The organism is Pseudomonas sp. M2(2023) (assembly GCF_030263955.1).
Lineage (GTDB): Bacteria > Pseudomonadota > Gammaproteobacteria > Pseudomonadales > Pseudomonadaceae > Aquipseudomonas > Aquipseudomonas asiatica.
Map to the genome: position 1 here is coordinate 113,964 of NZ_CP127114.1, position 227,195 is coordinate 341,158.

Consider the following 227,195-nt stretch of genomic DNA (forward strand, 5'->3'; position numbering starts at 1 on the left):
TCGATGTCGGTCGCCAGCCGTGAATACGGCAGCCACGCGACAGCGGCTGCTTGCGGGGATTCGTACGACACGTCGGTCTGCTTGTTACAACCAGAGAGGCGGCGAGCTTAGCATGATTGCCCGGACTGCTTGCATACTGCTGACAGGGCCGCTACAAAGCCCCACGAATTGCCCGCAGGCTTCGTCGCGGGTAAACCCGTTCCCACAGGCTACGCAGTCGCTGTAGGAGCGGGTTCACCCGCGAAGAGGCCATCAGCAGCAACACAAAGCTCCAGCTTGAACCGAGGAAAAAGACCTGATGAAGAAGTGGCAATGTATTGTCTGTGGCCTGATCTACGACGAAGCCGAAGGCTGGCCCGACGACGGCATCGCCCCCGGCACACGCTGGGAAGACGTGCCTGAAGACTGGCTGTGCCCCGACTGCGGCGTGGGCAAGAGCGACTTTGAAATGATCTCCATCGGCTAATCGAGGAAAGCACGACATGACGTCCCCTGTGGTAATCATCGGTACCGGCCTTGCGGGCTACAACCTGGCCCGTGAATTTCGCAAGCTCGATGCGCAGACGCCGCTGCTGCTGATCACCGCCGATGACGGTCGTTCCTACTCCAAGCCCATGCTGTCCACCGGCTTTGCCAAGCAGAAGGACGCCGACGGCCTGTGCATGGCCGAGCCGGGCGCCATGGCCGAGCAACTGAATGCCGAGATTCGCACCCATACCCGCATCAGCGGCATCGACCCGGGCCACAAGCGCTTGTGGATAGGTGAAGAGGCAGTGGAATACCGCGATCTGGTGCTGGCCTGGGGTGCGCAGACGGTGCAGGTGCCGATCGAAGGTGATGGCGGCGATCGGGTGTTCCCGATCAATGATCTGGAAGATTACGCGCGCTTCCGTGCTGCTGCCGTCGGCAAACAGCGCGTGCTGATCCTCGGTGCCGGCCTGATCGGCTGCGAATTCGCCAACGACATGAGCCTGGGCGGCTTCCAGGTCGATGTGGTGGCGCCGTGCGAGCAAGTCATGCCGACCCTGCTGCACCCGGCCGCTGCCACTGCCGTGCAGGCCGGGCTGGAAGGCCTGGGCGTGCGCTTTCACCTCGGCCCGGTACTGACCCGCCTGCAGCAGGTAGCCCAGGGCCTGGAGGCGCACCTGTCCGACGGCAGCGTGATCGCCTGCGACCTGGTGGTTTCGGCCATCGGCCTGCGCCCGCGCACCGACCTGGCTGCCGCCGCTGGCCTACAGACCAACCGCGGCGTTTGCGTGGACCGCCAGTTGCGCACGTCCCACGCCAACATCTTTGCCCTTGGCGACTGTGCCGAAGTCGATGGCATCAACCTGCTCTATGTGATGCCGCTGATGAGCTGTGCCCGGGCCCTGGCGCAAACCCTGGCCGGCAAGCCGACAACGGTCGCCTACGGGCCGATGCCGATCACCGTGAAAACCCCGGCCTGTCCGCTGGTGGTCTCGCCGCCGCCCCAAGGCCACGAAGGCACCTGGCAGGTAGAGGGGCAGGGCAGTGACCTCAAGGTGCTCTGCCTTGATGCAGAGGGCACGCTGCTGGGCTACGCCCTCACCGGGGCGGCCGTGATGGAAAAGCTGGCCCTGAATCGCCAGCTGCCGGCCGTTATGGCGTAAATAGCTGGCGTTCTGTCGGATTTATCCTGTTGTTGCTTGCACAATGGCCGCCCAGATACTGGCGCGGCCCCTGTGCACGTGCCATCCTCACTTCCGTCTGCCGCAGATTAGAGCCTGCGGTGCCTTGAGCGCTGCTCCCAGGGCAGCACGGCATAACAACAAGAATTCCGTCAAAGAGGCTTCACTATGCGCAAACCAGAACTCGCCGCCGTCATCGCCGAAAAGGCCGATCTGACCAAGGAAAAGGCCAATCAGGTTTTGAACGCGATTCTCGACAGCATCACGGGTGCCCTGGACAAGGACACCGTGACCCTGGTCGGTTTCGGCACCTTCGAAAAACGTCATCGCGGTGCGCGTACCGGCAAGAACCCGCAAACCGGTGAACCGGTCAAGATCAAGGCCAGCAATACCGTGGCTTTCAAGCCAGGCAAGAATTTGCGCGACAGCGTCAACGCCCCCGTCAAGCCGGCCAAGAAAGGCAAGTGATCGCTCCCTGACAACCCCAGTGTCAGCCAAGCGGGCGCCTCAGGGCGCCCGTTGTGCTTTCTGCAGGCAAAATGTTTCGAACTTGCATAAATAGTTCTGGAAAAGGATAGACTGCGCGCCTTAGTCACTTTTAATTCGAGGCGCGTTGATGAAGTTCCGCTTTCTTCTCTGGGCCATGGGGCTGTTGATGGCCAGGGCCAGCCGCAACAACCCGGCTTTCCAGCAGCAGCTCAAGGGCAAGGACCTGGTGTTCCAGATGCAGACCCTGGACGGCAAGGTCGCCCGGCACTTCATAGTCAACAACGAACGCATCAGCAGCAAGGGCGGTGCGCACCCGCAGCCAGCGTTCGCCATCGCCTTCAAGGACGCTGCCTATGGTTTCACCACCATGCAGGCAGGTAACAAGCAACTGGCGTTCATGCAGGGGATTCAGGACAAGCACATCCAGATCAAGGGCAACCCGGCGCTGGTGATGTGGTTCCAGGGGTTGATGAAGTACCTGAAGCCGAAGAAGAAGGGCTGAAACTCAATAGGCCTGCTGACTCATACCCTGTGGGAGCGGGTTTACCCGCGAACACCGGCAACGCCGGTGCCATGCACCGCGTCGCGATCTTCGCGGGTAAACCCGCTCCCACAGGGGCCAATCATGTCAGTGAGGTGCGTGGAACTGCGAAGCCAGCTCACGCAGCAGGCTCTCTGCTTCGAGCACCTTGTTCACCACATCCTCGGCCTTGTCCCGGGTAATCCCCAGCCGTTCCAGCAATTCGTCTGGAATCTCCTGCTGTGGCCCCGAGCCAATCCCCCGCGAGCGTAGCAATCGTGTAGCCAGGCACACCAGGTTGGGGAACGCCGAAAACTCGCCGTCATAGGCCGGGTCGTGCTGGAAGCGCAGTGCGGCGGACAGTTCTTCCGGCATGTCCCACAGCTTCATCAACCATGCACCGATCTGCTCGCGGCTGATGCCCAGCAGGTGTTGTTCCACATAGGTGTGGCACAGGTGCGGGTTGACCTCCAGGTGGCGGCAGATCAGTGAGAAGTGCGGCGGGAACACGTGCGCCAACAGCAAATAGCCAAAGTTGTGCAGCAGCCCGGCCAGGTAGGTCAGGCCGGCCTCGGGGCGCTCGGCCCGTGGCATGGCGCGGGTCAGGCCTTCGATGATCGCGGCGGTGTAGATCGACTGCTGCCAGTACGGCGTGGCTTGCTGCGGGTGGTCTTTCGGCAGGCTCAGGGTCTTGCCCAGCGCCAGGCCCAGGGCCAGGTTGATCACCAGGTCGAAGCCCAGCACACGCACGATGGCGTCTTCCACCGAGCGGATCTTGCCAGGTGAGGCGTAGTAGGGCGATGCCGCCCAACTCACCACCTGTGCCGCCAGCGCCGGGTCGGTTTCGACCACGCCGGTGATATCGTCGATGCTGGCGTTGGGGTCTACCCGTAGCTTGATGATCTTTTGCGCGGTGTCGGCCAGCGGCGGGATTTCGATGGTTTCTTCCAGGCGCTTCTGGATGCGCCGGGCAGTGAAGGCCTGGACGGCGTTGGTGATTTCCCGGGTGTCATCATCGGGGCGGTCGAGGTTGGGGCTGATTGCCTCGACTTCCTGGCCGAAGCTGCTGGCGCTGGCCTTGACCAGCATGCGCTTGAAGTGCGCGCGTTCGATTTCCAGCAGCAGGCCGGCTTCGCCAGACTGGATAAACACGGTTTCGGCGTCGAGCAGGCTCTTTTCGTACTGGCACGGCGAGCTGGTCAGCGCCGGAATGCCTGGCAGGGCCTTGAGCTGGTGCTTGTCCAGCATCTGCTTCAGGCGCGGCACCGACACCGCAGTGAGCTTGCGACCGGTCAGTTCGGCCAGGCGGTTGAGGTCCAGCAGCTGGCTCTGCGGGAACAGCACCATCAGGGCGCCGACCTCGTCGTCGAGCAGCACGGCCTGTACCCGCGACGCTGCCGGCAGGTGCGGATGTTCGACCACCTCGCGGTAGGCCACGCCGAGTTTGTCGAGCAGCAGCCGGATGACCGAGGGAGCGTGTGGGGTTGCGGTGTCCAGGGCAACTTCAGTCATGGTCCGTATCCACTGATTCCTTTAAACGCGAAGTATAACCAGCCTCTGGGCAAATCTGGATCCATTATGGGACCAGCGTCACACTTGGCCATATTGCTGGCCATGACGCAGCCAGCGATCGAGCAGCGGGCTGACGTGCTCCGGCCAGCGTGCGATCAGGGCCTGGGCGGCGTCGCGCACGGCCGGCAGCAGGTCGGCGTCACGCATCAGGTCGGCGACCTTGAACTGCAAAAGGCCTGTCTGGCGGGTGCCGAGCATCTCGCCCGGGCCACGCAGCTCCAGGTCCTTTTCGGCGATGATGAAGCCGTCGTTGGTTTCCCGCATGATCCCTAGCCGCTCGCGGCCGATCTGCGACAGTGGTGGGTGGTACAGCAGCACGCAATGGCTGACGGCGCTGCCCCGGCCAACCCGGCCACGCAACTGGTGCAGCTGTGCCAGGCCCAGGCGCTCTGGGTTCTCGATGATCATCAGGCTGGCGTTGGGCACGTCCACGCCCACCTCGATGACCGTGGTGGCGACCAGCAACTGCAGGTTGCCGGCCTTGAACTCGGCCATGATCTCGGCCTTTTCCGCCGGCTTCATGCGCCCGTGGATCAGCCCCACCCGTAGCTCGCCCAGGGCACTGCCCAGCTCCTCGTAGGTGCTTTCGGCGGCCTGGCAGGTAAGCTCTTCGGATTCTTCGATCAGTGTGCACACCCAGTAGGCCTGGCGCCCTTCGGCGCAGGCGGCGCGCACCCGCTCGACCACTTCGAAGCGGCGGCTATCGGCCACCAGCACGGTGTTCACCGGGGTGCGTCCGGGTGGCAGTTCGTCGAGCACCGAGGTGTCCAGATCGGCATAGGCGCTCATGGCCAGGGTGCGCGGAATGGGCGTGGCGGTCATGATCAGCTGGTGCGGGCACAATTCCCCGGCCACGCCCTTCTTGCGCAGGGCCAGGCGTTGCTGCACGCCAAAACGGTGTTGTTCATCGATGATCGCCAGGGCCAGGTGCTTGAACTTCACCTCTTCCTGGAACAGCGCATGGGTGCCGACCACCATTGGCGCGCCATTGGCGATCTGCTCCAGGGCGGCTGCCCGGGCTTTGCCCTTTAGCTTGCCGGCCAGCCACGCGACTTCGATGCCCAGCGGTTCGAGCCAGCGCTTGAAGGTGATGAAGTGCTGTTCGGCGAGGATCTCGGTGGGCGCCATCAGGGCCACCTGGTAGCCGGCTTCCAGGGCCTGCAGCGCGGCCAGGGCGGCGACCACGGTCTTGCCGGCACCCACATCGCCCTGCACCAGGCGCATCATTGGCTCATGCTGGCTGAGGTCGTAAGCAATTTCGTTGGCCACTCGCTGCTGTGCGCCGGTCGGCTGGAAACCCAGGTTGGCCAGGTACTGTGCCTGCAGGCGCTGGGCCTTGGGCAGCACTGGCGCGCGCAGGCTACGCAGGCTTTCACGCAGGCGTTGCTGCGACAACTGGTGGGTCAGCAGCTCTTCGAAGGCCAGGCGGTGCTGGGCCCAGTGCTGACCTTCGGCAAGCTCGTCGAGGTCGGCGTCGGCCGGCGGGTTGTGCAGGTAGCGGATGGCATCGTCCAGCGGCGCCAGCTGGTAGTCCCGGGCCAGTTCGTCGGGCAGCCAGTCCGGCAGGCTGCGCGGGCCCAGCAGGCCCAGGCTCTGCTGACAAAGCAGCCGCAGGCGTTGCTGGGTAAGGCCTTCGGTGGACGGATAGATCGGCGTCAGGGTCTGCTCGACCGGTGGCGGCGGTTCGTCGCCGTTCAGCGCCCGGTATTCCGGGTGGTAGATTTCCAGGCCCGAAGCGCCGGGGCGTGCTTCGCCGTAGCAGCGCAGGTGGGTGCCACGCTTGAGGCCTTCCTTCTGCGCGTTGCTGAAGTGGTAGAAGCGCAGGCTCAGCACACCGCTGCCGTCACCCAGGCGCACCACCAGGCTGCGGCGCTTGCCCATGGTCACGTCGGCGCCGCTGACCACGCCCTCAATCACCGCGTCCTGGCCAGGGCGCAGTTGACCGATCGGCACCACGCGGGTGCGGTCCTGGTAGCGCAGGGGGAGGTGGAACAGCACGTCCTGCAGGTTCTCCAGGCCGACCTTGGCGAGCTTCTCCGCCATGGCCTCGCCAACCCCCTTGAGTACCGTCACCGGGACCTTCGACAGCTCACTCATGACTCAGGCCGGTTGTTCCGCAGGGGCTTTGGCGACCGAGCACAGGCGGATCGAGTCGGCGAGGATCTCGATGGCTTTCGGCCGCGGGAAGCTGGCGCGCCAGGCGATGGCTACGGTGCGGAATGGTGCCGGTGCGGTCAGTGGGCGAACCTCGATGACACCGGGGGCGTAGTGGTGGCTGTGCACCGCCGACAGCGGCAGGATCGACACGCCAAGGCCCGAGGCCACCATGTGACGGATGGTTTCCAGCGAGCTGGACTCCACCGTGGTGTGCTTGGAGCCTTCACCGCCCTTGTTCAGCGTTGGACAGGCCTCCAGTACCTGGTCGCGGAAGCAGTGGCCTTCACCGAGCAGCAACAGGCTCTTGTCGTTGAGCATTGCGGTGTCGATGGTCTTTTTCGCTGTCCACGGGTGGTCAGCCGGCATCAGGGCGCAGAACGGCTCATCGTACAGCGGCAGGGTCAGCACGTCGGCTTCGTTGAACGGCAGGGCGATGATCACCGCGTCCAGTTCGCCGTTGCGCAGCTTTTCGCGCAGTACGTGGGTGAAGTTCTCTTCGATGTAGAGCGGCATCTGCGGTGCCACGCGGTGCAGCTGCGGAATCAGGTGCGGGAACAGGTACGGGCCGACGGTATAGATGGCACCGACCTTGAGCGGGGCGGTCAGCTGGTTCTTGCCGGCCTGGGCCAGCTCGCGAATGCCTTGGGCCTGCTCCAGTACCTTCTGCGCCTGGGCGACGATGCTTTCGCCGACTGGGGTCAGGCGGACCGCGCTCTTGCTGCGCTCGAAGATCAACACGCCAAGCTCATCCTCGAGCTTCTTCACACCGACCGACAGGGTCGGCTGGCTCACGTGGCAGCGTTCGGCGGCATGCCCGAAATGCTGTTCCTGGGCGAGTGTGACGATGTAGCGTAATTCTGTGAGGGTCATAACGTGCGTCCATGAAGTTGCGAGCCCAGCATAGCGGCTGCAATCGATAGACGCACGTTATCAGACTTGCCGATTTGTGACAGAAACAAAAGTCTCAGCGGCGGTCCAGCGAGTAGACGAACGGGGCCACGACTTCGATCGTGCCATTGTTCAGCAACTCGGGTGGCGGCTTGGGTACCGTGCCGGCCCGACGGATCATTTCCAGGGTCGCCCGGTCCAGAGCGGCACTACCCGAACCTCCGGCCATGGAGTACGACACCACCTTGCCTTCGGCGTCGACCACGAAACGTAAGCGGTTTATGCCCTGCAGCCCGCGACGGCGCGCGTCTTCCGGGTAACGCTTGTACTTGGCCAGGTGACGCAGCAGGTCGCTCTGCCAGGTCGGCAGGGCTTTGCTGTTGGACGCAATGCTCGGTGCCGGTGCCGCGGACTTCTGCGGTGGCGTGTTGCTGGGCGGTGCGTCTACCGTTTGTTCGGTCGGCGGTGCTTCCTTCGGCGGCTCAGGCTTTTTCTCGGGCTTGGGCGGCTGTGGCTTGGCCTTTGGCTTGGGCGGCTTGGGAATGGCGATCTTGGGCTTGGGTGCTTCGGCGAGCTTTGGCAGTGGCGGTTCCTCGACCGGTGCCGGTGGCTGCGGCGCCGCTTTCGGGGGCGGTGGTGGCGCAGGCTCCGGCAACGGCGCCAGCTCGACCATCATGGCTGCCGGTGGCAGTTCGATGGCCTGGGGCACCGACCAGTTGAGCGTCAGCAGCACGGCGACCACGTGCACGCCCAGCACGATCGCCAGGCTGCCACCGTAGCGCGCCATGTTCGAGCGCGTTCTTGTCATTTCTTGGCTGCCGTCTCTAGACCTACCAGACCGACTTTCAGGTAGCCGGCCGCGCGCATGTTGTTCATCACTTCCATCAGGTCACCGTAATCCACGCCTTTGTCAGCCTGGAAGAAGATGGTGGTTTCCTTGTCGCCCTTGGTCTTGGCATCGAGCATCGGGCCAAACTGGTCGGGGGCAGGGACCTGATCGTCACCGACGTACAGCTTCTGGTCGGCCTTGACGCTGACGAACACCGGTTTCTCGGGCCTCGGCGCCGGCTTGGCGGTCGAGGCCGGCAGGTCGACCTTGATGTCGACCGTGGCCAAGGGGGCTGCGACCATGAAAATGATCAGCAGCACCAGCATCACGTCGATGAACGGCGTAACGTTGATTTCGTGGTTCTCGGCGAGGTCGTCGCCACCTTCGTTGAGATGCAGGCCCATGGCTTACCCCACTTTCACCATGTGCGGGGCAACACGCTCGCTGCCCTGGTGGTCCAGATCACGGCTGACCAGCAGCAGCACCTGGGCGGAGGCGTCGGACACCTGGGCCTTGTAGCCGGCGATGGAGCGGGCGAAGACGTTGTAGATGACCACGGCCGGAATTGCGGCGACCAGACCCAGGGCGGTGGCCAACAGGGCTTCGGCGATACCTGGGGCAACCACGGCCAGGTTGGTGGTCTGGGTCTTGGCGATGCCGATGAAGCTGTTCATGATGCCCCATACGGTACCGAACAGGCCGACGAATGGCGCAGTGGAGCCGATGGTGGCGAGTACGCCGGTGCCGCTGCTCATGGTGCGACCGCTGGCGTGTACCAGGCGCTCCAGGCGGAAGCTGACGCGCTCCTTGATGCCCTCTTTTTCGCGGGCGTTGGCCGATAGGCGCATCTCTTCGAGTGCGTCGTGGACCAGGGTGTGGGCCAGGGTGCCTTCCTTGTTGGAAACGTCGCTGGCTTCCTTGAGGCTGGCGGATTTCTTCAGCAGGGCGATTTCACCACGCAGGCGACGCTTGGCGCCCATCAGCTCGAAGCCTTTGGCAATCCAGATGGTCCAGGTGATGATGGAGGCGATGGCCAGGCCGATCATCACCGCCTTCACCACCACGTCGGCGTTCTTGTACATGCCCCAAGGGGACAGGTCGTGGGCCATGCCCAGCGAGGTGTCTTCAACCAGAGCCTCGACGCTCGGGTCTGCAGCGACCGGGGCATCAACCGGGGTGGCGGCAACTGCACCGCCAGCCGGTGCTGCGGCTGGAGCAACTGCCGGAGCAGCCGGTGCGGTAGCGGCAGCAGGCGCGGCAGCATTGGCGGTTGGCTCATCGGCCATGGCCACCGGGGCCAGCACCAGGCTGAGTGTCAGCGCGGCGATGGCGCGCCAGGCGCGCGACGGGGTTGGCGAAGCGGAAGGTTGAGTACGTGTCATGCTGGCCGGACCTGATGAAGAATGAAGTTAACGTTCTCCAAGGCCTCGAGGTAGGCCGAGAACAATTTGGCGGCCATTATTGCAAGTAATTCTTGTTAACAAAAGTAATCTTGTTGCTTTTTTCGCCTATGGTCTAGCCATCCATCGTGTAGCGTGGTCGGGCTGATCAATTGGTCTAGGGAGTTTAGAGATGTCAGACCTTTCCGTGATGGTGGTGGGATGTGGTGATGTAGGCGGGCGTCTTGCCCGGCAGATGCTTGCGCGCGGCTGGCAGGTGAGCGGCCTGCGTCGCTCGGTCGGGCAGTTGCCTGCGGGGGTCGTGCCGGTGGCAGCGGACTTGTCCGAGCCATCGATTCCCGACACCTGGCCGCAGCGCGCGCCGGACTACCTGGTGTATTGCGTGGCGGCCAGCCAGCACGACGAAGCGGGTTACCAGGCAGCCTATGTCGACGGTTTGCGCCATGTGCTGGGTTGGCTGGCCGAGCGCGGGCAATGCCCACGACGGCTGCTGTTCGTGTCCAGCAGCAGCGTGTATGCACAGAAGGACGGCGAATGGATCGAAGAAGGCGCGGCCACCGAGCCTGAAGGTTATTCCGGGCGGTTGATGCTGGAGGCTGAGCGGCTGGCGCTGGCCAGCGGCATCCCGGCCAGCGTGGTGCGCCTGACCGGCATCTATGGCCCCGGCCGCGAGTGGCTGCTCAGTCAGGTGCGCCAGGGCTATCGCGTGGCCGAGGAGCCACCGCTGTATGGCAACCGCATCCATGCTGAGGATGCTGCCAGCCTGTTGGCGTTCCTGTTGCAGGCCGATGCCGACGGCAAGGTGCTCGACGACTGCTACATCGGCGTCGACGACGACCCGGCGCCGCTGGCCGATGTGGTGGCCTGGCTGCGGGCGTACATGGGGGTAACCGAGTGGTCGGATGAGCAGCGGGTGCGGCGTACCGGCAGCAAGCGCTGCAGTAATGCCCGGGCGCGGGCATTGGGCTGGGCGCCGGTGTATCCGAGTTACAGGGAAGGCTATGCCGCAATCCTGAAAGGCGTGCGCTGAGTCTACCGGCCTCTTCGCGGGTAAACCCGCTCCCACAGGTGCTCCGCTGGATTCAAGCCTGGCGGTGTGCCTGTGGGAGCGGGTTTACCCGCGAAGAGGCCGGTGAGTTCGACCACGATTTCAGCAGGCTTCAGTCCAGTTCCAGCACCCACTGGCGCTTGCCGGCCGCCAACACTGGCATTTCATCCGGCTGCGCACGGTTCACCGCCTGGAAGATCTCCAGCTTGTCGCCATCGCGCTTGAGGATGAACGGCGCGCCACGCTGGTTGCGCTCCAGCCACAGGCTGTCATTGCTGCCACCCATGGTCGCGCAATCACCCGCCAGGCACAGGGCGAAACGGTCTGGCCCTGGCAGGCCGGTGACATTGCCGGTGTCGCCGAAGCGCACGCTGGCACCTTTGCCCTGGCCTTCGACGATCTTCCAGTTGCCGCCCAGGTAGGCCTGGTAAAGCGCCTTCTCGAAGCTGCCGCCTAGCGGTGCATTTGCTACAGGTGGTGATTTGACGCGCACGAAAGTCTGTTCACCCAAGGTTGGGTTTGCCACTTTCAATTCGTCGCCACGCAGCGTCAATCGGGCAGGTTCTGCACCGTCGGTACTAATCTGCCATTGGTCTTCATTGATGATCAGTTGACCATCCGCGCCTTCGAAGCCGTTACTGAAGCTCGCTTTCTGGCTTGCAACGTCCAGCTTCCATTCGAGCTCAATGCCGTGTTTGTTCAGGGTTTGAGTAACGCGGCCGCTTTCGACCACCTCATCGATGGCTTTCTGGTTGATCCAGGTGCCGTTCAGGTCTTCAGGTTTGTGGCTGGCGCAGCCGCCCAGAAGCAGGGCTGCCAGCGCGAGGGGCAGTGCTTGACGCATGACGGGGTAACCTTGCAGAGAAGGGAAGGTGACGGGCAGGGCGCCCGTCACCGGGGCATCATTCGATGACCAGAATGGCGTCCATTTCGACCTGGGCGCCTTTCGGCAGCGCGGCAACACCGATGGCGGCGCGGGCCGGGTAAGGCTGCTCGAAGTAGCGGCCCATCACCTCGTTGACCTTGGCGAAGTGGCTCAGGTCGGTGAGGAAGATGTTCAGCTTGACGATGTCCTTGAACGAACCGCCAGCGGCTTCAGCCACGGCCTTGAGGTTCTCGAACACCTGTACGGTCTGGGCTTCGAAGCCTTCGACCAGCTCCATGGTCTTCGGGTCCAGCGGGATCTGGCCCGACATGTACACGGTGTTGCCGGCCTTGATCGCCTGCGAGTAGGTGCCGATGGCGGCAGGGGCCTTGTCGCTGTTGATGACGGTCTTGCTCATGATGACTCCTTGCGGTTGGCGGACTACGTACGCATGCGGGTGATGCGGACCACACCGGTCAGGGTACGCAGCTTCTTGATCACACGCGCCAGGTGCACGCGGTCGTGCACGCTGACCACCAGTTGGACCACGCTGATACGGCCGTCGCGTTCGTCCATGCTGATCTTCTCGATGTTGCCGTCGGCGGCGTTGACACTGCTGGCCAGCAGGGCAATCAGGCCGCGCTGGTGCTCCAGTTCGACACGCAACTCGACATTGAACTCACCGGTGATGTCCTTGGCCCAGGAGAGTTGTACGCACTTTTCCGGGTTGTGGCGGATTTCACTGATGTTGCGGCAGTTTTCCAGGTGTACGACCATGCCCTTGCCGGCTGACAGGTGGCCGACGATCGGATCGCCCGGGATCGGTGTGCAGCACTTGGCGTAGCTCAGCACCAGCCCTTCGGTACCACGAATCGCCAGCGGACCTTCCGGTGCCGGCAGCTGCTCGCCTTCGGCCGACAGCAGGCGGCGCGCGACCACGTAGGCCATGCGGTTGCCCAGGCCGATGTCTTCGAGCAGGTCTTCGATCAGCTCCAGGCGGTACTCGGCGAGAATGGCCTGGATGCGCTCCTGGGGGATCATTTCCAGGCTGCTGTCGAAGCCGGTGAGCACCTTGTTCAGCAGGCGTTCGCCCAGGCTGATGGACTCGGAGCGACGCTGCTGCTTGAGCGCGTGGCGGATGTGCGTGCGCGCCTTGCCGGTAACCACGAAGTTGAGCCAGGCCGGGTTCGGCCGCGCGCCCGGGGCGCTGACGATTTCCACTGTCGAGCCGCTTTGCAGCGGTTCGGACAGCGGCGCCAGGCGGCGGTTGATGCGGCAGGCGATGCAGCTGTTGCCGACGTCGGTGTGCACCGCGTAGGCGAAGTCGACGGCCGTGGAGCCTTTGGGCAGTTCCATGATGCGGCCTTTGGGCGTGAACACGTAGACCTCGTCCGGGAACAGGTCGATCTTCACGCTCTCGATGAATTCCAGCGAGTTGCCGGCACGTTGCTGCAGCTCGAGGATGCCCTTGACCCACTGGCGGGCGCGGGCGTGGCTGCCCTTGGGTTGCTCGTCGTCGTTGGACTTGTACAGCCAGTGCGCGGCAATGCCGTTGTTGGCCATCTCTTCCATCTCGCGGGTGCGGATCTGGATTTCGATGGGCACGCCGTGCATGCCGAACAGCGTGGTGTGCAACGACTGGTAGCCGTTGGCCTTGGGGATCGCGATGTAATCCTTGAAGCGACCGGGCAGCGGCTTGTAGAGGTTGTGCACCGCACCGAGTACGCGGTAGCAGGTATCGACCTTGTCCACGACGATGCGGAAGGCGTACACGTCCATGATCTCGTTGAAGGCGCGGCGCTTGCCGCGCATCTTCTTGTAGATGCCATAGAGGTGTTTCTGCCGGCCACTGACTTCGCCCTCGATGCCGTCGGCGGCCAGGCAGTTGGCCAGCGAATGTTCGATCTTGGCGACGATCTCCTTGCGGTTGCCGCGTGCGCTTTTCACCGCGCGGTGGATCAGCGACGAACGCATCGGGTGCATGGCCTTGAAGCCGAGGTCCTCGAACTCAACGCGCACGGTGTGCATGCCCAGGCGGTTGGCAATGGGGGCGTAGATCTCGAGGGTTTCCTTGGCGATGCGCCGGCGTTTTTCGCCGGACAGCACTTCCAGGGTGCGCATGTTGTGCAGGCGGTCGGCCAGCTTGACCAGGATCACGCGGATATCGCGGGCCATGGCCATGGCCATCTTCTGGAAGTTTTCGGCTTGCGCCTCGGCCTTGGTCTCGAAGTTCATCTGGGTCAGCTTGCTGACCCCATCGACCAGTTCGGCCACGGTCTCGCCAAACTGCTGGCTGAGGGCTTCCTTGGCGATGCCGGTATCTTCGATCACGTCGTGCAGCATGGCCGCCATCAGGCTCTGATGGTCCATGTGCATGTCGGCGAGGATGCTGGCCACGGCCAGCGGGTGGGTCACGTAGGGCTCGCCACTGCGGCGGCGCTGCCCATCGTGGGCCTGTTCGGCGTAGAAATAGGCGCGCCGGACCAGGTTGACCTGTTCGGGGCCAAGGTAGGTCGACAGCCGTTCGGCCAAGGCTTCTATACCCGGCATGGGTTCACCTCCTGCCGAGGAAGGGGGCCTTGCGCCGTGCGACGTCGACCTGGCATCAATCAGACAGCCTCGTTGTTCTCGTCCTCGAACGCGGCGAACACCGGATCCTCGGTGACGATCTCTTCAGCGGCGATGAACTCGTTGGTGACGATGCCTTCGGCGATTTCACGCAGGGCAACAACGGTCGGCTTGTCGTTTTCCCACGCAACGCGTGGCTCTTTGCCGCCGGTCGCCAGCTGGCGAGCGCGCTTGGTCGAGAGCATGACCAGCTCAAAGCGGTTATCCACGTGTTCCAGGCAGTCTTCAACAGTTACGCGGGCCATGGTCTTCCTCAGTAGCAATTGCGGTGGGCGTGCAGCCCGATAATGGGCAGGCGGACTCGATAGTTTAAAAAATCACCAGCCAATAGGGAAGCGCTGTTTTGTCGGGTGGTTACCTTCAAGCCCTGTGTTGCCTTCTTCGCGGCTGAAGCCGCTCCCACAGGGACCGCATTGTCCTCAGGTTCATCACCGCACCCTGTGGGAGCGGCTTCAGCCGCGAAAGGGCCGGAACAGACACCCTATCGCTTGAACCTGACGATAACCTCAGAGCATCGCGTCACGCAACCGCGGGGTCAGTTCCTCGAACAAGGTCTGCACCGAGCGCAACGCCCGGCAGTCCGGCCGGGTCAGCAGCCACAGCTGGGTGTCGCAACCCGGCAGCGGCCCGCTCAGCGCATCCACCCCGGGCAGAGCATGCACCATGTAGTCCGGCAGCGCTGCCACGCCGAGCCCGGCCGTGACCAGTTGAGCGATGGTCGACATGCCGCTGCACTGGTAGCGCGGGCTCAACCCCGGGTGCTGCTGGTTGCGCCAGACCACCGTGGGGTGGTCCTGCATCGAGTCGTCGGGGGCGATCCACGGCACGCTGGCAGGTGACTCGGCCAGGCGCTCGCGCCACTGCGGCTGGCCGCAAACCACGTAGGAGGTGGACCCCAGGTTGCGGCCCACCAGGTGCTCCGGTGGCGTGTTAGTCAGGCGCAGGGCAATGTCGGCATCGCGCCGGCTGAGGTTGGCGAATGTGTTGGAAGTGCCCATCTCCAGCGACAAGGCCGGGTAGTTGGGCATGAATTCGGCCAGCGCCGGCAGCAGCAGGCTGTGCATCACCGCTTCGGTACAGGTCAGTCGTACCGTGCCGCTTACAACCTGCTCGCCACTGGTCATGGCGATGCGCGCCGCCTCCAGCGCCTGCTCGGCGCGTTCGGCCTGCTCGGCCAGGGCCTGGGCGGTGTCGGTCGGCAGGTAGCCTTTGCGGCTCTTGACGAACAAGGCGGTGCCCAGCGCCGACTCCAGCCGGCGGATCGAGCGGAACACCGTCGAAACATCGACCTTGAGCAACTCGGCAGCCTTGGCCAGCGAGCGGCCACGTTCCAGGGCCAGGACCAGGGAGAGGTCGGCATGGGTAATCTGATATTGCATTGGTGCACGCTCTGCTTGCCGAATTGCCAATGTCTGTTGCGTTTTGGCCATTTTATAGTGAAACGGCCCCCGGGAATCAATGCGCCCGGTCGGGTAACCAATCCCCACGATGGGAAAGTGAAAAGAACAACAGCTGCAACCATCGTCGCCCGTGAGGCGCCAGCCGTATCCCCCACATCGCCGCAGCAAATCAAAGGATGTACAGCCATGACGTCGGTAACCCCGTGCGCCAGTTCTTCCAGCGAGATGAATGACTTCCTCCAGGCCCATCCGGACACGCAGTACGTCGACCTGCTGATCTCCGACATGAACGGCGTGGTACGTGGCAAGCGCATCGAGCGGGCCAGCCTGCACAAGGTGTACGAGAAGGGCATCAACCTGCCGGCATCGTTGTTCGCCCTGGACATCAACGGGTCCACCGTCGAGAGCACCGGCCTTGGCCTGGACATCGGCGATGCCGACCGCATCTGCTTCCCGATCCCCGGCACGCTGTCGGACGAGCCGTGGCAGAAGCGGCCCACCGCCCAGCTGCTGATGACCATGCACGAACTGGATGGCCAGCCGTTCTTCGCCGACCCGCGCGAAGTACTGCGCCAGGTGGTGAGCAAGTTCGATGACCTGGGCCTGGATATCTGCGCCGCGTTCGAGCTGGAGTTCTACCTGATCGACCAGGATAACCTCAACGGTCGCCCGCAGCCGCCGCGCTCGCCGATTTCCGGCAAACGCCCGCAGTCGACCCAGGTGTACCTGATCGACGACCTCGATGAATATGCCGACTGCCTGCAGGACATGCTCGAAGCGGCCAAGGAGCAAGGCCTGCCCGCCGACGCCATCGTCAAGGAAAGCGCCCCGGCACAGTTCGAGGTCAACCTGCACCACGTGGCTGACCCGCTGAAGGCCTGCGACTACGCGATCCTGCTCAAGCGCCTGATCAAGAACGTTGCCTATGACCATGAGATGGACACCACCTTCATGGCCAAGCCCTACCCGGGCCAGGCAGGCAATGGCCTGCACGTGCACATTTCGTTGCTGGACAAGAAAACCGGCAAGAACATCTTCGCCAGTGACGACCCGCTGCAAAGCGACGCGCTGCGCCATGCCATCGGTGGTGTGCTGGAGACCATGCCGGCGTCGATGGCCTTCCTCTGCCCGAACATCAACTCCTACCGCCGCTTCGGCGCGCAGTTCTACGTGCCCAATGCGCCAAGCTGGGGCCTGGACAACCGCACCGTGGCCGTGCGCGTGCCCACCGATAGCAGCGATAACGTGCGCCTCGAGCACCGCGTGGCCGGTGCCGACGCCAACCCCTACCTGATGCTCGCGGCGATCCTCGCCGGTGTTCACCACGGCCTGACCAACCAGGTCGAGCCGCAGGCACCGATCGAAGGCAATTCCTACGAACAGCTGGAGCAGAGCCTGCCGAACAACCTGCGCGATGCCCTGCGCGCGCTGGACGACAGCGAAGTCCTCAACCAATACATCAGCCCGGATTACATCGATATCTTCGTGGCCTGCAAGGAAAGCGAACTGGCCGAGTTCGAAGTGTCGATTTCCGATCTCGAGTACAACTGGTACCTGCACACGGTGTAAGCCCATGAGCGCAAATGCGGTCCCCTTGATCGGTGTCAGCGCCTGCCGCCAGCAGGTGGGGAAGAACTCGTCGCATACGGTAGGCGACAAGTATGTCGAGGCGGCCGGCTTTGCCGGCTTGCCATTGATCTTGCCGGCCCGTGACGGGGGCAGCGACACGCAGGCGCTGCTGGCCCGTCTGCACGGCATTGTTTTTACCGGCTCACCTTCAAATATCGAACCGCATCATTACAATGGCGCCCCCAGCGCGGCGGGTACCCGGCACGATCTGGCACGCGATCGCCTGACCCTGCCACTGTTGCAGGCGGCCATTGCCGCCGGTGTGCCGGTGTTCTGTATTTGCCGTGGCTACCAGGAATTGAACGTGGCCCTGGGCGGCAGCCTGCACCAGCGCGTGCAGGAACTGCCCGGCTACCTGGACCACCGTGAACCAGAGGACGCACCTCTGGAGGTGCAATACGGCCCTCGTCACCTTGTCGGCATCGAGCCTGGCGGGTTGTTCGAGCGCCTGGGCCTGGCGGCGCAGTTCGAGGTCAACTCGCTGCACAGCCAGGGCATCGACCGTCTGGCCCCAGGCCTGCGCGTCGAGGCACGGGCCCCGGATGGCCTGATCGAAGCGGTGTCCATGCCTGCCGCGCCGGGCTTTGTGCTCGGCGTGCAGTGGCACCCGGAGTGGCGATTTACCGAAAACCCGGTCTCGTTGCGCCTGTTCCAGGCGTTTCGCGAGGCCTGTTTTGCTTATGCAAGACGGGAGGGCGCACGGCAGGAGGCACTCTGACGTCACCCGAAGGTCTCGGATGACTTGTTCCCGGCAGCAAGCTTTCAATGAGTGAAAGCGGGCCTTGTACGCAAGGCCTGTGAAAACAATTCCAAAATTTACGGCAAATACTCATGAGCAATTACACAGAAGCCGGCCGCCCACCCGACGTGGCGGCCGACGCGGGCAACACCCAGCGCAGCAAGGGCCTGGCCACCGGCCGGCTGGGCTTGCTGGCCAGCGTGGTGCTAGGCATTTCCACCATCGCCCCGGTCTACACACTGACCGGCGCCCTTGGGCCGACCGTGCGTGAAGTGGGCGCGCACCTGCCAGCGGTATTCATCGTCGGCTTCCTGCCGATGCTGTTGGTAGCCTTGGGCTACCGCGAACTGAACTCGGCGGAGCCGGACAGTGGTACTTCGTTTACCTGGTCGGCGCGTGCCTTCGGTCCGATGATCGGCTGGATCGGTGGCTGGGGCCTGGTGGTCGCCACCACCATCGTGTTGTCGAACCTGGCAGGGGTGGCGGTCGACTTCTTCTATCTGTTCCTTGGTCAGATTACCGGCAAGCATGAACTGGCGGCATTGGCCGACAACCTGCTCATCAACATAACCACCTGTTGCGTGTTCATCGCCCTGGCGGTGTGGATCTGCTGCCGTGGCATGACCACCACCATGACGGTGCAATATGGCTTGGTGGCCCTGCAGTTGCTGGTGCTGATCGGCTTTGCCTTTGCCGCTTTCGGCGAAACCACAGCGCCGCCACCGCTGGAATTCGATTTCGCCTGGTTCAACCCGTTCGGCGTCGAATCTTTCTCGGCCTTTGCCGCCGGGCTGTCTCTGTCGATCTTCATCTTCTGGGGCTGGGACGTGTGCCTGACTGTCAGCGAGGAATCGGTCGGCAGTGACGAGGTGCCGGGCAAGGCGGCCACCTGGACCGTGCTGCTGATCCTCGGCCTGTACCTGTTCACCGCCATTGCCACCCTGCAGTTTGCTGGTATCAGCGAACAGGGCCTGGGCCTGAACAACCCGCGCATCCAGGAAAACGTCTTCGCTCACCTGGCCGGCCCGGTCATGGGGCCGCTGGCGATCCTGATGTCCATCGCCGTGCTGGCCAGTACCGCGGCGTCGCTGCAGTCGACCTTCGTGTCGCCGGCGCGCACACTGTTGGCCATGGGTTACTACGGCGCGGTGCCGCAGAAGTTCGCCAGCGTCTGCCCACGTTCGCAGACCCCGCGTTACGCCACCATCTGCGCCGGCGTGGCCGCGGGCCTGTTCTACGTGACCATGCGCACCCTGAGCGAGAACGTGTTGGCGGATACCATCACTGCACTGGGCATGATGATCTGCTTCTACTATTCGCTGACGGCCTTCGCCTGTGTCTGGTACTTCCGCCACAGCCTGTTCGACAGCCTGCGCCACTTCCTGATGCGCGGCTTGTGCCCGCTGGTGGGTGGGGTGATCTTGTCGGTTATCTTCGTGCGTACCGCCATCGACAGCGCCTCGCCGGACTTCGGCAGCGGCTCGCATGTGGGCGGGCTGGGGCTGGTGTTCGTGATCGCCGCGATCATCTCGGTGCTGGGGATCGTGCTGATGATGCTGTCGCGGCTGCGCGCGCCGGCGTACTTCCTGGGGGCTACCCTGCGTCAGCAGGCTACCTTGCCATTGCAGGAATAAATGATTGGGGCTGCAAAGCAGCCCCATGGGTCTTTCAGGAGAGCAGTTCTTTCAGAAGCCCGCTGTTGCGCTGTTGCTGCTTCTTCAGCAGCAGGCGGTTCGAGCGGAACACTGCCTTCAAGTCCTCCAGCGCCTCGTCGAAGTCATCGTTGATGATCACGTAGTCATACTCGTCGTAGTGCACCATCTCGCTGACCGCTTCCTTCATGCGCCCGGCGATGATTTCTTCGCTGTCCTGCCCGCGGCCGTCCAGGCGCTCGCGCAGTGCCTGCTGGCTTGGTGGCAGGATGAACACCGACAAAGCCTGCGGCATCAGCTTGCGTACCTGCTGGGCGCCTTGCCAGTCGATTTCCAGGATCAGGTCGTAACCCTGGTTCAGGGTCTGCTGCATGGCGCTGCGCGAGGTGCCGTAGAAGTTGCCGAACACCTCGGCATGCTCCAGGAAGTCGCCTTGGTCGATCAGAGCCTTGAATTCCTCGTGGACGACGAAGTGGTAGTTCACCCCGTGCTGCTCACCCGGGCGCATGGCGCGGGTGGTGTGCGAGACCGAGACGCGGATTTGCGAGTCGTCCTGGGTCAGGGCAGTGACCAGGCTGGTCTTGCCGGCGCCCGAAGGGGCCGAAACGATGTAGAGAGTGCCGCTGCTGTGCTTCATGGTCGGGGTGGCCTTACTCGATGTTCTGTACTTGTTCACGCATCTGTTCGATCAATACCTTCAGGTTGACCGCCGCTTGCGTGCTGCGTGGGTCAAAGGCTTTGGAGCCGAGGGTGTTGGCCTCGCGGTTGAGTTCCTGCATCAGGAAGTCGAGGCGCCGCCCGGCAGCACCGCCACCCTTGAGCACGCGGCGCACTTCGGTGACGTGGGTGCTGAGGCGGTCGAGCTCCTCGGCCACGTCGCTCTTCTGGGCCAGTAGCACCATCTCCTGCTCCAGACGTTGCGGGTCGAGTTCGGCCTGCATATCGCCGAAGCGGTCGAGGATCTTCTGCCGCTGTGCTGCCAGCATCTGCGGCACCAGGGCGCGCAGGGTGGTGACTTCGCTGGCCATGTTGTCCAGGCGTTCGTTGATCAGCCGGGCCAGTTCCAGGCCTTCACGCTGACGCCCGGCCTTGAGCTCGGCCAGCGCCTCATCGAACAACGCCATGGCTTCGGTATTCAATGCCTGCGGATCGTTGGCGTCGGCCACCAACACGCCTGGCCAGGACAGCACCTCCAGCGGGTTCAGTGGTGCCGGCTGCTTGATCAGGCCGGCCACTTCCTCGGCGGCGGCAACCAGCTGCGCGGCGCGCTCGCGGTCCACCTTCAGCAGTTTGCCGTTGCTGTCTTCGTTGAGGCGCAAGGTGCATTCTACCTTGCCCCGCGACAGGCCTTGGCGCAGCCCTTCACGCACGGCGCCTTCGAGGTCGCGCAGGGCCTCGGGCAGGCGCAGGTGCGGCTCCAGGTAACGGTGGTTGACCGAACGCAGCTCCCAGACCAGGGTGCCTTGGCTGCCGGCGCGCTCGACACGAGCAAAAGCGGTCATGCTGTGCACCATGGGGAGTACCTCGCGTATATGAATGAACGGTGGGAGCCTCTCGGCTGCAAGGCGCAGGATTGTAGCGCAGTGGGGCCTTGGCGCCCAATCCACCCATGTTACCGACGGGTGGCCTGGCCGGCAGGAAAAGGCGACGGGCTGTGTCGGGCGCGACAATAGGCATGTCTTCCCCGGGCCGTGGGCTCTATAATGCTCGGCAGATTCAAAGTCCCAGTACAGGTATCCCAGATGAAACGTCCAAGTGGTCGCGCCGCCGATCAGCTCCGCTCGATCCGCATCACCCGCAACTACACCAAGCACGCCGAAGGGTCGGTACTGGTCGAGTTCGGTGACACCAAGGTCATCTGCACGGTCAGCGTGGAAAACGGTGTGCCGCGCTTCCTCAAAGGCCAGGGCCAAGGCTGGCTGACTGCCGAGTACGGCATGCTGCCGCGTTCCACCGGCGAGCGTAACCAGCGTGAAGCCAGCCGTGGCAAGCAGGGTGGGCGCACCCTGGAAATCCAGCGTCTTATCGGCCGTTCGCTGCGCGCCGCGCTGGACATGAGCAAGCTCGGTGATATCACCCTGTACGTCGACTGCGACGTGATCCAGGCCGATGGTGGCACCCGTACCGCGTCCATCACCGGTGCCATGGTCGCTCTGTGCGATGCCCTGGCGGTGATCAAGAAGCGCGGTGGCCTGAAAGCCGGCAACCCGCTCAAGCACATGATCGCCGCAGTGTCGGTGGGCATGTATCAGGGCGAAGCGGTGCTCGACCTGGACTACCTGGAAGACTCCGCCGCCGAAACCGACCTGAACGTGGTCATGACCAGCGCCGGTGGTTTCATCGAAGTGCAGGGTACTGCTGAAGGTGCGCCGTTCCAGCCTGAAGACTTCAACGCCATGCTCGCCCTGGCGCAGATGGGCATGAGCGAGATCTTCGAACTGCAGCAGGCGGCACTGGCCGACTGAACCCAGCCAGGGAGGTGCGGGGCATGAGCGAATCGAACCTGTCGATCACCCCGCCCAATGCCGAAATCCGGCAGTGGGCGATGTTCTGCCACCTTTCCGCGCTGCTGGGCCTGGTGGTGCCGCTCGGGCACTTGCTGGGCCCGCTGGTGCTTTGGCACCTCAAGCGCGAGCAAGACCCTTTCATCGACGCCCAAGGCAAAGAGGCGCTGAATTTTCAGATCAGCGTAACCATTGCCGGGTTCATCTGCTTCCTGCTGATGTTCGTGTTCATCGGGCTGGTGCTGTTCGCCATGCTAATGGTCGCGGTGATGATCCTGATCATCATTGCGGCTGTGCGGGCGAATGAGGGCAAGCCGTATCGCTACCCGATGATCTGGCGGCCGATCAAATAGCAGTTAGGGCCGCTCTGCGGCCCTTCGCGGGCGCGCCCGCTCCCACAAGTACAACACAAACCTCAAGGCAGTGATTAACCTGTGGGAGCGGGCGTGCCCGCGAAGGGCTGCAAAGCAGCCCCAATCGCATTCAGATGGTCAACGTCCAGTCATAGTCGACGATCAGCGGCGCATGCTGGGAGAAGCGCGGCTGACGCGGCAGGCGGGCATTGCGCACGAAGCGGCGCAGGCCCGGGGTGAGGATCTGGTAGTCGAACCGGTAGCCCAGGTTGAGCATCTCGGCCTGCTCGTTGTCCGGCCACCAGCTGTACTGGTCGCCTTCACGGCTGACTTCGCGCAGGGCGTCGACGTAACCCATCTCGCCGGTGATCGCATCCATCCAGGCACGCTCCGGCGCCAGGAAACCCGGCGACTGCTGGCTGTCACGCCAGTTCTTGATATCGAGCTTCTGCTGCGCCACGTAGAACGAGCCGCAGTAGATGTATTCGCGACGCTTGCGACGCTGTTTGTCCAGGTACTTGGCGAAGTCGTCCATCAACTTGAACTTCTGGTTCAAGTCTTCGTCGCCGTTCATACCCGAAGGCAGCAGCAGGCTGGCAATACTGACTTTGTCGAAATCTGCTTGCAGGTAACGCCCGTAGCGGTCGGCTGTCTCGAAGCCCAGGCCGGTGATGACTGCCTTGGGCTGCATGCGCGAATACAGGGCCACACCACCTTGGGCAGGCACCTCCGCGTCGCAGGCATAAAGGAAATAGCCATCGAGCTGGAAAGCTGGGTCATCGAGTTCAAAGGCCGAGGCGCGGGTATCCTGAAGGCAGATGACGTCGGCATTCTGGGCTTGCAGCCAGCTGAGCAAACCACGCTCGGCCGCAGCCTGAATGCCATTTACGTTCACACTGATGATCCGCATAAATGGCCCCAAAAATCTCGTGCGTGTATGATACCCGAGCTCAACCCATTTAGCTAAATCCGTGGTGTCCGGGACTATCCATGCAGCCGTATCAGCGCGACTTCATCCGTTTTGCCATCGATCGCGGGGTACTGCGTTTCGGTGAATTCACCCTGAAATCGGGGCGTACCAGCCCGTATTTCTTCAATGCCGGCCTGTTCAACACCGGTTCCGCCCTGGCCGAACTGGGCCGTTGCTATGCCGCAGCCATCGTCGACAGCAAGATCCCGTTCGATGTGCTGTTCGGCCCGGCCTACAAGGGTATCCCGCTTGCAGCGACAACTGCCGTGGCCCTTGCCGATCAGCATCAGCTCGATGTGCCATGGTGCTTCAACCGCAAGGAAGCCAAGGACCACGGTGAAGGTGGCAGCCTGGTCGGTGCACCGCTGGCCGGTGACGTACTGATCATCGACGACGTGATCACCGCCGGTACCGCCATTCGTGAGGTCATGCAAATCATCAATGCCCAGCAGGCCAAGGCCGCTGGCGTGCTGATCGCGCTGAACCGCGAAGAGCGTGGCAATGGCGAGCTGTCGGCGATCCAGGAAGTGGAGCGTGACTTCGGTATCCCTGTGGTCAGCATCGTTTCGCTGACCCAGGTGCTGGAGTTCCTGGCCGATGACCCACAGCTGAAGCAGCATCTGCCGGCGGTCGAGGCTTACCGGGCGCAGTACGGTATCTGATTCGGGCCTGGAAATGAAAAAGGCGACCTTCTTGTGAAGGTCGCCTTTTTTTGTGTCGCCTGTTCCGGCCTCTTCGCGGGTAAACCCGCTCCCACAGGATCTCCACAGCCCTCAAAGGCGGTGCTGTACCTGTGGGAGCGGGTTTACCCGCGAATAGGCCGGGACAGGTTAACGATCAGCGCTGCTTGCGGTTGGTAATCAGGGTACCCACGCCGCTGTCGGTGAAGATCTCCAGCAGCACCGCATTCGGCACGCGGCCGTCGATGATGTGGGAGCTATTCACACCGCCCTGCACGGCATCCAGCGCGCACTTGATCTTCGGCAGCATGCCGCCGTAGATGGTGCCGTCGGCGATCAGTTCATTGACCTGCTCGGTGGTCAGGCCGGTCAGTACCTCGCCCTGCTTGTCCATCAGGCCGGCGATGTTGGTCAGCAGCATCAGCTTCTCGGCCTTCAGCGCCTCGGCTACCTTGCCCGCCACCAGGTCGGCGTTGATGTTGTACGACTCACCGTTGGCACCCACGCCGATCGGCGCGATCACCGGGATGAAGTCGCCCTTCACCAGCATGTTCAGCAGGTCGGTGTTCACACTCACCACTTCGCCCACGTGGCCGATGTCGATGATTTCCGGGGTGGTCATCTCGGGCGTCTGGCGGCTGACGGTCAGCTTGCGGGCGCGGATCAGCTCCGCGTCCTTGCCGGTCAGGCCGATGGCGCTGCCGCCGTGGCGGTTGATCAGGTTGACGATGTCCTTGTTGACCTGGCCACCCAGCACCATCTCCACCACGTCCATGGTCGCCGAGTCGGTGACGCGCATGCCGTCGATGAAGTGGCTTTCGATCGACAGGCGCTTGAGCAGGTCGCCGATCTGCGGGCCACCACCGTGGACCACCACCGGGTTGATGCCCACAGCCTTCATCAGCACGATGTCACGGGCGAAGCCGGTCTTGAGCTCCTCGCTCTCCATCGCGTTGCCGCCGTACTTGATCACCAGGGTCTTGCCGACAAAGCGGCGGATGTAAGGCAGTGCTTCGGACAAAACCTCGGCTACATGGGAAGCGGCATCGCGATCGAGGGTCATGCAGGGCTCCTGTAAGGAACAGATAGTCGGTCAGAACGGCAGTTGCAGCTCAGGCTCAACCCGCAGCAACTGGGTACGGAAAACATCCTTGATACGTTGCAATTCGGCGTTGCTGTCAGCCTCGAAGCGCAGCACCAGCACCGGGGTGGTGTTGGAGGCGCGAACCAGGCCCCAGCCGTGGGCGTAGTCCACCCGCACACCGTCGATGGTGGTCAGGTTGGCTTCGCCCCAGTCGGCGTCGCGTTGCAGTGCATCAATGATGCTGAATTTACCCTCGTCGGTCACATCAATATTGATTTCCGGCGTGGAAATATCGTTCGGGAACGCGGCGAACAGGTTTTCGGCACTCTTCCCGGCCTTGCTGAGGATCTCCAGCAGGCGCGCGGCGCTGTAGATGCCGTCGTCGAAACCGTACCAGCGTTCCTTGATGAAGATGTGACCGCTCATCTCGCCGGCCAGCAGCGAGCCGGTCTGCTTCATTTTCTTCTTGATCAGCGAGTGGCCGGTCTTCCACATCAGTGCGCGGCCGCCGTGCTGCTCGATCAGCGGGGTCAGGCGACGGGTGCATTTCACGTCGAAAATGATCTCGGCACCCGGGTTGCGCGACAGTACGTCCTGGGCAAACAGCATCAGCAGGCGATCGGGGTAGACGATGCTGCCGGTGTTGGTCACCACGCCGACGCGGTCGCCGTCACCGTCGAAGGCCAGGCCGATGTCGGCACCGGTTTCCTTGACCTTGGCGATCAGGTCTTCGAGGTTTTCCGGCTTGCCCGGGTCCGGGTGGTGGTTGGGGAAGTTGCCGTCGACTTCGCAGAACAGCGGGATCACTTCGCAGCCCAGGGCTTCGATCAGTTGCGGCGCGACCACGCCGGCGGCACCGTTGCCGCAGTCCACGACCACCTTGAGCTTCTTGGCCAGCTTCACGTCCTCGACGATCTGCTGGAAGTAGCGGTCAAGGATCTCGACCTTTTCCACGCGGCCTTCGGCGAGGGTCAGGTCGTTGGTTTTCAATCGGGTCAGCAGGGCCTGGATCTGTTCGTTGGCCAGGGTATCGCCAGCGATGACGATCTTGAAGCCGTTGTAGTCAGACGGGTTGTGGCTACCGGTCAGCATCACGCCGGACTTGCCGGCCAGCACGTTGGCTGCGTAATACAGGGCGGGGGTGGGCACCAGACCGACGTCGCTGACCTGGCAGCCGGCATCGACCAAGCCCTTGATCAGCTGTTCGACCAGCATCGGGCCGGACAGGCGGCCATCGCGGCCGACCGAAACCTGCGGTTCGCCCTGGGCCAGGCTCTGCGCGCCGATGGCGCGGCCGATCCAGTAGGCGGTTTCGGCGTGAAGGGTTTTGCCGACCACGCCGCGAATGTCATACGCGCGGAAAATGCTGTCTGGCAGTGCGGCGGGGACCAGGTGGGCCATGTCGTTCATCTCTGGAAGCTCCATTAGTCAAAGGCTTTCTGGGCAGGCGCAAACTGAACGCTTGGACGGTGGTTTCGCCAGAGAGTTCGCCATCCTTGGCCTGAACGGTCATTTCTCGGCTCAGTGGCTGCCGGAATGGCCGAAGCCGCCAGCGCCGCGCTGGCTTTCATCGAACGCTTCGACGATGTCGAAATGGGCCTGTACCACCGGTACCAGCACCAGCTGGGCAATGCGCTCGCCAACGGCGATGGTGAACGGTGTGTCGCCGCGGTTCCAGCACGACACCATCAACTCGCCCTGGTAGTCCGAGTCGATCAGCCCGACCAGGTTGCCCAGCACGATGCCGTGCTTATGGCCCAGGCCCGAGCGCGGCAAGATCACCGCCGCCAGGCCAGGGTCGCCGATGTAGATCGACAGGCCGGTGGGGATCAGCAGGGTCTGGCCTGGCTCGAGGATGGTGTCTTCCTTGAGCAGGGCGCGCAGGTCCAGGCCGGCGGAGCCGGGGGTGGCATACTGCGGCAGGGGGAATTCGGTGCCCAGGCGTGGGTCGAGGATCTTGGCTTGAAGAGCGTGCATGTAACTTATTGAACCTGATTGAGTCGTTCGGCGATGAAGGCGACCAGTTGCCGGGCAATCTTGCCCTTGCTGGTCTGCGCGAAGAGGGTCTGGTGCTGCTGGCGGTCGATCACGGTCAAGGCGTTTTCCTCGCTGTTGAAGCCGATGCTGGGGTTGGCCACATCATTGGCGACGATCAGGTCGAGGTTCTTGTCCTTGAGCTTGCGCGTGGCGTAATCGAGCAAGTGCTCGGTCTCGGCGGCGAAACCGACGCTGAACGGGCGGTCGGCGCGGCCAGCGATGGTGGCAAGGATATCGGGATTGCGCACCATCTGCAGCAGCATGCCGTCGCCGGTCGTAGGATCTTTCTTCAGTTTTTGCGTGGCAACGACTTCCGGGCGGTAGTCCGCAACCGCCGCAGAGGCGATGAACAGGTCGCACGGCATGGCCGCTTCACAGGCCGCGAGCATGTCCCGCGCGCTGACCACGTCGATACGGCTGACCCGGTCGGGGGTCGGCAGGTGCACCGGGCCAGTGACGAGGGTGACCCGAGCCCCGGCTTCGGCGGCCGCTTCAGCCAAGGCGAAGCCCATCTTGCCGGAGCTATGATTGGTGATGTAGCGCACCGGGTCGATGTTTTCCTGGGTCGGGCCGGCAGTGATCAGCACGTGCTTGCCGGTCAGGGCCTGGCGCTTGAAGCTTTCCGCGGCACACCAGGCCAGGTCGGTGGCTTCGAGCATGCGGCCCAGGCCGACGTCGCCACAGGCCTGGCTGCCGGACGCTGGGCCGAACACCTGGATGCCCCGGCTCTTGAGCAGTTCGAGGTTGGCCTGGGTGGCCGGGTCGCGCCACATGGCCTGGTTCATGGCCGGGGCCACGGCGACAGTGGCATCGGTAGCCAGTACCAAGGTGGTCAGCAGGTCGTCGGCCATGCCTTGGGCCATGCGCGCCATGAGGTCGGCGGTGGCCGGGGCGATCAGCACCAGGTCAGCCCACTTGGCCAGTTCGATGTGGCCCATGGCCGCTTCGGCGGCAGGGTCGAGCAGGTCCATGTGCACCGGGTGGCCTGACAGCGCTTGCAGGGTTAGCGGGGTGATGAACTCTGCACCACCACGGGTCATGACGACGCGCACCTGCGCGCCGTGCTCCAGGAGTCGGCGAATCAGTTCGGCGCTTTTGTAGGCGGCAATGCCGCCACCCACGCCGAGAACGATGCGCTTGCGATACAGCCGCTGCATAGGCTTGCCTTTTTCCAGTGAGAGCGGGCGACGACGTTTGAAAATGCCTGCGGCGGAACGTCGCATGTACGAGGCGAAATAGATTAACACAGGGCCGAAATGGGCCGCAGCAAGGGCAGAGGAGCGGGATGAATATCAGGGAGTGGCCGGCTGCAGAGCGGCCGAGGGAGAAGTTGCTGCAGCGCGGGGCCGGAAGCCTGACGGACGCGGAATTGCTGGCTGTATTTCTCGGTTCAGGTGTGCGAGGGCGCAATGTCGTGGAGCTGGCGCGAGGTCTGCTCGTGAAGTTCGGGGGGTTGCGCCAGTTGCTGGAGGCCGACCGAGAGGCCTTCGTCGGCGAGCTTGGGTTGGGCCCGGTGAGGTACAGCCAGCTGCAGGCGCTGCTGGAGATCGGGCGCAGGCACCTTGCAACTTCGATTGAGCGTGAATCCGCGATGGACAGCCCGGCAACGGTGAGGCGCTATTTGAAAGCGATGCTGCGACATGAAGTCAGCGAGGTGTTCGGGTGCCTCTTTCTCGATACCAAGCACAGGCCGTTGGCGTTTGAAATCCTCTTCCGAGGCACGATAGATCGGGCCAGCGTCTACCCGCGGGAAGTGGTGCGGCGGGCATTGCTGCATAACGCAGCGGCCTTGATCCTGTGCCACAACCACCCCTCGGGCAACAGTGAGCCCAGCCAGGACGATGTGCATTTGACCCTGTCGTTGAAGCGGGGGCTGGCGTTGATCGATGTGCGGGTGCTGGATCACATCATCATCGGTGACGGGGAGCCGCTGTCGATGGTCGAGCATGGGTGGATTGTGGCCTGATGGAAAACTGGAGCTTTGTGCTGCCAGTACCGGCCCTTTCGCGGGTAAACCCGCTCCCACAGGGATAGCGCCATGTTGAAAGTTGGCGCGGTCCCTGTGGGAGCGGGTTTACCCGCGAAGAGGCCGGTGCAGGCTTACTTGTTCACAGACACCTTGCTGAAATCCAACCGCCCGAACGGGCTCACCTGATACCCCTCGACCCCCTGGCGCAGCAGGGCCGCCGCCGTCGGGTGCGCCAGCGGCACCCACAGCGCCTGTTGCTGAATCAAGGTTTGCGCCTGCTGGTAAAGCCGGCTGCGCACACTCTGGTCGTTGGTGGTGCGCCCGGCGCTGATCAACTGGTCCAGGCGGCTGTCGCAGAAGCGTGCGAAGTTGGTCCCCGACTTCACCGCGGCGCAGGAAAACTGCGGGCTGAGGAAGTTGTCCGGGTCGCCGTTGTCGCCCGCCCAGCCCATGAACAGCAGGTCATGCTCGCCCGCCTTGGCGCGACGGATCAGCTCGCCCCACTCGATCACGCGGATCTCGGCCTTGATGCCGATCTTGGCCAGGTCGGCCTGCAGCATCTGCGCACCGAGGCTGGGGTTGGGATTGAGCAGGCTGCCCGACGGGCGGGTCCAGATCGTGGTGCTGAAGCCCTCGGCCAGGCCGGCCTTGGTCAGCAGGGCCTTGGCTTTCTTCAGGTCCAGCGGGTAGCCGGGCAGGTCCTTGGCGTAGCTCCAGGTATTGGGCGGGTAGGGGCCGTTGGCGGCCACCGCGGAGTCTTCGAACACGGCCTTGAGGTAGGCCTGCTTGTCGAAGGCCAGGTTGATGGCCTGGCGCACCTCCGGCTTGTCCAGCGGCGGGTGCTGGCTGTTGATGGCGACGAAGGCGGTCATGAACGCCGGGGTGGTGGCCACCTTGAGGTTGCCGTCCTTGCCAGCTTCGGCAATGTCCAGCGGCTTGGGCGACAACGCGACCTGGCACTCGCCGCGCTTGAGCTTCTGCAGGCGCACGTTGGCATCGGTGGTGATGGCGAAGATCAGCGGGTCGACCGCCGGCTTGCCGGCGAAGTAGTCAGGGTTGGCGCGATAGCGTACTACGGCGTCCTTCTGGAAGCGCTGGAAGATGAACGGCCCGGTGCCGATCGGCTGGCTGTTGAGCTTCTCCGGCGTGCCGGCCTTGAGAAGTTTGTCCGCGTACTCTGCGGAGTAGATCGATGCGAAGCCCATGCTCAACGTGGCCAGGAACGTGGCGTCCGGGTGGTTGAGGGTGAAGCGCACGGTGTTTGGCGCGGGTGCCTCGATCGCCTTGATCAGGCTCCCTAGTTGCAGCGACTGGGCATGCGGGTAGCCGCCCGGCGCGGTCTTGTGCCAGGCATGGGCGGGGTAGAGCATGCGCTGGAAGCTGAACAGCACATCGTCGGCGTTAAGTGGGCGGCTTGGCTTGAAGTAGGCGGTGGTGTGGAAGTTCACATCGCGCAGGGTGAAGTCGTAGATCAGGCCGTCGGCCGATACCGTCCAGCTGGTCGCCAGGCTCGGCACCACCTTGCCTTGCGCCGCGTCGAACTCCACCAGGCGGTTCATCAGCACATCGGCTGTGGCGTTGGTGGTGGTCAGTGAGTTGTACTGCACCACGTCGAAGCCTTCGGGGCTGGCCTCGCTGCAGACGCTCAGCGGGGCGGCCTGGGCAACGCTGGCGGCGATCAGGGCGCCTGCGGCGAACAAGGAGTTGAACAATAAGGAAAGGGCGGCGGCACGCATAGTGGCTCCTTGGCTGTCAGTGGCCCATCTGCCAGTGCAGTCTGGAAAAGGCCTACCCTAGTGTGCCCGTCGGGAAATGACCACACCCTTTTTTACAAAATTGGCGACGAGCGGTCGACGGCTGGCGGGGCCTGCCGCTATGCTGGCCCGGCGCGTCGGGGCTCGTGTCAATATTCATCTAATGTTGTTGCGGCCGAGTCTTTCTGGTATAAAGCAGCGCTCTTTTCTAGGGGCTCGGCCTGTCGCATCAGCGAATGCGGCCGATAAGACCTCCAGAATCACGGCGCCCAGGCGCCAAAGACTGAGAGATTAAGCGGCCAACCCATGCCGGGTTGGGCATGTGGTTTTAGAGGGCTGAGTCATGTCGAGAGTCTGTCAAGTTACTGGTAAGGGTCCAGTAACCGGGAACAACATTTCCCACGCAAACAACAAAACCCGTCGTCGTTTCCTGCCGAACCTGCAGCACCACCGTTTCTGGGTTGAATCCGAGAAGCGTTTCGTGCGTCTGCGCGTATCTGCCAAAGGCATGCGCGTTATTGACAAGCGTGGTATCGACGTAGTGCTGGCCGAGCTGCGCGCTCGCGGCGAAAAGTTCTAAGGAGAACGTCATGCGTGAATTGATCCGTCTGGTTTCGAGTGCTGGCACTGGCCACTTCTACACCACCGACAAGAACAAGCGCACCACTCCGGACAAAATCGAGATCAAGAAATACGATCCGGTTGTTCGCAAGCACGTGGTGTACAAGGAAGCCAAGATCAAGTAATTGATCGGCGACCTGAAAAAACCCGCCTCCGAAAGGATGCGGGTTTTTTTATGCCTGCAAGAAAGCCTGGGCTGCAAAGCAGCCCCAGAGGCTTACTTCTGCTCGAACATCACATAGATCTTGCGGCAAGGCTCCAGCACCTCCCAGGTGCCCTTGAAGCCGGCCGGGATGACAAACCGGTCACCGGCACGCAGGGTCTTGGCTCCGCCGTCCTGGTCACGCAGCACCGAAACGCCCTGGACGATCTCGCAGTACTCATGCTCCGTGTAGTTCACCGTCCACTGCCCGACCTCGCCTTCCCACACGCCCGCGGCAAACTGCCCGCACGGGCTGGAATAATGATTGTAGACCGCCTGGTCTGGCTCGCCCTTGAGGATTTTTTCCGCCGCCGGGCGGTAGCGTTCGGCCTCGGTAATGACCTGCGCGAAGTCGATTATGCTGTCGATACTCATGGTTCGGCTCCTGTTGTTGTTTAATAAAATGCACATGAGTAGGCTTTTGAGCCTTTCGTGTCAAATATATTGATAGTTTACACCGGCTGGTTTAGGGTGTCGGTAGCCAAAATGCCCTCGACGCTGGGGCAGAATTCTGACAACGCCTGTGAGTCCTCAGTGCGGCGTTGCACCTAAACAAGAGGAGGAGTTTCGTATGACCACCCTGACTCGTGCGGACTGGGAACAACGTGCCCAGCAACTGAAGATCGAAGGCCGTGCCTTCATCAACGGCGAATACACCGATGCCGCATCTGGTGAAACCTTCGAGTGCCTGAGCCCGGTCGACGGACGCTTCCTGGCCAAGGTTGCCAGCTGCGACCTGGCTGATGCCAACCGCGCTGTGGAAAACGCCCGTGCCACCTTCAACTCCGGCGTGTGGTCGCAGCTGGCCCCGGCCAAGCGCAAGGCCAAGCTGATCCGCTTCGCCGACCTGCTGCGCAAGAACGTCGAAGAGCTGGCGCTGCTGGAAACCCTGGACATGGGCAAGCCGATCGGCGACTCCTCCAGTATCGACGTACCTGGCGCGGCCAATGCCATCCACTGGACTGCCGAAGCCATCGACAAGGTCTACGACGAAGTCGCCCCGACCCCGCATGACCAGCTCGGCCTCGTCACCCGCGAAGCGGTGGGTGTGGTCGGTGCCATCGTACCGTGGAACTTCCCGCTGCTGATGGCCTGCTGGAAGCTCGGCCCGGCCTTGGCCACCGGTAACTCGGTAGTGCTCAAGCCGTCCGAAAAGTCGCCGCTGACGGCCATTCGCATCGCCCAGCTGGCCATCGAAGCTGGTATCCCGGCTGGCGTGCTGAACGTGCTGCCAGGCTACGGCCACACCGTGGGCAAGGCCCTGGCCCTGCACATGGACGTCGACACCCTGGTATTCACCGGTTCGACCAAGATCGCCAAGCAGCTGATGGTTTACGCGGGCGAATCGAACATGAAGCGCATCTGGCTGGAAGCCGGCGGCAAGAGCCCGAACATCGTCTTCGCTGACGCTCCGGACCTGCAAGCTGCCGCCGAAGCTGCCGCCAGCGCCATCGCCTTCAACCAAGGCGAAGTGTGCACCGCCGGCTCGCGCCTGCTGGTCGAGCGTTCGATCAAGGACAAGTTCCTGCCGATGGTGGTCGAGGCCTTGAAAGGCTGGAAGCCAGGCAACCCGCTGGACCCACAGACCACTGTCGGTGCCCTGGTCGACACCCAGCAGATGAACACCGTGCTGTCGTACATCGAGGCTGGCCACAAGGACGGCGCCAAGCTGCTGGCCGGCGGCAAGCGCACCCTGGAAGAAACCGGTGGCACTTATGTCGAGCCGACCATCTTCGACGGCGTGACCAACGCCATGAAGATCGCCCAGGAAGAAATCTTCGGCCCGGTGCTGTCGGTGATCGCCTTCGATACCGCCGAAGAAGCCGTCGCCATTGCCAATGACACGCCGTATGGCCTGGCCGCTGGCATCTGGACTTCGGACATCTCCAAGGCCCACAAGACCGCCCGCGCCGTGCGTGCTGGCAGCGTCTGGGTCAACCAGTACGACGGTGGCGACATGACCGCGCCGTTCGGTGGCTTCAAGCAGTCGGGCAACGGCCGTGACAAGTCGCTGCATGCACTGGAGAAGTACACCGAGCTGAAGGCGACCTGGATCAAGCTGTAATCCAGGGGGCCGCCTAGCTGCCCATTCGCGGGTAAACCCGCTCCCACAGGTACTGCACCGCTCTCAAGGGCGGTGGTGTACCTGTGGGAGCGGGTTTACCCGCGAATGGGCCATGGAAAATTCTTGGCCTGGGAGGCTGCAATGCGTTGGGGTACCTACTTCGCCGTACTGGCATCGGTGCTAAGCGTCGGGCTGGCACTCGGCGTGAGCATGCCGCTGGTATCCCTGCGCCTGGAGGCCTGGGGCTACGGCAGCTTCGCCATCGGTGTGATGGCCGCGATGCCGGCGCTGGGCGTGCTGGTAGGTGCCAGTCTGGCCAGTCGCCTGGCCGGCTGGGTCGGTGTGCCCTCGGCCATGCGCCTGTGCCTGTGGGGCGGGGCGCTGTCGATCGGCCTGGTCGCACTGTTGCCCAGCTACCCGTTGTGGCTACTGCTGCGGTTGCTGATCGGTATGTCGCTGACCGTGGTGTTCATACTCGGCGAAAGCTGGATCAATCAGCTGGTAGTCGAGCAATGGCGTGGCCGCCTGGTGGCGTTGTACGGCAGCAGCTATGCCCTCAGCCAGCTCGCCGGGCCGCTGCTGCTGGGCTTTCTCGGCTCGGATGACGACTTCGGCTTCTGGGCCGCTACCGGCCTGCTGCTGGTGGCGCCGCTGATTCTCCTGGGCCGTGGCGGGGCACCCAGCACAGAGGCCTGCAGCGTCACCTTCGGCGACCTGTTCGCCTTCTGCCGGCGCTTGCCGGTGATCGCCTGGGCCATTGCCCTGTTTGCCTCGTTCGAGGCAATGATCCTGACCTTGCTGCCGGTGTATTGCCTGCAACAGGGCTTCAGCACCGAAATCGCCCTGTTCATGGTCAGTACCGTGGTGGTGGGCGATGCAGTGCTGCAACTGCCCATCGGTGCGCTGGCCGACCATATGTCGCGGCGCGCCCTGTTCACCGGTTGTGCGGTGACCCTGCTGGTGTCCAGCCTGGCGATTCCGTTGCTGCTGCATTCACCGGCGATCTGGCCGCTGTGGGTGCTGTTCGGGGCCAGTGCAGGGGGCTTGTTCACCTTGTCGCTGGTGCTCATTGGTGAGCGCTACCGGGATGATGCGCTGGTGCGGGCCAACGCCCATGTGGCGCAGCTGTGGGGTATTGGCTGCCTGCTCGGGCCGCTGCTGGCCGGGGCCGGCAGCCAGTGGATCAGCGGGCATGCGTTGCCGTTGCTGATGGCTGCGGGGGCTGCGGGGTTGGTGGTGTTGACCCGGCGGCGCGGGGCGTTTGAGCCGGCTTCTGCCTGATGGATTTTGGGGCTGCAAAGCAGCCCCAAAATCGCCGCTACAACATCTTCTCCAGGCCAACCGCCTTGCTGATCCAGGCATTGAACCGCCGCCACATCCCGCCCGGTTCGGACGTGAGCATGCGTCGCCTGCCATTTTCCTCGGTCACCCACACCATCTGGTTACCCACCAGCGTCGGCTGGTAGCTCAAGGCCGGGGCCATGCCCTGTACCGCCAGCGCGCGGGTGTACTCGGCCAGCTCCGGGCTGTCCACCAGTACCCCGACCTCGGTATTCCACAACACTGAACGCGGGTCGAAATTGAACGAACCGATGAAGGTCTTGCGCCGGTCGAACACGATCGCCTTGCTGTGCAGGCTCGAGTCCGAACTGCCATGGAAGCTCAAGCTGTGTCGGGCGCTGGGGTCACCGGGTTGGCGGCGCAGCTCATACAGTTGTACGCCATGCTCCAGCAGTGCCCGCCGGTATGGTGCATAGCCGCCATGCACTGCCGGCACGTCGGTGGCCTCCAGCGAGTTGGTCAGCAGCTTGACCGAGATACCCGCGTCGGCGCTGTGGGTGAGGTACAGCAGGCCGGACTCGCCGGGCACGAAGTACGCCGATACCAGGATCAGCTCGCGTTGCACCTTGCTCAAGTCAGGAGCCAGTTGCTGGGTCAGCAGTAGTTGCGGGTCCGGTTCGTCATCGGCCAGCACCTTGCTCGGCGCATCCCACAGCGCCTGGGCATGGGCCCATATCAGTTCGTTGCGCCACACATCCAGGCGCGGCTGCGACTGGTAGGCCATCAAGCGGTCATACAGGGCTTTGCGTTGGGTCCTGGCTTCGGCCAGTGAAATTTCCAGGCGGTGGCGGCTGGCGCGCAGGTCGCTGGCATCTGGGTCGCGCCAGAGAAAGTCGGTAATCGGCCGGCTCAGGGCGCTGTTCCAGTATTGGTCGAAACTGTGGCCGAGCTGTTCGGCCACCGGGCCGACACCCAGCAAGTCGATGTCGGTGAAGTTGAGGTTGGGTTCGGCATCGAAATACTCATCGCCCAGGTTGCGCCCGCCGACGATGGCCATGCTGTTGTCCACCAAGAACAGTTTGTTGTGCATGCGCCGATGCTGGCGCGACAGGTTGAACAGGCGGCCCACCGCGCGCGTCACGCCGGTGCTGCGGCCCAGGTGTAGCGGGTTGAACACCCGTATCTGGATGTTCGGGTGGGCATCGAGGGTGCCCATGATGACGTCCAGGCCATCGCTGGTGGTGTCGTCGAGCAGGATGCGCACACGTACGCCACGGTCGGCGGCGCGCAGCAGTTCATGCACCAGGGCGCGGGTGCTGAGGCCATCGTGGACGATGTAGTACTGCAGGTCGATGCTCGCCTGGGCGTTGCGGATCAGTTCGGCACGGGCGCGGAACGCCTCGTTGCTGTTGGGCAGCAGGCGAAAGCCCGAGCGGCCGTCGTACGGCGCGGCCTGGCGCAGTACCGAGCGGCCGAAGGCCGAGTCGTTGGCGGGTAACGCCTGGCTGGTTTCGCGGGGCGTGCCGACGCTGGCACAGCCGGCAAGACCAAGCAGTAGCACCAGCAGCAGAGGCAGGGCTCGCTGGAGTCTCAAGGGTGGATCGTCCTGTGCAGCAAAGGCTTAAATGGTTGGACCGTGGCGGGCGGCGCAAAGTTACGCGCCGGCGCTTTCTTCTTCCAGTAGACGAAGGGCGGTTTCACCAACCCTGCGCACGGCAGCTTCGATCTGCGGCGTGGGCCGTGCGGCGAAGTTCATGCGCAGGCAGTGGCGGAACTTGCCCGAGGCCGAGAAAATACTGCCCACGGCAACCTGCACGTCCTGCTCCAGTAAAGCCCGGTTCAGGCGCAGCGTATCGAAATGTTCGGGTAATTCCACCCACAGCATGAAGCCACCTTGCGGTCGACTGACCCGGGTGCCCGCCGGGAAGTAGCGGGTCACCCAGTCGCTCATCAGGTCGCGGCCACGCTGGTACTGGCTGCGCATGCGCCGTACGTGGGGCTGGTAGTGCCCGCCGGCGATGAAGTCGGCAATGGCCAACTGCGGCTGGCTGGCCGTGCTTCCGGTGCTGATGTATTTCATGTGCAGCACCCGCTCCAGGTAACGACCGGGCGCTACCCAACCAACCCGCAGGCCGGGGGCGAGGGTCTTTGAGAAAGAGCTGCAGAGCAACACGCGGCCGTCGTCGTCAAACGACTTGACGGTGCGTGGGCGCGGGTAGGTGTAGGCCAGGTCGCCGTATACATCATCTTCCAGGATGGCCACATCGTAGCGCTGGGCCAGGCTCAGCAGTGCCTTCTTGCGAGCCTCGGGCATGATGTAGCCGAGAGGGTTGTTGCAGCTGGGGGTGATCTGGATGAGCTTGATCGGCCACTGCTCCAATGCCAGCTCCAGCGCCTCCAGGCTGATGCCGGTAACCGGGTCTGTGGGGATTTCCAGGGCTTTCATGCCCAGGCCCTTGAGGGTTTGCATGGCGCCGTGGAAGCTGGGGGAGTCGACCGCGACGATATCGCCCGGCTCGCATACCGCTCGAATGCTGCAGGACAGCGCCTCATGGCAGCCAGTGGTAATCACCAGGTCAGCCGGGCCAAGGCGGCAGCCGGAGTCGAGCATCAGCCGGGCCACCTGTTCGCGCAGGGCCATGTTGCCGTGGATGTTGTCGTAGTACAGCCCGGGCATGTCCTGCCGCCGGCTCAGTTGGGCAAGGCTGCGCAGCAGTGGCTTGAGGGTGGGGCTGTCGATGTCGGGCATGCCGCGACCGAGTTGAATCACGCCCTGGCGTGGGGTACTGCGCACCAGCTCGAGCACCTGCTCCCATTGCGAGATGTCCACCGGGCGCTGGGCCGGGCGGCTGACGGCGGGCAGGGCCGGCAGGTGGCGGTGGTCGTTGACGAAGTAGCCGGACTTGGGCCGGGGCGAGACCATGCCGCTGTCTTCCAGCATGCGGTAGGCCTGCTGCACGGTGCTCAGGCTGACCCCGTGCTCCACACTCAGGGCGCGCACTGACGGCAGGCGCTGGCCGGGGCGGTAGAGGCCCTGTTCGATACGGGCACCGAGCAGTTCGGCGAGGTTCAGGTAAAGGGTCACGGCATACTCCTGCGCTGCAATAGCGTGGCGACCGGTACAGTTGCGCTGAAAATACAGCATTCAGTCGGCCTGCGGCCAATTCTGTATGGGAATAATAAGGCTGTATTGGATCTGTATTGCCGGTGCTGTCGACGCGCATGCTTTCTCCACAGTATCAACTGAACGAGAGGATGCGGTGATGGGTGGCATGAGCGATGTGCGCTTGCAACTGTTGGCCAAGGAACTGGAAGCCGGGCAGCAAGCAAAGGTGTTCAACGCGCCGAAAGGGTTGGGGCGTTGGGGGCTGATGCTGCATCGCTGGCACACCCGCAGGGCGCTGCTGCAGTTGACCGATGACGAGTTGCGCGATGTCGGGCTGAGCTGGGAGCAGGCCCGGGCCGAAGGGCGTAAGCCCTTCTGGAAGGACTGATGCGATCGTTGTGGGAGCGGCCTTGTGTCGCGAAAGGGCCGCACAGCGGCCCCAGGATATTTGCATCACTGCATGAATTGCCGGGGCTGCTTCGCAGCCCTTTCGCGACACAAGGCCGCTCCCACAAGGGGCAGTGCGCAGCTTTCAGATCAGCTCTTTCAGGCGATACCACAGCATCCCCAACGCCAGCAGCGGCGAGCGCAGGTGCTGGCCGCCGGGGAAGGTGATGTGCGGCACCTTGGCAAACAGGTCGAAACGCCCGCTTTCCTGGCCGCTGATGGCCTCGCCGAGCAGGCGTGCAGCCAGGTGGGTGGCGTTGAGCCCATGGCCGGAGTAGGCCTGGGCGTAATACACGTTCGGCTGGCTTGCCAGGCGGCCAACCTGCGGCAGGCGGTTGGCGCCGATGCCGATCATGCCGCCCCACTGGTAGTCGATGCGCACGTCGGTCAGTTGCGGGAACACCTTGAGCATCTTCGGCCGCATATAGGCGGCGATGTCCTTCGGGTCGCGGCCCGAATAGTGGCAGGCACCGCCGAACAACAGGCGCTGGTCGGCGGACAGGCGGTAGTAGTCCAGTGCCACGCGCTGGTCACATACCGCCATGTTCTGCGGTAGCAGCGAACGGGCACGTTCTTCGCCCAGTGGCTCGGTGGCGATGATGTAGCTGCCGGCTGGCAGCACCTTGCCGCCCAACTCGCGGTTGAGGTCGTTATGGTAGGCGTTGCAGCACAGCACCAGGGTTTTGGCGCGTACCCGGCCTTGGGCGGTGTGCACCTGTACTTCCGGGCCGTAGTCGATGCGTGTGACCTCGGACTGCTCGAACAGCTTCACGCCCAGGCGGCTGGCCACGGCAGCCTCACCCAGGGCCAGGTTGAGCGGGTGCAGGTGCCCGGAACCCATGTCGACCAGCCCGCCGACATAACAGTCGGCACCGACCACGCTGTGGATATCGTCCTTGCCGACCAGGCGCAGTTCATGTGCGTAGCCAAGGCTGCGCAGTTCTTCAGCATCCTCGGCAAAGCCCAGCAGCTCGGCGGGTTTGTTGGCCAGGTCGCAGTAACCCCAGGTCAGGTCGCAGGCGATGGCATGCCTTTCGACGCGCTCGCGGACGATCTGCACCGCTTCCAGGCCCATCAGTTTCAGGCTGCGCACGCCTTCCTCGCCGATGATCGGGAGGAATTGCTCCAGGCCGTGGCCGACGCCACGGATCAGTTGCCCACCATTGCGCCCGCTGGCGCCCCAACCGAGCTTGCGCGCCTCCAGCAGGATGACCGAAAAGCCGCGCTCGGCCAGTTCGATGGCGGTGTTCAGGCCCGAGTAGCCGCCGCCAACGATACACACATCGGCGCTGTGCTCGCCCTGCAGGAAGGAGTGGTCGGGGTGTGGCGCGCTGCTGGCGGCGTAGTAGGAGGCGGCGTGCTGCGCGCTGTGGATCATTGGGCAGGTCCTGAGGCTGGTGGGCTGAGGGGAGGAGGATAAGCCGGGGTAGGGTGGTGGGCAACAAGGCGAGGGCTGCGCCCGCGAATGGGCCTATAATCTGGCCAATTTACTAGTTTTGAACCCAGCCATGTCCTGCAACCGCCACAAGATCCACTTCCTGCGCGAACTCATCCCTTCCTTCGAGTGCGAGCCCGGCTGCCACGACTGCTGCGGCCCGGTCACCACTTCGGCGGAAGAAATGGCCCGCCTGCCGCGCAAGTCCCAGGCCGAGCAGGACGCCGCCCTGGAGCGCCTGGACTGTGTGCACCTGGGCCCCAACGGCTGCACGGTGTATGAAGAGCGCCCGATGATCTGCCGCCTGTTCGGCACCACCCCGCGCCTGGCCTGCCCGCGTGGCCGTGGCCCTGAACAGATGATCGAGCCCGCTGCCGAGCAGCTGGTCCACCAGTTCATTGCCACCACCCGCCAAGTGCTGGTCTGACTTCAGTCCGGGATCGGCAGGCAAAGGCTCTCCTTCACCTCTTCCATCACGATGTAGCTCTTCGATTCGCGCACGTGCGGCAGCTTCAGCAGGATGTCGCCGAGCAGTTTGCGGTACGAGGCCATCTCGGAAATACGCGCCTTCACCAGGTAGTCGAAGTCGCCTGAAACCAGGTGGCATTCCAGCACGTGGGGCAGTTTCAGCACCGCGCGGCGGAACTCCTCGAAGGTGTCGCCCGATTTGTAGTCCAGGCTGATTTCCACGAACACCAGCAGGCTGCCCTTGAGGTGCTGCGGGTTAAGGCGGGCGTTGTAGCCCATGATGATGCCCTCGCGCTCCAGGCGGCGGACCCGCTCGGTGCAAGGGGTGGTGGAAAGCCCAACTTTCTCGCCCAGTTCGGTGAAGGAAATACGCCCGTCATTCTGCAGGATACGCAGGATGTTACGGTCGATCTTGTCCAGTTCACGCTTGCTCTGGTGCTGGGTTCTCATAGGGGATGCCCCTCCGTGAAAGGCGATTTTGCCGAGAATTCTCGCCAATAATAGGCTTTTATATAGTGAATTGCACTGCCTTCAAATTCCTATACTGCGCGCATTCATGCCATTTCAATAAAAGTCTGCGGCGCGCCGCGTGCGAGGGATAAAACGATGCGAGTTCTGGTACTTGGTAGCGGTGTGATCGGAACCGCCAGTGCCTACTATCTGGCCCGGCAAGGTTTCGAAGTAACGGTGGTCGATCGCCAGCCGGCGGTGGCCATGGAAACCAGCTTTGCCAACGCCGGCCAGATCTCGCCCGGCTATGCCTCGCCCTGGGCCGCCCCAGGCGTGCCGCTGAAGGCCATCAAATGGCTGCTGGAGCGCCACGCGCCCCTGGCCATCAAGCTCACCGGCGACGTCGACCAGTACCTGTGGATGGCACAGATGCTGCGCAACTGCACCGCCAGCCGTTACGCGGTGAACAAGGAGCGCATGGTGCGCCTGTCCGAGTACAGCCGTGACTGCCTCGACGAACTGCGCGCCGAAACCGGCATCGCCTACGAAAACCGCAGCCTGGGCACCACCCAGCTGTTCCGTACCCAGGCCCAGGTGGATGCCGCGGCCAAGGACATTGCCGTTCTGGAGCAGTCCGGCGTGCCTTACGAGCTGCTTGACCGCGACGGCATTGCCCGCGTCGAACCGGCCCTGGCTGGCGTCAAGGACATCCTGGCCGGCGCCCTGCGCCTGCCAAACGACCAGACTGGCGACTGCCAGCTGTTCACCACCAAGCTTGCCGAAATGGCCGTGAAGCTGGGCGTGGAGTTCCGCTTCGGCCAGGACATCCAGCGCCTGGACTTCGCGGGTGACCGCATCAATGGCGTATGGATCGACGGCAAGCTGGAAACCGCCGACCGCTACGTGCTGGCGCTGGGCAGCTACTCGCCGCAGATGCTCAAGCCGCTGGGCATCAAGGCCCCGGTGTACCCGCTGAAGGGCTACTCGCTGACCGTGCCGATCACCAACGCCGACATGGCCCCGACCTCGACCATTCTCGACGAGACCTACAAGGTTGCCATTACCCGTTTCGACAACCGTATCCGCGTCGGCGGCATGGCTGAGATCGCCGGTTTTGACCTGTCGTTGAACCCGCGTCGGCGCGAAACGCTGGAGATGATCGTCAACGACCTTTATCCTCGCGGCGGTGATCTGAGCCAGGCTAGCTTCTGGACCGGCCTGCGCCCGGCGACCCCGGACGGCACGCCGATCGTTGGTGCCACGGCGTTCCGCAACCTGTTCCTGAACACCGGTCACGGTACTTTGGGCTGGACCATGGCGTGCGGCTCCGGTCGCCTGCTGGCCGACCTGATTGCGCGCAAGAAGCCGCAGATCAGTGCCGAAGGCCTGGACATTTCCCGTTATGGCAACAGCCCGGAAGTGGCCAAGCACGGGCAGACTGCGCCGGCTCACCAGCAGTAATAGCCTGCACCGGCCTCTTCGCGGCTAAAGCCGCTCCCACAGGGATCGCATGTGCTTGGGCATTGTGCGGTCCCCTGTGGGAGCGGCTTTAGCCGCGAAGAACCCAACACCGTTTTCAACCTGTGAACCACCATAAGGCAGCCGCCATGCGTCCCGCCCGCGCCCTGATCGACCTCCAGGCCCTGCGCCACAACTACCGTCTGGCCCGTGAACTGACCGGTGCCAAAGCCCTCGCCGTGATCAAGGCCGACGCCTACGGCCACGGCGCCGTGCGCTGTGCCCTGGCCCTGGAGGCCGAAGCCGACGGCTTTGCCGTGGCCTGCATCGAAGAAGCGCTGGAGCTGCGCGCCGCCGGTATCAAAGCCCCGGTGCTACTGCTGGAAGGTTTCTTCGAAGCCAGCGAACTGGCCCTGATCGCCGAGCACGACCTGTGGTGCGTAGTGCACTCGCTGTGGCAACTGGAAGCGATCGAAAAGACCCAGCTGCACAAGCCGCTCACCGTCTGGCTCAAGCTCGACAGCGGCATGCACCGCGTCGGCCTGCACCCCAAGGACTACCACGAGGCCTACCAGCGCCTGCTGGCCAGCGGCAAGGTCGCGCGCATCGTGCTGATGAGCCACTTCGCTCGCGCCGACGAACTGGATGCCGACGCTACCGCCCAACAGATCGCCGTGTTCGAGGCCGCCCGCCAGGGCCTGGCCGCCGAGTGCAGCCTGCGCAACTCCCCCGGTGTGCTGGGCTGGCCGCAGGCCCCCAGCGACTGGGTGCGCCCGGGCCTGATGCTGTACGGTGCCACACCGTTCGAAGTGGCCCAGGCCGAGGCCGAGCGCCTGCAACCGGTGATGACCCTGCAATCGCGGGTGATCAGCGTGCGCGAACTGCCTGCCGGCGAGCCGGTGGGCTATGGCGCCAAGTTCGTCAGCCCACGGCCAACCCGCGTTGGTGTGGTTGCCATGGGCTATGCCGATGGCTACCCGCGCCAGGCGCCCAACGGTACCCCGGTGCTGGTCGCTGGCAAGCGCACACAACTGATCGGCCGAGTATCGATGGATATGCTCAGCATCGACCTGACCGACGTGCCGGAAGCCACCGTCGGCAGCCCCGTCGAACTGTGGGGCAAGCATGTGCTGGCCAGTGAGGTGGCTGCGCACGCGGGTACCATTCCGTACCAGATTTTCTGCAACCTGAAGCGAGTACCGCGGGACTACATCGGCGAATGACACGCTGAAGCGGACAGGTTGAAGGGCGGTGTGTTGTAAATACTGAACGGCATTGCCATGATATCGTTCACATCCACCCCCCTTTCCACCGTTTCAGGAGGCTCCAGCTTTGGACGTCGGCGAACGACTGCAAGCCATCCGCAAGCTCAAGGGCCTGTCCCAGCGTGAACTCGCCAAGCGTGCCGGCGTGACCAACAGCACCATCTCGATGATCGAGAAGAACAGCGTGAGCCCGTCGATCAGCTCGCTGCGCAAGGTGCTGAGCGGCATTCCCATGTCGATGGTCGAGTTCTTCTCGGTCGAACTGGAACCTGAAAGCCCCACGCAGATCGTCTACAAGGCTCATGAGCTGATCGATATCTCCGACGGTGCGGTGACCATGAAGCTGGTCGGCAAGTCGCACCCCAACCGTGCCATCGCCTTTCTCACCGAGGTGTATCCACCGGGTGCCGACACGGGCGCCGAAATGCTTACCCATGACGGTGAAGAAACCGGCATCCTGCTCGAAGGCCGCCTGGAGTTGGTGGTCGGCAACGAGATCTTCATCCTTGAAGAGGGCGACAGCTACTACTTCGAAAGCACCCGCCCGCACCGCTTTCGCAACCCGTTCGACCGGCCGGCGCGGCTGATCAGTGCGGCGACGCCTTCAAACTTTTGATCCAGCGCAGTGCATTGATTCGGCAATACCCCTTTCCCGTGTGGGGTCGTTTCACGGCATCTGGGTTCCCGCTATACTTTTCAACGCTCGCCGATCCGTGGCCGCGAGCGTGATTAGCCACCATGAGGGTGTTCGCGTGAACCAAATCAAGAAGATGCTGGCCGTACCAGCAGCCGTATTCGCCCTCTGGGCAATGAGCGCAACCGCTGCGACCAACGATGACATCGCCAAGCGCCTGGAGCCGGTTGGCCAGGTGTGCGTCCAGGGCCAGGAGTGCAAGGGCATGGAAGTGGCCGCCGCCGCAGGTGGCGGTGGTGCCAAGACGCCGGACGAGATCATCGCCAAGCACTGTAATGCCTGCCATGGCTCCGGCCTGCTCGGCGCACCGAAGATTGGCGATACCGCGGCGTGGAAGGAACGCGCCGACCACCAGGGTGGCCTGGACGGCATCCTGGCCAAGGCCATTACCGGCATCAACGCCATGCCACCGAAAGGCACCTGCGCAGACTGCTCGGATGACGACCTGAAAGGGGCGATCAAGAAAATGTCCGGGCTGTGAGAAACAGCTGAATTGCATGAGGCCCGCCATTGATGGCGGGCTTTGTTTTTGTGGTGCCTGTGCCGGCCCTTTCGCGGCTAAAGCCGCTCCCACAGGTACAGTGCAGGCTTCAAGGATTGTGGGGCCCCTGTGGGTACTCACAGGTGCAGCACAGGACTCAAGGGCAGTGAGGTCTCTGTAGGAGCGGCTTTAGCCGTGAAAGGGCCGGCACAGGCAACCAACCCACCAAAGCCCATGTCCAACCCCTGAACCCATGGATGTCTCAGGAGGCCCCGATGCACCTCTGCTCCATCGACCAGGCCGTCGAGCAAGTCCTGTCGCGCCTGCCAGCCCACATCCACATGGGCCTGCCGCTGGGCCTGGGCAAGCCCAACGCCTTCGTCAATGCGCTTTACGCCCGCATCCGCGAGCTGCCCGAACGGCGCCTTACTATCTACACCGCCCTGTCCCTCGGCCGCCCGCCACTGGGCGATGGCCTGCAGCGGCGCTTTCTCGAGCCCTTCGTCGAGCGCGTCTTCGCCGACTATGAAGAACTTACCTACCTCGCCGACCTGCGCAACGACAGCCTGCCGCCGAACATCCAGGTGGAACAATTCTTCATGCAGCCCGGCAGCCTGCTGCACAGCGATTCGGCCCAGCAAAGCTACATCAGCAGCAACTACAGCCACGCAGCACGTGACATCAACGCCAAGGGCCTGAACCTGATCGCGCAGTTGGTGGCCGCCACGCCCGAGAGACCGGTGCACCTGAGCCTGGCCTGCAACCCCGACATCACCCTCGACCTGCTGCCGATGATCGCCAAGCGCCGCGCTGCCGGCGAGACCATCCTCATGCTCGGCCAGGTGCATGCCGAGCTGCCTTACATGCCGGGTGACGCCGAGCTACCCATCGATACGTTCGACCTGCTGATCGATACAGCCGAGCAACGCCGCCTGTTCTCCACGCCGAACATGCCGGTCAACACCCAGGACCACTGCATCGGCCTGCACGCCAGCAGCCTGGTTCGCGACGGCGGCACGCTACAGATCGGCATTGGTGCCATGGGCGATGCGGTAGCTGCCGCATTGCTGGCGCGCCAGGGTGACAACGCCGGTTATCGTGCTGTGCTCGACGCGCTGGGTGTTGGCTCGTGGCAAGCGTTGATCGAACGGAAAGGGGGCCTGGATACCTTCGCCCAAGGCCTGTACGGCTGCAGCGAGATGTTCGTCAACGGCTTGCTGGCGCTGGCCGAAGCGGGCCTGTTGCGGCGCCCGGCGGACGAGCAGGTGGCGGCAGTGCTGCATGGCGGTTTCTTCCTCGGCCCCCAGGCGTTCTACCAGCGCTTGCGCGACATGCCGCTGGAACAGCGCGCACGGTTTGCCATGACGCGTATCAGCTTCATCAACGAGCTGTACGGGCAGGAGGAGCTCAAGCGCCGCCAACGCCGTGATGCGCGCTTCATCAACAGCGTATTCGGCATGACCCTGCTCGGCGCTGGGGTGGCTGACCAGCTGGAGGATGGCCGAGTACTCAGTGGCGTGGGCGGGCAGTACAACTTCGTCGCCCAGGGCCATGCGCTGGAGGGCGGGCGTTCGATCCTGCTGCTGCGCAGCTGGCGTGAGGCGGGCGGGGAGGTGACCTCGAACCTGTTCTGGAACTATGGCCATTGCACCATCCCCCGGCACCTGCGCGATATCGTGGTGACCGAGTACGGCATTGCCGACCTGCGTGGGCAGACCGACAGCGAGGTGATTGCGCGGTTGCTGGCGGTATGTGATTCGCGGTTCCAGCAGGGGCTGATCGAGCAGGCAAAGGATGCCGGCAAGCTGGCCAAGGATTTTCAACTGGAGGTGTGCTTTACCGACAATACGCCGCAGCGGCTGGAGGCGATCAGGGCGCGGCATTCGCGGTTGTTTCCGGAGTATCCGCTGGGCACGGACTTTACGGCTGAAGAGCGGGATTTGCTGCGGGCGCTGAACTGGTTGAAGAGCAAGTTCAAGCTGAGCGAGGTGCTGGAGCTGGGCAAGGCAGCGCTGGATGCGCCGGGGCCCGAGGGCTACGCGAGGCATCTTGTGCGGATGCAGCTGGATCAGCCGCAGGGGCTGAAGGAAGAGCTTTACCAGCGGTTGCTGCTGGCGGGTTTACAGGCTGCAAAATAAACACTCGGACATACTGTCCCCTGTGGGAGCGGGTTTACCCGCGAATGCGATGGCGCATCCCAAATCGCATTCGCGGGTAAACCCGCTCCCACAGAGATCGCGTAGCGGCCTTATTCGATGAAGGACACCACACCACCTTCCAGCGACTTCACCCGGGCCAGCGACTCGACGCGATAGCCCTGGCTGTCCAGCTCGGCACGGCCGCCCTGGAACGACTTCTCGATCACGATACCCAGGCCGGCCACGGTGGCGCCGGCCTGCTTGATGATCGAGATCAGGGCCTGCGACGCCTTGCCATTGGCCAGGAAGTCGTCGATCACCAGCACGCGGTCGCTGCTGTTCAGGTGACGCGGCGAGATGGCCACGGTGTTCTCGGTCTGCTTGGTGAAGGAATACACCGAGGCGGTCAGCAGGTTCTCGGTCAGGGTCAGCGACTGGTGCTTGCGGGCGAAAATCACCGGCACGCCCAGCTTCAGGCCAGTCATCACCGCCGGGGCAATGCCCGAGGCTTCGATGGTGACGATCTTGGTCACGCCCGCGTCGGCGAACAGGCGGGCGAACTCGTCACCGATCAGCTGCATCAGCGCCGGATCGATCTGGTGGTTGAGAAACGCGTCGACTTTGAGAACCTGATCGGAAAGCACGATGCCTTCTTCGCGAATCTTCTGATGCAGTGCTTCCACTTTGTTTTCCTCGATGTAGCAAAGGTGGCCGCAAATAGCGGCAAAGTTAAAGAGTAATGGTTGATCAGCGTTTGAGCATTGCCCGGATATCGGCCAAGGCGTTGTTGCCCCGTGCAGCCTTTACCTCGACCGGCGCATCGTCCAGGCCTTCCCAGGCCAGGTCGTCCGGTGGCAGTTCGTCGAGGAACCGGCTGGGCGTGCAGTCGATGATTTCACCGTACTGCTTGCGCTTGGCGGCGAAGGTGAAGGCCAGGGTCTGGCGCGCGCGGGTGATGCCCACGTAGGCCAGGCGGCGTTCCTCTTCGATGGTGTCGGCCTCGATGCTGGAGCGGTGCGGGAGGATTTCCTCTTCCATGCCCATGATGAACACGTATGGGAATTCCAGGCCCTTGGAGGCATGCAGGGTCATCATCTGCACACCTTCGGCGTTCTCTTCCTCTTCCTGCTGGCGCTCGAGCATGTCGCGCAGCACCAGCTTGCCGATGGCGTCCTCGATGGTCATGTCACCCTCTTCGTCCTTCTCGAGGGTGTTCTTCAGCGCTTCGACCAGGAACCAGACGTTGCTGATGCGGAACTCGGCCGCCTTGTCGCTGGCGGTCTGCTGGCGGATCCAGTTCTCGTAGTCGATATCGCGGATCATCTCGTGCAGCGCGGCAATCGGGTCTTCCAGGGCAACCTTGTGGCGCACCCCGTCCAGCCAATGCTTGAAGCGCTGCAAGCGCTCGGTATAGCGGGCGTCCAGATGCTCGCCCAGGCCAAGCTCCTCGCTGGCGGCGTACATCGAAATACCGCGTTCGGTGGCGTAGTTGCCGAGCTTTTCCAGGGTGGTGGAACCGATCTCGCGGCGCGGTACGTTGATCACCCGCAGGTAGGCGTTGTCATCGTCCGGGTTCACCAGCAGGCGCAGGTAGGCCATCAGGTCCTTGACCTCCTGGCGGCCGAAGAAGCTGTTGCCGCCCGACAGGCGATATGGCACCTGGTGGTGCTGCAGCTTCAGTTCGATCAGCTTGGCCTGGTAGTTGCCGCGGTAGAGGATGGCAAAGTCGCTGTACGGGCGGTTGGTGCGCAGGTGCAGGGTGAGGATTTCCATGGCCACGCGTTCGGCCTCGGCTTCCTCGTTCTTGCAGCGGATGACGCGGATCTCGTCGCCCACGCCCATCTCGCTCCACAGCTGCTTCTCGAACGCGTGCGGGTTGTTGGCAATCAGCACGTTGGCGCAGCGCAGGATGCGGCTGGTGGAGCGGTAGTTCTGCTCCAGCATCACCACCTTCAGGGAGGGGTAGTCCTCCTTGAGCAGCATCAGGTTTTCCGGCCGGGCGCCACGCCAGGCGTAGATCGACTGGTCGTCGTCGCCTACCACGGTGAACTGGTTGCGCATGCCGATCAGCATCTTCACCAGCAGGTACTGGCTGGCGTTGGTGTCCTGGTATTCGTCCACCAGCAGGTAGCGCACGCGGTTCTGCCAGCGCTCCAGCACATCGGGGTGCTCCTGGAACAGCTTGACCGGCAGCAGGATCAGGTCGTCGAAGTCCACCGCGTTGAACGCCTTGAGCGTGCGCTGGTAGTGGGTGTAGACGATGGCGGCAGTCTGCTCGCGCGGGTTGCGCGCCTTCTCCAGGGCCTCGGCGGGCAGGATCAGGTCGTTCTTCCAGGCACCGATCATGTTCTTGATCTCGTCGATGCCGTCGTCGCCGGAGTATTCCTTCTGCATGATGTCCGACAGCAACGCCTTGATGTCGGACTCGTCGAAGATCGAGAAACCCGGCTTGTAGCCCAGGCGCTCGTGCTCCCTGCGGATGATGTTCAGGCCCAGGTTGTGGAATGTGCACACAGTCAGGCCGCGGCCTTCCCCCGGGCGCAGCAGGGTGGCGACCCGTTCCTTCATCTCGCGGGCGGCCTTGTTGGTGAAGGTCATCGCCACGATGTACTGGGCACGGATGCCGCAGTTCTGGATGAGGTGGGCAATCTTGCGCGTGATCACGCTGGTCTTGCCCGAGCCTGCACCGGCGAGCACCAAAAGAGGGCCGCCGACATAGTCACGGGCTTCCTGCTGCCGGGGATTGAGTCGGGACATGCTAGAAACCGGGGGTCGCCAGAAAATAGCCGCGCATTCTAACAGGCATGGGGCGTTTGTGGCGCGACCGTCTGACGTCTGAGTCAAATATGTAAACGGGATTTGCCGGCTGGCGCAGTTTCGCGCAGGATGCACGACAAAATACGTCGGGATGCTACACCCGTAAAAACATGTATTAAATTGAAAATCATTTTCATTAATGCAGTAGCATACCTGGCAGTTTCCGTTGCACCGTGAAGCCTAAGGAGCCCGCTTGTCCACGCCTGTCGAACCATTGCGTTTGCTGCTGTTGGCCGATGAGCCGGAATGGGGCGCGCTGCTACGCGATTGCATGCCTGCCCAGGGTGGCAGCGCCGTGCTGCTGACGGCGCCGAACTGGGACTCGGTCGACAGCCTGTTCAACCAGGACCGCCAGGCTGTCGTGCTGGCAACCCCGGCCCTGCAGCCCGCGCCTGGACGCTGCGAGCTGCCGACCATCCTGCTGCTCGACCGCGAGCCTCAGTTAGCGCCCAGCGCCGTCAGTGACTGGCTGGTGCGTGACCAGCTCAATGCCGACACCTTGCGTCGCTCGCTGCGCCATGTGCGCGAGCGCGGCGTGCTGGTGGCCACCTTGCAGCGCCTGGCCGAGCAGGACCCGCTGACCGGCATCGCCAACCGCCAGGGCTTCCAGGCCTTGCTGACCGCGCGCCTGGCCGAGAACGACGGCCGTGGCCTTGCCCTCGGCCACCTGGACCTGGACAACTTCCGCCACGTCAACGACGCCCTTGGCCACCAGAGCGGCGACCGCCTGATCCTGCAGGTGGTGGCGCGGCTGAAACAGCAACTGGAGGCGGGCGACCAACTGGCGCGCCTGGGCAGCGACGAGTTCGCCCTGCTGATCGACACCCGACGCGACCCCAACCGTGCCGAGTGGATTGCCGAGCGGATTGTCGAGGCGTTGGCCGAACCCTACTGGATTGACGGCGAAAGCCTGCTGCTGGGCTGCAGCCTGGGCCTGGCCCATGCCTGCGCCCAGGGTGGTGCCGACCCGCTGATGTGGCATGCGCACATCGCCATGCGCCAGGCCAAGGGCAGCCAGGGTTGCACCTTCCATGTGTTCAACGAGCGTATCAATCGCAACGCCCGTAGCCTTGCCGATCTGGAAAGCGAATTGCGCCGCGCCCTGCGCCGGGACGAGCTGGAGCTGCATTACCAGCCGCGGTTGAACCTGGCCGACGGGCGCATCGTCGGCCTCGAGGCGCTGGTGCGCTGGCGGCATGCCGAGCGCGGCCTGTTGCCGCCCAGCGAGTTCGTGCCGCTGGCCGAGCAGAGCGGCCTGATCGTGCCGCTGGGCTACTGGGTGATTTCCCGAGCCCTGCGCGACATGCAGGCGCTGTGCGAGCGCGGCCTGGAGCCGCTGCACATGGCGGTCAACCTGAGCTTCCGCCAGTTTCAGGACAGCCAGTTGCTGGCGACCTTGAGCCGCCTGATTCTCGAACATGGCGTGGATGCCCGCTGGCTCGAATTCGAGCTCACCGAAACGGCGGTGATGCGCCGCAACGAGCTGGTACGCCAGACCATGGACGCCCTGGGGCGCCTGGGCGTGCGCTTCTCGCTCGATGATTTTGGTACCGGGTTCTCTTCGTTCGTGCACCTAAACAGCCTGCCGATCACCTTGCTCAAGGTGGACCGGAGCTTTGTCGCGGAGATGGAAATGCGCGAGGAGAACCGCAAGCTGGTGCACGCCATGATCAACCTGGCGCACAACCTCAACCTGGAGGTGGTGGCCGAAGGGGTGGAGAGCGAAGAGCAGATGGCGTTGCTGCGCGGGTTTGGCTGTGACCAGGTGCAGGGCTTCCTGGTCAGCAAGCCGCTGCCGGTGGCGGAGTTGATGGAGTTCTTGCTGCAGGCGACCGGCTGCCAGTTGGGCACAGCCCTTTAGGGCCCTTTCGCGGGTGAACCCGCTCCCACAGGCTTTGCACAGGATTCAGACCCTGCGCAGTCCCTGTGGGAGCGGGTTTACCCGCGAAGAGGCCCGCAAGTCAGGCCGAAGCCGTCGCCGCTCCACCAATCCCGGCCTTGCCCAAAAGCCGCTTCATCCGCCACTCAAAGCCAAAGGTCAGTGCCACCGCCGCACACGCCAGCCCCAACGCCAGCCCCCACCACACCCCGACCGCGCCACCGCCCAGGGTAAAGGTGAACAGCCAGGCGCTCGGCGCCCCCACCAGCCAGTAGCACACCAGCCCGATCAGGAAGGTCGTCTTGGCATCCTTCAGCCCACGGATCGAGCCCATCGCGATCGTCTGCATGCCATCGAACAGCTCGAACCACGCAGCCACCATCAGCAACTGCACCGCCAGCTGGAAGATCGCCGCAAATGCCGGGTCGTCACGGTCGATGAACAGCCCCACCAGCGCATCGGGCAGCAGCCAGAACAGCGCGGCGAAGGCAAACATGATCATCGCCCCGAAGCCTATGCCCACCCGCCCGGCACTGCGCGCCGCCAGCAGGTTGCCGGCGCCGTAGTACAGCCCCACGCGCATGGTCACCGCATACGACAACCCGGTCGGCACCATGAACGCCGTGGAGACGATCTGCAGGGCGATCTGGTGCGCCGCCAGCTCGGTACTGCCCAGCACGCCCATGCACAGCGCGGCAAAGGCGAACAGGCCGACTTCCACCATGTAGGTGCCGCCAATCGGCAGGCCCAGCCGCCACAGCTCGCGCAGGGCCGGCAGCGAAGGGCGCGACAGGCCCTTGCGCAGTGGGTAGGGGGCATAGGCCGGGTGCCAGCGGATATACAGCGCCAAGGCAATGGCCATGCCCATCGACACCACCGCGGTGACCAGGCCGATGCCCATCAGGCCCAGCTTGGGCAGGCCGAACATGCCTTCGATCAATGCCACGTTGAACAGGTAGTTGAGTACCGTGCCGACCAGGCTGATGACCATCACCGGGGTTGAGCGGCCCAGCGCGCTGGTGAAGCCGCGCAAGGCCATGAAGGTCAGGTAGCCGGGCAGCGCCAGTGGCAGCAGGGTGAGGAATTCGGCGGCCGAGGCAACGTTCTCGGGCTTTTGCCCGAACTGCAGCAGTACCGGTTCAAGGTTCCACAGCACCAGCGCAGCGAACAGCGCCAGGCCCCAGGCCAGCCACAGGCCACCCTGCGCCAGGCGGGTGGCGCCTTCGATGTCGTTGGCGCCCTTGCGAATGGCCACCAGGGTGCCGACCGCAGCGATCACGCCAAGGCAGAAGATCGACACGAACGAGTAGCTCGCCGCGCCCAGGCCGCCACCAGCCAGGGCTTGCGGGCTGATGCGGGCCATCATCAGGGTATCGGTCAGCACCATCAGCATGTGCGCCAACTGCGAGGCGATCAGCGGCCCGGCCAGGCGCAGCAAAGCCTTGAGTTCTGTGGTGGGCGCGACATGCATGGGGGCAGTCCTTTTCCTGGGGTGATCAACGAAGGGCGATTCTGAGGCTTTGGTCAACTTTGCACAAAAGGATAAAAGCGATCATTGGCATGAGTCTGACTCATGTATATATGCTTCCCGGTGATTCATTTCTCAGCCCCGTATGGCAGGTGCCTCATGTCCCGTCAGCTCCCCCCGCTGTATGCCCTGCGCGCATTCGAAGCCGCCGCGCGGCTAAGCTCCTTCACCCGTGCCGGCGAAGAGCTGTCGATTACCCAGAGCGCGGTCAGCCGGCATATCCGCACGCTGGAGGAGCATTTTGCCTGCCGCCTGTTCGTGCGCAGTGGCCGCAGCCTGCAACTGACCGAAGCGGCGCGGGTGCTGCTGCCCGGTGTGCGTGAAGGCTTTGCCGCGCTGGAACGGGCTTGCGATACCTTGCGCGGTGAGGATGACATCCTGCGCATGAAGGCTCCCTCGACCCTGACCATGCGCTGGTTGCTGGCGCGCCTTAGCCGCTTTCGCCACTTGCAGCCTGGCAACGAAGTGCAGCTGACCAGCGCCTGGATGGATGTCGACCATGTGGACTTCAACCAGGAGCCGTTCGATTGCGCGGTGTTGCTCAGCGACGGGGTGTTCCCGCCGGAATGGGAAGTGCGCAGGTTGTTCCCGGAGCTGCTGATCCCCGTGGGTGCGCCGGACCTGCTCGACGAAGAACCCTGGGACGAGCGTCGGCTGGCCTGCATCGAGCTGCTGCACCCCACGGTGGACAAGCGCGACTGGCGGGAATGGTTGGAGCGCATGGGGTTGAGTGACAAGGTTTCGCTCAAGGGCGGGCAGGTATTCGACACTCTGGAGCTGGGCATGATTGCCGCGGCGCGTGGCTATGGCATTTCCATGGGTGATTTGCTGATGGTGGCCGAGGATGTCGCGCAAGGACGCCTTAGCCTGCCTTGGCCGACGGCGGTGCCCAGCGGGATGGATTATTACCTGGTGTGGCCGCGCACTCGGCCAGGGGGCGAGCGGTTGCGACGTTTGAGCGCGTTTCTGGAAGAGGAGGTGGCGGCGATGGATTTGCCGGATGTGCAGATCCTGCCGGCCCTTTGATCGCCTGTACCGGCCTCTTCGCGGGTAAACCCGCTCCCACAGGCTCGGTGCAGGCCTTGAGGCCAGTACTGTACCGGTGGGAGCGGGTTTACCCGCGAAGAGGCCGCAATGCCTTACATCGAGCCCAGGTTCAACGCCTGTGCACACGCCTGCAGCGACCGACGCTCGCTCTGCGCATACAGCGCCAGCTCATCCTGCACCTGCAGCCCCAGCGCCGCTTCGAACGCATCGCGGTTGGCGTTGCTGCCGTACTCGGCCTGCGCATCGTCACCCAGGTTGGACTGGAAGATCCCCGCCGCGCTCACCGGCAGGAAGTCCTCGTACACCAACGCCTCGAAGTGCACATGGCCAGCCTCGATCAGCCCTTCCAGTGTGGTCGGGCGGTCATCCTGGTCACGCGCAGCCAGGCCTTTCTCGGTGGCGAAGTAGCGGAAGTAGGCCAGCCCTTGTTCACGCATCTGTGCCAGGTCATCCGGGAACTCGGCAAAGGTGTCCTTCAACAACGCCATGTAGCGTTCGGCATTGGCCTCGGCCGGGGCGCCACCCAGGGCGGCGCGGGTGGCGTCGAGCAGCTTGTCGTACAGCTGGCGGCCTTTCGGCGTCAGCGCCGCGCCGCGTTGCTCGATTTCGCCAAAGCGCGCGGTGTGGCTGCCTTCGCTGCCCTGCTGGTCGCTGAACGCGACCTTTTCCTGCAGGGCTTTGAAGCTGGTCTGGCGCAGCAGGATCGGGTGGCGGCGGGTGGGCGGGCCTTCGACCACGGCCTTTGGCGGGATGCCCTTGGCCGGCATGCCGAGCTGGATTGCATCGATGTCAAGGGTGCGCGGGGTCAGATGGTTGATGTGCGGGCCCTTGAAGGCCACCACATCGGCGATCAGGCGGTGCTGGTCGTGCAACTGCTGGTACTGCTCGGCAGTGACGGTGGCGTCATGGTGCCAGCGGAAGGTGTGCAGCGCTTCTTGCACGAACACCTCGGCATCGGCGGCATTCAGGCCACCATCGCGCTCGCATTGGTCGATCAGCTCTAGGGCGCGGGCGCTGAAGATCTGGCGCTTGGCCAGGATGCTCTCTGCCAGCTCGCGCAGCTGCGGGTTGTCGATCAGTTCCAGGCGCAGCAGCGAGGTGAACACGCGGAACGGGCTGACGTGCAGCGACTGCTCGTGCACCGCGCGGAAGGCGGTGGAATGCACCGGCACACCGGCGGAACTGAGGTCGTAGTAGCCGACTGGCTGCATGCCCATGACCGCGAACAACCGGGCGATGGTGGCCAGCTCTGCGGCGGTGCCGACACGGATGGCACCGTGGCGCTCCTGATCCAGGCGCTCGATTTCGCCGGTCCAGCGCAGGGCCTCGGCAACCTCGGGTTGCTGGGCCATGACCTGCTGGTTGATTTCGCTCACCAGCTCCAGCAGCGTGCCGTACAGGGGCACTTCCTGTTTGTACATGAGCGACATGGCGGCAGAGAACTGCGCGCGGATGCTGTCGGGGCTGACGAAATCGTGGGCGGGCATCGCTAGCTTCCTGGTTGGGTTCGGACGCTTACATGAAAGCTGGGAATGCACTTTGCTCACAAGCGAAAAAAAGTGAGTGTGTCATTCCTTTTTTGATCGACCTCAAGGGCCCTTTCGCGGGTAAACCCGCTCCCACAGGGTACCTCACAGGGTTCAGGCCTTGCGTGATACCTGTGGGAGCGGGTTTACCCGCGAAGAGACCCTCAGGTCGATAGCTGCTCACGAATCCATTCCACCAACGCCCTTACCTTGGGCACCTCCGCCGCATGCTCGGCATACGCCAGGTAATGCGCCCCGGCACTGCGCATCGCATGGTTCCACGGCACCACCAAACTCCCCTCGGCCAGCTCCTTCGCCGCCAGGTAGCGCGGCACCAACGCCACCCCGCACCCGGCCTGCGCCGCGCTCAAGGCCATGTAGAAGGTATCGAAGCGCGGCCCGTGGTAGGCACTGACGCTCTGCAAACCCAACTCCAGGAACCACTCGTGCCAGGCCTCTGGCCGCGAGGTGCTCTGCAGCAACACCAGTTCGGCCAGCTCTCCGGCATCGTTCAGTTCACGCCCGGCCAGCAACTCCGGCGCACATACCGGCACCACCTCTTCACCGAACAGCTCCATGCAGGTGGCCCCCGGCCAAGTGCCCTGGCCATAGAAGAACACCACGTCCGCCGAGCCCTGCAGCAGGGCGAAAGGCTCCATCTCGTTGCGGATGTCCAGGTGGATGTTGTTGTGGCGCTTGCCAAAACCCTTGAGGTGCGGGATCAACCAGCGCACGCCAAAACTCGGCTGAGTGGCTACCTTCAATATCTCGGTCTGCTCGCCGTAGGTGAGCACGTAGCGGCTGGACATATCCACCTGAGTGAGGATCTTGTTGACCTCGGCCAGGTACAGGCTGCCCGCCGGCGTCAGCTGCAGGCGGCGACGGATACGCAGGAACAGGTGGTGGCGCAGCATGTCTTCAAGCTGCGCCACCTGCTTGCTGACCGCGCTCTGGGTCAGGTGCAGCTCTTCGGCGGCACGGGTAAAGCTCAAATGGCGGGCTGCAGCTTCGAAGCACTGCAGGGCGGTCATGGAGGGCACCAGGCGTTTGGACATAGCGGTCTCTGCGGCTCAAATCATTACCTGACGGAATGATATGCGGAATAAAGGTCGTTTGTTGCACCGGTGTGATCGGATTAATACTGATCCACATCATTTTTCCACCCCATCACCCGATGTAGGAGATGCACAAATGGTTGCTGGACTGCTCGAGCGCCTTGGCGTTGCTGCCGAGGCTTACACCCAGGGCGACTACCCTGTTCACACGCCGATCGACGGCAGCCAGATCGCCTCGGTGAAACTGCTCGGCAAGGCCGAGACCATCGCCCGCATCGATCAGGCCCAGAGCGCCTTCGAAGCCTGGCGCAGCGTGCCGGCCCCGCGCCGTGGCGAGCTGGTGCGCCTGTTCGGCGAAGTGCTGCGTGAGCACAAGGCCGACCTCGGCGAGCTGGTTTCGATCGAAGCCGGCAAAATCACCCAGGAAGGCCTGGGCGAAGTGCAGGAAATGATCGACATCTGCGACTTCGCCGTTGGCCTGTCGCGCCAGCTGTACGGCCTGACCATCGCTTCCGAGCGCCCTGGCCACCACATGCGTGAAACCTGGCACCCGCTGGGCGTGGTCGGCGTGATCAGCGCCTTCAACTTCCCGGTCGCAGTCTGGGCCTGGAACACTGCCCTGGCCCTGGTCGCCGGTAACTCGGTGGTATGGAAACCGTCCGAGAAGACCCCGCTGACCGCCCTGGCCTGCCAGGCGCTGTTCGAAAAAGCCCTGAAAGCCTTCGGTGATGCCCCGGCTGGCCTGGCACAACTGGTGATCGGCGGCCGTGAAGCCGGCGAAGCCATGGTCGACGACCCGCGCGTACCGCTGGTCAGCGCCACCGGCAGCACCCGCATGGGGCGCGAAGTCGGCCCACGTGTGGCTGCCCGCTTCGGCCGCAGCATCCTCGAGCTGGGTGGCAACAACGCCATGATCCTGGCCCCGAGCGCCGACCTCGACCTGGCCGTGCGTGGCATCCTGTTCTCCGCAGTCGGCACCGCCGGCCAGCGTTGCACCACCCTGCGCCGCCTGATCGTGCACCGTTCGATCAAGGACGAAGTGGTTGACCGCGTCAAAGCCGCCTACGGCAAGGTGCGCATCGGTGACCCACGCAAGGACAACCTGGTGGGCCCGCTGATCGACAAGCAGTCGTTCGACGCCATGCAGGGCGCGCTGGCCAAGGCCCGTGACGAAGGTGGCCAGGTATTTGGTGGCGAGCGTCAGCTGGCCGACCAGTACCCGAACGCCTACTACGTATCGCCTGCCATCGCCGAAATGCCGGCGCAGAGCGACGTGGTGCGCCACGAAACCTTCGCCCCGATCCTGTACGTGCTGGCCTACGACGACTTCGAAGAGGCCCTGCGCCTGAACAACGAAGTGCCACAAGGCCTGTCGTCGTGCATCTTCACCACCGACATCCGTGAGGCAGAACGCTTCCAGAGCGCTTCGGGCAGCGACTGCGGCATCGCCAACGTCAACATCGGTACCAGCGGCGCCGAGATCGGCGGTGCGTTCGGTGGCGAGAAGGAGACTGGTGGTGGCCGTGAGTCCGGTTCGGACGCCTGGAAAGGCTACATGCGTCGCCAGACCAACACCGTGAACTACTCGCGCGAACTGCCGCTGGCGCAGGGTATCGTGTTCGACTGATCGGCTGATGCTGCATGGCCGGGGGCCTGGCCCCCGGTTCGCGGGTAAACCCGCTCCCACAGGTACAACACAGTTCTTGAAACCTGTGATGCACCTGTGGGAGCGGGTTTACCCGCGAATGGGCCGCACAACGGCCCCAAACAAGAACAAATTGCTGGAGCCGGGCCATGTCCGAACTGCGTCAAGAATGCTTGTGGGAATTCGTCAGCAAACCGACCGTCGCCGCCCAAGCCCTGGCCGGTGAGCACAAGGCCGATGTCTGTGTGATCGGCGGCGGCATTACCGGCCTGTCGGCGGCCATCCACCTGCTCGAACAGGGCAAGTCGGTGATCCTGCTGGAGGCCTGGAAGATCGGTCACGGTGGCTCCGGGCGCAACGTCGGCCTGGTCAACGCCGGCACCTGGATCCGCCCCGACGATGTCGAGGCCACCCTCGGCCTGCAGCAGGGCAGCCGCCTGAACAAGGTGCTCGGCGAAGCCCCGGCCGAAGTGTTCGCCATGATCGAACGCCTTGGCATCGACTGCCAGGCCCAGCACAAAGGCACGCTGCACATGGCGCACAACGCCACCGGTATCGCCGACCTGGAGGCCCGCCACGAACAATGGCGCCGCCGTGGTGCCGACGTGGAGCTGCTGACCGGCGCCCAGTGCCAGGAATACTGCGGTACCGACAAGATTTCCGCCGCGCTGCTCGACCGCCGCGCCGGCACCATCAACCCCATGGGCTACACCCAGGGCCTGGCCGCAGCGGTGGCACGCCTGGGTGGCAAGCTGTTCCAGCAGTCTTCGGTCGAAGGCCTGGAGCGTGACGGCGATGCCTGGCGGGTGAAGACCGCACGTGGTTCGGTGCGCGCCGACAAGGTGGTGATTTCCACCGGCGCCTACACCGAAGGCGACTGGAGCAACCTGCAGAAGCAGTTCTTCCGTGGCTACTACTACCAGGTGGCATCCAAGCCGTTGCAGGGTGCTGCAGCCGACAAGGTGCTGCCACATGGCCAAGGCTCATGGGACACCCGCACCGTGCTCAGCAGCATCCGTCGCGACGACCAGGGCCGCCTGCTGCTCGGCAGCCTGGGCCGGGTCGACAACAAGCCGGCGTGGTTCGTGCGCAGCTGGGCTGACCGCATCCAGAGCCACTATTACCCGGAGCTGGGCAAGGTCGAGTGGGAAATGCACTGGACCGGTTGCATCGACTTCACCCCAGACCACCTGATGCGCCTGTTCGAACCGGCGCCGGGGCTGGTGGCGGTGACCGGGTACAACGGGCGCGGCAATACCACCGGGACCGTGATCGGCCGGGCGTTCGCCGAGTTCCTGCTGAAGGGGGAGGCGGGCAGCCTGCCGATTCCGTTCTCGCCGATGAAGGGCGTGAGTGCGCCCTCGTTGCGGACTGCGTTCTACGAGTCCGGGTTCTCGCTGTACCACGCGGGGCAATGCCTAAGGGTTGTGTTGTAAATACTGGCCTCTTCGCGGGTAAACCCGCTCCCACAGGTACTGCGCAGCGTTCAGATTTTGCGCGCTCTCTGTGGGAGCGGGTTTACCCGCGAAGAGGCCGGCACAGGCTTACTTGTGCAACCAGCTGAGAAAACCGCCCTTCTTGATCGAAACCGGCTTCTGCAGCAACAACGACTCCCGGCTCTGCCGCCGAAACCGCTGCAACTTGCTCAACGCCGTCTGCACATCGCCGCGTTGCACCAGGCAGCTCTTCACCTGCTCCTTGTCGATCCGGTACAGCACGCAACCGGTCAATGTGCGGAATTCGGCAAACGACTGCTCATCGTCGATGATCCCCTCGATCCCGAGCACCTCGCCCGGCCCCATGCGCCCGGCCTCGACCAGCTTGTCGCCATCGCGAATCGACGCCGAAACCACCCCGCTGCCAATCACCAGCAAATGATCGGAATGCTCGCCCACGCCCAGGATTACCTGGTCGGCCAGGTATTCCACCGCCGTCATACGCTGGCTCAACGCATCGCGCTCTTCAGCGCTCAGCGAGCGGAACACCCGCACCTCGTCCAGCACCTCGCGCTGGCGGCTGCGTGGTGGCATGGCCAGGTCGGTGTTCCACATTACCCCGCTGGCCTCCAGGTGCCGGTGGGCCAGGTCGAACAGTTGGTTGCGCGCGGCGCCCTTGGCGCCCGCGTCGGCCACGAAGCCGCTGGCTTCGTACTCCACTGATTCCAGCGTCGAGGCTTTCACCGTCACCTTTGGTCTTGGTGTAGCCAGGATGGCACTGACGCCTTGCAAGGCTTTTTCCAGAGCATCGAACACCCGTTTGGGCCGCACCTTGGCCGGTACCACCACGCTGACCGACACCCCGTGCACATCGGCCGGGCGGCTGTGGTTGAGCAGCCGGGCCTTGGCCGCCACCGAGTTGGGGATCACCGCCAGGCTGCCGGTGCTGGTGAGCAGGCGGGTGGCACGCCAGTCGATTTCCAGCACCTTGCCTTCGGTGTTATCGATGGAGATCGAGTCGCCAATCTGATACGGCCGCGTGGTGTTCAGGATGATGCCACTGAACACGTCGGCCAATGTGCTCTGCAGCGCCAGGCCGATGACGATGGCCATTACCCCCGATGTAGCCAGCAGGCCCTTCACCGGCAACTGCAACACATAACCTGCGGCGGCGACCACCGCAGCCAGGAAGATCAGCGCCCCCAGCACATCCTGCAGCAAACGCCCGCCATGGCTGCCACGGGCACCCAGCAACAGGCCGAACACCACCGTCACCGTGCGTGCGCCGAACAGCCACCAGCCGATCGCCAGTACCGTGGCGATCAGGTTGCGCGAGACATCATCGGGCCAGGGGGGTGGTTGCATCGGGCTCATGCCGGCAGCCACCAGTACCGAGCTGAACAGCAGGAACAGCACCAACCGCGTGCCGATACGCCAGGCGCGTTGCTGGAGAGGAATCAGTTGCCAGAGCACGAGGTCGAGCAGGACCAGGGCGGTGCCGAGCAACAACGGGTATGACTGGATGAACGCCAGCATGGTGGTCTCGGGTGAGGGGAGGGTTGTGGGTAGTAATAGAGCAGGTTGGCCGGGCAGGCAATGGGGCCTGTGCCGGCCTCTTCGCGGCTAAAGCCGCTCCCACAGGGATTGCGCTGGATCTGAATCGTGCGCAGTACCTGTAGGAGCGGCTTTAGCCGCGAAAGGGCCGGTCGAGCCCATACAAAACCATCGTTCATAAAACAGAACGCTAGAGCCAAAAATCGCTATCTACCGCCCAAAAGGTCATGGTTTTAATCTTCTCCCATCAACGCGAAACACCCAACTTACTGAAAAGATCAAAACCCTTAGGAGCAACGACCATGACCAACTTCAAATACAACCGCCTGAACAAAGACGACGCTGCTGTCCTGCTGGTCGACCACCAGGCTGGCCTGCTGTCCCTGGTCCGCGACATCGAGCCGGACGCGTTCAAGAACAACGTATTGGCCCTGGCCGACCTGGCCAAGTTCTTCAACCTGCCGACCATCCTCACCACCAGCTTCGAACAAGGCCCCAACGGCCCGCTGGTACCAGAGCTGAAAGCCCTGTTCCCGGACGCCCCCTACATCGCCCGCCCAGGCCAGATCAACGCCTGGGACAACGAGGACTTCGTCAAGGCGGTGAAGGCCACCGGCAAGAAGCAACTGATCATCGCCGGCGTGGTGACTGAAGTGTGCGTAGCCTTCCCGGCGCTGTCGGCCCTGGAGGAAGAGTTCGAAGTGTTCGTGGTCACTGATGCCTCCGGCACCTTCAACGCGATGACCCGCGACGCCGCCCACGACCGTATGAGCCAGGCCGGCGCACAACTGATGACCTGGTTCGGCGTGGCCTGTGAGCTGCACCGCGACTGGCGCAACGACATCGAAGGGCTGGCCGCGCTGTGCTCCAACCACATCCCGGACTACCGCAACCTGATCACCAGCTACAACGCTTTCAACGCCAGCAAGTAAGCCAGATGTGCGGGCACCGCCAGCCGGTGCCCGCCAAGGCAGCACACCTGTCCAATCCAGCGCCCGTCCGCCGTTGCACAGTGGATGCGGGCAAGCTCATCCCAAGGAACGCCGATGAACACCGCACCCCAAGACAACCACGACGTAGTGACCGTATGCCTGCAACACAAGGTAATCGCCAGTTCGAAGGGCGCTACGCCGGCACAACCGCCGCGCTGGAAGCAGGCCCTGCTGACCTACCTGGTGATCTGCCCGATGACCATGATCATTCCACAACTGCTGGCGCCGCTGTTCGCACGCTTCCCGCAGCTGGGGGGCGCGATCATCGGCAACCTGATCGTCAACCTGTTCGTCATCCTGCCCGTGGTGTTCTACATCATGCCTTGGGTAACCCGCCGCTGCGCCAACTGGCTGCGTGGCTGAGCCAGGCCTTTACTTCGACATTTTCAAGGAGATACCGACATGAGCACGTTCGTTACCCGCGATGGTACTTCGATCTACTTCAAGGACTGGGGCAGCGGCAAGCCTGTGCTGTTCAGCCACGGCTGGCCACTGGATGCCGACATGTGGGATTCGCAGATGGAATACCTGGCCAGCCGCGGCTACCGCGCCATCGCTTTCGACCGCCGTGGTTTCGGCCGTTCGAGCCAGCCGTGGAGCGGCTACGACTACGACACCTTCGCCGATGACATCGCCCAGCTGATCGAACACCTCGACCTGCGCGATGTGACCTTGGTGGGCTTCTCGATGGGTGGCGGTGACGTCAGCCGCTACATCGCCCGCCACGGCAGCGAGCGTGTGGCCGGGCTGGTGCTGCTTGGCGCGGTGACGCCGGTGTTCGGCAAGCGTGACGACAACCCTGAAGGGGTCGACCTATCGGTGTTCGAGGGTATCTGCACCGGCCTGCGTGCCGACCGGGCGCAGTTCATCGCCGATTTCGCCACGCCGTTCTATGGCATCAACCATGGGCAGCAGGTGTCCCAGGGTGTGCAGACCCAGACCTTGAACATTGCGCTGATGGCATCGATCAAGGGCACCTTGGATTGCGTGACCGCGTTCTCCGAAACCGACTTCCGCCCGGATATGGCCAAGATCGATGTGCCAACCCTGGTGATCCACGGTGACGACGACCAGATCGTGCCGTTCGAGAGCACCGGCAAGCGGGCGGCGGAGCTGATTCGTGGGGCTGAGCTGAAGGTGTACGCGGGGGCGCCGCACGGGTTTGCGGTGACTCATGCACAGCAACTCAATCAAGACTTGCTGGCGTTCCTTCAGAAGTAACTGTGCTGGGGCATTCGCGGGTAAACCCGCTGCCACAAGGGACACCACAGTCTTCAAGGCCGGTGATGTCCCTGTGGGAGCGGGTTCACCCGCGAAGAGGCCAGCCCAGGCAGCGCAAATGCTGAACAAGGCTAACCTTCAACAACCCACCGCACATCCATCCAAGCCTTGTCCCTACACCAACCGGCATGCTCCGCAGTTGCGCCTGCCCGCTGCCGCACCAGACGGAGAACCCCATGTCCCAGGACCGCAACGACAAGACCCGTCGCCAGTTCCTCGCCACCAGTACCGTGCTCGGTGCCGCTGGCGCGCTCTGGTCCGCATTGCCTTTTACCGGTTCCGCCGGTTCCGCTCACGCATCCACCCAAGGAGGTTCCATGACCGCCGATCTGATTCTGTTCAACGGCAAACTGCACACCGTTGATCGTGAAAAGCCCACCGCGACCGCCGTCGCCATCAAGGATGGCCGTTTCATCGCCGTGGGCAACGACGCCGAAGCCATGGCCCACAAGGGCGCCACCACGCAGATCATCGACCTCAAGCAGCGCACGGTCATCCCTGGCCTGAACGACTCGCACCTGCACCTGATCCGTGGTGGCCTGAACTACAACCTGGAGCTGCGCTGGGAAGGCGTGCCTTCGGTGGCCGATGCCCTGCGCATGCTCAAGGACCAGGCCGCGCGCACGCCCACCCCGCAGTGGGTGCGCGTGGTCGGTGGCTGGAACGAGTTCCAGTTCGCCGAAAAACGCATGCCCACCCTGGAGGAAATCAACCAGGCCGCACCTGACACCCCGGTATTCCTGCTGCACCTGTATGACCGCGCACTGCTCAACCGCGCCGCGCTCAAGGCAGTCGGCTACACCAAGGACACGCCCAACCCGCCGGGCGGCGAGATCCAGCGTGACAAGTTCGGCAACCCGACCGGCATGCTCATCGCCCGCCCCAACGCGATGATCCTCTACGCCACCTTGGCCAAGGGGCCGAAGCTGCCGCTGGAATACCAGGTCAACTCCACCCGCCAGTTCATGCGCGAGCTCAACCGCCTGGGCCTGACCAGTGCCATCGATGCCGGTGGTGGCTACCAGAACTACCCGGACGACTATCAGGTGATCCAGGAGCTGGCCGACAACAACCAGCTGACCGTGCGCATTGCCTACAACCTGTTCACCCAGAAGCCCAAGGAAGAGCTGGACGACTTCCGCAAGTGGACCTCCAGCGTGAAGCTGCACAGCGGTACCGACTTCCTGCGCCACAATGGCGCCGGCGAAATGCTGGTGTTCTCCGCCGCCGACTTCGAGGACTTCCTCGAACCGCGCCCGGACCTGCCGCAAACCATGGAACAAGAGCTGGAGCCGGTGGTGCGCCACCTGGTCGAGCAGCGCTGGCCGTTCCGCCTGCATGCCACCTACAACGAATCGATCACGCGCATGCTCGACGTGTTCGAGAAGGTCAACCGCGACATCCCGTTCAATGGCCTGCCATGGTTCTTCGACCACGCCGAAACCATCACCCCGCAGAACATCGAGCGTGTGCGTGCGCTGGGCGGCGGTATCGCGATCCAGGACCGCATGGCCTTCCAGGGTGAGTATTTCGTTGACCGCTACGGCGCCAAGGCTGCCGAGCAGACCCCGCCGATCAAGCGCATGCTCGACATGGGCGTGCCGGTGGGCGCCGGTACCGACGCCACCCGCGTGTCCAGCTACAACCCGTGGACCTCGCTGTACTGGCTGGTCAGCGGCAAGACCGTCGGTGGCATGGAGCTGTACCCGGAAGGCCTCAGCCGTGACACCGCGCTGCAGCTGTTCACCCAGGGCAGCGCCTGGTTCTCCAGCGAGCAGGGCAAGAAAGGCCAGATCAAGGTGGGCCAGCTGGCTGACCTGGCGGCGCTGTCGCTGGACTTCTTCAGTGTCGATGAAGAGGCGATCAAAGGCATCGAGTCGGTGCTGACCGTGGTCGATGGCAAGGTGGTGTATGGCGCGGCGGAATTCGACAAGCTCGGCCCGCCCCAGGTGCCGGTGCTGCCGGAGTGGTCGCCGGTGACCAAGGTGCCGGGCCACTGGCGCGTGGGCACGCCGTCGCTGGCAGCGGTGGCGCACCAGTGTGTCGGGCCTTGCGGGGTGCATGCGCACAGCCATGAGAAGGCACGGCATTCGAATGTGCCGGTGAATGACTTCCAGGGCTTCTGGGGGGCGCTGGGTTGTTCGTGCTTTGCTTTCTAAGCTGAGCTGATGTGAAAAAGGGGGCCAGTTATTGGCCCCCTTTTTTGTTCCTTCAGTGCTGGCCTCTTCGCGGGTAAACCCGCTCCCACAGGTACGGCAGCGCCCTTCAGGCCTGTGTTGTCCCTGTGGGAGCGGGTTTACCCGCGAAGAGGCCACAGCAGACATCAATGGTGAGTCTTGTGCTCAGCTCCAGCCAACAGATGCCGAATCTTCACTTCCACACCATCGGTCTGCAGCATCCGCACCCTGGCCTCGATCTTCAGCTCACCCCGGGTTACCCGGTGGTGATGCCTCAAATGCTCCAGCCACGATTCCTCGAAGAAGAACTCCAGCCACAACGCCGGGTCCGCACTGTCGCGCATCAACCCCCACGACAACGCGCCATTGCGCTTGCGCATCGCCTCCAGCTCCCGCGCTGCCTGCTGGAACGCCTCGGCCTTGGCCGGGTCGATGTGGTATTCCACGGTAACCATCACCGGCCCGCTTTCCTTGTCCATGTCGTCGCTCAGCAGCGGCAACGGCCAATGCAGTGACGGCGTCAGCTCCTCGGCTGCGGTTTCCGGCAGCGTCACCTTGCAGGTCAGCAGCGTGCCCAGTGCCAGGCCAGCTGCGGCCAGCAGCAGGCTCAAGGTGATGGTTGCATGGCTGGCCAGCGTGCCCCACAGCAACCCGCCACTGGCCATGGCACCAAAGAAGATCAGGATGTACACCGACAGCGCCCGCGCCCGTACCCAGGCCGGTACCGAGGTCTGCGCCGCCACCTGCAGGTTGGACAGCACGGCAATCCACGCCGCGCCGCTGAGCAGCATTGCCGGCAGCAGCACATAGAAGTTGCGCACCAGCGCCAGGGCTAGCAGGAACAGGGCATACAGCAGGCTGGCCAGCAGCACCAGGCGGTCGCGGCTGATGCGTTCGCGCAGGCGTGGCAGCAAGGTGGCGCCGGCCACCGCGCCGATGCCGATGGCCGCCAGCAGCAGGCCGAAATCGGCGGCGGTACCTTGCATCTCGCCACGCACGATCAACGGCAGCAGCGAGGTGCCGGCGCTGGCGCAGAAAAAGAATGCCAAGGCGCGCAATATCACCGCCTGCAAGGGCTTGGCACTGCGCGCGAAACGCAGCCCGGTGCGCATGGCGCCGACGAAGCGCTCGGCCGGCAGCAGCGGCTCCTTCACCTCGCGCTTCCACAGGAACAGCACCAGGATCACCCCGGCGAACGAGATGGCATTCAGGGCGAAGGTCAGCCACGGGCCGACCATGCTCACCACCACGCCCGCCAAAGCCGGGCCGATGGCGCGCGACACATTGATACCGACACTGGAAAGCGCCACCGCGTTGGCCAGGTCGTCCTTGCCTACCAGCTCCGGTGTCAGCGCACTCCAGGCCGGCATCATCAGTGCCGTGCCGATGCCCAACGCCAGGGTAAGCACCAGCAGCAGGGTGACGTTCATCACCCCGAGCAGGGTCAGGGCCGCCAGCACCACGGCCACCGAAGACATCCACAGTTGCACCAGCAACAGGTATCGGCGCTTGTCGACGATATCAGCCGCCGCGCCGGCCGGCAGGGCAAGGAAGAACATTGGTAGCGAGCCGGCTACCTGGATCAGGGCCACGTGCAACGGGCTGGCCGACAGCGTGGTCATCAGCCAGCCGGCGCCCACCTCATGCATCCAGGTGCCGATGTTGGAAGCGATGGTGGCGATCCACAGCATGCGGAAGGTGGCGTTGCGCAATGGGCTCCAGGCGCCTGAAGGGGACGTGCTCATGTCAGAAGCTGCCTTTGAGTGGGTATTCGATGATCAGGTAGATCCGGTCGATGTCATCGCCAGCCTGGGCCTGGTTGGCGCGGTGGCTGACGTGGGAAAACGACAGGCTCAGGTCCTTGGCGGCGCCCGACTGCACCACGTATTTCAGGTCGATGTCGCGCTCCCAGTGCTTGCCGCCGTCGCCGTACTGGCCCGCATAGGCGCCGCCTGCCGGGGCATGGCTACCGTCGATGCCACGGCCGCTGACGTAGCGGCCCATCAGGCTCAGGCCGGGGGCGCCGAGGGTGGCGAAGTTGAGGTCGTAGCGCAGTTGCCATGAGCGCTCGCCGGGGCCGTTGAAGTCGGCGTACTTGATCGAGTTGGCCAGGTAGATGGAGTCGCCGCCGACGAAGTCGAACGGGGTATCGCCCTCGACCTTCTGGTAGGCCAGGCTCAGCGCCTGGGCGCCGAAGCTGTACCTGGCCAGCAGGCTGTAGGCGAGGGTGTCGATTGCCCCGGCACTGGCATTGCCGGTGTCGCGGGTCTTGTACAGGTTGCCGTCCAGGCGCCAGTTACCCTCGGCCAGGTTCAGGTTGAGGTAGGCCTGGCGCCAGGTGTCCTCCAACTGGCCTGCGTACAGTGCGCCGCCGAATGGCCCGTCGGGTGCGAACGCGGCACCGGCCAGGCTGATGGCACGGTTGTCGGTGGTGGCGCCGTAGCCGCTGAAGTCATCATGGCTGGAGCTGTTGCCCTGGTTGTTGAAGGCGGTGAAGTGCCCGGCCTGCAGGCGCCAGTCGGGCAGGTCGGTGTTGTCCAGGAACCAGCCGGTGGCGTACTCCGGGTGCAGGCGTTTGTCGCTGGTGTCGAACACCGGGGTTTCCACGGTCATTTCGCCGTAGTGCAGTTGGGTGTTGCCCAGGCGCAGCTTGAGCGCGGCGCCGGCGCTGGAGTAGTCGGACTCGGCGCGGCCATCGCTGTCGCGCGGCAGCAGGCCGGTGCCGGCATGGCCGCGGCCGCCGTCCAGCTTGAGGCCGAGAAAGCCATGGGCATCGATACCGACGCCGAGCGTGCCCTCGGTGAAGCCGGAGCGGATTTCGCCAATGAAGCCCTGGGCCCATTCCTGGCGGTAGTTCTGGCCACTGCCGGAGGGCGAGCGGAAGTCGCTGTGCAGGAAGTAGTTGCGGCTGAGCAGCGACCAGCCGGGCTCTTCGGCCTGGCTGAGCACCGGGCACAGGGCGAGGGTGGCGAGCAGGGCGCAGCCTGGTCCGTGGGTGGCGCGGATCATGGGGGCTCCGGGAGGTATGATCCGGGACTGTGGAGGAAGGATAGGCCAGGGGTCTTGTATGTGTGTGCTCTGGCTGTTCTTGCCTGTGCCGGCCTCTTCGCGGGTGAACCCGCTCCTACAGATACTGCACAAACCTTGAGGCTAGTGGTGACCCTGTGGGAGCGGGTTTACCCGCGAAGAGGCCGGCACAGGCGGCAACCGGCTCAAGCCATGTCGCTGATGGCGAATTCTTCGGCCAGATGATCGATCAGCGCCCGCACCGATGGCAGCAACCCCCGCCGCGACGGGAAGATCGCATGCACGATGCCGCAACGCGGGTGCCAGTCCGGCAACAACTCCACCAGCCGCCCCGCCGCCAGGTCTTCGCGCACCGCCACCCGCGGCAGGTGAGCGATACCCACCCCGGCCACCACGAAATGGCGCAGGGCGAACAGGTCGTCCGTCACCATGCGCGGTGTGTGCGGGATGACGATGCTGCGGCTGCTGTCCTCACCCAGGAACAGCTCCCACTGGTACTCACGCTGGGCGCTGCCCCAATGCAGGCTCGGCAGCGTGCCGAGCAACTGCGGGTCGAAGCCCTTGGGCAACTGCTCCAGGTACTGCGGCTGGCCGACCAGGCACTGGGTGCTGTTGCTCAGTACCTTCATCACCATGTCGGTGTTCTCCAGCGGCGGAAAGCGCACCCGCAGGGCGATGTCGAAACCCTCGTGCAGCAGGTCGACGCGGCGGTTGGTGCTCTCGATGAACAGCTCCACCTGCGGGTACTTGAGCATGTAGCGGGTAAGCATCGGCCCGACCCAGGAATTGAGCAGGGTGGTCGGGCAACTGATACGCACCAGGCCGCGCGGTTCGCTGCGGTTGCGCTCGATGATCTCCGCCGCGCCCTCGGCCTCCACGCGCATGGCCAGGCAGCGGTTGTAGTAGGCCTGGCCGATCTCGGTGAGCGAACAATGGCGGCTGGTGCGGTGCAGCAGACGCACGCCCAGGCGGTCTTCGAGATCGGCGATGCGTCGGCTTAGCTTCGACTTGGGCATGTCCAGCGCCCGGCCAGCCGGGGCGAAGCCGCCGTGCTCGACTACCTGGGTGAAGTAGTAGAGGGAGTTGAGGTCTTCCAATGATCGGTCTCCGGGTGTTTGGTTGCCTGTGCCGGCCCTTTCGCGGGTAAACCCGCTCCTACAGGTAATGCACAGGGCTCAAGCCCTGCGCTATCCCTGTGGGAGCGGTTTTACCCGCGAAGAGGCCGGCACAGCCCCTACAAATCCATCGTTCATAAAACGGAACGCTAAAGCCAAATTCTGCTATCTACCGCCACAAAGGTGATGATTTTAATCTGTGCCCATCAACGCGAAACACCCCCGAATGCTGAAAAATTCATAACCCTCAGGAGCACAGACCATGAGTAAATTCACCTACAACCGCCTGAACAAAGACGACGCTGCTGTCCTGCTGGTCGACCACCAGGCTGGCCTGCTGTCCCTGGTCCGTGACATCGAGCCGGACAAGTTCAAGAACAATGTGCTGGCCCTGGCCGACCTGGCCAAGTTCTTCAACCTGCCGACCATCCTCACCACCAGCTTCGAGCAAGGCCCCAACGGCCCGCTGGTACCAGAGCTGAAAGCCCTGTTCCCGGACGCCCCGTACATCGCCCGCCCAGGCCAGATCAACGCCTGGGACAACGAAGACTTCGTCAAGGCGGTGAAGGCCACTGGCAAGAAACAGCTGATCATTGCCGGCGTGGTGACTGAGGTCTGTGTAGCGTTCCCGGCGCTGTCGGCCCTGGAAGAGGAGTTCGAAGTGTTCGTGGTGACCGATGCTTCCGGCACCTTCAACGAAATGACCCGCGATGCTGCCCATGACCGCATGAGCCGCGCCGGCGCGCAAATGATGACCTGGTTCGGCGTGGCCTGTGAGCTGCACCGCGACTGGCGCAACGACATCGAAGGGCTGGCGGCGCTGTGCTCCAACCACATTCCGGATTATCGCAACCTGATTACCAGCTACAACGCGTTGACTGCGGGTAAGTAACAGCCCGTTAGTTGAATGCAAAAAGGCCGGCTCCCTCTGTAGGGAGCTGGCCTTTTTTGTTTGCTGCGCTGGCCCTTTCGCGGGTAAACCCGCTCCCACAGGGACTGCACAGTTTCAGCGCCTGTGGTGATCCTTGTGGGAGCGGGTTCACCCGCGAAGACGCCAGCAAGGACAACATCAATTCATGGGTTGCGACTCAATCCCATCCAGCAATGCCTCAACTAATCCTTCCGCCATTTCGAGCGCATTCAGGTTGCTCCAGAACAGGCTCTTGCCGGTTTCATCCAGGTGTTCCAGGGCTTTGTAGCCACAGTCGTAGGCGCCGCGCAGGTACTGGGCGACATGCACCAGAGCGTCGTGGGCAGAGACGCCCGGGTTTACTGTGAACAAAGGTGGATGGCCGGCATCGCAGCGGCTGAAAGCGCGTTGTGTGGTGCTGGGGAGGGGTGGATTGGGGACGATTCTTTTCATGGCAATTCCTTCTCTCGGGTTGAACTGCAACCACCCGTTTCCACGCAGAAGGCGGCAGTTGTGCGCGGGGTGGAAAACCGGTGAGAAGGCAAGCCGGTAGGCCAAAAGGCCTCACGCGCACAACTGCCATAACGGCAGCCCTTCATCAGATCCGGGTTTCCACACCCGATCGCTGAACCGACAGCGACCCGGCAAGCCTAGAGAGCAGGCTTTCCCCGGACAATCAGACGGGCTTCGACACGGTGCGTAGGATAAATCTTCAGACGGTGTGCCTGAGTAGGAAATGACTCGCAGGTAAGTAGGAGGCTGCTGAAACGTCTGCGTTTTAATTCCGCGCGCTGCTAATCGTGGGCAAGCCTTCTCTTCCAAGATTGCACCAGACCGACTTGTAGTGATGGCACGCGAGGGGCCATGTGGGCGATTTGCTTCTGACGGGCATCTTTTTTGGGAAATTTCTTACGCGCAGATCGGAGCGTCAGACGGCGCCAAAGCGAGTGGTCAGGAACAAACTGGGCAACCCGGAAATCATTCAGGAGTATGTCTATGTACGTTCCCAATGCTAACTTGAAAAGTGTAAGGCTTGACCTTACACTTGATCTCCAATGATACGGAGCTTCAGGCACAAAGGCCTGAGGCTACTTCATCAGCAAGGCGACTCATCAGGAGTGCGGGCAGATCATGTTGCCCGTTTGCGGCGCTTACTCGCTTCACTTGAAGTAGCGCAGATGCCTTCAAATATGAATCGCCCTGGTAACCGGCTTCATCCCCTGCATGGAAAGCTGGATGGCTTTTGGGCAGTGAATGTCTCGGGCAATTGGCGTCTGGTGTTCCGCTTCGTTGGTACAGACGTGGAGCTTGTCGATTATCTGGATTACCACTAGGAAGCTGAAATCATGGCTATGTTCGATCCGCCCCACCCTGGCGAGTCCCTCCGTGAAGACGTGTTACCTGCGATTGGCATGAGCGTATCGGGGCTGGCTCGACACCTCGGCTACTCGCGAGGGCAGTTGTCCACCGTTCTTAACGGGCGCGCCGGCATATCAGCAGACCTTGCTTATCGCCTTGAGTTGGCGGGCCTCGGTGATGCCCGCCAGTATCTTGCGGAGCAGGCTGCTTATGATCTCTGGCAGGCCGCGCACCGTGAGCACCCGCAAATAGTACGGCTAGTGTTTGCCTGATAGCTCAATCCGCATCCGAATCAAACAACCGCTCCAACTCCGCCCGGGCCTCCTTGGCCGTCTGCATCACCTTGGCCCGGTCATCACGCACCTGCCCCTGGGCCACCAGCACCTCTTCGTCATGCTGGGTAAACCGCGCAATCCGGTCCGCCGCCTGCGCCTCGCTCAACCCCAACCCCACCAATGCCCGGCGGGTCATCTCCAGGCTGGAGTAGAACGTCTCGCGAATCGGCTCGGCGCCGACATCCGCCAACTTGTGCACATGCTGGCGGTTACGCGCGCGGGCCAGCACTTTCAGGTGCGGGTACAGGCGTTTCACCCGTTCCGCCGTGTGAATGGCAGCTTCCGGGTCATCGATGGTGATGATGAAGTATTCCGCCTCGCCCACCTTGGCGGCATGCAGCACCTCGGGGCGCAGCGGGTCGCCGTAGAACACGGGTATCTGTTCGAACATACGGGTCATCTCGATGGTGTCCACCGAGGTTTCCAGGGCAATGAACGGAACTTTCTGTGCCCGCAGGATGCGCGCGACGATCTGGCCCATGCGGCCCATGCCGACGATCACCACCCGTGGCGTGTCAGCCTGGATCTGCTTGTAATGCTCCGGCACCTCACGCGCCGGTTGCGGGCGCTTGAGGGCGTGGGCGCAGCCAATCATCAGCAGCGGGGTAATGGCCATCGACAGGGTGATGGTCATCAGCAGCAGGTCGTAGGTCTGGGTGTCGAACAAGCCTTGGTCCTTGCCCAGCTTGAACACCACGAAGGCAAATTCGCCACCGGCAGCCAGCACCATGCCCAGGCGCAGGGCGCTGGCGCTGTTCAGACCACCGGCCAGGCGCCCGACGCCGATCAGCAGTACCAGCTTAACGGCCACCAGCAGCAGGGTCAGGCCCAGCACCACCAAAGGCATTTCCAGCAGCAGGCGCAGGTTGGCGCCCATGCCGACGCTGATGAAGAACAGCCCCAGCAGCAGGCCCTTGAACGGTTCGATCTGCGATTCCAGTTCGTGGCGGTATTCCGAGTCGGCCAGCAGCAGGCCGGCGAGGAAGGCACCCAGGGCCATGGAAATGCCGGCTTCTTCCATCAGCCAGGCAGTGCCGATCACAACCAGCAGCGCGGTGGCGGTGGACACTTCCGGCAGGCCGGTGCGGGCCACGGTGCGGAATACCGGGCGCAGCAGGTAGCGGCCACCGACGATGACCACGGCGATGCTGGCGAACACCTTCAGGCCATGCTCCAGGCTGTCGCCGTGGCTGGTGTCCGGGCCACTGGCGGCCAGCAGCGGAACCAATGCGATCAGTGGGATGGCGGCGATGTCCTGGAACAGCAGGATGGCGAACGCCAGGCGGCCGTGCGGGGCGTTGAGCTGCTTGCTTTCGGCCAGGCTCTGCAGGCCAAGGGCGGTGGACGACAGCGCCAGGCCCAGACCGAGCACGATGGCCGCCGGTAGCGTCTGGCTGAAGCCGAACAGGGCGATGGCGCCGATCAGAGCACCGGTCAGCAGCACCTGGGCGGTGCCGACGCCGAATACGGACTTGCGCATCAGCCACAGGCGCTTGGGCGACAGCTCGAGGCCGATGATGAACAGCAGCAGGACCACGCCCAGCTCGGAAATGTGCGCCACGCTTTCGGTATCGCGGATCAGGCCCAGCGCCTGCGGGCCGATGATCACGCCGGCAAGCAGGTAGCCGAGCACGGCCCCCAGTTTCAGTCGCTTGGCCAGCGGGACGGCGAGAACAGCGGCAAGCAGAAAGATCACCGCGGTTTGCAGAAGGCTGCCTTCGTGTGGCATTGGCTCGTACTCCATGAGCTGCCGGGGCAGCGTTAGATCAGTTTGGCGGACAATTCTGGGGGAATGTGAGAGTGCCAGACAATCTGCTGAGAGGAAGACACATTGTCCTGAATCAGGTGACAGTCGTGCCGGCCTCTTCGCGGGTGAACCCGCTCCCACAGGTACAGCGGTGTCTTCAAGCCTGCGCAACACCTGTGGGAGCGGGTTCACCCGCGAAGAGGCCGGCACAGGAAATCTGCATACTCAACTGCCACCAAACTGCGCCCGATACTGCGCCGGCGTCATGCCAATCCGCTCGCAGAAAACCTTGCGCAAATGCCGGTCACTGCCAAACCCGCACTGCGCAGCCACTACCTTCAACGGCAGGTCGCTGCTTTCCAGCAGCTTGCGCGCGCGGTCGATGCGTGCGTTCTGCAAGTATTGCAGCGGCGTGATTCCCACCTCGCGTTGAAAGGTGCGGGCGAAGTTGCGCCCACTCATGGCTACCAGGTCGGCCATTTTCTGCACGGTGAAGGCTTGCTCGATATGGTCGACGATATACGCCTGCACCCGTGCAATCGGCGAATCATCCCGCGGTACAGCCGCCAGCAGTGGTCCGTAGGGTGTCTGCCCACCCTGGCGATGGCGGGCGACCAGCAGCACCTTGGCCACTTCCAGGGCCAGCGCTTTGCCGTGGTCCTCGGCCACCACTGCCAGTGCCAGGTCGATGCCTGCGGTGATGCCGCCCGAGGTAATCAGGCAACGGTCGATCACGTAGATCTGCTCGGTCTCGACCTTCGCCTCGGGGAACGCTTGTGCCAGGCGCTCCACGTAGTTCCAGTGGGTGGTGCAGCGATAGCCGTCCAGCAGCCCGGCCCGGCCCAGCAGGAATACCCCGGTGCATATTGCACCAAAGCGTTTGGCCCGGCGCACGGCCTGGGGCAGCCAGCGCTCGATGCCTGGCAGGGCGATGTCATAGGCGCCCGGGCCGCCTGGCACCAGCAACAGGTCGACGGATTCCGGCAAATCCTCCAGACGCAGGTCGGCTACCACTTTCAACCCGCAGGAGCCGCGCACCGCTGCCTGCCCTTCGGCCAGGGTCAGCAGCCGGTACTTCCGCTCGGCAGGAAGGAAGCGGTTAGCAATGGCAAACGCGTCCATGGGCCCGGTCACGTCCAGCAACAGCACATCATTGAACAACACCATGGCCACGGTGCGGTGGGCGGGTTTTTCCTGCATCGCTCTTATGCCTTGAATGCCGGCCGCCACCAGCGGCCCGAAGCTGAATACGAAACGCATCTTAAGGTATCGGCAAAACCGTCAGGGCCAGCAGCGCGCAATTAACAACAATTCAGGTTTGGCTCAGGACTTTGTCATGTGCCGGAGGCGAGACTTTCTGCATTGAACAGGAGAGCCGCCATGCACCCCGGGACGCCCCAAGCGCCGCTGCAAACCCCCGGCGCACTGACGCCGGCGCGCTTGCGCCGGGCCAAGGAACTGATGTTGCACAGCCCGTTGTCGATCATCGAAATCGCCGGGTTATGCAATCTCACCCGCAGCCACTTCTCGCGCGCGTTCAAGGTCAACACCGGCCTCTCGCCCCAGGCGTGGCGCCTGCTGGCACGCATGGAAAAGGCCAAGCGCCTGCTCGCCACCGAGGCGCCGATCACCCACGTGAGCCTGGAATGCGGCTTCTGCGACCAGGCCCATTTCACCCGCGCCTTCAGCCGCCTGGTCGGCCAGCCGCCCAAGGCCTGGCGCCAGGCGCAGGCCCATCCTTAAGCCGAACCTATCCGCCGGTATAGCCCCTTGTGGACAGTGCCGGCCCGTTTTCCCAACCCAAGGAGTCACCCCGATGAGCCAACCCGATTACAAGCGCCTGAACAAAGACGACGCCGTGGTGCTGCTGGTCGACCACCAGACCGGCCTGATTTCGTTGGTGCAGGACTTCTCGCCCAACGAGTTCAAGAACAACGTGCTGGCCCTGGGCGACCTGGCCAAGTTCTTCGGCCTGCCGACCATCCTCACCACCAGCTTCGAGCAAGGCCCGAACGGCCCGCTGGTGCCCGAGCTGAAAGAGATGTTCCCGGATGCGCCGTACATTGCCCGCCCTGGCCAGATCAACGCCTGGGACAACGAAGACTTCGTCAAGGCGATCAAGGCCACTGGTCGCAAGCAGCTGATCATCGCAGGCGTGGTGACCGATGTGTGCGTGGCGTTCCCGACCCTGTCGGCGCTGGCGGAAGGTTTTGAAGTGTTCGTGGTGACCGATGCTTCGGGCACCTTCAACGAAACCGTGCAGCAGGCGGCCTGGGTGCGCATGACCCAGGCGGGTGCACAGATGATGAACTGGTTCTCGGTGGCCTGTGAGCTGCACCGCGACTGGCGCAATGACATCGAAGGGCTGGGTAACCTGCTGTCGCAGCGCATTCCCAACTACCGCAACCTGATGAACAGCTATGCGGCCCTGAGTGCCCGTTGATGTAAGCCTGTACCGGCCCTTTCGCGGGTGAACCCGCTCCCACAGGAACCGTACAGTTCTCAGGCTGTGCACTATCCCTGTGGGAGCGGGTTCACCCGCGAAAGGGCCGGTACAGGCTCAAGAAGGATTCACAGGCAGCGTAAAGCGAATCCGACACCCCCCCAGCTCCGACACCTGCGCCTGCAACTGCCCTCCATGGGCCTGCACCACCGAGTTGCAGATCGCCAAGCCCATCCCCATGCCGCCGATCTTGGTGGTATGAAACGCATCGAACACTCGCTCGCGCTCATCCGCTGCAATCCCCGGCCCGTTGTCGTCCACGCAGATTTCCACCTCATTCCCGACCACCACCGACGCAATCCGCAGCACCCCGTCGCTGCGATACCCCGCCAGCGCCTCCAGGCCATTGGTAATCAGGTTGAACACCAACTGCTGCAACTGCACCGGGTCGGCCATCACGCTCACCCCCGCCTGCAAGCGCATCTGCACGTCCACCGGGCCCTTGGCGGCATCGGCCGATGTAAGGCGCACCACTTCGCGGATCAACTCGTCCAGCTTCACCACCTTGAGTTGCATCGGCGACTGTTTGGCCAGCGAGCGTAGCGCACGCACGATGTTGGCGGCCCGTTCGCTGTCGTTGCGGATGTCTTCCAGGCCGGCAATCGCCTCTTCCAGGTCGGGCTTGGCGCGCTTCAGCCAGCGCAGGCTGGCAGCGGCGTTGGAGGCTATGCCCAGCAGCGGCTGGCTGATCTCATGGGCGATGGACGCGGACAGCTCGTTCATCACCTGCAAGTGCGACGTGCGGGCCAATTCCGCGCGGGAGCGGCGCAACTCGGTCTCCATCTGGGCGCGGGTCTGGTTGTCTTCGGCCAGGCGTGTGTAGAACTTGGCGGTTTGCAGCGACACCGCCGCCTGTGAGGCGAGTATTTCCAGCATGGCCAGGCGCTGGCCGCCGAACAGGTTCGGCACCAGGCGGTTTTCCAGGTACACCAGGCCGATCAGCACGCCCTGGATCACCAGCGGCAGGCACAGCACCGAACGGGCCTTGCGCGCCTGCAACTGCTGGCGGAAGGCCTCGGGGCAATCGCTCTGGGCATCGTTGAACACCAGGGGCTTCTTGGTGCGCATGGTGGCGTTGATGATCGACAGCGGTGCCTGGGTCATGAACTTCTGGCAGTCGTCCATGCTCACGTGCAGCCCGGCATCGTCGATGTAGGCGAGGGCAGCCATCTGGAATTCGGCACCGCTGACGATCAGCAGCGCACCGTGGTCGGCCCCGGAATGCTGGGTCAGGTGGCCCATCAGGGTTTCGATAAGGCCTTCGAGCAGCACTTCCTCGGACAGCGCCCGTGCTGCCTCGATGCCGGCTTCCAGGTCGAGCTTGGCCTGGTGGGTTGCGCGTTGGCTTTCCTGGATTGGCTGGGTGCGCAGGAACGGGTGCAACGCCTCCAGCTGGTGCACCTTGCCGGTCGCGCCCCAGATATGGAAACAGTCGCGGGCGATGCGCAGGTGCAGGTTGGCGCCGGAGATCAGGCCGCTGGGGATGCATACCTCGGCCAGCTGTTCGTGGGCCAGCGCCTGCTCGTGGATGAAACCGGCGGCGGTGGCGGCGATCTGTGCCTGGTCGAAGCAGCGGATGGCGGCCAGGCCGTCGCCTTCGAGCTTGGCGATCACGCCTTCGATCAGCAACAGCTTGTTGCGGAAGGTGGCCGGGTTGAAGCCGGCCCAGCGGCCGAAGCGCTCGCGCAGGGCGTGTAGTTCGCGCAGCTTGTCGGCAAGGCTGCCAATGGCCTCGGGGCTGCCCAGGGCCAGGCCGCGGAACAGGTGATAGTCGGCCAGGTTGATGTGCGCTGGTACCGCCCAGGTGTTGTCCCCGGCCAGTGCCAGGTTGCGCATGGCCTGCGGGATGTTACCCAGGTAGAAGTCGCCCATGCCGGCCATGAGGTATTGGAAGAACCGCGTGGTGGGCGATTTCGAGGCTGTGGCCGAGGCCGGGCAGGGCGTGCAGCTCAATTTGGCGACGAACGCTTGCTGGGCCTGCAGGATCTGCTCGATGTCGCGGTAACCGTAGTGACGCACGGTGGCCAGGCCTTGCGCCAGTTCCTCCACCACGTCCGGCAGGTAGCGGCCCATGAACAGCGAATCGGAAACCAGGTGGTTGCAGGCATAGCAGCTCATCGCCAGGTCGCCGCTCAGGCGCCCCGAGTCGACCGCATCCAGTGCGGTACGGCGGGCGAACTCCATGGGCGAGGTCCAGGCGCTGACCTGGTCCAGGGCCAGCAGCGCGCTGGTCAAGTCAGCGTCGAAACCGTGCCGCTCTATCAGCTTGAGCGCAGCCAGGCAGCAAGCGTGGCCATCATGGTAGGCACCGAAGCGCTCGGCAATCATCACCCCGTACCAGGCCATGCCGTAGGTGCTGCCCGGGGCGACGCCGTGCAGCAGTGACAGCTCCATGAGCTTGGCCAGGTGCAGGAAGCAGATGTCGTCCTTTACGAAAAACGATGACGACAGGGTGGCCAGCAGGCTGATGGCAACTGTCACTTCCTCCGAATCGGTGCGCTGCAGCGATTCCAGGCAGTGTCGGCCTTTCTGTTCGACCAAGGTCTGTACATGGGCATGACTGGCTTCGACCTGTTGCCAGTCGACACCTCGCACCGGGCTCATACCCAGCAAGTCCAGGCCGGAAATGGCGCTGTCGATGGCCGCCTGATAGTCGCCGCGCAAGGTGTACAGCAGCGCCTGCAGGCGGCATACCCGCGCCTGGTCCAACGCCGAGCGCGCGCGCAGGCGGCATTCAGTGATGCGGGCCTCGGCCGCGACCATTCGCGACAGTTGCATGTCGCACTCGGTGGCCATGCAGGCGATGGCAAAGCCATGCGTGGCGCGGCTTTCCAGCGTTGCGCCGCGTTGCAGCAACTGCTCGGCCGTGTGCAGGTAGCCAGCCGATTGTTCGAACGCGCCGCCATCGCGTGCGCGTGCTGCTGCCTCGCGTAAAAGCTGCAGAAAAGCTTCGCAGTCATCCGCTGCAAACCCGCATGGGCTGGCGCGTTGCAGCTGGTTGGCAAGCTCGAACAGTACCTCGTGCAGGCGCCCCGGCCAGGCCTGGCGCATGGCCTGGGCAATACGTGCATGCAGTTGGGCACGTGCGCGCGCTGGCGTGAGAGCGTACGCAGCTTCCATCACCCGTTCATGGGCGAAACCCAGGCCGTTCTGGCCCGGTTGCAGGAAACCCGCGCCAATCAAGGCTTTCAACGGCTCGCCGGGCGCTTGAGAGAGTACCTGGTGAAGCAGGCGTTCATCACAGCGGCTGCCAGCCGCACTGACCACCCGCAGCAGGTCGCGCTGCGGCTCGGGCAGGCGCACCAGGCGGTGGATCATCAGGTCGGCGACATTGTCGGAATAGCGGTGGCGGGCCACGGCCTGCAGGCACCATGACCAGCGCATGGTCTGGGTATCGAAGGTGAACAGCTGGTCCTCGACCATGGCCCGGAGGATCTGATTGATGAAGAACGGATTGCCCGCAGTCTTGTCGTGTACCAGTTCGGCCACCTGCAATGCGTCCTCGGGGCCGACGTGGTAGCGCTCGCCGATCAACTCGGTCACCGCGCTCACCGCCAGGGGCCGCAGGTTCAGCGTGGTGCTGCGCACCGCTGCGGGCAGGGCAAGGGGTGTACTACTGGCTGGCGCATCACTGCGCCGGGCGAAGATCAGCAACAGGTTGCCGGGCGCGTGAGCCAGAAGTTGCGCCAGCAGTTGCTGGCTGGAGTCGTCGACCCAATGCATGTCATCGAAGAACAGCACCAGCGGCTGGTCGGGGCGGATGAATACCTGCAGGAATTCGACGATCGCCCGCAACTCCTTCTGCAGCGCCAGACGCGTGGGCTTGGCCGGCAACTCGGGCAAGGGGCCGAGGATCAGTTGCAGGTCTGGTGCCAGCTTGCCGAGCAGCCGGCCGTGGCCTTTGATACGGCGCAGAATCTCGCAGCGCAAGGCGACGAGGTCCTGGCTGTTCTTGGCCAGCAACTGGGTGGTCAGCGCGCCGAGAATTTCGACCCAGGGCGCGTAGGGCAAGGCCTGTGCAACGCCGTTGCACTTGCCGATGGCCCAGTAACCCTGGGCGTTGGCCCTGAGCGCTGCCTCGACCAGGCTCGACTTGCCCATGCCCGTAGCCCCGTTGATGAACAGGGCTTGTGGCTTGCTGTCACGGCGCTGTGCCTTGAGCAGCAGGGCGATGGCCATCTGTTCGGCACTGCGGCCATACAGGCGTGCGCGGTCGGGCGTCATCGGGTCGGCACAGCCTGGTTCGAAGGCCTCCATGGACTTGCTGGCGGCCCACTGTCGCTGGCAATAGGCCAAGTCCACCGCCAGGGCGCGAGCACTCTGGTAGCGGGCGTCCGGCTCTTTGGCCAAGGCCTTGGCCAGGATCCGGCTGAGAGGTTGCGGCACATTGCTGTCCACTTCGCAGGCCGCTCGTGGCTGCACGCCGGCATGCAGCTGGCGCCAGTGCTGGGTGTCGCGCCCGGCCAGAGGCAATTCGCCCAGCAGTAGCTGGTAAAGGATCGCGCCCAGGGCATAGATGTCGGTGCGTCGGTCGCTGCTGCTGCCGTGCGGGCAGACCTGTTCAGGCGCCAAGTAAGCCCAGTTGCCGAGCGGGGTGCCTTGTTCACTGATCAGTTCCGCCGGGTCGGCGCGAAAGCAGCCCAGTCGCACTCGCTGGTCCGCGCGCAGGCACACATGTTCGGGCTGCAGCGCGCCGTGCAGCACATTGCGTTCGTGTGCCTGGGCCAAGGCAGTGGCTGCATTCACCGCAATCTCGAGAAACGGCGCCAGGGCGGCAGGGCCCTCTGCGATAAGGTCGGCGATGGAGCGGCCGGCCGGGTACACCAGCAGGGGGCCTTCGGCCGAGCGCACGAACGCCGAGGGGATCACCGCCCATTGCGGGTCGAGTTGCAGGCGGTAGTCGCGTTCCAGGCGCTGGCAGGCGGCGGGGACCTCGCGCGGGGCGCGCACGGCGATCCATGCCTGGTCGGTGGCTGGATCGCGAAGCCGGAAGTAACTGAGTTCACCTTCCTGGCCCAGCGCGTTGATGTCGCACCGGTTCAGCCAACCCTCGTCGACGGACTGGTCGTAATCGATGGGCCTGTGGGCAAGGCGTTCATCGAGCATAAGGCACCCCTGCTAGCGACATCCTGACGCACGAGTATACGCAGCGGACCCAGCAGGGATGCGGGCTGCAGGCTGCTTGGCAGGAAAGGGTACGCTGTTGTCCGTTATCGTCCCCTGGGGGCTGGCGGGCTTTTGTATAGTCCTCAGGCCAACCTATCCCTCGGGATAATTGTCTGAAGGCGTACCCTGGCCTAGGCTGCCCTGGGCTGGGAAACGCCCGTGCCCGCGCGAGGAAGCCATGATCCGAATAGGTAATGCCCAGGTGTCGCTGGAGCGGCGCGAAGCCTTTGTTGACGGTAAGCCTGTCCTGTTGGGGGGGCGGGCATTCGAAGTGCTGGCGACGCTGATCAAGGCCAAGGGGCGGGTGGTCGACAAGGACGAGCTGTTCAGCCAGGTGTGGGCCGGCACGGTAGTCGAGGACAACAACCTGCAGGTGCAGGTGTCCTTGCTGCGCAAGGCCTTCGGCGACCGGGGCCTGATCCAGACCGTGCCACGCCGGGGCTACCGCCTGGCCGCCGAGATCAGCCTCGAGTTGCCTGGCAAGGCGGCGGGCAAATCGCCGCTGTGCGCCGCGGCCGAACCTGTCGAGTTGTTCGATGAGCACTTGAACGTGCCGGTGCTGGTGGTGGATGACGACCCGTCGGTGCGCACGGCGTTGGGCCGCCTGCTGCGCTCGCAGGACATTCCGCATCATTTGTTCGCCAGTGCCGAGGCGTTGTTCGAGGCCCGCCTGGAAACCCCCTATGCCTGCCTGTTGCTGGACATGCACCTGCCCGATACCAGCGGCCTGGAAGTCCAAGATGCGCTGCGCCGACTTGCGCTGCCCTGGCCGATCGTGTTCATGACCGGCTTCGGCACCATCCCGATGACCGTCCAGGCCATGCGTGCCGGGGCCGTGGAGTTCCTGACCAAACCGTTCGACGAAGACCAGTTGCTGACACTGCTGCAGGCGGTGCGCACGCGTGCCGTGGCCGAAGGGCGCAAGTGGCACCATGCGCGGCAGGTCGAGGAAAAGTACCAGCGCCTGACCCAGCGCGAGCGCCAGGTGTTCTCGCTGGTGGTCGGTGGCCTGTCGCACAAGCAGATCGCCAGGCAGATCGGCACCAGCGAGGTGACGACCAAGGTGCACAAGAAGAACATCATGAACAAGATGCAGTCACGCTCGCTGCTTGAACTGGTGGCCATGCACAGCGTTATCGGGGCGCAGCCTGAGGGCCTGGGCGGCGCATGAGCAGCACGGTGTGCATCGTTGACGACGATGCTTCGGTGCGCAAAAGCCTGGCCAACCTGCTACGTTCGGCAGGTTTCGAGACCTTGTCTTTTGCTGCCGGGGACCTGTTCCTGGCCTCGGCACTGGCGCGGCAAGCGGGGTGTGTGCTGCTCGACCTGAGGATGCCCGGAATGAGCGGGCTGGCGGTGCAGCGCGAGCTGGCCAGGCTGGGGTGGCGGTTGCCGGTGATCTGCATGTCGGCGCACTGGGATGAAGGGGCGGTGCGGGCTGCGATGGCACTTGGGGCACTGGTCTGCCTGGGCAAGCCATTCTCTGAAGAGGTGCTGCTGAAGGTGGTTGAAGATGCTTTGCTGGGCAGCCAGTGAGGTATTCCTGCCCCGGCCCCTTCGCGGGCTTGCCCGCTCCTACAGGGACTGCGCATGGTTTGAGGCCGATGCGGTCGGGGTGGGAGCTGGCTTGCCTGCGATGGGCTGCAAAGCAGCCCCGGCAATCTAACTGCTCCCCGGCCGGTACTGCAGGGCCTCGGCCAGATGCGCCCGGCCAATTGCCTGGTTACCTTCCAGATCCGCCAGCGTCCGCGCCACCTTCAGTAACCGGTGAGCCGCACGTAACGACAGGGTCAGCCGCTCACAGGCCCCCTCCAACCAGGCCTGGTCCGCCGCCGCCAACCCACAATGGCAGCGCAACCCCTCAAGGTCGAGAAATGCATTCGCACACCCTTGCCGCCGCTGTTGCAGTTCACGTGCCTCGGCTACCTTGGCCGCCACATCGGCACTGGTCTCGCCGCAGGGCTGGTTGTTCAGCGTGGTGCTCTCCCGGGCCACGGTCAGGTGCAGGTCGATACGGTCCAGCAATGGCCCGGACAGCTTGTTGCGATACCGCGCGATCTGCTCGGTGCTACAGCGGCAGCGGCCAGTGGGGTCGCCCAGGTAGCCGCAGGGGCAGGGGTTCATTGCTGCCACCAGCTGGAAACGTGCGGGGAAGCGCACCTTGTCGCGGGCCCGGGCAATCACGATCTCGCCCGACTCCAGCGGTTCGCGCAACACTTCCAGCACGCGACGCTCGAACTCAGGTAGTTCATCCAGAAACAGCACGCCATGGTGGGCGAGGGTGATTTCGCCCGGTTGCGGCCGGCTGCTGCCGCCGACCAGTGCCGGGCCGGAGGCGGAGTGATGCGGATGGCGGAAGGGCCGCTGCGGCCAGCTGCTCAGTGGCGTATGGCCGCTGACCGACTGTATCGCCGCCACTTCCAGTGCTTCGTGCTCGTCCAGTGGTGGCAGCAGCCCCGGCAAGCGGCTGGCAAGCAAGGTCTTGCCGGTACCGGGAGGCCCGGTGAACAAAAGGTTGTGCGCCCCGGCCGCCGCTAGCAGCAGCGCACGCTTGGCCGCCAGTTGGCCCTGCACTTCGCTCAGGTCCGGGTACGGACGTTGCTGCAGGATCAGGCCGTTGGCGGCATACGGTGGCAATGGCACCTGGCCGTTCAGGTGGGCGACCAGTTCCAGCAGGTGCCCCACCGCATACACCACCAGCCCGCCTGCCAGGCTGGCTTCCTCGGCATTCTCCCGCGGCACCACCAGCGCCCGGCCTGCTTCGCGTGCCGCCAGTGCTGCGGGCAACACGCCCTGCACCGGGCGCAACTTGCCAGACAGCGCCAGTTCGCCCAGGCATTCGACCTCGGCAAGGGTGGCCGTTGGTACCTGGCCATCGGCGGCGAGGATACCCAGGGCAATTGCCAGGTCATAGCGCCCGCCATCCTTGGGCAGGTCGGCGGGGGCGAGGTTCTGGGTGATGCGCCGCTGCGGGTAGTTCAAACCGGAGTTGACGATGGCGCTGCGTACCCGGTCCTTGCTCTCTTTGACCGTGGTTTCCGGCAGACCGACCAGCGTGAGATGGGGCAAGCCGTTGGCCAGGTGGGTTTCGACGCTGACCGCCGGTGCCTGCACGCCCACCTGGGCGCGGCTGTGGACGAGGGCTAGGGACATGGACGCTCCGTTGTCGCTGAAGAGGGCCGCTTCCTGCGGCTTTGCAAGAATAGCGAGCACGGCCCGGGCCGGCGAAAGAAGTGTGCGTCCTGGTTTTTCAGGCAGGGGTTTCCCCTGCATTGTCACCCCGTCGGGTTCGTGCCTGCTGTGCGCCGGAAGGGCTCAGGCGCGTACATAAACCCAGGCGGTCAGGCCCGATGCGAGCGTTACGGCCACGCGCTTGTAGTCAGCGACTTCATAGCGATCCGCCGCTGCCAGCTCTTCTTCGCTGATCTGGAAGACCATGCCGGCCACGCTGTCGTCTGCCTGGCTGCTGGGAGCGACGATAGGGTGATGGGACTTGCCGCTGGCTGCCAGCACGGCCGGATCGGTGATCTCGACCCAGTCCTGGCGGTAGCCCAGCATGCGGTCGGCTTGGCCGCTCAGTTCGCGGCCGAAGTTGGCGAGCTGCACGGCCTTGTCCTGCAAGGTGCCGTAGGAAAACAACAGTACCGGGTATGCGCTGGAGGGTTGCATTTACTCATCCTGTGGGGTCGGGTTCAGCCGGGCTTCCAGCTCGGCCACTTGTTTTTCCAAAGCCTCCAGGCGTGCGCGGGTGCGCGCCAGTACGACCATCTGGCTGTCGAATTCTTCGCGGCTGACCAAGTCCAGCTTGCTGAAGGCACCTTGCATCAGCACCTTGAACTGACTTTCCAGTTCGGCGCGGGGCTGGGCGGTATCGCTGCTGAACAGGCGCGATGCCTGGTCGCTCAGGGCATCGAGAAGGGCTTTGGGCGCGAGCATGGGGCTGTCCACTGATACTGGGAAATGGCCGGCAGTGTAGCACGCATGCATGAGCATCCGGCCTCGTCGCTGGCTCCTACAGAAAGCAGCGCTCATCTGAAACTGCACATTTTTCGAGCGATGCGGCAGGTCGAAGTGCACCGAAATTGTGCATGTTTCCCATGCTGGCGACTGGCCAATCCCGACTGATTCACATAACTCCCTGTTTTCCCGAGCTTTGACGGAACTGGCAAGGTTTCTGCAAAGACCAGTGCGAGCCATGCACTGATGCAGTTCTTTGTGACCAGGCAGTGCGCACGCGGAGCCGGATGCCGACGACGCGTTACAAAGCCAACCGCTGCGCTTAGACTTGAGACGGGTTTGTTTTCCTGGGGCAAGTCCACCAAATCGGGAGAGAGTTTCATGAAGCTAGTCACAGCCATCATCAAGCCGTTCAAGCTGGACGACGTGCGCGAGTCGCTGTCGGAAATCGGCGTGCAGGGCATCACCGTCACCGAAGTCAAAGGTTTCGGTCGGCAGAAGGGCCACACCGAGCTGTATCGCGGTGCTGAATATGTGGTCGATTTCCTGCCCAAGGTGAAGATCGATGTCGCCATCGATGACAAGGACCTTGATCGGGTAATCGAAGCCATCACCAAGGCAGCCAACACCGGCAAGATCGGTGACGGCAAGATTTTCGTGGTGAATCTGGAGCAGGCAATCCGTATCCGTACCGGCGAAACCGATACCGACGCGATCTAAGCAGCAACAAAGCCTCACCAAACCCAACGCCCCAGGAGAAAACAACATGACTCTGCGTAAGATCGCAGGGCTAGGAGCCCTATTGTCCCTCGTAATGCCCGGGCTTGCCTTGGCAGAGGAAGCTGCCCCAGCGCTGAATTCCGGCGACACCGCCTGGATGCTGACCGCAACGGCGCTGGTGCTGTTCATGACCATTCCGGGCCTGGCCCTGTTCTATGGCGGCATGGTGCGTTCCAAGAACGTGCTGTCGGTAATGATGCAGTGCTTTGCAATTACTGGCCTTATGAGCATTCTCTGGGTCGTCTATGGCTACAGCATGGCCTTCGATACCACCGGTATGGAAAAGGGCGTGCTCAACTTCAATTCCTTCGTCGGTGGCTTCTCCAAGGCGTTCCTCAGCGGCGTCACGCCCTCAAACCTGACCTCGGCTGCCGCGCTGTTCCCTGAAGCGGTATTCATCACCTTCCAGATGACCTTCGCCATCATCACCCCGGCGCTGATCGTTGGTGCGTTCGCCGAGCGCATGAAGTTCTCCGCGATGCTGGTGTTCATGGGCATCTGGTTCACCCTGGTCTACGCGCCTATCGCGCACATGGTCTGGAGCGGTGACGGCGCACTGATGTGGGACTGGGGCGTGCTTGACTTCGCCGGCGGCACCGTGGTGCACATCAACGCCGGTATCGCTGGCCTGGTCTGCTGCCTGGTGCTGGGCAAGCGCAAGGGCTACCCGACCACCCCGATGGCTCCGCACAACCTGGGCTATACCCTGATGGGCGCGGCCATGCTGTGGGTCGGCTGGTTCGGCTTCAACGCAGGCTCTGCCGCGGCTGCCAACGGCACCGCCGGCATGGCCATGCTGGTGACCCAGATCGCCACCGCCGCCGCGGCCCTGGGCTGGATGTTCGCCGAGTGGATCGGTCACGGTAAACCGAGCGCCCTGGGCATTGCTTCGGGTGTGGTCGCCGGCCTGGTCGCCATCACCCCGGCTGCCGGTACCGTAGGCCCTATGGGTGCCCTGGTGATCGGCCTGGTCTCGGGTGTGGTCTGCTACTTCTGCGCCACCAGCCTCAAGCGCAAGCTGGGCTATGACGACTCGCTGGACGCCTTCGGCGTGCACGGCATCGGCGGTATCGTCGGCGCCATCCTCACCGGTGTGTTCGCAGCTCCGGCGCTGGGCGGCTTCGGTGCCGTCACCGACATCGGCATGCAGGTCTGGATCCAGGCCAAGGGCGTGATCTTCACCGTGGTCTACACCGCCATCGTCACCTACGTGATTCTCAAGGTGCTTGATGTGGTGATGGGCCTGCGGGCAAGCGAAGAAGAAGAGTCGGTCGGCCTCGACCTGGCTCAGCACAACGAGCGCGGCTACAACCTGTAACCGCGACGCGGTAAAAACTTGCCCGGCTTGCCGGGCATTTTTTTTGCCAGATTTTTAGCATTTCCCGCACGGCAAACGGTTTATCCGACACGTTCGCGACGTAGGCGGAAATCTTACAAAACGCAGAGCATTCATGGTGCTTTGCTTTTTCTGCTGGCGCGCTAGAATGCGCGCCGAAGGGTGTTTGACGAGGAGTCCACACGCTTCGCCAGCCTTTGCTAGGCTTGCCAATAGCGTGTGGCCAGCAGGGGCTAAAGGATTTGTCAGGTCCTGCCAGGAGCAGGGTCTGCTGGGTGCCGCCTCCCATCAGGAGCGCCGACCCTAGGGCAGTGGCCTAACCCACGGCCAGTTGAATTTTCACTGGTGGCTGCCGGTCTACGGCTGCACTGGTCTATAACTAACCTGCTTTTCGCAAGTCATGAGGTAGAACATGAGCGACGACGATCTGGAAAATGATGACCTCGAAGTAGGCGACGAAGACGAGGGCGATGAAGGCCTCGAAGCGGCAGCTGATGATGGTGCCGAAGACGCTGGCGATGACGACAGCAGCCCGGCACCCGCTGCCAAGGGCAAATCCAAGGCCGCGGTCTCGGTAGACGAGATGCCGAGCATGGAAGCCAAGCAGAAGGAGCGTGACGCCCTGGCCAAGGCCATGGAAGAGTTCCTCGCCCGCGGCGGAAAGGTTCAGGAAGTCGAGGCCAACGTGGTCGCCGATCCGCCCAAGAAGCCGGACAACAAGTACGGCAGCCGCCCTATCTGAGTGGCTGATCGAAAAAAAGCCCGCCGTCGCTGCGGGCTTTTTTGTGCCTGCGGGTTATGGGTTGCCTGTGCCGGCCTCTTCGCGGGTAAACCCGCTCCCACAAGGACGGCGCAGGACCTGAAAGCAGTGGTGAACCTGTGGGAGCGGGTTTACCCGCGAATGGGCCGGCCCCCTGTCAGCGCCAGCGCGCGAGGATGTCGGGTAACTGCGACAGGCGCTGGATCTCGGCGTCCGGCGCCTGTTCGCCTGCCCACGCCTTGCCCTGGGGGTTGAACCACACCGCCCGCAGCCCGGCGCGCTGGGCGCCGGCAATGTCATCGCCCGGGTGGTCACCGATGTGCACCGCTGCGCTGGCCTCCACGTCACCGCGGCGCAGGGCTTCGAGGAACGGCGCCGGGTCCGGCTTGCCGATGCCGAGGTCCTCGGCACACAGGGCAAAGCGGAAATAGTCCGCCAGCCCGAGACGGCTTACGTCGGCATTGCCGTTGGTGACCACACCCAAGGTGTAGTGATGGCGCAGGATCTCCAGCACCGGCTGCACCTCTGGGAAAATCTCCACCTGGTGGCGGGCATGCAGGAATACTTCGAAACCTTCGTTGGCCAGCTCCTGCGCATGTTTTTCGCTGTAGCCGACTTCTTCCAGGGCATGAAACAGCACCCGTCGACGCAGGGCGCTGATACGGTGCTTCAGGCCGGGTTCAGCTTGTACCAGGCGCTCGCGAATGGCGAACAGGTGCTCCACCGGTACGCCGCCAAGGATCGGGGCGTTGGCTTCGAGCCAGTCGCGCAGCACGACTTCCGCGCTGGCAATCACCGGCGCGGTATCCCACAGGGTGTCGTCGAGGTCGAAGGTGATCAGCTTGATGCTCATGAGTCTGTGCCTTTGCTGCGTTTGGCCCGAGGGTGGGCGCTGTCGTACACCGCGGCCAGGTGCTGGAAGTCCAGGTGGGTGTAGATCTGCGTGGTGCCGATGTCGGCGTGGCCGAGCATCTCCTGCACTGCGCGCAGGTCCTGGGACGATTCCAGCACGTGGCTGGCGAAGGAATGGCGAAGCATGTGTGGGTGCAGGTGCTGGCCCAGCTCGCGCTCACCGGCCGCCTTCACCCGTTGCTGAACGGCCCGTGGGCTGATGCGGTTGCCTTGGCGGGTGATGAAAACCGCGCGGTCGCGCGGGTTGCCGATGCCGCGCAGGCGGTACCAGGCCTGCAAGGCTTCGCGGGCCTTGCGGCCGACCGGCAGCACGCGGGCCTTGCCGCCCTTGCCCAGCACCTGCACCAGGCCGGCGGCGAGGTCCAGGTGATCGAGGTCAAGGTTGGTCAGCTCGGACAGGCGCAGGCCCGACGAATAGAACAGTTCGAGGATGGCCTGGTCGCGACGGGCGATGAAGTCATCGTCGACACCGCCATCAAGCAGTTGCAGGGCGCGGTCGGTGTCCAGCACCTTGGGCAGCCGGCGTTCGCCCTTGGGCGCGCTCAGGCCGCTGGCCGGGTCGTGCTGGCACAGGCCTTCGCGGTTGAGATAGCGGTACAGGCCACGCACCGCCGACAGCAGCCGGGCCAGGCTGCGCGAGGACTGGCCGTGGTGGTGCTGGCGGGCGATCAGCTGGCGCAGCTGCTGGATCTGCAGCGCCTGCCAATCGGCAATGCCGTGCTCCTTGCAGTAGGCGACCACCTTGTCCAGGTCGCGACGGTAGCCCAGCAGGGTGTGCTCGGACACCTGGCGCTCGTTGCGCAGGTGTGCGCAATAAGCCTCCAGCTGGCGTTCCATCAGCGTACCGGGCGCAGGGTCTGGGTAACGCGTGGCACAACGCGGCCAAGCACCTCGGCAATGTAGCCAAGGAACAAGGTGCCGACGCTGCTCTTGTAGTGTTGCGGGTCGCGGCTGCCGATCGCCAGCACCCCGTGCAGGCCCTGGTATTCCAGGGCAGCCACGGCGCTGGAGCCCACTTCCCGGCGCTGTTCTTCACCGAACAGGAAGGCCAGCTCGTGCTCGCGCAGGTTGCCGCTGACCGTCTTGCCGCCGCCCAGCAGGGCACCGATGGCCTGCTGCGCTTCGGCGTTGCTCACCCAGCGCCCGACCGGCGCGACGTTTTCGCCGAACAGGATCAGGCTGACGAAGGGCACCTGGAATTCCTGGCGCAGGCTGTCTTCGACTGCCATCACCACTTCCTCCAGGCTGCCGGCGTCGAGCAGGTCGAGGATCAGCCGGCGGGTCTTGTCGAAAAGCCGATCGTTGTCGCGGGCCACGTCCATCAGTTGCGACAGGCGGTGGCGCATCTCGATGTTGCGGTCGCGCAGCAACTTGAGCTGGCGCTCCACCAGCGACACGCTGTCGCCACGCTGGTGAGGGATGCGCTGTTCGATCAGCAACTCGTCGTGCTCGGCGAAGAAGGTGGGGTGGGCGCGCAGGTAGGCGACCACCGCTTCGGCATCGAGCTCGGCGGACTGCTGGGGTACAACCTGGGGCTGATCGGTCATGGCGGTTACTCGCTTAGAGACGAACCTGTCCTTCGTAGACGCGTACGGCTGGGCCAGTCATCAGCACGGGCTTGCCGGGGCCGGCCCATTCGATGTGCAGGCGGCCACCGGGCAGGTCGAGGGATACCGGGGAGTCCATCCAGCCCTGGCTGATCGCCGCCACGGCGGCGGCGCAGGCGCCGGTGCCGCAGGCCTGGGTTTCGCCCGCACCACGTTCCCACACCCGCAGGTTGGCGCGGTGGCGGTCGATGACCTGGAGGAAGCCGGCATTTACCCGCTGCGGGAAGCGTGGGTGGTTTTCGATCTTCGGGCCCAGCTCATGCACAGGGGCGGTACGCACGTCGTCGACACGCAGCACGGCATGCGGGTTACCCATGGACACGGCGGCAATCGAATGCACCTGGCCGTCGACTTCCAGTGGGTAGTTCAGCGCCTGCTCATCGGCGACGAAGGGGATTTCGGCAGGGATGAAGCGCGGTGGGCCCATGTCGACACTGATCTGGCCGTCGTTCTGCACGTCCAGTTCGATGATGCCGCTCTTGGTTTCCACTCGGATACGCTTTTTAGCGGTCAGGCGCTTGTCCAGCACGAAGCGGGCGAAGCAGCGCGCACCGTTGCCGCACTGCTCGACCTCGGAGCCGTCGGCATTGAAGATGCGGTAGCGGAAGTCCACTTCCGGGTTGTTCGGCGCCTCGACGATCAGCAACTGGTCGAAGCCGATGCCGGTGTGGCGGTCACCCCATTGCTTGGCGTGCTTGGGCTGGATGTGCGCGTGCTGGCTGACCAGGTCGAGGACCATGAAGTCGTTGCCCAGCCCATGCATCTTGGTAAAACGCAGCAGCATGGGCTTACTCCGGCAGCAGGCTTTCGCCAGCGTACAATTCGGCGATGGTCTCGCGGCGGCGTACTTCGAAGGCCTGGTCGCCGTCGACCAGGATTTCAGCGCAACGGCCACGGGTGTTGTAGTTGGAGCTCATGACAAAACCATAGGCGCCCGCGGACTGTACGGCCAGCAGGTCACCTTCGGCCAGGTTCAGCACGCGGTCCTTGCCGAGGAAGTCGCCAGTCTCGCAGATCGGGCCGACCAGGTCGTAGGCACGGCCTTCGCCTGCGCGTGGCTTGACCGCGCTGACACCCATCCAGGCCTGGTACAGGGCCGGGCGGATCAGGTCGTTCATCGCCGCATCGATGATGGCGAAGTCCTTGTGTTCGGTGTGCTTGAGGTATTCCACGCGGGTCAGCAGGACGCCGGCGTTGGCCACGATGTAGCGGCCCGGCTCGAACACCAGGGCCAGGTCGCGGTCGCCGACGCGCTCGCGGATCGCCTTGATGTAGTCGGCCACCAGCGGCGGCTCCTCATCGCGGTAACGCACGCCGACGCCGCCACCCAGGTCCAGGTGGCGCAGATGGATGCCGCACTCGGCCAGGCGGTCTACCAGCACCAGCAGGCGGTCAAGGGCATCGAGGAAAGGCTCGACGGTGGTCAGCTGCGAACCGATGTGGCAGTCGACGCCGACCACTTCCAGGTTCGGCAACTGCGCGGCCCGCACGTAGATGGCCTCGGCGTCGGCGATGGCGATGCCGAACTTGTTCTCTTTCAGGCCGGTGGAGATGTACGGGTGGGTGCCGGCGTCGACGTCCGGGTTGACCCGCAGCGAGACCGGGGCAACCTTGCCCATCTCGGCGGCCACCACTTGCAGGCGCTCCAGTTCGTCGGTGGATTCGACGTTGAAGCAGTGCACCCCGACTTCCAGGGCACGGCGCATGTCCTCGCGGGTCTTGCCGACACCGGAGAACACCACGCGGTCGGCACGGCCGCCAGCGGCCAGCACGCGCTCCAGCTCACCGCCGGAGACGATGTCGAAGCCTGCGCCCAGGCGCGCCAGCACGTTGAGCACGCCAAGGTTGGAGTTGGCCTTGACCGCGAAGCACACCAGGTGCTCGGTGCCTTGCAGTGCATCGGCGTAGCTACGGTACTGGGCCTCGATGTGGGCGCGCGAATACACGTAGGTCGGGGTGCCGTAGCGTTCGGCGATGGCCGACAGGCCCACGCCTTCCGCGAACAGCTCGCCGTCGCGGTAGTTGAAAGCGTTCATCTGGTTTCCTTACTGCGCTGGCGACTGCTCGGGCTCGGACTGCAGCTCGGGTTGCTGCTCCTGCGTCGGGGCCGGCTTGGCTTTTGGCTGGTGCTGGTGCGACTTGTGGCTGGCCTTGCCGTCCTTGCCGTCTTCAGGCAGGTACAGCGGGCCTTTCTGGCCGCAGGCCGAAACGAGGCAGGCAACAGCGACCAGCGCCGCGAGGGAGGAAATCAGGCGCTTCATGGGTGAAATCCTTAGAAATATGCAGTATTGCGCCCGAGTATACCGAGCGACCGACGGCTTGCCTATGCAAGGGCCGGCCCGCCGGGCGGGCTATTCTTACCGCCTGCAAGGGCCCTTTCGCGGCTGAAGCCGCTCCCACCTCGACCGCATTGGCCTCACGCCATGTGCAGTACTGTAGGAGCGGCTTTAGCCGCGAAGGGGCAAGTGAAGGTAGCGGCTAAACCTTTGCATTCGGCGGCAAGCGCCCGTATCTTGCCGGGCTTGCCTGTAACGCAGCCAATTTCGAGGTTCCTGCAATGAGTTTGAGTGAAGCGCGTTTCCATGATCTGGTCGACGCGACCCAACAGGCCCTGGAAGACCTGTTCGACGAGAGCGGCCTGGACCTGGACATGGAGAACTCCGCTGGTGTCCTGACCATCAAGTTCGACAATGGCAGCACGCTGATCTTCAGCCGCCAGGAGCCGCTGCGCCAGCTGTGGCTGGCCGACCGTTCCGGCGGTTTCCACTTCGACTACGACGAAGAAAGCGGCAAGTGGGTGTGCGAGAAGAGCGAGGAGCTGCTGGGCGAAATGCTCGAGCGCATCGTCTGGGAGCGGGCCGGTGAGAAGCTGGACTTCGACGAGATCTGACATGAGCAGTACCCAGGCCCGGCCGCCCAAACCGCTCTACAGCAACGTCAGCCCCGCCGTGCCGTCGCCGTGCATCAGCGTTTGCCGGCTGGACGAACAGCGGGTGTGCACAGGTTGCCACCGGCATGTCGAGCATATCCGTGAATGGCGTTCGGCCGATGACGAACGGCGCCGGCAGATTTGCCGCGAGGCCCAGGCCCTGCGCGACCAGGCTAAGGCACACTGATCGCAGGGGCTTGAGTATTTACCCGGCTGTGGTAACGTCGGGTTCTGCGTCGGTGACGCCAAAGCCTTCACAAACCCCGCCCTTGGGCGGGGTTTTGCTTTATCTGCACGATGAAAACCGCCTGTTCAAAGGAGTCTGACTGGATCATGAGCACCAAGCCTTCCCTCATCCTCACCCGATTGGACGTACAACGTCTGGAGCGTCTGATCGACAGCCTCGACGAGAGTACGCCGGGTGTGCTCGCCCTGCAGGGCGAGCTGGACCGCGCCGAGCAGGTGGTCGGTCACGAGGAAGTCCCGGCTGGTGTGGTGACCATGAACTCGCGCGTGCACTGCCGTGAGGAAGCCAGCGGCAAGGACTACCACCTGACCCTGGTGTACCCGAAGGATGCCGGGCCGGAAGGCAAGGTCTCGATCCTGGCGCCGATCGGTTGCGCCTTGCTGGGGTTGTCGGTGGGCGAACAGATCGACTGGCCGGCCCCGGGGGGCAAGACCCTCAAGCTGAAGCTGCTGGAAGTGGAATACCAGCCGGAAGCGGCGGGGGATTTCGACTTGTAAGGGCCAGGGGGGCCGCTGTGGGAGCGGGTTTACCCGCGAAGAAGGCGACGCGGTGTATGGCACCGGCTTCGCCGGTGTTCGCGGGTGAACCCGCTCCCACATGTGTCCCCCGGCAACTCAGGATCCTTCTGCCAAAACCTGCTCCAACCCCTCGTTCAAAGCCTGCTCCAGCTCCCGCTTGTAGCGCAGGTACAGCTGCGTCGACCCCAGCTGGTCATCCAGCAACTCGGACAAATCCAGGTCCGTGATGTAGCAGCGGTACTGCCCTGCACCACGTCGCTGCCCGATGATCTGCCGGGCCACCACCGCATACAACTGCTCACCATGCTCCAGTTCGGAAAACTCCTGCTGGTCGCAATACAGCGTCACGTGCGCCGCGCCTGCCACCCCGGCCTGGATGATCGCCTGCACCTCATAGTAAGGCTGGTCGCTACCCTCGACCGGCGCCTGGCGCGGCTCGATGCTGCGCGCCTTGCCTGGCCCGGAAGGCAACAGTTGCGCGTAGTGGATGTCCAGTGAAGCCGCGCGCTGGGTGTCCAGCGGTAGCCGGGCATCACGGCGCATCACCACCGAGCGCAGAAAACGCTGCAGCGGCAACAGCAAGTGAGCTTCGTCGTGCAGCGGCAGGCGTTGCTGCCACAGGGCATTGTATTCATCCAGCACATACAACTCGGCCCAGCCACCCTGCAGGCGGTAGAACACCTGGATGCAGGACGGCCGGCCTTGCTCCAGCACCAGGGGCAGGTCGTGGTCCTGCAGGGCGTTGGCGTCCAGGTACAGTGGGCTGTAGGCGCTGCGTTCTTCGCCCAGATGGTTCAGCAGTGCCTCATGCTCGGCCAAGGTGGTGAGGCCGACATGCCCGGCCATCAGCTCCAGCACATGGGTGTGCTGGGCCACCTGTAGCAGGTAGCGGTGGTTCAGGCCCTGGTCCAGCAGCAGTTGTACGGTGTCGAATATTTCCTCCACGCGTTGGCCGATGGCCTGGGCGCGGCTCTGGCAGAAGCAACGCACCCGCACCTTCGGCCGGTGTCCGCGCGGCACGGGGCTGTTGAAGAAGTCGCGGAGGCAGCGCACCAGTGCGTGCTCGCCGTCATAGCGCTGGACCAGTACTTCGTTCCAGCTGTTGAGGATGACCTGGTCCAGGGTCAGGACCAGGTTTTCGCGCACGCCTGCGTAGCTCAAAGAGTCGGTGCGCTCGGTGGTCATCAGGATGTTCAGGTCGCGGTGGTGGCGCAGCGGGTCGATGGCGACGTTGACCAGCAACAGCACCTCGTCGGCAACGCTCGGCTGCAACAAGCGCACCTCGCTGACGGTCGGCAAGGGCAGGGGAATGCTCTGCTGCAGGCAGCCGATCAGGTTGAATAGCTCGAATTCGCTGAGGTCGCTGACACCTGGGTGCAGCGCCAGGCGCGTGCTGCTGTCGATCACTCCATTGCGATAAGCCCAGGTCAGCAACTCGAGCACCTCGCGGCAGCGTTTGAGCGGGCTGAAGTGGTCCACCTCATGGGGGCTCAGGTTGCCGGTGTACAGCTCCCAGTGATGGCTGCCGGGCTCCTTGCGATTAGGCGCTTGTACCAGGGTCAGGGTGCCTTCGGCCAGGTCCGGGGCGATACCGGGGTTGATGACTTCGACCTTGCCGGCGCGGCGCTCGAAGGCGGCGTAAAGGCGCCGGCCCAGCACATTGAGATCGCGTTGGTCGGCGCGGCTGCTGGCGTTCTGGGTGCGAGCGAACTGGCTGAGAAATCGGTAGCTATGGTTCAGTTCGGCCACCAGTTCACGGCGCTCGATGGCAACCTGCTGCACCTTCCATTGATTGCGACTGTCCAGCAGGGCCAGCTGGCGCTCGTCCCAACCCCATTCGTCGGCCAGGCGCTGCAACAGCCGGCGTTGCCAGCCATTGGCCCGGGTCGGGTCGCTGAGCTTCTTGTTAACCTTCAGGTACAGGCTGCGCCGCACCAGCTCCAGGCGCGCGTGTTCGCCACGCTGCAGCAAGTAGCGCTCGATGCGCCGGTACACCATCACGTAGGGGTCCAGCTCGTCGAGGTCTAGCTGGTTGGCGAACACTGCCTGCTTGTAGTCCAGGCTCAGGCAGCGAACGGTGGGGTGCTCGCTGGCATAGGCCTCGGTCAGCAGCAGCTTGAGCAGCGACTTGTAGGGCGAGTCGATGCCTTTGAACAGCTGCCACAAGCCGGCGCCGACGAACTCGCCGGGCGGGATGTGCGCCAGGTTGCCGAGATCGAGGGCGTCCTGGCTGCGGATGAAACGCTTGGACAGCAGGGTCTGGGTATAGGTGTGGTAATCGTGTTCCTGGTAGACCGGCACCAGCCACCACAGTGGCGTGCGCCCGGCCAGCCAGATAGTGGTGCGGTAGAACTCGTCCAGCAGCAGATAGTGCTGGGTGGTGCCGCAATCGTCGGAGCCGAGCTGGCCTTCGCGCTGGCCTTGGGCGAAACCTTGCGTGTCGATCAGGAAAAAGTGCGCCTCGGCACCCAGGCTTTCCGCCCATGCCTCAAGCAGCTGGCATTTGCGGCGCAGTTCGTCCAGCAGCTCATCGGCCAGGCCCGGGGCGTGGCAAACCCACAGGTCCATGTCGCTTTGCTCGGCTTGGGCCAGTGAGCCCAGGCTGCCCATCAGGAACAGGCCGTGGATCGGCCGCGGCGGATTGCCATGACGGGCCTTGTAGGTGAACGAGCGGGCAAGACGCTGTGCCTCGACTACAAGATCGGCGCCTGGCTCGTAGCCCGATACGCCGGCAGGGGTGCTGCCGGAGACATAGCCCGGCAGCAACGGGTGGTTCACATGAAACAGCAGCGGCAGCAGTGTCAGCACCTGTTGCTGGCGCGTCGACAGGCCCTCCAGGGCCCGCTGCAGCCGGCCTTGGTTGAGCCGCAGGAAGCGCGCACGCAATGTCGCCAGGACCTTGCGGTCGATGCCTTCGTCCAGGTCGGGGCGGATTTCGTGGGGGTGGTTCATTGCGCACTCGGGCAGGCCAGCGGGGCTGTGGCGAGTGTAGCCTGAGTGGCGAGGTCGGATAAGCGGCAATTGAAATATTGGCGCCATTTTTCCAGCGCCCATGGGTGACTGCTGCAGCTTTCGTTGCGCTTGAGGCATGATGGGGGCCTCAAGCTGATTGCGAGGTTTTCCGATGCGTGTGTGGATCGATGCCGACGCCTGCCCCAAGGCAGCCAAGGATCTGATCGTCAAGTTCGCCCTCAAGCGCAAGTTCGAGGTAGTGATGGTGGCGGGCCAGGCTGTGGCCAAGCCGGCGTTCGCTATCGTGCGCCTGATCGTGGTACCCAGCGGCATGGACGCAGCCGACGATTACCTGGTGGAGCACGCCGTGCCTGGTGAGTTGGTGATCTGCAGTGACGTGCCGCTGGCCGACCGCCTGGTGAAAAAGGGCGTGGCGGCGCTGGACCCCGCGGGCGCGAGTTCGACGAACGCAACATGGGTGACCGGCTGGCGGCGCGCAACTTGTTTACCGAGTTGCGCGAGCAGGGCCAGGTGGGGGGAGGGCAGGCGCCTTATGGCGAGCGCGAGAAGCAGGCGTTTGCCAATGCGCTGGACCGGATCATCGCCCGGTTGTCCAAACCCTGAAGCGACCCGGCTGGCAGGATGGACACGACGTGTGGGAGCGGCCTTGTGTCGCGAAAGGGCCGCGAAGCGGCCCCAGGATTTTCAGCTTCGCCGCATAAATTGCCGGGGCCGCGCTGCGGCCCTTTCGCGACACAAGGCCGCTCCCACAGGGACCGCGTCAGATTCTGAATCTTGCACCAGTTACTCGTGCGTCAGCTCCAGCACCCGATCCACCAGCTTGTAGATCCCGCCAGCCGCTTCACTGATCGACTTGGCCTCCATGTACGCCGGGGTGGTCACCAGCTTGCGCTGGGTGTCCTCGACAATATCGTGCACATCGCATTCTTCATGAGTGCCACCCATCTTCTGCACGGCCGCCGCAGTGCCAGCGTCGGTACCGATGGTGCAGACCACGCCTGGCCCGTAGATCTTCGCCGCCAGCGCCGGCGAGATGCAGATCAGGCCAACCGGCTTGCAGGCACCGGCAAAGGCTTCGGCCAGGGCCAGCACATCTGGGTGGACGCTGCAGTTGGCGCCTTCCATGGCAAAGTTGGACAGGTTCTTCGCCGCCCCGAAACCGCCCGGCACGATCAGCGCATCGAAGTCTTCGGCCTTGGCCTCGCGGATGTCCTTGACCTCGCCGCGGGCAATGCGTGCCGACTCCACCAGCACATTGCGCGATTCGGGCATTTCCTCGCCGGTCAGGTGGTTGATCACATGCATCTGCGCAATGTTCGGCGCGAAGCACTGCACCTGCGCACCACGCTGGTCGAGGCGCAGCATGGTGATCACGCTTTCGTGGATTTCGGCGCCGTCATAAACGCCACAGCCGGAAAGAATCACCGCTACTTTTTTTGTCATGCTTTTTACTCCACTGTCGAGGCGCTAAATGTCCTCTAGTTTGGCAGATGTAGCCATAGGGATTCCTGCAAGCGCGGCCTAATCTTGGCGGATAACACCTGAGGTCGTACCCATGGACCTGATCCTGCTGGCCGTGCCGTTCTTCTTCGTGCTTATCGCCGTCGAACTGCTGGCCGACCGTGTGCGCGGCCAGCGCAACTTCACCCTGGCCGACTCGATCAACAGCCTCAGCACCGGTGCGCTGTCGACCAGTACCGGTTTGCTGACCAAAGGGGTGGGGCTGGTGACCTATGCCCTGGCGTTCGAGCACATGGCGTTGCTGCGCCTGCCGCCGCAGGCCTGGTGGGTGTGGCTGCTGGCCTTTGTCCTGTACGACTTCTGCTACTACTGGCTGCATCGTCTTGGCCACGAGCGCAACGTGCTGTGGGCTGCGCACTCGGTGCATCACCAGAGCGAGGAATACAACCTCACCACGGCGCTGCGCCAGACCAGCAGCGGGTTCATCTTCTCGTGGCTGTTCTACCTGCCGCTGGCGTTGCTCGGTGTGCCGCCGCTGGTGTTCATCACGGTGGCGTCGCTCAACCTGCTGTACCAGTTCTGGGTGCATACCCGGCACATTCCCAAGCTGGGCTGGCTTGAGTGGGTGTTGATCACGCCATCCAACCATCGCGTCCACCATGCGCAAAATCCTGCTTACTTGGATCGCAATTACGGCGGCGTGTTCATTCTCTGGGATCGTCTGTTCGGCACCTTCAAAGAGGAGGACCCAGCCGAGCCGGTGGTGTTCGGGGTGACCACGCCGCTGGCCAGCTGGAACCCGCTGTGGGCCAACCTGCAGTTCTATGCCCAGCTCTGGCACGACGCCCGGCGCGCCGACAGCCTGTGGGACAAGCTGCGCATCTGGTTCATGCCCACCGGCTGGCGCCCGGCCGATGTGGCCGCACGCTACCCGCAGGCCAAGCAGGAGCTGGCGTTATTTCGCAAGTTCGAGGTTGCCTTGGGCCGTGCGCAGCAGGCCTATGTGGCGGCGCAATTCGTGAGTTACGTGGCGCTAGGCAGCTATCTGATGGAGGTGGCCGAGCGCGTGCCAACCGCCGCCCTGGTACTTGGCTGGGCGCTGATGGCGTTTGGCTTGTTCGTACTTGGTGCGCTGCTGGAGAACCGACCATGGGCCATGCGCCTGGAGTTGGTACGGTTGCTGGCGAATGCGCCGGCGCTGTACCTGGCAGGCGCACTGGGCCTAGCGGTGGTCGTGCCGCCGACCTGGTTGTTCCTCGTGGCTTACAGCTTGCTCAGCCTCTGGGGCCTGGGCTTTGCCCGCCGCCTTGCGCTCCGCGCGCAACGTGCGGAAGCGCCGGCGCAGCCACAACAGGCCGCCCAGCGCCAACAGGCCACCGAGCACCCATAGCTCGTAGCGCTTCACGTTGCCCAGCAGGCCTTCAAGGATGGCGCCGAAGTGATACGCGGCCGCGCCCAGGGCCACTGCCCAGATGGCCGCGCCGATACCGTTCAGCAGCAGATAGCGGCGTGGCGGGTAGCCGGACAGGCCAATGGCCACCGGCATGACCGTGCGCAAGCCATAGACGAAGCGGAAACTCAGTACCCAGATGTCGGGGTGGCGACGGATGTGGTCCAGCGCCCGGTCACCCATCGCCTGCCAGCGTGGCTTGCGCGCCAGGATCCTGCGCCCGTGGCGGCGGCCCATGAAGTACCACAGCTGGTCGCCGGCATAGCTGCCGAAAAATGCCACCAGACACACCAGGTTGATGTCCATGTAACCGCGGAACGCAAGGAATCCTGCAAGCACCAGGATGGTCTCGCCTTCGAAGAAGGTGCCTAGAAAAAGGGCGAAGTAGCCGAAATCCTGCAGGAATTGTTGAAGCATTTTCTGAGGTGCTGGCGAAATGAACGCGAAGCCTACCCCTTCGCGCGCGTTCGTGAAAGTGTCCAGATGTGTCTCGACATGAACAATTCCTGCTTGGAGAATGCCAGAAGCCACGCGCCACGGCTTGCCCTGGCGTGTAACACAGGCGTCATAATGGGCGCTTATCTTGCCGCTCAATAGATGATAGGGCGTTAACGTCCTCAGGAACGCCAGATGAATAATGAAGTGCTAACCCCTGTCGCAATCAAGGATGCTCAGGAACTCCCCGAAGAGATGGTGCAGACCCCGCCAGACCTGCCGCCAGCGCCCCTGCCTGCCGAGCCGGTGGCAGAGACTGCGGCCCCGGCCCCTGCGCCGGCCCCGGCGATCGTCATCCCAGGCCTGGACGACAGCAGCCTGTACATTCATCGCGAACTCTCGCAGCTGCAGTTCAATATCCGTGTGCTGGAGCAGGCGCTGGACGAGAACTATCCGCTGCTCGAACGCCTCAAGTTCCTGTTGATCTTCTCCAGCAACCTCGACGAATTCTTCGAGATCCGCGTCGCCGGCCTGAAGAAGCAGATCAACTTTGCCCGTGAACAGGCCGGTGCCGACGGCCTGCAGCCGCACCAGGCGCTGGCGCGCATCAGCGACCTGGTGCACAGCGAAGTGGAGCGCCAGTACGCGATCCTCAACGACGTACTGCTGCCAGAGCTGGAAAAGCACCATATCCGCTTCATCCGCCGGCGTTACTGGACACCCAAGCTCAAGACCTGGGTGCGTCGCTACTTCCGCGACGAAATCGCCCCAATCATCACTCCGATTGGGCTGGACCCGACCCACCCGTTCCCGCTGTTGGTGAACAAGAGTCTCAACTTCATCGTCGAGCTCGAGGGTGTCGATGCCTTCGGCCGCGATTCGGGCCTGGCGATCATCCCGGCCCCGCGCCTGCTGCCGCGGGTCATCCGGGTGCCGGAAGATGTGGGTGGCCCGGGCGCCAACTATGTGTTCCTGTCGTCGATGATCCACGCGCACGCCGACGACTTGTTCCAGGGCATGAAGGTGAAGGGCTGCTACCAGTTCCGCCTGACCCGTAACGCCGACCTGGCGCTGGACTCCGAAGAGGTCGATGACTTGGCCCGCGCCCTGCGCGGCGAGCTTTTCTCGCGCCGCTACGGTGACGCCGTTCGCCTGGAGGTGGCCGACACCTGCCCGAAACACCTGTCGGACTACCTGCTCAAGCAGTTCAGCCTCAGCGAAAGCGAGCTGTACCAGGTCAACGGCCCGGTCAACCTTACCCGCCTGTTCAGCATCACCGGCCTGGACAGCCACCCCGAGCTGCAGTACACGCCGTTCACCCCGGCGATCCCCAAGCTGCTGCAGAACGCCGACAACATCTTCAGCGTGATCGGCAAGCAGGACATCCTGCTGATGCACCCGTTCGAGTCCTTTACCCCGGTGATCGACCTACTGCGCCAGGCCGCCAAGGACCCGCACGTGCTTGCCGTGCGCCAGACTCTGTACCGTTCCGGGGCCAACTCGGAAATCGTCGACGCACTGGTGGACGCGGCGCGTAACGGCAAGGAGGTCACTGCGGTGATCGAGTTGCGGGCGCGCTTCGACGAAGAGTCCAACCTGCAGATGGCCAGCCGCCTGCAAGCGGCCGGTGCGGTGGTGATCTACGGCGTGGTCGGCTTCAAGACCCACGCCAAGATGATGCTGATTCTGCGCCGAGAGCACGGCGAGATCGTGCGTTATGCGCACCTGGGCACCGGTAACTACCACGCCGGCAACGCCCGCCTGTATACCGACTACAGCCTGCTGACCTCCGACGACGCCCTCACCGAGGACGTCGGCAAGCTGTTCAGCCAGCTGATCGGCATGGGCAAGACCCTGCGCATGAAAAAACTGCTGCACGCGCCGTTCACCCTGAAAAAGGGCATGCTCGACATGATCGCGCGGGAAACCCAGTTCGCCCTCGAAGGCAAGCCGGCGCATATCATTGCCAAGTTCAACTCGCTGACCGACGCCAAGGTCATCAAGGCGCTGTACAAGGCCAGCCAGTCGGGCGTGAAGATCGATCTGGTGGTGCGTGGCATGTGCTGCCTGCGCCCAGGCATTCCGGGGGTTTCGCACAACATTCAGGTGCGCTCGATCATCGGCCGCTTCCTCGAGCACACGCGGGTGTTCTACTTCCTCAATGGCGGCGAAGAGCAGATCTACCTGTCCAGTGCCGACTGGATGGAGCGCAACCTCGACAAGCGCGTCGAGACCTGCTTCCCGGTGGAAGGCAAGAAGCTGTTGCTGCGGGTGAAGAAGGAGCTGGAAGGCTACCTGACCGATAACACCCATGCCTGGACCCTGCAGCCGGACGGGCGCTATGTGCGCAGCACGCCGACCGGCAACCAGAACCCGCGCAGTGCCCAGGCGACCCTGCTGGAGCGCCTGAGCAACCCGGTCCTCAACGTACGCTGAGGACGAAGCCGACCCGGGCCAGCCACTCCGCCTCGTTGGCGAAGTCGGCCTGGGTCAGCTGGTTCTGTTCCAGCCAGCCCTCAGGGAAGGCCACATCGAGGCTGCTGTCGGCAGCCTTGAGCTCGACCTTCGGCATCTGCTGATTGCCACGGATGTGGTGGAACAGGATGGCGAAGCGCAGCAGCACGCACAGGCGCAGCAGCTTGACGCCTTCCTCGCCCAGTTCGGCGATCTTGTCCTTTGGGATGTTGCGGCGATGGCCGCGTACCAGCAAGGCCATCATCTGCTGGTCCTCGCGGGAGAAGCCCGACAGGTCGGAGTGCTCGATCAGGTAGGCGCCGTGCTTGTGGTAATGGTAGTGGGCGATATCCAGGCCGATTTCGTGCACTTTCGCCGCCCAGCCCAGCAGATCGCGCCAGTTCCCGTCTTTGAGGTCCCACGCGTCGGCCACCTGGTCGAAGGCGTGCAATGCCTTGCGCTCGACGCGTGCAGCCTGGCCCTGATCCACGTGGTAGCGCTCCATCAGCGAGTTCAGGGTGCGTTCCCGCACATCTTCGTGGTGGTGGCGGCCCAGCAGGTCGAACAGTACGCCTTCGCGCAGGGCGCCGTCGCAGTGGTCCATGCGCTGCAGTTCCAGGGCATCGAAGATCGCTTCGAGAATCGCCAGGCCCGCCGGGAAGATGGTGCGGCGGTCCGGCTTGACGCCTTCGAAGTCGATCTTGTCGACCTCTCCCAGCTTGAACAGCTTGCGCTTGACCCAGGCCAGCCCTTCGGCGTTGACCTCGCCATTGCCCAGGCCGCCTGCCTTGATGGCGGCGCCGATGGCACGAATGGTACCGGACGAGCCGATGGCCTCGTCCCAGGTCAGGCGGTGCAGGGCATTCTCGATGCTCATCAGCTCCAGGCGCGCGGCGGTGTAGGCCTGGGCGTAGCGGGCCGGGGTTATCTTGCCGTCGCGGAAGTAGCGCTGGGTGAAGCTTACACAGCCCATCTGAAGGCTTTCGCGCAGCAGCGGCTCGAAGCGCTGGCCGATGATGAACTCGGTACTGCCGCCACCGATATCGGCCACCAGGCGCTTGCCGGGGGTATCGGCCAGGGTGTGCGACACGCCCAGGTAGATCAGGCGCGCTTCTTCACGGCCGGAGATCACCTCGACCGGGTGGCCAAGGATGGCTTCGGCGCGCTGGATGAATTCGTTGCGGTTGCGCGCTTCGCGCAAGGCGTTGGTACCGACGATGCGCACGGAGCCTGCCGGCATGCCGTTGATCAGTTGGGAAAAGCGCTTGAGGCAATCCAGGCCTCGTTCCATTGCCTCTTCACTGAGCATGCGTTCTTCGTCGATGCCAGCGGCCAGCTGAACCTTCTCGCCGAGCCGCTCGAGAATGCGGATTTCGGTATGGTGGGCCTTGGCCACGACCATGTGGAAGCTGTTGGAGCCAAGGTCGATGGCGGCAATCAGGGACAGGTTCTTCGCGATGGTATGCGGCATGATCTGGTTTTTCTCGGTCGTTAACCCGGCAATCGTGCCACGATAGCAGGCTGTCGCCAACGCGTGGTACACAGCCATTGAGCTGGCCTTGATGCAAGGCAATGTGCCATTCGATGCTATGACGTTTGTATGACAGTTTCGATTCGTGGCGTCTTGCACAACTATAGTTACACTCAATCGTCCGTGGCTTCCTGTCGGGCGTGGGTACGGCTATCATGGGCCACGTTTTTTTGCTTACGACCCTGGAGATATCCATGAGCAGCGATCTGATCAAACATGTCACCGACGCCTCCTTCGAAGCCGATGTCCTTAAGGCCGAAGGCGCCGTACTGGTCGACTACTGGGCTGAATGGTGCGGTCCATGCAAGATGATCGCTCCGGTACTGGACGACATCGCCTCCACCTACGAGGGCAAACTGACCGTCGCCAAGCTGAACATCGACGAGAACCAGGAAACCCCGGCCAAGCACGGCGTGCGTGGTATCCCGACGCTGATGCTGTTCAAGAACGGCAACGTCGAAGCCACCAAGGTCGGCGCCCTGTCCAAATCGCAGCTGGCCGCGTTCCTCGACGCCCACCTGTGATGTGAAAAAGCCCCGCAGATGCGGGGCTTTTCTTTGCCCGAAGGGCCTGTGGGAGCGGGTTTACCCGCGAATTCGATGCCGAACCCGCTGCCGCCTTCGCGGGTAAACCCGCTCCCACATGGCACGATTTACCCGGTCAAAACCACTAGACGTCGAAAAAAGCAAGTGTTACATTCGGCCTCGCACTGCTTCTCCAGTGCCCTCTACACGCCGTCGCCGAAGCATCCCTAATTCGAATCAGTACGCGATCTTGTCGCCATCTAGCGGCGCGGCCTCATTAAGCCAGAAGCTTAATTCTCCCTTCTTACATGATTACGTCATTCCCCTTATGAACCTGACTGAACTCAAGCAAAAGCCGATTACCGATCTTTTGGAAATGGCCGAACAGATGGGCATCGAAAACATGGCCCGTTCGCGCAAACAGGACGTGATTTTCGCCCTGCTGAAGAAGCACGCGAAAAGCGGCGAAGAGATCTCGGGTGACGGCGTGCTGGAGATTCTCCAGGATGGTTTCGGTTTCCTGCGTTCGGCTGATGCGTCCTACCTGGCCGGCCCTGACGATATCTACGTCTCGCCCAGCCAGATCCGCCGCTTCAACCTGCGTACCGGCGACACCATCGTCGGCAAGATCCGCCCGCCGAAGGAAGGGGAGCGTTACTTCGCCTTGCTGAAGGTCGACACCATCAACTTCGACCGCCCGGAAAACGCGAAGAACAAGATCCTGTTCGAAAACCTGACGCCGCTGTTCCCGAACAAGCGCCTGAAGATGGAAGCCGGTAACGGCTCCACCGAAGACCTGACCGGCCGCGTCATCGACCTGTGCGCCCCGATCGGCAAAGGCCAGCGTGGCCTGATCGTTGCTCCGCCGAAAGCGGGCAAGACGATCATGCTGCAGAACATCGCGGCCAACATCACCCGTAACAACCCCGAGTGCCACTTGATCGTCCTGCTGATCGACGAGCGCCCGGAAGAAGTGACCGAAATGCAGCGCACCGTGCGCGGCGAAGTGGTTGCCTCCACCTTCGACGAGCCGCCAACCCGCCACGTGCAGGTTGCCGAAATGGTAATCGAGAAGGCCAAGCGCCTGGTCGAGCACAAGAAGGACGTGGTCATCCTGCTGGACTCGATCACCCGTCTGGCGCGTGCCTACAACACCGTGATCCCGAGCTCCGGCAAGGTACTGACCGGTGGTGTCGACGCCCACGCCCTGGAGAAGCCGAAGCGCTTCTTCGGCGCCGCGCGTAACATCGAGGAAGGCGGTTCGCTGACCATCATCGCTACCGCGCTGGTCGAAACCGGCTCGAAGATGGACGAAGTGATCTACGAAGAGTTCAAGGGCACCGGCAACATGGAGCTGCCTCTGGACCGCCGCATCGCCGAGAAGCGCGTGTTCCCGGCCATCAACATCAACCGCTCCGGTACCCGCCGCGAAGAGCTGCTGACTGCCGACGACGAGCTGCAGCGCATGTGGATCCTGCGCAAGTTGCTGCACCCGATGGACGAAATCGCCGCCATCGAGTTCCTGGTCGACAAGCTCAAGCAGACCAAGACCAACGACGAGTTCTTCCTGTCGATGAAGCGCAAGTAAGCGTTTCAGGCCGGAATTTATGGGGCCGCTTCGCGCCCCATCGCGACACAAGGCCGCTCCTACAGGATTACGCATTCCCTGTAGGAGCGGCCTTGTGTCGCGATGGGGCGCGAAGCGGCCCCAAGTCATTTTTGGCTATTAAGCACTGAACGGCGCTACACTCTGCACCCCCGACCGATACGGCCAACATGAGGCTTCTGCATGCAGTATCGCGACTTGCGCGACTTCATCCGTGGCCTGGAACAGCGCGGCGAGCTCAAGCGCATCCAGGTTCCGATCTCCCCCGTCCTGGAAATGACCGAGGTCTGCGACCGCACCTTGCGTGCCAAGGGCCCTGCATTGCTGTTCGAAAAGCCCACTGGCTTCGACATCCCGGTGCTGGGCAACCTGTTCGGCACCCCGGAACGTGTGGCCATGGGCATGGGTGCCGAGTCGGTCGATGAACTGCGGGAAATCGGCAAGCTGCTGGCCTTCCTCAAGGAGCCCGAGCCTCCGAAGGGTCTGAAGGATGCCTGGTCCAAGCTTCCGATCTTCAAGAAAGTCGTGTCGATGGCGCCGAAAGTGGTCAAGGACGCGGTGTGTCAGGAAGTGGTCATCGAGGGCGATGACGTCGACCTCGGCGCCCTGCCAATCCAGCACTGCTGGCCGGGCGACGTGGCACCGCTGATCACCTGGGGCCTTACCGTCACCCGCGGCCCGAACAAGGACCGTCAGAACCTGGGCATCTACCGCCAGCAGGTTATCGGCCGCAACAAGGTCATCATGCGCTGGCTCAGCCACCGTGGCGGCGCCCTGGACTACCGCGAATGGTGTGAGAAGAACCCTGGCCAGCCGTTCCCGGTCGCCGTGGCCCTGGGCGCCGACCCGGCCACCATCCTCGGCGCCGTGACCCCGGTGCCGGACACCCTCTCCGAGTACGCCTTCGCCGGCCTGCTGCGTGGCAACCGCACCGAACTGGTCAAGTGCCGGGGCAGCAACCTGCAGGTACCGGCCACCGCCGAAATCATCCTGGAAGGCGTGATCCACCCGGGCGAAATGGCCCCGGAAGGCCCGTATGGCGACCACACCGGCTACTACAACGAAGTGGACAGCTTCCCGGTGTTTACCGTCGAGCGCATCACCCATCGGCAGAAACCGATCTACCACAGCACCTACACCGGCCGCCCGCCAGATGAGCCGGCGATCCTCGGCGTGGCGCTGAACGAAGTGTTTGTGCCGATCCTGCAGAAGCAGTTCCCGGAAATCGTCGATTTCTATCTGCCACCGGAAGGCTGCTCGTATCGCATGGCGGTGGTGACCATGAAGAAGCAGTACCCGGGCCACGCCAAGCGCGTGATGCTGGGTGTGTGGTCGTTCCTGCGACAGTTCATGTACACCAAGTTCGTTATTGTCACCGATGACGATATCAATGCCCGTGACTGGAATGACGTGATCTGGGCCATCACCACACGCATGGACCCCAAGCGTGATACGGTGATGATCGACAACACCCCGATCGACTACCTGGACTTCGCGTCACCGGTATCCGGGCTGGGGTCGAAGATGGGCCTGGATGCCACGCACAAGTGGCCGGGCGAGACTACACGCGAATGGGGACGGGTCATCGTCAAGGACGAAGCCGTCACCCGCCGTATCGATGAGCTGTGGGATCAGTTGGGAATAGATTGATGCAGGTAACGTTGCAGCCGTCCGGGGCGGTGCTGGCGCTCGAACCCGGGGAACGGATCCTGGATGGAGCGCGGCGGCTGGGCTATGACTGCCCGAACAGCTGCCGAAATGGCAATTGCCATGTCTGCGCCGCGTTGTTGGTCGAAGGCCGGGTACGCCAGGACGGTGAAGTCCGCGACCATGGCGAGCTGTTCACCTGCATTGCCGAACCGCTGGAGGACTGCGTGTTGCTCTGGGATGGTGTGCTCGCCCTTGGCGAGCTGCCGGTGCGCAAACTGGCGTGCAGTGTCAGTGAGTGCGTCGAGGTCGGTGGCGACGTCTGGCGCGTGCGGTTGCGCGCGCCGGCTGGTAGGCCGCCGCGCTATCACGCGGGGCAGTACCTGATGATCGAGCGCGAAGGCGGCAAGCAGGCGGCGTTTTCGCTGGCTTCCGCACCCCATGCCGGGCGCGAGCTGGAGCTGCATGTGCTGGCGCGCGAGCCGAGTGCGCTGCAACTTATCGAGCAGCTCAAGCGCGACGGCCTGGCGCGCATTGAAATGCCGTTCGGTGACACTCACCTGGCCGAGTTGCCCGATGGGCCGCTGGTGCTGATCGCTGCTGGCACCGGCATGGGTCAGATGCACAGCCTGGTCGAGCATTGCCGGGCACAGGGTTTCAAGCACCCGGTGCACCTGTACTGGGGCGTGCGTCGGCCCGAGGACTTCTACCAGATCGAGCACTGGGACGAATGGCAGCGCCTGCCCAACCTGTTCCTGCACCAGGTGGTCAGCGACCTGTGCGGTTGGGAAGGCCGTTGCGGCATGCTGCATGAGGCGGTCTGCGAAGACATCGCCGATCTCAACAGCGTGCATGTATATGCCAGCGGCTCGCCGAATATGATCTATGCCACGCTCGACGCCTTGGTCGAAGCCGGCATGGATGCGCATCGCATGCGTGCCGATGTGTTTGCCTACGCACCGCGCGGCTAATAACTGGAGTTTGAAAGTATTGGTATAAGGCGGTAATTGTTACCGCCTTGGCTAATAACTTTCACAGTTGCTGAAACAGTACTTTCCAGTCGTCGGGAGCGAGGATGAAACTCTGGCGGGAGGGCTTGAGTATTTCTGCACTTCTGTCCTATGGTTACTGCAAGCGCCCCTGGTACAGAGGCTTGGGGTCGCATCTTAATCGAATCTCGCTACATCCGTAGTTCACAGGGATAATGGCGGCAGCTTATGTCGGCACTTGAAAGTATGTCCTGGGAAGTTTCATATCCACCGACACTCGACTTCGGTCAGCAACATACTCGCGAACAGTTGTTCAACTCCATGAAGACAACCATGTCTCGCCATCAGGGTGGGCCGGTGTGGCTGTTCGCCTATGGTTCGTTGATCTGGCGGCCGGAGTGCAACTCGGTGGAACGCCAACGCGCGCGGGTACATGGTTACCACCGTGGCTTGTACCTGTGGTCGCATGAGCACCGTGGCACCCCGGAAACCCCTGGCCTGGTGTTCGGCCTGGACCGTGGTGGCTCCTGCAGCGGTTTTGCCTACCGGCTGGATGACAGCAGCCTGGACGATTCGCTGATGGCCTTGTGGCAGCGCGAGATGCCGTACCCGGCGTACCGGCCGCACTGGCTCAGCTGCCGGTTGGATGATGGCAGCAAGGTGCAGGCCCTGGGCTTCGTGCTGGAGCGGCATTTGCCGTGCTATGCCGGGAACCTGCCGGACACCCTGCTAAGCCAGATCCTGGCCAGTGCCAAGGGGCGCTATGGCACCACGCGTGATTATGTCGAGCAGACCCTGAATGCCCTGCGCAGCCACCAGATGCCCGATCGCAACCTGGAGGCGCGTTTCAGGCGCTGCCATAACCTGCGGGAGATTTGATCACCTGTGCCGGTCTTTTCGCGGGTGAACCCGCTCCCACAGGTACTGCACATTCCTTGAGGGCGGTGCGGTCCTTGTGGGAGCGGGTTCACCCGCGAAAAGGCCGGAACTGTCTTACCTGGCCAGCACCACCAACTTACCCACAGCCTGACGCTGCCCCAACTTTTCAATGGCAGCCCCTGCCTCAGCCAGTGGATAAGTCTGCGACACCAGCGGCTTCAACTTGCCTTCGGCATGCCATGCAAACAGCTGCCGGAAGTTGGCCGCATTGTCTTCCGGCTGACGCTGGGCAAACGCCCCCCAGAACACCCCGAGCACCGCCGCACCCTTGAGCAACACCAGGTTGGCCGCCAGCTGCGGGATGTTCCCGCTGGCAAAGCCCACCACCAGCAACCGGCCATTCCAGGCCAGCCCGCGTACGGCCTGCTCGAACAACTCGCCACCCACCGGGTCGTAGATAACGTCTACGCCCTGGCCGCCAGTCAGGCGCTTGATCTCGTCACGCAGGCTGGCCTGGCTGTAGTCGATCAGTTCATCCGCGCCGGCTGCCTTGGCCACGGCCAGTTTTTCCGCACTGCTGGCGGCCGCGATCACCCGCGCGCCCATGGCCTTGCCGATCTCCACCGCCGCCAGGCCGACCCCGCCGGACGCACCCAGCACCAACAGGGTCTCGCACGCCTGCAACTGGCCGCGCTGGCGCAGGGCGTGCATGGAGGTGCCGTAGGTCATGCCGAATGCCGCGGCAGTGGTGAAGTCCATGCTCGCCGGGATCGGCAACACATTGTAGAACGGTACCGCCACCTGCTCGGCGAATGCACCCCAGCCGGTCAGCGCCATGACCCGGTCACCGACCTTGAACGCGCCGGCCTTTTCCCCGACTGCGGCCACCACGCCCGCTGCCTCGCCGCCGGGGGAGAACGGCAACGGTGGCTGGAACTGGTACTTGCCTTCAATGATCAGGGTGTCGGGGAAGTTGACCCCTGCGGCCTGCACATCCAGCAGGATCTCGTTTTTCTTCGGCACCGGGCTGGCCACCTCTTCCAGCACCAGGTCGCGCGCCGGGCCCAGGGTTTTGCACAACACAGCTTTCATCGGGGCTATTCCTTTGCGGGTCGTGGCCGATAAGTGTAGGAGGGCCGCCTGCCCGGTCAACGAGCATGGGGCGCCCTGATGTGCAGGCATAAGCGGCGGCACAAGCACGGGCTTGGGTTTGAGCGGCATGCTGGGTAAGCTGGCACCAACTGTATTGAGGAGCGAATTCTTGAAAGCGTGGATCTTGATGGTGCTGGCGCTGCTGCTGCCGGCTGCGGCCATGGGCGAGGAAGCCAAGGAAGGGGCGCCGAAAGTCGCCTACATCAGCCTGAGCCCGCCCTTTGTGGGCAACTACGCCCTCGACGGTAGCCCGCGGCTGCGCGTGTACAAGGCCGACGTGGCCCTGCGCGTGACCGGCGACGAAGCCGCCAAGGCGGTGAAGCACCACGAGCCGCTGATCCGCAACCAGCTGGTGGCGCTGTTCACCCAACAGTCGGTGGACAGCATGAGCAATGTCGAGGCCAAGGAGCATCTTCGCCAGGAAGCGCTGAAACAGGTGCAGCAGGTGATGGAAGCCGAAGAGGGCAAACCGATCGTTGAAGACTTGTTGTTCAACAACCTGATCGTGCAGTGACCGGCAAGCCGGCTCTCTCAGGAACAGCGCAATCCGCACTGTGGCGCGATCCCTGTGGGAGCGGCTTTAGCCGCGAAGAATCCAACGCGGTGCATGGCACCGGCTGCGCCGGTGTTCGCGGGTAAACCCGCTCCCACAGGAATCGCGCAATCTTTCAGATTTTGAGCCGGGTATGGGGGGATCAGGACGCCAGGCTTCGGCGAAACCGCGCCAGCGCCACGCCGAAGAACACCAGTCCGATCACGGCCAGTGCCAGGATGTCCGGCCACACCACCGTCCAACCGGCATCACGAAACAGAATTGCGGCACCAAGGCTGACAAAGTGCGTCGACGGCGACCCCTGCATCACCCACTGCAGCCACTGCGGCATGCTGTCCAGCGGTGTGCTGCCGCCGGACAGCAACAGCATCGGGATGATTACCGGGATCGCCAGCAGGCCGAATTGTGGCGTCGAGCGCGCCAGGGTGGCGAGGAAGATGCCCAGTGCGGTACTGGCGAACAGGTAGAGCGCCGTCACGGCCAGAAACAGGCCCATCGAACCGGACAGCGGCACGCCAAGCGCGCCCTTGACCACCACCACCAGCGAAATCCAGGTACAGATCACAACTACCAGCGCGTTGCTGGCAATCTTCGCCAGCATGATTTCCAGCGCGGTCAGCGGTAGCACCAGCAGGTGGTCGAGGGTGCCGTGCTCGCGCTCGCGCAGCAACGCGGTGCCGGTGAGGATGATCGCCAGGATGGTGATGTTGTTGACGATCTGGATCACCGCAAGGAACCAGCCGCCCTCTAGGTTGGGGTTGAACAGAGCCTTGGCGTTTATTACCACCGGGCTCTGTGTGTTGCTGCGCTGGCTGTAGTCGAGCAACTCGCGTTCGAAGATGCGGCCGATGTAGCCGGCACCCATGAACGCCTGGCTCATGGCCGTGGCGTCGACATAGATCTGCAGTTCCGGCGAGCGCCCGGCCAGCAGGTCGCTCTGGAAGTTCACCGGCACGTTGATCACGAAGGTGTACTGGCCGCTGTCCATGGCCTGGTCCAGACGCTGTGGGGGCAGTGGCACGGCGGGCTGGAACTCGGGTGGTTGCAGGGCTTCACCAAGCTTGCGCGATAGCAGGCTGTGGTCTTCGTCCACCATCGCGACGCTGGCGTTGTGCACGCCGATCACCGAGCCGGCTGCCGGCATGTAAATGGCCACGCTGAAGGCATACAGCAGGAACAGCAGTAGCACGCTGTCATGGCGCAGGCTGGTCAGCTCTTTCAGGCCAAGACGCAGAGTGTGGTTCAGGCGTGACATATCAGGCCTCCTGCTTCTTCAGCATGGCCAGGCTCAGGCCGGTGAACACGGCAAAGAAGCTGAGCAGGATCAGGCACTGCGGCCACAGCTCGCGCAGTCCCAGCGCTTTGGTGAATGTGCCGACCGCGATATCGAGGAAGTAGCCCGCCGGGAACAGTTGGCCCATCACCGCCGCCGCGCCGTCCAGCGACGAGCGTGGCACGATCAGCCCGGAGAACTGGATGGTCGGCAGGCTGGTGATGATCATGGTGCCCAGGATGGCGGCGATCTGGGTGCGGGTGAAGGCCGAGATCAGCAGGCCCAGGCTGGTGGTAGCCAGCAGGTAGGCGACGCCGCCACAGGCCAGGGCGAGCACGCTGCCCTTTAGCGGCACGGCGAACAGCCAGCGGTTCATCGCCACCAGCAGTGCCAGGTTGACCAGGCTCACGGCCAGGTAGGGCATCTGCTTGCCGAGGAGGAACTCCAGGCGGGTGAGGGGTGTGGCGTAGAAGTTGGTGATGGAGCCGAGCTCTTTCTCGCGGACGATACCCAGCGCGGTGAGCATGGCCGGGATGAAGGCCAGGATCAGCGCCATTACCCCAGGGCCGATGGCGTTCACGCTGACCACATCCTGGTTGTAGCGAAAACGGGTTTCCAGGCGCACCAGGTCCTGGCGCGGCTGCGGCTGTGGGCTGGCTTTGGCCAGTTGCTCGAGGTTGGCCTGGTGCACGGCTTCCACGTAATTGCGGCTGGTTTCGGCGCGGAACGGCATGCCGCCATCGAGCCAGGCGGCCACCACCGGTTGACGCCCGGCGTAGAGGTCGCGGCCGAAGCCGGGTGGAATTTCCAGTGCCAGTTTGATTTCCGAGCGCTGCAGGCGCTGGTGCATTTCGCGGGTGTCGCGGATGGGCGCCTGTTCGGCGAAATAGCGTGAACCACGGAAGGCTTCGAGGTAGGCCCGGCTTTGCGGGCTCTGGTCCTGGTCGTGTACGGCGAAGGCGAGGTTTTCCACATCCAGTGAAATGCCATAGCCGAAGATCACCATCATGAACATCGCCCCCAGCAGGGCGAAGGCCAGGCGCACCTTGTCGCGCAGCAGCTCCTTGCCCTCACGGCTGGCCACCGCCAGCAGGCGACGCAGGCTGAAGCCCTGGCGCAGCGTCGGCGCAGGCGTGGCGGTCTGCTCCAGCACGGTGTTGTCGGTGGCTTGCGGCGCCAGTTCCTGAGCCTGTTCCAGGCAGCGCACGAACGCGTCTTCCAGAGTGTTGCCCTGGTAGTGGCGTTGCAGGGCATCCGGCGTGTCGCAGGCCAGTACCCGGCCTGCATGCATCAGCGAGATACGGTCGCAGCGCTGGGCTTCGTTCATGAAGTGGGTAGAAAGGAAAATGGTCACGCCCTGCTCGCGTGAAAGCTCCACCAGCAGGCGCCAGAAGTCGTCACGGGCAGCCGGGTCGACGCCGGAGGTGGGTTCGTCGAGGATCAGCACTTCCGGGCGGTGCAGCACCGCTACCGCCAGTGACAGGCGCTGACGCAGGCCGAGGGGCAGGGCGCCGGATGGCTGGTCGGCGATGGCAACCAGGTCGAAGCGCTCGATCAGCTCGTCGATGCGCTGGGCGCTCTCGGCCTTGGGCAGGTCGAACAGGCGTGCATGCAGAGTGAGGTTCTGCCGGGTGCTCAGCTCGCCATACAACGAAAAACTCTGCGACATGAAACCGACCCGTTTGCGCGTGGCCAGGTCACTGGCATCCACCGGGCGGCCGAGCAGGCTGGCGCTGCCTTCGCTGGCCGGCATCAGGCCGGTGAGCACTTTCATGGTGGTGGTCTTGCCGCAGCCGTTGGAGCCCAGGAAGCCGAAAATCTCCCCGCGGCCAATGGCGAAGCTGACCTTGTTCACGGCAGTGAAATCGCCAAAGCGCAGGGTCAGGTCGTGGGCCTCGATGGCGACCGGGCTGTCAGCGGCCGGGCGCGGCGGGATGATGAGCGGAGAGTGTTGTGCCTTGCCCGCGCCCTGGTAGTGGGTGAAGGCGTCGTCCAGCTTGCCGCTGGGGGTGACCGCGGCCAGCTCATGGCTGGGGCCGGCGGCCAGCAGGCGGCCGCCATCGAGCATCAGGCAATGCTCGAACTGTTCGGCCTCCTCCATGTAGGCGGTGGCCACCAGCAGGGTCAGTTGCGGGCGCTGTGCACGCACCTGTTCGACCAGCTCCCAGAAGCGCCGCCGTGACAGCGGGTCGACGCCGGTGGTCGGCTCGTCGAGGATCAGCAGGTCCGGCTCGTGGATCAGCGCGCAGCACAGGCCAAGCTTCTGCTTCATGCCGCCCGACAGTTTGCCCGCCGGGCGCTGGGCAAAGCGCTGCAGGTCGGTGGCCTGTAGCAGGTTGGCCATGCGCTGTTCGCATTCGCGACGGCCGAGGCCGAACAGGGTGGCGAAAAAGCGAATGTTCTCGCTGATCGACAGCTCCGGATACAGGTTGTTGCCCAGCCCCTGCGGCATGAACGCCACTTTCGGGTATAGCGCCCCGCGATGGCGCCGCTGGCGGATCGAACCACCCAGCACCTGCAGTTCGCCCTGTTGCAGGCGCTTGACGCCGGCGATCAGCCCCAGCAGGGTCGATTTGCCAGCCCCGTCAGGGCCGATCAGCGCGCAACGGGTGCCCGCCGGCAGGCTGAACCCGAGGGGGTGCAAGGCGACCAGGTCGCCGTAGCGATGGCTGATACCCTCGGCCAGCAGTGCCGGGGCGTTCATTGCAGGTTGGCCGGCCAGTCCACCTCAGCCGTGCGTACATAGCCGGCGCCTGGCATGCCCGGCTTGGCCTGCGGCACGGCACCCGGGTCGGTCAGGCGCAGCTTGACCCGGAACACCAGCTTCTGCCGCTCGTCGCGGGTTTCCACCTGCTTGGGGGTGAACTGGGCCTTGGCCGCGACAAAGGCCACCTTCGCCGACAGCGCCCGCTCGGGCAGGGCGTCGAGCACGATCCGTGCCTGGTCGCCGACGGTCAGCCGGCCGCTGGTGGAGGCGGGCAGGTAAAGGTTCATGTACTGGTCGCTGGGGTCGATCAACATCAGCACGCGGCCGCCGGCACCCAGCACTTCACCGGGCTCGGCCAGGCGCAGCTGGATGATGCCGTTGATCGGTGCGCGCAGACTGCTGTCGTCGATTTCGCTGGTGAGCTGCGCTACCTGGGCCTCGGCGGCACCGATGGCGGCCTTGATCGCCGCCAGTTGGGCGCGGGCGGCGACCACGGCCGCGTTGGCTGTGTCGAAGCGCGCCTGCTGTTGGTCGAGCAATTGCTGGCTAGCGTATTTGCGTTGGAAGATCTCACGCACGCGCTTGAGCTCCTGGCTGGCAAGCAGCAGTTCACTTTGGCGCAGCTGCACGCTGGCCTGGGCGGCGGCGTAGTTTTCCCGGGCGCGCAGCACTTCGGCTTCGGCCTGGCTGCGCTGGGCTTCCATGGTACGGGTGTCGATGCGTGCCAGCAGTTGGCCGCGAGACACCTTGTCACCTTCGTCGACCAGCACCTCGGCCAGGCGGCCAGGGATTTTGCTAGCGATCTGCACTTCGGTGGCTTCCAGGCGGCCGTTGCCCATGCTCAGGCCTTCGGGCAACTGGTCGTGGATCGACTTCCAGTACCCCAGCCCACCGGCTGCTGCGAGTAGGGCGATCAGCGCGGTGGCGAAGATCCTGGGGGCGTATCGGTTCATCGGTCTGCATCCTTGCGGTCATGCACACTGCATCATGGCCTGCGGCCATGAGCGATGTGTTGATGCCGGTCAAAGTCCTTATGCGGTGCCTGTGGGAGTGGCCTTGTGTCGCGAAAGGGCCGCAACGCGGCCCCAGGATTTTCGCGCCCCAGCACAAATCTATGGGGCTGCTTCGCAGCTCTTTCGCGACGCAAGGCCGCTCCTACATTACCGAGTAACTGCGCAAAGACTGACCTTAGCCGCAGTTTCAACCCAAAGCCACAATCACCGCCCATTGCTCTGGCGTCACCGGCATCACCGACAGGCGGCTGCCCTTCTGCACCAGCGGCAGTTCGGCCAGGCCTGTCTGCTGTTTCAGCCAGCCCAGCTCCAGCACCCGTGGCAGGGTTTGCACATGGGCAACATCGACCGCGCTCCAAGGGTTATTGTCGGCCGTGGCCTTGGCATCGTAGTAGGGGCTTTGCGGGTCCAGCGCGGTTGGGTCCGGGTAGGCTGCGCGGGTGATCCTGGCAATGCCGGCGATGCCCGGCTGCGGACAGCTGGAGTGGTAGAAGAAGAACTCGTCGCCAACGCTCATGGCCCGCAGGAAATTGCGTGCCTGATAGTTGCGCACGCCGTCCCAGCGCGCTTCGCCGAGCCGGCTGAGGGCTTCGATGGAGAGCTCGTCGGGCTCGGATTTCATCAGCCAGTAGGCCATGGGAACTGCTCCTGAAAAGGTTTGAAATAACCTGTTGGACGAAACCGACAGCCGGTTGGCGTCAAGGTTTGCGTGCAGACGCAGGTTGTCGGAAAATGCGCCCCGTTTAAAGCGCGATGCTTCGGCAATACCCAGAAAATTGCCGAGCCTGAACAGTTTGCCTGGGGGGCAATCTTCGATGAATCAACGTAACAAGCCGGATCTGCTGTGGATCCTGGTGTTCATTTTTGGCCTGGGTGTGGTCACTACCGGTTATGCGCAAGGGATCTGGGAGCGCAAGCTGGACAACGCCTATCAGATGCCGGTCGACGCCAGCCAGCCGCAACGTTGATGCCCCCGCTGGCGCCGCTCAACGCGGCGCCAGGTACCAGCCACGGTCCGAGACCGTCCCCTGTAGCGGTACGTCCCAACTGGCCTGAGCCAGCCGCTCGACCTTCTGGCATTCATGTGCCAGCCCCAACAGCAATGGTTTTTTCCAGGTCTGGCGACGTGCCTGGTAGGCCAGGCTGCGATCATAGAAACCACCGCCCATTCCCAGGCGACCGCCCACTTCGTCGAAACCGACCAACGGTAGCAGGATCAGGTCCAGCGACCAGATCGGGCGCTGGCGCTTGCGCTCGGTGACCGGCTCGGGAATGCGAAAGCGGTTGGGCTTGAGCTTCTCGCCTTGCTCGAAGCGCTGGAACACCATGCGCGTGCGCGGCCAGGCGTGCAGCACCGGCAGGTAGGTGCGCTTGCCGCGGCGCTGGGCTTCGCGCAGCAGCAGGTAAGGGTCGATCTCGCCGTCGTTGGGCAGGTACAGGGCAATGTGCCGGGCGCGTCGGAACAGCGGGTGCTGCGCCAGCTGGCGATACAGGCCAAGGGCGGCCTGGCGTTGCTGGGCAGGGGTAAGGGCGCGGCGGGCATTGCGGAGCAGGCGACGGAGCTGGGGGCGGGTGAGCTGCGCGGTGTCGGTCATGGCACGGGCGATCCCAGGTGCTGGCCGACGTGGTCGGCCAATACGAATTGCCCGCCGGAAGGGGCGGGCAAGAGAATTCAGGCTCCCCGATAAGACCGCTATCGGTGTAGCCCTTGAACCCGAAAGTTCAAGGTGGAGATTGCAGGGGGCGTTAAGGCTTTCCGTCGGGCGGACATGCACACCGGCCCCAGCGTGCAACCCCCGTGGTTGTGCGTATCGGCTCAGGGACATAACCGACTGGCGCATCCCCCAGGGAGTGGCGCCAGTATACCAATCTCAGCCGATTTTGGTATCCGCGTCGTCGGACAGTGCCTGGTCGACCCGTTCCAGCAGGTCGCGCACCTGTTCGCGGGTGGTGCCGCCTGCCGGGGCATCGTTGCGGTCTTCCTGGCGGTGCAGCATTTCGTGGGTGATGTTCAACGCTGCCATGACCGCGATGCGGTCGGCGCCGATCACCTTGCCGCTGCTGCGGATTTCGCGCATCTTGCCGTCCAGGTAGCGCGCGGCACTGACCAGGTTGTTGCGCTCTTCCGGCGGGCAGATGATCGAATATTCCTTGTCGAGGATCTGCACGGTGACGCTATTGCTTGAACTCATGAGTCTTGCTCCAGAGCCTTGAGGCGTAAAATCATCGACTCGACCTTGCGCTTGGCGATCTCGTTCTTTTCGATGAGGTGGGCACGCTCTTCGCGCCAGGACTTTTCCTGAGCTACTAGGAGTGCATTTTGCCGTTTTAGTTGCTCGACACGTTCGATCAGCAACTCGAATCGGCTCATCAGTGCCTGCAGGTCGTTCTCTTGCGTGGGTTGCACTCGATTCGCTCCGTCGTTGAGTCACCTGGCGATGATGCCTCTCCCTGGGCGGCGACGGCCAGTGCCGATGGTCTTGGCGCGCCTGCCGGTGCTAGGATACAAGGTCTCCATTCTAGTCATTGCGCCGTCTGGCGCCTAGCTGCCCATGCCCAATACCCAATCGCCCTACATCGCCTTCGCCATGCTGCTGTCCAGCAATGGCCATCCTGTAACCCCGGCCGAACTGCACGGCCTGCTGATCGGCCGCAGCTGCGCCGGTGCCGGCTTCGACGCCGACGGCTGGCTGGCCGATGCCGCCCAGCTGCTGGAAACCGAGCCCGGTGACACCGTACGCAACGCCCTGGTCGGCCTGCAGGAAATGGTCAAGGGCGAACTGACCAGCGACGAAATGGCGATCGTCCTGCTGCTGCCTTCCGACGACGCCGCCCTGAGCGATCGCGCCACCGCGCTGGGCCAGTGGTGCCAGGGCTTCATCACCGGTTTCGGCCTGAATGCCGGTGGCAAGGACTTGTCCGACGAGGCCAAGGAAGTGCTGCAGGACCTGGTGGCCATTTCCCAGGTCCAGGAAGCCCTCGAGGAGTCCGAGGATGGCGAGAGCGATTACATGGAAGTCATGGAATACCTGCGTGTGGCGCCGTTGCTGCTGTTCTCCGAGCTGGCCAAGCCGGCCGCCCCTGCACCCAAGCCATCGCTGCACTGATCAACCAGGGGTAGTCTGCCCATGAGCCACATTCCCAAGGCCGAGTATGCCCGTCGGCGCAAGGCGCTGATGGCGCAGATGGTCCCCAACAGCATCGCCATCCTGCCCGCCGCCGCGGTTGCCATCCGTAACCGCGACGTCGAGCACGTTTACCGCCAGGACAGCGACTTCCAGTACCTCAGTGGTTTCCCCGAGCCGGAAGCGGTGATTGCGCTGATTCCCGGTCGCGAGCATGGCGAATACGTGCTGTTCTGCCGTGAACGCAACCCCGAGCGCGAGCTGTGGGATGGTCTGCGGGCCGGCCAGGAAGGTGCGGTGCGCGATTTTGGCGCAGACGATGCCTTCCCCATCACCGACATCGACGAGATCCTGCCGGGCCTGATCGAAGGCCGTGAGCGGGTATACAGCGCCATGGGCAGCAACCCCGAGTTCGACCGCCGGCTGATGGACTGGATCAACGTGATCCGCTCCAAGGCCCGCCTGGGTGCCCAGCCGCCGAACGAGTTCGTTGCGCTGGATCATCTGCTGCACGACATGCGTCTGTATAAATCGGCAGCGGAAGTGAAGGTGATGCGCGCTGCCGCAGACATCTCGGCGCGGGCCCACGTGCGAGCCATGCAGGCCTGCCGGGCCGGGTTGCACGAATACAGCCTGGAAGCCGAGCTGGACTACGAATTCCGCAAGGGCGGGGCGAAGATGCCGGCCTACGGCTCGATCGTCGCGGCCGGGCGCAATGGCTGCATCCTGCACTATCAGCAGAACGACGCCCCGCTCAAGGATGGTGACCTGGTGTTGATCGATGCCGGCTGCGAGATCGACTGCTACGCCAGCGACATCACCCGTACCTTCCCGGTCAGCGGGCGTTTTTCGCCCGAGCAGAGGGCCATCTACGAGCTGGTGCTCAAGGCCCAGGCAGCGGCGTTTGCCGAAATCGCCCCTGGCAAGCACTGGAACCACGCCCATGAGGCGACCGTGCGGGTCATTACCGAGGGCCTGGTGGAACTGGGCCTGCTGACGGGCGAGGTACAGGCGCTGATCGACAGCGAGGCCTATCGTGCCTTCTACATGCACCGCGCCGGGCACTGGCTGGGCATGGATGTGCACGATGTGGGCGAGTACAAGGTGGGCGGCGAGTGGCGGGTGCTCGAACCCGGCATGGCGCTGACCGTCGAGCCGGGCATCTACATAGGCGCCGACAATCAGGCCGTGGCCAAGAAATGGCGCGGCATTGGTGTAAGGATCGAGGACGACGTGGTAGTGACCAGGCAAGGCTGTGAAATCCTGACTTCGGGCGTGCCGCGCACGGTCGCCGAGATCGAGGCGCTGATGCAGGCCGCCCGCAAGGACGCGGCATGAATCGGGTAAACCTGGCGATCATCGGTGGCGGCCTGGTGGGCGCGAGCCTGGCCCTGGCCCTGCAGGCGGGGGCCAAGGCGCGAGGCTGGAAGATCCTGCTGATCGAGCCGTTCGCCCCCGGTAACAGCTTCCAGCCCAGCTACGACGCGCGTTCGTCGGCACTGTCGTTCGGTACCCAGCAGATCTACCAGCAGCTGGGCCTGTGGCAGGCCATCGGCCATCGCGCCGAGCCAATCTTGCAGATTCACGTGTCCGACCGCGGCCGTTTCGGTGCCACCCGCCTGGATGCCCGGGAAGAGGGTGTGCCGGCGCTTGGCTACGTGGTGGAAAACGCCTGGCTGGGCCAGTGCCTTTGGCAAGGGGTGGACAGCGAGGTGGTGAGCTGGCGCTGCCCGGCGGAAGTGACTGCGATGCAGGCCATCGAAGGTGGTTACCGCCTGCAGCTGAACGATGACACCCAGTTGGAGTGCGACCTGGCTGTACTGGCCGACGGTGGCCGTTCCGGCCTGCGCGAACAACTGGGTATCCACGTGCGCCACACGCCCTACCAACAGAGCGCGCTGATCGCCAACATAACCCCGGGCGAGGCCCACGGCGGCCAGGCCTTCGAACGTTTCACCGAAGAAGGCCCCATGGCCCTGCTGCCGCTGCCGGATAACCGCTGCGCGCTGGTCTGGACCCGCCAGGGCATGGACGCGCGGCGTCTGGCCGACATCGACGAGCGCAATTTCCTGCGTGAACTGCAGGGCGTGTTCGGCTATCGCCTGGGCGCCTTGCGCCAGGTCGGCGCGCGGCACCTCTACCCACTGTCGCTGATCGAGGCCCAGGAGCAGGTGCGGCCGCATCTGGTGGTGCTGGGTAACGCCGCGCACAGCCTGCACCCTATTGCCGGCCAAGGCTTCAATCTGTCGCTGCGTGACGTGCAGGCGCTTGCCGAGGCGCTGCTGGCCGGCCCGCAGCAGCCTGGCGACCTGACAACATTGCAGGCCTACCACCAGCGCCAGCGCGTGGACCAGGCCATGACCATCGGCTTTTCCGACCAGGTCACCCGTCTGTTCGGTAGCAGCCAGCCATTGCTGGCCGCCGGCCGCAACCTTGGCCTGCTCGGGCTCGACCTGCTGCCACCGGCCAAAAGCTGGTTCGCCCGCCAGGCCATGGGCCTGGGCACCCGCCCCGATCCGCGAGGTCAGGCATGAGTGACAACACGCGCAGGCTGGCGCGCCGGGCGTGCCTGTTGCGCTGGCGGCTGAACCTGTTCCCGCCGCACCTCGGCGCTGGTATCCGCGTACAGCACATCAGCCCGGACCTGCGCAGCGTCAAGGTGGCGATGAAGCTGACCCGCTGGAACCGCAACTACGTCGGCACCCAGTGCGGCGGCAGCCTGTACGGCATGGTCGACCCGTTCTACATGCTGCTGTTGATCGAGCATCTGGGGCGTGACTACATCGTCTGGGACAAGGCCGCCAGCATCGATTTCATTTCGCCGGGCAAAGGCCCGGTGTATGCCGAACTCCACGTCGATGACGCGCTGCTGGACGAAATCCGCCAGCAGACTGCCACCGGCAAGAAGTGCCTGCCGCGTTTGCAGGTCGATATCCGCGACGGCGCCGGCGAGCTGGTGGCGCGGGTCGATAAAACCCTATATGTGCGGCTCAAGCCGCAAGCGAGGCTGGCGTAAGGCATGGAAATGCGCGCAGATCTGTTGATTGTCGGTGCCGGTATGGTCGGCAGCGCACTGGCCCTGGCGTTGCGCCACAGTGGCTTGCAAATCCTCTTGCTCGACGGCGGCCCGCTGACGGTCAAGCCGTTCGATGCCCAGGCCCCGTTCGAGCCGCGTGTCAGCGCGCTGTCGGCAGCCAGCCAGCGCATCCTCGAGCGCCTTGGCGCTTGGGATGGCATCGCCCGCCGGCGTGCCACGCCATACTCGGACATGCATGTATGGGATGGCAGCGGCACCGGGCAGATTCACTTCTCGGCTGCCAGCGTGCATGCTCAAGTGCTCGGTCACATCGTCGAGAACCGGGTGGTGCAGGATGGGCTGCTGGAGCGCCTGCATGACAGCGATATCGGCCTGCTGCCCAATGCGCGGCTCGAACAGCTGCGACGCTCCGGCGACGAGTGGCTGCTGACCCTCGCCGATGGCCGCCAGCTGCGTGCGCCGCTGGTGATCGCGGCCGACGGTGCCAACTCGGCAGTGCGGCGCCTGGCCGGCTGCGCAACCCGCGAGTGGGATTACCTGCACCACGCCATTGTCACCAGCGTGCGTTGCAGCGCCGGGCACCAGGCCACGGCCTGGCAGCGCTTTACCGACGAAGGACCATTGGCGTTCCTGCCGCTGACCCGCGACGGCCAGCAGGACTGGTGCTCGATCGTGTGGTCGACCACGCCGGAGCATGCCGAGCAGTTGATGGCGCTGGATGAAGCTGCGTTCCTGAAGGCCCTTGAGCGGGCTTTCGAGGGGCGCCTGGGTGATGTACTGCAAGCCGACCCTCGGGTGTGCGTGCCGCTGCGCCAGCGCCACGCCAAGCGCTATGTGGATGAAGGCCTGGCATTGATCGGCGATGCCGCGCACACCATTCATCCGCTGGCCGGGCAGGGCGTCAACCTGGGCTTCCTCGATGCTGCAGTGCTGGCCGAGGTGCTGGTCAACGCCTGCGAGCGTGGCGAGCGGCTGGCGGATGTGAAGGTGCTAAGCCGTTACGAGCGGCGGCGCATGCCGCACAACCTGGCGCTGATGGCGGCGATGGAAGGGTTCGAGCGGTTGTTCCAGGCCAACCCGTTGCCGTTGCGCTGGTTGCGTAACAGCGGGTTGAAGCTGGTGGAGCAGATGCCGGAGGCCAAGGCGATATTTGTGCGACAGGCGCTGGGTTTGAGCGGTGATCTGCCGGATCTCGCCAAGGCTTGAGATTGTAGGGGCTGCGCAGCAGCCCCTCTGCAACATCCAGTAACGCCTATGTAGATGAGTCGGAAAATGGGATTCACTACCATTTGCGCCTCTCATACGATCCGAGGAGTGCTTTCCATGTTGCCACGCAAGCCCCTACTGGCCGCCCTGGCCCTGACCCTGTTCGGCGGCACCGCCCAGGCAGCGGACGAAGTGGTGGTGTACTCCTCGCGCATCGACGAGCTGATCAAGCCGGTGTTCGATGCCTATACCGCCAAGACTGGGGTCAAGATCAAGTTCATCACCGACAAGGAAGCCCCGCTGATGCAGCGCATCAAGGCCGAGGGCGAAAACGGCGTGGCCGACCTGCTGCTGACCGTCGATGCCGGCAACCTGTGGCAGGCTGAGCAGATGGGCATCCTGCAGCCGATCAAGTCCGACATCATCGACCAGAACATCCCGTCGCAGTACCGCGCCTCGTCCCACGACTGGACCGGCCTGAGCCTGCGCGCGCGCACCATCATCTACTCCACCGAGCGGGTCAAGCCGCAAGAGCTGAGCACCTACGAAGCCCTGGCCGACAAGCAGTGGGAAGGCCGCCTGTGCCTGCGCACGGCGAAGAAGGTGTACAACCAGTCGCTCACCGCCACCCTGATCGAGACCCACGGCGAGGCGAAGACCGAGCAGATCGTCAAAGGCTGGGTCAACAACCTGTCCACCGACGTGTTCTCCGACGACAACGCAGTGATCCAGGCCATCGAGGCCGGCCAGTGCGATGTGGGCGTGGTCAACACCTACTACTACGGTCGCCTGCACAACCAGAACCCGAAACTGCCGGTGAAGATCTTCTGGCCCAACCAGGGTGACCGTGGCGTGCACGTGAACCTGTCGGGCATCGGCCTGACCAAGCATGCACCACACCCGGAGGCGGCGAAGAAGCTGGTTGAATGGATGACTGGTGAAGAGGCGCAGAAGCTGTTCGCCGACATCAACCAGGAGTTCCCGGCCAACCCGAAGGTCAAGCCATCGGAAGAAGTGGCAGCGTGGGGCAGCTTCAAGGCTGACAGCATTCCGGTTGAAATCGCTGGCAAGCGCCAGGCTGAAGCGATTCGCTTGATGGATCGGGCTGGCTGGAACTAAGCGCCAGGCTTTATCCTTCCGGGGCCTGCAAGGGCCCATTCGCGGCGGTTCGGCGTTCCGATAAACCCGCTCCCACAGGGACCGCACAACCCTCAAAGGCAGTGCAGATCCTGTGGGAGCGGGTTTACCCGCGAACGACCGCGCAGCGGTCGCCATCGCAATCGAGAATCAAACCTTGCCCCACTCCCCCCAACGCCGCTGGTACCTCCCGGTCACCCTGGTCGCCGCCCTGGTGCTCCTGCCCCTGAGCGTCCTGCTGTTGTCCTGGCAGTCGATCGACCTGCAGATCTGGTCGCACCTGCTCGACACCCAGATGACTCGCCTGCTGGGCAATACCCTGACGCTGGTGGTGGGTGTGGGCATCGGCGTCACCGTGCTGGGCGTCAGCCTGGCCTGGCTGACCAGCCTCTGCGAGTTCCCTGGCCGGCGCTGGCTGGACTGGGCGCTGATGCTACCGTTCGCCATCCCGGCCTATGTACTGGCGTTCGTCTTCGTCGGCCTGCTGGACTTCGCCGGCCCGGTGCAGAGCGCCCTGCGCGAGGTGTTCGGGCCGATGCGCCTGCCGCGGGTGCGCTCCACCGGCGGGGTGATCGTCGTTCTGGTGCTGGTGTTCTACCCCTATGTCTACCTGCTGGCGCGCAGCGCATTCCTGGCCCAGGGCAAGGGCCTGATGGAAGCCGCGCGGGTGCTGGGGCTGTCCCCGCTGCAAGCGTTCTGGCGTCTGGCCCTGCCCATGGCACGGCCGGCGATCGGCGCCGGTATTGCCCTGGCCCTGATGGAAACCCTGGCCGACTTCGGCGCGGTGGCAGTGTTCAATTTCGACACCTTCACCACGGCCATCTACAAGACCTGGTACGGCTTCTTCAGCCTCTCCAGCGCGGCCCAGCTGGCCAGCCTGTTGCTGCTGGCGGTGATGCTGGTGCTGTATGGCGAGCGCCGTGCCAGGGGTGCCAGCCGCAGCGGCAACGAGCGGCCGCGCGGGCAGGCGCTGTACCACCTGCACGGGGTCAAGGCGTTGCTGGCCAGCGGTTGGTGCTTGCTGGTGTTCGCCTGCGCCTTCGTCATCCCGCTGCTGCAACTGCTGGCGTGGTTCTGGCAGCGTGGCCGGCATGACCTGGACGAGCGCTATGTCGGCCTGGTGTTGCACACCCTGTACCTGGGCGGCATGGCGGCGCTGGTCACGGTGTGCGTGGCGTTGCTGCTGGCCTTTGCCCGGCGCCAGGCGCCGACGAGTGGTATTCGCGCCGGGGTGGGCCTGGCCAACCTGGGCTATGCCTTGCCCGGCTCGGTGCTGGCGGTTTCGATCATGCTGGCGTTCAGTTACCTCGACAACCACCTGGTCATCCCGCTGTCCAACTGGCTGGGTGGTGCCGGCAAGCCGCTGCTGCTGGGCAGCCTGGCCGCGTTGCTGCTGGCCTATCTGGTGCGCTTCATCGCGGTGGCCTACGGGCCGCTGGAGAGCAGCCTGGAGCGTATCCGCCCGTCACTGCCCGAGGCGTCCCGTAGCCTCGGCGTCGGTGGCGCGGGGTTGTTCTTCAAGGTGTATCTGCCGCTGCTGGTGCCTGGCGCGCTCAGCGCCGCCCTGCTGGTGTTCGTCGACGTGCTCAAGGAAATGCCGGCCACCTTGCTGATGCGCCCGTTCGGCTGGGATACCTTGGCGGTACGGGTGTTCGAGATGACCAGCGAGGGTGAGTGGGCGCGTGCATCGCTGCCGGCAATGACCCTGGTGCTGGTGGGCCTGCTGCCGGTCATCGGCCTGATCCGCCGTTCGGCACGTCGACCTGGTCACAGTCACTGAGGGTGCCAGCCCGCGCCCTTGCGGCTACAATGCGCGGCATTCGCGCGGCGGGTCCTACACAAGAAGAGCTGACGACCCGACGTCATCGACCGCCGCCGCTTCGCCACGCCCGGAAGGAGAAACCCATGGGACAGCGCACGCTTTTGTATGACCTGCACCTGGCGCTTGGCGCCAAGACGGTCGATTTCGGTGGCTGGGACATGCCCCTGCACTATGGCTCGCAGGTCGAGGAGCACCATCAGGTGCGCAGCGATTGCGGGGTGTTCGATGTTTCCCACATGACCGTGATCGATGTCGATGGTAGCGACGCCACCGCCTGGTTGCAGCGTCTGCTGGCCAACGACGTGGCCCGCCTCGACGACACCGGCAAGGCGCTGTACAGCCCGCTGTTGCAGGAACAGGGCAGGGTGATCGACGACCTGATCGTCTACCGCACACAACATGGCTATCGCCTGGTCACCAACGCCGCCACCCGTGCCAAGGTACTCGACTGGCTGCAGCAGCAGCGTGACGGTTTTGCCGTGGACTTCCAGGTCCGCCCAGACCTGGCCATCCTTGCCATCCAGGGCCCGCATGCTCGAGAAAAGGTTGCAGCCCTGCTCAGCCCCTCGCGTGCGGCGCTGATCCGCGAACTGCGTCCTTTCGAAGGCTTTGCCGAAGGCGACTGGTTCATTGCCCGCACCGGTTATACCGGTGAAGACGGCCTGGAGATCATACTCCCCGGCGAGCAGGCCGTGGCCTTCTTCAACGACCTGGTCGGTGCCGGCATCGCCCCCAGCGGCCTTGGTGCCCGCGATACCCTGCGCCTGGAAGCCGGCATGAACCTGTACGGCCAGGACATCGACGAAAACCACACACCGCTCACCTCCAACCTCGGCTGGAGCATCGCCTGGGAGCCGGCCGAGCGCGACTTCATCGGGCGCGCTGGGCTGCTGGCGGAAATCGAGCACGGCGTGCAGGAAAAACTGGTCGGCCTGGTGCTGGAAGAGCGTGGCGTGCTGCGTGCCCACCAGGTGGTGCGTGTAGCCGGGATTGGCGAAGGGGAGATCACCAGTGGTAGTTTCTCGCCTACGCTGAGCAAGTCCATTGCCCTTGCACGCGTGCCCATGGCCACTGGCGACCGGGCCGAGGTGGAAATTCGCAGCAAGTGGTACCCGGTGCGGGTGGTCAAACCGACCTTCGTGCGCCACGGCAAGATCCTGATCTGAACAATTTTTAACCGGCGGGCGTACCGCTGAGCCAATCGAGGAATTCAAGACATGAGCAATATCCCCGCCGAACTGCGTTTTGCCGAAAGCCACGAGTGGGCTCGCCTGGAAGCCGACGGCACCGTGACCGTGGGTATCAGCGACCACGCCCAGCAAGCCCTGGGTGACGTGGTGTTCGTCGAGTTGGCCGAAGTCGGCAAGGTATTCGCCGCTGGCGATGCGGCCGGTGTGGTCGAGTCGGTCAAGGCCGCTTCGGACATCTACGCCCCGGTCGGTGGCGAAGTGATTGCGGTCAACGAAGAGCTGGCTGACAGCCCTGAGCTGCTCAACGAAGAACCTTACGATTCGTGGATTTTCAAGCTGAAGCCAAGCAACCCGGCCGAGCTGGACAAGCTGCTGGATGCTGCGGGCTACAAGGCCGCGATCGGCGAGTAAGACCGCGTCGCCTTCTTCGCGGCTAAAGCCGCTCCCACAGGTACTGCACAGCGTCTGATACGTGTGCGGTCCCTGTGGGAGCGGCTTTAGCCGCGAAGAGGCCGGGCCTGCGAGCAACTTTCCCCGCAGAATCGGCAATCCCTTCCTAGACTTGTAAGTCTCCATGAGAGCTGTTCCAGGAAGAGAGCGTCGTCATGTCCCAGTCGCCATCCCTGCATCAACTGCAAGAGCTCAACCCATTCCTGCGTCGCCACCTTGGCCCGGATGCCGCGGAGCAGCAGACCATGCTCAACGCGCTGGGTGTCGCCAGCCGCAGTGAGCTGATCGAGCAGACCGTACCGCCAGACATCCGCCTCAACCGCCCCCTCGACCTGCCGCCTGCACTGGACGAACAGGCCGCCCTGGCCAAGCTCGCCGGTTACGCCAGGCAGAACCAGGTCTGGACCAGCCTGATCGGCATGGGCTACCACGGCACCATCACCCCCACGGTCATCCTGCGCAACGTGCTGGAGAACCCGGGATGGTACACCGCCTACACGCCTTATCAGCCCGAGATTGCCCAAGGCCGGCTGGAGGCGCTGCTGAACTTCCAGCAGATGGTCATCGACCTCACCGGGCTGGCCCTGGCCAATGCCTCGCTGCTCGACGAAGCCACCGCCGCCGCCGAGGCAATGGCCCTGGCCAAGCGGGTGGCGCGCAACAAGAGCAATGCCTTCTTCGCCGATGAGCACTGTCACCCGCAAACCCTGTCGGTACTCAAGACCCGTGCCGAGGGCTTCGGCTTCGAGCTGATCGTCGACTCTGTGGATAACCTTGGCAAACACGCGGTTTTCGGGGCCTTGCTGCAGTACCCGGATACCCACGGCGAGGTGCGCGACCTGCGCCCGCTGATCGACCATTTGCACAGCCAGCATGCCCTGGCCTGCGTAGCCGCCGACCTGCTCAGCCTGGTGGTGCTGGCACCGCCCGGGGAGCTGGGAGCCGATGTGGTGCTGGGTTCAACCCAACGCTTTGGCGTACCGATGGGCTATGGCGGCCCCCACGCGGCCTATTTCGCCTGCCGCGATGACTACAAGCGAGCCATGCCGGGGCGCATCATCGGCGTGTCGCGCGATGCCCGTGGCAACACCGCGTTGCGCATGGCCCTGCAGACCCGCGAGCAGCATATCCGCCGCGAGAAGGCCAACTCCAACATCTGCACGGCCCAGGTGCTGCTGGCCAACATTGCCGGCTTCTATGCGGTATACCATGGCCCCGAAGGGCTGCAGCGCATTGCCCAGCGCGTGCACCGGCTGACCTTCATCCTGGCCGCCGGCCTTGAGGCCAAGGGCATCAAGCGCCTCAACCAGCACTTCTTCGACACCCTTACCCTGGACGTCGGCGGTGCCCAGGCGGCCATCATCGAAAGCGCCGAGGCCGCCCAGATCAACTTGCGAATCCTCGGCCGCGGGCACCTGGGCGTGAGCCTGGACGAGACGTGCTCGGAGCAGACGGTGCTGCGCCTGTTCGATATCTTCCTGGGGGTGGATCACGGCCTGGATATAGCCGCACTCGACCAGTTGGCGCTGCCCGAAGGCATCCCTGCCAGCCTGGTGCGGCGCACACCGTTTCTCGCCCACCCGGTGTTCAACCTGCACCACAGCGAAACCGAGATGCTGCGCTACCTCAAGCAACTCGAGAACAAGGACCTGGCGCTGAACCAGTCGATGATCCCGCTGGGCTCGTGCACCATGAAGCTCAACGCTACCAGCGAGATGATCCCCATCACCTGGCCCGGCTTTGCCCAGCTGCACCCGTTTGCCCCGGCGGCCCAGGCCTCCGGCTACAAGGCGATGATCGACGAACTGGAAAGCTGGCTGTGCGCCATTACCGGCTTTGATGCCATCTGCATGCAGCCCAACTCCGGCGCCCAGGGCGAGTATGCCGGCCTGATGGCCATTACCCGCTATCATCGCAGCCGCCACCAGCCGCAACGCACGCTGTGCCTGATCCCGTCGTCGGCCCACGGCACCAATCCGGCATCGGCGCAAATGGCCGGCATGGAGGTGGTGATCGTCGATTGCGACGACGATGGCAACGTCGACCTGGCCGACCTCAAGGCCAAGGCCCACTCGGCCGGGGATCGGTTGTCGTGCCTGATGATCACTTACCCATCGACCCACGGCGTGTACGAGGAGGGGATTCGCGAAATCTGCGAAGTGGTCCACCAGCATGGTGGTCAGGTGTACATGGATGGCGCCAACCTCAATGCCCAGGTGGGCCTGGCGCGTCCGGCGGATATCGGCGCCGACGTTTCACACATGAACCTGCACAAGACCTTCTGCATCCCCCACGGTGGTGGCGGCCCGGGCATGGGCCCGATCGGCATTCGCGCGCACCTCAAGCCGTTCGTTGCCAGCCATCCGGTGGTGCCGGTACCCGGCCTGGACCCGAACAACAGCGCGGTCAGTGCAGCGCCCTGGGGCAGTGCGAGCATCTTGCCGATCAGCTGGATGTACATAGCCATGATGGGCCCGCAGCTGGCCGATGCCAGCGAGGTGGCGATCCTCTCGGCCAATTACCTGGCCAGCCAGCTGGGTGGTGCCTTCCCAGTGCTCTACCGCGGGCGCAACCAGCGGGTGGCGCATGAGTGCATCCTCGACCTGCGGCCGCTGAAGGCGCTGACCGGCATCAGTGAAGAGGACGTGGCCAAGCGCCTGATGGACTATGGCTTCCATGCGCCGACCATGTCGTTCCCGGTGCCGGGCACGCTGATGGTCGAGCCGACCGAGAGTGAATCGAAGGCTGAACTGGACCGATTCGTCGAGGCGATGCTGGCGATTAGGGCGGAAATTGGCGAAGTTCAGGAGGGCAACTGGCCTGCGGAGAACAACCCGCTCAAGCATGCGCCGCATACCCTGGCCGATGTGCTGACGGTGTGGGACAGGCCTTACAGCCTGGAGCAGGCGGTGGCGCCCAGTGCTCACGTGCGCCAGCACAAGTACTGGCCAGCGGTGAACCGGGTCGACAACGTTTATGGGGACAGGAATCTGTTCTGTGCTTGTGTGCCGGTGGAGGCGTATCGCTAATTGTGGTTTGCCTGTGCCGGCCCCTTCGCGGGTAAACCCGCTCCTACAGGACTTGTACAAGTTTCGAATACTGTGCAGTACCTGTGGGAGCGGGTTCACCCGCTAAGCAGGCGACGCGGTTACTCGGCTACCGCATTCTTGGCCAGGATGGCATTGGCCAGTTCCATGTCGGAAGCCTGCATCCCCGGGTTCTCCGCGCGAGCCTGGCGAATTGCCGCTTCGAGGAACGGCCCACGGATCGCGCCTTCGCTGGCCACGAAGCTGCCGGCGTCATCCTGCGCCGCCATCACCAGCTTGTGATCCCCGGAAGTCAGGTAGCTCGATGCCGTGGTAGCACCGGTAGTCATCACGTTACGCCAGAAGGTATCGGCCATGGCCGAGCCGATAGGCAGCGAAAGCAAGGCAGCGGCAGCGATGGCGGTTTTGAAACGCATGTTGAAACACCTCGAAGGGTGAGGGTTGAAGATGCGCGGTTTGATCCTGCCACAGGGGTGCAAGTTCCTTGAATACAAAGGATTTTTGCTCAGGAACAGGCCCTTAGCACTTCCTCTAGGCGGGTCTGCCCACAGGCTACCTTGGCTTCGCCGCAGCGGCGCAGATCGAGCAAGCCATCGGCCACGGCCTGGCGCCGCAAACTGGCCAGATCGCTGTCCGGGCCTATCAGGGCGCGCAGGCTGTCGCTGGGTATCAGCAGCTCGAACAACCCTGTGCGACCATGGAACCCCGTGCCACGACAGGTACGGCATGGCTGCCCTTCGCGCAGCGCTGTATCACCCCGGCAATCCGCGCACAGTGTGCGCACCAGCCGCTGGGCCATGACCCCCACCAGCGTCGCCTTGATCAGGTAGTCGGCCACACCCAGTTCCTGCAGGCGGGTGATCGCGCCACAGGCGTCGTTGGTATGCAGGGTCGACAGCACCAGGTGCCCGGTCAGGGCTGCCTGCACCGCCACCAGGGCGGTCTCGCGATCACGGATTTCGCCGATCATGATGATGTCCGGGTCCTGGCGCAGCATGGCCCGCACACCATTGGCGAATCCCAGGTCCAGGGCGGGTTGCACCTGCAACTGGTTGAAGGCGGGTTCCAGGCGCTCGATCGGGTCTTCGATGGTGCACAGGTTGACCTGCGGCGTGGCCAGCAGCTTGAGGCTGGCGTAAAGCGTGCTGGTCTTGCCGGACCCGGTCGGGCCGGTAACCAGAATGATGCCCTGACGATGACGCAGCAGGCCTTGCCACTGGTCCAGTTGCGCCCCGTCCAGGCCGAGCCGGTCGAAGCCTTCTTGCAACTGTTGCGGGTCGAACAGGCGCAGCACCAGTTTCTCGCCGAACGGAGTCGGCAAGGTCGACAGCCGCAGTTCCACCTCGCCGCCGCCAGGCAGGCGGCTTTGCAACCGGCCATCCTGCGGCCGGCGCTTTTCCGCGACGTCCATGCGCCCCAGGTGTTTCAGGCGGCTGACCAGCGCCAAGGTCACGCCGGCAGGGAAGGCATAGACGTTGTGCAGCAGGCCGTCGATGCGGTAGCGCAGCTGGCCCTGTTCGCGGCGTGGTTCCAGGTGGATATCGCTGGCGCGTTGCTCGATGGCGTACTGCAGCAGCCAGTCGACGATATGCACGATGTGCGCGTCGTCCGCACTGGCCTCGGCCTGGCGCTTGCCCAGCTCCAGCAGCTGTTCGAGTTCGCCCAGGCTGGCTGACTGCTGGTGTTGCGCGCCCTTTACCGATTGGGCCAGGCGGTGGAACGACTGCCCTGCCTGGCGGACCTGCTGCGGGCTGGCCAGCACGCGCCGGATCGGCCGGCCCAGGCTGCGGGTGAGGTCGGCCAGCCAGTCGTCCTGGTAGGGCTGGGCGCTGGCGACGGTGACGCTGGAGGCGTCGGCGGCGACGATAAGGATGCCGTGGCGCTGGGCGAAGGCCGGGGATATCAGGCCGGTGACCTGGGGCAGGTCCAGTTGCAGCGGGTCGATGCGCAGGTAGGGCTGGCCGACCTTGTTGGCCAGCCATTGGCAGAGGCGATCCAGGTCCAGGGGCTTGCCAGGGTGTCGGCGGTCTTCCAGGGCGCAGGCGGCGATCTGTTCCAGCGGGTGGGCGGTGGGGTGATTGGCGGCGTGCTCGAGTACCTGCAGGGTGTCGTTGGCGTGCAGGTGCTGGTCGGCGAGCAGGCCCTGGAGCACGCGCTTGAGGTCGAGTGCCGGGTTGTCGGGGGTGTGCATGATTGGCGTCCGTGCCTGATAGGGGAGTGCTGATCAAGGCTAGCCGGGCGAGGGAGGGTTACCGAGGGTGAAAGGTTTCGAAATTTTGCTTTGCTTGTGCCGGCCTCTTCGCGGGTAAACCCGCTCCCACATGACCGCACAAACTTGAATGTTGTGCAGTACCTGTAGGAGCGGGTTTACCCGCGAAGAGGCCGGCACAAGCACCGAGCATGGCTCAGACCACCGCCAGCTCCACCCGCTGCAGGTTGCTCAGGCTCACTTCACCCACACACACCAGGTTGCGCAGTTTCTGCGCAATCACCTCGGCCCGGTGCCAGCTGAGGCCGCCGATGCCGACCTCGATATCCAGCCAGTCGTCCTGCTGACTGACCTGCACGCTGTGCGGGGTCAGGAACTGCAGGGCAAACAGGTTGAGCACCCGGCACAGGCTGTCAGGCTCGGCCTCGGCCTGCAGGCGATAGTGCACGGTGCTGTGGGCGCTGCTGGCGGCCCAGGCGTCGGTACGGGGCTGTGCGTTCATGCTGGTCTCCGCAAATGTTGGAGAAATTCTTGCACGTTGGTTGCGGTATTTTTTCGCTATGATTTGATCATTTCGCTGTATTGGTGAATTGATCTATTCATAAAGTTATTCGATGGAGAATTTTCTATGCACAGCGAGCTGGATGCCTACGACCGCCGTATCCTCGAACTGCTGCAGGAGGACGCTTCGCTGTCCAGCGCGCAGATCGCCGAACGCGTGGGGCTGTCGCAATCGCCGTGCTGGCGGCGTATCCAACGGTTGAAGGAGGAGGGAGTGATTCGTGGGCAGGTGACCTTGCTGGACCGCAAGAAGGTCGGCCTGAACACGCAGATTTTCGCCGAGGTGAAACTGAACGCCCACGGGCGCTCCAACTTCACAGAGTTCACCGACGCGATCCGCGGGTTTCCGGAGGTGCTGGAGTGTTATGTGCTGATGGGGTCGGTGGACTTTCTGTTGCGCATCGTCACCCCGGATATCGAGGCTTATGAACGGTTCTTCTTCGAAAAACTGTCGAACGTGCCGGGGATTCAGGAGGTGAACTCGATCGTGGCGCTGTCGGAGATCAAGTCCACCACCAGCCTGCCACTGTCGCGCTGAGGCATTCGCGGGTAAACCCGCTCCCACAGGGTTATCAGTGAGCCAGAGAGCAGCGCGACCCCTGTGGGAGCGGGTTTACCCGCGAAGAATGCGACGCGGTATCACGCCTTGAGCAAGTGCTTCCAGCCGCGGCTCTGATCCACTGCACGAGCCTGTTCGATACGCGCTTCCAGCACTTCATCGCTGATCGGCTGCTCAGCCAGCTCATGCAGCTTCTTCAGGTCGCCATACAGGCGGTCCATCTGCGGCGCTTCCAGCACCTGACGAGCGTGGTGCAGCCAGGCCAGCAGTTGCTCGATACGCGGCAGTTGCTCGGCCAGATCTTCCGGACGCTGCGTGTACAGCGGCAGCTTCAACGCTCGGCCTTCTTCGCCCAGCAGGTGCGCCAGCCAGCTTGCCAGCTGCGCCTTGCCCTGGCGCTCGCCACGGCCTTTGCGCTCCACGGTCCAGGCACGGGCCAGCAGCCAGCGCGAGGTTTCCAGCGAGAACTGGCCCCAGCGCACGTCCTCCAGCTCTTCGGCGAACTGCTCTGGGGCGGCGCGGCGGATATCTTCGTCTTCGTTACCGGCCTGCACCAGCGGACGCCAGTCTTCAAGCAAGGCGTCCAGGCTGCTGCGCAGGTCGCGGGTGGTGGCGCGTGGCGCGGCCTGGCCCAGGCTAGCGGTAATGGCGCGCAGCTCGCTCAGGCACTCGACCCAATCCTGCAGCAGGCGCCAGTGGCCGTTGTGGCGGTATTGCTCGGCCAGACGCTGGCTGCTACCCAGCAGTTGCCAGGCCAGTGCGGCGTAGGCGTCGTCCACGGCCATTTCGGCTTCCAGCTCGGTGTGCGGCAGTCCCAGCTCGTAGCTGTCCGGCTCCAGCAGACGGTAGCCACGCTCGGCCTTGCTGATGTCGCATGGCATCAGCGGCAGGCTGGCGGCCAGCTCGGCGGCCAGTTCCAGCAGTGCCTGCGGCTCACCTTCACGCAGTTCCAGTTCCAGCTCGCAGATTTCTTCCTTGCGCTTGCCGGCGATCACGAAACCCTGGTCCAGCGCGGCCTCGATCACCACCTTGCTCTTGCCACGGCCCCAGGCGATTTCGGCGTATTCACGGCTGAAGTCGGTGGTGAACAACGGCTTGATGGTCTTTTTGTCCAGGTTGGCCAGTTGCGCGGGCCAGCAGCTGTCGTCGAGCTTCTTCAGGTCGAGCTTGACCTTGTCCAGCTGCCATTCATGCTCGTTGCGCTCGGACAGGCCGGCCACGCTGGTGCCGCGGCACTTGAGGGTCTGGATGATGGCCTCGCCATCGCGGCGCAGGCGCAGGGCGACACGGGCGGCGGAGAGCTCGCGCTCGGGGGTGTCGAAGTACTGGTTGAGCAGTTCGCGGGTCTGCCAGCCGGACTTGTTGCGCTTTTTCAGCAGAGGGTGCTCGCGCAGGGCGGCAAGGGTCTCGCGGCTGGCGCGGAGCTTGAGTTCGGTTTCTTTGTGCATCACAGGCTCGAAGGAGGGGCGTGGTTGCCCAGCAGTCTACAGGAGTCGGCTCTCGTCTGTTGGATCGTGGTGGCCTTCTTCGCGGGTGAACCCGCTCCCACAGGTCCTGTGCTGCCCTCAGGTGCGGCGCTTTCCCTGTGTGAGCGGGTTTACCCGCGAAGAAGCCCACACGATTGGACGGCATTGTTATGATGGGCAACGCTTCCGAGGAGTACGCGCATGCCGTTGCCGACGCTGAAAGACCAGTTCGCCGCCCTGATCGCCGCGCCCTCGGTCAGTTGCACCCAGCCTGCGCTGGACCAGTCCAATCGCCAGGTCATCGACCTGCTGGCCGGCTGGCTGGGCGACCTGGGTTTCAAGTGCGACATCCAGCAGGTCAGCCCCGGCAAGTTCAACCTGCTGGCCAGCCGTGGCACCGGCCCGGGTGGCCTGGTGCTGGCGGGGCACAGCGACACGGTGCCCTACGACGAACAGCTGTGGGCCAGCGACCCGCTGAAACTGACCGAAACCGACGGCCGCTGGGTCGGCCTGGGCAGCTGTGACATGAAGGGCTTCTTCGCCCTGGTCATCGAAGCGGTCATCCCATTGCTGGAGCACGATTTCAAGCAGCCGCTGCTGATCCTCGCCACCTGTGACGAAGAAAGCTCCATGTCCGGGGCCCGTGCCCTGGCCGAGGCTGGCCAGCCGCTCGGCCGTGCGGCGGTGATCGGCGAGCCCACCGGGCTGCGGCCGATCCGCATGCACAAAGGCATCCTCATGGACCGCATCGACATCCTCGGGCGCAGCGGCCACTCCTCGGACCCAAGCCTGGGCCGCAGCGCCATGGAGGCCATGCACGTAGTGATGGGCGAGCTGATGGGGTTGCGCCAGCAATGGCAGCAGACCTACCGCAACCCGCAGTTCACCGTACCGACCCCGACCATGAACTTCGGCTGCATCCACGGCGGCGACAACCCCAACCGAATCTGCGGCCAATGTGCCCTGGAGTTCGACCTGCGCCCGCTGCCAGGCATGGATGTGGAGCAACTGCGCGCGGCCATTCGCGCCAAGCTGATGCCGGTGGCAGAGCGCTTTGAGGTGCGCATCGACTATGCGCCGTTGTTCCCGGAGGTGCCGCCTTTCGAGCAGGCAGCCGACGCCGAGTTGGTGCAAGTGGCGGAGCGCCTGACCGGCCATCGTGCCGAAGCGGTGGCGTTCGGCACCGAAGCGCCTTATCTTCAGCAACTGGGTTGCCAGACCATCGTGCTGGGCCCCGGCGACATCGCTTGTGCTCACCAGCCCAGCGAATACCTTGAAATGTCACGAATCGAGCCTACCGTGCGTCTATTGCGTGACCTGATCCGGCACTATTGCCTGGACTAAACGTCAACCGAACTGTTTCGTTCCTGCCTAGAGGAGACCGCGCGTGACCGCAAGCCTGTTCCGACGATGATCCTGAACGCCCCCTGTATCGCCGTTCTCCGTCCACTTATCCACAGGCCCTGTCATGCCCGACTACGTCAACTGGCTGCGTCATGCCTCCCCGTATATCAATGCCCATCGCGACTGCACCTTCGTGGTCATGCTCCCTGGCGATGGGGTGGAACACCCTAATTTCGGCAACATCGTCCACGACCTGGTGCTGCTGCACAGCCTGGGCGTGCGCCTGGTGCTGGTGCATGGCTCGCGCCCGCAGATCGAAAGCCGCCTGGCTGATCGCGGCCTGACCCCGCACTACCACCGTGGCCTGCGCATCACCGATGCCGCCACCCTGGATTGCGTGATCGATGCCGTCGGCGCCTTGCGCCTGGCCATCGAGGCACGCCTGTCGATGGACATCGCCGCTTCGCCGATGCAGGGCTCGCGCCTGCGTGTGGCGTCCGGCAACCTGGTCACGGCGCGGCCGATCGGTGTGCTCGAAGGCGTGGACTACCACCACACCGGCGAAGTGCGTCGAGTTGACCGCAAGGGCATCAGCCGCCTGCTCGACGAGCGCTCCATCGTGCTGTTGTCACCGCTGGGCTACTCGCCCACGGGTGAAATCTTCAACCTGGCCTGCGAAGACGTGGCCACCCGCGCCGCCATCGAACTGGGTGCCGACAAGTTGCTGCTGTTCGGTGCCGAGCCGGGCCTGCTGGATGCCGATGGCAAGCTGGTGCGTGAGCTGCGCCCGCAGCAGGTTGCCCCGCATCTGCAGCGTCTGGGCAGCGATTACCAGGGCGAATTGCTGGATGCCGCGGCCGAAGCCTGCAAAGGCGGCGTGGCGCGCAGCCATATTGTCAGCTATGCCGAGGACGGCGCCTTGCTGACCGAGCTGTTCACCCGTGGTGGTGGCGGCACGCTGGTGTCGCAGGAGCAGTTCGAAGTGGTACGCGAGGCGACCATCGAGGACGTGGGCGGTTTGCTGGAGCTGATCAGCCCGCTGGAAGAGCAGGGCATCCTGGTACGCCGTTCGCGTGAGGTGCTGGAGCGGGAGATCGAGCAGTTCAGCGTGGTCGAGCGCGAAGGCATGATCATCGCTTGTGCGGCGTTGTACCCGATTGCCGACTCCGACGCCGGCGAGCTGGCGTGCCTGGCGGTGAACCCCGAGTACCGCCATGGCGGGCGTGGCGACGAGCTGCTGGAGCGCATCGAAAGCCGGGCGCGACAGCTGGGGCTGAACACCCTGTTCGTGCTGACGACGCGTACCGCGCACTGGTTCCGCGAACGCGGGTTTGCGCCGAGTGGGGTCGAGCGACTGCCAGCGGCGCGGGCTTCGCTGTACAACTACCAGCGTAATTCGAAGATTTTCGAGAAGCCCTTGTAAACCTGTACTGGCCTCTTCGCGGGTGAACCCGCTCCCACAGGATCTTCACCGGACTGAGGCCGGCGCGGTCCCTGTGGGAGCGGGTTTACCCGCGAAGCAGGCGACACCGATCTCGAACAAAAACGCCGCCCTTGTGGGCGGCGTTTTTGTTTACACGGTATGCAGGTACCAGTTGTACTCGAGGTCGGAGATCGAGTGCTCGAACTCCTCCAGCTCGCTCTCCTTGCACGCGACGAAGATGTCGATGTACTTCGGATCGATGTACTTGTTCAGGATCTCGCTGTCGTCCAGCTCGCGCAGGGCATCGCGCAGGTTGTTCGGCAGGCTCTGCTCCAGCTGCTCGTACGAGTTGCCTTCGATCGGCTCACCCGGTTCTACCTTGTTGGTCAGGCCATGGTGCACGCCGGCCAGTACGGCGGCCATCATCAGGTACGGGTTGGCGTCGGCACCAGCCACGCGGTGCTCGATGCGTACGGCGTCCGGCGAGCCGGTCGGCACGCGCAGGGCCACGGTGCGGTTGTCCAGGCCCCAGCTTGGCGCGTTCGGTACATAGAACTGCGCGCCGAAGCGGCGGTACGAGTTGACGTTCGGGCAAAGGAACGCCATGGACGCGGGCAGGGTCTCGAGCACACCGCCGACAGCGTGACGTAGCGCGGCGTTCTGCTCGGGATCCTCGCTGGTGAAGATGTTGTTGCCATCTTTGTCCAGCACGGAAATGTGTACATGCAGGCCGTTGCCTGCCTGGCCCGGGTAGGGCTTGGCCATGAAGGTGGTGTCCATTTCATGGTCGTAGGCGATGTTCTTGATCAACCGCTTGAGCAGTACTGCGTAGTCGCAGGCCTTGAGCGGGTCGGCCACGTGGTGCAGGTTGACTTCGAACTGCGCCGGGGCGCTTTCCTTGACGATGGCGTCGGCCGGGATGCCTTGCTCCTTCGCGCCTTCCAGGATGTCCTGCAGGCAGTCGGCATATTCATCGAGGTCGTCGATCAGGTACACCTGCGTCGACTGCGGGCGCTTGCCCGAAATTGGCGAGCGCGGTGGCTGCGGGCGACCGTTCACGTTCTCCTGGTCGATCAGGTAGAACTCCAGCTCGAACGCGGCACAGATGGTCAGGCCCAGTTCGTCGAACTTGCTCACCACCTGACGCAGCACTTCACGCGGGTCGGCGAAGAACGGCTCGCCTTCGAGCTCGTGCATGGTCATCAGCAGCTGAGCGGTTGGGCGCTTTTGCCACGGCTCGTTACAGAGGGTGTCAGGGATTGGATAGCAGATGCGGTCAGCATCGCCGATGTCCAGGCCCAGCCCGGTGCTTTCAACGGTGGAACCGTTGATGTCCAGGGCGAAGAGGGAGGCAGGCAGGTTGATGCCTTTCTCGTAAACCTTGTGGAGGCTGGTGCGCTCTATGCGCTTGCCACGCACCACACCATTCATATCTGCAATCAGAAGGTCAACGTAGAGAACCTCAGGATGTTCCTTAAGGAACGCGTTCGCTTCGTTAAGCTGAACGGCACGCGGGGGTACCGACATGATGCAACACCTTTGTTGTTAAAAATATCAATCAAGGGGGGCTTGCAAGACCAGTCAATCGAAAAGACAAACTGATGTCAAGCCAACCCCATGATGCCCTGAAATGGCACATCGACGGCAGATTTGCTGCATATCGGGGCAAGCCATTATCCGCTATTTCCCTCGCAAAGGGCTATCTCCGACCAACCGTGTTTTATTTTTTACGGAGGTGTTGTGTAAAAAAATGAACAAGGCTAAGCTCGGTCTCAACCCAGAACACAATAATACGAGGGTCACATGGTCCGCTTGCCGAGACCTGAAAGTACTGCCTGCGCAGTGCCATCGGGTACATCCGTCATTTTTGCAAGCTTCGTCAATGGCGTGGCCGCCCTGGCCGCAATAATTGACGTTTGGCGCTCCCGGACCTGCCCTCGTAGCGGCTTGCCGCCCTTCGTTTCGTCTTCCTGCCTTTCGAACTCATTACGGACACACTTGTTTTCAGTGTATCCACTGCGGCTCTGCGCGGGGGTTTTTGCTTTAGCAATGTACTCCATCCAGAATCAGTGCGCGGACCACCTTACCTCCTGAGGTATTTATGAGTAACAACCTCGACCAGCTCACCGATTGGTTGAAAGAGCACAAGATCACCGAAGTCGAATGCATGATCAGTGACCTGACCGGCATCACGCGCGGCAAGATTTCGCCTACCAACAAATTCATCGCCGAAAAAGGCATGCGCCTGCCCGAGAGCGTGCTGCTGCAGACCGTGACCGGCGACTACGTCGACGACGACATCTATTACGAACTGCTGGACCCGGCGGACATCGACATGATCTGCCGCCCCGACGAGAACGCCGTGTTCCTGGTGCCATGGGCCATCGAGCCGACCGCCCAGGTGATCCACGATACCTACGACAAGAAGGGCAACCCGGTCGAACTGTCGCCGCGCAACGTGCTGAAGAAAGTCCTCAAGCTCTACGCCGACAAGGGCTGGCAGCCGATCGTCGCGCCGGAGATGGAGTTCTACCTGACCAAGCGCAGCGAAGACCCGGACTTTCCGCTGCAGCCCCCGGTAGGCCGTTCGGGCCGCCCGGAAACCGGCCGTCAGTCGTTCTCGATCGAAGCCGCCAACGAATTCGACCCGCTGTTCGAAGACGTCTACGACTGGTGCGAACTGCAGCAGTTGGATCTCGACACGCTGATCCATGAGGACGGCACGGCGCAGATGGAGATCAACTTCCGTCATGGCAACGCCCTGCACCTGGCCGACCAGATCCTGGTGTTCAAGCGCACCATGCGCGAGGCCGCGCTCAAGCACAATGTGGCCGCCACCTTCATGGCCAAGCCCATGACCGGTGAGCCAGGCAGTGCCATGCACCTGCACCAGAGCGTGGTCGACGTGGCCACCGGCAAGAACATCTTCAGCAACGACGACGGCAGCATGAGCGAACTGTTCCTGCACCACATCGGTGGCCTGCAGAAGTTCATCCCCGAGGCGTTGCCGCTGTTCGCCCCCAACGTCAACTCGTTCCGTCGCTTCCTGCCCGACACCTCGGCGCCGGTGAACGTGGAGTGGGGCGAGGAAAACCGTACCGTCGGCCTGCGCGTGCCGGACGCCGGCCCGCAAAGCCGCCGGGTCGAGAACCGCCTGCCAGGCGCCGACGCCAACCCATACCTGGCCATCGCTGCCAGCCTGCTGTGTGGCTACATCGGCATGGTCGAAGGCATCGACGCCAGCGCGCCGGTGCAGGGCCGTGGCTACGAACGCCGCAACCTGCGCCTGCCACTGACCATCGAAGATGCCCTGGAACGCATGGAAAACAGCCGTGCACTGGTGCAGTACCTGGGCAAGAAGTTCATCACCGGCTACGTCGCTACCAAGCGCGCCGAGCACGAGAACTTCAAGCGAGTCATCAGTTCCTGGGAGCGTGAGTTCCTGCTGTTTGCTGTCTGATCAACTTGGTGCCGCAGGACGCGGCTGTCGAACAACGGAGAAGCACATGAGCGTCAACAACCCGCAAACCCGTGAATGGCAAACCCTGAGCGGGGAGCATCACCTCGCGCCCTTCAGCGACTACAAGCAGCTGAAGGAGAAGGGGCCGCGCATCATCACCAAGGCCCAGGGTGTGCATTTGTGGGATAGCGAGGGGCACAAGATCCTCGACGGCATGGCTGGCCTGTGGTGCGTGGCTGTGGGCTATGGCCGTGAAGAACTGGTGCAGGCGGCAGAAAAGCAGATGCGCGAGCTGCCGTACTACAACCTGTTCTTCCAGACTGCCCACCCGCCTGCGCTGGAACTGGCCAAGGCAATCTCCGACGTGGCGCCGCAAGGCATGACCCATGTGTTCTTCACCGGCTCCGGCTCCGAAGGCAACGACACCGTGCTGCGCATGGTCCGCCATTACTGGGCGCTGAAAGGCAAGCCACAGAAGCAGACCATCATCGGCCGCATCAACGGCTACCACGGCTCCACCGTGGCTGGCGCCAGCCTGGGCGGCATGAGCGGCATGCACGAGCAGGGCGGCCTGCCGATTCCTGGCATCGTGCATATCCCGCAGCCTTACTGGTTCGGCGAAGGCGGCGACATGACCCCGGACGAGTTCGGGGTGTGGGCGGCCGATCAGCTGGAGCAGAAAATCCTCGAAGTCGGCGAAGACAACGTCGCCGCCTTTATCGCCGAGCCGATCCAGGGCGCCGGCGGCGTGATCATCCCGCCGGAAACCTACTGGCCGAAGGTGAAGGAGATCCTCGCCAAGTACGACATCCTGTTCGTCGCCGACGAAGTGATCTGCGGTTTCGGTCGTACCGGCGAGTGGTTCGGCTCCGACTACTACGACCTCAAGCCCGACCTGATGACCATCGCCAAGGGCCTGACTTCCGGTTACATCCCCATGGGCGGTGTGATCGTGCGTGACACCGTGGCCCAGGTACTCAGCGAAGGCGGCGACTTCAACCACGGCTTCACCTACTCCGGCCACCCGGTAGCGGCGGCGGTGGGCCTGGAAAACCTGCGCATCCTGCGCGACGAGAAAATCGTCGAGAAGGCGCGCACCGAAGCGGCACCTTATTTGCAAAAGCGTTTGCGTGAGCTGCAGGACCACCCTCTGGTGGGCGAGGTACGCGGCCTGGGCCTGCTCGGCGCGATCGAGCTGGTCAAGGACAAGGCCACCCGCAGCCGTTACGAAGGCAAGGGCGTAGGCATGATCTGCCGCACCTTCTGCTTCGAAAACGGCCTGATCATGCGTGCGGTGGGTGACACCATGATCATTGCGCCGCCGCTGGTGATCAGCCATGCAGAGATCGACGAACTGGTGGAAAAGGCACGCAAATGCCTGGACCTGACGCTCGAAGCGATTCGTTGACAGTTTGCTAGGCTAGCGATGTGACATTAAGTCGTTACAAGGCCCTGCTTTCCTTGATACAGAGCCTTGTAACTTGCCAGACTAGCGACTGTTTCAGTCGCCGCGCGCTCTGCACCGTAGGTCCTGGCTGCTGAACAGATGGCTAAATAAAAAATTCTGGAGCATTACGCATGAATAAATTGGGCAAGACGTTGCTGGCCACCGCCCTGATGGGTGCCATGGCTACCGCTGTTCAGGCTGAAGACAAGGTGTTGAACGTCTACAACTGGTCGGACTACATCGCTCCGGACACTATCGCCAAGTTCGAGAAACAGTCGGGCATCAAGGTCAAGTACGACGTCTTCGACAGCAACGAAACCCTCGAAGCCAAGCTGCTGGCAGGCAAGTCGGGCTATGACATCGTCGTGCCTTCGAACAACTTCCTGGCCAAGCAGATCAAGGCTGGCGTGTACGAGGAACTGGACCGCTCCAAGCTGCCGAACTGGAAGAACCTCGACCCTGACCTGCTCAAGGCCGTTGGCGATGCCAGCGACAAGGACAACAAGCACGCCTTCCCGTACATGTGGGGCTCGATCGGTATCGGCTACAACCCGGAGAAGGTCAAGGCCGCGCTGGGCGTGGACAAGATCGACTCGTGGGACGTGGTGTTCAAGCCTGAGAACATCGCCAAGCTCAAGAGCTGCGGCGTGAGCTTCCTCGATGCCCCGACCGAAATGCTCCCGGCTGCGCTGCACTACCTGGGCCTGCCGAGCAACAGCACCAAGAAGGAAGACCTGAAGGCCGCCGAGGACCTGTTCCTCAAGATCCGTCCTTCGATCACCTACTTCCATTCGTCCAAGTACATCGGCGACATGGCCAACGGCAACATCTGCGTAGCTGTCGGTTACTCGGGTGACCTGGAGCAGTCCAAGGCCCGTGCCCACGAAGCTGGCGACAAGGTCAAGGTGGACTACGTCATTCCGAAGGAAGGTGCCGGTACCTTCTACGACATGGTCGCCATCCCCAAGGATGCCGAGCATAAAGACGCTGCCTACCAGTTCATGAACTTCCTGATGCAGCCGGAAATCATGGCCGAGATCACCAACGCCGTGCGCTTCCCGAACGGCAACGCTGCCGCCACCCAGTTCGTGGACAAGGAAATCACCAGCGATCCGAGCATCTATCCGCCAGCTGAAGTGAAGAAGCAGCTGTACGCGATCGCTGCGCCTGAAGCTTCTGCCCAGCGTGTGATCACCCGCAGCTGGACCAAGATCAAGTCGGGCAAATAAGCCCGATGCGGTACCTCTGGGCCGGGGAATCCCGGCCCAGAGCCAGTGAAAGGCAATTGATGATTGCGGCATCGAAGCTGCGAAGGTAAGTTGCGCGCCGGTTTTGCGTGTGCGGCAGCATTGTCGCTACCCAGGCACTGATTGTGAGGACCACCCACTTGTCCATTTCTGTATTCCGCAAGGCCTTGATGGCTGGAGCGGGCCTGACGCTGGCATGCAGCGTCCAAGCGGCGCCTACGGTGCACTTCTACAACTGGTCCGACTACATCGGCCCGACCACACTCGCGGACTTCGAGAAAGCCACGGGCATCAAGCCCGTGCAAGATGTGTTCGATTCCAACGAAACCCTGGAAGGCAAGCTGCTGGCCGGCAATACCGGCTATGACGTGGTAGTGCCGTCCAACCATTTCCTCGGCAAGCAGATCAAGGCGGGCGCGTTCCAGAAGCTCGACAAGAACCTGCTGCCCAATTATTCCAACCTGGACCCGGCGCTGATGAAGCGCCTGGAAAGGAACGACCCGGGCAACCAGTACGCCGTGCCTTACCTGTGGGGCACCAACGGCATCGGTTACAACGTCGACAAGGTGAAGGCCGCGCTGGGCGTGGACACCATCGACTCCTGGGCAGTGCTGTTCGAGCCCGAGAACATGAAGAAGCTCGCCAAGTGCGGCGTGGCCTTCCTCGATTCGGCGGACGAAATGCTGCCGGCGGTGCTCAACTACATGGGGCTGGACCCCAACAGCACCAATGCCAAGGACTACCAGGCCGCCGAGAAGAAACTGCTGGCGGTACGCCCGTACGTGACCTACTTCCACTCGTCCAAGTACATCACCGACCTGGCCAACGGCGACATCTGCGTCGCGGCAGGTTTCTCAGGTGATGTGTTCCAGGCAAAGACCCGCGCCGAAGAAGCGAAGAAGGGCGTGAACCTGGCCTACGCCATTCCCAAGGAAGGCGGCAACCTCTGGTTCGACGTGCTGGCGATTCCCAAGGACGCCAAGAACGTCAAAGAGGCGCATGCCTTCATCAACTATTTGCTGAAGCCTGAGGTTATCGCCCAGGTCAGTGATTACGTCGGTTACGCCAACCCGAACCCCAAGGCTGGCGACCTGATGGACCAGGCCGTGAGGACTGACGCCGCGGTTTACCCACCGCAGGAAGTGCTGAACAAGATGTTCGTGAATTCAGAGTTGCCACCCAAGGTGCAACGGCTGATGACCCGTAGCTGGACCAAGGTCAAGTCGGGCAAGTAAAAATCCAGGCCCGTGGCGGCACCTTTAGAACAGGGCTCGCGGGCACAAAAATCTTGTTGGGAGTTTCACTCATGGCAGTTGCCTCCGGTGCCTATAAAAAAGCCCTCGAGGGTGGCCAGCAACCCAAGCAGGTGCTGGTCAAGATCGACCGGGTCACGAAAAAGTTCGACGAAACGGTAGCCGTGGACGATGTGTCCCTGGAAATCCGCAAGGGCGAGATCTTCGCTCTGCTGGGGGGCTCCGGTTCCGGCAAGTCCACCTTGCTGCGCATGCTGGCCGGCTTCGAGCGCCCGACCGAAGGGCGGATCTTCCTCGATGGCGTCGACATTACCGACATGCCGCCCTACGAGCGGCCGATCAACATGATGTTCCAGTCCTACGCGCTGTTCCCGCACATGACCGTGGCGCAGAACATCGCCTTCGGCCTGCAGCAGGACAAGATGCCCAAGGCCGAGATCGACGCCCGCGTGGCCGAGATGCTCAAGCTGGTGCACATGACCCAGTACGCCAAGCGCAAGCCGCACCAGCTGTCCGGCGGCCAGCGCCAGCGCGTGGCACTGGCCCGCTCGCTGGCCAAGCGCCCCAAGCTGCTGCTGCTCGACGAGCCGATGGGTGCACTGGACAAGAAACTGCGTTCGCAGATGCAACTGGAACTGGTGGAGATCATCGAGCGCGTTGGCGTGACCTGCGTGATGGTGACCCACGACCAGGAAGAGGCCATGACCATGGCCCAGCGCATCGCCATCATGCACCTGGGCTGGATCGCCCAGATCGGCTCGCCGGTGGACATCTACGAGACGCCTACCAGCCGCCTGGTGTGCGAGTTCATCGGCAACGTCAACCTGTTCGAAGGTGAAGTGGTCGACGACGCCGAAGGCCACGCGATCATTGCCAGCCCGGAGCTGGAGCGCAAGATCTATGTCGGCCACGGCATCACCACGTCGGTGGAAGACAAGCACATCACCTACGCCCTGCGCCCGGAAAAGATGCTGGTCACCACCCAGCAACCGACCTGCGAGCACAACTGGTCGCGCGGCAAGGTTCACGACATTGCCTACCTGGGTGGCCACTCGGTGTTCTACGTCGAGTTACCGAGTGGCAAGGTCGTCCAGTCGTTCGTCGCCAACGCCGAGCGCCAGGGCACCCGCCCGACCTGGGGCGATGAAGTGTACGTGTGGTGGGAAGACGACAGCGGCGTGGTACTGCGGTCATGAAACTGCGCAAGCTCAAGCGAGCCTTCCAGCGTATTACCCCGGAGGGGCGGCACCTGGTGATCGGCGTGCCGTTCATCTGGCTGTTCCTGTTCTTCATGCTGCCGTTCTTCATCGTGCTGAAGATCAGCTTCGCCGAAGCCGACGTGGCGATCCCGCCGTATACCGAGATCTACAGCTACGTCGAAGACAAGCTGCAGCTGGTGCTCAACCTGGCCAACTATGGCCTGTTGACCGAGGATGAGCTGTATATCTCGGCCTACCTGGGCTCGCTGAAGATGGCCTTCTTCAGCACCCTGCTGTGCCTGCTGATCGGCTACCCGATGGCCTATGCCATTGCCAACGCCAAGAAGGAGACCCAGACGGTCCTGCTGTTGCTGATCATGATGCCGACCTGGACCGCGATCCTGATCCGCGTCTATGCCTGGATGGGCATTCTCAGCAACAACGGCCTGCTCAACGGCTTCCTGCTGTGGACCGGGTTGATCGACCAGCCGCTGCAGATCCTCAACACCAACCTGGCGGTGTACATCGGCGTGGTCTATTCGTACCTGCCGTTCATGATCCTGCCGCTGTTCGCCAACCTGGTGAAGCACGACCCGAGCCTGCTCGAGGCCGCTTCGGACCTGGGTTCGAGCACCTTCAACAGCTTCTGGAAGATCACCGTACCACTGTCGAAGAACGGCATCATCGCCGGCTGCATGCTGGTGTTCATCCCGGTGGTGGGCGAGTTCGTGATTCCTGAACTGCTTGGCGGCCCGGAAACCCTGATGATCGGCAAGGTGCTGTGGCAAGAGTTCTTCAACAACCGTGACTGGCCGGTGGCCTCTGCGCTGGCGGTGGTCATGCTGGCGATCCTGATCGTGCCGATCCTGCTGTTCAACCGCAGCCAGGCCAAAGAAATGGAGGGCAGGGCATGAAGCGCTTCAGTTTCTCCAAGCTGATGCTGGTGCTCGGCTTGCTGTTCATCTACCTGCCGATGCTGATCCTGGTGATCTACTCGTTCAACGCCTCCAAGCTGGTGACGGTGTGGGGTGGCTGGTCGGTGAAGTGGTACGTCGGCCTGCTCGACAACAGCCAGTTGATGGGTTCGGTGATGCGTTCGCTGGAAATCGCCTGCTACACGGCGGTGGCGGCGGTGGCGCTGGGTACCTTGGCGGCGTTCGTGCTGACCCGGGTTACCCGCTTCAAGGGCCGCACGCTGTTCGGTGGCCTGGTTACCGCGCCGCTGGTAATGCCTGAGGTGATCACCGGCCTGTCGCTGTTGCTGCTGTTCGTGGCCATGGCGCAGATGATTGGCTGGCCGCAGGAGCGCGGCATCGTCACCATCTGGATCGCCCATACCACGTTCTGTGCCGCGTATGTAGCGGTGGTGGTGTCGGCACGCCTGCGGGAGCTGGACCTGTCGATCGAGGAAGCGGCGATGGACCTGGGTGCCAAGCCGTGGAAGGTGTTCTTCCTGATCACCATCCCGATGATCGCGCCGTCGCTGGCTGCGGGCGGCATGATGTCGTTCGCCCTGTCGCTGGATGACCTGGTACTGGCGAGCTTCGTCTCCGGCCCTGGTTCGACCACCTTGCCGATGGAAGTGTTCTCGGCGGTGCGCCTGGGCGTGAAGCCGGAGATCAACGCCGTGGCAAGCTTGATCCTGCTGTCGGTATCGCTGGTGACCTTCTTCGTCTGGTACTTCAGCCGCCAGGCCGAAGAGCGCCGTCGCAAGGCGATACAGCAGGCGATCGAAGAGGGCGCTGCAGCGAATGCTTCGCAGCCACAGGTGAAGCGCCCGGCGCAGGTTGCGGCGTCTGCCTGATCTGGCCTCTTCGCGGGTGAACCCGCTCCCACAGGAATATCACTGCCTCGAGCCTGTGTTAATCCCTGTGGGAGCGGGTTTACCCGCGAAGGCCCCAGCACAGATTCAAAGCCAGACTGCATCCCAATGTGGATAGTCCCTGACACTTCTGACCAGGCCTGCCCGCAAGGGGTTGGCAACAATGTACCTGGCGACATGCACCATGCTTTCTTCCCTTCTTAATGCCCGGTCCTGATACCCAGACTGCCATACCGGATCATGCTCAACCCCCGCCTGATGCAAAACCAGACTGGACCTGGACTTGAACCTTCGCATCAAGGTGCCCAACGTCGTACCTTTCAACTCAATCAGCCAATGCAGATGGTCCGGCATCAGCACCCAGGCCAATGATCGGCAGGCATGTTCCTGGTCTGATTGTCGCAGTTGGTGAATGACCAGCCGGGCATGGTGGAAATCATGGAACAGCGGCTTGCGCTGGTGGGTGACGGTGGTCAGCAGATAGAGCCGGCCAAGTTCTGAATAGCGACCACGGCGAAGCAGGTGAGACTGGGCTCGCGACATTGGCTTCTTCCTTGAAAAGCAGGTGACTTTTCAAAGGTAGTGGCTGAGATACAGGTGCTGCGTAGATCATGGTTTCTGAATATGGCAGAAGCTTGCGGATGGCAGTACCGGCCCTTTCGCGGGTGAACCCGCTCCCACAGGTATTGCGCAGGTCCTGAAGGCTGCACATAACCCTGTGGGAGCGGGTTCACCCGCGAAGAGGCCCTGAAGGTGTACGACTTTTCATCAACTCAAACCAAAGGCTTCAGTTGGATCGGCTTGGGAATTATCCTACGAGCCGTGTGGAAGCTGCTCTGTTGTAGGGGAAATGCCCCAGGGATAACGTCGTCGAGTCGCCAATCAAGGTGACCGGGTGTGAGAAACCCGCTCGATGTTGAACAGGCTTCCTGTCATGGCGGCCTTGCGTGGGCAGGCCTCGGCCTGGCCGGGTTCAATGTCCTCGGTTTTCTCACCCCGCGTACGGCTGCCACCCCTTATCCGTGAGAAAGATGAGCTGGCGGTTCTATAAACGACATTGGATTCCGACCATGACAACGCACGTTCCAGATCACCCAAAAAACAGCAGCACCGTCGGTAAAGAAACCTGCATGGACCTTTTCCGCGTCCAGGCCAATATCCCTTTCAACCATGCCTTCTCCGAACTCTCCGTCATGCTCGGGTGCATCAATCACCTGACGACCGAAGCCGAGATGGAAAATGACCGGCTGGCCGGTAGTGCCGCGAGAATTCTGAGCGGTTTTGCCAAAGCACTGATCGATGACATCGAACTGGGACTGAACAAGGCTTCAGTTCAGCTCTGACCTGTACCGGCCCTTTCGCGGGCACGCCCGGTCCCACAGGTACAGCGCAGGCTTGAGGCTGGCGACCATCCTGTGGGAGCGGGCGTGCCCGCGAAGAGGCCCGCGCAGGCGCTGGAAATGCCTAATAAATTCCCGTCAGTTCTTTAAATTACGAATCTTTTTCACGCCAGCAGGGAGCTCTGTCGTTGGTGCGCCCGGTGTTGGATGTCTATTCGCTGGTGTGCTTCCAAAATTCGCTGGTGTGCTCGAACCTACACTAGGCTGGATCCTTGCTCGAGGGATAATGTACGTTCGTGGAGCCATGTAAAGCCCATTGAGTTCGAAACTCTCGTTGTTGCTCTCGGGCGGAACGGAATTTAGCTTCTCGCGGCACTTCGGTGATTATTGTTTTGGGGAATCCCGGGCGGTTGAGCAGTATTCCCTCTGCCCACGGGGGCACCCCGCGATGGTCGTAGAGGGATGCGCTTACCCAGGTTATAGGCACCCGCCGCAAGCGCGACGGCTGTAAGTAACCCAGATACGCCCTGTAGAACATCTCGGGCTTTAGGATCTTTTACAATAAAACTTGCAGTGAGTGTTCCAAGGCTGGCTAATTCTGTCGTAGCCATAAAAAGTAATGAGAAAGAAAAGTGCCCGGTGGGGTCAACGTTGTTCACCGGGTCCCCTACACAATACGCGTAGGGGTTCAACCCACCTTCCTCAAACGGGCTTTCATCATCGGGGCTGCACAACCTCTGCAGCACGGGACTATACTGACGATAGCCATTACCCAGCGAGTAACAGTCTGTTACTTCGTCCAGCTGCTCGCCATTGAATCCCAAAGGCATATTAGAATCGGCAGAGGCCGGGCGTTGGCCGTACGGGGTATAACGGTACTGCGTTCTACCAGCCTGTTCGAACGCACTCATCACTGTGTTGCTGCTGTTCACTGCGAAGAGTAAAAGCGGTGTATCTGCACCTGCCGTGCGTTGTGCCAAGAGGTTCCCCTCATGGTGAAAATACGAGCGTGTTACAGACCCGCAGATTTCGGTGGTACATCTGTTGTTCTGGTAAAAACGGAGTGAAGTTTCGCGCGCGTCCATATGGCTTCTCAGTTTCAGACTTTGACAGAAATTGCCCAGGCGTAGCTGAGTTTGTCGGTTCGACCAAGGTCATCTCACTATGTAACGGTCGCATGCTTCCAGCTACTGGCATAAATGCTAGGTTTTTGGTGGACCGTCTGACCTGTGCGGCCGATTCGCAGACCCGCCCGCCCGACAGGCGCTGAAAATGCTGAACTGATCCCCGTCAGTGATGTTTATCGAACCCTGATCTACGCTAACAGTCGCATCCCACGAATCATTTGCGCGCAAGCAAGGAGCCTGCATGACGTTGATACGTCCGCTGTTGGTCGTCTGCCTGGGGCTTGTGTCCCTGCTGTCGGGCTGTAGTAAGGAAGAAACCACCGAAACATTGCCACGCGTAGGCGTGCAACAGGTATCCCCCACCGATTTCGCTGCCAGGGTCACCCTGACTGGCGATGTGCAGGCGCGGGTGCAGACCGACCTGTCGTTCCGGGTGGGCGGCAAGATCATTTCGCGCAGCGTCGATGTCGGCGACCACGTAAAGGCCAGCCAGGTGTTGGCGCGGCTGGACCCGAAAGACCTGCAGAACAATGTCGACTCGGCCAAGGCCGAGGTGTTCGCCGCGCAGGCGCGGGTCACCCAGGCCAGCGCTGCCTTCGTGCGCCAGCAAAAGCTGTTGCCCAAGGGCTATACAAGCCAGAGCGAATACGATTCCGCCGAAGCCGCGCTGCGTAGCAACCAGAGCGCGCTCAAGGCCGCACAGGCGCAATTGGCCAATGCCAACGAACAACTGAGCTATACCGCGCTGGTCTCCGAGGCCGATGGGGTCATCACCGAGCGCCAGGCCGAGGTCGGCCAGGTGGTGCAGGCGACCATGCCAATCTTCAGCCTTGCCACCGATGGCGATCGTGATGCTGTGTTCAATGTCTATGAGTCACTGCTGGTGGCTCCGCCCAGCGATGCCGGCGTGATCGTCAGCCTACTGGACGACCCGAAGGTCCAGGCCCGTGGCTTCGTGCGCGAAATCACTCCCACGGTGTCCGCGCAAAGTGGCACGGTACAGGTAAAGGTCGGGTTGAAAGATGTGCCGCCGGCGATGCAGCTGGGCGCACCGGTGAAAGCCACCACCAATGCCCAAGGCCGGCCAAGTATCGAGCTGCCATGGTCAGCCTTGACCAAGGCGCTGCACGAACCAGCGGTGTGGGTGGTGGGCGAGGGTGACAAGGTAGAACTGCGCAAGGTCGAAGTCAGCCGTTATCTCACCGGCAGGATCGTGGTCGCCAGTGGCTTGAAGGGCGGCGAGACAGTGGTGGTCAATGGCGGGCAGTTGCTGCACCCCGGCATGCAGGTACTGAAGATCGATGCCAAGGCCAAAGGGGGTGAGCTATGAAGCGCCTGCTGCTGATGCTGTCGGCCGGCGTGCTGTTGGCCGGCTGCAGTAGCGAGGATGAAGTGCCGGAGCCGATTCGGCCGGTGCTGTCGGTCAAGGTCGAACCCCAGGTGCAGTCGCAGCTCGGCCGCTTCGCCGGCAGTATCCAGGCACGTTTCGAAAGCACCTTGGGCTTCCGGGTTTCCGGGCGTATTGCCCGGCGCTGGCTGGATGTGGGCGCCCAGGTGAAACCGGGCGATACCCTGGCCACCCTCGACCCGACCGACCAGCAGAACCAGTTGCGTGCCGCCGAAGGCGACCTGGCCAAGGTGCAGGCGCAGTGGATCAACGCCCAGGCCGATGCCCGCCGGCAGCAACAGCTATATGACCGTGGCGTAGGCGCCCAGGCCCAGCTGGATATCGCCCAGACCAACCTGAAAACCACCAGCGCGGCGTTGGAGCAGGCGCGCTCTGCACTCAGCCAGGCGCGTGACCAGCTCGACTACAGCACCCTGCGCACCGACCACGCCGCGGTAATCACTGCCTGGCAGGCCGAAGCCGGGCAAACCGTCACCGCCGGCCAGGCCGTGGTAACCCTGGCCAGGCCGGATGTGAAGGAAGCGGTGATCGATCTGCCGATCGGCCTGGCCGAGCAGTTGAGCAAAGGCCTGACCTTCACCGTTGCTTCGCAGCTGGACCCGACCATCAACACCACCGCCAGCCTGCGGGAACTGGAACCCCAGGCCGACGCCACCACGCGCACCCGCCGCGCGCGCCTGACCCTGGCGAGCACCCCGGCGGCCTTCCACCTGGGCACCGCCATCAGCGTGACCCTGAGTTCGGAGGTGTCGCCGCGCAGCGAACTGCCCTTGAGTGCCTTGCTCGAGCGCGACGGCAAGACCCAGGTATGGGTGATCGATACGCAGCAGAAGACCGTGGCCACCCGTGATGTGGCCCTGATCGGTCGAACCGCCGACAGCATCGTCCTGACCTCGGGCGTACAGCCCGGCGAGCGGGTGGTGACTGCGGGCGTGAACAGCCTCAAGCCTGGCCAGAAGGTCACCTTCGACGAGGATGCGCAATGAAAGGAAGCTTCAACCTGTCCGACTGGGCACTCAAGCATCAATCGTTCGTCTGGTACCTGATGTTCGTCGGCCTGCTGATGGGGATCTTTTCCTACTTCAACCTGGGCCGTGAGGAAGACCCGTCGTTCACCATCAAGACCATGGTCATCCAGACCCGCTGGCCCGGCGCGACCCAGGACGAAACCCTGTACCAGGTCACCGACCGTATCGAGAAGAAGCTCGAGGAACTCGACTCCCTCGACTACACCAAAAGCTACACCCGCCCCGGCGAATCCACGGTCTACGTGTACCTGCGCGACACCACCAAGGCCAAGGACATCCCGGAAATCTGGTACCAGGTGCGCAAGAAGATCCAGGACATTCGCGGTGAGTTCCCTGCAGGCATCCAGGGGCCCGGGTTCAACGATGAATTCGGCGATGTGTTCGGTTCTATCTATGCCTTCACCGCCGACGGCCTGACCCTGCGCCAGCTGCGCGACTACGTGGAACAGGCGCGGGCCGAAGTGCGCGATGTGCCCAACATCGGCAAGATCGAGCTGATCGGCACCCAGGACGAAGTGCTGTACCTAAACTTCTCTACCCGCAAGCTGGCAGCCCTGGGCATCGATCAGCGCCAGGTCATGCAGGCCCTGCAATCGCAAAACGCCGTGACCCCTGCCGGCGTGATCGAGGCCGGGCCGGAACGTATCTCGGTGCGTACCTCCGGGCAGTTCACCTCGGAAAAAGACCTGGAAACCGTCAACCTGAAGATCAACGACCGCTTCTTCCGCCTGGCCGACATCGCCGATATCGAGCGTGGTTACGTCGACCCCCCTTCGCCAATGTTCCGCTACAACGGCCAGACGGCGTTGGGCCTGGCCATCGGCATGAAGGCCGGCGGCAATATCCAGGTGTTCGGCGCGGCGCTGAAAAAACGCATGGACCAGGTGGTCGAAGACCTGCCGGTGGGCGTCGGGGTGCACACTGTTTCCGACCAGGCCGTGGTGGTCAAGCAAGCGGTCGGCGGCTTTACCAGTGCGCTGTTCGAGGCGGTGGTGATCGTGCTGGCGGTGAGCTTCGTCAGCCTCGGCGTGCGTGCCGGGCTGGTGGTGGCCTGCTCGATCCCGCTGGTGCTGGCCATGGTGTTCGTGTTCATGGAGTACAGCGGTATCACCATGCAGCGGATTTCGCTGGGGGCGCTGATCATCGCCCTGGGCCTGCTGGTGGATGATGCGATGATCACTGTGGAAGTGATGGTCACACGGCTGGAAATGGGCGAAAGCAAGGAGCAGGCGGCGACTTTTGCCTATACCTCCACAGCCTTCCCCATGCTCACCGGCACCCTGGTGACTGTGGCCGGCTTCGTGCCGATCGGCCTCAACGCCAGTTCGGCCGGTGAATACACCTACACGCTGTTTGCGGTAATTGCCGTGGCACTGATGGTGTCGTGGGTGGTGGCGGTATTCTTCGCCCCGGTGTTAGGCGTGCACATCCTCAGCAGTGCCAAGCTCAAGCACCATGAAGCCGAGCCGGGGCGCGTCGGCCGGGCCTTCGAGCATGGTTTGTTGTGGTGCATGCGCAACCGCTGGCTGACCATCATCGGCACCGTGGTGTTGTTCGCCCTGGCGATCTTCTGCGAACGCTTCGTGCAGAACCAGTTCTTCCCGTCCTCTGACCGCCCGGAAATCCTCGTCGACCTCAACCTGCCGCAGAACGCCTCGATCGAGGAGACGCGCAAGGTGGTCGACCGTTTCGAGGCGCGGATCAAGGACGACCCGGACCTGGTGCACTGGAGTACCTATATCGGCCAGGGCGCGATCCGCTTCTACCTGCCCCTCGACCAGCAGTTGCAGAACCCGTACTACGCGCAGTTGGTGATCGTCAGCAAGGGCTTCGAAGAACGCCAGGCCATGATGGAGCGCCTGCAGAAGATCCTGCATGAAGAATTCGTTGGCGTCGGCACCAACGTGCAATCGCTGGAAATGGGCCCACCGGTGGGCCGACCGATCCAGTATCGGGTAAGCGGTGCCAATATCGACGAGGTTCGCAAGCACGCCATCGAGCTGGCCACCTTGCTCGACCAGAACGAACACATCGGCGAGATGATCTACGACTGGAACGAGCCGGGTAAGGTGCTGCGCGTGGAAATCGCCCAGGACAAGGCGCGCCAGCTGGGCCTGTCGTCGGAGGACGTGGCCAATGTGATGAACAGCATCGTCAGCGGCGTGCAGATCACCCAGGTCAACGACAACATCTACCTGGTCGACGTGGTCGCCCGTGCCGAGGACAGCGAGCGTGGCTCGCCGGATACCCTGCAGAACCTGCAGATCCTGACACCCAACGGCACTTCGATCCCGCTGCTGGCGTTCGCCACCGTGCGCTACGAGCTGGAGCAGCCGCTGGTGTGGCGTCGCGACCGCAAGCCGACCATCACCATCAAGGCTTCGGTCAACGGCGACATCCAGCCCACCGACCTGGTGGCCCAGCTGAAGCCGAAGATCGACGAGTTCGCCAGCAAGTTGCCGGTGGGCTTCGAAGTGGCCACCGGCGGTACGGTGGAGGAGAGCGCCAAGGCGCAGGGGCCGATCCGCAAGGTCATCCCGCTGATGCTGTTCCTGATGGCGACGTTCCTGATGATCCAGCTGCACAGCGTGCAGAAGTTGTTCCTGGTGGTCAGCGTGGCGCCGCTGGGGTTGATTGGCGTGATCATTGCGCTGGTGCCCACAGGTACGCCCATGGGCTTCGTGGCGATTCTCGGCATTCTCGCGCTGGCGGGCATCATCATTCGTAACTCGGTGATCCTGGTGACGCAGATCGACGAGTTCGAAGCCCAGGGCTTGTCGCCGTGGGATGCGGTGGTGGAGGCAACCAACCACCGGCGCCGGCCGATTCTGCTGACCGCGGCGGCGGCGAGCCTGGGCATGATCCCGATTGCCCGCGAGGTGTTCTGGGGGCCGATGGCCTACGCCATGATTGGCGGGATCATCGTGGCGACCCTGCTGACGCTGCTGTTCCTGCCGGCCTTGTATGTGGCTTGGTACAAGATCCGCGAGCCACAGAAACACAACTGAAGCCCTGCACGGGCTCTGTGGGAGCGGGTTCACCCGCGAATGCGATGGTGGAACCACCGCCGCATTCGCGGGTGAACCCGCTCCCACAGGGTCTTCCGTCGCTTTCAAAATTGTATTTTGTTTTGGTTATATAAACATTCTCAAACAGTATTTTTAAGAATAACCCCGCCTCACTACTATTGCCCTCAAGCCAGGCGCAAATCCCCTTCAAACCTCAGCCCGGCACCCTCACTCCAAGGAGAACGAGCATGAGTGCATCTGTGCGTAGCATCGACGGTCAGGACGAAGCCACCATTCTGCGGGAAATCCAGAGCGCTCTGCGCGACCTGCGATTCGGTGCGGTGGAGATCACCGTGCACAACGCTCAGGTCGTACAGATCGAGCGCAAGGAGAAGTTCCGCCTGCAGCAGCCCGGCAACAAGACCGGCTGATCGCACCACACATTCAAAAACTAGAAAAATGCCAATCGGGAGCTTCACCATGTCCATCCGCCGTTATGCGCTTGCCGCCTTGGCCAGTGCTGTTTTTGCCGGTTCCGCCATCGCCAAGGACTACGAACTGCTGAACGTGTCCTACGACCCGACCCGCGAGCTGTACCAGCAGTACAACGCCGAGTTCATCAAGCACTGGCAGCAGGCCCACCCGGGCGACAAGGTGAAGATCCAGCAATCCCACGGTGGTTCGGGCAAGCAGGCCCGTGCAGTGATTGACGGCCTGCGTGCCGACGTGGTGACCCTGGCCCTGGCCGGCGACATCGATGAAGTCGCCAAGCTCGGCAAGACCCTGCCAGACAACTGGCAGACCCGCCTGCCGGATGCCAGCACCCCGTACACCTCGACCATCGTGTTCCTGGTGCGCAAGGGCAACCCGAAAGGCATCAAGGACTGGGGCGACCTGATCAAGAAGGATGTGTCGGTCATCACCCCCAACCCGAAAACCTCCGGCGGCGCCCGCTGGAACTTCCTGGCGGCCTGGGCCTATGGCCTGAAGGCCGGCGGTAGCGAAGAAAAGGCCAAGGAGTACGTGCAGGAGCTGTTCAAGCACGTCCCGGTGCTGGATACCGGCGCCCGTGGCTCGACCATCACCTTCGTCAATAACGGCCAGGGCGATGTGCTGCTGGCCTGGGAAAACGAAGCCTTCCTGGCGCTGAAGGAAGACGGAGGTGCCGACAAGTTCGAGATCATCGTGCCTTCGCTGTCGATCCTCGCCGAACCGCCGGTGGCGGTGGTGGACAAGAACGCCGAGAAGAAGGGCAATAGCGAGATTGCCACCGAATACCTCAAGCACCTGTACAGCCCGGCCGGGCAGAAGATCGCAGCCGAGAACTTCTACCGCCCGCGTGACGAGAAGGTCGCTGCCGAGTTCGGCAAGCAGTTCCCGAAACTGGACCTGGTAACCATCGACGAGGACTTTGGTGGCTGGAAGACTGCACAACCTAAATTTTTCAATGATGGCGGTGTGTTCGACCAGATCTATCAGGCACAGTAAGGGCCAAGGAAAAGCGGGGCCGCCATGCGGCCCATTCGCGACGCAAGGCCGCTCCCACAAGGAACCGCAATCTCCTGTGGGAGCGGCCTTGCGTCGCGATTGGGCTGCAAAGCAGCCCCAGGATTCAGAAGCTTGCACCGGCCCGGGATCTGTCTCGGGTTTCGTGCGTTCAACCAGGGATATTTATGTCACGCCGCATTTCCCCCGTCATACCCGGCTTCGGGCTGACGCTGGGTTACACCTTGGTGTACCTCAGCCTGATAGTGCTGATACCGCTGGCCGCCATGTTCGTGCACGCCGCGCAGCTTACCTGGGAGCAGTTCTGGAACATCATCAGTGCACCGCGGGTGATCGCCGCGCTCAAGCTGAGTTTCGGCACCGCCCTGTTCGCCGCCATCATCAACGGTGTGATCGGTACCCTGCTGGCCTGGGTGCTGGTGCGCTACACCTTCCCTGGGCGCAAGATCATCGATGCAATGATCGACCTGCCGTTCGCCCTGCCCACGGCCGTGGCCGGTATTGCCCTGACCGCCCTGTACGCACCCTCGGGCTGGGTCGGCCAGTTCGCCACCGACCTGGGCTTCAAGATCGCCTACACCCCACTGGGCATCACCCTGGCGCTGACCTTCGTCACCCTGCCGTTCGTGGTGCGTACGGTGCAGCCGGTGCTGGCCGACATTCCGCGTGAAGTGGAGGAGGCCGCTGCCTGCCTGGGCGCCAAGCCGCTGCAGGTGTTCCGCCATGTGCTGGCGCCAGCGCTGCTGCCTGCCTGGCTGACAGGTTTTGCCCTGGCCTTCGCCCGCGGCGTGGGCGAGTATGGTTCGGTGATTTTCATTGCCGGCAACATGCCGATGAAGACCGAGATCCTGCCGCTGCTGATCATGGTCAAGCTCGACCAATACGACTACACCGGCGCGACCGCCATCGGCGTGCTGATGTTGGTGGTTTCCTTCATCCTGCTGCTGCTGATCAACCTGCTGCAGCGCCGCATCGAAACCCCTTGAAGGAGGCCGGCATGTCCAGTTCATCCCTGAATGCAACCGCCGCCGCCAACGCTGCCCGCCGGGGCAGCGCCACTTCGCGGCGTATCCTGATCGGCCTTGGCTGGCTGGTGTTCGCGCTGTTCCTGCTGCTGCCACTGGTGATCGTGGTGTCGCAGGCGCTGAAGAACGGCTTTGGCACCTTCTTCGAGGCGATCTTCGAGCCTGACGCATTGTCGGCGCTGAAGCTGACCCTGCTCGCCGTGGCCATTTCGGTGCCGCTGAACCTGGTGTTCGGTGTCAGCGCCGCCTGGTGCGTGAGCAAGTACACCTTCCGTGGCAAGAGTATCCTGGTCACCCTGATCGATCTGCCGTTCTCGGTGTCGCCGGTGATCGCCGGCCTGGTCTACGTGCTGATGTTCGGCGCTCAAGGCCTGTTCGGGCCATGGCTGCAGGACCACGATATCCAGATCGTGTTCGCCCTGCCGGGCATCGTCCTGGCCACCATCTTCGTCACCGTACCGTTCGTGGCCCGTGAGCTGATCCCGCTGATGCAGGAGCAGGGCACGCAGGAAGAGGAGGCCGCGCGCCTGCTCGGTGCCAATGGCTGGCAGATGTTCTGGCACGTGACCCTGCCGAACATCAAATGGGGCCTGATCTACGGGGTGGTGCTGTGCACCGCGCGGGCCATGGGCGAGTTTGGCGCGGTGTCGGTGGTGTCCGGCCACATTCGCGGCGTGACCAACACCTTGCCGCTGCACGTGGAGATCCTCTACAACGAGTACAACCATGTCGCGGCCTTCAGCGTGGCCAGCCTGTTGCTGATCCTGGCGCTCTTCATCCTGCTGCTCAAGCAGTGGAGCGAGAACCGTATTAACCGCCTGCGCCACAGCGCCGCGGAGGAATGATTCATGTCGATCGAAGTTCGTAACGTCAGCAAGCGCTTCAACAGCTTCCAGGCCCTGGACAACATCAACCTGGACATCAACAGCGGCGAGCTGGTGGCGCTGCTTGGCCCTTCCGGCTGCGGCAAGACCACGTTGCTGCGCATCATCGCCGGCCTGGAAACCCCCGACCAGGGCAATATCGTGTTCCATGGCGAGGACGTGTCCGGCCATGACGTGCGCGACCGCAACGTCGGTTTCGTGTTCCAGCACTACGCGTTGTTCCGCCACATGAGTGTGTTCGACAACGTCGCCTTCGGCCTGCGCATGAAGCCCAAGGGCGAGCGCCCGAGCGAGAGCAAGATTGCCGAGAAGGTGCATGAACTGCTGAACATGGTGCAGCTGGACTGGCTGTCCGACCGCTACCCCGAGCAGTTGTCCGGTGGCCAGCGCCAGCGTATCGCCCTGGCCCGTGCGCTGGCGGTGGAACCCAAGGTGCTGTTGCTGGACGAGCCTTTCGGTGCGCTGGATGCCAAGGTGCGCAAGGAGCTGCGCCGCTGGCTGGCGCGCCTGCACGAGGACATCAACCTGACGTCGGTGTTCGTCACCCACGACCAGGAAGAAGCCATGGAGGTGGCTGACCGCATCGTGGTGATGAACAAGGGCGTGATCGAGCAGATCGGCTCGCCGGGCGAGGTGTACGAGCACCCGGCCAACGATTTTGTCTACCACTTCCTTGGTGACTCCAACCGCCTGGCCCTGAGCGAAGGGCATCATGTGCTGTTCCGCCCCCACGAAGTGTCGCTGTCGCGGCACGAGACCGAAGGGCACCATGCGGCCGAGGTGCGCGACATCCGGCCGTTGGGCGCGACCACGCGGGTGACATTGAAGGTGGAAGGGCAGAGCGAGCTGATCGAGGCCGAAGTGGTCAAGGACCATGACAGCCTGACCGGGTTGGCGCGGGGGGAGACATTGTTCTTCCGGCCGAAGGTTTGGCAGAAGGTGGCGGATATCTGAGTCGCCTTTGATAATGAAAAAGCCCGGGGTTGGTCCCGGGTTTTTTTATGCCTGATGGATCGAGGGCGCAGCCCTCGCGGCAATCTCATGCCTTACGCGAACATTTCGCATGCCGGCAATGCATGATTGAAAGCCCGCCCGGCTACAGCCCGCGAATTCCGCAGCTTTGCCACAATTCTTCAAAAATATATTCAGTAAAGTTCTAACCATAATTCTAAAAATTACTTTAAGAGATAAGCCCCTGACACCGATGATTCAGCCACACACCTGAATCGAGTCCCAGGAGCTTGATCAATGGGTAATGTCCAGCGCGGGCCATGGCGGCTATCGAACGTGCGGGGATCAGCAAGCTGGCGGTGATTACCGCGCGCTGAACCCGTGAACTTTCTTCAGGCAAGTGCTTAGGGGCCATATCTCTTGGCAGGGGATGGCCCCTTTTTTTTTGCGTGATCCCTGTGGGAGCGGGCGTGCCCGCGAACACGGGCGAAGCCCGTGCCATCCACCGCGGTGCTTGCTTCGCGGGCATGCCAGCTCCCACAGGGGGGCGCACAATATTGATATTTTGGTTATTAATAAATATCTTCTTATTCCTTTACTGATATAACTCCCTCCCTATACTTGTCTCCAAGCACGCAAACTCACTGGAGGCGTCCCCATGCGCAATGAGTCAATTCGTTACCTGATTGTGCCGGGCTGGCAAGGATCGCCAGACAACCATTGGCAAAGTCACTGGCAGCGCACCTTGCCCAACAGTGCCCGGGTCGAGCAGCACGACTGGCTGACCCCGCAACGCCAGGACTGGGTGCAGGCACTGGAGCAGGCGATTGCCGCCGAGCGCTCGCCGGTGATTCTGATTGCCCATAGCCTGGGCTGCATAACCGTCGCTCATTGGGCCGCGCAGGCCAGCCCGGCCCTGCTGCGGCGGGTACGTGGCGCGCTGCTGGTGGCACCCGCTGACGTAGAGCGGCCAACCTGCGCGCCGGCTCTGCGCAACTTCGCGCCGATCCCGACCGAAGCACTGCCATTCCCCAGCCAGGTGGTCAGCTCGGACAACGACCCGGCCGTGAGCGTGCCAAGGGCGTTGTATCTGGCCCAGGTCTGGGGCGCCGAAGCAGGGCTGCTGACCAACGCCGGGCACATCAACGTCAAGTCCGGCCATGAGCGCTGGGAACAAGGTTTCGCCTACTTGTATCGCTTGCAGAGCCGGGTCGAGCAGCGCGCACTGCGCCGCGCCTGATCGCCCTTACTGTTTACCGTTTGCCTGACGCCCGGCCATTGAAGGTCTGGGGCGGGAGTTCGTCATGACTTTTCAAAACCCTTTTGGCCAGCCGTTGCTGACCTTCCCTGAACTGGACAAGAGCCCGCTGAGCATCCGCGCCAAGGCGCTGGTGTTCATCGACCCACGTTCGCAGCAGCTGCGCGAGGAGCTCGAGCACCTGGCGCCACAACCCTTGCCAGTGCTGATCCGTGGCGAAACCGGTACCGGCAAGGAACTGCTGGCTCGGCAGATCCACCGTGCCAGTGACCGCAGTGGGTTGTTCGTGTCGGTCAACTGCGCTGCCATCAGCCCCACCTACGCCGATGCCGAGCTGTTCGGCTACAGTGCCGGCAGCCAAGGCGGCACAGCCAGCAGCCGTGCCGGCTGGTTCGGCTCGGCCAACGGCGGCACGTTGTACCTGGACGAGATCGCCGACTTGCCGCTGGCCATCCAGGGCAAGCTGCTGGCCGCCCTTGAAAACCGTGAGGTTACCCGGGTGGGCGCGCAGCAGCCGCAACCGGTGGACGTGCGCCTGGTAGCCGCCACCAGTATCGACCTGGCGCGGGTGGTGCGCGCGGGGCGTTTCAACGAGCGCCTGTACCAGTACCTGCGCGAGGGCACGCTGGAGCTGCCGCCACTGCGCGAGCGGCCGGGCGATATTCTGCCGTTGGCCGAGTACTTCGTGGGCATCTACAGCGTGCGCCTGCAGCGGCCTGTGCCGCTGGTTAGCGAGGCGGCACAGCAGGCGCTGGAGGCACACCCCTGGCCCGGCAACACCCGTGAACTGGAGAATGTCATCCACTTTGCCTTGCTGCTGAATGATGGCGAGGAGATCCTGGCAGAGGACCTGGACCTGCCCGACCCTGCGCGCTAGGCACTGCTCAAAAGCAAAATGGCTGATAGCATTTTGTTTTTGGAATAAGCAGCTAAATAAAAGATATTTTTACGGAATAAAAAATCTGGGTATTGTCCGCCTCACGCCCGCTGGTGAACCGGTTGGGCACCCGATTCGCCATCGTCGATGGCCCAGAACCAGAACAAGGATCACCATGAAGAAGACCCTGCTGACCACTGCCCTGGCCGCTGCCCTGTCGTTTGCCGGCCTGGCTACCGCCGCCGAGAAACTGGTTGTCGCCGCCACCCCGGTACCGCACGCCGAAATCCTCGAGCTGATCAAGCCGACCCTGGCCAAGGAAGGTGTGGACCTGCAGATCAAGGTTTTCACCGACTACGTGCAGCCGAACGTGCAGGTTGACCAGAAGCGCCTGGACGCCAACTACTTCCAGACCCTGCCTTATCTGCAGAACTTCAACGAAGGCAAGGGCACCCACCTGGAAACCGTGATCGGCGTGCATGTCGAACCCTTTGGTGGTTACTCGAAGAAGGTCAAGAGCCTGAGCGAACTGAAAGAAGGCGCTACCGTTGCCATCCCTAACGAGGGCAGCAACAGCGGCCGCGCCCTGCTACTGCTGCAGAAGGCTGGCCTGATCACCCTGAAGGATCCGAAGAACGCCCTGGCCACCCCCAAGGACATTGCCGAGAACCCGAAGAAGCTGAAGTTCCGCGAGCTTGAGTCGGCCATGCTGCCGCGCGTGCTGGACCAGGTCGACCTGGACATGATCAACACCAACTACGCCCTGGAAGCCGGCCTGAACCCGGCCAAGGACGCGCTGGTGATCGAAGGCAGCGACTCGCCGTACGTGAACTTCCTGGTTGCCCGCCCGGACAACAAGGACAGCGAAGCCATCCAGAAACTGGCCAAGGCCCTGACCAGCCCGCAAGTGAAGGAATTCATCGCCAAGAAGTACCAGGGTGCGGTGCTGCCGGCGTTCTGATGCGCTTGCATTACCTTGCATGACCCAACGCCGACACCCTTGTGTCGGCGTTTTCATTTGTGGCGCAGAACCCTGTGGGACGTCTCGGTGATATGTTTATTCTATAAAGGTATTTATCAAAAAGTTTTTAGATCATTAGAGTCTATCTATCGTGCCCACGCGCACCCTGCACACCTGCGTTACCCATGACCCTCGACACCGCATTCATCCTCAGCACGCTGCCCGCCTTCCTCAAGGCCGTGGGCGTGACCTTGCAGGTCGGCCTGATCGCCATCGCCACCTCGCTGCTGGTCGCGCTGGTCAACGCCACACTGCTGGTGTTGCGCACCCCGTACCTGTGGCGCCTGGTAAAAGCCTACGTGGAGCTGGCGCGCAACACGCCGCTGCTGATCCAGCTGTTCTTCGTCTACTTCGCCTTGCCCAGTCTGGGCCTGAAGATTTCCGGCTTTGCCGCGGCAATCATCACCATGACCTTCATGGGCGGTGCCTACCTCACCGAGGTGTTGCGTGCCGGCGTCGAGGCCGTGCCCCGTGCCCAGCTGGAGTCCGGGCGCTCCATCGGCCTGTCCGAAGGCCAGCTGCTGCGCCACGTGGTGCTGCCCCAGGCCGGCATTCTCAGCCTGCCGGCACTGTTCGCCAACTTCATCTTCCTGCTCAAGGAAACCACCGTGGTGTCGGCGGTGGCCGTGCCGGAAATTCTCTACACCACCAAGAACTACATCGCGCTGTACTACAAGACCTATGAAATGCTCAGCGTGCTGACCCTGCTCTGCGTGCTGCTGTTCCTGCCGCTGTCGTTGCTGCTGCGCCATGTCGAAAGGAGGCTGCAACATGCCCAGTTCGGCTTCTGAACTGCTGTTGCAGGCGTTGCCGCAGCTGGCTGGCGGTGCGGCGCAGACCCTGGCCATCTCCGCGCTGGGCATCCTCTTCGCGACGCTGGGCGGTGTGCTCTATGGGGTGCTGGCAACCTTGGGCAACCGGGCCCTGAACATCGCCTTGCAGGTGTACCTGGAGCTGTTCCGTGCCATCCCGGTGCTGGTCTGGCTGTACCTGGTGTTCTTCGGCCTGCCGATCTTCTTTGCCCTGAGTATCCCCAGCTTCTGGTGCGCGGTGCTGGTGCTGGGCCTGTGGGGCGCCAGCGAGGTGGGCGAGGTGGTGCGAGGCGCGCTGCGTTCGCTGCCGCGCGGCCAGCGCGAGGCGGGGCTGTCGATCGGCCTGGCCGGCTGGCAGCTGTATGGCTACGTGCTGTTGCCACAGGCGCTCAAACGCATGACCCCGCCGACCATCAACATCTACACGCGGATTATCAAGACCAGCTCGCTGGCGGTGCTGATCGGCGTGGTCGAGGTGGTCAAGGCCGGCCAGCAGATCATCGAACGCACCTACGAGTCGGTGCTGATCTACGGCGCCTTGTTCCTGTTCTTCTTCATCGTCTGCTATCCGCTGTCCGCCGCTTCACGCGTGCTGGAACGCCGCTGGGCCCACTCATGAGCGCATTGATCGAATTCCAGGGTTTCAACAAGTTCTTTGGCGAGCAGCAGGTGCTCAAGGACGTCGACCTCCAGGTGGCGGCTGGCGAGGTGGTAGTCATCCTCGGCCCCAGCGGCTGTGGCAAAAGCACGCTGCTGCGCTGCCTCAACGGCCTGGAGCAGGCCCACGGCGGCCACCTGCGCCTGGCCGGGCAGGAGCTGCTCGACCCACGCACCGATTGGCGCGAGATCCGCCAGCGGGTCGGCATGGTGTTCCAGAGCTATCACCTGTTCGGCCACATGAGCGTGATCGACAACCTGCTGCTTGGCCCGCTCAAGGTGCAAAAGCGCGAGCGCGCCGAAGCGCAGGCCCAGGCCGAGGCGCTGCTGGCGCGGGTCGGCCTGCTGGACAAGCGTGACGCCTTTCCCCGGCAGTTGTCCGGGGGCCAGCAACAGCGCATCGCCATCGTGCGTTCGCTGTGCATGAACCCCGAGGTGATGCTGTTCGACGAGGTTACCGCGGCCCTCGACCCGGAAATGGTCAAGGAAGTGCTGCAGGTGATCCAGGGCCTGGCCCGCGACGGCATGACCTTGCTCATCGTTACCCACGAAATGGCCTTCGCTCGTGCGGTGGCCGACCGCATCGTGTTCATGGAGGCCGGCAGGGTCCTTGAGCAGGGTGACCCCGAGAGCTTCTTCACCCGACCGCGGACCGCACGCGCGCAGCAGTTCCTGGAGAAATTCTCCTTCGTAGAAAGCCTGCCGAAGACACTGCACAAGGAACTGTCATGAAAACTGCCAACCTCACCAAACTGCTGGCGCCGCTGTTCGGCCTGGCCCTGCTGGCCGGCTGCAACAAGGCTGAAGAACCACCCAAGCCCGCGGCGGCCTCGCCGGCCACCAGCTACCTGGAAACCATCAAGGCTCGCGACAAGCTGATTGTCGGGGTGTTCACCGACAAGCCACCGTTCGGTTTCGTCGATGAGCAGGGCCGCTACGTGGGCTTTGATACCGACATCGGCCGGCGCCTGGCCAAGGACCTGCTGGGTGATGAAAACAAGGTCGAGTTCGTTGCCGTGGAGCCGGCCAGCCGTATCCCGTTCCTGCAGAGCGACAAGGTCGACCTGATCCTCGCCAACATGACCGTGACCCCGGAGCGCAAGGAAGCGGTGGACTTCACCAACCCCAACCTGCGCGTTGCCGTGCAGGCCATCGTCGCGGATGGCAGCCCGGTGCAGAAGCTCGACGACCTGGCCGACAAGACCATCATTGTCACCACCGGCACTACCGCTGATATTTGGCTGACCAAGAACCATCCGGACTGGAAACTGCTCAAGTTCGAGAAAAACAGCGAGTCGCTGCAAGCGCTGGCCACCGGCCGTGGCGATGCCTATGCACAGGACAACCTGATTCTGTTCAGCTGGGCCAAGCAGAACCCGGGCTACCGCGTGCTGCCTGAGCTGCTGGGTGAAGAAGCCCCGATTGCACCGGCGGTGAAGAAGGGCAACACCGAGCTGCGTGACTGGGTGAATGCCGAGCTGGCCAAGCTGGGGGAAGAGAAGTTTCTGCTGAAGCTGTATGACCAGTATGTGCGCAAGGAACTGAGCGATGACACCAAGCCGGAAAGCGTGATTGTGGAAGGGGGCAAGTGGCAGGGGTGACGGTGCCATCGGGGCCGCTTTGCGGCCCTTCGCGGGCTCGCCCGCTCCCACATCGATCGGCGTATGCAGGACCCTGTGGGAGCGGGCAAGCCCGCGAAGGGCTGCAAAGCAGCCCCGATTACTTCAACGATTACGCGGCAGCCAGTTCAACAGGAACTCATTCACCACCCGCGGGTTCTCCAGGCTGGAGATATGCCCCGCAAACGGAATCTGCGCCGCCAGGCAGCCAATGATCCGCGCCATTTCATTGGACTCTTCCGGCGGCCGCGGAATGTCCTGGTCGCCGCACATCAGGATGGTTCTCTCGCTCGGCAGCTGCTCGAGTTGCGCCAGCAGGTCGTGTCGTCCAAAGATTATCCGCCCCATGGGATCGAGGCTCTCGCGAATGATTTGTGCACTGCTTGCCTTCAGCTGAGCACGAAACCGCTCACGGATTTCAGGCACGGTCTGGCCGCCTGCGTGGAAAAAAATAGGCACGATGATGTCGAGCAACGGGTCGCTGAATTCGCCGGCTGCGCTGGCGGTATCCAGCAAGGCGAAATACTTGAGCCGAGTTTCCTCCGGCTCGGCGCCCAGGTAAGTGTCCATGAGCACCAGGCGATCAATTCGTTCAGGGTGGGTAGCAGCCAGCGGTGCCCCCCACATACCGCCTACCGACAGCCCGACCAGGTGGCACTTGGTAATTTCCAGTTTGTCCAGCAACGTCAGGTGCTGGTGGACCAAGCTGTTCATGTCGATGGTCGTGGCAGGCGGAGCATCGGAGCCGCCGTGGCCCCACAGCTCGGGGACGATGACGCGGAAGTGTGCTGACAAGGCTTCGATTTGTGGCTGCCACATCTCGGCGGACCACAGGTAGCTGTGGCCGAGCAGGACCGGGAAACCCTGGCCCTGGTCGATGTAGCTCATGCGGGCGCCGTCGATTTCGATGAAGTGTCTTTGCATGGAATGGGTCTCGGCTGGGAGTGCTGTAGGGTATTCGAAATTGTCGGGGCCGCTTTGCAGCCCCTTTACTGAGCTGGCACCAGACGCAAGGTACTCTGCGCCGGAATCACCCCCATCTGCGCCTTCTGGTACTGCCCCTGCACATACCCTTCGGCCTGATCCGCAAAATGCCTGTCGAACGGCACGCCACTCTGCCCGACCGGGTTGGTGGTCAGCGCCTGCCCGGCATCGGAAAAGTCGACCAGCCGCCGCGTCGACGGCCCATAGGTCACCGGCCATGGCGCCGGGCCGATCTTCGCCGAGAGGTTGTTCGGCACTTCATGGGTGCCCGGTGCGGCGAACGGGCCGACGTTGAACAGCAGGTTCAGCGGCTTTTTGACCCCCAGCGGGTGGTTGTGGGTCAGGGTATGGGCCTTGCCCCACTGCCAACTGGCCGGGTCGTTGCCCAGGGTTTCCCGCAGGTGCTTCAAGGTGTTCTGCCACGCCATGCGCACCACGGCGTTACGGTCGGTGCGCTGGTTGGCTCCGCGGGTGTTCCACCACGGCGAATCGGCATCCGCCGCCAGGCGCGGCAGGGCGGCGTCGATGGCGCGGGTGCTGATAAGTACCGGGAACCAGGTGTCGCCCAGCTCGTCATGCAGGGCCGCGAATGCCAGCTCGTAGAGGAACTGGTTGAACAGCGTGGCACTGGTCGAGTCGAGCGGGTAGTCGCCGCTCCAGGCTGCCAGTTGCTCGACCAGCTCCTTCTCTTCGTCCCCTTCGGCCACTGCGCGTAGCGTTGCCAGCAGTGGTGCAAGGGTGCGCGGGCCATAGTCGCTTGCAGTGTCCAACTGCAGCGCCTGGCTATTCTGGGTATCCCACTTCACATCGGGGTTGGCCAAGTGGCGATCGAGCTGGCGGCCTCGGTCCGGCAGGTTGTAGTAACCGGGTATCGGCACTGCCGCCGGAGGCTGGTAGTTGGCCGAGACAATGTAGCCGCGTGCCGGGTTCTCCTGCTGCGGGTTGACGCTGAAGGGGTAGAAGCCGAGCTTGTCCGCCTGCGCACTGGCACCATCGAGGATGAACACGGGGTCGACGCCGTCGGGGCGGATCGGCAACTGCGCCGCCGCCCACCAGCCGATATCGCCACGGGCATTGGCCCAGACCAGGTTCAGCCCTGGCGCATGCACCTTGGCCGCAGCCTCGCGCATCTTGCCCAGGGTATCCGCGCGGTTGAGCTGGTAGAAACCGTCGAGGAGCGGGTTTTCGGTTTCCAGGAACGCCCACCACATGGCGATTGGCGTGGGCCCGGCAGTGGCACCCAGCACGTCGTTGACGATTGGGCCATGGGGCGACCGGCGGAGGCTGAGGGTGACCGGTGCTTCGCCTTTGACGGCAATCTGCTGCTCGGTCTTTTCCAGCGCCTGCCATTTGCCGTCGACCATCACCTGGTTGGCGTCGACAGGGTTGGTGCGCTCGGCGATCAGGTCGACGTCGTCATTCTGGAACATGGTCAGGCTCCAGCCGAAGTCGCGGTTGTGGCCGAGCAGGGCGAATGGGTTGAGCGCCTGGAAGTAGCCATACAGGTTGAAGCCCGGCGCCGACAGCTCGGCCTCGTACCACACCGCCGGCACCGCAAAACCGATGTGCGGGTCGCCGGCCAGCAGCGGCCTGCCGCTGCGGGTGCGGCTGCCGGCCACGGCCCAGGCGTTGCTGCCCTCGAATTGAGGGATGCCCGCATCGCCCAGCGCGTCATGGCTGAGGCGGGCGAGGGCCTCCAGGCTTTGCCAGTCGGCAGCGGCCAGCGGTGTACCCAAGGCACCCTCGGGCTGCCAGGCGAGATCGAAGATGTTCAGGTACTCAGGGCCCAGCTGGTCGCGGATATAGGTGAGCGCGGGCTCGGTGCGAAACGCGGCGGCAAAGCTGTAGGCCAGGTAGCCGGCGATGCTCAGAGTGTCTTCGGCGCTGAATGGGCGCGGGGTGATGCCGAGCAGGTCGAACTCCACGGGTTTTGGGTGGCTGGCCTGCCAGCTGTTCACCCCGTCGAGGTAGGCCTGCAGGGCTTGCCAGGCGGGTGACTGGCGGTCCTGACGCTTGGCCATCAGTGCTGCCTGTTCGCGAATGCGCAGGCTGCGGAACAGGGTGTCGGTGGGCAGCAGCTTGTCGCCCAGCACCTCGGCCAGCTCACCCCGGGCCAGGCGCCGCAGGATCTCCATCTGGAACAGCCGGTCCTGGGCATGCACGTAACCGAGAGCACGATACAGGTCCGGCTCGCTCTGCGCCTGCAGGTGCGGCACGCCGCGGGCATCGTAGCGCACGCTGACTGGCGCCTGCAGGCCGGCAATGGCCACCTCGCCCTCGCGTTGCGGCAGCTTGCCCTGCACGTACCAGTATCCGGCGCCGGCGGCCACGGCAACCACCACGGCCAACAGGGTCAAGCTGCGCTTCATGCAGGCTCCTTGTGCGTTCAAGCGAAAAATGTGGTCCGATGATCGGCGGATTCGCGACCAGAGCATAGCCCCAGGAAGGAGTTTCCATGTCCCTCAGCGAAAAACAGAAAATGCTTACAGGCCAGCTCTATCACGCTGGCTGCCCCGAGCTGCAGGCCGAGCAGATCGCAAACAAGCACTGGATGCACCGCTACAACAGCAGTGTCGAATTGCTCAACGACGCACGCCATGGGCTCCTGGTAGAGCACTTTGGCCAGGTCGGCGAAGGCGCGGTGATCCGCCCGCCGTTTTATTGCGACTATGGCTACAACATCAGCGTCGGCCGCAACACCTTCATGAATTTCAACTGCGTGATCCTCGATGTGCTGCCGGTGCATATCGGTGATGATTGCCAGATCGGCCCCAACGTGCAGATCTATACCGCCGACCACCCGCTCGACCCCGAGGTGCGCCGCACAGGGCTGGAGAGTGGCCGGCCGGTGACCATCGGCAACAACGTGTGGATCGGCGGCGCGGCGATCATCCTGCCGGGGGTGACCATTGGTGATAACGCCGTGGTGGGTGCCGGTAGTGTGGTGACTCGGGATGTGCCGGCGGGGGTGACGGTTGTAGGTAGCCCGGCGCGGGTGCGTGGTTGATATGAAAAAGCCCTGCGGTGTTGGCCGCAGGGCTTAGGGTCAGGCGGCTTTGAAGCCGGGTTTGCCGTTGGCGGCGCGCCATTCTTTAATACGGTTGACGACGCCTTGCGGGCTGACATCTGCCCCATCTGGGGGGTAATAAATCACGTCTGACCCGTCAGGGTGCTCGGTCAACTTCTCGAAAAGAAGAACAATATCAATCCGGTGCTTTTCCAGCTCAGCACCCTTGAGGCCCGTCCGATCCGCATATAGATCCGACACCAATGCGAGAAACTCAGGCTCTGTGTACTCCGTCAAACTCTGTTTCAACGTCATTGATTGTTTCCTCTGTGATGGTTTATGTGGACTTGGGGAGTCATGAACACGAGATTATCGAAGTCGTACACTGCGCCACCCTTTGCAATTTCGTGCTTGTGGTGAATCTCTAACTTGACTCGCTTTCCTACTCGCTGGTCGCGCTTGGCGAATGGCGCTAGCCCTCTACGCATGTCGTCGAGGATTGCGGGCATGATGTGGCGACTGAATACCTCATCTGTCGCAATCTCCATCCAGATTGCCTCCTTTAGCCTATCGAATCTGGCAAACCTCCGCCCCCTGAGCCTTTCCGCAATCTTTGCTGGAATCGGCGCGCCCGCCGCAGTAGTGGCTGCATCCAGAACCCTGTCTGGTGTGATAACGCCGTTGCCGCTTGCAACCCCTGGTAAATTCCGTGGGTTGCGCAACATCACATAAATCGGCGCCAGCCCCGAGTCTGCCGGGAAGATGATGACGTAGTCGTCGATCTGCAGTTCGGGCAGTTCAGGGAGCGTACGGATATCCGGATCCGGCGGGACGATGATAGGGCCCGGAAGGTGCTTCTGCAGATCCTCGACGATAGGGGAGCCAGGGATGACCGTACCGTTCTCGCCGGTGGCAGACAGCGTCGAGGGCGGCGTCGCCGGGTGCCAAAATAGCGTTGCGCCACCTGGGCCTTCGGCGGTAAATCTGTACGCGCCTTGGGCTGCGTCCCACTGTGCCTGGCGTACGCGCACATCGCGCAGAAGGGCGCTGCCATCCGTGGCTGCCAAGTACACCTCCGTCTGCTTGCCCTGAGGGACAGCGTCCATCCGCAAGGGCAGCTCAAGCGTCTGACCAGCTTTGCGGTTTGCTTCGAGGGTAAGGTCCGCGCCGGGACTCATCAGGGCGAGCGGGACGGTCACCCCCATGCGCTCACCATCGCCCAGACGAGCTGAATACAGCATCAGAGGAACATACCTGGCGACCGCCAGGAGCCCACCGGTGAGCAGACGTTGGGCGGCTTTGCCGAGTGCTTCGCCAAAGTCGAGCCAGATCGGTTCGAAATGGGCTATGCCACCGCGTGAGGTCGCCAGGATCAGCGGGTGGTGGATACTGGCTACCCAGGCGTTGAACGTTACAGGTGTATTGCCAGGAGTACGGCCAGACAAGACGGCCAGCGAAGTCTGCTCGTCGAAAACGGTGGCGACGGTGTTGTCTGTTTGTGCCAGTAACCGCATCACCTCCGTACTTTCAGCGGGCGATGTCTGGGTATGGGCGGCAATTTGGGCTTGTAGCTGTGCCTGCACGTTTAGCAATGCCGCTTTGCGGTCTGCGGAACCTTCTGGCGCGTGGTACTGGAGCGCGGAATCGATCCAGGTAGCTTGCGACGCCAAGTGGCCTTGACTCAGGTTCATGCTGGAGTAGGTTGAGGCAAGCTGCTCGCGCGCCTTGAGCAGGTCGGACGTTTCCCGTTCTAGCTCGCGGCTATGCTCGAGTGCTGCTTGCGGGGCAACGCTTTCTTGCTGATGGCGCTCGAAGGCCGTCAGCATCGCTTTCAACGCGCTGCTGGCTTGCAGGAACGCCTGGCTGGCTGTGCCCAGTTGAGCAAGGGCCTGATGGTACTGTTGGAGCGTCCGGTCAATATCCTGATCATGACTTTCCCTCATCCTGAGAGTGGACAAGGTGCTCTGCAGCTGTTGTTGGCGTTGGGCCAACTCGCCGCTTACCTGCTCCAGGTACTTCACGTCGAACGCCGCTCGGTAAGAGTCGAGCCACGCTTGCTGAGGGTCTGCTGGAGCGTTTGGTTTTCGGGCTACAGCCAGGAATTCATGAAGGTTGCGATTTACCGGGTCACCGCCGAAGAAGCTGTAAGCCTGATCACGCGTTGCTTGCAGGCGTGTAGCGAACAATGCCTGAAGCTCATTGATGGCAGCGATGGTGCGTTCTGTCGCCTGGATTTCGCCAAGACCATTCAGCGAGCCCGCTTGATCACGTAAGGCCTGGTCGAGGTCTTGCTGTAACGTGGCGAGGCGCTGTTCATGCGCCTTTTGAACGCCTAACTTGCCGTTTTCGGTCTGTACGATCAGGTCGATATCCAGGCGCCCAGGCTCGAAAACGGATACCAGTTGAAACGATGCACCGGGGTGGGTGCCCCAAAGTTGAGGGCCGACGGGAAGACGGGTGCTGTCTACATAGCTGTTGGGAAGCTCGGTGGAACCTTGTGACATACAGTTTCTCCATTGATCTGTATGTCGCTACGGTAAAAATCCTCCCTCGGGCTGAAGCTGTAGATATCTATCGGGTAGCCACTAACTACCAGGGGCAGTAACACCCTATGGCCAATGTATTGCTGGCCTGCACCGGCCGGTCTTCAAGCAAGGCCTTGATGATGGGTTCCACAAAGCTGTTGCTGGCATTGCACACGGCGCCTTCGCTGTAGGGGCCGAAGTAGGCCAGGTGGCCTTGCCGGTCCCAGATGGCCACGGCCGGGGAGGCGGGCAGGTGTTCGCTGCCGGGCAGGCTGGCGAGTGGCTTGAGGGCGGTGAGGTTGGCGGGCAGCTGGCCGTGGCTGTCGGGCTTTTGCAGCACGTGGAAGGTCACACCCTGGCTGGCGAACTGGCTGACCAGGTCGCCCAGGTGCTGCTGGTTGCCGACGTTGCACGGGCAGGCCGGGTCCCAGAAATGCACTACCCTGATCGGGCCGGGGCCGGCCAGCTCGGGGGGCAACTGCAGCTGGCTGCCGTCGAACAGCGTGGCTTGATTGTCGAACGGGCGCAGGTAGCGGGCCTGGAACGTGGTGTAGGCCTGCCAGAGGATGGTCAGGCCGACCAGAAGGGCGATTGCCATGCACAGCGGTTTGATGATCCGAGTCTTCATGAAGTTTCCGCGGCCCCCTGAGCGGCCTTGTGTCGCGATGGGCTGCGCAGCAGCCCCAAAATCTCAGCCCTTACCCTTGGTCCGAGTCTGATTAGGCCCACCATTCTTCTCCAGATGCTCGATGATCATGGCGGCCACGTTCTTGCCGGTGGTCACTTCGATGCCTTCCAGCCCCGGCGATGAGTTCACTTCCATCACCAGCGGCCCGTGGTTGGAGCGCAGGATATCCACACCCGCCACACTCAAGCCCATTACCTTGGCCGCGCGAATGGCGGTCATGCGTTCTTCCGGGGTGATCTTGATCAGGCTGGCCACTCCACCGCGGTGCAGGTTGGAGCGGAATTCGCCTGGCTTGGCCTGGCGCTTCATCGACGCAATGACCTTGTCGCCGACCACGAAGCAGCGGATATCCGCGCCACCCGCTTCCTTGATGTATTCCTGCACCATGATGTTCTGCTTCAACCCCATGAACGCCTCGATCACCGATTCGGCGGCCTTGGTGGTTTCGCACAGCACCACGCCGATGCCCTGTGTACCTTCCAGTACCTTGATCACCAGCGGGGCGCCGTTGACCATCTGGATCAGGTCGGGGATGTCGTCCGGCGAGTGGGCGAAACCGGTAATCGGCAGGCCGATGCCGCGCCGCGACAGCAATTGCAGTGAACGCAGCTTGTCGCGGGAGCGGGCTATCGCTACCGACTCGTTGAGCGGATACACACCCATCATCTCGAACTGGCGCAGCACTGCGCAGCCATAGAAGGTCACCGATGCACCGATGCGCGGGATCACCGCGTCGAAGCCTTCCAGCGGCTTGCCGCGGTAGTGGATCTGCGGTTTGTGGCTGGCAATGTTCATGTAGGCCCGCAGGGTGTCGATCACCACCATTTCGTGGCCCCGCTGGGTACCGGCTTCGACCAGGCGGCGGGTGGAATACAGACGCGGATTGCGCGACAGCACAGCGATCTTCATGCAGCACCTGTGGCAGTAGAAAGGGTGGCCGGGAATGCCGGTTTGTCTTGTACGTATTTGAGGCCAGGGTTGACCACCAGTTGACCATGGATCAGGGCCTTGGAACCCAGCAACAGGCGATAACGCATGTTCTTGCGGCAGGCCAGGGTGAACTCCACTTCCCACACACCATCGCCCAGGGCCAGTGACGTGCGGATGACATAGCGGGTCTGGGCCTGGCCGTTGGAGCTCTTGATGGTTTTCATGGTCACCAGCGGTGCCTCGCAGCGGCGGTGGCGCAACTGCACCACCGAGCCAAGATGTGCGGTAAAGCGGACCCAGGGCTGGCCGTCGCGCTCGAACGGTTCCACCTCGGTGGCGTGCAGGCTGGAGGTGCTGGCACCAGTGTCGATCTTGGCGCGCAGCCCGGCCACGCCGAGGTCGGGCAGGGCGACCCACTCGCGCAGGCCGATCACAGTCAAATGGTCAAATGTCTTCACGAAACGCACCCTGCGGATGAGGTGGTGAACTGTAAGCACGGCGGGGATTTTTTGCATCCGATCGTTACGGTAGTACAGTTCGATGAAACACAGCGTTCGAGGTAACGGGATGGCACAAAAAGCCGAAGACGACGACAAGGTCCGCCTGGACAAATGGCTGTGGGCGGCACGCTTCTACAAGACTCGCGCGCTGGCCAAGGCGGCGATCGAGAGCGGCAAGGTGCATTGCCGGGGTGAGCGCTGCAAGCCGGGCAAGGAGCCGCGGGTGGGTGACGAGTTCGTGCTGCGCACCGGGTTCGACGAGCGCACCGTGGTGGTGAAGGCTCTGTCGGTGGTGCGGCGTGGGGCGCCAGAGGCGCAGACGTTGTACGAAGAGACCGAGGACAGCGTGCGCCGGCGTGAACAGGCGGCGGAACTGCGCAAGGCCGGGGCGATGGGCGTGACCACCGATGGGCGGCCGACCAAGAAGCAGCGGCGGCAGATTCATCAGTTGCATGGGAGCTTCGAATAGCCGGGGCCGCTTTGCGGCCCTTTCGCGACACAAGGCCGCTCCCACAAGCAGGGCGTTGCCTGAATGCCTTGTGCGGTACTTGTGGGAGCGGCCTTGTGTCGCGATGGGCTACGCAGTAGCCCCAAGGATCTAGCGGGTCACCGCCAAGCGCCCGACCAGCGGTAACTTGGCCGTGATCGCGAACACTGGCGCCGTCCAGCGCATCAGCACCGCACTTCCCTTGGCCGCCAGCGGCGTGTAGCAGCTCCAGCCCAACGCCAGCACCGCCATCAGCAGCCCGCCGATGTAGTCATCCTGCCCCCAGTGGGCACCGGCCACCAGGCGCGGCAACATGAACAAAACCGCCAACCCCCAGACCACCAGGTACTGCACCAGGCGGCGGCTGAACACGCTCATGAACAGCGCCCAGACCAGCAGCACCGAGGCATGATCGCCCGGGAAACTCTTGCTGGAACGGTCCTTGAGCTCCCAGACCGCCTCCAGGTTCGGATAGTAGTCGCTGAGGTGCACCACCTCGTCGAACATCATCGAAGGGCTCTTGTGCTGCCAGCCGGCTGCATCCACCCACTTGGAAAACAGCGCGCGAATCACCACTAAGAGGATTAGCGTGACCAGGAAGCCGAAAAAGGCCTGGCGCACCTGGGTTGCCTTGAACACCCAGTCGCCACGGATAAGCACTGCCAGAAGGATCAGGCCGACGACGATGTCGAATGGGCGCAGGCTACCGACGGTCCAGATGTAGCGCCAGGTGGTGTTGTCGGCCAGCGGCGCATTCAGGCTGTGGAATAGCCACTCGTCGAAAGTCAGGCACAAGATCTGGCCAATGGGCCATAACCAGAAACACAGTAGAGCGATAGGAAGCAGCGTACAGGCTGCCAATGGCCCCCAGGACCACCTTGCTTGGAACAGTGGTCGATTGTCCATAAAATACCTCTATTGCAAACAGGAATCGGAGCGCCTTGTGAGCGCTCTGTCACGGGTTCTCGCATGTTTTCCGACAACCCTTGTAACCATTTTGTCATCATTTTTCAGATAGCCAAAACCTATGAGCGACTTGCCTGATACCGATTTCACCCAACGTTTCATCTTCGACGAGCGCGATGTGCGCGGCGAGTGGGTGTCTCTCGATGACAGCTACGCCGCGGTGCTGGCGCGTCATGAGTACCCACAGCCGGTGCAGGCACTGCTGGGCGAGCTGATGGCCGCCACCGCCTTGCTGGTGGGGGCGCTGAAGTTCGACGGCCTGCTGATTCTGCAGGCGCGTTCCGCAGGGCCGATCCCGCTGTTGATGGTCGAATGTTCGGGTGACCGGGACATCCGTGGCATGGCCCGCTACGAAGCGGACCAGATCCCGGCGAATGCGACCCTGTCGCAGCTGATGCCTGACGGCCACCTGACCCTGACCATTGATCCAGTCAAGGGCCAGCGCTACCAGGGCACTGTCGACCTCGACGGCGCCACCCTGTCGGAGTGCTTCACCAACTACTTCGTCCAGTCGCAACAGCTCAACACGCGCTTCTGGCTCAACGCCGAAGGCGGCAAGGCCCGTGGCCTGCTGCTGCAGCAACTGCCGCGCGATCGCCAGCCGGACGATGAAGAGCGTGAAGAAAGCTGGCAGCATGTTGTGGCATTGGCCACCACGCTCAAGGCCGATGAGTGGGCGCTGGACAACGAAACCCTGTTGCACCGCCTGTACCACGAAGATGCCGTGCGCTTGTTCGATATCCAGCCGCTGCGCTTCAACTGCAGCTGCTCTCGCGAACGTTCCGGCAATGCGCTGGTCAGTTTGGGCGAGCACGATGCCAAGGCACTGGTGGAAGAGTGTGGCGGCCAGGTTGAGATCGATTGCCAGTTCTGCAACGAGCGCTATTTCTTCGACGCCAGCGATGTGGCGCAACTGTTTGCTGGTGGCGGCACTGACGTAGCCTCAGAAACTCGTCACTGAAACGTTTAACTACAGGATAATCTCCTGTCGAATTGCGCAAAAGCGCAGTTCTGACAGGAGGGGCCTACTTTTTTTGGGCGTTTCTGGCATAATCCGGCCACTTTTTTCGCTGTAGTAGTTTTTTCAAGACAACTACAAAACGTTTGGAGCACTCGGCCTCGGGCCGGATGGGGTATCTCATGACGCAAGCCAAAAACACCGTGTACACCGACCTGAGCGTCGATGAGCTGGTAAAAGAAGCGCTGCAACGCGGTGAAGGCGTACTAGCCGATACTGGCGCACTGGTCGTGGAGACTGGTCACCGTACAGGCCGTTCGCCGGCTGACCGTTTCATCGTCGAAGAACCTTCCACCCAGGATGCCATTGCCTGGGGCCCGATCAACCGCAAGTTCCCGGCCGACAAGTTCGATGCCCTGTGGGACCGCGTCGAGGCGTTCAACAACGCCCAGGATCACTTCGTTTCCTACGTTCACGTAGGGGCGGCCGCCGAGCACTACCTGCCGGTGAAGATGACCACCCAGACTGCCTGGCAGAACCTGTTCGGTCGTTGCCTGTTCATCAACCCGGAGCAGTACAACCCGGCTGGTCGTGGCGAGTGGCAGGTCCTCAACGTCGCCAACTTCGTGTGCGAGCCTGAGCGTGACGGCACCAACTCCGATGGTTGCGTGATCATCAACTTCGCTCAGAAGAAGGTTCTGATCGCTGGCATGCGCTACGCCGGCGAAATGAAGAAAGCCATGTTCTCGGTACAGAACTTCCTGCTGCCGGCTGCCGACGTACTGCCGATGCACTGCGCCGCCAACATCGGCGAAGCAGGCGATGTAACCCTGTTCTTCGGCCTGTCCGGCACCGGCAAGACCACCCTGTCGGCCGACGAAAGCCGTTACCTGATCGGTGACGACGAGCACGGCTGGGGCGAGGGCGTGGTCTTCAACATCGAAGGCGGCTGCTACGCCAAGTGCATCGACTTGTCCGAGAAGAACGAGCCGGTCATCTGGAAAGCCATCAAGCATGGCGCCGTGCTGGAAAACGTCGTTCTCGACGCCAACAAGCACGCCGACTACACCGATGTCAGCCTGACCCAGAACAGCCGTGCGGCCTACCCGCTGGAGCACGTTGCCAAGCGTTCCGAAGCGAACCTGGGCGGCGAGCCGAACGCAGTCATCTTCCTGACCTGCGACCTGACTGGTGTACTGCCGCCGGTTTCGATCCTGAACAACGAGCAGGCGGCCTACCACTTCCTGTCCGGCTACACCGCGCTGGTCGGTTCCACCGAAATGGGTTCGGGCAGCGGCATCAAGTCGACCTTCTCCACCTGCTTCGGCGCCCCGTTCTTCCCGCGCCCGGCTGGCGAATACGCCGAGCTGCTGATCAAGCGTATCAAGGGCTTCGACTCGAAGGTCTACCTGGTCAACACCGGCTGGACCGGCGGTGGCTACGGCGTTGGCAAGCGCTTCAGCATCCCGACCACCCGTGCCGTGATCGCTGCGATCCAGAGCGGCGCGCTGATCGGTGCCGAAACCGAGCACCTGGACATCATCAACCTGGACGTGCCTAAGGCCGTTCCAGGCGTTGATACCGTGCTGCTCAACCCGCGCACCAACTGGGCTGACAAGGCTGCCTACGACGAGGCTGCCAAAGGCCTGGCCAAGCTGTTCATCGAAAACTTCAAGAAGTTCGAAGTTTCCGACGCCATCAAGGCCGCTGGCCCGCAGCTGTAAGCTGAGCTTGCCGGTAACGAAAAGGCCGCCCCAACGGGCGGCCTTTTCGTTTTCTACTGCCTGTACCGGCCTCTTCGCGGCTAAAGCCGCTCCTACAGGTACTGCACTGCATTCAACGTTGGTGGTGTACCTGTGGGAGCGGCTTTAGCCGCGAAGAGGCCGGCACAAGCAGCGGGAAACCGGTTTTTCTGTTTCACTGTCAGCATTCATTGCGAAGACAAGAGCCAGCCAGATGACCGAATCCCCTCAGCGCACTGCCTTCTCCCACTTCCACCCCATCCTCACTCGCCCCCAGGACAATGACCTGAATGGCCACATCGCCGGTGCCACCGTGCATGGCTTTTTCGAAACCGCCATCCAAGCGTTCCTCGTCGAACAGGCCGAACTGGACCTGCGTGACGGCGAGCTGGCGGCCTTCGTGGTCAGTTCGGCGGCGGATTTCTACGCACTGCCCGGCTTCCCGGATGTGCTGGAAGTGGGGCTGGGGGTGATGCGCCTGGCGGGCAGCACGGTGGAGTACCGCCTGGCCCTGTTCCGCCCAGGGGAGCCGGAGGCGTGTGCGGCAGGCACGGTGGTGCAGGTGTTCATCGAACGCGCCAGTGGCCGGCCGGTGGCATTGCCAGAGACGCTGCAGGTGATCCTGTCTGGTGTACTGCTGGAACAGCAGGCATAAAAAAGCCCCGCTGGCAGGGGCGGGGCTTTTGTTGCCGGGGCAGGGCCCTCAGGCGTTAGTCGCGCCAGTGGCGCTTGTGCTTGCGATGGCCGTAATGATGGCCACGGTCCCAGTGGCGGCGGTCGTCGTCATAGCCACGACGGTAGCGGCGGCCTTCGTGGTAATCGTCTCTGTCGGCCTCCTTACCCATGTAGTTACCCAGTGCGCCACCGGCACCACCGCCGGCTGCCGCGCCAATGTAGCTACCGGTAGTGCCGCCCACGGAGCGGCCGACCACGTTACCGCCTGCTGCGCCCAGCGCGCCGCCGATTGCGGCTTCCCCACGCTGATGCTTGTCGGCACCCAAGGCACCGCCAGCCGCGCCGCCCAGGCCGGCACCAATGGCGCCGCCGGTGCTACCACCGATGGAGTTGCCCACCACGGAGCCCAGTACCCCACCCAATGCGCCGCCAATGCCGGCCTCGGTGGTGCCGCCTGCCATGGCAACGCCGCTGAGCAAGCTGAAAGACAACAACAGTATCGAGGAGTACTTCTTCATCAAGAGAGCCTCATTAGGATGACGGGGCGATTTTTGAGCCTTACAGGCGCGGCTGGCAACGGAAATCCGACGAGTAACACGAGTTGTACACAATTCTCTAACTTACTGTATTTACTGTGAAACTTTATCGTTTTTTCGCTGTCAGAGACCTTTATGACGAAGCCCTGAACCTTGATGGAACAGGGCTTTTTTCGTTTTTGGCGGCATGGCTGCCGGCCTCTTCGCGGGTGAACCCGCTCCTACAGGGATACCACCGCTCTCAGACCTTGAGTTACCTCTGTAGGAGCGGGTTTACCCGCGAAAAGGCCAACACCATTCCTACAGGATGCGCCCGTCATCCCGCGCCCGCTCCAGTTTGATGGCAATGAACTTCGACGTCGGCGTATGGCTGCCATCGCCAATGCTTTCCAGCGGCACCAGCGGGTTCACCTCCGGGTAGTACGCCGCCGCCTGCCCGGCCGGGATGTCGAAGGCCAGCAGGGTGAAGCCATGCACGCGGCGTACATGCTCATCCCCCCACAACGACACGATGTCGACCTGCTGCCCAGGCTGGAAGCCCAGGCGGATGATGTCGGCTTCGTTGGCGAACAGCACCTCGCGCTGGCCACGCACGCCACGGTAGCGGTCGTCCAGGCCGTAGATGGTGGTGTTGTACTGATCGTGCGAGCGCATCGACTGCATGATCAGGTCTGGCACCTGGCCGCTGGCGCGTACACGCTCGTCGAGCAGCGTGTCGGGCAGCAGGTTGGCCTTGAAGTTCGCGCGGCCGGTGCTGGTATTCCATTCGCGGCTGGCGGCGCTGTTGCCCAGATAGAAACCGCCCGGCTCGCGCAGGCGCTGGTTGAAGCCGCTGAAGCCGGCGATGGTGTCGCCGATCAGCTCGCGGATACGGTCGTAGTCAGCCACCAGCCAGTGCCAGTCCACGGGCTTCTTGCCCAGGGTGGCGGCGGCGATACCGGCGATGACCGCCGGCTCCGAGCGCATCTGCGTCGACAGCGGCTTCAGCTGGCCATTGGAGGCGTGGACCATGCTGAACGAGTCCTCTACCGTTACCGCCTGTGGCCCTTCTGCCTGCAGGTCGATGTCGGTGCGCCCCAGGCACGGCAGGATCAGTGCCTGCTTGCCGTGCACCAGGTGGCTGCGGTTGAGCTTGGTGCTGATGTGCACGGTCAGCTCGCAGTTGCGCAGTGCCTGGGCGGTGCGCTCGGTGTCTGGCGTTGCCTGGGCGAAGTTGCCGCCCAGGCCGATAAATACCTTGGCCCGGCCGTCGAGCATGGCGTGGATCGCCTCGACGGTGTTGTGGCCATTGTGCCGGGGCACGGGGAAGCCGAAGCGCTGCTCGATGGCGTCCAGCAGGGCCACCGGCGGGCGCTCGTTGATGCCCATGGTGCGGTCACCCTGCACGTTGCTGTGGCCACGCACCGGGCACAGGCCTGCGCCTGGCACGCCGATATTGCCGCGCAGCATCTGCAGGTTGACGATTTCCTGGATGGTCGGCACCGAGTGGCGGTGCTGGGTAATGCCCATCGCCCAGCACATGATCACCCGCTTGCCACGGCAGTACATGCGCGCGGCCAGTTCGATATCGGCCAGCGCCAGGCCGGACTGGGCCTGGATGTGCTCCCACGGGGTGGCATCCACTACCGCCAGGTAGTCATCGACGCCATGGCCATGTTCGGCGATGAAGGCGTGGTCGAAGACTGCCGGTTCGCCGTTGGCCTGGGCTTCGCGTTCCCATTGCAGGACGAACTTGGCCATGCCGCGCAGCAGCGCCATGTCGCCGCCCAAGGCCGGGCGGAAGAATGCGGTGTTGGTCGGCCGGTCGCTGTTGGTCAGCATTTCCAACGGGTTCTGCGGGTGCTGGAAGCGCTCCAGGCCACGTTCCTTGAGCGGGTTGATGCACACCACTTGGGCGCCGCGTTTTACCGCATCGCGCAGCGGGTCAAGCATGCGCGGGTGGTTGGTACCGGGGTTCTGGCCCCAGACGAAAATCGCATCGGCGTGTTCGAAGTCATCGAAGGTGACGGTGCCCTTGCCGACCCCGACGCTTTGCCCCAAGGCCACGCCGCTGGCCTCGTGGCACATGTTCGAGCAGTCGGGGAAGTTGTTGGTGCCGTAGGCCCGCACGAACAGCTGGTACAGGTACGCTGCTTCGTTGCTGGCGCGCCCCGAAGTGTAGAACTCGGCCTGGTCAGGGCTGGCCAGCTTGTTCAGCTCGCGAGCGATCAGGGTGAACGCGGCGTCCCAGCTGATCGGCTGGTAGCGGTCGCTGGACGCGTCATAGACCATCGGCTCGGTCAGGCGCCCCTGGTACTCCAGCCAGTAGTCGCTCTGCTGCAGCAGCGAAGTGACGCTGTAGCGGGCGAAAAAGGCGGCATCGACGCGGCGCTTGGTCGCCTCCCAGTTCACTGCCTTGGCACCGTTCTCGCAGAACTTGACCATGCCGCTTTCCGGCGAGTCGCCCCAGGCGCAGCCGGGGCAATCGAAGCCGCCGTTCTGGTTGGTCTTGAGCAGCGCGCGAATGTTCTTCAGCGCGTTATCGCTGCCAACCCAGGCCTTGGCCACGCTGCGCAGCGCGCCCCAACCACCGGCGGGGCCGTGGTAGGGCTTGTAACGAGGTGGAGAGGCTGGGGCGTTGTCCGGGAGGTGTTGGTACGAGGTCACGACTGTTACGACTCCGCCGCTGGGCTGTAGACCCGCGGTGCGCTGTGCTTGGGCAGATGGATAAGGTTGAGGTTGTGCTTGCGCGCCCATTGCAGGGCAAGGCCGGTGGGCGCCGACAGGCTGACCAGGGTCTGGATACCGGCCCGCAGCACCTTCTGGATCAGCTCCAGGCTGCAGCGGCTGGTGACGATGGCCAGGCCACCCTGGCTGTCGATGTCTTGGCGAAGCAAGGCGCCGATCAGCTTGTCGAGGGCGTTGTGTCGGCCGATGTCTTCACGGCCTAGCAGCAGCTCGCCATGGCGGTCCATGAACAGCGCCGCATGCACCGCGCCGCAGTGTTGGCCGAGGGGCTGGAAGGCATCGATGCGCTCACGCAGGCCGACCAACCATTGCGCGGGTGGCAAAGGTGCGCCAGGCAGCTTGGCCAGCTCTGGCAGTGCCTGCTCCAGCGCTTCGACCCCGCACAGGCCGCAACCACTGGTGCCGGCCATTTGGCGGCGCTGGTTTTTCAGGTTCCAGAACGCACGGCTGGAAATCTCCAGGTCGGCGTACATTGCCGAGCCGCTGCCGGAGAGTTTCAGGTCGTAGATTTCCGTTGTGCCTTCGACTATGCCGCTGCCGACACTGAAGCCGACGGCGAAGTCTTCCAGGTCGGTGGGGCTGACCAGCATCACCGCCTGGTTCAGGCCGTTGTAGGCAATGGCCAGGGCCACTTCTTCGGCCAGGGGCGTGCTGTCGCGTCTGGCATCGTTGAGCTGGACGTAATCGTAGGTGTTGCTGGCGGCGGGCATGGTCAAGGGCGATGAGGCCGCGCAGACCGGAGGCTTGCTGTTCATCGGGGCTGACTGTTCATCGGGCTATCGGCAACTTTCAGATAGCACAAGCCTAGGCGTGCGGGCCGGCGGCGTCTAATCGCTAGGGTCTATGCCTTGATAGACCGCGTCGATTGGTCGCATGGGGCGCCAGGAGAAAAGCTGGCCTAGACTGCTGTGTCCGAGGTTTCGCCAACAAGGAGAGCGCTATGAGCTTGTTCAGTTTCGTCAAGGAAGCGGGCGAGAAGTTGATCGACCTGCTGACCCCCGGCAATGCCAATGCCGAAGAGCAACTGAAGAAACACGTGGAAAGTGTCGGCCTGGGCAACCCGAATATCACGGCCACTGTAGAGGGAGACACGATCATCCTCAAGGGTGAGGTGGCCAGCCAGGAGGAGAAGGAGAAGATCATCCTGGCGGCGGGTAACGTCGCAGGCGTTGCCAGTGTCGACGACCAGATCACCGTGACCGGGCCGGTGGCCCAGGCCGCGCGGTTCGTGACGGTGGAGAAGGGGGATACGTTGAGCGCGATTTCGAAGAAGGTGTATGGCGACCCCAACAAGTACCAGAAGATCTTCGAGGCCAACAAACCGATGCTCAAGCACCCGGACAAGATCTATCCGGGGCAGGTGCTGCGTATTCCTGACTGATCTCTGCAGCCTGTACCGGCCTCTTCGCGGGTAAACCCGCTCCCACAGGGATCGCACACAGTTCAGACCTGTGGTGATCCTGTGGGAGCGGGTTTACCCGCGAAAGGGCCTTCACAAGCCTACCAATAATTCCCGGTAATCCTCGACCGCCGCAAACTCTTCGGTATCGCGCGGCCCTGCCTGGCTATCCGGCTGGCGCACCGCCAGCAGATGCCCCACGCCAAACCGTCGCGCACTGCGCAGAATCGCCAAGGTGTCATCAATGAACAGGCTGCGCTCCGGTTCAAAGCCTATGTCCGCCTGCAATGCATCCCAGAACTGCGGGCTTTCCTTCGGGTAGCCGTAGTCGTGCGAGCTGATCAGCCGTTCGAAGTAAGGCGCCAGTTCCACCCGCTCCAGCTTCAGTGACAGCGAATCACGGTGCGCATTGGTGATCATCACCACGCGCTTGCCCGCGTCGCGGATCGCGGCAAGGAAAGTGTCGGCATCCGGGCGCAGGGCGATCAGGTCGGCGATTTCCTGTTTCAGTTCACGGATCGGCAGCCGCAGTTCGCGGCTCCAGAAGTCCAGGCAATACCAGTTAAGCGTGCCGGCATTGCGTTCGAACAGCGGCTGCAGCTCCATTTCCGCCATGGCCCGGCTCACCCCGTGCAGCTCGGCATAGCGCTGGGGCAGGTGGTCCAGCCAGAAGCGGTTGTCGTAATGCAGGTCGAGCAGGGTGCCATCCATGTCCAGCAGGACGGTATCGATGGCGGACCAGGGAAGAACAGGCATGGGAAACTCTCGATCAGTCGGCAAGCCACGGTATAGTAACCCGTTCACGCCAAGGAGCCGCCCCATGCGCCAGAAACCCACCGTCCTCAGCCGCGAAATCGTCGCCAGCAGCCGCCTGTTTCGCGTCGAAGCCGTGCAATTGCGCTTCAGCAATGGCAACGAGCGTACCTACGAGCGCCTGGTGGGCCGGGGTAATGGTTACGGCGCGGTGATGATCGTGGCCATGCTCGATGCCGAGCACGCGGTGCTGGTGGAGGAATACTGCGGCGGCACCGACGAATACGAGCTGTCGTTGCCCAAAGGCCTGATCGAGCCGGGCGAGGACGTGCTGGCGGCAGCCGACCGGGAGCTCAAGGAAGAAGCCGGCTATGGCGCTCGCCAGCTGGAGCACCTTACCGAGCTGTCGCTGTCGCCGGGCTACATGAGCCAGAAGATCCAGGTGGTGCTGGCCAGCGACCTGTACGAAGAGCGCCTGGAGGGCGATGAGCCGGAGCCGATGCGGGTCGACAAGGTTAACCTGCGCGAGCTCTCGGCCCTGGCCATGCACCCACAGTTCACCGAGGGGCGTGCCTTGGCGGCGCTGTACCTGGCGCGTGACCTGCTGATTCAGCGGGGGCTGCTGGAAGCATGAACGACCTGCAACTGATGCACGAAGTGGTCAAGCTGGCCCTGTTGGCGGGCGAGGCGATCTTGCCGTTCTGGCGCGCCGATGTGGCCGTGACCAACAAGGCCGACGATTCGCCGGTCACCGCCGCCGACCTGGCGGCGCACCGGGTGATTGCCGATGGCCTGCTGGCGCTGGCGCCGCAGATCCCGGTGCTGTCCGAAGAGGACTGCAACATTCCGCTGGCCGAGCGTCAGGGCTGGAGCCGCTGGTGGCTGGTCGACCCGCTGGATGGCACCAAGGAATTCATCGCCGGCAGCGAGGAGTTCACGGTCAACATCGCCCTGGTCGAAAACGGCGAGGTGGTGTTCGGCGTGGTATCCATGCCGACCAACGGGCGCTGCTACTTCGGTGGGCGTGGGTTGGGCGCCTGGCGTGCGGAAGCGGGTGAGGCTCCGCAGCCGATCCAGGTTCGCGACGAGCCGCCGGCAGGTGGGCGTTTCACCGTGGTTGCCAGCCGTCGCCATTCCAGCCCGGAACAGGAAGCGCTGTTGGCCGGGTTGGGGGCTGCGTTGGGGGAACTGGAGCTGGCCAATATCGGCAGTTCGCTGAAGTTCTGCCTGTTGGCCGAGGGCAGCGCTGATTGCTATCCCCGCCTGGCACCGACCTCGCAGTGGGATACCGCGGCGGCGCAGGGGGTGGTGGAAGGGGCTGGTGGGGAGGTAATCGGGCTGGATGGCTTGCCGTTCCGGTACCCGGCGCGGGAGTCGTTGCTCAACCCGCATTTCCTGGCGTTGCCGGCAAATGCTGCTTGGCGCGAAGCCTTCCTGAGCCTGATCTGATCGCCGCTTCGGCACGATCTTGTGGGAGCGGCCTTGTGTCGCGAAAGGGCCGCAGCGCGGCCCCAGTGTTCATAGTTCGCCGCCTATTTTTCTGGGGCCGCTTTGCGGCCCTTTCGCGACACAAGGCCGCTCCCACAGAGATCGTGCCAGCCTGTTACCAAGTGGTCCGTGTCAGCGGTGCAGCACGTACTGGCCGCTGAATTTCACCGCAGGCTCGTCACTACCGGCATTGCTCACCGTGGTCTCCAGCGTCAACCGTGCCCGCCCGCGCCGCTGGTACATGGTCAGGAACCGCTCCCAGGTCTTCTCATCCGGCGGCGCACAGCGCGCCACCGCCGCCCCGGTAACCGGCAGCGGATAACTGATCTGCCCTTCCTGGATGACGATATGCCCGTCATCGATACCCGACTCGCGCAGGCGCAGGTGCAGCCAGCCCCAGCCCACCAGCACTGCGGCGCAGTACAGGCTACCGCCGAACATGGTGCTCTTGTGGTTGACGTTGGCCGCCAGCGGCAATTGCAGGCGCAGGGTGTGCTGCTGCCAATCGAGCACTTCCAGGCCCATTTCGCGGGTCAGGGGGATGTCGCCGTGCAGGACGGTCTGCAGGTACTGGCTATCGGTGTTCATTAACGGTTGTCCTCTTGATCGTCATGCCCGCCGCTACCGCCATCGAAGCTCAAGCCATGCTTGCGCAGCTTGTCGTGCAAGGTTTTGCGGGGGATACCCAGCGCCTCGGCCAGGCTGCGCATGGAGCTGTGTGGCTGGGCCAGTTCGGCAGCGATCAGCGAGCGTTCGAACTGCTCGACCTGTTCGCTGAGGTTGCCGCTCGGCATCGGTGCCGAAGGCATTGCCGCCGGCGGCGCCTGGCCGTCCAGAGCCAGTTCCAGGCCAAGGGCGAAACGCTCGGCGGCGTTCTGCAGCTCGCGTACGTTACCGGGCCAGTCGTGACGCAGCAGCATGGCGCGCTGGGCCGGCTGCAGGGAGTGTGGCGGCAGACCATGGCGCTCGCTGGCGGCGTCGGCGAAGTGCTGGAAAAGCACCAGGATGTCATCGCCGCGTTCGCGCAGCGGTGGAATACGCAGCGGCGCCACGTTCAGGCGGTAATACAAATCGGCGCGGAACCGCCCTTGGTCAGCGGACTGGCGCAGGTCCTCCTTGGTCGCGGCGATGATGCGGATGTCCAGCGGGATCAGCTGGTTGCCACCCAAGCGCTCGACCACCCGTTCCTGAAGCATGCGCAGCAGTTTCACCTGCACATCCAGGCTCATGCTCTCGATTTCGTCGAGGAACAGCGTGCCGCCGTTGGCGAACTCGAACTTGCCGATGCGGCGTTTCTGCGCGCCGGTGAACGCCCCGGGCTCATGGCCGAACAGCTCGCTTTCGACCACCGACTCGGCCAGTGCGCCGGCGTTGATCGCCACGAACGGCCCGTCGCGGCGGCTGGACAGGTCGTGCAGGGCGCGGGCCACCACCTCTTTGCCGGCACCGGTCTCACCCAGGATCAGCACGTCGGCGCGAGTGCCGGCCAAGGCGCCGATCTGCTCGCGCAAGCGCTGCATGGACGGCGACTGGCCCACCAGTCGGGTGGCCAGTTGCTGGCGGTCGCTCAGGGCCAGGCGCAAGCTGCGGTTGTCCAGCACCAGGCAACGCAGGGCCAGGGCGCGGCGCACGCTGTCCAGCAGGGCGTCGCTGGCAAAGGGTTTTTCCAGGAAGTCATAAGCCCCGGCGCGCATTGCCTGCACCGCCAGCGGCACATCACCGTGGCCGGTGATCAGCAATACCGGCAGCTCGTTGTCACGGCCGTGCAGTTGTTCCAGCAGCTGCAGGCCATCGATACCCGGCATGCGGATGTCGCTGACCACCACGCCGGGCCAGTCGGCCTCGATGCGTTCGGCCAGGCCCTGGGCGTCGGCCAGGGCGACCACCTTGAGCCCGGCCAGGTCCAGGGTCTGGCTCAGGGCCTGGCGAAGGTGCGGGTCATCATCGACCAGGATGACCTGGGCTCGGCTGTCGATCAGTGTCTCGGTGGTCATGCCGAGGGGTCCTCCGAATTGGGCAAAGTAGCGCCAGGCGCGGCCACACGCAGCTGCAGGGTCAGCAGTGCGCCACCCTCCGGGTGGTTGGCCAGCAGCAGTTCACCGCCCAGGGCGCGCATCAGGCTTTCGCAGATGGCCAGGCCCAGGCCCAGGCCCTGGGTGCGGGTCTTGGTGGTGAAGAACGGCTCCTTGGCGTGCTCCAGGGCCTGGCGGCTGAAACCGGGGCCGTTGTCGCGAATGTACAGGTAGACGCAGTCATCGCGCTGTTCGGCACTTAGCCACAGGCGGCGCGGGTTGGCTTTTTCGGTCAGGGCGTCGAGGGCATTGGCCAGCAGGTTGCCGAGCACCTGGCGCAGGCGGGTCTCGCCGGCCTGTACCCACAAGGTGGCCTCCGGCAGGTCGCGGATCAGCTCCACGGCCATTGCCCGGCGGCGCTTGGCCAGCAGCGCCAGGGCGTCGTCCAGGGCCGGCTGCAAGGCCACGCTCTCCGGGGCATGGCGGTCACGGCGGGCGAAGGCGCGCAGGTGGGCGATGATCGAGGCCATGCGCCCGGTCAGCTCGCCAATCAGCTTGAGGTTGCCGCGGGCTTCTTCGGTTCGCTGGTGGTCGAGCAGGATCTCGGCGTTTTCCGCGTAGCTGCGGATGGCGGCCAGCGGCTGGTTGAGTTCGTGACTGATGCTGGCCGACATGGTGCCGAGCACCGACAGCTTGCCGGCCTGTACCAGTTCGTCCTGGGCGCGCACCGCCTCCTGTTGGGCGTTCTCACGCTCCAGTACGGCACTCTTGAGCCGGGTGTTCAGGCCTTCAAGGTCGGCGGTGCGCTCGGCCACGCGTTTTTCCAGTTCCTGGCGGCCGCGTGCCTCGAAGTCGATGCGGTCGATGTAGTGACGGCGCCGCTGCATCACCAGGCCGGCCAGCAGTATCAGCACCAGCAGGGTGCCCGCGCCGATGGCCATGACGGTTTGCACCGAACGGTCGACCAGCATGCGCGGGGCGAGGATGCTGACCTGCCAGCCGGTTTCCTTGATGTCGCGGGTCTGGCTGATCCAGGCGTCCGGGTTGAGCACCAGCGGCTGCGGGGCTTGGGTCGGGTAGGGCTGGATGGCGATGATCGCCTGACGCTCGGCCTCGGTCAGCGCGCGGGTCGCGCGGAAGCGCCAGTCGGGCCGCGAGGTCAGGATGACCACGCCATTGTGGTCGGTCAGCAACAGCTGCTCGGGAGTGCGGCCCCACAAGGTTTCGGTGTGGTCGAGGTCGACCTTGACCACCAGTACGCCAACGATGCGTTCACGGTCTCGCACGGCGGCGGCGAAGAAGTAACCGCGCTTGGCCGATGTGGTGCCCTGGCCAAAGAAGCGCCCCAGGCGGCCGGCCATGGCTTCGTTGAAGTAGGGGCGGAAGGCGAAGTTGCGGCCGACGAAGCTGTCGCGCTTGTCCCAGTTGGAGGCAGCCAGGGTATTGCCGCTGACGTCCATCAGGTACATCACCTCGGCGCCGGTCTGCTGGACGATGTCCTTGAGCAGGCGGTTGGCATTGGTCACTGCCTCCAGGCGGAGCGGGTCGGCCAGCACACCGCGCAGCGCCGGCAGGTCGCCGAGTATCTGCGGCAAGGTTTCGTAGCGGTGCAGGGTACCGAGCAGGTTGGCGACGTACAGGTCGAGGGTCTGTCGGTTCTGCGAGGCCAGTTCTTCCTGATAGTAACGTTCGGCCAGGTGATGCAGGGGCCACAACAACGGAACCAGGCACACGGCCAACAGGGCCAGGCTGCGCCAGCGGGGACGGCGTGGGGGCGTGGGTTTTGCAATCATCAGGTAAATGCGCCAGAAAGGTCTGCCGCAATTATGCGCTAGTTAAGGCAGCAGTTCCGCCTCTGCCAGCGGCAGGCCGAGCTTGTCCTTGTCCGAGAGCACGGGTGGCTGCTGCAACCCCCAGTCTATGGCCAGCGTCGGGTCATCCCAGCGGATGCAGCGGTCGGCGCCCGGGTTGTAGTAGTCGGTGGTCTTGTAGAGGAACTCGGCCGACTCGCTCATCACCGCAAAGCCATGGGCGAAGCCGGGGGGAATCCATAACTGGCGATGATTGTCGGCCGACAGCTGCACCGCGACCCATTGGCCGAAGGTTGGCGAGCTCTTGCGCACGTCCACGGCAATATCACGGATTTCCCCCTGCACCACGCGCACCAGCTTGCCTTGGGTGTTTTCCACCTGGTAGTGCAGGCCACGCAGCACACCCTTGATGGAGCGCGAGTGGTTGTCCTGGACGAACTGGACATTCACGCCGGTTTGCCGGGCGAACTCACGGGCGTTGAATGCCTCGAAGAAAAAACCACGGCTATCACCGAAAACCTTCGGCTCGATGATCAGTACTTCAGGGATCGCGGTAGGGATGATGTTCATGGCGGTTCGCTGGCCCGTTCTGCTCATGTATTGACCCTAGCCGGTCTGGCCGTTTTTTCCGCCTCGGGCTTCAACGGCGTTCACAAGGGCTGGCTATGGTAGATGTCGTGCCGTTTTGCTTCTCGGTCAAGGTTGGGGGTTTATCGATTGTTATCGATTTAATTCCCTTGCATTCTCATGATTTTCCCGATTATCGGGCTTCAAATATCGATATATATCGGTTATAAATTGACAAACGCCCCAGCACAGTCCGGCTCAGGGCCATCACAGAGGTCAATCATGAAAACCCTCAACTCCACTCCCCGTGCCGATGGTTTCCACATGCCCGCCGAGTGGGCCCCGCAAACCCAGGTGTGGATGGTCTGGCCGGAGCGCCCGGACAACTGGCGCCTTGGCGGCAAGCCGGCGCAGGCTGCCCATGTGACCCTGGCCAAGGCCATTGCCCGCTTCGAGCCGGTAACCGTCGCGGTTTCCGCTGGCCAGTACGAAAATGCCCGCCGCCAGCTCGACCAGCCGAACATTCGCGTGGTCGAGATCAGCAATGACGATGCCTGGGTGCGTGACACCGGCCCGACCTTCGTCATCAACGACCAGGGTGAAGTGCGTGGTGTGGACTGGGGCTTCAATGCCTGGGGCGGCTTCGACGGCGGCCTTTACGCACCGTGGAACCGTGACGAGGAGCTGGCGGCCAAGGTCCTGGAAATGGAGCGCTGCCAGCGCTACCACACCGAAAGCTTCGTGTTCGAGGGCGGCTCGATCCACGTGGACGGCGAAGGCACGGTGATTACTACCGAAGAATGCCTGCTCAATCGCAACCGCAACCCGCACCTGAACCGCGAGCAGATCGAAGCGGTGCTGCGCGATCATCTGGCGGTGGACACCGTGGTCTGGTTGCCGGATGGCCTGTACAACGACGAGACCGATGGCCATGTCGACAACTTCTGCTGTTACGTGCGCCCGGGCGAAGTGTTACTGGCCTGGACCGATGATTCCAACGACCCCAACTATGCACGCTGCCATGCCGCCATGGAGGTGCTGAAGAACACCCGCGATGCCAAGGGCCGCGAGTTCATCGTGCACAAAATGCCGATCCCGGGCCCGCTGTTCGCTACTGCCGAAGAGTGTGCCGGGGTCGATCAGGTGGCAGGCAGCCAGGAGCGTGACCCATCGGTGCGCCTGGCAGGCTCGTACGTGAACTTCCTGATCGTCAACGGCGGCATCATCGCGCCTAGCTTCGACGACCCGGCAGATGCCGAGGCCAGAGCGATCCTGGCGAAGATTTTCCCCGACCACGAGGTGGTGATGATCCCTGGTCGTGAGCTGCTGTTGGGTGGTGGCAACATCCACTGCCTGACCCAGCAGCAACCGGCACCGGTAAAGCGTTGAGCGCACGGTGAATCAAGAGGCCCGTCATGACGGGCCTTTTTTATTCGCGAGGGCCGTCCGCAGGCTGGTGCTGGCATAAGTTTTGTATTGTTTTCAGTGAGATAGCTCGGCCATGCCGCGCTCTCGGACCTGTAACAATCCTTACGTAGATTAGCCGCTCACGGGCCAGGGAGTACGTGTAGAAATGAACGCAGCAAGTGAGTCGGCTTTGCGCCCATCGGCAGTGAATCACCAATCGCTCAGGCTTGTGGCGAAGTGGTTGAAACACCATGGAAGCATCAGGGTCAGGACGACCGACCCACGACGTCTGCTTGCCGGACGATACCCCCAAGGGCTGATCAGCGAAGCAGAAATGCAGGCGCTGATGGCGGTGTGGCACTGATCGATTGCTTAAACCTTTGCTGGCCCCTTCGCGGCTAAAGCCGCTCCCACAGGTACCCCACTGGGCTCGATACATGTTGGGTACCTGTGGGAGCGGCTTTAGCCGCGAAGAGGCCGGCACAGGCAATAAAGATCAGAAGCTGTAGCTACCAGTCACCACCAGGCTACGCGGCTCACCCACCTCGATCTGCGCCGCACTGGTCGCCGAGCTGTAGTAGGTCTTGTCGGCGATATTGCTCAGCGCCGCCCGCACATCCCAGTCATGCGTGCGGTACCCCGCCAATGCATCCCAGCGGCCATACCCCGGCAGCACCGTGGTGTTCTGGTTGTCCGCATAACGCTCGCCTACCAACGTCAGGCCGGTTTCGGCGTACCAGCCCAGTTCCGGTTTCCAGGTCACGAACAGGCTGCCGTTGCGCTTGGCCACGTCATTGATGCGGTTGCCTTCCTGGCCGTTGTTGTCCTTGACGATGGTCGCGTCCTGCAGGCCGATGCCACCGCGCACGTACCAGTTGCCAACGATGTTGCCGGTGGCGGTCAGCTCGATACCGCGCGAACGCTGCATGCCGCTGAGCAAGATGTTTTCCGGGACAAGCGGGTCGCGGGTGCGGCGGTTGTACAGCTCCAGCTCGTAGATGGCCAGGGTGGTGGTCAGGCGCTGGTCGAGCCAGTCGCTCTTCACGCCGATTTCCTTCTGACGGGTTTCTTCCGGCTTGGCGTCGTTACCGTTGCCTTTTGCGCCTGGGGTGATGCCGATCAGCCCGCCGCCAACCGGCGAGAAGGTCTTGCTCCACGAGGCGTAGAACGAATGGTCGCGCCACGGTGTATAGACCACACCCAAGCGTGGGCTGGTGCTGTTGCTGTCCTGTGTTTCGCGCACGCCATCCTTGTTGGTGGTCTGCACGTCGAACTGGTCGAAGCGTACACCGGCAAGAACCTGCCACTGATCGTTCAGGCGGATCTGGTCTTGCAGATAAAGGCCGCGGCTATCGACCACGGTATGGTTGTCACTAAACAACGTCATTGGGCCATTGAGCTGCTGGTTGCGGCCGGGCTTGCCCAGGCCCTGCAATTTCTGGTCGACCGCTTTGTACAGCACCGGGTCGCGCTTCTGGTTGCCGAACTCCAGGCCCAGCAACAGCTTGTGCTCCAGGCCCAAGGTGTCGAAGTCGCCCTCGGCCTCCAGGGTGTTGAACAGGTTTCTGGTGTTCAGGTCCTGCTGCCAGCGCTGGCGGGTCAAGGTGTCGGTGCTGGCGTCGTAGCCCGTGACGTAGGTGTTGTCGAACTCACTGTCGAGCTTGAACAGGCCCAGGGTATGGCGCAACTGCCAGGTTTCGTTCAACTGGTAGTTAAGGCGCGAGCGCAGCGACTGGGCGCGGTCGTCGATGTAGTCGCGCTGGGTGTCGCCATAGGTGGTGCTGCGGCCGACATCGGCCGGGCGGCCGTTGACCCCGGGGATGCCTCGGTCCGGGGTGCGGTTGTAGCGGCTGTATTCGTATTGCACCAGCCAGTTCAGGTCGGGGGTGACCTGCCAACTGATCGACGGGGCGAACAGCTGGCGGCTGCCGTCGATGCCGTCGCGGAAGCTGTTGTTGTCCTGGTTGCCCATGTTCAGGCGCAGGCTGACGGTGTCGCTGGGGTCGGCACTGAGGTCGGCATACAGGCTGCGCAGGTCTTCGCTGCCGGCCTGCGCCTCGATGCTCGAACGGCGGCCGTGCTCCGGCGCCTTGCTCACCCGGTTGACGATACCGCCCTGGCTGCCACGGCCATAAAGCACCGCTGCCGGCCCCTTGAGCACTTCGACCCGCTCGATGTTATGCAGGTCGCGGATGTACTGGCTGTCGTCGCGAATGCCGTCCAGGTAGAAGTCGTTGCTGGCTTCGAAGCCGCGGATGCGCACGCTGTCGAAGCGGGTGTCGGCACCGCTGCTGACGTTGGGGATGCCTTCCAGCGCCTTGCCCAGGGTGTTGCTGCCGTAATCCAGCACGTTGACGGTCTTCACCGTGTCGATGGCCTGCGGCACATAGCGTACTGGCGTCGAGGTGCGGGTCGCGGTGCTTACCTCCTTGACCCGCGGGTTGTCCTCTTCGCGTTCACTGTCGGCGGTTACCGACAGTTCCGGCAGGGTGGTGGTGGCGGCACTGGCCAGGCCGGCGCCGAACAGCAGCGACAGGCCAAGCGTCAGGGGTGAAAGACGGCAGGGTACAAGCATGGGCACATCCGGAGCGAGCAGGTGAAAAAGAGGTGCGGATGTTAATGCTTGTTATTTGCTATTGCTTGAGTATTTGTAAAGGCTTGTCATTACATCTGTGTCAGTTTGTTACGGTCTCTGCCGCCCCGCGTTTCCGTGTAGGAGCAGCCTTGCGCTGCGAAGGCGCCCTGACAGGAAAATTGTCCGTTCGATCAAAAGGCTATTTCCCACACAAGATAAATTGTCCGCTGATAGCGCAAACCTGCATGGAAATGCACCAGACCCATAGGCAATTTTGGTTATATCAACCTGCATTTCACGACTTTTTGACATTTGTAATCGCACACGGCTAGGATTCGGCCAACGCCTGCTGGCCATGATCTTGGCCATGCTGCTGCCAGAGGCCGCCGTGTGATTACCGGCAGGCCTTCCAGTCTGGATCCGCATAGCGTCGAACCTACGAAGGGGCGTTGGTTCCTGGCGTCATATTGCAGAGCGTTTTTGATTAAGAAATAAGGAAAACAACATGTTGAAAACCAGGATCAGCCTGGTCGCCCTGGCGATGATCGCCGCGACCCAGGCACAGGCCAATGATCAGGCCGACAGCAAAGGCTTCATCGAGGACAGCCACGCCAACGTCCTGCTGCGCAACGCCTACATCAATCGTGACAAGAAGCACGGCACCGACGACCAGATCGAATGGGGCCAGGGCGTCATCGCCAACTTCTCCTCCGGCTTCACCCAGGGCACCGTCGGTGTCGGCGTCGATGCATTCGGCCTGTACGCCGTGCGTCTGGACGGCGGCAAGGGCCACAACGGTGGCGCCGGTGTCGACTTCTTCAAGCCTTCGGACTTCAAGGACGAGAACGGCAACGCCAACTCGCCGCACAACCTGGCCCGTGGTGGCGCTGCAGTGAAGTTCCGCATCTCCAACACCGTGCTCAAGTACGGTGACCAGATGCCGGCACTGCCAGTGCTGCAGTACGACGACGCCCGTCTGCTGCCAGAAAGCTTCACCGGTACCCTGATCACCTCCAAAGAGATTCAGGGCCTGGAACTGAACGCCGGCCGCTTCACCCAGGAAGCGCGCAAGAGCGCCGAGCGCCGTGACGGTGGTGGCCTGAAGTCGATCAACGTCCTTGGTGGTAGCTACAAGTTCACCGACAACTTCACCGCTTCGCTGTACACCGCCGACAACGAAGACGTGATGAAGAAGCACTACCTGGGCCTGAACTACGTCTTCCCGATTGCCAACGACCAGTCCCTGACCCTGGACTTCAACGGCTACAAGTCGGACATCGACAACAAGTTCGTGAAATCCGCTGGGCTGAACGGCGACTCCAACACTATCTGGAGCCTGGCAGCCACCTACGCCTACGGTGCCCACTCGTTCACCATCGCCCACCAGCGCAGCACCGGCAGCACCGGCTACAACTACGGCTGGTACCAGAACGAGGGTGGCGTGGGTGACGGTGGTTCGACCATCTACCTGGCCAACTCGTACTGGTCCGACTTCAACGCCGAAGACGAGCGCTCCTGGCAGCTGGGCTACGGCCTGGACTTCGGTGCCTACGGCATCCCGGGCCTGACCTACAAGCTGGCCTACGTGGTGGGTGACAACATCAACACCCGCAACGTCGACAACCCGCAGGGCTTCGGTGAAGGTAAAGAGCGCGAGATCTTCAACCAGATCCGTTACGTGGTGCAGGACGGCCCGGCCAAGGACCTGTCGATCAAGCTGCGTAGCTCGTTCGTGCGTACCAACAACGCCGTGCAGCAGAACGGTTACAACGACGACGGCAACGAAGTCCGCGTATTCGTCGAGTACCCGATCAGCATCTTCTGATCCTGATCTGATGGCCTAGGGGCTGCTTTGCAGCCCATCGCGACACAAGGCCGCTCCCACACGATTCTGTAGGAGCGGCCTTGTGTCGCGAAAGGGCCGCAAAGCGGCCCCCGGCTTTCACGCCGTCTCCACCACTTCCCTGCGCCGCACCCCAGCAACCTTCACCTCTCCCTCCCCAGTCTCCGGCGCAAAGCTGTCACTACGCGCCATCCGCCACATCCGCGCATAAAACTCGCTTTCAATCGAGCCACTGAGCAATTCGCCCGGCTTGAGGAACGTGTGCAGGTCCGAGAACAGCCCGATTTCGCTAGGGCTGATACGCCGCGCCAGGTGCTTGGGCTTGAGCTCCGAAGGGTGTTCCAGGCCCGCGGCAGCCAACATTTCGGCCAACGTATGCAGCGTGTTGCGGTGGAAGCTGGCCACCCGCTCGGCCTTGTCCGGCACCACCAGGGCGCGCTGGCGCAGCGGGTCTTGCGTGGCCACCCCGGTCGGGCATTTGTTGGTATGGCAGCTTTGCGACTGGATGCAGCCAATGGCGAACATGAAGCCGCGCGCGGAGTTGACCCAGTCCGCCCCGATGGCCAGCACGCTGGCGATGTCGAAGGCGCTGACGATCTTGCCCGCCGCGCCAATGCGGATGCCGGCGCGCAGGTTCAGGCCGACCAGGGTGTTGTGCACGAACATCAGGCCCTCGCGCATCGGCACGCCCATGTTGTCGCTGAACTCGCGTGGCGCCGCACCGGTGCCGCCCTCCTTGCCATCGACGACGATGAAGTCTGGAGTGATGCCAGTGGCCAGCATGGCCTTGGCAATGCCCATGAACTCCCAAGGGTGGCCCAGGCAGAATTTGAACCCCACCGGCTTGCCGCCCGACAGCTCGCGCAGGCTGGCCACGAACTGCAGCAACTCGACTGGCGTGCGGAAGGCACTGTGCGCCGCTGGCGAGATGCAATCTTCGCCCACGCGCACGCCACGGGTTGCGGCAATTTCGGGGCTGACCTTGTGCCCCAGCAGGATGCCACCGTGGCCCGGCTTGGCGCCCTGGCTGAGCTTGATCTCGATCATCTTCACCTGCGGCGAGCGCGCCTGCTCGGCGAATCGCTGCGGGTCGAAGCGGCCGTCCTCGGTGCGGCAGCCGAAGTAGCCACTGCCGATTTCCCAGATCAGGTCACCGCCATGTTCGCGGTGGTACGGGCTGATGCTGCCTTCGCCGGTGTCATGGGCAAAACGGCCCATGCGTGCACCGCGGTTCAGGGCAGCGATGGCGTTGGCGCTGAGGGCGCCGAAGCTCATGGCCGAGATGTTGAAGATAGATGCCGAATAGGGCAGGCGGCATTGCGGCCCGCCAATGGCGATGCGGAACGATGCCGGGTCTGGCGTGGCCACTGGCAGCATGGAATGGCTGATGAACTCGAAGCCGGGCTTGTAGGCATCGTTGAGGGTGCCGAAGGCCTTCTCGGCGCTTTCGTTCTTGGCCCGGGCGTAGACCAGCGAACGCTGCGAGCGGGAGAACGGCAGCTTGTCGTCGTCGCCCTCGATCAGGTACTGGCGGATTTCCGGGCGGATGGTTTCGATCAGGTAGCGGATGTTGCCCAGGATCGGGTAGTTGCGGCGCACGGCGTGGTGGCTTTGCCGCAGGTCGTTCAGGCCGACCAGGCTGAGCAGCGTGGTAATCAGTGTCAACGGCCACAACCAGGCATGCTGGGGTAGCAGCGGCAGGCTGGCGAAGGTGAACAGCAGGCAGAGGGCGAGGCAGGCGTAGCGGCTGGGTAGAGAGTGTTTCATGGGTCCATCGCAGGCAGGATGACCGGGCATAGGATAGGCAAAGGCGGGGAGGGGAAAACCTGGGTAATCGGTAAAAGACTGTTACCTGATCGCGTATTTCCAGGCTCATGCGCTCCTACAGGGGGGCGCGTAAAGGCTGATTGGGTAGCAACACGCTGACCCGCAACCCACCCCCCTCGCGGTTCGCCAACAGCAACTCGCCCCCATGGCTGGCAGCAATCCGCTGGGCGATGCTCAACCCCAGCCCATACCCCCCGGACGCCTGATTGCGCGACCCGTCACCGCGCACGAACGGGTCGATGATGGTCGCCAGCAGGCCCGGCGCAATCCCCGGGCCGCGGTCATCGATATGGATGAACACCCCCGTGGTCGCCTGCTCCAGCGTGACCGAAACCTCCTTGGCATAACGCAACGCATTGACCAGCAGGTTCTGCAGGCAGCGCTGCAACAGCAGGGCATCGGCCTGCAGGCTGCCCGCCTGGCCATGCACCGGCAGTGGCTCTTCGGCAGTGGCCAGCTCCGCGCACTGGCGCACCACCAGCCGGTCCAGGTCTACCTGTTGCAAGTTCTGCTGCTCCCCCGCGCGCAGGTAATCGAGCACCTGGCCGATCATGTTGTCCATCTGCGCGATGTTCTGCCGCAGGCGTTGCCGGTTTTCGTCGTCCGGCAAGCGCTCCAGGCGCAGGCGCATGCGCGTCAGCGGGGTGCGCAGGTCGTGGGACACGGCGGCCAGAAAGTAGGCCTTGTCGTTGACCATCGCGATCAGCCGCTGCTGCATGGCGTTGAAGGCTTGGGCCGCCTGGCGCACTTCCTCCGGGCCATCCAGCGCCAAGGGCGGCTGCTCGAGGTTGCTACCCAGGCCGCGCGCGGCATCGGCCAGGCGCCGAAGCGGGCGCAGGCACAGGCGCACGGCTATCAGGCACACCAGCAATACCGCGACGATGCGCAGCGCGTACACCCGCAACAGGTAATCGCTGATCAGCACCCAGGCCGACTCGCCGCTCCAGCCTTGCAGTTCCTGGCCCTCGATGGTCAGCCAGTGCCCATCGGCCAACGGCACCGCAAACTGCAGATGCGCCTGGGCCGTGCGCAGGCCGAACAGGCTGCGCCAGACGATCGGCTGGCCCTGTTCGTCGGTCAACTGCACCTTCATCAGGCGCACGTCCTGGGCATGCCCCAACTCGTACTCGAGGGCCTGGTGCAGCAACAGCTCGACACGCCTGCGCCCGCGGCGCTCGTCCTGCACCGGCGTGGGCAGGGCTTCGCTGCACCGCAGTTGGTAATGCGCTGGCGCCTGCAGTGCACCGGCACGGCAGTCGGCCTGGGCGATCAACGGAGCGCTGCGTGCGGCAATCAGCCGGACAGGGGCCTCGAGAACCTGGGCAAAACGCACATCGAACCAGATGCTGCTGGACATCAACTGGATCAGCACGGTGCCGCTGACCATTATCAGCAGCAACTGGCCGAACAACGTGCGTGGCCACAGCCGGCGCAGCCAGCGCATGTCAGGCATCGGCCCCGTTGGCGGCGATGCTCAGCAAATAGCCTTCGTTGCGGATGGTGAGAATTTGCGCGGCACCCGCCGGCGCGTGGCGCAGGTGCTGGCGCAGGCGGCTGACGCACATGTCCACCGAACGGTCGTCGGGCAGGTGGTCGCGGCCGAACGCACTGCGCGTCAGCTGGTCGCGGGACACCACGCGGTTGTTGGCTTCCAGCAGCTCGCGTAGTACGCGGTAGTCGGAGCGGGGCAGGGTCAGGGTCTCGCCATCGGGGCGGGTGAGCAGGCGTTTCACGTGTTCCAGGCGGAAGCCGGCGAACAGCTGGGCATCTTCTACCGGCTCTACGGCGGGCGCATCCAGGCGTTGCGGACGACGCAGCACGGCCTTGATCCGGGCGATCAGCTCGCGTGGCTCGAAGGGCTTGGCCAGGTAGTCATCGGCACCCACCTCCAGACCGATGATGCGGTCCAGCGTGCTGCCCTTGGCCGACAGCATGATCACCGCCAGCCCCGGCGTGGCTTGCAGCTGGCGGCACAGGCTCAGGCCATCTTCGCCCGGCAGCATCAGGTCCAGCACCACCAGCTCAACCTTGTGCCGGGCCAGATGCTCGCGCATCTGCTCGCCGTCAGCCGCTGCCAGCACGTTATAGCCGGCATCTGTCAGGTAATCACATAGAAGTTCGCGGATCTCGTCGTCATCGTCGACAACAAGCAAAGTTGTGCTCATGCAGAAAAACACCTGTTCGGTTAGGGCTGGTAGCGCTCGTTACGTTCGATTACATCCCCGTACAAGCCGGGTCTGGAGCCCGGGGGGCCGATCCCTAGAATCCTAACAAAAAATCATCTGCAAATACGAAGCCTTCCCAAATGAACTCCGAGAGCACCCCGAACGCCTTCCCCTCCATCAGCCGAGGCGGCACGCGCCTCAAACCGCTGGCCCTGTTCATTGCCGTGGCCGTCAGCGGTGGCGCGATGGCTGCCGACAGCAAGCCCCTGGAACTGGAGGCCACGCAGATCGAAGACAGCGCCCTGCTGCCTGCCGACGAAGCTGGTCAGCTGGGTTACACCGTCGAAAGCACCCGCAGCTCCACCGGCCTGGCCCTGACGCCGCGCCAGACGCCGCAGTCGGTCACCACCATTACCCGCCAGCAAATGGATGACCGCGACATCCACACCATCGAGCAAGCGCTGGAAACCACCCCAGGCGTGACCGCGAGCAAGTCCGAAGTGGGCGGGCGTACCGACTACCGTGCCCGTGGTTACTCGATCAGCAACTGGAAGGTCGATGGCCTGCAGTTCCAGGGCGGGTCCGATTTCAGTGGCGGCGGCAACGCACTGAACATGGACCTGTACGAGCGCATCGACATCGTGCGCGGCGCCAACGGCCTGCTGGGCGGTACCGGCGACCCGTCGGCCACCGTCAACCTGATCCGCAAGGCACCGACCAGGACGTTCGGCGGTAGCGCCTATGCCACCTACGGCAGCTGGGACAAGCGCCGCCTGGGCGCCGACCTTAACCTGCCGCTGTCCGAAGACGGTCGCCTGCGTTCGCGCTTCGTGATGACCCAGCAGGACGCCAACTCATTCCGCGACAACCAGTCCGAGCGCTCCCGCGCAGCGCTGGCCAACTTCGAGTTCGACCTGGACGACGCCACCACTCTCGGTGCCGGCTACCAGTACGAGTACAACAAGATTGTCGGCGGTGGCTGGGGTGCGAACATCCCGATCTGGTACAGCGATGGCAGCAAGACCGACCTGCCGCGCAGCACCAACGTGGTACCCAGCTGGAGCTTTGGCGAGTACACCACCCGCACCGCGTTCGGCTCGCTGGAACACCGCTTCGACAACGACTGGACGCTGGACCTGAAAGCCACCCAGAGCACCGCCGAAACCCTAAACCACCGCGGCCTGGCCAAGGTCAACTCGGCGGGCCGTGGCAGCTACGGTGGCTACTGGGACCAGGATGGCAGCGGTGCCGTGCTCAACGGCCTGCACAGCTCCACCGACACCACCCAACAGTCGGCGCAGATCGACCTGTCCGGCCCGTTCCAGCTGTTCGGCCGTACCCACCAGGCGATGGTTGGCTACAACGACAGCCGCACCGTGGCCTGGTCGCCGGAATACACCTGCACCATGGTTGGCGACGGCATGGCCAGTGCGCCTGCGCTGGGTTGCCAGTTCCGCGCCAACAACGGCTTCCCGCTGACCGACTGGCGCAATGGTGTGGATGACGACTACAACATCATCGCCTCGCGCACCGGCCGCCACAGCAAGACCACCACCCGCCTGCAGGGCATGTACGCGGCAACCCGCCTGAGCATCACCGACCCACTGTCGGTCATCCTCGGTGTGCGCACCAGCAACTACTCGGCCACCACCCGCAGCGTGGCTGGCGCACGTACCAGCCAGGAAGAGAACGGCATCGTCACCCCGTACCTGGGCGCCGTGTACGACCTCAACGACAACTACTCGCTGTACGCCAGCTACACCGACATCTTCACCCCGCAAACCGCCGAAACCAGCAGCGGCAGCAAGGTTGAGCCGATTCGCGGGCAAAGCTACGAGACGGGTATCAAGGGAGAGTGGTTCGATGGCCGCCTGAACGCCTCGGCGGCGTACTTCCGCACCAAGCAGGAAAACAAGGCAGTGCTCGACGGCGACCTGACCACCCCGACCGGTGGCGACGCCTACAAGGCCGGTTCCGGCCAGGAAACCGACGGTATCGACCTGGAAATCGCCGGCGCCCTGACCCCCAGCTGGAACGTGTACGCCGGCTACACCTACCTGCACTTCCGCCGCCTCGACAGCGACGGCCGCAGCGACCCATCGCACCTTTTCAAGGCTTCGACCACCTACCGCCTTTCCGGCCCGCTCGACCGCCTGACCCTGGGTGCCGGGGTTACTGCGCAGAGCAACATCCGCGCAATCTCCAGCCCGGCGGGCCAGCCGAGCAATGGTGTGAGCACCGGTGCCACTGACGTGAATTGGTCCGGTTATGCCATCTGGAATGCCATGGCCAAGTACCAGCTGACCGACGACACCAGCGTCAGCCTTAACGCCAATAACCTGTTCGACAAGCACTACTACACCCGCTACGGGTTCTATGCCGGGGCGATTTATGGTGACCCACGCAACCTGTCGCTGACGGTCAGCACAGCGTTCTGATCAACCGCACCTGGGGCTGCTGCGCAGCCCATCGCCGGCAAGCCGGGCTCCCACAGGTACAGCGCACACCTTGAGCCCGGCGCTCCCCATTGGTAGCAACTGCCTTGCTCAATTTCTAACAGGTGGCGCGATCCTTGTGGGAGCGGGCGTGCCCGCGAACACGGGCGAAGCCCGTGCCATCCACCGCAGCACCTCATTCGCTGGGTCGGCGCCAGGCTCAAACCATGCGCTGTACCTGTGGTAGATGGCCCAGCCCTTTGGGCTGCGCTGTCGTGAAGATAACTGAAATTGCAAGCAATCCGCGTACCCTGTGGGAGCGGCTTTAGCCGCGAAGAATCCAACGCGGTGCATGGCACCGGCTGCGCCGGTGTTCGCGGCTAAAGCCGCTCCCACAGGGCCCCCGCTAATTCAATGAGTTATGTGCAGTTCTATGAGAGCCTGGCTTGCCGGCTATGGGCCGCAAAGCTGCCCTATTTCACCTAGGGCCAGTCTCTTGCTGGCAATCAACCGGCTTCTCCAGCCGGTCCTCGAAACTGTCCCAGTCCTCGCCAAACAGTTCCACCGGGTGCATGGTCCGACTCGACCCATTGCCACAGGCCAATGCCTTGGCCGGGCAGTACAGGTCGCAGCCCCAGCAGATGCGCTCCGGGTGGCTGGGGGTTTTGGGGAATTTCTTGGCCATGGTTTCCTTCCCTCAAGGGCTGACTGATCTCAGGCTAAGCTGCGTGCCGGCGTCAGGCTTGATTGAGATCAATCTTGGAGGAAGGGGTCATGCAGAGCGTGCTGGAAACAAAAAAGGCCCACCTTTCGGTGAGCCTTTTTTGATACTGCGTATGGTGCCGGCACCAGGAATCGAACCCGGGACCTACTGATTACAAGTCAGTTGCTCTACCATCTGAGCTATACCGGCAATGGGGCGTCATTATAACGATCGGTTGGCGCCTGTAAACCACTTCGTTGCGAATGTTCGCAAATGACCTAAGTCACCGACCTGAAAGAAGAATTTTCCTACCAGCCGCGATGGATGGTGGTGACGCTCGGCTCGGTTTTGCCCGGGTTGAAGAACAGCTTGTCGTTGTCGCAGCCGCGCTTGCGGCAGGGGCTTTCGGTGCGCAGGGGCAGGCCGTTGTCGCCGCCGAGCTGCATGCCGGGGTGGTTCCAGCCCAGGCTGCTGGTGGGGTGGGGAGCGGTGCCGCTGGCGCAGGCGGTCAGGGCCAGGGTGAGGGTCAGCAGGGCGAGGGGCTTGGCTTGGGTCACGATGGTCGGGTCCGTTAGTCCATTGTCGGCTCTGGCGCAACGCCAGAAGGTCGCGGGGCTGGCGGGCAGCGCGCGACGTCACTTTTTAATCATTTGGGGGGCGGATGATACACCGTTGGGCGGGATCAGCGGTGAGGCTTTAGCTTTTTGTTGCCTGTTCTGGCCTCTTCGCGGGTGAACCCGCTCCCACAGAGATATCACTGTTCTCAAGCCTTGTGAGATTCCTGTGGGAGCGGGTTTACCCGCGAAAGGGCCATCAGCCGTACGAAAATTCTGAACTAGGGGCTAACAGCTTCAGGGTTTGGTGGCTTCGGAACTATCCTACGCGCGCCGCCGAAGTATCGCTGTTGTCGGGGAAATGGCTCACGGATACCGTTCTCGGGTCGCTCTGGCGACCGGGTGTGAGAACCCGATTTTGAACGTATCGGCTGCGTAATGGCGACCGTGCGCGGGCAGACCTTGGTCTGGCCGAGCTTCCTATGTTCACTCGGTTTCTCACCTCGTGCACGGTTGCCGCCTTTGTTCCGTGAGAAAGAATGAACACGGCAACTCCTTTGAACTAGGAGTTTGAAAATTGAAAACGATTGATACTGATCCCCGCAGCCCAAAGCCAATCACCACCGCAGGCGTGGAAACCTTCCTCGCAGCCGGTAACCCATCCCTCAATCTGCTACGCGTCGAGCCTGGCGTCCCCGTCGATGCTGCCTATGAGCATGTCTCGATCCTGATGGGCTACATCAAGCATCTGGTGCGCGAGGGGGATATGGAGGATGACCATAAATTCCTGGGCGCTGCCGATTATCTGTGCGACATGGCCAAGGCGCTGATGAACGATATCGAGATTGCCAAGAACAAGGCGCATTGAGCCCTGATGCGGTCAGTGTGGGAGCGCGTAAATCAGGCCATTCTGGGTAAGGCTTTAGACGCAGTCGCCAACCACAAGAAATGTTTATACACAAGTGGCATCGGCGACTTGCGCGAAAGGCATGCCGGATCGATACACCGCCGGTCTTTGCGCAAACGCCTGTTTTTACTGGCCTTGACGCGCAAGCCGGAATAAGCCAAACGCTTGAAATAGCGCTTGGATCCAACAGGTAATCACAAGCTTGTTCACAGAGTTATCCACAGGTTGTGCTGCGGCTAACGGTCGCGTTCGGCAAGGATTAGCAGGTTGCGCGGGGTGAGTGGGTAGTCGCAGAACAAGCCAAGGCGCACGTTGTAGCCTTGTTCTTCGAGGAACAGGGCCCGATCGAGAACCAGCCACAGCTCCAGCGGCCGGCGGAACAGGTTGCGCACGCGCTCCAGGTTGCGGACCTCGGCCAGGCGTTGCCAGCCGGCGGCTTCCAAGGCTGCCCAGTCCGGGTTGCCAGTCAGCTGCAATTGCTTGAGTTCGGCCAGGTCGCGGCAGTACTGCTCGAAGGGCTTCTCCAGCCAGGCCACGGGTAGCGACGGTGTCGGCAGGTACTCGTCGGTCTGGCGCTGCTGGCGTTGCAGCAGGTCGAAGCCCAGGCGCCGGGCCATCGAGGTGTCGCGCTGGCGCCGCACGCGGGTGCCGGCGGTAACGGTTTCGCTTAATGGCAGGCCCAGGTCGTCCAGTGACAGCCGCAGGCTGGAGGCTTGGGCGGCTGTGGATAACGCCTGGTATTGCTGCGCCGCGATGCGGTTGTAGCAGCAGGGGGCCACGGCCAGTTGCCGGCAACCTTGCTGGCTGGCCAGTTGCATCAGGCGCACATGCAGGTCGCCACAGGCGTGCAGGGCAACCACGCTTTTGTCGCCAGCCAGGTGGCGGGCGCTGTCGTTGGCCATCACATCCTGGTGCACATGCTGCGCCGGCAAGTGGTGGTGCGTGCTCAGGGCCTGGCCGGCGGCGACCAGTTCGGCATCGTATTCCAGGCAGGTCAGGTGTTGGCCGGGTTGCAGCAGGCGGCGGCCCAGGTGGCCTTTGCCGGAGCACCAGTCCAGCCAGTGACGGGGCTGTTCGCGGAAGGCCAGGTGGCTGGCGAAGGCTTCGATCTGCTGCCATTTGCGGCCGGGGACGGCTACGTCGAGGCGATGCGCGGCGGGGGGCAGGTCGGTTGCCGGGAGGTTGCCGAGTGCCGAAAGCTGTCGGGCTTGCTGGGCCAGTTGCGGGAACGGGGCGGGCAACCGGGCAGCGGTGGTGTCGGTTTCGGCGTCTTCCAGGGAGCATTGGCGCAGATGGGCGGCAAGCTCGGGGTGGGCGGTTTCCCAAGCCAGCTTCAGGCTGGTGAAGGGGCGGGGTTTCCACAGTTGCTGGTGCTCGATCAGGAACTGGTCGAGGGCCTGGAAGCGGGTGCTTAGGTGGGGGCTGTGGAGGTGGTTGGGCATGGGATGTGTGTTGGTTTTGAGGGCCTCTTCGCGGGTGAACCCGCTCCCACAGGTATAGCGCCACATCCAAGGTTGGCGCTACACCTGTAGGAGCGGGCGTGCCCGCGAAGCAGTCAGTGAGGTCTCAGCGGCCCTGGCAGGCATCCACGCGCAACCAGCGCTCCAGCAGCTTGAAGCCCTGCACCAGCACGAACGAGATCACCAGGTAGAACACCCCGGCGGCAAAGAAGATCTCTACCGGCAGGTAGGTGCGGGCGATGATGGTACGGGCCATACCAGTCAGTTCCAGCAGGGTCACGGTACTGGCCAGGGCGCTGGCCTTGAGCATCAGGATCACTTCGTTGCTGTACGCCGGCAGGCCGATGCGCGCGGCGCGTGGCAGCATGATGTAGAACAGCGTCTTGCCTCGCGACATGCCCAGCGCCCGCGCCGCCTCGATCTCACCCTTGGGGATCGACTGCAGCGCGCCGCGCAGGATCTCGGCGATGTAGGCAGCAGTGTGCAGGGTCATGGTCAGCACGGTGCACCAGAACGGGTCGCGCAGGTACGGCCATAGCGAACTCGAACGCACCATGTCGAACTGCGCCAGGCCGTAGTAGACCAGGAACAGCTGCACCAGCAGCGGCGTGCCTCGGAAGAAGAAGATGTAGCCGAACGGCACCGCGCGCACATACCAATGGCGCGAGGAGCGGGCGATGCCCAGCGGGATGGCCAGGATCAACCCGGCAACCACCGCGATGGCTACCAGCTCCAGGGTCAGGGTCGCACCCTGGGCCAGGCGTGGCAGCCATTTGATGATGACTTCCCAATTCATTATTCGGCCCTCGCAAAGCCGCGAGCGGCGCGTTTTTCCATGAAGTGCATACCGGTCATGGCAATGATGGTCAGGCTCAGGTAGATGCAGGCCGCGACCATGTAGAAGGTGAACGGCTCTTTGGTCACGGTCACGCCGATTTGTGCGTGGCGCATGATTTCTTCCAGGCCGATCACCGATACCAGTGCGGTGTCCTTCATCAGGATCATGAACAGGTTGCCAAGGCCGGGCAGGGCGATGCGCCACATCTGCGGCAGGATGATCCGCGACAGGATGCGGCCTTTGGACAGGCCAAGCGCCAGGCCGGCTTCACGGTGGCCCTTGGGGATTGCCAGGATGGCGCCACGGAACACTTCGGTGGCGTAGGCGCCGAAGCACAGGCCCAGGGCGATCACGCCCGCAGCGAAGGCGCTGAGCTCCAGGCCTGGCATGTTCAGGGCTTCACCGAGGGCGTTCATCAAGCCGACGGTGCCGAAATAGATAAGCAGTACCCACAGCAGTTCGGGCACGCCGCGAACCAGGGTCGAATAGAAGCCACCAAGCCATTGCAGCGGCTTGATTGCGGAAGTCTTGGCCAGGGCGCCGAGCAGGCCCAGGACCAGGCCCAGCAGCAAGGCGCAAAGCGCCAGTTTTACGGTCATCAGGGTGCCGGCCATCATGGCCGGACCGAATCCGTGCAGGTCGATATTCATGGGCAGGTCATTCTAGGGACTGGCGCGCCGCAAGGGCGCGCCGGTCGGGGCGGATCATTCGATGCTGAACGGGAAGTACTTGTCGTTGATCTTCTTGTACGTGCCGTCGGCCTTGATTTCTGCCAGGGCCTTGTTCAGGTCGTCGCGCAGCTTGGTGTCACCCTTGCGCACGGCAATGCCGATCTTGTCGCTGTCCATCACTGGCTCGCCCTTGAACTCGAAGTTCGAGCCGTCTTTGCTCTTCAGCCACTCGTACTGCACGTACTTGTCGGCCAGGATGCCGTCGATGCGGCCGGAAACCAGGTCGAGGTAGGCGTTTTCCTGGGTGTCGTAGAGTTTGATCTCGACATCCGGGTAGTTGTCTTCAAGGTAGGTGCCAGCCAAGGTTGCGCGCTGGGTGCCAATGACCTTGCCCTTCAGCGAAGGTTTGTCAGTCTTGAAGTCGACGTTTTTCGGCGCGATGAACTGCAGCTTGTTGGAGTAGTACGGCTCGGTGAAGTCCACGGCCTGCTTGCGCTCGTCGGTGATCGACAGCGACGACACCAGGAAGTCGAACTTCTTGGCGTTCAGGGCCGGGATGATGCCGTCCCAGTCGGAGGTGACGACCGAGCACTCGACTTTCATCTTGGCGCACAGGGCGTCGCCGATGTCTTTGTCGAAGCCGACCACGTTACCGCTGGCATCCTTGTTGTTGAACGGTGGGTAGGCGGCTTCGATACCCATGCGCAGTTTTTCTGCGGCCAGGGCGTTGGCCGACATCACCAGCGTGGCAGCAGCTGCCAGGAGGAACTTCTTGTAAGTGTGCATGTATTGCTCCGTTAGCGGTGGCTGGACATGAATTGCTTGCAACGCGCCGAGGTCGGGTTCTCGAAGACCTGCTGCGGCGATCCCTGCTCTTCGACCAGGCCCTGGTGCAGGAAGACGACTTCACTGGACACATGGCGGGCAAAGCTCATCTCGTGCGTCACCAGCAGCATGGTACGGCCTTCTTCGGCCAATGCGCGGATAACGTTTAGCACTTCCTGGACCATTTCCGGATCGAGCGCCGAAGTTGGCTCGTCGAACAGGATGACCTTGGGCTTCATGGCCAGGGTACGGGCAATGGCGGCGCGCTGCTGCTGGCCACCGGAAAGCTGGGCGGGGTAGCTGTGACGCTTGTCGTAGATGCCCACCTTGTTCAACAGGGCTTCGGCGGCTTCGATGGCCTCGGCCTTGCTCTGGCCGAGCACGCGGCGTGGCGCCTCGATGATGTTGTCGAGGATCGACATGTGCGGCCACAGGTTGAAGTTCTGGAAGACGAAACCGATCTCGCTGCGCAGGCGGTTGATCTGGCGGTTGTCGGCGGCGACCAGGTCGCCGTTCTTGGCGGCCTTGAGCTTGAGGGCTTCACCGGCAACCAGGATTTCGCCCTGGTGCGGGTTTTCGAGCAGGTTGATGCAGCGCAGCAGGGTGGACTTGCCGGAGCCGGACGACCCCAGGATGGAGATCACGTCACCGTCGCGTGCGGTCAGCGAAATGCCCTTGAGAATTTCCTGCTCGCCGTAGCGTTTGTGCAGATTGCGGATTTCCAGCGCGGGCGTGGCCTGAGCCATGTGCGGTCCTCATGTGTACGGGTGCGTTCCCAGCTGTTGGCGGCCTTCCTGGCGTGCGCCACGCTAGCATAGCGGCATTATCACGGCCAACAGGGTCGCTGGGGACTCGGGGCGCTGGTGGGGCAGTTTGTCGCATCGTTGCAGCGCAACGTCGCGCGGATGTCCGCGAAGGTGTCGCCCAGCACCAGAGCCTTGATGAAAAAAGGCGCGATGGTGCCAGCTTTGGCCCGCTCATGGAAGCGGTTTTAGACCTTTCGCGGGCACGCCCGCTCCCACAGGTTCTTTAAAAGGGCTCAAATGGTTGCACCTGACCTGTGGGAGCGGGCATGCCCGCGAACGGGGGCGGCCAGGTCTTCAGGTTGTACCTCTAGGTTGCACTTTTTTGCATTGCAGCGGTGCACAGGTGTTACCGGGGAGCACCTTTGGTGCGTTTGTAAGTGGGTATTTCAGTAATCCGATGATTTGATGGTCTTTCGGTCAGCCGTTGGCCGAAAGCCCTCCAAACCGCATGCTAAAAGGGATACCGACTTTTCTGACGAATGTATTCAGCACATGGCGCGCTTATTGCCAGTAGGAAACCGCCGATTGCAGCGACGCCCAGGTCAACCCCAGGCGCGCTCCGTAACCGCAGTCGGAGTGGTCCACTCCTTACAAAGGTAGTTTCAATGAGCGGTAACAATTCCAATGACCTCGCTCAGGGGCTCAAACAACGGCATGTGACCATGCTGTCCATCGCTGGCGTCATCGGTGCCGGCCTTTTCGTTGGCTCCGGCCACGCCATTGCTGCTGCCGGCCCTGCCGTGCTGCTGGCTTACGCTGCCGCCGGTACGCTGGTCGTGCTGGTCATGCGCATGCTGGGTGAAATGGCTGTCGCCTCGCCTGACACCGGTTCGTTCTCTACCTATGCCGACCGCGCCATCGGGCGCTGGGCCGGTTTCACCATTGGCTGGCTGTACTGGTGGTTCTGGGTACTGGTAATTCCGCTGGAGGCCAACGCCGCCGCGGCCATCCTGCATGCCTGGTTCCCTGCGGTCGACCTGTGGGCGTTCTCCCTGGTCATCACCTTGGCGCTGACCCTGACCAACCTGTGCAGCGTGAAGAACTACGGCGAGTTCGAGTTCTGGTTCGCTCTGCTGAAGGTGCTGGCGATCATCGGCTTCATCGCTGTGGGTTGTGCTGCCTTGTTCGGCTTTGTGCCGAGCAGCCAGGTAAGCGGTGCCAGCCACCTGTTCGACACCCAGGGCTTCATGCCTAACGGCCTGGGCGCGGTGCTGGCAGCCATGCTGACCACCATGTTCTCGTTCATGGGTACCGAAATCGTTACCATCGCCGCTGCCGAGTCGAAGGACCCGGGCAAGCAGATCAGCCGCGCCACCAACTCGGTGATCTGGCGTATCTGCCTGTTCTACCTGGTGTCGATCTTCCTGGTCGTGGCCCTGGTGCCGTGGAACGACCCGGCCCTGGCCGAGACCGGTTCCTACCAGACCGTGCTGAGCCGCATCGGCGTGCCGAATGCCAAGCTGATCGTCGACATCGTCGTGCTGATCGCCGTGACCAGCTGCCTGAACTCGGCGCTGTACACCTCGTCGCGCATGCTGTTCTCGCTGAGCAAGCGTGGTGACGCTCCGGCCATTGCCCAGCGCACCACCAAGTCGGCTACCCCGCATGTGGCGGTTCTGCTGTCCACTGCAGCGGCGTTCCTCTGTGTGTTCGCCAACTTCGTGGCCCCGGCCCAGGTGTTCGAGTTCCTGCTGGCCAGCTCTGGTGCCATTGCGCTGCTGGTGTACCTGGTGATTGCCGTATCGCAGCTGCGCATGCGCGCCCAGCGTGAGGCCCGCGGCGAGAAGATCACCTTCAAGATGTGGCTGTTCCCGGGCCTTACCTGGGCGACCATTGCCTTCATCATTGCCATTCTGGTGGTAATGGCGCTGCGTGAGGACCACCGCGCCGAAATCATCGCGACCGCGCTGCTGAGCATTGGTGTGGTGGCGGCTGGCTTGCTGGTGCACCGCAAGCGTGAAGCTGCCGGGCGGGTGGCGCTGGATAACTGATCCGCGCTGGCTGAAATGAAAAGGCCGCGCCCTGTGAAGGGCGCGGCCTTTTTTGTTGCCTGTTCCGGCCCTTTCGCGGGCTTGCCCGCTCCCACAGGGACGGCATTGCCTTTGGGCCTGGGGTGTACCTGTAAGGAGGCGGCTTGCCGGCGATAGGGCCCGGTCAGGCTACACAGCCCTGTCAGCCAAATTGCTTCTGCTGCTGTTGCTGCTTGGCAACCAGCTCCGAAGCCGCCACGTAGGCGGCCTGGAACTCATCGCTCTCCAGCCAGGCCATGGTGGCTTCTTCGTCGGCCCCATCCAGCCATTTGCGGTAGGCGTTGAACACCAGCACGATGTAATCGGTGGCGTGTTCTTCCTTGTGTCCCTTGAGCACAAGGGCCAGCAGCGGATCTACCAGGAACACCGAAATCATCGGTACCAGGCCGCCTTCCTGGGCTTCCTTCATCTTCTTGAATAGCGGGTCGTAGCTGCCCGACTCCATGGCCTTGTTGTACACCTGCTCGATGCTGGCGCTGTCGCCAGCACTGGCCTTGACCGCCTGGCCGCTGCGTACCATGCGGTTCTGCTTGGCCTTGCTGGCGGCGCGCTTGGCGCGTTTCTGTTGCTTGGTTGGGGTGGCCATGGTGAATCCTTGGTGGGGCGGAAATTGCGCGTATTGAAGCGCAGCAGGCACGCCGATTCAACAGGCCTGCGGCTCTGCCTCATCTTCCTCGAAGCCGCGGGACGCTCGCCCGACCAGTAGCGCATCCGGCGCATGCGCCACGCTGCGGTCCTTGCCCGGGTAGTCCAGCGAATGCAGGAAGTGCCGGATGCAATTGATCCGCGCACGCTTCTTGTCATCGGACTTGATCACCGTCCAAGGTGCATCGGCCGTGTCGGTATGGAAGAACATCGCCTCCTTGGCTGCGGTGTAGTCCTCCCACTTGTCCAGCGACTTGATGTCGATGGGGGACAGCTTCCAGTGTTTGAGCGGGTCGTCCCGGCGCGAGATGAAGCGGCGCAGCTGCTCTTCGCGGTTCACCGAGAACCAGTACTTGAACAACAGGATGCCGCTGTTGCACAGCATGCGCTCCAGCTCCGGCGCCTGGCGCATGAACTCCAGGTACTGCAGTGGCGAGCAGAAATCCATCACCTTCTCGACGCCGGCGCGGTTGTACCAGGAGCGGTCGAAGAACACCATTTCACCTGCCGTGGGCAGATGCTGGATGTAGCGCTGGAAGTACCACTGTCCTTTTTCCTGCTCGGAAGGCTTTTCCAGGGCCACGATGCGCGCGCCGCGTGGGTTGAGGTGCTCCATGAACCGCTTGATGGTGCCGCCCTTGCCTGCGGCATCGCGCCCTTCGAACAGGATCACCACGCGCTGGCCGGTTTCCTTCACCCAGCTCTGTACCTTCAGCAACTCGATCTGCAGCGCATGCTTGGCCTTCTCGTAGTCCTGGCGACGCATGCGGGTGCGGTACGGGTAGCTGGTGGGCAAGCGGGCCGAAGTGCTGTCTTCGTTGCTGCCCTTGGGGGCGGTGGCGACTTCCAGTGCAGCAGGTTGCTGGCTGATGCTGGTGATCGTCGGCTCCGGCTTGCGCTGGCGTGGGCGACGCGTGCGGGCTGGGGTGATGGCGGGCTCGCTGGGGGCGGGGAGCAGGAGGGGGGATTCTTCGCTCATGGAGGTCCTTGCGGGTCGAGTCGGATGTCCGTCTTCGATTGTGAAGGTGAGCGAGTGATAGCTATTTGATGTCTATCAATGAGACGTGAGGGGATTTGAGGATTGAAGCTGTTGGATTATGAAAATTCACAGACAACAAAAAACCCGCACTAGGCGGGTTTCTTGTTGTCGCTTCGGGTAACTTTGCAACCACCAGAAGCTTGAAGGTGGTGCCCAGAGACGGAGTCGAACCGCCGACACGAGGATTTTCAATCCTCTGCTCTACCGACTGAGCTATCTGGGCGACGAGGTGAATTAAATAGACTTTCAGACCGCTCGTCAACGACTTTTTGAAAAAATTTTAAATTAATTCCGTCGCTTACGTTCCGTGGGGTCATTCCGAGGGTGGAACGTAGCCTTCCGCCTGGGCGTATTCTTCGCCGGCGAAAAACTTGTCCATCTCGCCCTGGAGGAATTTGCGGTCCTCGGCGTTCATCATGTTCAGGCGCTTTTCGTTGATCAGCATGGTCTGGTGCTTCTGCCAGTCAGCCCAGGCTTTCTGCGAGATGTGTTCGAAGATGTCCTGGCCCTTGGCGCCGGGGTAGGGCGGGCGCTCCAGGCCTGGCAGTTCTTCTTTGTACTTGCGGCACATCACGGTGCGGGTCATCGGGCGTCTCCTGCAATCAGTTCGTCGGCCGCGCGTTTGAGCAGCTTTTTCACCGGGGCGGCGAGGCCCAGGCGCGGCGGGGTGGCGAGGTTATACCAGAGCCAGTCGGCCTCGGCCACGTGCTGGCCGACCGGGTCGACGCGCACCAGCCAGGGCTCGATCGCCAGCTGGAAGTGGCTGAAGGTATGGGTCAGGCCGTCCATGGCGCGGCTGTCAGCCAGGCGCAGGCCGTGCTGGTAGGCCAGGTCGTCGAGTTGGGCAATGTCGTCCAGTTCCGGCAGGCTCCACAAACCACCCCATAGGCCGCTGGACGGACGGCGGTAAAGCAGGATGGCGCCTTCGTGGTTGGCCAGCAGCGGCATCAGCGTGCGGCGCTGCGGCAGTGCCTTGCGCGGCTTGGGCTCGGGGTAGCGGGTTTCTTCACCGTGCAGGTGCGCTTCGCAGCCGCGCTGCAGCGGGCAGATCAGGCAGCTGGGCTTGCTGCGGGTGCACAGCGTGGCACCCATGTCCATCATCGCCTGGGTGTAGTGGTTGGCGCGCTGCTGTGGGGTAAAGCGTTCGGCCGTGGCCCACAGCTGGTTGGCCACCTTGGGTTCGCCGGGGTAGCCGGCCTGGGCGGTGTAGCGGGCCAGCACGCGCTTGACGTTGCCGTCGAGGATCGGTGCGCGGATGCCCATGCTGATACTGGCGATGGCGCCGGCGGTGGAGCGGCCGATGCCAGGCAGCTCGGTGAGCTGCTCGACACTGCGCGGGAATTCGCCGCCATGCTGTTCGACCACGATCTTCGCGGCCTTTTGCAGGTTGCGTGCCCGGGTATAGTAGCCCAGGCCCGTCCACAGGTGCAGCACCTCGTCCTCCGGCGCTTCGGCCAGGGCCTGCACGGTCGGCAGGGCCTGCATGAAGCGGTCGAAGTAGTTGAGCACGGTGCTGACCTGGGTCTGCTGCAACATGATTTCCGACACCCACACCCGGTACGGGTTGATGCCCTGTTGCCAGGGCAGGTCGTGCCGACCGTGTTCGTCATACCAATCCAGCACAGCGCTGGAGAACTGCTCGGGGCTCATCGCTTGAACAGCCCCTTGAGCGCGTCTTTCAATTCTGGGCTCACTTTGTCTCCGAGTTTTTCATCGATCTTGTCTTGCAGACGGTTGCCGGCCACCTTGGCGGCAACCTTGCCCAGGCCGTCCTGGTCCAGGCGGCAGGCTTTGGCGCCCAGCTCCAGCGGGCCGCGGCAACGCAGCGGTATTTCGACACCGACATACCGTTCGTTGACCTGGCAGGCCGGGTCCGGCATGGCGCGCTGGTCGCCTTCGACGACCACGCCAACGTTGTAGTCCATGCCCAGTACACGCAGGTCGAGGTCACCATGGCCATTGACGGTAAGGCCCGGAATTCGTGCCTTGAGGTCCGGGTTGCTGGCAACGCCATTGCGTACTACCAGGCTGCCACGCAGTTCCTGGAACGGGGTGTCCTTGCCACGCGGCTCGCCGCTGAGCGACTTGCGGTTCAGCGTGGCGATGGCCTTGCACAGTTGCTGTTCCAAGTTGGCATTGACCAGCACGCCATCGTTGATGACGAAGTTGGCGTTGCCGTTGAGGGTGTCGACCAGGGTCTTCTGGCTGTTGCCGGTGGCGGTCAGGTCGCTGGTCAGGGTTAGCAGGCCTTTGACCGGTGGCGTCTGTTCCTTGCCCTCGGTCTTGATGAAGTGTTCGACCGGCACCCGCTGGATGCTGGTGTTGACGCCCAGTTGCGGCACGGCAGGGCGCACGTCGACGGTGCCCTTGGCCTCGAAGGTGCCGTTGTACAGTTCACCGCGCAGGGTTTGCAGGGTCAGCAGGCCGCCCTGGCCGATGGCCTTGAGCTGGGCGTCTTCGATCGGCAGTTTGTCCAGGGTCAGCGAGCCGAAGGCCAGGTCGGCCTGTAGGTCGAGGGCGCGCAGGCGATCGACCGGCAGCAGCTTGTCGTCGCTCCAGGCGACCTGGGTCGGGGCATTGGGGAGCGGCGTGGTGCCAGGGCCGGCGACCGCAGTGGTTTCCTGTTGCTTGACCTCGGCCTGACGCGCGGCGGTGGCGCCCTTGGCCTCTTCACTCTTGGCCGGCAGGTAGCGGTCGGCGTTGAAGGTGTCGCCCTTGAGCTGCAGGCGCAGGGCCTGTTTGGCGAAGTCTTCGACGGCCACGCGGCCAGTGAAGGTGCTGTCGTCCAGCTTCACCGCCAGGTCTTCCAGGGCCAGGCTGTTCGGCGTGCCCTGCAGGCGGGTGACCAGTTCCAGCTTGGCGAAGGCCGCCGGGTCGTTGGTGGCCGGCAGCGGGCGGCCGATGCTGTCGAGGAAGGTGCGCAGGTCGAACTGGGCGATGGACAGGCCGCCGCTCAGCTGCGGTGCCTTGTCCAGGTCTCGCAGGTTCAGCTCGCCCAGGGCGCGCAGCTGGTTGGCCGAGACTTTCAGGCCGTTCCACGAGGCGACATTGGCGGCCAGGTCGACCAGCAATTGGCCTTGGGCGGCGAAGGTCACGGTCTTGCCGCCGGTGGGCTCACCCGAGGTTTCGCCCGACAGGCGCATGTCTTCGAAGTTGTAGCGCTTGAGCTTGCGGTCGAAGCGCAGCTCGCCGGCCAGTTCGGTGCGGGCCTTGATGTTCGGCTGGCTGGCGCTGAGGAAGGCGCTGGCCTTGAGCGGAATGTTCGCCCCTTCGTGGACTGGGCCGGTGCTCAGCTGGATGCTTTCGGCGCTGTAGCTCTGGCCGGTCTTGGCATCGGTGTACTGTACGCGGGCGTTGTTCACGGTCAGGCTGTCGATGTCAAGCTTGACGGCGCGTTCGTTGCTGGCGACCGGTGCCGACGCCTGTTCGGCCGGTGCCTGGGCTGGAGCACTGGCCTGCCCATCGGCACTGGCGCCGTTCTGCGCGGGCAGCGGTTTACCGATGTCTTCCCAGTTGCCATGGCCCTGTTCGTCACGGGCCAGGGTCAGGTTCAGGCCCTCGACGCGCACGTCGCTCATCTGCACTTCGCGGCGCAGCAGTGGCAGCACACGTACAGAAAGCCCCAGCATCTGCAGGTCGGCGAACGGCTCCTTGGGTTTGTTCAAGGTGGCGATGCTCGCATCGTGCAACTCCAGGCCCAGCCACGGGAACAGGCTCCAGCCAATGTCACCGTTGAGGGTCAGCTCGACGTGAGCCTTGTCACGTGCCAGCTGGCGAATCTCGTCTTTGTAGTCGTTGGGATCGAAGAGGTGGGTCAGGGCGAAGCCCAGCGCCACGATGATCAGCAGCAACCCGAGAAGCCCAAGTCCCAGGATTTTGCCGAACGCTTTCATGGGCGAGTCCTTGTAGTCCGTTTTTGAAATTCAAGCGCCAGAGTATAGCGCCGCAGTGGTTACCCCTGCGTATTCGACTAGAGATACGGGGCATTTCCTACGCGTACAGCAGATGGTACGGCTTTCGACAGCCATGATTTTGTCAGTTCCGAATGTGTGGCCTGTACTGGCCCTATCGCCGGTATAGGCAACATGACCGTTTCAGCCGAGCAAAAATTAACGATATCAGATTGCTTTCACGCTACTTGATGCTGCTACCCTTGCGCCGCTTTGCCTGCACCCTCCCTATAAGAAGGATCTGATCCATGAGCAGTACCGTCGCGGCGGGGACCTTGGCCAGTGCGCCAAGCTTCCTGTCGAAGGAGCGCATCATCGCCCGTCCGGGCTTCAACCGCTGGCTGGTCCCACCGGCCGCCCTTGCCATCCATCTGTGCATCGGCATGGCCTATGGCTTCTCGGTGTTCTGGCTGCCGCTGTCGCAAGCCCTAGGCATCACCGCCCCGGTCGCCTGCGCGGCGGACATGGGCTTCATGGCCCGCATGTTCAGCGCCGAATGCGATTGGCCGATTTCCATGCTGAGCTGGATCTACACCCTCTTCTTCGTCTTCCTCGGTTGCTCGGCGGCCGTGCTGGGTGGTTGGCTGGAACACGCCGGCCCGCGCAAGGCCGGCCTGGTGTCGGCGCTGTGCTGGTGCGGTGGCATGCTGATTTCGGCGATTGGCGTGAAAACCCATCAGTTGTGGCTGATGTGGCTGGGTTCCGGCGTAATTGGGGGTATCGGCCTGGGCCTGGGCTACATCTCGCCGGTGTCGACCCTGATCAAGTGGTTCCCGGACAAGCGCGGCATGGCCACCGGCATGGCGATCATGGGCTTCGGTGGCGGGGCCATGGTCGGTGCTCCGCTGGCCACCGCGCTGATGGGCCATTTCGGCAATGCGCAGGAAGTGGGCGTGTGGCAGAGCTTCGTCGTCATGGCGGCGATCTACTTCGTGTTCATGACCGCTGGTGCCCTGGCGTATCGCGTACCGCCAACCGGCTGGAAGCCCGAAGGCTGGAGCGCCCCAGTGAAGAAAGCTGGCAACACCATGGTCACCGACCGCCACGTTCACGTCAGCGTGGCCTGGAAGACCCCGCAGTTCGCGCTGATCTGGCTGGTGCTGTGCCTGAACGTGTCGGCGGGTATCGGCATCCTCGGCATGGCTTCGCCGTTGCTGCAGGAAGTGTTCGCCGGCAAGCTGCTGGGCAACGGGCTGAGCTTCAGCGAGCTGAACAGCGCCCAGTTGGCGCAGATTGCCGCGATCGCCGCCGGCTTCACCGGCCTGCTGAGCCTGTTCAACATCGGCGGGCGGTTCTTCTGGGCGTCGTTCTCGGACTACATTGGCCGCAAGAACACCTATTTCGCCTTCTTTGCCTTGGGCGTGGGCTTGTACAGCCTGGTGCCGAACATGGGGCACCTGGGTAACGTGGCGCTGTTCGTGGCGGCGTTCTGCATCATCCTGTCGATGTACGGTGGTGGTTTTGCCACGGTACCGGCCTACCTGGCCGACCTCTTCGGTACGCAGATGGTCGGCGCAATTCATGGCTGCCTGCTGACTGCCTGGGCGGCGGCGGGGGTGCTGGGGCCGGTGCTTATCACCTACCTGCGCGAGTACCAATTGGCGGCCGGGGTGGAGCGTGCGGCTGCTTATGACATGACCCTGTACATCCTCGCCGGCCTGCTGGTGCTGGGCTTTGTCTGCAACATGCTGGTACGACCGGTGGCCGACAAGCACTTCATGAGCGATGCCGAACTGGCTGCCGAGCGGGCTTTGAGCCATGACAAGGGCGCCGACGGGGCGCGCTCGCTGGAGTGGAAGGCGGCGCCGGGTAGCCTGCCGCTGGTACTGCTGGCCTGGGCTGTGGTGGTCGTGCCGTTGGCCTGGGGTGTTTGGATTACCTTGCAGAAGACGGCTGTGCTGTTCCATTGATTGGGGGCGCTTTGCGCCCCATCGCGACACAAGGCCGCTCCTACAGGCGACCCCTGTAGGAGCGGCCTTGTGTCGCGATGGGCTGCAAAGCAGCCCCAAGCCATGCGGTTGTATAGACCTGTAACGGTATCCAGCCTGCGTAATTCCTCGTTTTGCCATATGTCATCCGCGTTTCAAGCCGGCGCGTTCTAGGCCTATAATGAAGCCCTTTTCGCCTAATGATTTTGCGGAGCTGGTGATGGTCGAACGTAAGGCTTCCGTCGAGCGCAATACCCTGGAAACCCAGGTCAAGTGCTCGATCAACCTCGATGGCAGTGGCAAGGCCCGATTCGATATCGGTGTGCCTTTCCTTGAACACATGCTGGACCAGATTGCCCGCCATGGGCTGATCGATCTGGATATCGAGTGCAAGGGTGACACGCATATCGACGATCACCATACCGTCGAAGACGTCGGCATCACCTTGGGCATGGCATTTGCCCAGGCCATCGGTGACAAGAAGGGCATCTTCCGCTACGGCCACGCCTATGTGCCGCTGGACGAAGCGCTGTCGCGCGTGGTCATCGACTTCTCCGGTCGCCCGGGCCTGCAGATGCATGTGCCGTACACCCGCGCCAGCGTCGGTGGCTTCGATGTCGACCTGTTCCAGGAGTTCTTCCAGGGCTTCGTCAACCACGCCTTGGTGACCCTGCACATCGACAACCTGCGTGGCCACAACACCCACCACCAGATCGAGACCGTGTTCAAGGCTTTCGGCCGCGCCCTGCGCATGGCCATTACCCTCGACGAGCGCATGGCCGGGCAGATGCCTTCCACCAAAGGGTGCCTGTAAATGCAGACGGTAGCCGTAATCGACTATGGCATGGGCAACCTGCATTCGGTGGCCAAGGCGCTCGAGCATGTAGGTGCCGGCAAGGTGCTGGTCACCAGTGATGCCACGGTCATCCGCGAAGCCGACCGCGTGGTATTCCCGGGCGTGGGCGCGATTCGCGACTGTATGGCAGAAATCCGCCGCCTGGGCTTCGACAGCCTGGTGCGTGAAGTCAGCCAGGACCGCCCGTTCCTCGGCATCTGCGTGGGTATGCAGGCACTGCTCGACCACAGCGAAGAAAACGACGGTGTCGACTGTATCGGCCTGTTCCCCGGCCAGGTTCGCTTCTTCGGCAAAGACCTGCAGGAAGACGGCGAGCACCTGAAGGTGCCGCACATGGGCTGGAACGAAGTCGGCCAGACCAACGACCACCCGCTGTGGCACGACATCCCCGACCGTGCGCGGTTCTACTTCGTGCATAGCTATTACATCAATGCAGGCAAGCCGGCCCAGGTGGTCGGTCGCGGCCATTACGGTGTCGATTTCGCCGCTGCACTGGCCGATGGCTCGCGCTTTGCCGTGCAGTTCCACCCGGAGAAGAGCCATACCCATGGCCTGCAGCTGCTGCAGAACTTCGTCGCCTGGGACGGGCGCTGGTAAATGAGCAGGTCGAAGACCAAGGCCCCGGTCATCACCCTGGCCCCCGAGCAGGAGCGCGAAGCGCTGCACACGCTCAAGCGCTTCCTCGAAGACCGTTTCGAGCTGGAGCTGGGGTCGTTCGAAGTGGCCGAAGTCCTCGAACTGTTCAGCAAAGAAATTGCACCCCTTTACTACAACAGGGCGATTGCCGATGTTCAGCTGCACCTCAAGGAGCGGTTCGAGAGCATCGAAAGCGATCTGTGGGCGCTCGAGAAGCCCTGAAACCCCAAGAACAGACAGGTTCCCAAGATGCTGATTATCCCCGCTATCGATCTGAAGGACGGTGCCTGCGTGCGCCTGCGCCAGGGCCGCATGGAAGACTCCACGGTATTTTCCGACGACCCTGTGAGCATGGCCGCCAAGTGGGTCGAGGGTGGCTGCCGCCGCCTGCACCTGGTCGACCTCAACGGCGCCTTCGAAGGCCAGCCGGTCAACGGTGAAGTGGTCACCGCCATTGCCAAGCGCTACCCGACCCTGCCGATCCAGATCGGTGGTGGCATCCGCTCGCTGGAAACCATCGAGCACTACGTCAAGGCTGGCGTCAGCTACGTGATCATCGGCACCAAGGCGGTCAAGCAGCCGGAGTTCGTCGCCGAAGCGTGCAAGGCCTTCCCGGGCAAGGTCATCGTTGGCCTGGACGCCAAGGACGGCTTCGTCGCCACCGACGGCTGGGCTGAAGTGAGCTCGGTGCAGGTCATCGACCTGGCCAAGCGTTTCGAGGCCGATGGCGTCTCGGCGATCGTCTACACCGACATCGCCAAGGACGGCATGATGCAGGGCTGCAACGTGCCGTTCACCAAGGCGCTGGCAGAAGCTACCTCGATCCCGGTGATCGCCTCGGGCGGCATCCACAATCTGGGCGACATCAAGGCCCTGCTGGACGCCAAGGCCCCGGGCATCATCGGCGCCATCACCGGCCGTGCCATCTACGAAGGCACCCTCGATGTCGCCGAGGCCCAGGCCTTCTGCGACAACTACCAAGGCTGAGGACTGAACCATGGCACTGGCCAAGCGCATCATCCCTTGCCTGGACGTGGACAACGGCCGGGTGGTCAAGGGCGTCAAGTTCGAGAACATCCGTGATGCCGGCGACCCGGTGGAAATCGCCCGTCGCTACGACGAGCAAGGTGCCGACGAAATCACCTTCCTCGACATCACTGCCAGCGTCGACGGCCGCGACACTACCCTGCATACCGTCGAGCGCATGGCCAGCCAGGTGTTCATCCCGCTGACCGTGGGCGGTGGCGTGCGCACCGTGCAGGACATCCGCAACCTGCTCAATGCCGGTGCCGACAAGGTCTCGATCAACACGGCCGCGGTGTTCAACCCAGAGTTCGTCGGCGAGGCAGCGGACCGTTTCGGTTCGCAGTGCATCGTTGTCGCCATTGATGCCAAGAAGGTGTCCGGGCCGGGCGAAGAACCACGCTGGGAAATCTTCACCCACGGCGGGCGCAAGCCGACCGGGCTGGATGCCGTTGAATGGGCGAAGAAGATGGAAGGCCTGGGTGCTGGCGAGATCCTGCTGACCAGCATGGATCAGGACGGCATGAAGAACGGCTTCGACCTGGGTGTTACCCGTGCGATCAGTGATGCGCTGGGTATTCCGGTGATTGCCTCGGGCGGTGTGGGTAACCTGCAGCACTTGGCTGACGGCATTCTGGAAGGGCATGCCAGTGCGGTGCTGGCTGCCAGTATCTTCCACTTTGGTGAGTACACGGTGCCGGAAGCCAAGGCCTACATGGCTTCGCGCGGGATCGTCGTTCGCTGACCCATTGTTGGGAGGGCTTTGCCCTCCTTTCGCGACACAAGGCCGCTCCTACAGGGATATGCGTTCCCCTGTAGGAGCGGCCTTGTGTCGCGAAAGGGCCGCAAAGCGGCCCCAATGGCATCAGCCGTGGTTCTTGCCGAGCAATGCGTGATAAAGCTCGGTATCCCCAAGTATCCCCACCACCTTGTCGTTATCCTGCAACACCAGCTTGTTGCCGGTCTGATAACGAATCTGCAGCGCCTCGCGCATGCCGATATCGGCATTTACCAACGTTGGGCGGCGGCCCAGCAGCTCCACATCCTGCCCTGGTGCCCAGTTTTGCAGGTCAAGCCCGTTCTGCCCCTGGCGTGCGCGCTTGATCGAGCCGCCTTCGCCAAGGTCCAGCCACGAGTCGATGCCGGGGTCTAGGCACACCGAACCGTTCACCCGCTTGCAGTTGTCCAGGCTGCGCATCAGGCTGCGCCCGCACAGCACGTTCAGTGGGTTGGTATGGGCAACAAAGGTACGCACATACTCGTCGGCCGGGTTGAGCACGATCTCTTCCGGCTTGCTGTACTGAATGATCCGCCCGTCCTTCATGATGGCGATGCGGCTACCCAGTTTCAGTGCCTCGTCCAGGTCGTGGCTGACGAACACGATGGTCTTGCTCAGCTTGGCCTGCAGGCCAAGCAACTCGTCCTGCAGCCCTTGGCGGATCAGCGGGTCCAGTGCCGAGAACGGTTCGTCCATCAGCAGGATGTCGGCATCCATCGCCAGCGCCCGGGCCAGGCCCACACGCTGCTGCATGCCGCCAGACAGTTCGTCCGGCTTCTTGTTGCGCCACTGGGTCAGGCCCACCAGTTCGAGCTTCTCGTCTACCAGCTTGCGCCGTTCCTTCTCGGGGCGGCCCTGCATTTCCAGGCCAAAGCTGATGTTCTCGCGCACCGTCAGCCAGGGCATCAGGGCGAATTTCTGGAACACCATGGCAATGCGCTTGGTGCGCATCATCTTCAGTTCGGCCGGGGTGCAGTGGGCAATATCGATGTGCTTGCCTTCGTGCTCGACGAACAGCTTGCCGCGGCTGACGGTGTTGAGGCCGTTGATGCAGCGCAGCAAACTCGACTTGCCCGAGCCGGACAGGCCCATCAGCACGCAGATCTCGCCCTTCTGGATATCCAGGTTGGCCTTCTCGACACCCACCACCAGGCCGGTCTGCTTGAGAATCTGCTCGCGGGTCTGGCCTTGGTCGAGCAGCGCCAGCGCTTCGCGCGGCTTGTTGGAGAAGATGACGTCGACGTCTTCGAAACGAATGATGCTCATGCTTCACCCCTTACCGGCAGGTCCGGTTG

207 protein-coding genes, 2 tRNA genes, 1 other RNA gene and 3 pseudogenes (2 of these 213 cut by a window edge) are annotated in these 227,195 nt (G+C 63.3%); 109 read left to right on the forward strand and 104 right to left on the reverse strand.

Annotated features, from left to right (window positions below):
* Nucleotides 1-71 carry the 5' portion of a chorismate--pyruvate lyase family protein gene (locus QN085_RS00525; protein ID WP_023662862.1) on the reverse strand. Its footprint begins 487 nt before the window's first position, so only the first 71 of its 558 coding nucleotides appear in the window; the start codon lies at nt 69-71; its stop codon lies off the left edge, out of view.
* Nucleotides 72-298: 227 nt separating this feature from the next.
* On the opposite strand from QN085_RS00525, the gene QN085_RS00530 reads away from it, so the two are divergent.
* The 4 genes from QN085_RS00530 to QN085_RS00545 all read left to right on the forward strand — a co-directional run bounded on the left by QN085_RS00530 (nt 299) and on the right by QN085_RS00545 (nt 2,640).
* Nucleotides 299-466 (forward strand): rubredoxin, encoded by a 168-nt coding sequence (locus QN085_RS00530; RefSeq protein ID WP_003253349.1) that lies wholly within the window; start codon nt 299-301, stop codon nt 464-466.
* 16 nt (nt 467-482) lie between these two features.
* Complete coding sequence (locus QN085_RS00535; RefSeq protein ID WP_024087920.1) at nt 483-1,631, forward strand: NAD(P)/FAD-dependent oxidoreductase; 1,149 nt, start codon at nt 483-485, stop codon at nt 1,629-1,631.
* Nucleotides 1,632-1,817: 186 nt separating this feature from the next.
* Nucleotides 1,818-2,117: an HU family DNA-binding protein gene (locus QN085_RS00540; protein ID WP_013974808.1), complete on the forward strand. Its 300-nt coding sequence runs from the start codon at nt 1,818-1,820 to the stop codon at nt 2,115-2,117.
* 148 nt (nt 2,118-2,265) lie between these two features.
* Nucleotides 2,266-2,640: a helicase gene (locus tag QN085_RS00545; protein ID WP_003258183.1), complete on the forward strand. Its 375-nt coding sequence runs from the start codon at nt 2,266-2,268 to the stop codon at nt 2,638-2,640.
* A 126-nt stretch (nt 2,641-2,766) separates the two neighbouring features.
* Here the strand turns inward: QN085_RS00545 and QN085_RS00550 are convergent, their stop codons facing one another.
* The 6 genes from QN085_RS00550 to exbB form a co-directional block, all read right to left on the reverse strand.
* Nucleotides 2,767-4,170 (reverse strand): aminoacyl-tRNA deacylase and HDOD domain-containing protein, encoded by a 1,404-nt coding sequence (locus tag QN085_RS00550; RefSeq protein WP_023661961.1) that lies wholly within the window; start codon nt 4,168-4,170, stop codon nt 2,767-2,769.
* A gap of 78 nt (nt 4,171-4,248) precedes the next feature.
* Nucleotides 4,249-6,327: an ATP-dependent DNA helicase RecG gene (gene recG / locus QN085_RS00555; RefSeq protein WP_041506321.1), complete on the reverse strand. Its 2,079-nt coding sequence runs from the start codon at nt 6,325-6,327 to the stop codon at nt 4,249-4,251.
* A 3-nt stretch (nt 6,328-6,330) separates the two neighbouring features.
* The gene (locus tag QN085_RS00560) at nt 6,331-7,257 is read right to left on the reverse strand and encodes a hydrogen peroxide-inducible genes activator (RefSeq protein ID WP_013974805.1); all 927 of its coding nucleotides are present in this window, start codon (nt 7,255-7,257) and stop codon (nt 6,331-6,333) included.
* 94 nt (nt 7,258-7,351) lie between these two features.
* Entirely contained in the window at nt 7,352-8,083 is a 732-nt protein-coding gene (locus QN085_RS00565) for an energy transducer TonB (RefSeq protein WP_015272339.1), read from the reverse strand.
* Entirely contained in the window at nt 8,080-8,508 is a 429-nt protein-coding gene (gene exbD, locus QN085_RS00570; protein WP_023661960.1) for a TonB system transport protein ExbD, read from the reverse strand. Before exbD ends, QN085_RS00565 begins: the two co-directional genes overlap by 4 nt.
* Before the next feature lie 3 nt (nt 8,509-8,511).
* Nucleotides 8,512-9,486, reverse strand: a complete 975-nt coding sequence (gene exbB / locus QN085_RS00575) for a tonB-system energizer ExbB (RefSeq protein WP_013974802.1) — start codon at nt 9,484-9,486, stop codon at nt 8,512-8,514.
* Nucleotides 9,487-9,676: 190 nt separating this feature from the next.
* Here exbB and QN085_RS00580 point away from each other — a divergent pair, with 190 nt between their 5' ends.
* The gene (locus QN085_RS00580; RefSeq protein ID WP_023663581.1) at nt 9,677-10,534 is read left to right on the forward strand and encodes an SDR family oxidoreductase; all 858 of its coding nucleotides are present in this window, start codon (nt 9,677-9,679) and stop codon (nt 10,532-10,534) included.
* A 130-nt stretch (nt 10,535-10,664) separates the two neighbouring features.
* Here QN085_RS00580 and QN085_RS00585 read toward each other — a convergent pair whose 3' ends face one another.
* The 5 genes from QN085_RS00585 to QN085_RS00605 form a co-directional block, all read right to left on the reverse strand.
* Nucleotides 10,665-11,396, reverse strand: a complete 732-nt coding sequence (locus QN085_RS00585) for a hypothetical protein (protein WP_013974800.1) — start codon at nt 11,394-11,396, stop codon at nt 10,665-10,667.
* 58 nt (nt 11,397-11,454) lie between these two features.
* Complete coding sequence (ridA, locus tag QN085_RS00590) at nt 11,455-11,835, reverse strand: deaminase RidA (protein WP_009684531.1); 381 nt, start codon at nt 11,833-11,835, stop codon at nt 11,455-11,457.
* Between the two features lie 23 nt (nt 11,836-11,858).
* The gene (spoT, locus tag QN085_RS00595) at nt 11,859-13,967 is read right to left on the reverse strand and encodes a bifunctional GTP diphosphokinase/guanosine-3',5'-bis pyrophosphate 3'-pyrophosphohydrolase (RefSeq protein WP_013974799.1); all 2,109 of its coding nucleotides are present in this window, start codon (nt 13,965-13,967) and stop codon (nt 11,859-11,861) included.
* A gap of 59 nt (nt 13,968-14,026) precedes the next feature.
* A complete protein-coding gene (gene rpoZ, locus QN085_RS00600; RefSeq protein ID WP_003253383.1) occupies nt 14,027-14,290 on the reverse strand; it encodes a DNA-directed RNA polymerase subunit omega in 264 nt (87 codons plus the stop codon).
* Between the two features lie 261 nt (nt 14,291-14,551).
* Nucleotides 14,552-15,424 (reverse strand): LysR family transcriptional regulator, encoded by an 873-nt coding sequence (locus tag QN085_RS00605; protein WP_013974798.1) that lies wholly within the window; start codon nt 15,422-15,424, stop codon nt 14,552-14,554.
* Between the two features lie 207 nt (nt 15,425-15,631).
* Here QN085_RS00605 and QN085_RS00610 point away from each other — a divergent pair, with 207 nt between their 5' ends.
* From QN085_RS00610 to QN085_RS00620, 3 genes are all read left to right on the forward strand, one after another.
* A complete protein-coding gene (locus QN085_RS00610; protein WP_015272334.1) occupies nt 15,632-17,014 on the forward strand; it encodes a glutamine synthetase family protein in 1,383 nt (460 codons plus the stop codon).
* A gap of 4 nt (nt 17,015-17,018) precedes the next feature.
* Nucleotides 17,019-17,792 carry a gamma-glutamyl-gamma-aminobutyrate hydrolase family protein gene (locus QN085_RS00615; RefSeq protein WP_023661934.1) on the forward strand — a complete coding sequence of 258 codons (774 nt, stop codon included), beginning with the start codon at nt 17,019-17,021 and terminating at the stop codon, nt 17,790-17,792.
* Between the two features lie 113 nt (nt 17,793-17,905).
* Nucleotides 17,906-19,447, forward strand: coding sequence for an APC family permease (locus QN085_RS00620; protein WP_013974795.1), 1,542 nt, complete (start codon nt 17,906-17,908; stop codon nt 19,445-19,447).
* A gap of 34 nt (nt 19,448-19,481) precedes the next feature.
* On the opposite strand, the gene gmk is transcribed toward QN085_RS00620, so the two are convergent.
* Entirely contained in the window at nt 19,482-20,102 is a 621-nt protein-coding gene (gmk, locus tag QN085_RS00625) for a guanylate kinase (RefSeq protein ID WP_013974794.1), read from the reverse strand.
* A gap of 13 nt (nt 20,103-20,115) precedes the next feature.
* A complete protein-coding gene (locus QN085_RS00630; protein WP_013974793.1) occupies nt 20,116-20,979 on the reverse strand; it encodes a YicC/YloC family endoribonuclease in 864 nt (287 codons plus the stop codon).
* 228 nt (nt 20,980-21,207) lie between these two features.
* Between QN085_RS00630 and rph the strand changes: the two genes are divergently transcribed.
* The gene (gene rph / locus QN085_RS00635) at nt 21,208-21,930 is read left to right on the forward strand and encodes a ribonuclease PH (RefSeq protein ID WP_023661281.1); all 723 of its coding nucleotides are present in this window, start codon (nt 21,208-21,210) and stop codon (nt 21,928-21,930) included.
* A 23-nt stretch (nt 21,931-21,953) separates the two neighbouring features.
* Nucleotides 21,954-22,322: a DUF4870 domain-containing protein gene (locus QN085_RS00640; RefSeq protein ID WP_003258195.1), complete on the forward strand. Its 369-nt coding sequence runs from the start codon at nt 21,954-21,956 to the stop codon at nt 22,320-22,322.
* A gap of 130 nt (nt 22,323-22,452) precedes the next feature.
* Here QN085_RS00640 and crc read toward each other — a convergent pair whose 3' ends face one another.
* Nucleotides 22,453-23,232 (reverse strand): catabolite repression control protein Crc, encoded by a 780-nt coding sequence (crc, locus tag QN085_RS00645; protein ID WP_003253401.1) that lies wholly within the window; start codon nt 23,230-23,232, stop codon nt 22,453-22,455.
* Between the two features lie 80 nt (nt 23,233-23,312).
* On the opposite strand from crc, the gene pyrE reads away from it, so the two are divergent.
* Nucleotides 23,313-23,954: an orotate phosphoribosyltransferase gene (gene pyrE, locus QN085_RS00650; protein ID WP_003253405.1), complete on the forward strand. Its 642-nt coding sequence runs from the start codon at nt 23,313-23,315 to the stop codon at nt 23,952-23,954.
* 175 nt (nt 23,955-24,129) lie between these two features.
* Here the strand turns inward: pyrE and argB are convergent, their stop codons facing one another.
* The 4 genes and pseudogenes from argB to coaBC form a co-directional block, all read right to left on the reverse strand.
* Nucleotides 24,130-25,035, reverse strand: a complete 906-nt coding sequence (gene argB / locus QN085_RS00655) for an acetylglutamate kinase (RefSeq protein ID WP_003258198.1) — start codon at nt 25,033-25,035, stop codon at nt 24,130-24,132.
* Nucleotides 25,036-25,065: 30 nt separating this feature from the next.
* A pseudogene (locus QN085_RS00660) lies at nt 25,066-26,433 on the reverse strand (phosphomannomutase/phosphoglucomutase); the annotation flags it as partial.
* Between the two features lie 144 nt (nt 26,434-26,577).
* Nucleotides 26,578-27,033, reverse strand: coding sequence for a dUTP diphosphatase (dut, locus tag QN085_RS00665; protein ID WP_023661280.1), 456 nt, complete (start codon nt 27,031-27,033; stop codon nt 26,578-26,580).
* A 5-nt stretch (nt 27,034-27,038) separates the two neighbouring features.
* A complete protein-coding gene (gene coaBC, locus QN085_RS00670; RefSeq protein WP_003253409.1) occupies nt 27,039-28,250 on the reverse strand; it encodes a bifunctional phosphopantothenoylcysteine decarboxylase/phosphopantothenate--cysteine ligase CoaBC in 1,212 nt (403 codons plus the stop codon).
* A gap of 128 nt (nt 28,251-28,378) precedes the next feature.
* Here coaBC and radC point away from each other — a divergent pair, with 128 nt between their 5' ends.
* On the forward strand, nt 28,379-29,059 hold the full coding sequence (gene radC / locus QN085_RS00675; RefSeq protein ID WP_023661279.1) for a RadC family protein: 681 nt from the start codon (nt 28,379-28,381) through the stop codon (nt 29,057-29,059).
* 134 nt (nt 29,060-29,193) lie between these two features.
* Here radC and QN085_RS00680 read toward each other — a convergent pair whose 3' ends face one another.
* Entirely contained in the window at nt 29,194-30,798 is a 1,605-nt protein-coding gene (locus QN085_RS00680) for an ABC transporter substrate-binding protein (protein WP_196183992.1), read from the reverse strand.
* Between the two features lie 361 nt (nt 30,799-31,159).
* Between QN085_RS00680 and rpmB the strand changes: the two genes are divergently transcribed.
* Both rpmB and rpmG read left to right on the forward strand, forming a co-directional pair.
* Nucleotides 31,160-31,396, forward strand: coding sequence for a 50S ribosomal protein L28 (gene rpmB / locus QN085_RS00685; RefSeq protein ID WP_003258972.1), 237 nt, complete (start codon nt 31,160-31,162; stop codon nt 31,394-31,396).
* Nucleotides 31,397-31,406: 10 nt separating this feature from the next.
* On the forward strand, nt 31,407-31,562 hold the full coding sequence (gene rpmG, locus QN085_RS00690) for a 50S ribosomal protein L33 (RefSeq protein ID WP_003253507.1): 156 nt from the start codon (nt 31,407-31,409) through the stop codon (nt 31,560-31,562).
* 92 nt (nt 31,563-31,654) lie between these two features.
* Here the strand turns inward: rpmG and QN085_RS00695 are convergent, their stop codons facing one another.
* Complete coding sequence (locus QN085_RS00695) at nt 31,655-32,014, reverse strand: cupin domain-containing protein (RefSeq protein ID WP_003258971.1); 360 nt, start codon at nt 32,012-32,014, stop codon at nt 31,655-31,657.
* Between the two features lie 196 nt (nt 32,015-32,210).
* On the opposite strand from QN085_RS00695, the gene QN085_RS00700 reads away from it, so the two are divergent.
* Together QN085_RS00700 and QN085_RS00705 are read left to right on the forward strand one after the other, a co-directional pair.
* Nucleotides 32,211-33,704 carry an aldehyde dehydrogenase gene (locus QN085_RS00700; protein WP_013974786.1) on the forward strand — a complete coding sequence of 498 codons (1,494 nt, stop codon included), beginning with the start codon at nt 32,211-32,213 and terminating at the stop codon, nt 33,702-33,704.
* Nucleotides 33,705-33,845: 141 nt separating this feature from the next.
* A complete protein-coding gene (locus QN085_RS00705) occupies nt 33,846-34,985 on the forward strand; it encodes an MFS transporter (RefSeq protein WP_023662014.1) in 1,140 nt (379 codons plus the stop codon).
* Nucleotides 34,986-35,022: 37 nt separating this feature from the next.
* Here QN085_RS00705 and QN085_RS00710 read toward each other — a convergent pair whose 3' ends face one another.
* Together QN085_RS00710 and QN085_RS00715 are read right to left on the reverse strand one after the other, a co-directional pair.
* Nucleotides 35,023-36,579, reverse strand: coding sequence for a phospholipase D family protein (locus tag QN085_RS00710; protein WP_041506317.1), 1,557 nt, complete (start codon nt 36,577-36,579; stop codon nt 35,023-35,025).
* A gap of 60 nt (nt 36,580-36,639) precedes the next feature.
* Nucleotides 36,640-38,070, reverse strand: a complete 1,431-nt coding sequence (locus QN085_RS00715; RefSeq protein ID WP_024087913.1) for an aminotransferase-like domain-containing protein — start codon at nt 38,068-38,070, stop codon at nt 36,640-36,642.
* Nucleotides 38,071-38,248: 178 nt separating this feature from the next.
* Here QN085_RS00715 and QN085_RS00720 point away from each other — a divergent pair, with 178 nt between their 5' ends.
* Nucleotides 38,249-38,479: a DUF1127 domain-containing protein gene (locus QN085_RS00720; protein ID WP_031324861.1), complete on the forward strand. Its 231-nt coding sequence runs from the start codon at nt 38,249-38,251 to the stop codon at nt 38,477-38,479.
* A gap of 144 nt (nt 38,480-38,623) precedes the next feature.
* On the opposite strand, the gene QN085_RS00725 is transcribed toward QN085_RS00720, so the two are convergent.
* Nucleotides 38,624-39,916, reverse strand: a complete 1,293-nt coding sequence (locus tag QN085_RS00725) for an NAD(P)/FAD-dependent oxidoreductase (protein WP_023661560.1) — start codon at nt 39,914-39,916, stop codon at nt 38,624-38,626.
* A gap of 130 nt (nt 39,917-40,046) precedes the next feature.
* Here QN085_RS00725 and QN085_RS00730 point away from each other — a divergent pair, with 130 nt between their 5' ends.
* Nucleotides 40,047-40,400: a YkgJ family cysteine cluster protein gene (locus QN085_RS00730; RefSeq protein WP_013974780.1), complete on the forward strand. Its 354-nt coding sequence runs from the start codon at nt 40,047-40,049 to the stop codon at nt 40,398-40,400.
* 2 nt (nt 40,401-40,402) lie between these two features.
* On the opposite strand, the gene dadR is transcribed toward QN085_RS00730, so the two are convergent.
* Complete coding sequence (gene dadR, locus QN085_RS00735; protein ID WP_003258963.1) at nt 40,403-40,891, reverse strand: transcriptional regulator DadR; 489 nt, start codon at nt 40,889-40,891, stop codon at nt 40,403-40,405.
* Between the two features lie 156 nt (nt 40,892-41,047).
* Between dadR and dadA the strand changes: the two genes are divergently transcribed.
* The 5 genes from dadA to QN085_RS00760 all read left to right on the forward strand — a co-directional run bounded on the left by dadA (nt 41,048) and on the right by QN085_RS00760 (nt 46,927).
* Nucleotides 41,048-42,352, forward strand: a complete 1,305-nt coding sequence (gene dadA / locus QN085_RS00740) for a D-amino acid dehydrogenase (RefSeq protein WP_013974779.1) — start codon at nt 41,048-41,050, stop codon at nt 42,350-42,352.
* A 146-nt stretch (nt 42,353-42,498) separates the two neighbouring features.
* Complete coding sequence (gene alr, locus QN085_RS00745) at nt 42,499-43,572, forward strand: alanine racemase (RefSeq protein ID WP_041506316.1); 1,074 nt, start codon at nt 42,499-42,501, stop codon at nt 43,570-43,572.
* A gap of 109 nt (nt 43,573-43,681) precedes the next feature.
* Nucleotides 43,682-44,230, forward strand: a complete 549-nt coding sequence (locus QN085_RS00750; RefSeq protein ID WP_013974777.1) for a cupin domain-containing protein — start codon at nt 43,682-43,684, stop codon at nt 44,228-44,230.
* Between the two features lie 154 nt (nt 44,231-44,384).
* A complete protein-coding gene (locus QN085_RS00755) occupies nt 44,385-44,789 on the forward strand; it encodes a c-type cytochrome (protein ID WP_038408395.1) in 405 nt (134 codons plus the stop codon).
* A gap of 275 nt (nt 44,790-45,064) precedes the next feature.
* Nucleotides 45,065-46,927, forward strand: coding sequence for an acetyl-CoA hydrolase/transferase C-terminal domain-containing protein (locus QN085_RS00760; RefSeq protein WP_023661561.1), 1,863 nt, complete (start codon nt 45,065-45,067; stop codon nt 46,925-46,927).
* A gap of 110 nt (nt 46,928-47,037) precedes the next feature.
* Here the strand turns inward: QN085_RS00760 and QN085_RS00765 are convergent, their stop codons facing one another.
* Both QN085_RS00765 and rep read right to left on the reverse strand, forming a co-directional pair.
* Entirely contained in the window at nt 47,038-47,610 is a 573-nt protein-coding gene (locus QN085_RS00765; RefSeq protein WP_003253535.1) for a xanthine phosphoribosyltransferase, read from the reverse strand.
* 64 nt (nt 47,611-47,674) lie between these two features.
* Nucleotides 47,675-49,684: a DNA helicase Rep gene (gene rep / locus QN085_RS00770; protein ID WP_015272320.1), complete on the reverse strand. Its 2,010-nt coding sequence runs from the start codon at nt 49,682-49,684 to the stop codon at nt 47,675-47,677.
* Nucleotides 49,685-49,937: 253 nt separating this feature from the next.
* On the opposite strand from rep, the gene QN085_RS00775 reads away from it, so the two are divergent.
* Nucleotides 49,938-51,605, forward strand: coding sequence for a putative bifunctional diguanylate cyclase/phosphodiesterase (locus QN085_RS00775; protein WP_041506314.1), 1,668 nt, complete (start codon nt 49,938-49,940; stop codon nt 51,603-51,605).
* A 100-nt stretch (nt 51,606-51,705) separates the two neighbouring features.
* Here QN085_RS00775 and QN085_RS00780 read toward each other — a convergent pair whose 3' ends face one another.
* Nucleotides 51,706-53,094, reverse strand: coding sequence for a NorM family multidrug efflux MATE transporter (locus tag QN085_RS00780; protein ID WP_041506313.1), 1,389 nt, complete (start codon nt 53,092-53,094; stop codon nt 51,706-51,708).
* Nucleotides 53,095-53,250: 156 nt separating this feature from the next.
* Between QN085_RS00780 and QN085_RS00785 the strand changes: the two genes are divergently transcribed.
* Entirely contained in the window at nt 53,251-54,177 is a 927-nt protein-coding gene (locus QN085_RS00785) for a LysR substrate-binding domain-containing protein (RefSeq protein ID WP_013974772.1), read from the forward strand.
* A 113-nt stretch (nt 54,178-54,290) separates the two neighbouring features.
* Here QN085_RS00785 and hglS read toward each other — a convergent pair whose 3' ends face one another.
* Entirely contained in the window at nt 54,291-55,685 is a 1,395-nt protein-coding gene (hglS, locus tag QN085_RS00790; RefSeq protein WP_023661327.1) for a 2-oxoadipate dioxygenase/decarboxylase HglS, read from the reverse strand.
* A gap of 203 nt (nt 55,686-55,888) precedes the next feature.
* Nucleotides 55,889-56,779: a LysR family transcriptional regulator gene (locus QN085_RS00795; protein ID WP_013974770.1), complete on the reverse strand. Its 891-nt coding sequence runs from the start codon at nt 56,777-56,779 to the stop codon at nt 55,889-55,891.
* 136 nt (nt 56,780-56,915) lie between these two features.
* Here QN085_RS00795 and amaB point away from each other — a divergent pair, with 136 nt between their 5' ends.
* Both amaB and amaA read left to right on the forward strand, forming a co-directional pair.
* Nucleotides 56,916-58,406 carry an L-piperidine-6-carboxylate dehydrogenase gene (gene amaB, locus QN085_RS00800; RefSeq protein ID WP_023661328.1) on the forward strand — a complete coding sequence of 497 codons (1,491 nt, stop codon included), beginning with the start codon at nt 56,916-56,918 and terminating at the stop codon, nt 58,404-58,406.
* Between the two features lie 167 nt (nt 58,407-58,573).
* Nucleotides 58,574-59,860 (forward strand): L-pipecolate oxidase, encoded by a 1,287-nt coding sequence (gene amaA, locus QN085_RS00805; RefSeq protein ID WP_013974769.1) that lies wholly within the window; start codon nt 58,574-58,576, stop codon nt 59,858-59,860.
* Nucleotides 59,861-59,968: 108 nt separating this feature from the next.
* Here amaA and QN085_RS00810 read toward each other — a convergent pair whose 3' ends face one another.
* On the reverse strand, nt 59,969-61,396 hold the full coding sequence (locus QN085_RS00810) for a mechanosensitive ion channel family protein (RefSeq protein ID WP_274396188.1): 1,428 nt from the start codon (nt 61,394-61,396) through the stop codon (nt 59,969-59,971).
* A 320-nt stretch (nt 61,397-61,716) separates the two neighbouring features.
* On the opposite strand from QN085_RS00810, the gene ycaC (QN085_RS00815) reads away from it, so the two are divergent.
* The 4 genes from ycaC (QN085_RS00815) to QN085_RS00830 all read left to right on the forward strand — a co-directional run bounded on the left by ycaC (QN085_RS00815) (nt 61,717) and on the right by QN085_RS00830 (nt 65,846).
* Nucleotides 61,717-62,346, forward strand: coding sequence for an isochorismate family cysteine hydrolase YcaC (ycaC, locus tag QN085_RS00815; RefSeq protein WP_015272313.1), 630 nt, complete (start codon nt 61,717-61,719; stop codon nt 62,344-62,346).
* Nucleotides 62,347-62,460: 114 nt separating this feature from the next.
* Nucleotides 62,461-62,769 carry a putative antibiotic biosynthesis monooxygenase gene (locus QN085_RS00820; protein WP_023661330.1) on the forward strand — a complete coding sequence of 103 codons (309 nt, stop codon included), beginning with the start codon at nt 62,461-62,463 and terminating at the stop codon, nt 62,767-62,769.
* 39 nt (nt 62,770-62,808) lie between these two features.
* On the forward strand, nt 62,809-63,627 hold the full coding sequence (locus QN085_RS00825) for an alpha/beta fold hydrolase (RefSeq protein ID WP_023661331.1): 819 nt from the start codon (nt 62,809-62,811) through the stop codon (nt 63,625-63,627).
* Between the two features lie 377 nt (nt 63,628-64,004).
* On the forward strand, nt 64,005-65,846 hold the full coding sequence (locus tag QN085_RS00830) for an amidohydrolase (protein WP_038410295.1): 1,842 nt from the start codon (nt 64,005-64,007) through the stop codon (nt 65,844-65,846).
* A gap of 164 nt (nt 65,847-66,010) precedes the next feature.
* On the opposite strand, the gene QN085_RS00835 is transcribed toward QN085_RS00830, so the two are convergent.
* The 3 genes from QN085_RS00835 to QN085_RS00845 form a co-directional block, all read right to left on the reverse strand.
* Nucleotides 66,011-67,609 carry an MFS transporter gene (locus QN085_RS00835; protein ID WP_044047176.1) on the reverse strand — a complete coding sequence of 533 codons (1,599 nt, stop codon included), beginning with the start codon at nt 67,607-67,609 and terminating at the stop codon, nt 66,011-66,013.
* 1 nt (nt 67,610) lies between these two features.
* Nucleotides 67,611-68,873: an OprD family porin gene (locus QN085_RS00840; protein WP_013974762.1), complete on the reverse strand. Its 1,263-nt coding sequence runs from the start codon at nt 68,871-68,873 to the stop codon at nt 67,611-67,613.
* Nucleotides 68,874-69,076: 203 nt separating this feature from the next.
* The gene (locus tag QN085_RS00845) at nt 69,077-69,988 is read right to left on the reverse strand and encodes a LysR substrate-binding domain-containing protein (RefSeq protein WP_013974761.1); all 912 of its coding nucleotides are present in this window, start codon (nt 69,986-69,988) and stop codon (nt 69,077-69,079) included.
* Nucleotides 69,989-70,268: 280 nt separating this feature from the next.
* Here QN085_RS00845 and ycaC (QN085_RS00850) point away from each other — a divergent pair, with 280 nt between their 5' ends.
* Complete coding sequence (gene ycaC, locus QN085_RS00850) at nt 70,269-70,898, forward strand: isochorismate family cysteine hydrolase YcaC (RefSeq protein ID WP_013974760.1); 630 nt, start codon at nt 70,269-70,271, stop codon at nt 70,896-70,898.
* A 177-nt stretch (nt 70,899-71,075) separates the two neighbouring features.
* Here ycaC (QN085_RS00850) and QN085_RS00855 read toward each other — a convergent pair whose 3' ends face one another.
* A complete protein-coding gene (locus tag QN085_RS00855; protein WP_031324361.1) occupies nt 71,076-71,369 on the reverse strand; it encodes a hypothetical protein in 294 nt (97 codons plus the stop codon).
* A gap of 602 nt (nt 71,370-71,971) precedes the next feature.
* Between QN085_RS00855 and QN085_RS00860 the strand changes: the two genes are divergently transcribed.
* Both QN085_RS00860 and QN085_RS00865 read left to right on the forward strand, forming a co-directional pair.
* Nucleotides 71,972-72,250, forward strand: coding sequence for a type II toxin-antitoxin system RelE/ParE family toxin (locus QN085_RS00860; RefSeq protein WP_082041872.1), 279 nt, complete (start codon nt 71,972-71,974; stop codon nt 72,248-72,250).
* A gap of 12 nt (nt 72,251-72,262) precedes the next feature.
* Nucleotides 72,263-72,547 (forward strand): HigA family addiction module antitoxin, encoded by a 285-nt coding sequence (locus QN085_RS00865; RefSeq protein ID WP_023660920.1) that lies wholly within the window; start codon nt 72,263-72,265, stop codon nt 72,545-72,547.
* A gap of 4 nt (nt 72,548-72,551) precedes the next feature.
* On the opposite strand, the gene QN085_RS00870 is transcribed toward QN085_RS00865, so the two are convergent.
* Entirely contained in the window at nt 72,552-74,339 is a 1,788-nt protein-coding gene (locus QN085_RS00870; RefSeq protein ID WP_023660919.1) for a monovalent cation:proton antiporter-2 (CPA2) family protein, read from the reverse strand.
* A gap of 243 nt (nt 74,340-74,582) precedes the next feature.
* Nucleotides 74,583-75,557, reverse strand: coding sequence for a GlxA family transcriptional regulator (locus tag QN085_RS00875; RefSeq protein WP_031324360.1), 975 nt, complete (start codon nt 75,555-75,557; stop codon nt 74,583-74,585).
* Nucleotides 75,558-75,737: 180 nt separating this feature from the next.
* Here QN085_RS00875 and QN085_RS00880 point away from each other — a divergent pair, with 180 nt between their 5' ends.
* Nucleotides 75,738-76,100, forward strand: a complete 363-nt coding sequence (locus QN085_RS00880; protein WP_013974756.1) for a helix-turn-helix domain-containing protein — start codon at nt 75,738-75,740, stop codon at nt 76,098-76,100.
* 73 nt (nt 76,101-76,173) lie between these two features.
* Nucleotides 76,174-76,800, forward strand: a complete 627-nt coding sequence (gene ycaC / locus QN085_RS00885) for an isochorismate family cysteine hydrolase YcaC (RefSeq protein ID WP_004375560.1) — start codon at nt 76,174-76,176, stop codon at nt 76,798-76,800.
* A gap of 117 nt (nt 76,801-76,917) precedes the next feature.
* Here ycaC (QN085_RS00885) and QN085_RS00890 read toward each other — a convergent pair whose 3' ends face one another.
* Entirely contained in the window at nt 76,918-81,966 is a 5,049-nt protein-coding gene (locus QN085_RS00890) for a trifunctional serine/threonine-protein kinase/ATP-binding protein/sensor histidine kinase (protein ID WP_096010088.1), read from the reverse strand.
* A gap of 238 nt (nt 81,967-82,204) precedes the next feature.
* Here QN085_RS00890 and QN085_RS00895 point away from each other — a divergent pair, with 238 nt between their 5' ends.
* Together QN085_RS00895 and QN085_RS00900 are read left to right on the forward strand one after the other, a co-directional pair.
* A complete protein-coding gene (locus QN085_RS00895; RefSeq protein ID WP_023662912.1) occupies nt 82,205-83,197 on the forward strand; it encodes a response regulator in 993 nt (330 codons plus the stop codon).
* Nucleotides 83,194-83,562, forward strand: coding sequence for a response regulator transcription factor (locus tag QN085_RS00900; protein ID WP_023662911.1), 369 nt, complete (start codon nt 83,194-83,196; stop codon nt 83,560-83,562). Before QN085_RS00895 ends, QN085_RS00900 begins: the two co-directional genes overlap by 4 nt.
* A 126-nt stretch (nt 83,563-83,688) precedes the next feature.
* On the opposite strand, the gene QN085_RS00905 is transcribed toward QN085_RS00900, so the two are convergent.
* The 3 genes from QN085_RS00905 to QN085_RS00915 all read right to left on the reverse strand — a co-directional run bounded on the left by QN085_RS00905 (nt 83,689) and on the right by QN085_RS00915 (nt 85,962).
* Complete coding sequence (locus QN085_RS00905; protein ID WP_024087897.1) at nt 83,689-85,179, reverse strand: YifB family Mg chelatase-like AAA ATPase; 1,491 nt, start codon at nt 85,177-85,179, stop codon at nt 83,689-83,691.
* Nucleotides 85,180-85,341: 162 nt separating this feature from the next.
* The gene (locus QN085_RS00910; protein ID WP_023662910.1) at nt 85,342-85,695 is read right to left on the reverse strand and encodes a gamma-glutamylcyclotransferase family protein; all 354 of its coding nucleotides are present in this window, start codon (nt 85,693-85,695) and stop codon (nt 85,342-85,344) included.
* Nucleotides 85,696-85,962, reverse strand: a complete 267-nt coding sequence (locus QN085_RS00915; RefSeq protein WP_015272255.1) for an accessory factor UbiK family protein — start codon at nt 85,960-85,962, stop codon at nt 85,696-85,698.
* A 402-nt stretch (nt 85,963-86,364) separates the two neighbouring features.
* On the opposite strand from QN085_RS00915, the gene glnK reads away from it, so the two are divergent.
* From glnK to sutA, 3 genes are all read left to right on the forward strand, one after another.
* Nucleotides 86,365-86,703 (forward strand): P-II family nitrogen regulator, encoded by a 339-nt coding sequence (gene glnK / locus QN085_RS00920; RefSeq protein WP_002555808.1) that lies wholly within the window; start codon nt 86,365-86,367, stop codon nt 86,701-86,703.
* Between the two features lie 46 nt (nt 86,704-86,749).
* The gene (locus QN085_RS00925) at nt 86,750-88,081 is read left to right on the forward strand and encodes an ammonium transporter (protein WP_015272254.1); all 1,332 of its coding nucleotides are present in this window, start codon (nt 86,750-86,752) and stop codon (nt 88,079-88,081) included.
* Nucleotides 88,082-88,511: 430 nt separating this feature from the next.
* A complete protein-coding gene (gene sutA / locus QN085_RS00930; protein WP_013974748.1) occupies nt 88,512-88,841 on the forward strand; it encodes a dormancy-specific transcriptional regulator SutA in 330 nt (109 codons plus the stop codon).
* Nucleotides 88,842-89,016: 175 nt separating this feature from the next.
* Here the strand turns inward: sutA and QN085_RS00935 are convergent, their stop codons facing one another.
* From QN085_RS00935 to lptM, 6 genes are read right to left on the reverse strand one after another with little or no spacing between them, the layout of a single operon-like run.
* Nucleotides 89,017-89,712, reverse strand: a complete 696-nt coding sequence (locus tag QN085_RS00935; protein WP_038410237.1) for an HAD family hydrolase — start codon at nt 89,710-89,712, stop codon at nt 89,017-89,019.
* A complete protein-coding gene (gene xerC / locus QN085_RS00940; protein WP_013974746.1) occupies nt 89,709-90,608 on the reverse strand; it encodes a tyrosine recombinase XerC in 900 nt (299 codons plus the stop codon). Before xerC ends, QN085_RS00935 begins: the two co-directional genes overlap by 4 nt.
* Nucleotides 90,608-91,318 (reverse strand): DUF484 family protein, encoded by a 711-nt coding sequence (locus tag QN085_RS00945; RefSeq protein ID WP_015272252.1) that lies wholly within the window; start codon nt 91,316-91,318, stop codon nt 90,608-90,610. Before QN085_RS00945 ends, xerC begins: the two co-directional genes overlap by 1 nt.
* A gap of 13 nt (nt 91,319-91,331) precedes the next feature.
* A complete protein-coding gene (gene dapF, locus QN085_RS00950) occupies nt 91,332-92,162 on the reverse strand; it encodes a diaminopimelate epimerase (protein WP_013974744.1) in 831 nt (276 codons plus the stop codon).
* A 4-nt stretch (nt 92,163-92,166) separates the two neighbouring features.
* Nucleotides 92,167-93,414 carry a diaminopimelate decarboxylase gene (gene lysA, locus QN085_RS00955; RefSeq protein WP_015272250.1) on the reverse strand — a complete coding sequence of 416 codons (1,248 nt, stop codon included), beginning with the start codon at nt 93,412-93,414 and terminating at the stop codon, nt 92,167-92,169.
* Between the two features lie 9 nt (nt 93,415-93,423).
* Nucleotides 93,424-93,639, reverse strand: a complete 216-nt coding sequence (gene lptM, locus QN085_RS00960) for an LPS translocon maturation chaperone LptM (RefSeq protein ID WP_023661829.1) — start codon at nt 93,637-93,639, stop codon at nt 93,424-93,426.
* 296 nt (nt 93,640-93,935) lie between these two features.
* Here lptM and cyaY point away from each other — a divergent pair, with 296 nt between their 5' ends.
* The 3 genes from cyaY to rnk all read left to right on the forward strand — a co-directional run bounded on the left by cyaY (nt 93,936) and on the right by rnk (nt 95,051).
* Entirely contained in the window at nt 93,936-94,268 is a 333-nt protein-coding gene (gene cyaY / locus QN085_RS00965; RefSeq protein WP_004375540.1) for an iron donor protein CyaY, read from the forward strand.
* A gap of 1 nt (nt 94,269) precedes the next feature.
* On the forward strand, nt 94,270-94,494 hold the full coding sequence (locus tag QN085_RS00970) for a DUF1289 domain-containing protein (RefSeq protein ID WP_013974742.1): 225 nt from the start codon (nt 94,270-94,272) through the stop codon (nt 94,492-94,494).
* 146 nt (nt 94,495-94,640) lie between these two features.
* On the forward strand, nt 94,641-95,051 hold the full coding sequence (gene rnk, locus QN085_RS00975; RefSeq protein ID WP_023661830.1) for a nucleoside diphosphate kinase regulator: 411 nt from the start codon (nt 94,641-94,643) through the stop codon (nt 95,049-95,051).
* A gap of 117 nt (nt 95,052-95,168) precedes the next feature.
* Here rnk and QN085_RS00980 read toward each other — a convergent pair whose 3' ends face one another.
* On the reverse strand, nt 95,169-98,024 hold the full coding sequence (locus tag QN085_RS00980; RefSeq protein WP_023661831.1) for a class I adenylate cyclase: 2,856 nt from the start codon (nt 98,022-98,024) through the stop codon (nt 95,169-95,171).
* Between the two features lie 172 nt (nt 98,025-98,196).
* Between QN085_RS00980 and QN085_RS00985 the strand changes: the two are divergent.
* Nucleotides 98,197-98,648 (forward strand): annotated as a pseudogene (locus tag QN085_RS00985) (YaiI/YqxD family protein).
* 180 nt (nt 98,649-98,828) lie between these two features.
* Here QN085_RS00985 and elbB read toward each other — a convergent pair.
* Nucleotides 98,829-99,488, reverse strand: coding sequence for an isoprenoid biosynthesis glyoxalase ElbB (elbB, locus tag QN085_RS00990; protein ID WP_023661266.1), 660 nt, complete (start codon nt 99,486-99,488; stop codon nt 98,829-98,831).
* Nucleotides 99,489-99,798: 310 nt separating this feature from the next.
* Here elbB and QN085_RS00995 point away from each other — a divergent pair.
* Nucleotides 99,799-100,179 (forward strand): annotated as a pseudogene (locus tag QN085_RS00995) (sterol desaturase family protein); the annotation flags it as partial.
* A gap of 549 nt (nt 100,180-100,728) precedes the next feature.
* Here the strand turns inward: QN085_RS00995 and QN085_RS01000 are convergent.
* Nucleotides 100,729-101,373 (reverse strand): DedA family protein, encoded by a 645-nt coding sequence (locus QN085_RS01000; protein WP_015272245.1) that lies wholly within the window; start codon nt 101,371-101,373, stop codon nt 100,729-100,731.
* A 213-nt stretch (nt 101,374-101,586) separates the two neighbouring features.
* On the opposite strand from QN085_RS01000, the gene ppk1 reads away from it, so the two are divergent.
* Complete coding sequence (ppk1, locus tag QN085_RS01005; RefSeq protein WP_023661269.1) at nt 101,587-103,827, forward strand: polyphosphate kinase 1; 2,241 nt, start codon at nt 101,587-101,589, stop codon at nt 103,825-103,827.
* Here ppk1 and ppx read toward each other — a convergent pair.
* Nucleotides 103,814-105,316, reverse strand: coding sequence for an exopolyphosphatase (ppx, locus tag QN085_RS01010; protein ID WP_004375529.1), 1,503 nt, complete (start codon nt 105,314-105,316; stop codon nt 103,814-103,816). The two genes, ppk1 and ppx, sit on opposite strands and share 14 nt — an antisense overlap.
* Before the next feature lie 254 nt (nt 105,317-105,570).
* On the opposite strand from ppx, the gene trxA reads away from it, so the two are divergent.
* From trxA to QN085_RS01035, 5 genes are all read left to right on the forward strand, one after another.
* A complete protein-coding gene (gene trxA / locus QN085_RS01015) occupies nt 105,571-105,900 on the forward strand; it encodes a thioredoxin TrxA (RefSeq protein WP_003253660.1) in 330 nt (109 codons plus the stop codon).
* Nucleotides 105,901-106,228: 328 nt separating this feature from the next.
* A complete protein-coding gene (gene rho, locus QN085_RS01020) occupies nt 106,229-107,488 on the forward strand; it encodes a transcription termination factor Rho (RefSeq protein WP_003253661.1) in 1,260 nt (419 codons plus the stop codon).
* Between the two features lie 201 nt (nt 107,489-107,689).
* Nucleotides 107,690-109,156 (forward strand): 4-hydroxy-3-polyprenylbenzoate decarboxylase, encoded by a 1,467-nt coding sequence (ubiD, locus tag QN085_RS01025; protein ID WP_013974733.1) that lies wholly within the window; start codon nt 107,690-107,692, stop codon nt 109,154-109,156.
* Nucleotides 109,156-110,124, forward strand: a complete 969-nt coding sequence (locus tag QN085_RS01030) for a CDP-6-deoxy-delta-3,4-glucoseen reductase (RefSeq protein WP_013974732.1) — start codon at nt 109,156-109,158, stop codon at nt 110,122-110,124. Before ubiD ends, QN085_RS01030 begins: the two co-directional genes overlap by 1 nt.
* 246 nt (nt 110,125-110,370) lie before the next feature.
* Nucleotides 110,371-111,021: a gamma-glutamylcyclotransferase gene (locus QN085_RS01035; RefSeq protein WP_023661272.1), complete on the forward strand. Its 651-nt coding sequence runs from the start codon at nt 110,371-110,373 to the stop codon at nt 111,019-111,021.
* 114 nt (nt 111,022-111,135) lie between these two features.
* On the opposite strand, the gene QN085_RS01040 is transcribed toward QN085_RS01035, so the two are convergent.
* Nucleotides 111,136-112,113: an NADPH:quinone oxidoreductase family protein gene (locus tag QN085_RS01040; RefSeq protein WP_024087892.1), complete on the reverse strand. Its 978-nt coding sequence runs from the start codon at nt 112,111-112,113 to the stop codon at nt 111,136-111,138.
* A 169-nt stretch (nt 112,114-112,282) separates the two neighbouring features.
* Here QN085_RS01040 and QN085_RS01045 point away from each other — a divergent pair, with 169 nt between their 5' ends.
* Nucleotides 112,283-112,687: a flagellar basal body-associated protein FliL gene (locus QN085_RS01045; RefSeq protein ID WP_003259380.1), complete on the forward strand. Its 405-nt coding sequence runs from the start codon at nt 112,283-112,285 to the stop codon at nt 112,685-112,687.
* 181 nt (nt 112,688-112,868) lie between these two features.
* Here the strand turns inward: QN085_RS01045 and QN085_RS01050 are convergent, their stop codons facing one another.
* From QN085_RS01050 to QN085_RS01065, 4 genes are all read right to left on the reverse strand, one after another.
* Entirely contained in the window at nt 112,869-113,981 is a 1,113-nt protein-coding gene (locus tag QN085_RS01050; RefSeq protein WP_013974728.1) for an ABC transporter permease, read from the reverse strand.
* Between the two features lies 1 nt (nt 113,982).
* The gene (gene rbbA, locus QN085_RS01055; protein WP_024087891.1) at nt 113,983-116,703 is read right to left on the reverse strand and encodes a ribosome-associated ATPase/putative transporter RbbA; all 2,721 of its coding nucleotides are present in this window, start codon (nt 116,701-116,703) and stop codon (nt 113,983-113,985) included.
* On the reverse strand, nt 116,700-117,659 hold the full coding sequence (locus QN085_RS01060) for an HlyD family secretion protein (protein ID WP_024087890.1): 960 nt from the start codon (nt 117,657-117,659) through the stop codon (nt 116,700-116,702). The genes rbbA and QN085_RS01060 overlap by 4 nt, the downstream gene beginning before the upstream one ends.
* Before the next feature lie 247 nt (nt 117,660-117,906).
* Nucleotides 117,907-118,356 (reverse strand): EVE domain-containing protein, encoded by a 450-nt coding sequence (locus QN085_RS01065; protein ID WP_023662863.1) that lies wholly within the window; start codon nt 118,354-118,356, stop codon nt 117,907-117,909.
* 178 nt (nt 118,357-118,534) lie between these two features.
* On the opposite strand from QN085_RS01065, the gene QN085_RS01070 reads away from it, so the two are divergent.
* Nucleotides 118,535-118,687, forward strand: a complete 153-nt coding sequence (locus QN085_RS01070; protein ID WP_013974724.1) for a hypothetical protein — start codon at nt 118,535-118,537, stop codon at nt 118,685-118,687.
* 18 nt (nt 118,688-118,705) lie between these two features.
* Here QN085_RS01070 and QN085_RS01075 read toward each other — a convergent pair whose 3' ends face one another.
* The 4 genes from QN085_RS01075 to QN085_RS01090 all read right to left on the reverse strand — a co-directional run bounded on the left by QN085_RS01075 (nt 118,706) and on the right by QN085_RS01090 (nt 120,090).
* The gene (locus QN085_RS01075; RefSeq protein WP_003259369.1) at nt 118,706-119,314 is read right to left on the reverse strand and encodes a 5-formyltetrahydrofolate cyclo-ligase; all 609 of its coding nucleotides are present in this window, start codon (nt 119,312-119,314) and stop codon (nt 118,706-118,708) included.
* A gap of 79 nt (nt 119,315-119,393) precedes the next feature.
* Nucleotides 119,394-119,573: non-coding RNA, 6S RNA (gene ssrS, locus QN085_RS01080), on the reverse strand.
* Nucleotides 119,574-119,590: 17 nt separating this feature from the next.
* The gene (locus tag QN085_RS01085; protein WP_003259368.1) at nt 119,591-119,911 is read right to left on the reverse strand and encodes a cell division protein ZapA; all 321 of its coding nucleotides are present in this window, start codon (nt 119,909-119,911) and stop codon (nt 119,591-119,593) included.
* Nucleotides 119,908-120,090: a TIGR02449 family protein gene (locus QN085_RS01090; RefSeq protein WP_029886233.1), complete on the reverse strand. Its 183-nt coding sequence runs from the start codon at nt 120,088-120,090 to the stop codon at nt 119,908-119,910. The genes QN085_RS01085 and QN085_RS01090 overlap by 4 nt, the downstream gene beginning before the upstream one ends.
* Before the next feature lie 181 nt (nt 120,091-120,271).
* Here QN085_RS01090 and QN085_RS01095 point away from each other — a divergent pair, with 181 nt between their 5' ends.
* The 10 genes from QN085_RS01095 to gcvP all read left to right on the forward strand — a co-directional run bounded on the left by QN085_RS01095 (nt 120,272) and on the right by gcvP (nt 132,715).
* Nucleotides 120,272-120,826, forward strand: a complete 555-nt coding sequence (locus QN085_RS01095; RefSeq protein WP_013974723.1) for a YecA/YgfB family protein — start codon at nt 120,272-120,274, stop codon at nt 120,824-120,826.
* 21 nt (nt 120,827-120,847) lie between these two features.
* Complete coding sequence (gene pepP / locus QN085_RS01100) at nt 120,848-122,182, forward strand: Xaa-Pro aminopeptidase (RefSeq protein ID WP_015272234.1); 1,335 nt, start codon at nt 120,848-120,850, stop codon at nt 122,180-122,182.
* Nucleotides 122,179-123,378 (forward strand): 2-octaprenyl-6-methoxyphenyl hydroxylase, encoded by a 1,200-nt coding sequence (gene ubiH, locus QN085_RS01105; RefSeq protein ID WP_023663093.1) that lies wholly within the window; start codon nt 122,179-122,181, stop codon nt 123,376-123,378. Before pepP ends, ubiH begins: the two co-directional genes overlap by 4 nt.
* Entirely contained in the window at nt 123,375-123,860 is a 486-nt protein-coding gene (locus tag QN085_RS01110; protein WP_041506308.1) for a DUF4442 domain-containing protein, read from the forward strand. The genes ubiH and QN085_RS01110 overlap by 4 nt, the downstream gene beginning before the upstream one ends.
* A 9-nt stretch (nt 123,861-123,869) precedes the next feature.
* Nucleotides 123,870-125,087, forward strand: a complete 1,218-nt coding sequence (locus QN085_RS01115) for a 2-octaprenyl-3-methyl-6-methoxy-1,4-benzoquinol hydroxylase (RefSeq protein WP_169775117.1) — start codon at nt 123,870-123,872, stop codon at nt 125,085-125,087.
* Between the two features lie 117 nt (nt 125,088-125,204).
* Entirely contained in the window at nt 125,205-126,206 is a 1,002-nt protein-coding gene (locus QN085_RS01120; RefSeq protein ID WP_013974718.1) for an extracellular solute-binding protein, read from the forward strand.
* Nucleotides 126,207-126,381: 175 nt separating this feature from the next.
* On the forward strand, nt 126,382-128,004 hold the full coding sequence (locus QN085_RS01125) for an ABC transporter permease (protein ID WP_285689234.1): 1,623 nt from the start codon (nt 126,382-126,384) through the stop codon (nt 128,002-128,004).
* Between the two features lie 125 nt (nt 128,005-128,129).
* A complete protein-coding gene (gene gcvT / locus QN085_RS01130; protein WP_013974716.1) occupies nt 128,130-129,212 on the forward strand; it encodes a glycine cleavage system aminomethyltransferase GcvT in 1,083 nt (360 codons plus the stop codon).
* Nucleotides 129,213-129,263: 51 nt separating this feature from the next.
* On the forward strand, nt 129,264-129,647 hold the full coding sequence (gene gcvH / locus QN085_RS01135) for a glycine cleavage system protein GcvH (RefSeq protein ID WP_013974715.1): 384 nt from the start codon (nt 129,264-129,266) through the stop codon (nt 129,645-129,647).
* Between the two features lie 194 nt (nt 129,648-129,841).
* Nucleotides 129,842-132,715 carry an aminomethyl-transferring glycine dehydrogenase gene (gcvP, locus tag QN085_RS01140; RefSeq protein WP_013974714.1) on the forward strand — a complete coding sequence of 958 codons (2,874 nt, stop codon included), beginning with the start codon at nt 129,842-129,844 and terminating at the stop codon, nt 132,713-132,715.
* 119 nt (nt 132,716-132,834) lie between these two features.
* Here the strand turns inward: gcvP and QN085_RS01145 are convergent, their stop codons facing one another.
* From QN085_RS01145 to QN085_RS01155, 3 genes are all read right to left on the reverse strand, one after another.
* Nucleotides 132,835-133,149, reverse strand: coding sequence for a DUF2388 domain-containing protein (locus QN085_RS01145; RefSeq protein ID WP_003259356.1), 315 nt, complete (start codon nt 133,147-133,149; stop codon nt 132,835-132,837).
* Between the two features lie 89 nt (nt 133,150-133,238).
* Entirely contained in the window at nt 133,239-134,924 is a 1,686-nt protein-coding gene (locus QN085_RS01150; protein WP_041506307.1) for a GspE/PulE family protein, read from the reverse strand.
* Between the two features lie 214 nt (nt 134,925-135,138).
* Entirely contained in the window at nt 135,139-135,444 is a 306-nt protein-coding gene (locus QN085_RS01155; RefSeq protein ID WP_003259353.1) for an ACT-like domain-containing protein, read from the reverse strand.
* A gap of 126 nt (nt 135,445-135,570) precedes the next feature.
* On the opposite strand from QN085_RS01155, the gene QN085_RS01160 reads away from it, so the two are divergent.
* Nucleotides 135,571-136,041 (forward strand): Lrp/AsnC family transcriptional regulator, encoded by a 471-nt coding sequence (locus QN085_RS01160; protein ID WP_015272225.1) that lies wholly within the window; start codon nt 135,571-135,573, stop codon nt 136,039-136,041.
* Between the two features lie 101 nt (nt 136,042-136,142).
* Here the strand turns inward: QN085_RS01160 and QN085_RS01165 are convergent, their stop codons facing one another.
* Entirely contained in the window at nt 136,143-137,510 is a 1,368-nt protein-coding gene (locus QN085_RS01165) for a CYTH domain-containing protein (protein WP_003259352.1), read from the reverse strand.
* Nucleotides 137,511-137,729: 219 nt separating this feature from the next.
* Between QN085_RS01165 and argE the strand changes: the two genes are divergently transcribed.
* Nucleotides 137,730-138,872 carry an acetylornithine deacetylase gene (gene argE / locus QN085_RS01170; RefSeq protein WP_023660498.1) on the forward strand — a complete coding sequence of 381 codons (1,143 nt, stop codon included), beginning with the start codon at nt 137,730-137,732 and terminating at the stop codon, nt 138,870-138,872.
* 124 nt (nt 138,873-138,996) lie between these two features.
* A complete protein-coding gene (argA, locus tag QN085_RS01175) occupies nt 138,997-140,295 on the forward strand; it encodes an amino-acid N-acetyltransferase (protein WP_013974710.1) in 1,299 nt (432 codons plus the stop codon).
* 150 nt (nt 140,296-140,445) lie between these two features.
* Here the strand turns inward: argA and QN085_RS01180 are convergent, their stop codons facing one another.
* A complete protein-coding gene (locus tag QN085_RS01180) occupies nt 140,446-141,822 on the reverse strand; it encodes a glutamine synthetase family protein (RefSeq protein WP_003259348.1) in 1,377 nt (458 codons plus the stop codon).
* 272 nt (nt 141,823-142,094) lie between these two features.
* Nucleotides 142,095-142,355 (reverse strand): hypothetical protein, encoded by a 261-nt coding sequence (locus QN085_RS01185; RefSeq protein WP_023663073.1) that lies wholly within the window; start codon nt 142,353-142,355, stop codon nt 142,095-142,097.
* Between the two features lie 41 nt (nt 142,356-142,396).
* Here QN085_RS01185 and QN085_RS01190 point away from each other — a divergent pair, with 41 nt between their 5' ends.
* From QN085_RS01190 to QN085_RS01220, 7 genes are all read left to right on the forward strand, one after another.
* A complete protein-coding gene (locus tag QN085_RS01190) occupies nt 142,397-143,755 on the forward strand; it encodes a glutamine synthetase family protein (RefSeq protein ID WP_013974708.1) in 1,359 nt (452 codons plus the stop codon).
* A 46-nt stretch (nt 143,756-143,801) separates the two neighbouring features.
* Nucleotides 143,802-145,163: an aspartate aminotransferase family protein gene (locus QN085_RS01195; protein ID WP_023660779.1), complete on the forward strand. Its 1,362-nt coding sequence runs from the start codon at nt 143,802-143,804 to the stop codon at nt 145,161-145,163.
* Nucleotides 145,164-145,333: 170 nt separating this feature from the next.
* A complete protein-coding gene (locus QN085_RS01200; protein ID WP_023660780.1) occupies nt 145,334-146,431 on the forward strand; it encodes a polyamine ABC transporter substrate-binding protein in 1,098 nt (365 codons plus the stop codon).
* Nucleotides 146,432-146,589: 158 nt separating this feature from the next.
* Nucleotides 146,590-147,684 (forward strand): polyamine ABC transporter substrate-binding protein, encoded by a 1,095-nt coding sequence (locus QN085_RS01205; protein WP_015272218.1) that lies wholly within the window; start codon nt 146,590-146,592, stop codon nt 147,682-147,684.
* Nucleotides 147,685-147,755: 71 nt separating this feature from the next.
* Nucleotides 147,756-148,898, forward strand: a complete 1,143-nt coding sequence (potA, locus tag QN085_RS01210) for a polyamine ABC transporter ATP-binding protein (RefSeq protein ID WP_013974704.1) — start codon at nt 147,756-147,758, stop codon at nt 148,896-148,898.
* A complete protein-coding gene (locus QN085_RS01215; RefSeq protein WP_013974703.1) occupies nt 148,895-149,815 on the forward strand; it encodes an ABC transporter permease subunit in 921 nt (306 codons plus the stop codon). Before potA ends, QN085_RS01215 begins: the two co-directional genes overlap by 4 nt.
* Nucleotides 149,812-150,705 carry an ABC transporter permease subunit gene (locus tag QN085_RS01220; RefSeq protein ID WP_023660781.1) on the forward strand — a complete coding sequence of 298 codons (894 nt, stop codon included), beginning with the start codon at nt 149,812-149,814 and terminating at the stop codon, nt 150,703-150,705. Before QN085_RS01215 ends, QN085_RS01220 begins: the two co-directional genes overlap by 4 nt.
* A 105-nt stretch (nt 150,706-150,810) precedes the next feature.
* Here the strand turns inward: QN085_RS01220 and QN085_RS01225 are convergent, their stop codons facing one another.
* On the reverse strand, nt 150,811-151,266 hold the full coding sequence (locus QN085_RS01225; protein ID WP_013974702.1) for an REP-associated tyrosine transposase: 456 nt from the start codon (nt 151,264-151,266) through the stop codon (nt 150,811-150,813).
* Between the two features lie 527 nt (nt 151,267-151,793).
* Here QN085_RS01225 and QN085_RS01230 point away from each other — a divergent pair.
* Nucleotides 151,794-152,066 (forward strand): DUF3077 domain-containing protein, encoded by a 273-nt coding sequence (locus tag QN085_RS01230; protein WP_023660782.1) that lies wholly within the window; start codon nt 151,794-151,796, stop codon nt 152,064-152,066.
* A gap of 356 nt (nt 152,067-152,422) precedes the next feature.
* Here QN085_RS01230 and QN085_RS25810 read toward each other — a convergent pair whose 3' ends face one another.
* The gene (locus QN085_RS25810) at nt 152,423-153,148 is read right to left on the reverse strand and encodes an RHS repeat-associated core domain-containing protein (protein WP_080563832.1); all 726 of its coding nucleotides are present in this window, start codon (nt 153,146-153,148) and stop codon (nt 152,423-152,425) included.
* Between the two features lie 283 nt (nt 153,149-153,431).
* Between QN085_RS25810 and QN085_RS01240 the strand changes: the two genes are divergently transcribed.
* The 15 genes from QN085_RS01240 to QN085_RS01310 all read left to right on the forward strand — a co-directional run bounded on the left by QN085_RS01240 (nt 153,432) and on the right by QN085_RS01310 (nt 169,226).
* Nucleotides 153,432-154,520, forward strand: coding sequence for an efflux RND transporter periplasmic adaptor subunit (locus tag QN085_RS01240; RefSeq protein ID WP_023660783.1), 1,089 nt, complete (start codon nt 153,432-153,434; stop codon nt 154,518-154,520).
* Nucleotides 154,517-155,584 (forward strand): efflux RND transporter periplasmic adaptor subunit, encoded by a 1,068-nt coding sequence (locus tag QN085_RS01245; RefSeq protein WP_013974699.1) that lies wholly within the window; start codon nt 154,517-154,519, stop codon nt 155,582-155,584. Before QN085_RS01240 ends, QN085_RS01245 begins: the two co-directional genes overlap by 4 nt.
* Nucleotides 155,581-158,634 (forward strand): efflux RND transporter permease subunit, encoded by a 3,054-nt coding sequence (locus QN085_RS01250; RefSeq protein WP_013974698.1) that lies wholly within the window; start codon nt 155,581-155,583, stop codon nt 158,632-158,634. The genes QN085_RS01245 and QN085_RS01250 overlap by 4 nt, the downstream gene beginning before the upstream one ends.
* 248 nt (nt 158,635-158,882) lie before the next feature.
* Nucleotides 158,883-159,065: a sulfur starvation response protein OscA gene (gene oscA / locus QN085_RS01255; protein WP_023660784.1), complete on the forward strand. Its 183-nt coding sequence runs from the start codon at nt 158,883-158,885 to the stop codon at nt 159,063-159,065.
* Between the two features lie 49 nt (nt 159,066-159,114).
* A complete protein-coding gene (locus QN085_RS01260; protein WP_031324298.1) occupies nt 159,115-160,122 on the forward strand; it encodes a sulfate ABC transporter substrate-binding protein in 1,008 nt (335 codons plus the stop codon).
* Between the two features lie 185 nt (nt 160,123-160,307).
* A complete protein-coding gene (gene cysT, locus QN085_RS01265; RefSeq protein WP_013974695.1) occupies nt 160,308-161,126 on the forward strand; it encodes a sulfate ABC transporter permease subunit CysT in 819 nt (272 codons plus the stop codon).
* Nucleotides 161,127-161,137: 11 nt separating this feature from the next.
* Nucleotides 161,138-162,010, forward strand: coding sequence for a sulfate ABC transporter permease subunit CysW (cysW, locus tag QN085_RS01270; protein ID WP_015272212.1), 873 nt, complete (start codon nt 161,138-161,140; stop codon nt 162,008-162,010).
* Between the two features lie 3 nt (nt 162,011-162,013).
* The gene (locus QN085_RS01275; RefSeq protein ID WP_013974693.1) at nt 162,014-163,003 is read left to right on the forward strand and encodes a sulfate/molybdate ABC transporter ATP-binding protein; all 990 of its coding nucleotides are present in this window, start codon (nt 162,014-162,016) and stop codon (nt 163,001-163,003) included.
* Nucleotides 163,004-163,658: 655 nt separating this feature from the next.
* Nucleotides 163,659-164,240 carry an alpha/beta hydrolase gene (locus QN085_RS01280; protein ID WP_013974692.1) on the forward strand — a complete coding sequence of 194 codons (582 nt, stop codon included), beginning with the start codon at nt 163,659-163,661 and terminating at the stop codon, nt 164,238-164,240.
* Nucleotides 164,241-164,304: 64 nt separating this feature from the next.
* Nucleotides 164,305-165,135 carry a sigma 54-interacting transcriptional regulator gene (locus tag QN085_RS01285; protein WP_013974691.1) on the forward strand — a complete coding sequence of 277 codons (831 nt, stop codon included), beginning with the start codon at nt 164,305-164,307 and terminating at the stop codon, nt 165,133-165,135.
* 175 nt (nt 165,136-165,310) lie between these two features.
* Entirely contained in the window at nt 165,311-166,096 is a 786-nt protein-coding gene (locus QN085_RS01290; RefSeq protein ID WP_023663342.1) for a MetQ/NlpA family ABC transporter substrate-binding protein, read from the forward strand.
* A gap of 185 nt (nt 166,097-166,281) precedes the next feature.
* Nucleotides 166,282-166,947 (forward strand): amino acid ABC transporter permease, encoded by a 666-nt coding sequence (locus QN085_RS01295; RefSeq protein ID WP_023663341.1) that lies wholly within the window; start codon nt 166,282-166,284, stop codon nt 166,945-166,947.
* Complete coding sequence (locus QN085_RS01300) at nt 166,928-167,587, forward strand: amino acid ABC transporter permease (protein ID WP_041506306.1); 660 nt, start codon at nt 166,928-166,930, stop codon at nt 167,585-167,587. Before QN085_RS01295 ends, QN085_RS01300 begins: the two co-directional genes overlap by 20 nt.
* A complete protein-coding gene (locus QN085_RS01305) occupies nt 167,584-168,357 on the forward strand; it encodes an amino acid ABC transporter ATP-binding protein (protein WP_023662780.1) in 774 nt (257 codons plus the stop codon). The genes QN085_RS01300 and QN085_RS01305 overlap by 4 nt, the downstream gene beginning before the upstream one ends.
* Nucleotides 168,354-169,226 (forward strand): transporter substrate-binding domain-containing protein, encoded by an 873-nt coding sequence (locus tag QN085_RS01310; RefSeq protein WP_023662781.1) that lies wholly within the window; start codon nt 168,354-168,356, stop codon nt 169,224-169,226. The genes QN085_RS01305 and QN085_RS01310 overlap by 4 nt, the downstream gene beginning before the upstream one ends.
* A gap of 123 nt (nt 169,227-169,349) precedes the next feature.
* On the opposite strand, the gene QN085_RS01315 is transcribed toward QN085_RS01310, so the two are convergent.
* Nucleotides 169,350-170,168 carry an alpha/beta fold hydrolase gene (locus tag QN085_RS01315; protein ID WP_023662782.1) on the reverse strand — a complete coding sequence of 273 codons (819 nt, stop codon included), beginning with the start codon at nt 170,166-170,168 and terminating at the stop codon, nt 169,350-169,352.
* Nucleotides 170,169-170,233: 65 nt separating this feature from the next.
* Nucleotides 170,234-172,597: a penicillin acylase family protein gene (locus tag QN085_RS01320; protein WP_041506305.1), complete on the reverse strand. Its 2,364-nt coding sequence runs from the start codon at nt 172,595-172,597 to the stop codon at nt 170,234-170,236.
* Nucleotides 172,598-172,683: 86 nt separating this feature from the next.
* Here QN085_RS01320 and QN085_RS01325 point away from each other — a divergent pair, with 86 nt between their 5' ends.
* Entirely contained in the window at nt 172,684-173,235 is a 552-nt protein-coding gene (locus QN085_RS01325; protein WP_013974687.1) for a sugar O-acetyltransferase, read from the forward strand.
* A gap of 39 nt (nt 173,236-173,274) precedes the next feature.
* On the opposite strand, the gene QN085_RS01330 is transcribed toward QN085_RS01325, so the two are convergent.
* The 5 genes from QN085_RS01330 to rimB form a co-directional block, all read right to left on the reverse strand.
* Nucleotides 173,275-173,550: a bacteriocin immunity protein gene (locus QN085_RS01330; protein ID WP_023662887.1), complete on the reverse strand. Its 276-nt coding sequence runs from the start codon at nt 173,548-173,550 to the stop codon at nt 173,275-173,277.
* Nucleotides 173,547-175,739: a pyocin-S2/colicin E7-DNase domain-containing protein gene (locus QN085_RS01335; protein ID WP_023662888.1), complete on the reverse strand. Its 2,193-nt coding sequence runs from the start codon at nt 175,737-175,739 to the stop codon at nt 173,547-173,549. Before QN085_RS01335 ends, QN085_RS01330 begins: the two co-directional genes overlap by 4 nt.
* Before the next feature lie 85 nt (nt 175,740-175,824).
* Nucleotides 175,825-176,388, reverse strand: coding sequence for a DUF6436 domain-containing protein (locus tag QN085_RS01340; protein ID WP_013974684.1), 564 nt, complete (start codon nt 176,386-176,388; stop codon nt 175,825-175,827).
* Between the two features lie 63 nt (nt 176,389-176,451).
* A complete protein-coding gene (gene rimK, locus QN085_RS01345) occupies nt 176,452-177,357 on the reverse strand; it encodes a 30S ribosomal protein S6--L-glutamate ligase (RefSeq protein WP_013970455.1) in 906 nt (301 codons plus the stop codon).
* Nucleotides 177,354-177,836: a retropepsin-like aspartic endopeptidase RimB gene (rimB, locus tag QN085_RS01350; protein ID WP_003257436.1), complete on the reverse strand. Its 483-nt coding sequence runs from the start codon at nt 177,834-177,836 to the stop codon at nt 177,354-177,356. Before rimB ends, rimK begins: the two co-directional genes overlap by 4 nt.
* Nucleotides 177,837-177,945: 109 nt before the next feature.
* Here rimB and QN085_RS01355 point away from each other — a divergent pair, with 109 nt between their 5' ends.
* Nucleotides 177,946-178,347, forward strand: coding sequence for an RNA-binding S4 domain-containing protein (locus QN085_RS01355; protein ID WP_013970457.1), 402 nt, complete (start codon nt 177,946-177,948; stop codon nt 178,345-178,347).
* A 129-nt stretch (nt 178,348-178,476) separates the two neighbouring features.
* On the opposite strand, the gene QN085_RS01360 is transcribed toward QN085_RS01355, so the two are convergent.
* Nucleotides 178,477-179,271, reverse strand: a complete 795-nt coding sequence (locus QN085_RS01360; RefSeq protein WP_023662013.1) for a phosphatase PAP2 family protein — start codon at nt 179,269-179,271, stop codon at nt 178,477-178,479.
* A 121-nt stretch (nt 179,272-179,392) separates the two neighbouring features.
* Here QN085_RS01360 and hslO point away from each other — a divergent pair, with 121 nt between their 5' ends.
* The 3 genes from hslO to QN085_RS01375 all read left to right on the forward strand — a co-directional run bounded on the left by hslO (nt 179,393) and on the right by QN085_RS01375 (nt 182,686).
* Nucleotides 179,393-180,292 (forward strand): Hsp33 family molecular chaperone HslO, encoded by a 900-nt coding sequence (hslO, locus tag QN085_RS01365; RefSeq protein ID WP_013970459.1) that lies wholly within the window; start codon nt 179,393-179,395, stop codon nt 180,290-180,292.
* 179 nt (nt 180,293-180,471) lie between these two features.
* Nucleotides 180,472-182,013: a phosphoenolpyruvate carboxykinase gene (locus QN085_RS01370; RefSeq protein WP_013970460.1), complete on the forward strand. Its 1,542-nt coding sequence runs from the start codon at nt 180,472-180,474 to the stop codon at nt 182,011-182,013.
* 232 nt (nt 182,014-182,245) lie between these two features.
* On the forward strand, nt 182,246-182,686 hold the full coding sequence (locus QN085_RS01375) for an acyl-CoA thioesterase (protein WP_023662788.1): 441 nt from the start codon (nt 182,246-182,248) through the stop codon (nt 182,684-182,686).
* Nucleotides 182,687-182,741: 55 nt separating this feature from the next.
* On the opposite strand, the gene QN085_RS01380 is transcribed toward QN085_RS01375, so the two are convergent.
* The 3 genes from QN085_RS01380 to fdhD all read right to left on the reverse strand — a co-directional run bounded on the left by QN085_RS01380 (nt 182,742) and on the right by fdhD (nt 186,724).
* Nucleotides 182,742-183,224 (reverse strand): glycine zipper domain-containing protein, encoded by a 483-nt coding sequence (locus tag QN085_RS01380; RefSeq protein ID WP_041506304.1) that lies wholly within the window; start codon nt 183,222-183,224, stop codon nt 182,742-182,744.
* Between the two features lie 318 nt (nt 183,225-183,542).
* Nucleotides 183,543-185,888: an FdhF/YdeP family oxidoreductase gene (locus tag QN085_RS01385; RefSeq protein ID WP_023661081.1), complete on the reverse strand. Its 2,346-nt coding sequence runs from the start codon at nt 185,886-185,888 to the stop codon at nt 183,543-183,545.
* A 5-nt stretch (nt 185,889-185,893) separates the two neighbouring features.
* On the reverse strand, nt 185,894-186,724 hold the full coding sequence (gene fdhD / locus QN085_RS01390; protein ID WP_013970464.1) for a formate dehydrogenase accessory sulfurtransferase FdhD: 831 nt from the start codon (nt 186,722-186,724) through the stop codon (nt 185,894-185,896).
* Between the two features lie 185 nt (nt 186,725-186,909).
* On the opposite strand from fdhD, the gene lysM reads away from it, so the two are divergent.
* On the forward strand, nt 186,910-187,350 hold the full coding sequence (lysM, locus tag QN085_RS01395) for a peptidoglycan-binding protein LysM (protein WP_023661080.1): 441 nt from the start codon (nt 186,910-186,912) through the stop codon (nt 187,348-187,350).
* A gap of 111 nt (nt 187,351-187,461) precedes the next feature.
* Here lysM and yrfG read toward each other — a convergent pair whose 3' ends face one another.
* Entirely contained in the window at nt 187,462-188,124 is a 663-nt protein-coding gene (yrfG, locus tag QN085_RS01400) for a GMP/IMP nucleotidase (protein WP_003257447.1), read from the reverse strand.
* A gap of 64 nt (nt 188,125-188,188) precedes the next feature.
* Here yrfG and nudE point away from each other — a divergent pair, with 64 nt between their 5' ends.
* Together nudE and cysQ are read left to right on the forward strand one after the other, a co-directional pair.
* The gene (nudE, locus tag QN085_RS01405; RefSeq protein ID WP_013970466.1) at nt 188,189-188,755 is read left to right on the forward strand and encodes an ADP compounds hydrolase NudE; all 567 of its coding nucleotides are present in this window, start codon (nt 188,189-188,191) and stop codon (nt 188,753-188,755) included.
* On the forward strand, nt 188,752-189,570 hold the full coding sequence (cysQ, locus tag QN085_RS01410; protein ID WP_041506303.1) for a 3'(2'),5'-bisphosphate nucleotidase CysQ: 819 nt from the start codon (nt 188,752-188,754) through the stop codon (nt 189,568-189,570). Before nudE ends, cysQ begins: the two co-directional genes overlap by 4 nt.
* 171 nt (nt 189,571-189,741) lie before the next feature.
* Here cysQ and QN085_RS01415 read toward each other — a convergent pair whose 3' ends face one another.
* From QN085_RS01415 to rfbC, 4 genes are read right to left on the reverse strand one after another with little or no spacing between them, the layout of a single operon-like run.
* Nucleotides 189,742-190,197, reverse strand: a complete 456-nt coding sequence (locus tag QN085_RS01415; RefSeq protein WP_023662600.1) for a thioesterase domain-containing protein — start codon at nt 190,195-190,197, stop codon at nt 189,742-189,744.
* A complete protein-coding gene (locus QN085_RS01420) occupies nt 190,197-191,603 on the reverse strand; it encodes a sigma-54-dependent transcriptional regulator (RefSeq protein WP_041506302.1) in 1,407 nt (468 codons plus the stop codon). The genes QN085_RS01415 and QN085_RS01420 overlap by 1 nt, the downstream gene beginning before the upstream one ends.
* Nucleotides 191,600-193,414 (reverse strand): sensor histidine kinase, encoded by a 1,815-nt coding sequence (locus tag QN085_RS01425; RefSeq protein ID WP_024087997.1) that lies wholly within the window; start codon nt 193,412-193,414, stop codon nt 191,600-191,602. Before QN085_RS01425 ends, QN085_RS01420 begins: the two co-directional genes overlap by 4 nt.
* 42 nt (nt 193,415-193,456) lie before the next feature.
* Nucleotides 193,457-194,002 (reverse strand): dTDP-4-dehydrorhamnose 3,5-epimerase, encoded by a 546-nt coding sequence (gene rfbC / locus QN085_RS01430; RefSeq protein ID WP_013970471.1) that lies wholly within the window; start codon nt 194,000-194,002, stop codon nt 193,457-193,459.
* A 279-nt stretch (nt 194,003-194,281) separates the two neighbouring features.
* On the opposite strand from rfbC, the gene aguA reads away from it, so the two are divergent.
* Nucleotides 194,282-195,388 (forward strand): agmatine deiminase, encoded by a 1,107-nt coding sequence (gene aguA, locus QN085_RS01435; protein ID WP_023661825.1) that lies wholly within the window; start codon nt 194,282-194,284, stop codon nt 195,386-195,388.
* 514 nt (nt 195,389-195,902) lie between these two features.
* On the opposite strand, the gene QN085_RS01445 is transcribed toward aguA, so the two are convergent.
* Nucleotides 195,903-197,981 carry a TonB-dependent receptor gene (locus QN085_RS01445; RefSeq protein WP_023661826.1) on the reverse strand — a complete coding sequence of 693 codons (2,079 nt, stop codon included), beginning with the start codon at nt 197,979-197,981 and terminating at the stop codon, nt 195,903-195,905.
* Between the two features lie 505 nt (nt 197,982-198,486).
* Between QN085_RS01445 and QN085_RS01450 the strand changes: the two genes are divergently transcribed.
* A complete protein-coding gene (locus tag QN085_RS01450) occupies nt 198,487-199,806 on the forward strand; it encodes an OprD family porin (RefSeq protein WP_013970474.1) in 1,320 nt (439 codons plus the stop codon).
* Nucleotides 199,807-199,923: 117 nt separating this feature from the next.
* On the opposite strand, the gene QN085_RS01455 is transcribed toward QN085_RS01450, so the two are convergent.
* The 3 genes from QN085_RS01455 to QN085_RS01465 form a co-directional block, all read right to left on the reverse strand.
* Nucleotides 199,924-201,591: an FMN-binding glutamate synthase family protein gene (locus tag QN085_RS01455; protein ID WP_041506300.1), complete on the reverse strand. Its 1,668-nt coding sequence runs from the start codon at nt 201,589-201,591 to the stop codon at nt 199,924-199,926.
* Between the two features lie 115 nt (nt 201,592-201,706).
* Nucleotides 201,707-203,095, reverse strand: coding sequence for an ATP-binding protein (locus QN085_RS01460; RefSeq protein WP_013970476.1), 1,389 nt, complete (start codon nt 203,093-203,095; stop codon nt 201,707-201,709).
* A gap of 1 nt (nt 203,096) precedes the next feature.
* Complete coding sequence (locus QN085_RS01465) at nt 203,097-203,816, reverse strand: response regulator (protein WP_023661060.1); 720 nt, start codon at nt 203,814-203,816, stop codon at nt 203,097-203,099.
* A gap of 140 nt (nt 203,817-203,956) precedes the next feature.
* Between QN085_RS01465 and QN085_RS01470 the strand changes: the two genes are divergently transcribed.
* Nucleotides 203,957-206,254 (forward strand): TonB-dependent siderophore receptor, encoded by a 2,298-nt coding sequence (locus QN085_RS01470; protein ID WP_023661061.1) that lies wholly within the window; start codon nt 203,957-203,959, stop codon nt 206,252-206,254.
* A gap of 475 nt (nt 206,255-206,729) precedes the next feature.
* Here QN085_RS01470 and QN085_RS01475 read toward each other — a convergent pair whose 3' ends face one another.
* The 3 genes from QN085_RS01475 to QN085_RS01485 form a co-directional block, all read right to left on the reverse strand.
* Nucleotides 206,730-206,936, reverse strand: coding sequence for a DUF3079 domain-containing protein (locus QN085_RS01475; protein ID WP_013970481.1), 207 nt, complete (start codon nt 206,934-206,936; stop codon nt 206,730-206,732).
* Between the two features lie 152 nt (nt 206,937-207,088).
* Nucleotides 207,089-207,164: transfer RNA gene (locus tag QN085_RS01480), tRNA-Thr, on the reverse strand.
* A 98-nt stretch (nt 207,165-207,262) separates the two neighbouring features.
* Nucleotides 207,263-207,511, reverse strand: a complete 249-nt coding sequence (locus tag QN085_RS01485) for a hypothetical protein (protein WP_003257464.1) — start codon at nt 207,509-207,511, stop codon at nt 207,263-207,265.
* Between the two features lie 574 nt (nt 207,512-208,085).
* On the opposite strand from QN085_RS01485, the gene QN085_RS01490 reads away from it, so the two are divergent.
* Nucleotides 208,086-208,376: a DUF3077 domain-containing protein gene (locus QN085_RS01490; RefSeq protein WP_003257466.1), complete on the forward strand. Its 291-nt coding sequence runs from the start codon at nt 208,086-208,088 to the stop codon at nt 208,374-208,376.
* 275 nt (nt 208,377-208,651) lie between these two features.
* Here QN085_RS01490 and QN085_RS01495 read toward each other — a convergent pair whose 3' ends face one another.
* The 5 genes from QN085_RS01495 to QN085_RS01515 all read right to left on the reverse strand — a co-directional run bounded on the left by QN085_RS01495 (nt 208,652) and on the right by QN085_RS01515 (nt 212,955).
* A complete protein-coding gene (locus QN085_RS01495) occupies nt 208,652-209,857 on the reverse strand; it encodes a methyltransferase (RefSeq protein ID WP_041506499.1) in 1,206 nt (401 codons plus the stop codon).
* A gap of 124 nt (nt 209,858-209,981) precedes the next feature.
* Complete coding sequence (locus QN085_RS01500; RefSeq protein ID WP_023661919.1) at nt 209,982-210,671, reverse strand: ABC transporter permease; 690 nt, start codon at nt 210,669-210,671, stop codon at nt 209,982-209,984.
* Nucleotides 210,671-211,363: an ABC transporter permease gene (locus QN085_RS01505; protein ID WP_013970485.1), complete on the reverse strand. Its 693-nt coding sequence runs from the start codon at nt 211,361-211,363 to the stop codon at nt 210,671-210,673. Before QN085_RS01505 ends, QN085_RS01500 begins: the two co-directional genes overlap by 1 nt.
* 54 nt (nt 211,364-211,417) lie before the next feature.
* Entirely contained in the window at nt 211,418-212,170 is a 753-nt protein-coding gene (locus QN085_RS01510) for an ABC transporter substrate-binding protein (protein ID WP_013970486.1), read from the reverse strand.
* An 11-nt stretch (nt 212,171-212,181) separates the two neighbouring features.
* Nucleotides 212,182-212,955: an ABC transporter ATP-binding protein gene (locus tag QN085_RS01515; RefSeq protein WP_003257472.1), complete on the reverse strand. Its 774-nt coding sequence runs from the start codon at nt 212,953-212,955 to the stop codon at nt 212,182-212,184.
* A gap of 665 nt (nt 212,956-213,620) precedes the next feature.
* Here QN085_RS01515 and gabP point away from each other — a divergent pair.
* Nucleotides 213,621-215,006, forward strand: a complete 1,386-nt coding sequence (gene gabP / locus QN085_RS01520; protein WP_013970487.1) for a GABA permease — start codon at nt 213,621-213,623, stop codon at nt 215,004-215,006.
* Nucleotides 215,007-215,187: 181 nt separating this feature from the next.
* Here the strand turns inward: gabP and QN085_RS01525 are convergent, their stop codons facing one another.
* The 6 genes from QN085_RS01525 to QN085_RS01550 all read right to left on the reverse strand — a co-directional run bounded on the left by QN085_RS01525 (nt 215,188) and on the right by QN085_RS01550 (nt 220,622).
* Entirely contained in the window at nt 215,188-215,631 is a 444-nt protein-coding gene (locus tag QN085_RS01525) for a hypothetical protein (protein WP_013970488.1), read from the reverse strand.
* Nucleotides 215,632-215,688: 57 nt separating this feature from the next.
* Nucleotides 215,689-216,669: a polyphosphate kinase 2 gene (ppk2, locus tag QN085_RS01530; RefSeq protein ID WP_013970489.1), complete on the reverse strand. Its 981-nt coding sequence runs from the start codon at nt 216,667-216,669 to the stop codon at nt 215,689-215,691.
* 207 nt (nt 216,670-216,876) lie between these two features.
* A tRNA-Phe gene (locus tag QN085_RS01535) sits at nt 216,877-216,952 on the reverse strand.
* 90 nt (nt 216,953-217,042) lie between these two features.
* Nucleotides 217,043-217,315 (reverse strand): oxidative damage protection protein, encoded by a 273-nt coding sequence (locus tag QN085_RS01540; RefSeq protein ID WP_003257478.1) that lies wholly within the window; start codon nt 217,313-217,315, stop codon nt 217,043-217,045.
* Complete coding sequence (gene mutY, locus QN085_RS01545) at nt 217,312-218,379, reverse strand: A/G-specific adenine glycosylase (RefSeq protein WP_013970490.1); 1,068 nt, start codon at nt 218,377-218,379, stop codon at nt 217,312-217,314. Before mutY ends, QN085_RS01540 begins: the two co-directional genes overlap by 4 nt.
* A complete protein-coding gene (locus QN085_RS01550) occupies nt 218,376-220,622 on the reverse strand; it encodes an AsmA family protein (RefSeq protein WP_023661917.1) in 2,247 nt (748 codons plus the stop codon). The genes mutY and QN085_RS01550 overlap by 4 nt, the downstream gene beginning before the upstream one ends.
* A gap of 305 nt (nt 220,623-220,927) precedes the next feature.
* Between QN085_RS01550 and QN085_RS01555 the strand changes: the two genes are divergently transcribed.
* The 6 genes from QN085_RS01555 to hisF all read left to right on the forward strand — a co-directional run bounded on the left by QN085_RS01555 (nt 220,928) and on the right by hisF (nt 225,867).
* Nucleotides 220,928-222,589 carry an OFA family MFS transporter gene (locus QN085_RS01555; RefSeq protein WP_285689288.1) on the forward strand — a complete coding sequence of 554 codons (1,662 nt, stop codon included), beginning with the start codon at nt 220,928-220,930 and terminating at the stop codon, nt 222,587-222,589.
* A gap of 238 nt (nt 222,590-222,827) precedes the next feature.
* Nucleotides 222,828-223,421, forward strand: a complete 594-nt coding sequence (hisB, locus tag QN085_RS01560) for an imidazoleglycerol-phosphate dehydratase HisB (protein ID WP_003255736.1) — start codon at nt 222,828-222,830, stop codon at nt 223,419-223,421.
* Nucleotides 223,422-224,060, forward strand: a complete 639-nt coding sequence (hisH, locus tag QN085_RS01565) for an imidazole glycerol phosphate synthase subunit HisH (RefSeq protein WP_013970493.1) — start codon at nt 223,422-223,424, stop codon at nt 224,058-224,060.
* Complete coding sequence (locus QN085_RS01570; protein ID WP_003257483.1) at nt 224,061-224,321, forward strand: DUF2164 domain-containing protein; 261 nt, start codon at nt 224,061-224,063, stop codon at nt 224,319-224,321.
* Between the two features lie 27 nt (nt 224,322-224,348).
* A complete protein-coding gene (hisA, locus tag QN085_RS01575; protein ID WP_003257484.1) occupies nt 224,349-225,086 on the forward strand; it encodes a 1-(5-phosphoribosyl)-5-[(5-phosphoribosylamino)methylideneamino]imidazole-4-carboxamide isomerase in 738 nt (245 codons plus the stop codon).
* A 10-nt stretch (nt 225,087-225,096) separates the two neighbouring features.
* Nucleotides 225,097-225,867 carry an imidazole glycerol phosphate synthase subunit HisF gene (hisF, locus tag QN085_RS01580; protein WP_013970495.1) on the forward strand — a complete coding sequence of 257 codons (771 nt, stop codon included), beginning with the start codon at nt 225,097-225,099 and terminating at the stop codon, nt 225,865-225,867.
* Nucleotides 225,868-225,987: 120 nt separating this feature from the next.
* On the opposite strand, the gene choV is transcribed toward hisF, so the two are convergent.
* Both choV and choW read right to left on the reverse strand, forming a co-directional pair.
* Nucleotides 225,988-227,166 (reverse strand): choline ABC transporter ATP-binding protein, encoded by a 1,179-nt coding sequence (gene choV, locus QN085_RS01585; protein WP_003257485.1) that lies wholly within the window; start codon nt 227,164-227,166, stop codon nt 225,988-225,990.
* Nucleotides 227,163-227,195, reverse strand: the 3' portion of a protein-coding gene (choW, locus tag QN085_RS01590) for a choline ABC transporter permease subunit (RefSeq protein WP_169774667.1). 816 nt of this gene lie beyond the right edge of the window; 33 of the gene's 849 nt are visible here — the last part of the coding sequence; its start codon lies off the right edge, out of view; the stop codon is at nt 227,163-227,165. Before choW ends, choV begins: the two co-directional genes overlap by 4 nt.

Coding starts and splice junctions, on each gene's coding strand:
- hisH (WP_013970493.1), top strand. CDS start 223,422: ATGCAGACGGTAGCCGTAATCGACTATGGCATGGGCAACCTGCATTCG.
- QN085_RS00795 (WP_013974770.1), bottom strand. CDS start 56,779: ATGTCCAAACGCCTGGTGCCCTCCATGACCGCCCTGCAGTGCTTCGAA.
- QN085_RS00870 (WP_023660919.1), bottom strand. CDS start 74,339: ATGCCACACGAAGGCAGCCTTCTGCAAACCGCGGTGATCTTTCTGCTT.
- choV (WP_003257485.1), bottom strand. CDS start 227,166: ATGAGCATCATTCGTTTCGAAGACGTCGACGTCATCTTCTCCAACAAG.
- aguA (WP_023661825.1), top strand. CDS start 194,282: ATGAAAACCCTCAACTCCACTCCCCGTGCCGATGGTTTCCACATGCCC.
- QN085_RS01110 (WP_041506308.1), top strand. CDS start 123,375: ATGAGTGACAACACGCGCAGGCTGGCGCGCCGGGCGTGCCTGTTGCGC.
- hisB (WP_003255736.1), top strand. CDS start 222,828: ATGGTCGAACGTAAGGCTTCCGTCGAGCGCAATACCCTGGAAACCCAG.
- QN085_RS01060 (WP_024087890.1), bottom strand. CDS start 117,659: ATGAACCGATACGCCCCCAGGATCTTCGCCACCGCGCTGATCGCCCTA.
- QN085_RS01555 (WP_285689288.1), top strand. CDS start 220,928: ATGAGCAGTACCGTCGCGGCGGGGACCTTGGCCAGTGCGCCAAGCTTC.
- QN085_RS01550 (WP_023661917.1), bottom strand. CDS start 220,622: ATGAAAGCGTTCGGCAAAATCCTGGGACTTGGGCTTCTCGGGTTGCTG.
- QN085_RS00970 (WP_013974742.1), top strand. CDS start 94,270: ATGAGCAGTACCCAGGCCCGGCCGCCCAAACCGCTCTACAGCAACGTC.
- QN085_RS00820 (WP_023661330.1), top strand. CDS start 62,461: ATGAACACCGCACCCCAAGACAACCACGACGTAGTGACCGTATGCCTG.
- QN085_RS01500 (WP_023661919.1), bottom strand. CDS start 210,671: ATGAATTGGGAAGTCATCATCAAATGGCTGCCACGCCTGGCCCAGGGT.
- QN085_RS01455 (WP_041506300.1), bottom strand. CDS start 201,591: ATGAAACACTCTCTACCCAGCCGCTACGCCTGCCTCGCCCTCTGCCTG.
- QN085_RS00580 (WP_023663581.1), top strand. CDS start 9,677: ATGTCAGACCTTTCCGTGATGGTGGTGGGATGTGGTGATGTAGGCGGG.
- QN085_RS01290 (WP_023663342.1), top strand. CDS start 165,311: ATGAAGAAGACCCTGCTGACCACTGCCCTGGCCGCTGCCCTGTCGTTT.
- QN085_RS01185 (WP_023663073.1), bottom strand. CDS start 142,355: ATGGAGTACATTGCTAAAGCAAAAACCCCCGCGCAGAGCCGCAGTGGA.
- gmk (WP_013974794.1), bottom strand. CDS start 20,102: ATGAAGCACAGCAGCGGCACTCTCTACATCGTTTCGGCCCCTTCGGGC.
- QN085_RS00935 (WP_038410237.1), bottom strand. CDS start 89,712: ATGAGCATCAAGCTGATCACCTTCGACCTCGACGACACCCTGTGGGAT.
- QN085_RS00895 (WP_023662912.1), top strand. CDS start 82,205: ATGATCCGAATAGGTAATGCCCAGGTGTCGCTGGAGCGGCGCGAAGCC.
- QN085_RS00725 (WP_023661560.1), bottom strand. CDS start 39,916: ATGATCCACAGCGCGCAGCACGCCGCCTCCTACTACGCCGCCAGCAGC.
- QN085_RS01450 (WP_013970474.1), top strand. CDS start 198,487: ATGTTGAAAACCAGGATCAGCCTGGTCGCCCTGGCGATGATCGCCGCG.
- QN085_RS00810 (WP_274396188.1), bottom strand. CDS start 61,396: ATGCTGGCGTTCATCCAGTCATACCCGTTGTTGCTCGGCACCGCCCTG.
- coaBC (WP_003253409.1), bottom strand. CDS start 28,250: ATGCAGCGGCTGTATCGCAAGCGCATCGTTCTCGGCGTGGGTGGCGGC.
- xerC (WP_013974746.1), bottom strand. CDS start 90,608: ATGGAACGCCAGCTGGAGGCTTATTGCGCACACCTGCGCAACGAGCGC.
- amaB (WP_023661328.1), top strand. CDS start 56,916: ATGGTTGCTGGACTGCTCGAGCGCCTTGGCGTTGCTGCCGAGGCTTAC.
- QN085_RS01470 (WP_023661061.1), top strand. CDS start 203,957: ATGAACTCCGAGAGCACCCCGAACGCCTTCCCCTCCATCAGCCGAGGC.
- QN085_RS01325 (WP_013974687.1), top strand. CDS start 172,684: ATGTCCCTCAGCGAAAAACAGAAAATGCTTACAGGCCAGCTCTATCAC.
- rbbA (WP_024087891.1), bottom strand. CDS start 116,703: ATGAACGCCCCGGCACTGCTGGCCGAGGGTATCAGCCATCGCTACGGC.
- QN085_RS01050 (WP_013974728.1), bottom strand. CDS start 113,981: ATGTCACGCCTGAACCACACTCTGCGTCTTGGCCTGAAAGAGCTGACC.
- ycaC (WP_004375560.1), top strand. CDS start 76,174: ATGAGCCAACCCGATTACAAGCGCCTGAACAAAGACGACGCCGTGGTG.
- QN085_RS00585 (WP_013974800.1), bottom strand. CDS start 11,396: ATGCGTCAAGCACTGCCCCTCGCGCTGGCAGCCCTGCTTCTGGGCGGC.
- QN085_RS00545 (WP_003258183.1), top strand. CDS start 2,266: ATGAAGTTCCGCTTTCTTCTCTGGGCCATGGGGCTGTTGATGGCCAGG.
- QN085_RS01445 (WP_023661826.1), bottom strand. CDS start 197,981: ATGCTTGTACCCTGCCGTCTTTCACCCCTGACGCTTGGCCTGTCGCTG.
- potA (WP_013974704.1), top strand. CDS start 147,756: ATGGCAGTTGCCTCCGGTGCCTATAAAAAAGCCCTCGAGGGTGGCCAG.
- argB (WP_003258198.1), bottom strand. CDS start 25,035: ATGACCCTCGATCGCGATGCCGCTTCCCATGTAGCCGAGGTTTTGTCC.
- QN085_RS00620 (WP_013974795.1), top strand. CDS start 17,906: ATGAGCAATTACACAGAAGCCGGCCGCCCACCCGACGTGGCGGCCGAC.
- ppk2 (WP_013970489.1), bottom strand. CDS start 216,669: ATGAGCGAAGAATCCCCCCTCCTGCTCCCCGCCCCCAGCGAGCCCGCC.
- QN085_RS00535 (WP_024087920.1), top strand. CDS start 483: ATGACGTCCCCTGTGGTAATCATCGGTACCGGCCTTGCGGGCTACAAC.
- QN085_RS00615 (WP_023661934.1), top strand. CDS start 17,019: ATGAGCGCAAATGCGGTCCCCTTGATCGGTGTCAGCGCCTGCCGCCAG.
- QN085_RS01285 (WP_013974691.1), top strand. CDS start 164,305: ATGACTTTTCAAAACCCTTTTGGCCAGCCGTTGCTGACCTTCCCTGAA.
- QN085_RS01145 (WP_003259356.1), bottom strand. CDS start 133,149: ATGCGTTTCAAAACCGCCATCGCTGCCGCTGCCTTGCTTTCGCTGCCT.
- gcvT (WP_013974716.1), top strand. CDS start 128,130: ATGGGACAGCGCACGCTTTTGTATGACCTGCACCTGGCGCTTGGCGCC.
- QN085_RS01320 (WP_041506305.1), bottom strand. CDS start 172,597: ATGAAGCGCAGCTTGACCCTGTTGGCCGTGGTGGTTGCCGTGGCCGCC.
- QN085_RS01310 (WP_023662781.1), top strand. CDS start 168,354: ATGAAAACTGCCAACCTCACCAAACTGCTGGCGCCGCTGTTCGGCCTG.
- QN085_RS00760 (WP_023661561.1), top strand. CDS start 45,065: ATGCACCTCTGCTCCATCGACCAGGCCGTCGAGCAAGTCCTGTCGCGC.
- hglS (WP_023661327.1), bottom strand. CDS start 55,685: ATGCCCGCCCACGATTTCGTCAGCCCCGACAGCATCCGCGCGCAGTTC.
- rpoZ (WP_003253383.1), bottom strand. CDS start 14,290: ATGGCCCGCGTAACTGTTGAAGACTGCCTGGAACACGTGGATAACCGC.
- cysT (WP_013974695.1), top strand. CDS start 160,308: ATGTCACGCCGCATTTCCCCCGTCATACCCGGCTTCGGGCTGACGCTG.
- QN085_RS01335 (WP_023662888.1), bottom strand. CDS start 175,739: ATGTCACAAGGTTCCACCGAGCTTCCCAACAGCTATGTAGACAGCACC.
- cyaY (WP_004375540.1), top strand. CDS start 93,936: ATGAGTTTGAGTGAAGCGCGTTTCCATGATCTGGTCGACGCGACCCAA.
- exbB (WP_013974802.1), bottom strand. CDS start 9,486: ATGACACGTACTCAACCTTCCGCTTCGCCAACCCCGTCGCGCGCCTGG.
- QN085_RS01225 (WP_013974702.1), bottom strand. CDS start 151,266: ATGTCGCGAGCCCAGTCTCACCTGCTTCGCCGTGGTCGCTATTCAGAA.
- QN085_RS01030 (WP_013974732.1), top strand. CDS start 109,156: ATGCAGGTAACGTTGCAGCCGTCCGGGGCGGTGCTGGCGCTCGAACCC.
- yrfG (WP_003257447.1), bottom strand. CDS start 188,124: ATGCCTGTTCTTCCCTGGTCCGCCATCGATACCGTCCTGCTGGACATG.
- QN085_RS01220 (WP_023660781.1), top strand. CDS start 149,812: ATGAAGCGCTTCAGTTTCTCCAAGCTGATGCTGGTGCTCGGCTTGCTG.
- QN085_RS01085 (WP_003259368.1), bottom strand. CDS start 119,911: ATGAGTTCAAGCAATAGCGTCACCGTGCAGATCCTCGACAAGGAATAT.
- QN085_RS00730 (WP_013974780.1), top strand. CDS start 40,047: ATGTCCTGCAACCGCCACAAGATCCACTTCCTGCGCGAACTCATCCCT.
- QN085_RS00640 (WP_003258195.1), top strand. CDS start 21,954: ATGAGCGAATCGAACCTGTCGATCACCCCGCCCAATGCCGAAATCCGG.
- ppx (WP_004375529.1), bottom strand. CDS start 105,316: ATGCCGCATACCATCGCGAAGAACCTGTCCCTGATTGCCGCCATCGAC.
- elbB (WP_023661266.1), bottom strand. CDS start 99,488: ATGACAAAAAAAGTAGCGGTGATTCTTTCCGGCTGTGGCGTTTATGAC.
- QN085_RS01340 (WP_013974684.1), bottom strand. CDS start 176,388: ATGAAGACTCGGATCATCAAACCGCTGTGCATGGCAATCGCCCTTCTG.
- dadR (WP_003258963.1), bottom strand. CDS start 40,891: ATGAGAACCCAGCACCAGAGCAAGCGTGAACTGGACAAGATCGACCGT.
- QN085_RS01295 (WP_023663341.1), top strand. CDS start 166,282: ATGACCCTCGACACCGCATTCATCCTCAGCACGCTGCCCGCCTTCCTC.
- QN085_RS00700 (WP_013974786.1), top strand. CDS start 32,211: ATGACCACCCTGACTCGTGCGGACTGGGAACAACGTGCCCAGCAACTG.
- QN085_RS00825 (WP_023661331.1), top strand. CDS start 62,809: ATGAGCACGTTCGTTACCCGCGATGGTACTTCGATCTACTTCAAGGAC.
- QN085_RS25810 (WP_080563832.1), bottom strand. CDS start 153,148: ATGGACGCGCGCGAAACTTCACTCCGTTTTTACCAGAACAACAGATGT.
- hisF (WP_013970495.1), top strand. CDS start 225,097: ATGGCACTGGCCAAGCGCATCATCCCTTGCCTGGACGTGGACAACGGC.
- QN085_RS00785 (WP_013974772.1), top strand. CDS start 53,251: ATGTCCCGTCAGCTCCCCCCGCTGTATGCCCTGCGCGCATTCGAAGCC.
- QN085_RS00630 (WP_013974793.1), bottom strand. CDS start 20,979: ATGGTGCACAGCATGACCGCTTTTGCTCGTGTCGAGCGCGCCGGCAGC.
- QN085_RS01000 (WP_015272245.1), bottom strand. CDS start 101,373: ATGCTTCAACAATTCCTGCAGGATTTCGGCTACTTCGCCCTTTTTCTA.
- mutY (WP_013970490.1), bottom strand. CDS start 218,379: ATGAGCCCCGAGCAGTTCTCCAGCGCTGTGCTGGATTGGTATGACGAA.
- fdhD (WP_013970464.1), bottom strand. CDS start 186,724: ATGAACAGCAAGCCTCCGGTCTGCGCGGCCTCATCGCCCTTGACCATG.
- QN085_RS01075 (WP_003259369.1), bottom strand. CDS start 119,314: ATGACCGACACCGCGCAGCTCACCCGCCCCCAGCTCCGTCGCCTGCTC.
- hslO (WP_013970459.1), top strand. CDS start 179,393: ATGAGCGACTTGCCTGATACCGATTTCACCCAACGTTTCATCTTCGAC.
- lysM (WP_023661080.1), top strand. CDS start 186,910: ATGAGCTTGTTCAGTTTCGTCAAGGAAGCGGGCGAGAAGTTGATCGAC.
- QN085_RS01250 (WP_013974698.1), top strand. CDS start 155,581: ATGAAAGGAAGCTTCAACCTGTCCGACTGGGCACTCAAGCATCAATCG.
- ycaC (WP_015272313.1), top strand. CDS start 61,717: ATGACCAACTTCAAATACAACCGCCTGAACAAAGACGACGCTGCTGTC.
- QN085_RS00915 (WP_015272255.1), bottom strand. CDS start 85,962: ATGCTCGCGCCCAAAGCCCTTCTCGATGCCCTGAGCGACCAGGCATCG.
- QN085_RS01240 (WP_023660783.1), top strand. CDS start 153,432: ATGACGTTGATACGTCCGCTGTTGGTCGTCTGCCTGGGGCTTGTGTCC.
- rfbC (WP_013970471.1), bottom strand. CDS start 194,002: ATGAACATCATCCCTACCGCGATCCCTGAAGTACTGATCATCGAGCCG.
- rep (WP_015272320.1), bottom strand. CDS start 49,684: ATGTCCCGACTCAATCCCCGGCAGCAGGAAGCCCGTGACTATGTCGGC.
- rimK (WP_013970455.1), bottom strand. CDS start 177,357: ATGAAGATCGCTGTGCTGTCGCGCAATCCGCGTCTGTATTCCACCCGC.
- QN085_RS01260 (WP_031324298.1), top strand. CDS start 159,115: ATGTCCATCCGCCGTTATGCGCTTGCCGCCTTGGCCAGTGCTGTTTTT.
- QN085_RS00980 (WP_023661831.1), bottom strand. CDS start 98,024: ATGAACCACCCCCACGAAATCCGCCCCGACCTGGACGAAGGCATCGAC.
- QN085_RS01215 (WP_013974703.1), top strand. CDS start 148,895: ATGAAACTGCGCAAGCTCAAGCGAGCCTTCCAGCGTATTACCCCGGAG.
- QN085_RS01315 (WP_023662782.1), bottom strand. CDS start 170,168: ATGCAAAGACACTTCATCGAAATCGACGGCGCCCGCATGAGCTACATC.
- QN085_RS00560 (WP_013974805.1), bottom strand. CDS start 7,257: ATGACCCTCACAGAATTACGCTACATCGTCACACTCGCCCAGGAACAG.
- QN085_RS01510 (WP_013970486.1), bottom strand. CDS start 212,170: ATGCACACTTACAAGAAGTTCCTCCTGGCAGCTGCTGCCACGCTGGTG.
- trxA (WP_003253660.1), top strand. CDS start 105,571: ATGAGCAGCGATCTGATCAAACATGTCACCGACGCCTCCTTCGAAGCC.
- QN085_RS01420 (WP_041506302.1), bottom strand. CDS start 191,603: ATGACCACCGAGACACTGATCGACAGCCGAGCCCAGGTCATCCTGGTC.
- QN085_RS01375 (WP_023662788.1), top strand. CDS start 182,246: ATGACCGAATCCCCTCAGCGCACTGCCTTCTCCCACTTCCACCCCATC.
- QN085_RS01115 (WP_169775117.1), top strand. CDS start 123,870: ATGCGCGCAGATCTGTTGATTGTCGGTGCCGGTATGGTCGGCAGCGCA.
- QN085_RS01230 (WP_023660782.1), top strand. CDS start 151,794: ATGACAACGCACGTTCCAGATCACCCAAAAAACAGCAGCACCGTCGGT.
- crc (WP_003253401.1), bottom strand. CDS start 23,232: ATGCGGATCATCAGTGTGAACGTAAATGGCATTCAGGCTGCGGCCGAG.
- nudE (WP_013970466.1), top strand. CDS start 188,189: ATGCGCCAGAAACCCACCGTCCTCAGCCGCGAAATCGTCGCCAGCAGC.
- alr (WP_041506316.1), top strand. CDS start 42,499: ATGCGTCCCGCCCGCGCCCTGATCGACCTCCAGGCCCTGCGCCACAAC.
- QN085_RS00875 (WP_031324360.1), bottom strand. CDS start 75,557: ATGCAGGAAAAACCCGCCCACCGCACCGTGGCCATGGTGTTGTTCAAT.
- QN085_RS01540 (WP_003257478.1), bottom strand. CDS start 217,315: ATGACCCGCACCGTGATGTGCCGCAAGTACAAAGAAGAACTGCCAGGC.
- QN085_RS00880 (WP_013974756.1), top strand. CDS start 75,738: ATGCACCCCGGGACGCCCCAAGCGCCGCTGCAAACCCCCGGCGCACTG.
- QN085_RS00695 (WP_003258971.1), bottom strand. CDS start 32,014: ATGAGTATCGACAGCATAATCGACTTCGCGCAGGTCATTACCGAGGCC.
- QN085_RS00905 (WP_024087897.1), bottom strand. CDS start 85,179: ATGTCCCTAGCCCTCGTCCACAGCCGCGCCCAGGTGGGCGTGCAGGCA.
- QN085_RS00755 (WP_038408395.1), top strand. CDS start 44,385: ATGCTGGCCGTACCAGCAGCCGTATTCGCCCTCTGGGCAATGAGCGCA.
- QN085_RS00530 (WP_003253349.1), top strand. CDS start 299: ATGAAGAAGTGGCAATGTATTGTCTGTGGCCTGATCTACGACGAAGCC.
- QN085_RS01465 (WP_023661060.1), bottom strand. CDS start 203,816: ATGAGCACAACTTTGCTTGTTGTCGACGATGACGACGAGATCCGCGAA.
- QN085_RS00550 (WP_023661961.1), bottom strand. CDS start 4,170: ATGACTGAAGTTGCCCTGGACACCGCAACCCCACACGCTCCCTCGGTC.
- QN085_RS01330 (WP_023662887.1), bottom strand. CDS start 173,550: ATGACGTTGAAACAGAGTTTGACGGAGTACACAGAGCCTGAGTTTCTC.
- QN085_RS01160 (WP_015272225.1), top strand. CDS start 135,571: ATGCACAGCGAGCTGGATGCCTACGACCGCCGTATCCTCGAACTGCTG.
- ppk1 (WP_023661269.1), top strand. CDS start 101,587: ATGAATAATGAAGTGCTAACCCCTGTCGCAATCAAGGATGCTCAGGAA.
- dut (WP_023661280.1), bottom strand. CDS start 27,033: ATGCACGCTCTTCAAGCCAAGATCCTCGACCCACGCCTGGGCACCGAA.
- QN085_RS01355 (WP_013970457.1), top strand. CDS start 177,946: ATGGCACAAAAAGCCGAAGACGACGACAAGGTCCGCCTGGACAAATGG.
- QN085_RS01275 (WP_013974693.1), top strand. CDS start 162,014: ATGTCGATCGAAGTTCGTAACGTCAGCAAGCGCTTCAACAGCTTCCAG.
- cysQ (WP_041506303.1), top strand. CDS start 188,752: ATGAACGACCTGCAACTGATGCACGAAGTGGTCAAGCTGGCCCTGTTG.
- QN085_RS01305 (WP_023662780.1), top strand. CDS start 167,584: ATGAGCGCATTGATCGAATTCCAGGGTTTCAACAAGTTCTTTGGCGAG.
- oscA (WP_023660784.1), top strand. CDS start 158,883: ATGAGTGCATCTGTGCGTAGCATCGACGGTCAGGACGAAGCCACCATT.
- glnK (WP_002555808.1), top strand. CDS start 86,365: ATGAAGCTAGTCACAGCCATCATCAAGCCGTTCAAGCTGGACGACGTG.
- QN085_RS00910 (WP_023662910.1), bottom strand. CDS start 85,695: ATGCAACCCTCCAGCGCATACCCGGTACTGTTGTTTTCCTACGGCACC.
- ubiD (WP_013974733.1), top strand. CDS start 107,690: ATGCAGTATCGCGACTTGCGCGACTTCATCCGTGGCCTGGAACAGCGC.
- QN085_RS01570 (WP_003257483.1), top strand. CDS start 224,061: ATGAGCAGGTCGAAGACCAAGGCCCCGGTCATCACCCTGGCCCCCGAG.
- argA (WP_013974710.1), top strand. CDS start 138,997: ATGCCCGACTACGTCAACTGGCTGCGTCATGCCTCCCCGTATATCAAT.
- QN085_RS01180 (WP_003259348.1), bottom strand. CDS start 141,822: ATGTCGGTACCCCCGCGTGCCGTTCAGCTTAACGAAGCGAACGCGTTC.
- ridA (WP_009684531.1), bottom strand. CDS start 11,835: ATGAGCAAGACCGTCATCAACAGCGACAAGGCCCCTGCCGCCATCGGC.
- cysW (WP_015272212.1), top strand. CDS start 161,138: ATGTCCAGTTCATCCCTGAATGCAACCGCCGCCGCCAACGCTGCCCGC.
- rho (WP_003253661.1), top strand. CDS start 106,229: ATGAACCTGACTGAACTCAAGCAAAAGCCGATTACCGATCTTTTGGAA.
- QN085_RS01245 (WP_013974699.1), top strand. CDS start 154,517: ATGAAGCGCCTGCTGCTGATGCTGTCGGCCGGCGTGCTGTTGGCCGGC.
- lptM (WP_023661829.1), bottom strand. CDS start 93,639: ATGAAGCGCCTGATTTCCTCCCTCGCGGCGCTGGTCGCTGTTGCCTGC.
- recG (WP_041506321.1), bottom strand. CDS start 6,327: ATGAGTGAGCTGTCGAAGGTCCCGGTGACGGTACTCAAGGGGGTTGGC.
- amaA (WP_013974769.1), top strand. CDS start 58,574: ATGTCCGAACTGCGTCAAGAATGCTTGTGGGAATTCGTCAGCAAACCG.
- QN085_RS00865 (WP_023660920.1), top strand. CDS start 72,263: ATGGCTATGTTCGATCCGCCCCACCCTGGCGAGTCCCTCCGTGAAGAC.
- rnk (WP_023661830.1), top strand. CDS start 94,641: ATGAGCACCAAGCCTTCCCTCATCCTCACCCGATTGGACGTACAACGT.
- exbD (WP_023661960.1), bottom strand. CDS start 8,508: ATGGGCCTGCATCTCAACGAAGGTGGCGACGACCTCGCCGAGAACCAC.
- QN085_RS01035 (WP_023661272.1), top strand. CDS start 110,371: ATGTCGGCACTTGAAAGTATGTCCTGGGAAGTTTCATATCCACCGACA.
- QN085_RS00705 (WP_023662014.1), top strand. CDS start 33,846: ATGCGTTGGGGTACCTACTTCGCCGTACTGGCATCGGTGCTAAGCGTC.
- sutA (WP_013974748.1), top strand. CDS start 88,512: ATGAGCGACGACGATCTGGAAAATGATGACCTCGAAGTAGGCGACGAA.
- hisA (WP_003257484.1), top strand. CDS start 224,349: ATGCTGATTATCCCCGCTATCGATCTGAAGGACGGTGCCTGCGTGCGC.
- lysA (WP_015272250.1), bottom strand. CDS start 93,414: ATGAACGCTTTCAACTACCGCGACGGCGAGCTGTTCGCGGAAGGCGTG.
- gcvH (WP_013974715.1), top strand. CDS start 129,264: ATGAGCAATATCCCCGCCGAACTGCGTTTTGCCGAAAGCCACGAGTGG.
- QN085_RS00680 (WP_196183992.1), bottom strand. CDS start 30,798: ATGCGTGCCGCCGCCCTTTCCTTATTGTTCAACTCCTTGTTCGCCGCA.
- QN085_RS01475 (WP_013970481.1), bottom strand. CDS start 206,936: ATGGCCAAGAAATTCCCCAAAACCCCCAGCCACCCGGAGCGCATCTGC.
- QN085_RS00780 (WP_041506313.1), bottom strand. CDS start 53,094: ATGCATGTCGCGCCCACCACAGAACTCAAGGCTTTGCTGCGCCTGGCC.
- QN085_RS01425 (WP_024087997.1), bottom strand. CDS start 193,414: ATGATTGCAAAACCCACGCCCCCACGCCGTCCCCGCTGGCGCAGCCTG.
- QN085_RS00855 (WP_031324361.1), bottom strand. CDS start 71,369: ATGAAAAGAATCGTCCCCAATCCACCCCTCCCCAGCACCACACAACGC.
- QN085_RS00540 (WP_013974808.1), top strand. CDS start 1,818: ATGCGCAAACCAGAACTCGCCGCCGTCATCGCCGAAAAGGCCGATCTG.
- QN085_RS01195 (WP_023660779.1), top strand. CDS start 143,802: ATGAGCGTCAACAACCCGCAAACCCGTGAATGGCAAACCCTGAGCGGG.
- QN085_RS00605 (WP_013974798.1), bottom strand. CDS start 15,424: ATGCAATATCAGATTACCCATGCCGACCTCTCCCTGGTCCTGGCCCTG.
- QN085_RS01495 (WP_041506499.1), bottom strand. CDS start 209,857: ATGCCCAACCACCTCCACAGCCCCCACCTAAGCACCCGCTTCCAGGCC.
- gcvP (WP_013974714.1), top strand. CDS start 129,842: ATGTCCCAGTCGCCATCCCTGCATCAACTGCAAGAGCTCAACCCATTC.
- gabP (WP_013970487.1), top strand. CDS start 213,621: ATGAGCGGTAACAATTCCAATGACCTCGCTCAGGGGCTCAAACAACGG.
- ubiH (WP_023663093.1), top strand. CDS start 122,179: ATGAATCGGGTAAACCTGGCGATCATCGGTGGCGGCCTGGTGGGCGCG.
- QN085_RS00830 (WP_038410295.1), top strand. CDS start 64,005: ATGACCGCCGATCTGATTCTGTTCAACGGCAAACTGCACACCGTTGAT.
- QN085_RS01525 (WP_013970488.1), bottom strand. CDS start 215,631: ATGGCCACCCCAACCAAGCAACAGAAACGCGCCAAGCGCGCCGCCAGC.
- QN085_RS01090 (WP_029886233.1), bottom strand. CDS start 120,090: ATGAGCCGATTCGAGTTGCTGATCGAACGTGTCGAGCAACTAAAACGG.
- dapF (WP_013974744.1), bottom strand. CDS start 92,162: ATGCTGCTGCGTTTTACCAAGATGCATGGGCTGGGCAACGACTTCATG.
- QN085_RS01095 (WP_013974723.1), top strand. CDS start 120,272: ATGCCCAATACCCAATCGCCCTACATCGCCTTCGCCATGCTGCTGTCC.
- rph (WP_023661281.1), top strand. CDS start 21,208: ATGAAACGTCCAAGTGGTCGCGCCGCCGATCAGCTCCGCTCGATCCGC.
- dadA (WP_013974779.1), top strand. CDS start 41,048: ATGCGAGTTCTGGTACTTGGTAGCGGTGTGATCGGAACCGCCAGTGCC.
- QN085_RS01120 (WP_013974718.1), top strand. CDS start 125,205: ATGTTGCCACGCAAGCCCCTACTGGCCGCCCTGGCCCTGACCCTGTTC.
- QN085_RS00945 (WP_015272252.1), bottom strand. CDS start 91,318: ATGACCGATCAGCCCCAGGTTGTACCCCAGCAGTCCGCCGAGCTCGAT.
- QN085_RS01280 (WP_013974692.1), top strand. CDS start 163,659: ATGCGCAATGAGTCAATTCGTTACCTGATTGTGCCGGGCTGGCAAGGA.
- QN085_RS01515 (WP_003257472.1), bottom strand. CDS start 212,955: ATGGCTCAGGCCACGCCCGCGCTGGAAATCCGCAATCTGCACAAACGC.
- QN085_RS01070 (WP_013974724.1), top strand. CDS start 118,535: ATGAATCAACGTAACAAGCCGGATCTGCTGTGGATCCTGGTGTTCATT.
- ycaC (WP_013974760.1), top strand. CDS start 70,269: ATGAGTAAATTCACCTACAACCGCCTGAACAAAGACGACGCTGCTGTC.
- pyrE (WP_003253405.1), top strand. CDS start 23,313: ATGCAGCCGTATCAGCGCGACTTCATCCGTTTTGCCATCGATCGCGGG.
- QN085_RS01150 (WP_041506307.1), bottom strand. CDS start 134,924: ATGCACACCCCCGACAACCCGGCACTCGACCTCAAGCGCGTGCTCCAG.
- QN085_RS00925 (WP_015272254.1), top strand. CDS start 86,750: ATGACTCTGCGTAAGATCGCAGGGCTAGGAGCCCTATTGTCCCTCGTA.
- QN085_RS01380 (WP_041506304.1), bottom strand. CDS start 183,224: ATGAAGAAGTACTCCTCGATACTGTTGTTGTCTTTCAGCTTGCTCAGC.
- QN085_RS01165 (WP_003259352.1), bottom strand. CDS start 137,510: ATGCACAAAGAAACCGAACTCAAGCTCCGCGCCAGCCGCGAGACCCTT.
- QN085_RS01190 (WP_013974708.1), top strand. CDS start 142,397: ATGAGTAACAACCTCGACCAGCTCACCGATTGGTTGAAAGAGCACAAG.
- QN085_RS01040 (WP_024087892.1), bottom strand. CDS start 112,113: ATGAAAGCTGTGTTGTGCAAAACCCTGGGCCCGGCGCGCGACCTGGTG.
- QN085_RS01505 (WP_013970485.1), bottom strand. CDS start 211,363: ATGAATATCGACCTGCACGGATTCGGTCCGGCCATGATGGCCGGCACC.
- QN085_RS00840 (WP_013974762.1), bottom strand. CDS start 68,873: ATGATCCGCGCCACCCACGGACCAGGCTGCGCCCTGCTCGCCACCCTC.
- QN085_RS01155 (WP_003259353.1), bottom strand. CDS start 135,444: ATGAACGCACAGCCCCGTACCGACGCCTGGGCCGCCAGCAGCGCCCAC.
- rpmG (WP_003253507.1), top strand. CDS start 31,407: ATGCGTGAATTGATCCGTCTGGTTTCGAGTGCTGGCACTGGCCACTTC.
- QN085_RS01360 (WP_023662013.1), bottom strand. CDS start 179,271: ATGGACAATCGACCACTGTTCCAAGCAAGGTGGTCCTGGGGGCCATTG.
- QN085_RS00720 (WP_031324861.1), top strand. CDS start 38,249: ATGGGTGGCATGAGCGATGTGCGCTTGCAACTGTTGGCCAAGGAACTG.
- QN085_RS00860 (WP_082041872.1), top strand. CDS start 71,972: ATGATACGGAGCTTCAGGCACAAAGGCCTGAGGCTACTTCATCAGCAA.
- rpmB (WP_003258972.1), top strand. CDS start 31,160: ATGTCGAGAGTCTGTCAAGTTACTGGTAAGGGTCCAGTAACCGGGAAC.
- argE (WP_023660498.1), top strand. CDS start 137,730: ATGCCGTTGCCGACGCTGAAAGACCAGTTCGCCGCCCTGATCGCCGCG.
- QN085_RS00835 (WP_044047176.1), bottom strand. CDS start 67,609: ATGAGCACGTCCCCTTCAGGCGCCTGGAGCCCATTGCGCAACGCCACC.
- radC (WP_023661279.1), top strand. CDS start 28,379: ATGAATATCAGGGAGTGGCCGGCTGCAGAGCGGCCGAGGGAGAAGTTG.
- spoT (WP_013974799.1), bottom strand. CDS start 13,967: ATGCCGGGTATAGAAGCCTTGGCCGAACGGCTGTCGACCTACCTTGGC.
- QN085_RS01460 (WP_013970476.1), bottom strand. CDS start 203,095: ATGCGCTGGCTGCGCCGGCTGTGGCCACGCACGTTGTTCGGCCAGTTG.
- QN085_RS01370 (WP_013970460.1), top strand. CDS start 180,472: ATGACGCAAGCCAAAAACACCGTGTACACCGACCTGAGCGTCGATGAG.
- QN085_RS00900 (WP_023662911.1), top strand. CDS start 83,194: ATGAGCAGCACGGTGTGCATCGTTGACGACGATGCTTCGGTGCGCAAA.
- QN085_RS00610 (WP_015272334.1), top strand. CDS start 15,632: ATGACGTCGGTAACCCCGTGCGCCAGTTCTTCCAGCGAGATGAATGAC.
- pepP (WP_015272234.1), top strand. CDS start 120,848: ATGAGCCACATTCCCAAGGCCGAGTATGCCCGTCGGCGCAAGGCGCTG.
- QN085_RS00565 (WP_015272339.1), bottom strand. CDS start 8,083: ATGACAAGAACGCGCTCGAACATGGCGCGCTACGGTGGCAGCCTGGCG.
- QN085_RS01300 (WP_041506306.1), top strand. CDS start 166,928: ATGCCCAGTTCGGCTTCTGAACTGCTGTTGCAGGCGTTGCCGCAGCTG.
- QN085_RS01065 (WP_023662863.1), bottom strand. CDS start 118,356: ATGGCCTACTGGCTGATGAAATCCGAGCCCGACGAGCTCTCCATCGAA.
- QN085_RS01200 (WP_023660780.1), top strand. CDS start 145,334: ATGAATAAATTGGGCAAGACGTTGCTGGCCACCGCCCTGATGGGTGCC.
- QN085_RS01415 (WP_023662600.1), bottom strand. CDS start 190,197: ATGAACACCGATAGCCAGTACCTGCAGACCGTCCTGCACGGCGACATC.
- QN085_RS00890 (WP_096010088.1), bottom strand. CDS start 81,966: ATGCTCGATGAACGCCTTGCCCACAGGCCCATCGATTACGACCAGTCC.